Origin of the sequence: Flavobacterium sp. I3-2, assembly GCF_013389595.1 — a bacterium.
Classification (GTDB): Bacteria; Bacteroidota; Bacteroidia; order Flavobacteriales; family Flavobacteriaceae; genus Flavobacterium.
This window is the reverse complement of the sequence record NZ_CP058306.1, coordinates 115,343-346,028: the sequence shown is the minus strand read 5'-3', so window position 1 is coordinate 346,028 and position 230,686 is coordinate 115,343. Positions and strand designations below refer to the sequence as shown.

Annotated in this window: 209 protein-coding genes, 11 tRNA genes, 6 rRNA genes and 5 pseudogenes (2 of these 231 cut by a window edge); 161 read left to right on the top strand and 70 right to left on the bottom strand. The window is 32.3% G+C overall.

Features of this window, described 5'->3' with window-relative positions; all coding sequences use genetic code 11:
• The 4 genes from rimO to HW119_RS01670 form a co-directional block, all read right to left on the bottom strand.
• Nucleotides 1–254, bottom strand: partial view of a 30S ribosomal protein S12 methylthiotransferase RimO gene (gene rimO / locus HW119_RS01685; RefSeq protein WP_177760968.1) — the beginning only. It extends 1,063 nt beyond the left edge of the window; 254 of the gene's 1,317 nt are visible here — the first part of the coding sequence; it begins with the start codon at nt 252–254; its stop codon lies off the left edge, out of view.
• 66 nt (nt 255–320) lie between these two features.
• The gene (locus HW119_RS01680) at nt 321–1,157 is read right to left on the bottom strand and encodes a hypothetical protein (RefSeq protein ID WP_177760967.1); all 837 of its coding nucleotides are present in this window, start codon (nt 1,155–1,157) and stop codon (nt 321–323) included.
• Nucleotides 1,158–1,229: 72 nt separating this feature from the next.
• The gene (locus tag HW119_RS01675; protein ID WP_177760966.1) at nt 1,230–2,759 is read right to left on the bottom strand and encodes an OmpP1/FadL family transporter; all 1,530 of its coding nucleotides are present in this window, start codon (nt 2,757–2,759) and stop codon (nt 1,230–1,232) included.
• Between the two features lie 11 nt (nt 2,760–2,770).
• Complete coding sequence (locus tag HW119_RS01670; RefSeq protein ID WP_177760965.1) at nt 2,771–3,640, bottom strand: hypothetical protein; 870 nt, start codon at nt 3,638–3,640, stop codon at nt 2,771–2,773.
• Nucleotides 3,641–3,740: 100 nt separating this feature from the next.
• On the opposite strand from HW119_RS01670, the gene proS reads away from it, so the two are divergent.
• From proS to HW119_RS01605, 13 genes are all read left to right on the top strand, one after another.
• On the top strand, nt 3,741–5,219 hold the full coding sequence (gene proS / locus HW119_RS01665; protein ID WP_177760964.1) for a proline--tRNA ligase: 1,479 nt from the start codon (nt 3,741–3,743) through the stop codon (nt 5,217–5,219).
• 248 nt (nt 5,220–5,467) lie between these two features.
• Nucleotides 5,468–5,539, top strand: a tRNA-Glu gene (locus HW119_RS01660).
• A gap of 34 nt (nt 5,540–5,573) precedes the next feature.
• Nucleotides 5,574–5,645 (top strand) — tRNA-Glu (locus HW119_RS01655).
• A gap of 34 nt (nt 5,646–5,679) precedes the next feature.
• Nucleotides 5,680–5,751 (top strand) — tRNA-Glu (locus HW119_RS01650).
• 34 nt (nt 5,752–5,785) lie between these two features.
• Nucleotides 5,786–5,857 (top strand) — tRNA-Glu (locus HW119_RS01645).
• A 34-nt stretch (nt 5,858–5,891) separates the two neighbouring features.
• Nucleotides 5,892–5,963 (top strand) — tRNA-Glu (locus HW119_RS01640).
• Nucleotides 5,964–5,997: 34 nt separating this feature from the next.
• A tRNA-Glu gene (locus HW119_RS01635) sits at nt 5,998–6,069 on the top strand.
• Nucleotides 6,070–6,250: 181 nt separating this feature from the next.
• Nucleotides 6,251–6,502, top strand: a complete 252-nt coding sequence (gene rpsT, locus HW119_RS01630; protein WP_177760963.1) for a 30S ribosomal protein S20 — start codon at nt 6,251–6,253, stop codon at nt 6,500–6,502.
• 110 nt (nt 6,503–6,612) lie between these two features.
• Nucleotides 6,613–8,412 carry a translational GTPase TypA gene (gene typA / locus HW119_RS01625; RefSeq protein WP_177760962.1) on the top strand — a complete coding sequence of 600 codons (1,800 nt, stop codon included), beginning with the start codon at nt 6,613–6,615 and terminating at the stop codon, nt 8,410–8,412.
• Between the two features lie 86 nt (nt 8,413–8,498).
• Nucleotides 8,499–9,647 (top strand): glycosyltransferase family 2 protein, encoded by a 1,149-nt coding sequence (locus HW119_RS01620; protein WP_177760961.1) that lies wholly within the window; start codon nt 8,499–8,501, stop codon nt 9,645–9,647.
• Nucleotides 9,648–9,734: 87 nt separating this feature from the next.
• Nucleotides 9,735–11,036, top strand: a complete 1,302-nt coding sequence (locus tag HW119_RS01615; protein ID WP_177760960.1) for a dihydrolipoamide acetyltransferase family protein — start codon at nt 9,735–9,737, stop codon at nt 11,034–11,036.
• A 90-nt stretch (nt 11,037–11,126) separates the two neighbouring features.
• Nucleotides 11,127–11,903 (top strand): DUF2971 domain-containing protein, encoded by a 777-nt coding sequence (locus tag HW119_RS01610; RefSeq protein WP_177760959.1) that lies wholly within the window; start codon nt 11,127–11,129, stop codon nt 11,901–11,903.
• A gap of 76 nt (nt 11,904–11,979) precedes the next feature.
• Entirely contained in the window at nt 11,980–13,614 is a 1,635-nt protein-coding gene (locus HW119_RS01605) for an ABC-F family ATP-binding cassette domain-containing protein (protein ID WP_177760958.1), read from the top strand.
• Between the two features lie 29 nt (nt 13,615–13,643).
• Here HW119_RS01605 and HW119_RS01600 read toward each other — a convergent pair whose 3' ends face one another.
• The 4 genes from HW119_RS01600 to HW119_RS01585 form a co-directional block, all read right to left on the bottom strand.
• Nucleotides 13,644–14,936 (bottom strand): hypothetical protein, encoded by a 1,293-nt coding sequence (locus tag HW119_RS01600; protein ID WP_177760957.1) that lies wholly within the window; start codon nt 14,934–14,936, stop codon nt 13,644–13,646.
• 142 nt (nt 14,937–15,078) lie between these two features.
• Nucleotides 15,079–16,584: a succinate CoA transferase gene (locus HW119_RS01595; RefSeq protein ID WP_177760956.1), complete on the bottom strand. Its 1,506-nt coding sequence runs from the start codon at nt 16,582–16,584 to the stop codon at nt 15,079–15,081.
• Nucleotides 16,585–16,736: 152 nt separating this feature from the next.
• Nucleotides 16,737–17,609: a nucleoside phosphorylase gene (locus HW119_RS01590; protein WP_177760955.1), complete on the bottom strand. Its 873-nt coding sequence runs from the start codon at nt 17,607–17,609 to the stop codon at nt 16,737–16,739.
• Nucleotides 17,610–17,611: 2 nt separating this feature from the next.
• Entirely contained in the window at nt 17,612–17,962 is a 351-nt protein-coding gene (locus tag HW119_RS01585) for a translation initiation factor (protein WP_177760954.1), read from the bottom strand.
• 74 nt (nt 17,963–18,036) lie between these two features.
• Between HW119_RS01585 and HW119_RS01580 the strand changes: the two genes are divergently transcribed.
• Nucleotides 18,037–18,246, top strand: a complete 210-nt coding sequence (locus HW119_RS01580) for a hypothetical protein (RefSeq protein ID WP_177760953.1) — start codon at nt 18,037–18,039, stop codon at nt 18,244–18,246.
• A 50-nt stretch (nt 18,247–18,296) separates the two neighbouring features.
• On the opposite strand, the gene HW119_RS01575 is transcribed toward HW119_RS01580, so the two are convergent.
• The 6 genes from HW119_RS01575 to HW119_RS01550 all read right to left on the bottom strand — a co-directional run bounded on the left by HW119_RS01575 (nt 18,297) and on the right by HW119_RS01550 (nt 24,309).
• Complete coding sequence (locus HW119_RS01575) at nt 18,297–19,247, bottom strand: isopenicillin N synthase family dioxygenase (protein ID WP_177760952.1); 951 nt, start codon at nt 19,245–19,247, stop codon at nt 18,297–18,299.
• Nucleotides 19,248–19,343: 96 nt separating this feature from the next.
• Nucleotides 19,344–19,910 carry a hypothetical protein gene (locus HW119_RS01570; protein WP_177760951.1) on the bottom strand — a complete coding sequence of 189 codons (567 nt, stop codon included), beginning with the start codon at nt 19,908–19,910 and terminating at the stop codon, nt 19,344–19,346.
• Nucleotides 19,911–20,272: 362 nt separating this feature from the next.
• Entirely contained in the window at nt 20,273–20,809 is a 537-nt protein-coding gene (locus HW119_RS01565) for a hypothetical protein (RefSeq protein ID WP_177760950.1), read from the bottom strand.
• 357 nt (nt 20,810–21,166) lie between these two features.
• On the bottom strand, nt 21,167–22,138 hold the full coding sequence (locus tag HW119_RS01560) for an ankyrin repeat domain-containing protein (protein ID WP_177760949.1): 972 nt from the start codon (nt 22,136–22,138) through the stop codon (nt 21,167–21,169).
• Nucleotides 22,139–22,172: 34 nt separating this feature from the next.
• Nucleotides 22,173–23,765: an ankyrin repeat domain-containing protein gene (locus HW119_RS01555; RefSeq protein ID WP_177760948.1), complete on the bottom strand. Its 1,593-nt coding sequence runs from the start codon at nt 23,763–23,765 to the stop codon at nt 22,173–22,175.
• Between the two features lie 7 nt (nt 23,766–23,772).
• On the bottom strand, nt 23,773–24,309 hold the full coding sequence (locus HW119_RS01550; protein ID WP_177760947.1) for a hypothetical protein: 537 nt from the start codon (nt 24,307–24,309) through the stop codon (nt 23,773–23,775).
• Nucleotides 24,310–25,179: 870 nt separating this feature from the next.
• Here HW119_RS01550 and HW119_RS01545 point away from each other — a divergent pair.
• The 11 genes from HW119_RS01545 (at nt 25,180) to rrf (HW119_RS01495) (ending at nt 35,923) form a co-directional block, all read left to right on the top strand.
• Nucleotides 25,180–26,695 (top strand): 16S ribosomal RNA (locus HW119_RS01545).
• Between the two features lie 59 nt (nt 26,696–26,754).
• Nucleotides 26,755–26,828, top strand: a tRNA-Ile gene (locus tag HW119_RS01540).
• A gap of 121 nt (nt 26,829–26,949) precedes the next feature.
• Nucleotides 26,950–27,026 (top strand) — tRNA-Ala (locus HW119_RS01535).
• 227 nt (nt 27,027–27,253) lie between these two features.
• Nucleotides 27,254–30,137 (top strand): 23S ribosomal RNA (locus tag HW119_RS01530).
• Between the two features lie 141 nt (nt 30,138–30,278).
• Nucleotides 30,279–30,390, top strand: a 5S ribosomal RNA gene (rrf, locus tag HW119_RS01525).
• A 37-nt stretch (nt 30,391–30,427) separates the two neighbouring features.
• A tRNA-Val gene (locus HW119_RS01520) sits at nt 30,428–30,502 on the top strand.
• Nucleotides 30,503–30,712: 210 nt separating this feature from the next.
• Nucleotides 30,713–32,228, top strand: a 16S ribosomal RNA gene (locus HW119_RS01515).
• Nucleotides 32,229–32,287: 59 nt separating this feature from the next.
• Nucleotides 32,288–32,361 (top strand) — tRNA-Ile (locus HW119_RS01510).
• Between the two features lie 121 nt (nt 32,362–32,482).
• Nucleotides 32,483–32,559: transfer RNA gene (locus HW119_RS01505), tRNA-Ala, on the top strand.
• A gap of 227 nt (nt 32,560–32,786) precedes the next feature.
• A 23S ribosomal RNA gene (locus tag HW119_RS01500) occupies nt 32,787–35,670 on the top strand.
• A gap of 141 nt (nt 35,671–35,811) precedes the next feature.
• A 5S ribosomal RNA gene (rrf, locus tag HW119_RS01495) occupies nt 35,812–35,923 on the top strand.
• Together the 16S, 23S and 5S rRNA genes with 5 tRNA genes alongside form the textbook arrangement of a ribosomal RNA operon.
• Nucleotides 35,924–36,227: 304 nt before the next feature.
• Here the strand turns inward: rrf (HW119_RS01495) and HW119_RS01490 are convergent.
• The 3 genes from HW119_RS01490 to HW119_RS01480 form a co-directional block, all read right to left on the bottom strand.
• A complete protein-coding gene (locus HW119_RS01490) occupies nt 36,228–37,115 on the bottom strand; it encodes a hypothetical protein (RefSeq protein WP_177760946.1) in 888 nt (295 codons plus the stop codon).
• Nucleotides 37,081–37,809: a hypothetical protein gene (locus HW119_RS16700; RefSeq protein WP_255497949.1), complete on the bottom strand. Its 729-nt coding sequence runs from the start codon at nt 37,807–37,809 to the stop codon at nt 37,081–37,083. The genes HW119_RS01490 and HW119_RS16700 overlap by 35 nt, the downstream gene beginning before the upstream one ends.
• 367 nt (nt 37,810–38,176) lie before the next feature.
• The gene (locus HW119_RS01480) at nt 38,177–38,845 is read right to left on the bottom strand and encodes a YceI family protein (RefSeq protein WP_177760945.1); all 669 of its coding nucleotides are present in this window, start codon (nt 38,843–38,845) and stop codon (nt 38,177–38,179) included.
• Between the two features lie 196 nt (nt 38,846–39,041).
• Between HW119_RS01480 and HW119_RS01475 the strand changes: the two genes are divergently transcribed.
• From HW119_RS01475 to HW119_RS01440, 8 genes are all read left to right on the top strand, one after another.
• Complete coding sequence (locus HW119_RS01475) at nt 39,042–39,569, top strand: nucleotide exchange factor GrpE (RefSeq protein WP_177760944.1); 528 nt, start codon at nt 39,042–39,044, stop codon at nt 39,567–39,569.
• Between the two features lie 23 nt (nt 39,570–39,592).
• Nucleotides 39,593–40,714 (top strand): molecular chaperone DnaJ, encoded by a 1,122-nt coding sequence (gene dnaJ, locus HW119_RS01470; protein WP_177760943.1) that lies wholly within the window; start codon nt 39,593–39,595, stop codon nt 40,712–40,714.
• Nucleotides 40,715–40,893: 179 nt separating this feature from the next.
• Nucleotides 40,894–41,817: an ABC transporter ATP-binding protein gene (locus HW119_RS01465; RefSeq protein WP_177760942.1), complete on the top strand. Its 924-nt coding sequence runs from the start codon at nt 40,894–40,896 to the stop codon at nt 41,815–41,817.
• On the top strand, nt 41,817–43,112 hold the full coding sequence (locus tag HW119_RS01460) for an ABC transporter permease (protein ID WP_177760941.1): 1,296 nt from the start codon (nt 41,817–41,819) through the stop codon (nt 43,110–43,112). The genes HW119_RS01465 and HW119_RS01460 overlap by 1 nt, the downstream gene beginning before the upstream one ends.
• Nucleotides 43,113–43,116: 4 nt before the next feature.
• Complete coding sequence (locus HW119_RS01455; protein WP_177760940.1) at nt 43,117–44,280, top strand: sigma-54-dependent transcriptional regulator; 1,164 nt, start codon at nt 43,117–43,119, stop codon at nt 44,278–44,280.
• A 1-nt stretch (nt 44,281) separates the two neighbouring features.
• The gene (locus tag HW119_RS01450; protein ID WP_177760939.1) at nt 44,282–44,917 is read left to right on the top strand and encodes a DEAD/DEAH box helicase; all 636 of its coding nucleotides are present in this window, start codon (nt 44,282–44,284) and stop codon (nt 44,915–44,917) included.
• Between the two features lie 129 nt (nt 44,918–45,046).
• Nucleotides 45,047–45,433, top strand: coding sequence for an START-like domain-containing protein (locus tag HW119_RS01445; RefSeq protein ID WP_177760938.1), 387 nt, complete (start codon nt 45,047–45,049; stop codon nt 45,431–45,433).
• A 47-nt stretch (nt 45,434–45,480) separates the two neighbouring features.
• On the top strand, nt 45,481–46,326 hold the full coding sequence (locus HW119_RS01440; RefSeq protein WP_177760937.1) for an aminotransferase class IV: 846 nt from the start codon (nt 45,481–45,483) through the stop codon (nt 46,324–46,326).
• On the opposite strand, the gene HW119_RS01435 is transcribed toward HW119_RS01440, so the two are convergent.
• From HW119_RS01435 to HW119_RS01415, 5 genes are all read right to left on the bottom strand, one after another.
• Nucleotides 46,323–46,883: a YqgE/AlgH family protein gene (locus tag HW119_RS01435; RefSeq protein WP_177760936.1), complete on the bottom strand. Its 561-nt coding sequence runs from the start codon at nt 46,881–46,883 to the stop codon at nt 46,323–46,325. The genes HW119_RS01440 and HW119_RS01435 overlap by 4 nt on opposite strands.
• 102 nt (nt 46,884–46,985) lie before the next feature.
• The gene (locus HW119_RS01430) at nt 46,986–47,312 is read right to left on the bottom strand and encodes an HU family DNA-binding protein (protein ID WP_255498087.1); all 327 of its coding nucleotides are present in this window, start codon (nt 47,310–47,312) and stop codon (nt 46,986–46,988) included.
• A 118-nt stretch (nt 47,313–47,430) separates the two neighbouring features.
• Nucleotides 47,431–48,375 carry a methionyl-tRNA formyltransferase gene (fmt, locus tag HW119_RS01425; protein ID WP_177760934.1) on the bottom strand — a complete coding sequence of 315 codons (945 nt, stop codon included), beginning with the start codon at nt 48,373–48,375 and terminating at the stop codon, nt 47,431–47,433.
• Nucleotides 48,376–50,274 (bottom strand): ATP-dependent DNA helicase RecQ, encoded by a 1,899-nt coding sequence (locus tag HW119_RS01420; RefSeq protein ID WP_177760933.1) that lies wholly within the window; start codon nt 50,272–50,274, stop codon nt 48,376–48,378.
• A 46-nt stretch (nt 50,275–50,320) separates the two neighbouring features.
• Entirely contained in the window at nt 50,321–50,854 is a 534-nt protein-coding gene (locus HW119_RS01415) for an AAA family ATPase (protein ID WP_177760932.1), read from the bottom strand.
• 120 nt (nt 50,855–50,974) lie between these two features.
• On the opposite strand from HW119_RS01415, the gene HW119_RS01410 reads away from it, so the two are divergent.
• The 3 genes from HW119_RS01410 to murA are packed head-to-tail and all read left to right on the top strand — an operon-like array spanning nt 50,975 to nt 53,331.
• Nucleotides 50,975–51,262 (top strand): DUF493 family protein, encoded by a 288-nt coding sequence (locus HW119_RS01410; RefSeq protein ID WP_177760931.1) that lies wholly within the window; start codon nt 50,975–50,977, stop codon nt 51,260–51,262.
• Between the two features lie 13 nt (nt 51,263–51,275).
• Nucleotides 51,276–52,010: a DUF4290 domain-containing protein gene (locus tag HW119_RS01405; RefSeq protein WP_177760930.1), complete on the top strand. Its 735-nt coding sequence runs from the start codon at nt 51,276–51,278 to the stop codon at nt 52,008–52,010.
• A 7-nt stretch (nt 52,011–52,017) separates the two neighbouring features.
• On the top strand, nt 52,018–53,331 hold the full coding sequence (gene murA, locus HW119_RS01400) for a UDP-N-acetylglucosamine 1-carboxyvinyltransferase (RefSeq protein WP_177760929.1): 1,314 nt from the start codon (nt 52,018–52,020) through the stop codon (nt 53,329–53,331).
• Nucleotides 53,332–53,364: 33 nt separating this feature from the next.
• Here the strand turns inward: murA and HW119_RS01395 are convergent, their stop codons facing one another.
• The gene (locus HW119_RS01395) at nt 53,365–53,997 is read right to left on the bottom strand and encodes a hypothetical protein (RefSeq protein WP_177760928.1); all 633 of its coding nucleotides are present in this window, start codon (nt 53,995–53,997) and stop codon (nt 53,365–53,367) included.
• Nucleotides 53,998–54,004: 7 nt separating this feature from the next.
• Nucleotides 54,005–54,499 carry an RNA polymerase sigma factor gene (locus tag HW119_RS01390; protein WP_177760927.1) on the bottom strand — a complete coding sequence of 165 codons (495 nt, stop codon included), beginning with the start codon at nt 54,497–54,499 and terminating at the stop codon, nt 54,005–54,007.
• Nucleotides 54,500–54,646: 147 nt separating this feature from the next.
• Here HW119_RS01390 and HW119_RS01385 point away from each other — a divergent pair, with 147 nt between their 5' ends.
• Entirely contained in the window at nt 54,647–55,939 is a 1,293-nt protein-coding gene (locus HW119_RS01385; RefSeq protein WP_177760926.1) for an NAD(P)/FAD-dependent oxidoreductase, read from the top strand.
• On the opposite strand, the gene HW119_RS01380 is transcribed toward HW119_RS01385, so the two are convergent.
• Nucleotides 55,936–57,003, bottom strand: a complete 1,068-nt coding sequence (locus HW119_RS01380; RefSeq protein WP_177760925.1) for a DUF3810 domain-containing protein — start codon at nt 57,001–57,003, stop codon at nt 55,936–55,938. The genes HW119_RS01385 and HW119_RS01380 overlap by 4 nt on opposite strands.
• 79 nt (nt 57,004–57,082) lie before the next feature.
• Between HW119_RS01380 and HW119_RS01375 the strand changes: the two genes are divergently transcribed.
• The 7 genes from HW119_RS01375 (at nt 57,083) to HW119_RS01350 (ending at nt 60,051) form a co-directional block, all read left to right on the top strand.
• A complete protein-coding gene (locus tag HW119_RS01375; RefSeq protein ID WP_177760924.1) occupies nt 57,083–57,346 on the top strand; it encodes a (2Fe-2S) ferredoxin domain-containing protein in 264 nt (87 codons plus the stop codon).
• A 102-nt stretch (nt 57,347–57,448) separates the two neighbouring features.
• Nucleotides 57,449–58,021 (top strand): Crp/Fnr family transcriptional regulator, encoded by a 573-nt coding sequence (locus tag HW119_RS01370; RefSeq protein ID WP_177760923.1) that lies wholly within the window; start codon nt 57,449–57,451, stop codon nt 58,019–58,021.
• A gap of 70 nt (nt 58,022–58,091) precedes the next feature.
• Entirely contained in the window at nt 58,092–58,247 is a 156-nt protein-coding gene (locus HW119_RS16695; RefSeq protein WP_255497948.1) for an SRPBCC family protein, read from the top strand.
• A gap of 29 nt (nt 58,248–58,276) precedes the next feature.
• Nucleotides 58,277–58,528: an SRPBCC domain-containing protein gene (locus tag HW119_RS16690; protein ID WP_255497947.1), complete on the top strand. Its 252-nt coding sequence runs from the start codon at nt 58,277–58,279 to the stop codon at nt 58,526–58,528.
• A 23-nt stretch (nt 58,529–58,551) separates the two neighbouring features.
• The gene (locus tag HW119_RS01360; protein WP_177760922.1) at nt 58,552–59,115 is read left to right on the top strand and encodes a Crp/Fnr family transcriptional regulator; all 564 of its coding nucleotides are present in this window, start codon (nt 58,552–58,554) and stop codon (nt 59,113–59,115) included.
• A 66-nt stretch (nt 59,116–59,181) separates the two neighbouring features.
• A complete protein-coding gene (locus tag HW119_RS01355) occupies nt 59,182–59,508 on the top strand; it encodes a DMT family transporter (RefSeq protein ID WP_177760921.1) in 327 nt (108 codons plus the stop codon).
• 81 nt (nt 59,509–59,589) lie between these two features.
• The gene (locus tag HW119_RS01350) at nt 59,590–60,051 is read left to right on the top strand and encodes a hypothetical protein (protein ID WP_177760920.1); all 462 of its coding nucleotides are present in this window, start codon (nt 59,590–59,592) and stop codon (nt 60,049–60,051) included.
• Nucleotides 60,052–60,099: 48 nt separating this feature from the next.
• Here HW119_RS01350 and HW119_RS01345 read toward each other — a convergent pair whose 3' ends face one another.
• Nucleotides 60,100–60,795 carry an RluA family pseudouridine synthase gene (locus HW119_RS01345; protein ID WP_177760919.1) on the bottom strand — a complete coding sequence of 232 codons (696 nt, stop codon included), beginning with the start codon at nt 60,793–60,795 and terminating at the stop codon, nt 60,100–60,102.
• A gap of 61 nt (nt 60,796–60,856) precedes the next feature.
• Nucleotides 60,857–61,675 (bottom strand): 3-methyl-2-oxobutanoate hydroxymethyltransferase, encoded by an 819-nt coding sequence (panB, locus tag HW119_RS01340; protein WP_177760918.1) that lies wholly within the window; start codon nt 61,673–61,675, stop codon nt 60,857–60,859.
• 182 nt (nt 61,676–61,857) lie between these two features.
• Here panB and HW119_RS01335 point away from each other — a divergent pair, with 182 nt between their 5' ends.
• Nucleotides 61,858–62,820, top strand: a complete 963-nt coding sequence (locus HW119_RS01335) for a T9SS type A sorting domain-containing protein (RefSeq protein WP_177760917.1) — start codon at nt 61,858–61,860, stop codon at nt 62,818–62,820.
• Between the two features lie 264 nt (nt 62,821–63,084).
• Here the strand turns inward: HW119_RS01335 and HW119_RS01330 are convergent, their stop codons facing one another.
• Nucleotides 63,085–64,824 carry a helix-turn-helix domain-containing protein gene (locus tag HW119_RS01330; RefSeq protein ID WP_177760916.1) on the bottom strand — a complete coding sequence of 580 codons (1,740 nt, stop codon included), beginning with the start codon at nt 64,822–64,824 and terminating at the stop codon, nt 63,085–63,087.
• Between the two features lie 247 nt (nt 64,825–65,071).
• Between HW119_RS01330 and HW119_RS01325 the strand changes: the two genes are divergently transcribed.
• From HW119_RS01325 to HW119_RS01315, 3 genes are all read left to right on the top strand, one after another.
• Nucleotides 65,072–65,650 carry a hypothetical protein gene (locus HW119_RS01325; RefSeq protein WP_177760915.1) on the top strand — a complete coding sequence of 193 codons (579 nt, stop codon included), beginning with the start codon at nt 65,072–65,074 and terminating at the stop codon, nt 65,648–65,650.
• A 157-nt stretch (nt 65,651–65,807) separates the two neighbouring features.
• Nucleotides 65,808–66,395 carry a hypothetical protein gene (locus HW119_RS01320; protein WP_177760914.1) on the top strand — a complete coding sequence of 196 codons (588 nt, stop codon included), beginning with the start codon at nt 65,808–65,810 and terminating at the stop codon, nt 66,393–66,395.
• Nucleotides 66,396–66,725: 330 nt separating this feature from the next.
• Nucleotides 66,726–67,448 (top strand): hypothetical protein, encoded by a 723-nt coding sequence (locus HW119_RS01315; protein ID WP_177760913.1) that lies wholly within the window; start codon nt 66,726–66,728, stop codon nt 67,446–67,448.
• A 46-nt stretch (nt 67,449–67,494) separates the two neighbouring features.
• Here HW119_RS01315 and HW119_RS01310 read toward each other — a convergent pair whose 3' ends face one another.
• Nucleotides 67,495–68,172, bottom strand: coding sequence for a YceI family protein (locus tag HW119_RS01310; RefSeq protein WP_177760912.1), 678 nt, complete (start codon nt 68,170–68,172; stop codon nt 67,495–67,497).
• A gap of 170 nt (nt 68,173–68,342) precedes the next feature.
• Between HW119_RS01310 and HW119_RS01305 the strand changes: the two genes are divergently transcribed.
• The 6 genes and pseudogenes from HW119_RS01305 to HW119_RS01285 all read left to right on the top strand — a co-directional run bounded on the left by HW119_RS01305 (nt 68,343) and on the right by HW119_RS01285 (nt 73,132).
• Nucleotides 68,343–68,702, top strand: coding sequence for a winged helix-turn-helix transcriptional regulator (locus tag HW119_RS01305; protein ID WP_177760911.1), 360 nt, complete (start codon nt 68,343–68,345; stop codon nt 68,700–68,702).
• A 265-nt stretch (nt 68,703–68,967) separates the two neighbouring features.
• A pseudogene (locus tag HW119_RS16890) lies at nt 68,968–69,072 on the top strand (hypothetical protein); the annotation flags it as partial.
• A gap of 159 nt (nt 69,073–69,231) precedes the next feature.
• Nucleotides 69,232–70,779, top strand: a complete 1,548-nt coding sequence (gene istA / locus HW119_RS01300) for an IS21 family transposase (protein WP_177760867.1) — start codon at nt 69,232–69,234, stop codon at nt 70,777–70,779.
• A gap of 18 nt (nt 70,780–70,797) precedes the next feature.
• Complete coding sequence (gene istB / locus HW119_RS01295) at nt 70,798–71,535, top strand: IS21-like element helper ATPase IstB (RefSeq protein ID WP_177760868.1); 738 nt, start codon at nt 70,798–70,800, stop codon at nt 71,533–71,535.
• 162 nt (nt 71,536–71,697) lie between these two features.
• A pseudogene (locus HW119_RS01290) lies at nt 71,698–72,048 on the top strand (conjugal transfer protein TraG); the annotation flags it as partial.
• 367 nt (nt 72,049–72,415) lie between these two features.
• On the top strand, nt 72,416–73,132 hold the full coding sequence (locus HW119_RS01285) for a DJ-1/PfpI family protein (protein WP_159156454.1): 717 nt from the start codon (nt 72,416–72,418) through the stop codon (nt 73,130–73,132).
• A 50-nt stretch (nt 73,133–73,182) separates the two neighbouring features.
• Here HW119_RS01285 and HW119_RS01280 read toward each other — a convergent pair whose 3' ends face one another.
• Together HW119_RS01280 and HW119_RS01275 are read right to left on the bottom strand one after the other, a co-directional pair.
• On the bottom strand, nt 73,183–74,028 hold the full coding sequence (locus tag HW119_RS01280) for a helix-turn-helix domain-containing protein (RefSeq protein ID WP_159156455.1): 846 nt from the start codon (nt 74,026–74,028) through the stop codon (nt 73,183–73,185).
• Between the two features lie 263 nt (nt 74,029–74,291).
• Entirely contained in the window at nt 74,292–74,624 is a 333-nt protein-coding gene (locus tag HW119_RS01275; protein WP_159156456.1) for a winged helix-turn-helix transcriptional regulator, read from the bottom strand.
• A 106-nt stretch (nt 74,625–74,730) separates the two neighbouring features.
• Between HW119_RS01275 and HW119_RS01270 the strand changes: the two genes are divergently transcribed.
• The 26 genes from HW119_RS01270 (at nt 74,731) to HW119_RS01150 (ending at nt 93,922) form a co-directional block, all read left to right on the top strand.
• Entirely contained in the window at nt 74,731–75,495 is a 765-nt protein-coding gene (locus tag HW119_RS01270) for an MBL fold metallo-hydrolase (RefSeq protein WP_159156457.1), read from the top strand.
• 23 nt (nt 75,496–75,518) lie between these two features.
• Complete coding sequence (locus HW119_RS01265; RefSeq protein WP_159156458.1) at nt 75,519–76,415, top strand: SDR family oxidoreductase; 897 nt, start codon at nt 75,519–75,521, stop codon at nt 76,413–76,415.
• Between the two features lie 11 nt (nt 76,416–76,426).
• Complete coding sequence (locus HW119_RS01260; protein ID WP_159156459.1) at nt 76,427–76,816, top strand: nuclear transport factor 2 family protein; 390 nt, start codon at nt 76,427–76,429, stop codon at nt 76,814–76,816.
• A 39-nt stretch (nt 76,817–76,855) separates the two neighbouring features.
• Nucleotides 76,856–77,245 carry a nuclear transport factor 2 family protein gene (locus HW119_RS01255; RefSeq protein ID WP_159156460.1) on the top strand — a complete coding sequence of 130 codons (390 nt, stop codon included), beginning with the start codon at nt 76,856–76,858 and terminating at the stop codon, nt 77,243–77,245.
• A 136-nt stretch (nt 77,246–77,381) separates the two neighbouring features.
• Entirely contained in the window at nt 77,382–78,230 is an 849-nt protein-coding gene (locus tag HW119_RS01250; RefSeq protein ID WP_177760910.1) for an AraC family transcriptional regulator, read from the top strand.
• Between the two features lie 155 nt (nt 78,231–78,385).
• Complete coding sequence (locus HW119_RS01245) at nt 78,386–78,976, top strand: TetR/AcrR family transcriptional regulator (protein ID WP_123868562.1); 591 nt, start codon at nt 78,386–78,388, stop codon at nt 78,974–78,976.
• Between the two features lie 530 nt (nt 78,977–79,506).
• Nucleotides 79,507–79,809, top strand: a complete 303-nt coding sequence (locus HW119_RS01240; protein WP_177760909.1) for a DUF3817 domain-containing protein — start codon at nt 79,507–79,509, stop codon at nt 79,807–79,809.
• Complete coding sequence (locus tag HW119_RS01235; RefSeq protein ID WP_177760908.1) at nt 79,806–80,177, top strand: rhodanese-like domain-containing protein; 372 nt, start codon at nt 79,806–79,808, stop codon at nt 80,175–80,177. The genes HW119_RS01240 and HW119_RS01235 overlap by 4 nt, the downstream gene beginning before the upstream one ends.
• Entirely contained in the window at nt 80,174–80,380 is a 207-nt protein-coding gene (locus HW119_RS01230; protein ID WP_177760907.1) for a hypothetical protein, read from the top strand. The genes HW119_RS01235 and HW119_RS01230 overlap by 4 nt, the downstream gene beginning before the upstream one ends.
• Nucleotides 80,381–80,525: 145 nt before the next feature.
• Nucleotides 80,526–80,942 (top strand): OsmC family peroxiredoxin, encoded by a 417-nt coding sequence (locus tag HW119_RS01225; RefSeq protein WP_177760906.1) that lies wholly within the window; start codon nt 80,526–80,528, stop codon nt 80,940–80,942.
• Nucleotides 80,943–81,012: 70 nt separating this feature from the next.
• Entirely contained in the window at nt 81,013–81,720 is a 708-nt protein-coding gene (locus HW119_RS01220; protein ID WP_177760905.1) for a DsbA family protein, read from the top strand.
• 45 nt (nt 81,721–81,765) lie between these two features.
• Entirely contained in the window at nt 81,766–82,341 is a 576-nt protein-coding gene (locus tag HW119_RS01215) for a class I SAM-dependent methyltransferase (RefSeq protein ID WP_177760904.1), read from the top strand.
• Between the two features lie 113 nt (nt 82,342–82,454).
• Nucleotides 82,455–82,688: a hypothetical protein gene (locus HW119_RS01210; protein WP_159156842.1), complete on the top strand. Its 234-nt coding sequence runs from the start codon at nt 82,455–82,457 to the stop codon at nt 82,686–82,688.
• Complete coding sequence (locus HW119_RS16685; RefSeq protein ID WP_317171499.1) at nt 82,660–82,893, top strand: DUF6132 family protein; 234 nt, start codon at nt 82,660–82,662, stop codon at nt 82,891–82,893. The genes HW119_RS01210 and HW119_RS16685 overlap by 29 nt, the downstream gene beginning before the upstream one ends.
• Nucleotides 82,871–83,164: a thioredoxin gene (gene trxA / locus HW119_RS01205; protein ID WP_177760903.1), complete on the top strand. Its 294-nt coding sequence runs from the start codon at nt 82,871–82,873 to the stop codon at nt 83,162–83,164. The genes HW119_RS16685 and trxA overlap by 23 nt, the downstream gene beginning before the upstream one ends.
• Nucleotides 83,165–83,348: 184 nt before the next feature.
• On the top strand, nt 83,349–83,705 hold the full coding sequence (locus tag HW119_RS01200; protein WP_177760902.1) for a hypothetical protein: 357 nt from the start codon (nt 83,349–83,351) through the stop codon (nt 83,703–83,705).
• Nucleotides 83,706–83,788: 83 nt separating this feature from the next.
• Entirely contained in the window at nt 83,789–84,808 is a 1,020-nt protein-coding gene (locus HW119_RS01195) for a TQO small subunit DoxD (protein ID WP_177760901.1), read from the top strand.
• A 124-nt stretch (nt 84,809–84,932) separates the two neighbouring features.
• Nucleotides 84,933–85,433, top strand: a complete 501-nt coding sequence (locus HW119_RS01190) for a TlpA family protein disulfide reductase (protein WP_236901574.1) — start codon at nt 84,933–84,935, stop codon at nt 85,431–85,433.
• A 108-nt stretch (nt 85,434–85,541) separates the two neighbouring features.
• Nucleotides 85,542–85,985 carry a hypothetical protein gene (locus HW119_RS01185; protein ID WP_159156475.1) on the top strand — a complete coding sequence of 148 codons (444 nt, stop codon included), beginning with the start codon at nt 85,542–85,544 and terminating at the stop codon, nt 85,983–85,985.
• 78 nt (nt 85,986–86,063) lie between these two features.
• The gene (locus HW119_RS01180) at nt 86,064–86,936 is read left to right on the top strand and encodes an AraC family transcriptional regulator (protein WP_159156476.1); all 873 of its coding nucleotides are present in this window, start codon (nt 86,064–86,066) and stop codon (nt 86,934–86,936) included.
• Nucleotides 86,937–87,002: 66 nt separating this feature from the next.
• Nucleotides 87,003–87,554 carry a cysteine hydrolase family protein gene (locus HW119_RS01175; protein WP_159156477.1) on the top strand — a complete coding sequence of 184 codons (552 nt, stop codon included), beginning with the start codon at nt 87,003–87,005 and terminating at the stop codon, nt 87,552–87,554.
• 316 nt (nt 87,555–87,870) lie between these two features.
• Nucleotides 87,871–88,482, top strand: coding sequence for an SCO family protein (locus tag HW119_RS01170; protein ID WP_159156478.1), 612 nt, complete (start codon nt 87,871–87,873; stop codon nt 88,480–88,482).
• A 494-nt stretch (nt 88,483–88,976) separates the two neighbouring features.
• Nucleotides 88,977–89,837 (top strand): AraC family transcriptional regulator, encoded by an 861-nt coding sequence (locus HW119_RS01165; protein WP_159156479.1) that lies wholly within the window; start codon nt 88,977–88,979, stop codon nt 89,835–89,837.
• A gap of 265 nt (nt 89,838–90,102) precedes the next feature.
• Complete coding sequence (locus tag HW119_RS01160; RefSeq protein ID WP_255497945.1) at nt 90,103–91,482, top strand: c-type cytochrome; 1,380 nt, start codon at nt 90,103–90,105, stop codon at nt 91,480–91,482.
• The gene (locus HW119_RS01155) at nt 91,466–92,830 is read left to right on the top strand and encodes a c-type cytochrome (RefSeq protein ID WP_236901575.1); all 1,365 of its coding nucleotides are present in this window, start codon (nt 91,466–91,468) and stop codon (nt 92,828–92,830) included. The genes HW119_RS01160 and HW119_RS01155 overlap by 17 nt, the downstream gene beginning before the upstream one ends.
• A gap of 375 nt (nt 92,831–93,205) precedes the next feature.
• Complete coding sequence (locus HW119_RS01150; RefSeq protein ID WP_159156481.1) at nt 93,206–93,922, top strand: SDR family NAD(P)-dependent oxidoreductase; 717 nt, start codon at nt 93,206–93,208, stop codon at nt 93,920–93,922.
• A gap of 155 nt (nt 93,923–94,077) precedes the next feature.
• On the opposite strand, the gene HW119_RS01145 is transcribed toward HW119_RS01150, so the two are convergent.
• Nucleotides 94,078–94,551 carry a GNAT family N-acetyltransferase gene (locus HW119_RS01145; RefSeq protein ID WP_159156482.1) on the bottom strand — a complete coding sequence of 158 codons (474 nt, stop codon included), beginning with the start codon at nt 94,549–94,551 and terminating at the stop codon, nt 94,078–94,080.
• Nucleotides 94,552–94,801: 250 nt separating this feature from the next.
• Between HW119_RS01145 and HW119_RS01140 the strand changes: the two genes are divergently transcribed.
• From HW119_RS01140 to HW119_RS01095, 10 genes are all read left to right on the top strand, one after another.
• The gene (locus tag HW119_RS01140; RefSeq protein ID WP_159156844.1) at nt 94,802–95,137 is read left to right on the top strand and encodes a hypothetical protein; all 336 of its coding nucleotides are present in this window, start codon (nt 94,802–94,804) and stop codon (nt 95,135–95,137) included.
• Nucleotides 95,138–95,317: 180 nt separating this feature from the next.
• Complete coding sequence (locus HW119_RS01135) at nt 95,318–96,244, top strand: hypothetical protein (protein ID WP_177760900.1); 927 nt, start codon at nt 95,318–95,320, stop codon at nt 96,242–96,244.
• 4 nt (nt 96,245–96,248) lie between these two features.
• Nucleotides 96,249–98,228 (top strand): TonB-dependent receptor plug domain-containing protein, encoded by a 1,980-nt coding sequence (locus tag HW119_RS01130; RefSeq protein ID WP_177760899.1) that lies wholly within the window; start codon nt 96,249–96,251, stop codon nt 98,226–98,228.
• Between the two features lie 10 nt (nt 98,229–98,238).
• Nucleotides 98,239–98,601: a heavy-metal-associated domain-containing protein gene (locus HW119_RS01125; protein ID WP_159156485.1), complete on the top strand. Its 363-nt coding sequence runs from the start codon at nt 98,239–98,241 to the stop codon at nt 98,599–98,601.
• Between the two features lie 12 nt (nt 98,602–98,613).
• A complete protein-coding gene (locus tag HW119_RS01120) occupies nt 98,614–100,059 on the top strand; it encodes a T9SS type A sorting domain-containing protein (RefSeq protein WP_159156486.1) in 1,446 nt (481 codons plus the stop codon).
• A 27-nt stretch (nt 100,060–100,086) separates the two neighbouring features.
• Entirely contained in the window at nt 100,087–100,944 is an 858-nt protein-coding gene (locus HW119_RS01115; RefSeq protein ID WP_159156487.1) for an MbnP family protein, read from the top strand.
• Nucleotides 100,945–101,007: 63 nt separating this feature from the next.
• Entirely contained in the window at nt 101,008–102,024 is a 1,017-nt protein-coding gene (locus tag HW119_RS01110) for a cytochrome-c peroxidase (RefSeq protein WP_159156488.1), read from the top strand.
• A gap of 98 nt (nt 102,025–102,122) precedes the next feature.
• On the top strand, nt 102,123–102,797 hold the full coding sequence (locus HW119_RS01105) for a hypothetical protein (RefSeq protein ID WP_159156489.1): 675 nt from the start codon (nt 102,123–102,125) through the stop codon (nt 102,795–102,797).
• Between the two features lie 28 nt (nt 102,798–102,825).
• The gene (locus HW119_RS01100) at nt 102,826–104,007 is read left to right on the top strand and encodes a rhodanese-like domain-containing protein (RefSeq protein ID WP_159156490.1); all 1,182 of its coding nucleotides are present in this window, start codon (nt 102,826–102,828) and stop codon (nt 104,005–104,007) included.
• 208 nt (nt 104,008–104,215) lie between these two features.
• Nucleotides 104,216–105,034: an RteC domain-containing protein gene (locus HW119_RS01095; protein WP_159156491.1), complete on the top strand. Its 819-nt coding sequence runs from the start codon at nt 104,216–104,218 to the stop codon at nt 105,032–105,034.
• 8 nt (nt 105,035–105,042) lie between these two features.
• On the opposite strand, the gene HW119_RS01090 is transcribed toward HW119_RS01095, so the two are convergent.
• Together HW119_RS01090 and HW119_RS01085 are read right to left on the bottom strand one after the other, a co-directional pair.
• Complete coding sequence (locus HW119_RS01090) at nt 105,043–110,466, bottom strand: N-6 DNA methylase (protein WP_177760898.1); 5,424 nt, start codon at nt 110,464–110,466, stop codon at nt 105,043–105,045.
• The gene (locus tag HW119_RS01085) at nt 110,453–110,890 is read right to left on the bottom strand and encodes a DUF1896 domain-containing protein (RefSeq protein ID WP_159156493.1); all 438 of its coding nucleotides are present in this window, start codon (nt 110,888–110,890) and stop codon (nt 110,453–110,455) included. The genes HW119_RS01090 and HW119_RS01085 overlap by 14 nt, the downstream gene beginning before the upstream one ends.
• A gap of 166 nt (nt 110,891–111,056) precedes the next feature.
• Here HW119_RS01085 and HW119_RS01080 point away from each other — a divergent pair, with 166 nt between their 5' ends.
• Together HW119_RS01080 and HW119_RS01075 are read left to right on the top strand one after the other, a co-directional pair.
• A complete protein-coding gene (locus HW119_RS01080; RefSeq protein WP_159156494.1) occupies nt 111,057–111,539 on the top strand; it encodes a GyrI-like domain-containing protein in 483 nt (160 codons plus the stop codon).
• Entirely contained in the window at nt 111,532–112,017 is a 486-nt protein-coding gene (locus tag HW119_RS01075; RefSeq protein WP_159156495.1) for a DinB family protein, read from the top strand. The genes HW119_RS01080 and HW119_RS01075 overlap by 8 nt, the downstream gene beginning before the upstream one ends.
• Nucleotides 112,018–112,034: 17 nt before the next feature.
• Here HW119_RS01075 and HW119_RS16885 read toward each other — a convergent pair.
• A pseudogene (locus tag HW119_RS16885) lies at nt 112,035–112,180 on the bottom strand (ORF6N domain-containing protein); the annotation flags it as partial.
• 461 nt (nt 112,181–112,641) lie between these two features.
• Between HW119_RS16885 and tyrS the strand changes: the two are divergent.
• Both tyrS and HW119_RS01065 read left to right on the top strand, forming a co-directional pair.
• On the top strand, nt 112,642–113,847 hold the full coding sequence (gene tyrS / locus HW119_RS01070; RefSeq protein WP_159156496.1) for a tyrosine--tRNA ligase: 1,206 nt from the start codon (nt 112,642–112,644) through the stop codon (nt 113,845–113,847).
• A 365-nt stretch (nt 113,848–114,212) separates the two neighbouring features.
• Entirely contained in the window at nt 114,213–114,983 is a 771-nt protein-coding gene (locus tag HW119_RS01065; protein ID WP_236901577.1) for an aminoglycoside 6-adenylyltransferase, read from the top strand.
• A 269-nt stretch (nt 114,984–115,252) separates the two neighbouring features.
• On the opposite strand, the pseudogene HW119_RS16675 reads toward HW119_RS01065, so the two are convergent.
• Nucleotides 115,253–115,390: pseudogene (locus HW119_RS16675) on the bottom strand (ORF6N domain-containing protein); the annotation flags it as partial.
• A gap of 272 nt (nt 115,391–115,662) precedes the next feature.
• On the opposite strand from HW119_RS16675, the gene HW119_RS01060 reads away from it, so the two are divergent.
• From HW119_RS01060 to HW119_RS01050, 3 genes are read left to right on the top strand one after another with little or no spacing between them, the layout of a single operon-like run.
• A complete protein-coding gene (locus tag HW119_RS01060) occupies nt 115,663–116,019 on the top strand; it encodes a YciI family protein (RefSeq protein ID WP_177760897.1) in 357 nt (118 codons plus the stop codon).
• Complete coding sequence (locus tag HW119_RS01055) at nt 116,009–117,208, top strand: DUF6596 domain-containing protein (RefSeq protein ID WP_177760896.1); 1,200 nt, start codon at nt 116,009–116,011, stop codon at nt 117,206–117,208. The genes HW119_RS01060 and HW119_RS01055 overlap by 11 nt, the downstream gene beginning before the upstream one ends.
• A 16-nt stretch (nt 117,209–117,224) precedes the next feature.
• Nucleotides 117,225–117,710, top strand: coding sequence for a DUF6265 family protein (locus HW119_RS01050; RefSeq protein ID WP_236901578.1), 486 nt, complete (start codon nt 117,225–117,227; stop codon nt 117,708–117,710).
• A gap of 27 nt (nt 117,711–117,737) precedes the next feature.
• Here HW119_RS01050 and HW119_RS01045 read toward each other — a convergent pair whose 3' ends face one another.
• The 7 genes and pseudogenes from HW119_RS01045 to HW119_RS01015 all read right to left on the bottom strand — a co-directional run bounded on the left by HW119_RS01045 (nt 117,738) and on the right by HW119_RS01015 (nt 125,853).
• Complete coding sequence (locus tag HW119_RS01045) at nt 117,738–118,616, bottom strand: ORF6N domain-containing protein (protein WP_177760895.1); 879 nt, start codon at nt 118,614–118,616, stop codon at nt 117,738–117,740.
• A pseudogene (locus HW119_RS01040) lies at nt 118,616–120,701 on the bottom strand (DNA topoisomerase 3). The gene HW119_RS01045 and the pseudogene HW119_RS01040 overlap by 1 nt, the downstream one beginning before the upstream one ends.
• A gap of 6 nt (nt 120,702–120,707) precedes the next feature.
• Nucleotides 120,708–122,195 carry a DUF3945 domain-containing protein gene (locus tag HW119_RS01035; protein WP_159156500.1) on the bottom strand — a complete coding sequence of 496 codons (1,488 nt, stop codon included), beginning with the start codon at nt 122,193–122,195 and terminating at the stop codon, nt 120,708–120,710.
• A gap of 98 nt (nt 122,196–122,293) precedes the next feature.
• The gene (locus HW119_RS01030; protein ID WP_159156501.1) at nt 122,294–122,584 is read right to left on the bottom strand and encodes a helix-turn-helix domain-containing protein; all 291 of its coding nucleotides are present in this window, start codon (nt 122,582–122,584) and stop codon (nt 122,294–122,296) included.
• A 25-nt stretch (nt 122,585–122,609) separates the two neighbouring features.
• Nucleotides 122,610–122,963 (bottom strand): helix-turn-helix domain-containing protein, encoded by a 354-nt coding sequence (locus tag HW119_RS01025; protein WP_159156502.1) that lies wholly within the window; start codon nt 122,961–122,963, stop codon nt 122,610–122,612.
• Nucleotides 122,964–123,213: 250 nt separating this feature from the next.
• The gene (locus HW119_RS01020; protein ID WP_159156503.1) at nt 123,214–124,059 is read right to left on the bottom strand and encodes an RteC domain-containing protein; all 846 of its coding nucleotides are present in this window, start codon (nt 124,057–124,059) and stop codon (nt 123,214–123,216) included.
• 372 nt (nt 124,060–124,431) lie between these two features.
• On the bottom strand, nt 124,432–125,853 hold the full coding sequence (locus tag HW119_RS01015) for an L-serine ammonia-lyase (RefSeq protein WP_177760894.1): 1,422 nt from the start codon (nt 125,851–125,853) through the stop codon (nt 124,432–124,434).
• Between the two features lie 290 nt (nt 125,854–126,143).
• Between HW119_RS01015 and dnaK the strand changes: the two genes are divergently transcribed.
• The 11 genes from dnaK to HW119_RS00960 all read left to right on the top strand — a co-directional run bounded on the left by dnaK (nt 126,144) and on the right by HW119_RS00960 (nt 137,732).
• The gene (gene dnaK, locus HW119_RS01010; RefSeq protein WP_177760893.1) at nt 126,144–128,033 is read left to right on the top strand and encodes a molecular chaperone DnaK; all 1,890 of its coding nucleotides are present in this window, start codon (nt 126,144–126,146) and stop codon (nt 128,031–128,033) included.
• Nucleotides 128,034–128,238: 205 nt separating this feature from the next.
• The gene (locus HW119_RS01005) at nt 128,239–128,793 is read left to right on the top strand and encodes a helix-turn-helix domain-containing protein (RefSeq protein ID WP_177760892.1); all 555 of its coding nucleotides are present in this window, start codon (nt 128,239–128,241) and stop codon (nt 128,791–128,793) included.
• Complete coding sequence (locus tag HW119_RS01000) at nt 128,790–130,049, top strand: site-specific integrase (RefSeq protein ID WP_177760891.1); 1,260 nt, start codon at nt 128,790–128,792, stop codon at nt 130,047–130,049. Before HW119_RS01005 ends, HW119_RS01000 begins: the two co-directional genes overlap by 4 nt.
• Nucleotides 130,046–130,795, top strand: a complete 750-nt coding sequence (locus HW119_RS00995; RefSeq protein ID WP_125020229.1) for a DUF2214 family protein — start codon at nt 130,046–130,048, stop codon at nt 130,793–130,795. Before HW119_RS01000 ends, HW119_RS00995 begins: the two co-directional genes overlap by 4 nt.
• Before the next feature lie 107 nt (nt 130,796–130,902).
• On the top strand, nt 130,903–131,244 hold the full coding sequence (locus HW119_RS00990; RefSeq protein WP_125020228.1) for a helix-turn-helix domain-containing protein: 342 nt from the start codon (nt 130,903–130,905) through the stop codon (nt 131,242–131,244).
• 7 nt (nt 131,245–131,251) lie between these two features.
• Nucleotides 131,252–132,415, top strand: a complete 1,164-nt coding sequence (locus HW119_RS00985) for a VapE domain-containing protein (protein ID WP_177760890.1) — start codon at nt 131,252–131,254, stop codon at nt 132,413–132,415.
• A 252-nt stretch (nt 132,416–132,667) separates the two neighbouring features.
• Nucleotides 132,668–133,558 carry a toprim domain-containing protein gene (locus HW119_RS00980; protein WP_177760889.1) on the top strand — a complete coding sequence of 297 codons (891 nt, stop codon included), beginning with the start codon at nt 132,668–132,670 and terminating at the stop codon, nt 133,556–133,558.
• A gap of 251 nt (nt 133,559–133,809) precedes the next feature.
• On the top strand, nt 133,810–134,118 hold the full coding sequence (locus HW119_RS00975; protein ID WP_177760888.1) for a plasmid mobilization protein: 309 nt from the start codon (nt 133,810–133,812) through the stop codon (nt 134,116–134,118).
• Nucleotides 134,115–135,485, top strand: coding sequence for a relaxase/mobilization nuclease domain-containing protein (locus HW119_RS00970; RefSeq protein WP_177760887.1), 1,371 nt, complete (start codon nt 134,115–134,117; stop codon nt 135,483–135,485). Before HW119_RS00975 ends, HW119_RS00970 begins: the two co-directional genes overlap by 4 nt.
• A gap of 233 nt (nt 135,486–135,718) precedes the next feature.
• Nucleotides 135,719–137,044, top strand: coding sequence for an AAA family ATPase (locus HW119_RS00965; RefSeq protein ID WP_177760886.1), 1,326 nt, complete (start codon nt 135,719–135,721; stop codon nt 137,042–137,044).
• Complete coding sequence (locus HW119_RS00960) at nt 137,034–137,732, top strand: RloB family protein (RefSeq protein WP_218620386.1); 699 nt, start codon at nt 137,034–137,036, stop codon at nt 137,730–137,732. The genes HW119_RS00965 and HW119_RS00960 overlap by 11 nt, the downstream gene beginning before the upstream one ends.
• 324 nt (nt 137,733–138,056) lie before the next feature.
• Here HW119_RS00960 and HW119_RS00955 read toward each other — a convergent pair whose 3' ends face one another.
• Nucleotides 138,057–138,470 carry a helix-turn-helix domain-containing protein gene (locus HW119_RS00955; RefSeq protein WP_177760884.1) on the bottom strand — a complete coding sequence of 138 codons (414 nt, stop codon included), beginning with the start codon at nt 138,468–138,470 and terminating at the stop codon, nt 138,057–138,059.
• Between the two features lie 193 nt (nt 138,471–138,663).
• Between HW119_RS00955 and HW119_RS00950 the strand changes: the two genes are divergently transcribed.
• The 18 genes from HW119_RS00950 to HW119_RS00865 all read left to right on the top strand — a co-directional run bounded on the left by HW119_RS00950 (nt 138,664) and on the right by HW119_RS00865 (nt 162,043).
• Complete coding sequence (locus HW119_RS00950) at nt 138,664–140,256, top strand: hypothetical protein (RefSeq protein WP_177760883.1); 1,593 nt, start codon at nt 138,664–138,666, stop codon at nt 140,254–140,256.
• A 12-nt stretch (nt 140,257–140,268) separates the two neighbouring features.
• Nucleotides 140,269–141,813 (top strand): hypothetical protein, encoded by a 1,545-nt coding sequence (locus HW119_RS00945; RefSeq protein ID WP_177760882.1) that lies wholly within the window; start codon nt 140,269–140,271, stop codon nt 141,811–141,813.
• Between the two features lie 29 nt (nt 141,814–141,842).
• Nucleotides 141,843–142,388, top strand: a complete 546-nt coding sequence (locus HW119_RS00940) for a hypothetical protein (protein ID WP_177760881.1) — start codon at nt 141,843–141,845, stop codon at nt 142,386–142,388.
• Entirely contained in the window at nt 142,372–142,917 is a 546-nt protein-coding gene (locus HW119_RS00935) for a hypothetical protein (RefSeq protein WP_255497944.1), read from the top strand. Before HW119_RS00940 ends, HW119_RS00935 begins: the two co-directional genes overlap by 17 nt.
• A gap of 165 nt (nt 142,918–143,082) precedes the next feature.
• Nucleotides 143,083–143,370, top strand: coding sequence for a DUF6922 domain-containing protein (locus HW119_RS00930; protein WP_125020384.1), 288 nt, complete (start codon nt 143,083–143,085; stop codon nt 143,368–143,370).
• Nucleotides 143,371–143,374: 4 nt separating this feature from the next.
• Nucleotides 143,375–144,100 (top strand): nucleotidyl transferase AbiEii/AbiGii toxin family protein, encoded by a 726-nt coding sequence (locus tag HW119_RS00925; RefSeq protein ID WP_177760880.1) that lies wholly within the window; start codon nt 143,375–143,377, stop codon nt 144,098–144,100.
• A 150-nt stretch (nt 144,101–144,250) separates the two neighbouring features.
• Nucleotides 144,251–144,583 carry a hypothetical protein gene (locus HW119_RS00920; protein ID WP_177760879.1) on the top strand — a complete coding sequence of 111 codons (333 nt, stop codon included), beginning with the start codon at nt 144,251–144,253 and terminating at the stop codon, nt 144,581–144,583.
• Entirely contained in the window at nt 144,567–145,040 is a 474-nt protein-coding gene (locus tag HW119_RS00915) for a hypothetical protein (RefSeq protein WP_255497943.1), read from the top strand. Before HW119_RS00920 ends, HW119_RS00915 begins: the two co-directional genes overlap by 17 nt.
• A gap of 487 nt (nt 145,041–145,527) precedes the next feature.
• Entirely contained in the window at nt 145,528–145,821 is a 294-nt protein-coding gene (locus HW119_RS00910; RefSeq protein ID WP_177760878.1) for a type II toxin-antitoxin system HigB family toxin, read from the top strand.
• A gap of 3 nt (nt 145,822–145,824) precedes the next feature.
• Nucleotides 145,825–146,181 (top strand): type II toxin-antitoxin system HigA family antitoxin, encoded by a 357-nt coding sequence (locus tag HW119_RS00905; RefSeq protein ID WP_177760877.1) that lies wholly within the window; start codon nt 145,825–145,827, stop codon nt 146,179–146,181.
• Nucleotides 146,182–146,445: 264 nt separating this feature from the next.
• The gene (locus HW119_RS00900; protein ID WP_177760876.1) at nt 146,446–147,240 is read left to right on the top strand and encodes a BrxA family protein; all 795 of its coding nucleotides are present in this window, start codon (nt 146,446–146,448) and stop codon (nt 147,238–147,240) included.
• Nucleotides 147,218–147,766: a hypothetical protein gene (locus HW119_RS00895; RefSeq protein ID WP_177760875.1), complete on the top strand. Its 549-nt coding sequence runs from the start codon at nt 147,218–147,220 to the stop codon at nt 147,764–147,766. Before HW119_RS00900 ends, HW119_RS00895 begins: the two co-directional genes overlap by 23 nt.
• A 10-nt stretch (nt 147,767–147,776) precedes the next feature.
• A complete protein-coding gene (gene brxC, locus HW119_RS00890; RefSeq protein ID WP_177760874.1) occupies nt 147,777–151,430 on the top strand; it encodes a BREX system P-loop protein BrxC in 3,654 nt (1,217 codons plus the stop codon).
• A gap of 27 nt (nt 151,431–151,457) precedes the next feature.
• Nucleotides 151,458–155,081: an Eco57I restriction-modification methylase domain-containing protein gene (locus HW119_RS00885; RefSeq protein ID WP_177760873.1), complete on the top strand. Its 3,624-nt coding sequence runs from the start codon at nt 151,458–151,460 to the stop codon at nt 155,079–155,081.
• A 2-nt stretch (nt 155,082–155,083) separates the two neighbouring features.
• Nucleotides 155,084–157,315: a PglZ domain-containing protein gene (locus HW119_RS00880; protein WP_177760872.1), complete on the top strand. Its 2,232-nt coding sequence runs from the start codon at nt 155,084–155,086 to the stop codon at nt 157,313–157,315.
• 17 nt (nt 157,316–157,332) lie between these two features.
• On the top strand, nt 157,333–159,381 hold the full coding sequence (gene brxL, locus HW119_RS00875; RefSeq protein WP_177760871.1) for a protease Lon-related BREX system protein BrxL: 2,049 nt from the start codon (nt 157,333–157,335) through the stop codon (nt 159,379–159,381).
• Between the two features lie 57 nt (nt 159,382–159,438).
• A complete protein-coding gene (locus HW119_RS00870) occupies nt 159,439–159,741 on the top strand; it encodes a hypothetical protein (protein ID WP_177760870.1) in 303 nt (100 codons plus the stop codon).
• Entirely contained in the window at nt 159,674–162,043 is a 2,370-nt protein-coding gene (locus HW119_RS00865; protein WP_218620384.1) for a tetratricopeptide repeat protein, read from the top strand. The genes HW119_RS00870 and HW119_RS00865 overlap by 68 nt, the downstream gene beginning before the upstream one ends.
• A 320-nt stretch (nt 162,044–162,363) precedes the next feature.
• Here HW119_RS00865 and istB (HW119_RS00860) read toward each other — a convergent pair whose 3' ends face one another.
• Together istB (HW119_RS00860) and istA (HW119_RS00855) are read right to left on the bottom strand one after the other, a co-directional pair.
• Nucleotides 162,364–163,101, bottom strand: a complete 738-nt coding sequence (gene istB, locus HW119_RS00860) for an IS21-like element helper ATPase IstB (protein ID WP_177760868.1) — start codon at nt 163,099–163,101, stop codon at nt 162,364–162,366.
• Nucleotides 163,102–163,119: 18 nt separating this feature from the next.
• Nucleotides 163,120–164,667, bottom strand: coding sequence for an IS21 family transposase (istA, locus tag HW119_RS00855; protein WP_177760867.1), 1,548 nt, complete (start codon nt 164,665–164,667; stop codon nt 163,120–163,122).
• 281 nt (nt 164,668–164,948) lie between these two features.
• On the opposite strand from istA (HW119_RS00855), the gene HW119_RS00850 reads away from it, so the two are divergent.
• The gene (locus tag HW119_RS00850) at nt 164,949–165,335 is read left to right on the top strand and encodes a 5-methylcytosine restriction system specificity protein McrC (RefSeq protein WP_177760866.1); all 387 of its coding nucleotides are present in this window, start codon (nt 164,949–164,951) and stop codon (nt 165,333–165,335) included.
• A gap of 197 nt (nt 165,336–165,532) precedes the next feature.
• Here the strand turns inward: HW119_RS00850 and HW119_RS00845 are convergent, their stop codons facing one another.
• Nucleotides 165,533–165,946 carry a helix-turn-helix domain-containing protein gene (locus HW119_RS00845; protein ID WP_177760865.1) on the bottom strand — a complete coding sequence of 138 codons (414 nt, stop codon included), beginning with the start codon at nt 165,944–165,946 and terminating at the stop codon, nt 165,533–165,535.
• A gap of 986 nt (nt 165,947–166,932) precedes the next feature.
• Between HW119_RS00845 and HW119_RS00840 the strand changes: the two genes are divergently transcribed.
• From HW119_RS00840 to HW119_RS00810, 7 genes are all read left to right on the top strand, one after another.
• The gene (locus tag HW119_RS00840; protein WP_177760864.1) at nt 166,933–167,238 is read left to right on the top strand and encodes a helix-turn-helix domain-containing protein; all 306 of its coding nucleotides are present in this window, start codon (nt 166,933–166,935) and stop codon (nt 167,236–167,238) included.
• Nucleotides 167,235–168,464, top strand: coding sequence for a type II toxin-antitoxin system HipA family toxin (locus tag HW119_RS00835; RefSeq protein ID WP_177760863.1), 1,230 nt, complete (start codon nt 167,235–167,237; stop codon nt 168,462–168,464). The genes HW119_RS00840 and HW119_RS00835 overlap by 4 nt, the downstream gene beginning before the upstream one ends.
• A gap of 38 nt (nt 168,465–168,502) precedes the next feature.
• Nucleotides 168,503–169,021: a hypothetical protein gene (locus tag HW119_RS00830; protein ID WP_177760862.1), complete on the top strand. Its 519-nt coding sequence runs from the start codon at nt 168,503–168,505 to the stop codon at nt 169,019–169,021.
• Nucleotides 169,022–169,211: 190 nt separating this feature from the next.
• Nucleotides 169,212–169,415 (top strand): type II toxin-antitoxin system Y4mF family antitoxin, encoded by a 204-nt coding sequence (locus HW119_RS00825; RefSeq protein ID WP_124900131.1) that lies wholly within the window; start codon nt 169,212–169,214, stop codon nt 169,413–169,415.
• Nucleotides 169,415–169,750: a HipA N-terminal domain-containing protein gene (locus HW119_RS00820; RefSeq protein WP_124900130.1), complete on the top strand. Its 336-nt coding sequence runs from the start codon at nt 169,415–169,417 to the stop codon at nt 169,748–169,750. The genes HW119_RS00825 and HW119_RS00820 overlap by 1 nt, the downstream gene beginning before the upstream one ends.
• On the top strand, nt 169,743–170,669 hold the full coding sequence (locus HW119_RS00815; protein ID WP_177760861.1) for a HipA domain-containing protein: 927 nt from the start codon (nt 169,743–169,745) through the stop codon (nt 170,667–170,669). The genes HW119_RS00820 and HW119_RS00815 overlap by 8 nt, the downstream gene beginning before the upstream one ends.
• Before the next feature lie 303 nt (nt 170,670–170,972).
• Entirely contained in the window at nt 170,973–171,896 is a 924-nt protein-coding gene (locus tag HW119_RS00810; protein ID WP_177760860.1) for a hypothetical protein, read from the top strand.
• Nucleotides 171,897–171,934: 38 nt separating this feature from the next.
• On the opposite strand, the gene HW119_RS00805 is transcribed toward HW119_RS00810, so the two are convergent.
• The gene (locus tag HW119_RS00805; protein ID WP_177760859.1) at nt 171,935–172,747 is read right to left on the bottom strand and encodes an HAEPLYID family protein; all 813 of its coding nucleotides are present in this window, start codon (nt 172,745–172,747) and stop codon (nt 171,935–171,937) included.
• 55 nt (nt 172,748–172,802) lie between these two features.
• Between HW119_RS00805 and HW119_RS00800 the strand changes: the two genes are divergently transcribed.
• The gene (locus HW119_RS00800) at nt 172,803–173,279 is read left to right on the top strand and encodes a DNA-deoxyinosine glycosylase (protein ID WP_255497942.1); all 477 of its coding nucleotides are present in this window, start codon (nt 172,803–172,805) and stop codon (nt 173,277–173,279) included.
• Nucleotides 173,280–173,339: 60 nt separating this feature from the next.
• Here HW119_RS00800 and HW119_RS00795 read toward each other — a convergent pair whose 3' ends face one another.
• Nucleotides 173,340–173,750, bottom strand: a complete 411-nt coding sequence (locus HW119_RS00795; RefSeq protein WP_177760858.1) for a DUF4293 domain-containing protein — start codon at nt 173,748–173,750, stop codon at nt 173,340–173,342.
• A 180-nt stretch (nt 173,751–173,930) separates the two neighbouring features.
• On the opposite strand from HW119_RS00795, the gene rho reads away from it, so the two are divergent.
• Complete coding sequence (gene rho, locus HW119_RS00790) at nt 173,931–175,772, top strand: transcription termination factor Rho (RefSeq protein ID WP_177760857.1); 1,842 nt, start codon at nt 173,931–173,933, stop codon at nt 175,770–175,772.
• Between the two features lie 51 nt (nt 175,773–175,823).
• Here the strand turns inward: rho and HW119_RS00785 are convergent, their stop codons facing one another.
• Together HW119_RS00785 and HW119_RS00780 are read right to left on the bottom strand one after the other, a co-directional pair.
• Complete coding sequence (locus HW119_RS00785) at nt 175,824–177,014, bottom strand: LETM1-related biofilm-associated protein (RefSeq protein WP_177760856.1); 1,191 nt, start codon at nt 177,012–177,014, stop codon at nt 175,824–175,826.
• A gap of 203 nt (nt 177,015–177,217) precedes the next feature.
• On the bottom strand, nt 177,218–178,018 hold the full coding sequence (locus HW119_RS00780; RefSeq protein WP_177760855.1) for a helix-turn-helix domain-containing protein: 801 nt from the start codon (nt 178,016–178,018) through the stop codon (nt 177,218–177,220).
• A gap of 106 nt (nt 178,019–178,124) precedes the next feature.
• On the opposite strand from HW119_RS00780, the gene HW119_RS00775 reads away from it, so the two are divergent.
• From HW119_RS00775 to HW119_RS00765, 3 genes are read left to right on the top strand one after another with little or no spacing between them, the layout of a single operon-like run.
• On the top strand, nt 178,125–179,447 hold the full coding sequence (locus HW119_RS00775) for a TolC family protein (protein ID WP_177760854.1): 1,323 nt from the start codon (nt 178,125–178,127) through the stop codon (nt 179,445–179,447).
• A 14-nt stretch (nt 179,448–179,461) separates the two neighbouring features.
• Nucleotides 179,462–180,496 (top strand): HlyD family secretion protein, encoded by a 1,035-nt coding sequence (locus tag HW119_RS00770; protein WP_177760853.1) that lies wholly within the window; start codon nt 179,462–179,464, stop codon nt 180,494–180,496.
• Between the two features lie 5 nt (nt 180,497–180,501).
• Nucleotides 180,502–182,100, top strand: a complete 1,599-nt coding sequence (locus HW119_RS00765) for a hypothetical protein (protein ID WP_177760852.1) — start codon at nt 180,502–180,504, stop codon at nt 182,098–182,100.
• A 36-nt stretch (nt 182,101–182,136) separates the two neighbouring features.
• Here HW119_RS00765 and HW119_RS00760 read toward each other — a convergent pair whose 3' ends face one another.
• Nucleotides 182,137–182,583, bottom strand: coding sequence for a KTSC domain-containing protein (locus HW119_RS00760; protein ID WP_177760851.1), 447 nt, complete (start codon nt 182,581–182,583; stop codon nt 182,137–182,139).
• 215 nt (nt 182,584–182,798) lie between these two features.
• On the opposite strand from HW119_RS00760, the gene HW119_RS00755 reads away from it, so the two are divergent.
• Nucleotides 182,799–183,425 (top strand): hypothetical protein, encoded by a 627-nt coding sequence (locus HW119_RS00755; RefSeq protein ID WP_177760850.1) that lies wholly within the window; start codon nt 182,799–182,801, stop codon nt 183,423–183,425.
• 52 nt (nt 183,426–183,477) lie between these two features.
• Here HW119_RS00755 and purL read toward each other — a convergent pair whose 3' ends face one another.
• The 4 genes from purL to HW119_RS00735 all read right to left on the bottom strand — a co-directional run bounded on the left by purL (nt 183,478) and on the right by HW119_RS00735 (nt 190,887).
• Complete coding sequence (gene purL, locus HW119_RS00750) at nt 183,478–187,146, bottom strand: phosphoribosylformylglycinamidine synthase (RefSeq protein ID WP_177760849.1); 3,669 nt, start codon at nt 187,144–187,146, stop codon at nt 183,478–183,480.
• 67 nt (nt 187,147–187,213) lie between these two features.
• The gene (locus HW119_RS00745) at nt 187,214–188,728 is read right to left on the bottom strand and encodes a hypothetical protein (RefSeq protein ID WP_177760848.1); all 1,515 of its coding nucleotides are present in this window, start codon (nt 188,726–188,728) and stop codon (nt 187,214–187,216) included.
• A 50-nt stretch (nt 188,729–188,778) separates the two neighbouring features.
• Complete coding sequence (locus tag HW119_RS00740; protein WP_177760847.1) at nt 188,779–189,933, bottom strand: glycosyltransferase; 1,155 nt, start codon at nt 189,931–189,933, stop codon at nt 188,779–188,781.
• Between the two features lie 3 nt (nt 189,934–189,936).
• Nucleotides 189,937–190,887: a hypothetical protein gene (locus HW119_RS00735; RefSeq protein ID WP_177760846.1), complete on the bottom strand. Its 951-nt coding sequence runs from the start codon at nt 190,885–190,887 to the stop codon at nt 189,937–189,939.
• Nucleotides 190,888–190,974: 87 nt separating this feature from the next.
• On the opposite strand from HW119_RS00735, the gene HW119_RS00730 reads away from it, so the two are divergent.
• Together HW119_RS00730 and HW119_RS00725 are read left to right on the top strand one after the other, a co-directional pair.
• Entirely contained in the window at nt 190,975–191,838 is an 864-nt protein-coding gene (locus HW119_RS00730; RefSeq protein ID WP_177760845.1) for a hypothetical protein, read from the top strand.
• A 2-nt stretch (nt 191,839–191,840) separates the two neighbouring features.
• Nucleotides 191,841–192,626, top strand: a complete 786-nt coding sequence (locus HW119_RS00725; protein WP_177760844.1) for a glycosyltransferase family 2 protein — start codon at nt 191,841–191,843, stop codon at nt 192,624–192,626.
• A 24-nt stretch (nt 192,627–192,650) separates the two neighbouring features.
• On the opposite strand, the gene HW119_RS00720 is transcribed toward HW119_RS00725, so the two are convergent.
• The gene (locus HW119_RS00720; protein ID WP_177760843.1) at nt 192,651–193,403 is read right to left on the bottom strand and encodes a glycosyltransferase family 2 protein; all 753 of its coding nucleotides are present in this window, start codon (nt 193,401–193,403) and stop codon (nt 192,651–192,653) included.
• Nucleotides 193,404–193,474: 71 nt separating this feature from the next.
• Between HW119_RS00720 and HW119_RS00715 the strand changes: the two genes are divergently transcribed.
• On the top strand, nt 193,475–194,188 hold the full coding sequence (locus tag HW119_RS00715) for a polysaccharide deacetylase family protein (protein ID WP_177760842.1): 714 nt from the start codon (nt 193,475–193,477) through the stop codon (nt 194,186–194,188).
• On the opposite strand, the gene HW119_RS00710 is transcribed toward HW119_RS00715, so the two are convergent.
• Nucleotides 194,180–194,917, bottom strand: a complete 738-nt coding sequence (locus HW119_RS00710) for a glycosyltransferase family 2 protein (protein ID WP_177760841.1) — start codon at nt 194,915–194,917, stop codon at nt 194,180–194,182. The two genes, HW119_RS00715 and HW119_RS00710, sit on opposite strands and share 9 nt — an antisense overlap.
• 57 nt (nt 194,918–194,974) lie before the next feature.
• Between HW119_RS00710 and HW119_RS00705 the strand changes: the two genes are divergently transcribed.
• Nucleotides 194,975–195,793, top strand: a complete 819-nt coding sequence (locus HW119_RS00705; protein WP_177760840.1) for a glycosyltransferase family 2 protein — start codon at nt 194,975–194,977, stop codon at nt 195,791–195,793.
• A 2-nt stretch (nt 195,794–195,795) separates the two neighbouring features.
• Here HW119_RS00705 and HW119_RS00700 read toward each other — a convergent pair whose 3' ends face one another.
• The gene (locus tag HW119_RS00700) at nt 195,796–196,857 is read right to left on the bottom strand and encodes a glycosyltransferase family 9 protein (RefSeq protein ID WP_177760839.1); all 1,062 of its coding nucleotides are present in this window, start codon (nt 196,855–196,857) and stop codon (nt 195,796–195,798) included.
• Nucleotides 196,858–196,950: 93 nt separating this feature from the next.
• Between HW119_RS00700 and HW119_RS00695 the strand changes: the two genes are divergently transcribed.
• Complete coding sequence (locus HW119_RS00695) at nt 196,951–197,703, top strand: lipopolysaccharide kinase (protein ID WP_177760838.1); 753 nt, start codon at nt 196,951–196,953, stop codon at nt 197,701–197,703.
• A gap of 51 nt (nt 197,704–197,754) precedes the next feature.
• Here HW119_RS00695 and HW119_RS00690 read toward each other — a convergent pair whose 3' ends face one another.
• From HW119_RS00690 to thrS, 6 genes are all read right to left on the bottom strand, one after another.
• Nucleotides 197,755–199,461 carry an LTA synthase family protein gene (locus HW119_RS00690; RefSeq protein ID WP_255498086.1) on the bottom strand — a complete coding sequence of 569 codons (1,707 nt, stop codon included), beginning with the start codon at nt 199,459–199,461 and terminating at the stop codon, nt 197,755–197,757.
• A gap of 244 nt (nt 199,462–199,705) precedes the next feature.
• Nucleotides 199,706–200,521, bottom strand: coding sequence for a 2,3,4,5-tetrahydropyridine-2,6-dicarboxylate N-succinyltransferase (locus HW119_RS00685; RefSeq protein ID WP_177760836.1), 816 nt, complete (start codon nt 200,519–200,521; stop codon nt 199,706–199,708).
• 162 nt (nt 200,522–200,683) lie between these two features.
• The gene (rplT, locus tag HW119_RS00680; RefSeq protein WP_125016242.1) at nt 200,684–201,028 is read right to left on the bottom strand and encodes a 50S ribosomal protein L20; all 345 of its coding nucleotides are present in this window, start codon (nt 201,026–201,028) and stop codon (nt 200,684–200,686) included.
• A 111-nt stretch (nt 201,029–201,139) separates the two neighbouring features.
• Nucleotides 201,140–201,337 (bottom strand): 50S ribosomal protein L35, encoded by a 198-nt coding sequence (gene rpmI / locus HW119_RS00675; protein WP_177760835.1) that lies wholly within the window; start codon nt 201,335–201,337, stop codon nt 201,140–201,142.
• A gap of 65 nt (nt 201,338–201,402) precedes the next feature.
• Nucleotides 201,403–201,957 (bottom strand): translation initiation factor IF-3, encoded by a 555-nt coding sequence (gene infC, locus HW119_RS00670; protein WP_177766486.1) that lies wholly within the window; start codon nt 201,955–201,957, stop codon nt 201,403–201,405.
• A 32-nt stretch (nt 201,958–201,989) separates the two neighbouring features.
• Nucleotides 201,990–203,936 (bottom strand): threonine--tRNA ligase, encoded by a 1,947-nt coding sequence (gene thrS / locus HW119_RS00665; RefSeq protein WP_177760833.1) that lies wholly within the window; start codon nt 203,934–203,936, stop codon nt 201,990–201,992.
• Between the two features lie 141 nt (nt 203,937–204,077).
• Here thrS and HW119_RS00660 point away from each other — a divergent pair, with 141 nt between their 5' ends.
• The 5 genes from HW119_RS00660 to HW119_RS00640 are packed head-to-tail and all read left to right on the top strand — an operon-like array spanning nt 204,078 to nt 209,016.
• Nucleotides 204,078–205,055: a GNAT family N-acetyltransferase gene (locus HW119_RS00660; protein WP_255497941.1), complete on the top strand. Its 978-nt coding sequence runs from the start codon at nt 204,078–204,080 to the stop codon at nt 205,053–205,055.
• Entirely contained in the window at nt 205,052–206,149 is a 1,098-nt protein-coding gene (locus tag HW119_RS00655) for a DegT/DnrJ/EryC1/StrS family aminotransferase (protein ID WP_177760831.1), read from the top strand. Before HW119_RS00660 ends, HW119_RS00655 begins: the two co-directional genes overlap by 4 nt.
• A complete protein-coding gene (locus HW119_RS00650) occupies nt 206,150–207,160 on the top strand; it encodes a glycosyltransferase family 2 protein (RefSeq protein ID WP_177760829.1) in 1,011 nt (336 codons plus the stop codon).
• The gene (locus tag HW119_RS00645; protein WP_177760827.1) at nt 207,150–208,610 is read left to right on the top strand and encodes an oligosaccharide flippase family protein; all 1,461 of its coding nucleotides are present in this window, start codon (nt 207,150–207,152) and stop codon (nt 208,608–208,610) included. The genes HW119_RS00650 and HW119_RS00645 overlap by 11 nt, the downstream gene beginning before the upstream one ends.
• A gap of 4 nt (nt 208,611–208,614) precedes the next feature.
• The gene (locus HW119_RS00640) at nt 208,615–209,016 is read left to right on the top strand and encodes a sugar 3,4-ketoisomerase (protein WP_177760825.1); all 402 of its coding nucleotides are present in this window, start codon (nt 208,615–208,617) and stop codon (nt 209,014–209,016) included.
• Here HW119_RS00640 and HW119_RS00635 read toward each other — a convergent pair.
• Nucleotides 208,995–209,897: a glycosyltransferase gene (locus HW119_RS00635; RefSeq protein ID WP_177760823.1), complete on the bottom strand. Its 903-nt coding sequence runs from the start codon at nt 209,895–209,897 to the stop codon at nt 208,995–208,997. The genes HW119_RS00640 and HW119_RS00635 overlap by 22 nt on opposite strands.
• A gap of 35 nt (nt 209,898–209,932) precedes the next feature.
• Between HW119_RS00635 and HW119_RS00630 the strand changes: the two genes are divergently transcribed.
• A complete protein-coding gene (locus tag HW119_RS00630; RefSeq protein WP_177760821.1) occupies nt 209,933–211,003 on the top strand; it encodes a glycosyltransferase in 1,071 nt (356 codons plus the stop codon).
• Here the strand turns inward: HW119_RS00630 and HW119_RS00625 are convergent.
• The 3 genes from HW119_RS00625 to HW119_RS00615 are packed head-to-tail and all read right to left on the bottom strand — an operon-like array spanning nt 210,987 to nt 213,531.
• Nucleotides 210,987–211,922 (bottom strand): glycosyltransferase family 2 protein, encoded by a 936-nt coding sequence (locus tag HW119_RS00625; protein ID WP_177760819.1) that lies wholly within the window; start codon nt 211,920–211,922, stop codon nt 210,987–210,989. The two genes, HW119_RS00630 and HW119_RS00625, sit on opposite strands and share 17 nt — an antisense overlap.
• 35 nt (nt 211,923–211,957) lie before the next feature.
• Complete coding sequence (locus HW119_RS00620; RefSeq protein WP_177760817.1) at nt 211,958–212,848, bottom strand: glycosyltransferase family 2 protein; 891 nt, start codon at nt 212,846–212,848, stop codon at nt 211,958–211,960.
• A complete protein-coding gene (locus tag HW119_RS00615; RefSeq protein ID WP_177760815.1) occupies nt 212,848–213,531 on the bottom strand; it encodes a cell division ATP-binding protein FtsE in 684 nt (227 codons plus the stop codon). The genes HW119_RS00620 and HW119_RS00615 overlap by 1 nt, the downstream gene beginning before the upstream one ends.
• Nucleotides 213,532–213,708: 177 nt before the next feature.
• On the opposite strand from HW119_RS00615, the gene HW119_RS00610 reads away from it, so the two are divergent.
• The 10 genes from HW119_RS00610 (at nt 213,709) to HW119_RS00565 (ending at nt 230,445) form a co-directional block, all read left to right on the top strand.
• Nucleotides 213,709–216,720 (top strand): tetratricopeptide repeat protein, encoded by a 3,012-nt coding sequence (locus HW119_RS00610; protein WP_177760813.1) that lies wholly within the window; start codon nt 213,709–213,711, stop codon nt 216,718–216,720.
• Between the two features lie 12 nt (nt 216,721–216,732).
• A complete protein-coding gene (locus HW119_RS00605) occupies nt 216,733–218,487 on the top strand; it encodes a TonB-dependent receptor domain-containing protein (RefSeq protein ID WP_177760811.1) in 1,755 nt (584 codons plus the stop codon).
• 59 nt (nt 218,488–218,546) lie between these two features.
• Nucleotides 218,547–218,990 (top strand): hypothetical protein, encoded by a 444-nt coding sequence (locus HW119_RS00600; RefSeq protein WP_177760809.1) that lies wholly within the window; start codon nt 218,547–218,549, stop codon nt 218,988–218,990.
• A 123-nt stretch (nt 218,991–219,113) separates the two neighbouring features.
• The gene (gene gyrB, locus HW119_RS00595; RefSeq protein ID WP_177760807.1) at nt 219,114–221,054 is read left to right on the top strand and encodes a DNA topoisomerase (ATP-hydrolyzing) subunit B; all 1,941 of its coding nucleotides are present in this window, start codon (nt 219,114–219,116) and stop codon (nt 221,052–221,054) included.
• A 218-nt stretch (nt 221,055–221,272) separates the two neighbouring features.
• Nucleotides 221,273–224,266, top strand: coding sequence for a protein translocase subunit SecDF (gene secDF / locus HW119_RS00590; protein ID WP_177760805.1), 2,994 nt, complete (start codon nt 221,273–221,275; stop codon nt 224,264–224,266).
• A gap of 295 nt (nt 224,267–224,561) precedes the next feature.
• The gene (locus HW119_RS00585) at nt 224,562–226,967 is read left to right on the top strand and encodes a thiamine pyrophosphate-dependent enzyme (protein ID WP_177760803.1); all 2,406 of its coding nucleotides are present in this window, start codon (nt 224,562–224,564) and stop codon (nt 226,965–226,967) included.
• 59 nt (nt 226,968–227,026) lie between these two features.
• Complete coding sequence (locus HW119_RS00580) at nt 227,027–227,794, top strand: hypothetical protein (protein ID WP_177760801.1); 768 nt, start codon at nt 227,027–227,029, stop codon at nt 227,792–227,794.
• Nucleotides 227,795–227,895: 101 nt separating this feature from the next.
• A complete protein-coding gene (locus HW119_RS00575; RefSeq protein WP_177760799.1) occupies nt 227,896–229,161 on the top strand; it encodes an aminotransferase class I/II-fold pyridoxal phosphate-dependent enzyme in 1,266 nt (421 codons plus the stop codon).
• A 98-nt stretch (nt 229,162–229,259) separates the two neighbouring features.
• Entirely contained in the window at nt 229,260–229,787 is a 528-nt protein-coding gene (locus HW119_RS00570) for a DUF4833 domain-containing protein (RefSeq protein WP_177760796.1), read from the top strand.
• Nucleotides 229,788–229,851: 64 nt separating this feature from the next.
• Nucleotides 229,852–230,445, top strand: a complete 594-nt coding sequence (locus tag HW119_RS00565) for a hypothetical protein (protein ID WP_177760794.1) — start codon at nt 229,852–229,854, stop codon at nt 230,443–230,445.
• A gap of 43 nt (nt 230,446–230,488) precedes the next feature.
• On the opposite strand, the gene HW119_RS00560 is transcribed toward HW119_RS00565, so the two are convergent.
• Nucleotides 230,489–230,686: the 3' end of an alanine/glycine:cation symporter family protein gene (locus HW119_RS00560; protein ID WP_177760792.1), read on the bottom strand. The gene runs 1,263 nt beyond the window's last position; the window shows 198 of its 1,461 coding nt (coding positions 1,264–1,461); the start codon falls outside the window, past its right edge; it ends in the stop codon at nt 230,489–230,491.

Sequence of the window (230,686 nt, the reverse complement as noted above, 5' to 3'; positions counted from 1 at the left end):
ACTTTGTCAACTAGGCCTTGTTCTTTTTTCTCAACGTACTCTAAAATAGTGTTTACAGATTCGGCTTTAGCATTATTGATAAAACCACAAGTATTGATTACAATAATGTTACCTTCATCTTTAACAGCTTCGTGTGTTACTTCTTTTCCGCTAGCTTTAAGTTGTCCCATTAAAACTTCACTATCGTAAATGTTTTTAGAGCATCCCAGCGTAATTACATTGATTTTATTTTTCTTTACAGATTTAGTTCTCATTTCTAAAAAAAATTGGACTGCGAAATTACTGATTATTTATGGATTAAGCTATTTTTTCTGATTAGTTTATAATCTGAAGATTCCTCCAACTGCAATTATACTTTCAAAAAATGTAAAATGATGCGAAGCTTTATCTGATGTGTTATGAGAAATTCTTGCGTTTGTAATATCTATGTAACCTACTTTTGCTTCGTATTGAATAAAATAATGTTTGAAGAAAGTTAAGTTTAAACCTGCTTTTGCAGAAAATCCAAAACCTGAAACTTTAAAGTCATCATAACGTTGTCTTCCAAACATTTGAGCGTTAGTTTTTGGGTAAATAACTCCAGTGCCTAAACCTACAGTTGTGTTTAGTTGAATTTTATCAGTATCTCTTATTTGAACAAATTTTGAAATGTCATCCACACGATTGATTTCAGCATTGATGTAATTTAATCCGTCAGTGTGTTCAAAAGTAGCAAATTCTTCTGTTAGTAAAATATTTCCGTTCGGAAGAGTTTCCCCATAAGAACCTGGATTTGGATAATATCCATCGTAACTTACTTCTTGATTTTGCGTCATTACATATTTCATATGGTCAAGTCCAAGAGAAACATTATAATGGTCAGAAATGAAATATCCAATTCTTGCGTTTGTTTGTGGTATGGTTATTTTTGTTGGATTGATATAATCGATGTGCCAGCCTTTAGGTTTGTCATGTGCTGTTGCATTATGTAAGGTGAAGTCGTAATCAGCTCCTTGAAAACGGATGTCTGAACCTGAATAAAAACCTCTGTTTCCTCCCCAATAAATATAAAATTTTCCTTTGTTTGAAGCGGTATATTTTGGAGTTATTTCTTGTGCTGAATTTTGGTAAGTGGTTAATAATGTTAGCGTAGCAAGCGCAATTTTAATTAATTTCATAAAAACAAATTTTCTGCAAAATTACAATAAAAAAATCCTTTCTTAAATAATTGAAAGGATTTTATTTATCTACTAAAAACTGAATGAATAAGTTAAAGAGAAATTGTTATGTTTTGTTTTAACTGAGGCATAATCGTTTAGTCCAGAACTTATAACATTCATACTTATTGGTTGATGTGTGAAAGAATATCCAAAATCTAAGCGAGCTGAACCGAAGCTGTAGCCTATACCTCCAGAAACAGAATTGACGTCGCCAATTATATTTGTTTGTTTATAAGGACTTTGAACGTATCGATAACCTGCTCTTAAACTAACTTGGCTAATTCTATATTCTCCACCGATTCTAACTTCAGAGCTTGATTTTAAATTGTTACTGTAATAATTATTTAAATCATTGAAATTTGATGTATCGCTTGAATATTTGGTTGTACTGAAATCTTTGATTTTATAATCAACACTGATTATACCTGATTTTCCAAAAATGTATGCAAAACTTGCTCCGAAAACAGATGGTGTTTTAATACGATATCTATCAAATAAAGTTACTAAATTTGGATTAACATCATACATACTGCGAACGCCATTTTCGTAATTATATGTTTGTAAACGTTGTTGACTTTCGTCATTTAAACCGTACCAAGTTGGAGATTCATAGCTTAAACCAACTCGAGCATTTTCTGTTATTTTTGCGATACCTCCAATATTGAACGAAAATCCGCTACCATAAGTATAAATATTATTGTCAAATAGAATGGTTCCAACTCCATTGGTTACAGATGCTGTATTTTCTTCAAAGGTTGAAATGGATTTATTAAAGTCAATAAAACTTACATTTAAATTAGCTCCTAAATAATATTTATTGTCTATGTTTAAACCAAAGTTTCCGGTCAACTTACTATTAAATCCTGAAGTACTCATTAAGGTTTCTTGATAATATTTTCCAGGAGCAACATTTAGCGAATAGCTGCCGTTTGGTTCGTTGTTTAATATATAACCTTGATAGCCTAACATAGCTTGTTGCGCAGGAAATCCATTGGGAACAGAATTTAAATAATTGTATAAATCGCCAATGGTTTCGCCTTGTCTTGTTTGTACTAAATCTAATGGAATTGGTGACCCATTATCTCCAAAATTAGCATGTCGTAAAAAATAATTTCCGATAGACTGATTATTTATTCCTTGAATACGATAGTTGTTATCGTAGGTTGCTTGATTGTTTATGATTAAGCCAAAATTGTAATTTTTTATTTTACTGTCTTCTTTTCCATCAATTACAAAAACGGCTCCGAAGTGTGAAAAATCTAAAGCTGTGTTTTTTTCTGTTGCATTGTAGTTTAGAAAAGAAGCATTGTTTTTTCTTCCGCTAATGTTTGCTCCGAATGAAATGTTATTGTAATTAAAAACAGCAGAACCTGCGGCGTTATCTTGTATTGCGGAAACATCTCCACCAATTGCACCGAAGGCGCCACCCATTGCATTGTATCTTGCTGATCCATTTAATTGATTACTTCCAAATTGAATAGCATCCGTTGGTTCTAATTCTTGTGACCAAATTTGTGGAGCTATAAATAATGCTCCTGCAAAAATTATATATTTTTTCATAATCTATAAATTTATCTTCTTCCTCCTGAACTTGAACGACTTCCTCCCATACTTGAACCGCCTGATCTTGTTGCTGGCATACTAGTTCTAGATGGAGAGCTATTAATTGTTGTGTTTCTTGAAGGTGTATTGTAATTTGTTTCTCTAGTATTTGGTCTAACTGTGTTAGTTCTTGTAGATGTATTTCTGACATCTGTAGGTCTTACGTTTGAAGTTTCTCTTCTTGTATTAGAAATGTTACTGATACGAGTTGCGTTTGTACGTGAATTTTCAATTGCAACACGACTACTTCTTGTTGGACTTATGTTGTTGTTTCTATAGTTCGAAGAAATTGTTCTTGTGTTACTTGTGCGAGAAATATTTCTTGTGTTATAACCATAATATGGGTAGCCCCATCCATTACCGTAATAAGGATAACCCCATCCACCACCGTAATATGGGTTGCCCCAACCGTAATATCCGCCGTATCCGAATCCGTAATTCCATCCCCAATAATTGTTGAAACCAAAGCCAAGACTCCAGCCGTAAGTTGGGTAATAGTTATTCCATCCCCAATACGGATATCCAAACGCGTTATCAATATAAATATTTGTTGTGGTATTGTTTTCGCCCCAACCAGGGTACGAGCCATTAGAATATGAAGAATAGCTATCTATATCTGTAAAAGTTTCGTACGAAACGTCCTTTTGTTCATTGAAATATTCTTCATAATATGCTGTTTCATTGTGTGTCACAGGTGCTTTTATTTTTCTTGTATTATAAATTCCATCGACGTCGTAATAATTTGAATTTAAAGAAGTACAAGAAACTGTTGTTAATCCAATGGTTGCTATTAGACCTAAATAGGTCATTAAATTAATATTTTTAAAATATGTTCTCATTAGATGCAGTTTTTATTGTTGAACAATACAAAAATAGTTAGTTTTGTATAAAATATAAAGTTAATATTTTTAAAACAAATTTTATACCAAAATATTAAAAATGAGCAAGAACATCACAAAAAGATCAGAGGATTATTCTAAATGGTATAATGAATTAGTCGTTAAAGCCGATTTAGCTGAAAACTCAGGAGTTAGGGGATGTATGGTGATTAAACCGTACGGCTATGCAATTTGGGAAAAAATGCAAGCGCAATTAGATAAAATGTTTAAAGAGACAGGACATCAGAACGCCTATTTCCCGCTTTTTGTACCCAAAAGTATGTTTGAAGCTGAAGAAAAAAACGCAGAAGGTTTTGCGAAAGAATGTGCAATTGTAACGCATTATCGTTTAAAAAATGACGAAAATAATAAAGGAAAATTAATTGTAGACCCAAATGCTAAATTAGAAGAAGAGTTGATTGTACGTCCGACTTCCGAAGCGATTATTTGGTCAACATATAAAAAATGGGTGAATTCGTATAGAGATTTACCATTGTTAATTAATCAATGGGCTAATGTGGTTCGTTGGGAAATGCGTACGCGTTTGTTTTTACGTACAGCTGAATTTTTATGGCAAGAAGGGCATACGGCGCATGCGACTCGTGAAGAAGCATTAGCTGAAGCACAGCAAATGCATCAGGTTTATACTGATTTTGTTCAGGATTTTATGGCTATTCCTGTGGTTAAAGGTGCGAAAACTGAAACGGAACGTTTTGCAGGAGCTGATGAAACTTATACTATCGAGGCGTTAATGCAGGATGGTAAAGCTTTACAAGCAGGAACTTCTCATTTCTTAGGTCAAAATTTCGCAAAAGCTTTTGATGTAAAGTTTGCTAACCAAGAAGGGAAATTAGAGCATGTTTGGGGTACATCTTGGGGAGTTTCAACTCGCTTGATGGGAGCTTTGATTATGACGCATTCAGATGATAATGGATTGGTTTTGCCTCCAAATTTGGCGCCAATTCAAGTGGTTATTGTTCCTATTCATAAAACAGATGAACAATTAGCTGAGATTTCTGAACAAGTAAATGAATTAGTTAAGAAATTACGTAAATTAAATGTGAGTGTAAAATTTGACGATAGAACGAATTTAAAGCCTGGGTTTAAATTTAATGAACACGAATTAAAAGGAGTGCCGATTCGTTTAGCTGTTGGTCCAAAAGATTTGGAAAATGGAACTTATGAAGTGGCACGTCGTGATACGTTAACAAAAGAAGTTGTTTCTAAAGATGGAATAGAAATGTATCTTGTTGATTTGTTAGAAACAATTCAGAAAGAAATGTTTCAAAAATCACTTGCTTTTAGAGATAGTTATATAACGGAAGTGAACTCATTTGAGGAGTTTAAAGATGTTTTAGAAACTAAAGGAGGTTTTGTGTTGGCGCATTGGGATGGAACTGCTGAAACAGAAGATAAAATTAAAGATTTAACAAAGGCGACTATTCGTTGTATTCCTTTAGATAGAAAAGAAGAAAAGGGAAGTTGTGTTTTAACAGGACAACCTTCTGAAGGGCGCGTTTTATTTGCAAAAGCATACTAAATGAAAGTTTTAAAATCGGTTTGTGAATCTCATGAACCGATTTTTTTTATTTCTAAGTTTTTGGTAATGAAACCAGTTAGTGGATTTATTGTGTTAAAGAAAAAAAAAGGTTTGCGAATTCAAATAATATTATGATATTTGCACTCGCATAACAGCAGAAAGTTCTTTTAAAGACTGAAAAAAATAAAAAATAAATTTGCAGGTTTTAAAAAGTTTTGTACTTTTGCAACCGCAAATAAAAAGCAAATGGTCCGTTCGTCTAGGGGTTAGGACGCCAGGTTTTCATCCTGGTAACAGGGGTTCGATTCCCCTACGGACTACAAAAGGTTTCTATCAATCCTTTATAAAATTGATGGTCCGTTCGTCTAGGGGTTAGGACGCCAGGTTTTCATCCTGGTAACAGGGGTTCGATTCCCCTACGGACTACAAAAGGTTTCTATCAATCCTTTATAAAATTGATGGTCCGTTCGTCTAGGGGTTAGGACGCCAGGTTTTCATCCTGGTAACAGGGGTTCGATTCCCCTACGGACTACAAAAGGTTTCTATCAATCCTTTATAAAATTGATGGTCCGTTCGTCTAGGGGTTAGGACGCCAGGTTTTCATCCTGGTAACAGGGGTTCGATTCCCCTACGGACTACAAAAGGTTTCTATCAATCCTTTATAAAATTGATGGTCCGTTCGTCTAGGGGTTAGGACGCCAGGTTTTCATCCTGGTAACAGGGGTTCGATTCCCCTACGGACTACAAAAGGTTTCTATCAATCCTTTATAAAATTGATGGTCCGTTCGTCTAGGGGTTAGGACGCCAGGTTTTCATCCTGGTAACAGGGGTTCGATTCCCCTACGGACTACAAATTAGTTGTAAATAAGTTTTATAAAACAAATCTTTGTGTCTCGAAAATTTGTTTTATTAGTTAAAACCAAAGTGACTCTTTTTTATTGTATCTAATTTTATAAAAAAGATGATTGTGGGAGGTTTTTATTTTTTACCTAATAGTTTATATGATAACTTTACAATTAAATTAAGAAAAAATGGCAAATCACAAGTCAGCATTAAAGAGAATTAGAAGTAACGAGAAAAAAAGAGTGTTAAATAAATACCAACACAAAACAACTCGTAACGCAATCAAAGCTTTACGTTTAATCGAAGATAAAGCTGAAGCTACTGCAAAATTAGTTGTTGTAACTTCAATGATTGATAAATTAGCTAAGAAGAATATCATTCATGATAACAAAGCTTCTAACTTAAAATCTAAGTTAACTAAACATGTTTCTGCACTTTAATCTGCAGAAAGTTTATAAAATACAATAATTTTAAGCTCTCAATTTAACGAGAGCTTTTCTTGTTCCTTATCAAAAGGAATATAGATTACAATATTTGATAATTAATTTTTATGACCCAAATTAGAAACATCGCAATTATTGCACACGTTGACCACGGTAAAACAACTATGGTTGACAAAATTATGTATCACTGTCAATTATTTAGAGAGAACGAAAATACTGGAGATTTAATTCTTGATAATAACGATATTGAAAGAGAAAGAGGGATTACTATCGTATCTAAAAACGTTTCTGTTCAATATAAAGGAACTAAAATTAACATTATTGATACTCCTGGTCACGCCGATTTTGGTGGAGAAGTTGAACGTGTGTTAAATATGGCTGATGGGGTTTTACTTATCGTTGATGCTTTTGAAGGACCAATGCCACAAACGCGTTTCGTGTTACAAAAAGCTATCGAATTAGGATTAAAACCTTGTGTGGTTATTAATAAAGTTGATAAAGAAAACTGTACTCCTGAAGAAGTTCACGAAAAAGTTTTCGATTTAATGTTCGAATTAGGTGCTGAAGAATGGCAATTAGATTTCCCTGCGGTTTATGGTTCTGCTAAAAACAACTGGATGTCTGATGATTGGAAAGTTCAAACTGATTCTATGGAGCCGTTATTAGAAATGGTTATCAATCATATTCCAGCTGCAGAAGAATTAGAAGGAACTCCTCAAATGTTAATCACATCTTTAGATTTCTCTTCATTCACAGGTCGTATCGCAATTGGTCGTTTACACCGTGGAACTTTAAAAGAAGGAATGCAAGTTTCATTGGTTAAACGCGACGGTTCAATCGTTAAATCTAGAATCAAAGAATTATTTACATTCGAAGGTTTAGGTAGAAAGAAAGTAGAATCTGTTCGTGCGGGTGATATTTGTGCAGTTGTTGGTATTGAAGGTTTCGAAATTGGAGATTGTATTGCTGATTTTGAAAATCCAGAAGGATTAAAAACCATCTCAATTGATGAGCCAACAATGAGTATGTTGTTTACAATTAACGATTCGCCTTTCTTTGGTAAAGAAGGTAAATTTGTAACTTCTCGTCACATTAAAGACCGTTTAACGAAAGAATTAGAAAAAAACTTAGCATTACGTGTTAACGAAACTGATTCTGCAGATAAATTCATGGTATTCGGTCGTGGTGTACTTCACTTATCAGTATTAATTGAAACAATGCGTCGTGAAGGTTACGAATTACAAATTGGTCAACCACAAGTTATCATCAAAGAAATTGATGGTAAAAAATGTGAACCAATTGAGGAATTAACAATCGATATTCCTGAAAATTTATCAGGTCGTGCGGTTGAATTCGTAACATTACGTAAAGGAGAAATGTTATCAATGGAACCAAAAGGTGAGCGTATGATTATTAAATTTATCATCCCATCTCGTGGAATCATCGGTTTGCGTAACCAATTATTAACTGCAACAGCAGGTGAGGCAATTATGGCACACCGTTTCTTAGAATATCAACCATACAAAGGTGAAATCGCTGGACGTAACAACGGTTCGTTAATTTCTATGGAAAACGGAAAAGCTATTCCTTATTCTATCGATAAATTACAAGACCGTGGTAAATTCTTTGTTGACCCTAACGAAGATATTTACGAAGGACAAGTTATTGGAGAAAATTCTCGTCAAGATGATATGACAGTTAACGTAACTAAAACTAAAAAGTTATCTAACGTTCGTTCGTCAGGAGCAGATGATAAAGCAAGAATTATTCCTGCAATCAAATTCTCATTAGAAGAAGCTTTAGAGTACATCCAAAAAGATGAGTACGTTGAAGTAACTCCAAAATCTTTACGTTTACGTAAAATTTATTTAAACGAAACAGATAGAAAACGTTTTAAAAACGACTAATTCTAAATCATTATAAAATCAAAGTCCGAAGCGAAAGTTTCGGACTTTTTTTATGCTTTCTATATTTTTAAAATTATATTTGTTTTATGCAATTATCGGTTATCATTTTAAATTACAACGTCAAGTATTTTTTAGAAGCTTGTATCAAAAGTGTCCAAAAAGCCATTGAAAATATCGAGGCAGAGATTATCGTTGTCGATAATAATTCAACTGACGGTTCAAAGGAAATGATGCAAGATATTTTTCCAAATATTCCTTATATATTTAATGATTACAATGCCGGTTTTCCAAAAGGAAATAACCAAGGCGTTGGAATTGCTAAAGGAAAATATCTTTGTATTTTAAATCCAGATACGATTGTGTCTGAAAATACATTTACCTCGATTTTAAATCATATCAAAAAACTACCTGATTTCGGAATTTTAGGATGTAAACTAATTGATGGTTCAGGTCAATTTCTTCCCGAAAGTAAACGTGGAATTCCGACGCCTTGGGTTGCTTTTACAAAAGTTTTAGGACTTTATAAATTCTTTCCAAAATCAAAACTTTTTAATCAATATTATGCCCAACATCTTTCCGAAGATGAAAACGGAAATGTAGATATTTTAGTTGGTGCATTTATGTTTTTAGAACGCGAATTGTATCTAAAAGTTGGTGGATTTGATGAAGGCTGTTTTATGTATTCGGACGATATCGATTTATCGTATTTAAGTTTGAAAGAAGGTAAAAAGAATTACTATTTTTCTGAAGTTTCGTGTATTCATTTCAAAGGTGAAAGTACTTTAAAAGACGGAACTTATATGAAACGTTTTAAAGAAGCGATGCAGTTTTTTTATCGTAAGCATTTTACGTCTTCGTTTGTTTTTGATGTGATGATGAATGTTGGAATTACCATTTTCGCTTTCAAGAAAAAATCTGAAGTAGTTAAAGAAAAAAACAATCCAACTGAATATGTGCATTTTTCTAAAAAGTCAAATTTATCTAAACAGCATAATGATATTTCGATTATTGAATTGTCTGAAATTGAAGAATTAAATTCTTATTTAGAAAAAAATAAAGAGAATAAAATAGAGATATTGTACGATTCTACTTATTTTTCTCATCAAGATTACATAAAATTATTACAACGATTCAAGAATTACGGCTTTACATTCAAGATAAAACCTATAAATTCTGAATATTTTTTAGGAAGTAATGATAAAAATGATAGAGGAGAAGTTTTATCATTGAAATAATGTGAAATTTTCAATTTTGTTAGAAAAAACCGAAAATAATATTAAATTTGTAAAACTATTCATTAAACACAACTTTTGATTAAATATATGGCAAGGTTTGAATTGAAATTACCTAAAATGGGTGAAAGTGTTGCAGAAGCAACGATTACAAATTGGGTTAAAAACGTTGGAGATACTGTTGAGCAAGACGAAACAGTTGTTGAAATTGCTACCGATAAGGTAGATAGCGAAGTTCCTTCTGAAGTTTCAGGAACAATCGTTGAAGTACTTTTCAGTGTTGACGATGTGGTTCAAGTAGGTCAAACAATTGCTATTATTGAAACAGAAGGTGGAGATGTAGCTGCTGCACCTGCTGCCAAAGTTGAAGCTGCTGCTGCTCAAGTTGAAAAAACTGTTGAAGTTGCTAAAGAAGTTACAACTCAAGATTTTTCTTCGTCTGATAAATTCTTTTCTCCATTAGTGAAAAATATCGCTAAAGAAGAAGGTGTTTCTATGGCTGAATTAGAAGCTATGAACGGAACAGGAAAAGACGGAAGAATCACTAAAACAGATATTTTAGATTACGTTAAAAATAGAGGAAATCAGCCTGCTGCCGCTGCTCCAGTAAAACAAGCTGCTGCACCTGCGCCAGCTGTTGCTGCACAAACGGCTACAAAAGCAGCTCCAGTTTCAGTAAACGGTCAAGACGAGATTATCGAGATGGACCGTATGCGTAAAATCATTTCACATCACATGGTTCAGTCGGTTCAGACGGCTGCTCACGTTCAATCTTTCATCGAAGTTGACGTTACAAACATCGTGAAATGGAGAAACAAAATGAAAGGTATCTATGAAAAACGTGACGGAGAGAAATTAACTTTCACGCCAATTTTCATGGAAGCGGTTGCAAAAGCACTGAAAGATTTCCCAATGATGAATATTTCTGTTGATGGCGATTACATCATCAAACGTAAAAACATCAATTTAGGAATGGCTGCTGCTTTACCAAACGGTAACTTAATTGTTCCTGTGATTAAAAATGCTGACCAATTAAACTTAGTTGGTATGGCTAAAGCGGTTAACGATTTAGCAAACCGTGCAAGAATGGGTAAATTAAAACCAGACGATACACAAGGTGGAACTTACACTGTTACTAATGTTGGTACTTTTGGTTCTGTTTTTGGAACACCAATTATCAATCAACCACAAGTTGGAATCTTAGCTTTAGGTGCGATTCGTAAAGTACCTGCAGTTATTGAAACTCCAGAAGGTGACTTTATCGGAATCCGTCAAAAAATGTTCTTATCTCACTCATACGATCACCGTGTAGTTGATGGTTCATTAGGAGGACAATTTGTACAAAGAGTTGCACATTACTTAGAAACATTCGATGTAAACAGAGATGCATAATATATCAAATCCCGAAGTGAAAGCTTTGGGATTTTTTTATTTAATATTTTTTTAATATTATATTTAATTCTTAATTCTAAATAAAATAGTATGCCTATAGATAAGCCTAATGATAATTCTGCACCTGTTTTTTATCCACAGATGAATTATTCAATTTCTAAGTATGTTGATTTATCTAAATTTTTATCATTAATTCAGACGGAATCTATATTTTTTTGTCGTTTGGATAAGTTAGAAGATAAATTAGAAGGAACTTTTCCAAAAAACAGTAAAGAACAATTTAAAGATTGGTATTTATCGATTTTAAACCATTTACCTCCTGATGAAAATGTTGATGAAATAAAATTAAATGATTATTTAAACGAACGGATAAATTTATCTGAAAAATTCAAACAAATTAATTGTATTTCTTGTTGGAATAAATCAATATCAGAATCATATGCTTTATGGAAAATTTATTCAAATTTAGAACAGGGAATTATGATAAAATCTAATGTAGAAAGATTAATAAAAGCATTTGAAAATTCAGATGAAATTATTAGTTTGAGCGAAATTAAATATATAAATCACGAAATAGATATTATTCCAACTGGTAATTTAAATTATCCTATTATTCATAAAAATATTGCGTATTCTTACGAACAAGAAATAAGATTAATACATCAAGTTACTATGGATGATGGTTATTTTCATAATTGGAATTGTGAATTGAATGTAAATGGTAAATATCTAAAAGTTGATATTAACGAATTAATAGAGGAAATAATTATAAGTCCATTTGCTCCAAAATGGTTTTTCGATATAATTGAGGATATTTTAATTAAATATAACTTAAAAAAAACAATTAAATATTCAGTGTTGAAATAATATTTCCAAATTAATTTCCCAAATCTCGTTCCTTGATAAACTGTGAAAATGTATATTTGCAAAAATTTTACTTAAGATGATAACCGTAAACGACATTTCCGTTCAATTTGGCGGAACAACTTTATTTAGTGGAATTAACTTTGCCATTAACGAAAATGATAAGATTGCATTAATGGGTAAAAATGGTGCCGGAAAATCTACTTTACTAAAAATTGTTGCCGGAGTTAGCAAACCTTCTACAGGTTCTATTTCTGCTCCAAAAGATGCTGTTATCGCTTATCTTCCGCAACATTTGTTAACTTCTGATGATGCAACGGTTCGTGAAGAAGCTTCGAAAGCTTTCGCTGAAATCTTCTCAATGAAAAATGAAATCGAAGATATAAATGAGCAATTAACGGTTCGTACCGATTACGAATCGGATGATTATATGAAACTTATCGAACGCGTTTCTGAATTAAGCGAAAAATTTTATTCAATCGAAGAAGTTAACTACGAAGCAGAAGTTGAAAAAGTTTTAAAAGGAATGGGTTTTGCTCAAGAAGATTTAGACCGTTCAACATCTGAGTTTTCAGGTGGATGGCGAATGCGTATCGAATTGGCTAAAATTCTTTTACGTAAACCTGATTTAATTTTATTAGATGAGCCAACGAATCACTTGGATATTGAATCGATTCAATGGTTAGAAGATTTTTTGGTGAATTCTGCAAAAGCAGTAATGGTAATTTCGCACGACCGCGCTTTTGTTGATAACATTACAAATCGTACAATCGAAGTTACAATGGGACGTATTTATGATTACAAAGCTAAATATTCTGATTATTTAGAATTGCGTAAAGACCGTCGTATTCATCAGCAAAAAGCATACGAAGAACAACAAAAATTTATTGCTGAAAATAAAGCTTTTATTGAACGTTTCCGTGGAACTTTCTCAAAAACAGAACAAGTGCAATCTCGTGTTCGTATGTTAGAGAAATTGGTTTTAGTCGAAGTCGATGAAGTAGATACTTCTGCATTACGTTTAAAATTTCCACCAGCAGCTCGTTCAGGTCAATATCCAGTAATTGTTGAAGGTTTGTCTAAAAATTACGACGATTATGTAGTTTTTAAAGATGCCAATATGGTTATCGAACGTGGACAAAAAGTAGCTTTAGTTGGTAAAAACGGTGAAGGAAAATCTACGATGATTAAAGCGATTATGAACGAATTAGAATTTCAAGGAAAATTAGAAATCGGACATAATGCAAAAATTGGATATTTCGCTCAAAATCAAGCATCGTTGTTAGATGAAAATGTAACTATTTTCGAAACGATTGACCGCATTGCAGAAGGAGATATTCGTACGCAAATTAAAAATATTTTGGGAGCATTTATGTTTTCTGGCGATGATATTGATAAGAAAGTAAAAGTACTTTCGGGTGGTGAGAAAACACGTTTGGCAATGATTAAATTATTATTAGAACCTTTCAATGTTTTGATTCTGGATGAGCCAACGAACCATTTAGATATGAAAACCAAAGATATTATTAAAGACGCGTTAAAAGAATTTGAAGGAACTGTGATTTTAGTTTCGCACGACCGTGATTTCTTAGATGGTTTAGCAGAAAAAGTTTTTGAGTTTACCAACAAACGCGTGATTGAACATTTTGAAGATATCAAAGGTTTCTTAGCAAATAAAAAGATGGAATCTTTAAAGGAAATTGAAAAGAAATAAAAATATGAAACTCGGCTTATGCCGAGTTTTTATTTTTTAATTAATTCGAAAAATTCTACCGAGGTAATATTGCCTTCGCCATCTTCATTGTACGATTTTCCTACGCCATTTTTATCTAAATCATAAATAATTTTTGCGTTTAATTTTCCGTCTACATAATTTTTGGAAGTTAAGATGTTTTTATTTTTTTCTTGAAGTATCTCAAAATTCTTGATGTATTCATTATCATAATAAATCATGGATTTAAAAGAATTGCTTTTTGGTGAAATATAAGTATACTTAATGGTTTTGTATAATTTTTGTTCGTCAAATTCATATTCCGTTTCTTCTAAAACCCTTCCAAGGTCATCATAAATATAATAATTTATTGACCTTAACTCGTTATTATCAATATAAGATTTCTGTTCAATAACTTGATTCTTTTCGTTAAAAATAAACTCATTTCTAAAATTATATGATTTTGAATAACAAATAAATCGATCCGGAAGATATTTAAAATAAAATTTATCAGGTTCATTTGTGTTGGATGTACCTACAATCGAATCTAGCAAACCCAATTTGTTTAAATGATATTTCGTTTCTGAATCGTATTCTTTATTGTTCCATCTGTAATTTATGATTCTGTTGTTATTATCATAAGTAATAAATGAAGTGTAATTTTCATTTTCTTTTTTAGAATTTGCATATGATGTAATTTTATAAAGTCCTTGGGGTTTTGCATCCTCTTCAAATGGTGGTAACGGATAATAAATATTATTCGAATTTTTAATTACCAATTCCGCATATTTTTTATCAGGATTGAATTTGATATTTAAAATCGAATCAATTGCAGAACCAGAAGTTTCTTTAGGTTTTGATTTTTGTGCTACTTTTTTGGGAAGCGGAGTTGCATCATTAATCTCTTTTTCAAATTTAGAAGTAACAATTTGCATGTATTTTTCTGGATTGTATTCGATAAAAGGTTTATGATTATCAAAGACGACCATCGCAAACGGATGTTCTAATTTATTTACATCGATAAACCAACTTTTTCCATCAGTAGTTGTGAATTTTAAGCTTTCTGCATTTGTACTTGATACAAACATTCTGTCTGTTGCACCTCCAAATGTATTGTAAATTTCGTTCGAAATATATTTGTGAATTTGTCTTTGTTCCGTATCGTTATTAGATTTTTTTTCAACAAATAAAACAGCTTTAGATGGAGCTGTAATTGCAATATCGGCTTTAGCTGAATTTTCAACAGGAATTATAATTTTCGAAGCACAAGAACTTAAAATCAGTAATCCGAAAAAAAACAACGTTCTAAAAAAAGTAATTCTCATATCATTCAATTTTAAAAGTGTTTGGTATTTATTTAAGATTTAAATGATAGCCATAAAAAAACTACAGAATCTATTATCTTAAATGCTTGATTATTAAAGATAATAAATTCTGTAGTAAGAATTTTATATTTTTATGCAAAGATTATTTTTGCATTGAACCAGTTTCTTTTAAACGTGTGTGGAATTTGAAAGCTTCTGATAAAATATGTGGTGTATGACCGCCAACTGTTTCTTTAGCTCTTTCAAAATACTCACGAATTTCTTCGCGGAATTCTGGATGTACACAATTTTCAATGATTACTTCTGCACGTTCACGTGGACATAATCCTCTTAAATCTGCTAAACCTTGATCAGTAACTAAAATATCAACATCGTGTTCTGTATGATCTACGTGAGAAACCATTGGTAAAACATGCGAAATTTTGTTTTCTTTTGATGCAGCCTGACAAACGAAAATACTTAAATAAGCATTTCTTGCAAAATCTCCAGAACCACCAATTCCGTTCATCATTTTAGTACCGCTAATGTGAGTAGAGTTTACGTTTCCGTAAATATCAAATTCAATAGCCGTGTTAATTCCGATGATTCCTAATCTTCTCAAAACTTCTGGAGCGTTAGAAATATTTTGTGGACGAAGAATTAATTTGTTTTTATATTTATCAAAGTTTTTTAACACGTTTTCGTAGCAACCTTCAGAAACAGTGATTGAAGAACCTGAAGCGAAATCCATATTTCCTGAATCGAATAATTCAAAAGTAGAATCTTGTAGTACTTCAGAATACATCGTCAAGTTTTTGAATTTAGATCCTACAAATCCAGTTAAAACAGCATTAGCAACTTTTCCAATACCTGCTTGTAATGGTAATAAAGCATAAGTTAATTTTCCTTTCTCAACTTCTTTTTCAAAGAAATTTAATAAGTGTTTAGAAATTGCTGAAGTTTTATCATCTGGTTCAGAAATTACAGCTGGTTGATCTGTAATATCCGTGAATACAATTCCAACTACTTTTGCTGGATCAATAGTAATGAATTCTGTTCCGATACGATCAGAAACAGTTTGAATGTTGATGACGTCTCTATCTGGATAAGATTTAGGTACAATACTATCGTGAATTCCTCTAAAAGTTACAGGAATTTTAGTGTTGATTTCGATGATGATTTTTTTTGCTTGAGATGCAAAGAAAGCCGAATTTCCGATTGAAGTCGTAGGAATGATATTTCCATTTTCATCAATAGATGAAGCTTCGATAATTGCAGTATCAATTGGTGCAATGTGACCACAAATTAATTGCTCAATAGTTTCACTTAAATGTTGGTCAATGTATTTTACTTTGTATTCATTGATGCTTTTACGTAAAGCTGGGTCAGCCATAAAAGGCATTCTTCTAATTAAAGCATTGTTGTTTGCTAAATCAGAATCAGTAGTATAACCTAAAGATGCTCCTGTGATCAATGTAATGGCAACATCTTCTGTTTCTGCTCTTTTTGCAAATGCAGGTAAAACCGATTTACTATCTCCAGCTTTTGTGAATCCACTAGATCCAACTACGCTATTATTATCAATTAAAAGTGCAGCTTCTGCAGCTGACATAATTTTACTTTCGTAATCTTTAAAAAGAATTCTGTTTAATTCTAATTCGTTCGTCATGGTTATCAATTTTCGAATCGTAAAAATAATAAATATGTAATAAAGATGTTGGATGTTTGTATTCTTTTTTGAAATGTTTAACTTTATTGAAAAATTGTTTAATATTTTAAGATATTATTTATTTTCTGAAAATTAAACACTATATAAAAAGACTATTGAGTAATTTTTTCTAGAGTGTATTGAATTAATTTTTCAACTGCCGCATATGGATCTTCACTAAAAGTTCCGTTTGCACGATTTGCGATGATTGCATTAAGCGAAAGTGAGTGATGACTTAATAACTTTGATAAGCCATAAATCGCTGCAGTTTCCATTTCTAAATTCGTAGCTCTTAATGAGTTGAACTTGAACGAATCAATTTTTGAATTCAGTTCAGTATCCTGAATTGGAATACGAATCACGCGACCTTGAGCACCATAAAAACCTCCGGCAGTGACCGTAATTCCTTGATGCATTTCTGAAGATGCAAATTTTTCTATCAATTTAGAACTCGCTTCGATGATATACGGACGACCTTTAGTCATATCCCAATTTGTATGCTCAATAAATGCATTTTCGATTTCCGTTTCAGTAATTCCATCGATTGCATAACTGCGTAACATGTTGTCAGTTCCGATTCCGTGTGTTGACATCAAAATAGAATCAACTGGAATATCAGCTTGTAACGAACCTGAAGTTCCAACTCGAACAATGTTTAAATGTGTAAGTTCCGATTTGTTGGTTCTGGTTTCAAAATCAATATTTACTAATGCATCCAATTCGTTCATCACGATATCGATATTATCTGGACCGATTCCGGTAGAAATAACAGAAATCTTTTTGCCTTTGTAAGTACCAGTTTGAGTTTTAAATTCTCTTTTTTGAGTCGAGAATTCAATAGAGTCAAAATACTTTGTAATTGCTTCAACTCTAAATTGGTCGCCAACAAAAATAATATCGTTAGCAATATCTTGTGGTCTAACGTTTAAGTGATAAACACTTCCGTCCGGATTAATGATTAATTCCGATTCTTTTATCTTTTCCATAATTAACTTCCTACGCGTTTTACTTTATATCCTTTTTTGATAAGATATTCCATGATCTTATCTCTAAAATTTCCTTGTATAATTATTTCTCCATCCTTTACAGAACCTCCAACTCCACAAAGGGTTTTAAGCTCTTTACCTAAAGCTTTTAAATCTTCATCTAAACCAATAAAACCAACAATAACGGTTGCTACTTTTCCAGCTCTATTTTTTTTATCTAAATGCGCTTCAAGTTGTTGCTTGTTTGGAGCTAATGTTTCTGTGATTTCTTCATTGGAATCAAATTCAAAATCTTTATTTGTAGAAAAAACAAATCCGCCTAAATCTGATAAGCTATTTCCTTTTTTTGCCATAATTAAAAATAAATATATTATCAAAGATACGTATTCTATTAATAAGTTTAAATTTGCGCTTTTAAATAATGTTTATGGAAGTTCAGAAAATGTTGCTTCATCAATTAACTCAAGAAGTTATTGATTGTGTTGGAGAAAAAAAGTTTGAAAATGTGACAAATAAAATATTTGCAGCTCGCGAATTAATCAACGTAATTTTAGATAATTCAGAATCTGATGATTTGATTATGGAATTGGATAAGTATTCGAAACTTTTAGATATGATGGAATCAAAAGTGCAATAATATATAAGGTATAAAAAAAGACAAGATTGAAAAATCTTGTCTTTTTTGTTTTATTTTTTAATTAAACCAAGTTCAATTAAACGTTCAGTTAAGAACTCACCGGCAGTGATGTCTTCAAATTGTTTTGGATTGTTCTCGTCGATACAATTTTCTAAACAATTCAAAGGCATTTCGCTAACTGGGTGCATAAAGAACGGAACTGAGTAACGAGAAGTTGCCCATAATTCTCTAGGCGGATTAACTACTTGGTGAATCGTAGATTTTAAGCGGTTGTTTGTGTGGCGCGATAACATATCGCCAACATTAATTACCAATTCATCATCATTTGCAATTGCATCAATCCAAACACCTTCGTGATTCTGAACTTGTAATCCTTTTCCTTGAGCTCCCATCAATAAAGTAATCAAATTAATGTCTCCGTGAGCTGCAGCGCGAACTGCGTCCTTAGGTTCATCTAAAATAGGAGGGTAATGAATAGGTCTTAAAATAGAGTTTCCGTTTTTAACGAATTTGTCAAAATAAAACTCATCTAAACCTAAAAATAAAGCCAAAGCTCTTAAAACGTAAACGCCAGTTTTTTCTAACATTTGGTAAGTTTCTTTACCTGTGCTATTAAAATTAGCAAGTTCATTTACTGTTACGTTTGCTGGATATTCAGCTTCTAGTTTTGGGTCATTTTCAACATATTGTCCAAAATGCCAAAATTCTTTCAAGTCACCTGTTTTGCGACCTTTTGCAGATTCTTTTCCAAAAGATACATAACCTCTTTGTCCTCCAATTCCAGGGATTTCGTATTTGGCTTTAGTTTCTAAAGGAAGGTTAAAGAAATCACGTACTTCTGTATATAAATTCTCAACCAATTTGTCACTTAAAAAATGACCTTTTAATGCTACGAAACCAATTTCTTCGTAGGCTTTTCCGATTTCATTTACAAATTTTTGTTTACGTACCGGGTCGTCCGATAGGAAATCACGCAAGTCAACACTAGGAATGTTTTGCATTTCTTTATTTGTTTAATAAACGTCCTACAAAGTTATGTAATAAATTCGAATAAGCTTTTAGGTTATGTTAATCTTTAAACTATTTTTTTTTAAAAATTAGTTTAAATCATCAATTTGATAGTAGTTGATGTTTGAAGTTATTGGAAAGATTTTCAATTCGTTATCCTGAAACATAAACAAAACATCACTGGTTTTTCCAACATATTTTCCTTTAAAATCTCCATCTCGAGTGTAAATGGTAATGTTATCTGCTTTAGAAATGTTTTTGTAAAAACGTTCGTTATACTTTTCAGAAACTAGAAAAATAAAACATATAAAAAGCAAACAGCTTAATAAAAGACTAAATACTTTGTATTGACTTTTGCTGATGTGTTTGTTCTCAAATAAGTTCGGAAAAATATCGCGTAGTTTTAAATCGATATAAAACATCACAAAATAAATGCAAGTGATTAATAGTGTTAATAAAAGAACATTTACATCGCTAAACGGAAATAAAATAAAATCGGTTAAGTCGCAATAATCAAAAATATTGATGCCGAAAATAATATATTTTGCATAATTAAAAATCATTCCTATTGCAATTGCAATCAAATAAAGAATGGTAATTAGAATTTGAGGTTCGTTTAAACGGTCTAAAATTTGTTTGCTTTCTGTTTCTTCCATAAAAAGTGATGTTCTAAAGATAAAGCAAAGCTATGAAAATAAACGATATTAAAAGTTTTTGTTTTGGGCGTTCCCGCGCTCATTATATTAGGAGTAAATTCACACAAAGAATAAATCGCTTGGTCGGGCTTTACGCTAAATCTTTTTTATAATTTTTAATTGTCATTCCGATGACAGGAGGAATCTTCTGCTTTTATATTCATTAACAATTATTATTCTAAAAAAAGGATACCGCTTCAATCCCTAACGCAAGATGAATTCGAATATATAGATTACCTTGAAGTTTTAAAACAAAAAAACACTTAAAAAGATAAACTTGATAAGTGTTATAAAACTTGGTTATCGTTTTTCATAAGTGTATTTTAATTTTCGTCGTAATATTTTACAAAATCACCTTCACGAAATAATTTTATTTTTACAACAGTTCCGTTTGAATACGTTTCAACTTCATCTGGATAAGGTTCGTTAACCGAAAAGTTAATATCAGATAATTTAATTACTGGGTCTTTAGAAACGTTTATAATTGGAGCTGTATATTTTTCATTATTTATAATAATGGTTGTGTCTTTTAAGGTCGATTGAAATCCCATTCCGTATTCTTGCTTAAGTCTAATGTAACTAGAAAGCGTCGGATTTAGCATAACTTTATCATCTTCTAGATTAAAATCTATTTTTTCACCACCTTCAACTTGCATGCTATGTTTGCCTTTTTCTAATTTTCCTTCGATAGTTTTCAGAGTTTTCGGTTCTATTGTAATTGCTTCGTTTTCATCAATTGTAATTTTGATGGCTTGGTCTGTTGGATTATCAATCGAATATTCAACACCAGAACTACATGATGTTAGTGCCATTCCAAGTATAAAGCAAAATGCCGAAATGAATTTGATTTTTGTTTTCATAGTTTTTAATTATTTTTAGTTAGTTTTTGAATAAAAAAACTGATTGTCCGTTTCGATGCTTTATTTATCTCTTAATAAGTAAAGATGTTTTTAAAGAAATCAAAAAACATATACTGAGTTTAAATATTTCAATTCAATGAAAATAAGATTAAAATAAAACAGTTTTGGTTATAAATGAACAATCAGTTTGGTATTAAAGTGGATTGGTTAGGTTCTCTTTCGCAATTTTTTTATTTTTAAACTCATGTAAATTTACCCTAATTAGCATTACTAAATTTAATTAATGAATATTTGCTTTGCTTTGATAAATATTCGATAAGGTTATTTAAATATTTGAATTTGAAATTTTAGTTTTTGTTACGAATCTGCGCCAGCCATCAGCAATTGCTCTACAATTTCGTTGAAGCCTTTTTCAGTTGCATAATGTAAAGCTGAATGTTCATCATTGTCTTTTTCGTTTACATTGGCACCATTTTCAACCAGAAATCCAGAAATTTCGTTAAATCCGCAAATGGCAGCTACAATTAAAGGCGTTTCTCCATCGTTGTTTTTCGTATTTACATCCATTCCTTTTTCCACAAAAAGTTTTACCATTTCTTTGTTTCCTCTGCCGCAGCTATAATGTAGAATAGAATTTCCGTCTAAGCGTTTTAAATGCAAGTCAGCATTTGCGTTTACCAATTGTTGCGCAACTCTTAGGTTGTTTTGCATACAAGCCAAAACTAAAGCGCTATCGCCTTGATCGTTTAATGTATTTACATTAATGGTTGCAACTTTTAATAATTCTGTAACTACTTCAGCTTCGTTATTCCAAACAGCTTGATGCAAAGGCGTATTTCCTGAACTACTTTTTTCTTCTGTATCGCCTACTAATACTGCAATTGTATCGCGCAAACCACGGCTCGTTGCGTAATCTAGTGCGCTATAACCATCATTGTCTTTAATTGATTTATCGGCTCCTTTAGAAAGTAAATACTTTGTAAATTCCGTTCTGCCTTCTGCTAAAGAATAAATTAGAGCCGTTTTGCCTTCTTTATCAGTCGCATTAATATCAGCTCCGCTATCTATTAATAAAGCAACAATTTCTTTGTTACCACTTTGTGAAAGCATGTGCAAAGGCGTTGTACTGTGATTATTAGCTAAATTAATATCAGCGCCTGATTCAACCAGTATTTTCACAATATCTCTAGCGCCTTTCTGACAAGCATAAAATAAAGCAGTATTGCCCATTGCATCGCGTTTATCGAGGTTTATTCCGCCTTTTTTTAGCAAAGTTTGTACAATTGCTTTTTGATTATTTTTACAAGCATTTAAAAATATAGTATCCATTTTAGTTCTTTTTTATTATGATTTATTAATATTATTACATTTTACCCACCAACCAAGCAACAAGCGCTTCGTTGTTTTTTTCTGCAGCATAATCTAAAGCAGTTTTTTGTACATTATCGGCAGCATCAATTAATAAATTGCCAAATTCAGCTAGTAATTCGCAGTAGGTCTGCGCTACAGCGTGATTGTGGTTATTAACTGCGTACATTAATACTGTTTTTCCGTTTTTATCTCGTAATTCTGTTGATGCGCCTTGCTCAAGCAGCGTAAGTAGGTTTTTCTCACCTCTTCTGGCATCTGTCTGACAGATGTACATCAATGCAGAAACGCCTTCGCGATTAGTTTTGTTTACTTCGGCTCCTGAATAAATTAATTCATCAATTAACACAGTTGCAATTGATTCTCCATTATAAAGTTGGAGTAATTCGGAGCTTTTAGCCGAAAGAATTAATAAAGTATTTTCGTCATCGTCAAGTAAAGAATCTATTTCAAATCCTGCATCTAGGTAAGCTTTCAAAATTTTGTGAAAAATCTTATTTTTAAATTCATCGGAATTTGTGTTCATACCAGAATATGTAGCATATAAATATCTGAATGGATGCCATGATTTGCTATCTAGTAATTTTGCGTCAGCACCGTGCTTTAGTAATGCTTCAGTAATTTCTACACTATGCATTATCATAGCAATAGTTAAAGGCGTCATTCCATTATATCGGTCGTCTTCTTTATCGTAAGCTTCGTTTAAATTTGTTCCAAGTTCGATTAAAGCATTTACAGCTTCTACATCTTTATGAATACAAGCTTGATGTAGATTCATTCCGCCAGCCGCCATATACATCGGAAATGAATTTGAGTCTGTTGCATCTGCTCCATTCAAAATTGCACCCACGGCTTTAGATTTAAATCTTATTGCAACATCAATGGCAGATTCTCTTTCATTATTTTTTACCGTTGGATCTAATCCTACAGCCAATCCCAAAATTGCAAAATGAATATACTCGCCAAACCTAGCTTTCTTTTGATGCTGTTTCGCCTCTAACTCCGCAATGCGCTGAGCATACATCGGACTTTCTGGATTGTTGGAGCGGCTATTTTTGAAATTGACTAAATTTTCGACAGCAGAAGTTAATTGAAATATGGCTTGTGAAGAATATTGCGCTATGATATGTAAAAGCGTATTTCCATTTCTATCTAGAAAATCAATTTTAGCATTTGCTTCTGTATAAGCTTGAAGCATTTTGGCGTAACCCAATTCGGCTGCTAACATAATAGCTGTTTCTCCATTTTTATTTTTACGCAATGGACTTACTTTTGCTGCTAATAATTTTTGAGCACATGTATAAATATTGTCGTCCAAAACAGCATAAGTCGCATTACGAACAGGCGTAGCCAATAAATGTAATAAAGAATTACCGTCTTGATCTTCTGTTCCCGCCGCTCGCCAACCTAGAGACAATAAATAATCTAGCATAGAAGGGTTAGCAAAACCACATACAGATTTCCATACATTTATTTGTTCATTTTCAGGTACGTCGGCAACAAATGATAAATATTTTTCATTAATCTGTTCTAAAGTTGCTCCTTCGTTGTATAACTTAGTTATTGAATGCAAATTATTATCTGTCATACTTATATTATTTATTTTGATTTTGGATTGATTTTTCAAGCGCTATTTTTACATTTTGGCATTTATCCATATCTGGCAATGCCGCTAAGCGAATTACTTCCTCCCATTTTTCGAGGGCAAAATGTACATCTACCAACAATCTTCTAACACGAAGCTTTATTAGGTTTTGATGCAAATGAGTTATCGTTTCTGCAAAAGCTAAACGATGCGCATTGGTTTCGTATTCTATTGTTAATAAATTAGCTGGAGCTGCAACTTCGTTTGTAAAACTGCCTGATGAAGGCGAACTTAATTGCGTAAGAGTTTCGGATAATAACTGAAAAGCTTTGGAATATTCTTGAGCTGTAAAATGACAAAGCGCCATATTATAACTTAAAGAAATAGTTTTGTTTTTAGATATTTTGTAAATTTTAGAAAAAACAAGATAAGCAAAAGCCCATTGTTCGGTATTGATATAGGTAATTCCGTCTGAGAATGTGGAGTCGGAAGTATCAATAATTTTTTTTTGTGTTGAATAAGGTTGATTGGAATTTATATTTTGCATTGATTACAGATTGTAAAACTACATTGGTTGTTTTTTTTGTATTCTTTCTAATAATTTCTATGTCCAAGTAGTTTGATTATTTTTATTTAGTATTGTAAACATACTTAGTAATTTATCTTATTTATTTATTTTTTAATATTTGAATACAATCAGTAAATATTTGAACGACTTAAATTAATATTTGAAATAGTTTTTGAATTCTGATTTTAAATACTATTTTTAATTAACTCGAAATGTGATAGTTTCATAATTCAAGAGTATTCAATATTTTGACTTAATCGATTTTTAATATTTTCAAAACTCATCCGTATATCTGTGGTGATTCAAAAGTTTATTTGTTATTCCGATGTTAGGAGAAATCTTTCTCAATACTCAAATCACTAGACTCATTACTAATTTTAATTTCCAAATCTCCAAATTATTGAATTTTTAATTTTAAATGTTTCAATTCCAGTTAACTAAAAAATAATCAAAAAATAACTTTCAAAAAGCTTGTTTGGCATAGAAAGAAGGCGGTATATTTGCACCGTTGAAAAACAGAAGTTCATTCAAATCACGAAAAACAAATTTAAAAATTAACAAAAATAAATTTGGAAGATAAGGGTTAAAGGTTGTACTTTTGCAATCCGATTCTGAAACAAGAAGCGGCGCAAAAGTTCTTTAAATGTTGAAAATCTTTCAAAAATATTATCAAAATAAATTTGCGAGATTCAAAAAGAGTTTCTACTTTTGCAACCGCTTAGAAGATGAGCGAACAAAGAGAAAATAAGTTCATAGACATATTGGATTAACAGAGAATTAAAGAGTAAGATTAATCTTTTAGAGATAAAAGATGATCTTGAACGAACATCAAAAAATATTAAAAATTATACGATGAAGAGTTTGATCCTGGCTCAGGATGAACGCTAGCGGCAGGCCTAACACATGCAAGTCGAGGGGTAGGCATCTTCGGATGTTGAGACCGGCGCACGGGTGCGTAACGCGTATGCAATCTACCTTTTACTAAGGGATAGCCCAGAGAAATTTGGATTAATACCTTATGGTATTACGAATTGGCATCGATTTGTAATTAAAGATTTATTGGTAAAAGATGAGCATGCGTCCCATTAGTTAGTTGGTAAGGTAACGGCTTACCAAGACGATGATGGGTAGGGGTCCTGAGAGGGAGATCCCCCACACTGGTACTGAGACACGGACCAGACTCCTACGGGAGGCAGCAGTGAGGAATATTGGTCAATGGAGGCAACTCTGAACCAGCCATGCCGCGTGCAGGATGACGGTCCTATGGATTGTAAACTGCTTTTGTACAGGAAGAAAAAGTACCACGTGTGGTATATTGACGGTACTGTAAGAATAAGGATCGGCTAACTCCGTGCCAGCAGCCGCGGTAATACGGAGGATCCAAGCGTTATCCGGAATCATTGGGTTTAAAGGGTCCGTAGGCGGCTTTATAAGTCAGTGGTGAAAGTTTGCAGCTTAACTGTAAAATTGCCATTGATACTGTAGAGCTTGAATTTTTGTGAAGTAACTAGAATATGTAGTGTAGCGGTGAAATGCTTAGATATTACATGGAATACCAATTGCGAAGGCAGGTTACTAACAAACAATTGACGCTGATGGACGAAAGCGTGGGTAGCGAACAGGATTAGATACCCTGGTAGTCCACGCCGTAAACGATGGATACTAGTTGTTTGGCTGCAAGGCTGAGTGACTAAGCGAAAGTGATAAGTATCCCACCTGGGGAGTACGAACGCAAGTTTGAAACTCAAAGGAATTGACGGGGGCCCGCACAAGCGGTGGAGCATGTGGTTTAATTCGATGATACGCGAGGAACCTTACCAGGGCTTAAATGTAGATTGACGTATTTGGAAACAGATATTTCTTCGGACAATTTACAAGGTGCTGCATGGTTGTCGTCAGCTCGTGCCGTGAGGTGTCAGGTTAAGTCCTATAACGAGCGCAACCCCTGTTGTTAGTTGCCAGCGAGTCATGTCGGGAACTCTAGCAAGACTGCCAGTGTAAACTGTGAGGAAGGTGGGGATGACGTCAAATCATCACGGCCCTTACGTCCTGGGCCACACACGTGCTACAATGGCCGGTACAGAGAGCAGCCACTGGGTGACCAGGAGCGAATCTATAAAGCCGGTCACAGTTCGGATTGGAGTCTGCAACTCGACTCCATGAAGCTGGAATCGCTAGTAATCGGATATCAGCCATGATCCGGTGAATACGTTCCCGGGCCTTGTACACACCGCCCGTCAAGCCATGGAAGCTGGGGGTGCCTGAAGTCGGTGACCGCAAGGAGCTGCCTAGGGTAAAACTGGTAACTAGGGCTAAGTCGTAACAAGGTAGCCGTACCGGAAGGTGCGGCTGGAACACCTCCTTTCTAGAGATGGTTCAAGTCTCTTACTCTTTACTGTTGATTCAAAAAAAAATAAAATACAGAGTCTCGTAGCTCAGCTGGTTAGAGTACTACACTGATAATGTAGGGGTCGGCAGTTCGAGTCTGCCCGGGACTACAATTTTAATTACGAATTAGAAATTACGAATTAAAAGTATTTTATTACAAAGGAAATTTTAGAAGTTGAGAGGTTATGAATTATAACATTCGTAATTCGTAATTCACAATTAATAAAAATTGGGGGATTAGCTCAGCTGGCTAGAGCGCCTGCCTTGCACGCAGGAGGTCATCGGTTCGACTCCGATATTCTCCACCAGATGGTATCAAGATGATAGTATCAAGAATTAAGATCAAGTCTTAATGCTTTATACAAAAATCTTAATACTAATAAAAGTTCATTGACATATTGAGATACAAATTAAAAAGTAGAAAAATATTAGAAATAATATAAGCACAAAATTAGTCGAAAGACGAAAGTCAAAAAGTTAAAAGTCTTCTGACTTTAGACCTTAAGACTTTCAACTTGAAGACTGAAATAGAGCACAATAAGCAAAATAAGGGCGTATGGGGAATGCCTAGGCTCTCAGAGGCGAAGAAGGACGTGATAAGCTGCGAAAAGCTACGGGGATTGGCACACACGAATAGATCCGTAGATATCCGAATGGGGCAACCCACTATGTTGAAGACATAGTACATCGATAGATGAGCAAACCCGCTGAACTGAAACATCTAAGTAGGCGGAGGAGAAGAAAACAAAAGTGATTCCGTAAGTAGTGGCGAGCGAACGCGGATTAGCCCAAACCAATGTTGTTTCGGCAATATTGGGGTTGTAGGACCACGATATTTTAAGCAAAGCGAATTAGAATAACCTGGAAAGGTTAACCGTAGAGGGTGATAGTCCCGTATAGGTAAGCGATGTATTAGATAGTGGTATCCTGAGTAGGTCGGGGCACGTGAAACCTTGATTGAAACTGGCGGGACCATCCGCTAAGGCTAAATACTCCTGAGAGACCGATAGTGAACCAGTACCGTGAGGGAAAGGTGAAAAGAACCGTGAATAACGGAGTGAAATAGAACCTGAAACCATACGCTTACAAGCGGTCGGAGCCCATTCGTTGGGTGACGGCGTGCCTTTTGCATAATGAGCCTACGAGTTACCGTTGCTGGCGAGGATAAGTGATTCAGTCACGGATCCGAAGCGAAAGCGAGTCTGAATAGGGCGCATGAGTCAGTAATGGTAGACGCGAAACCGTGTGATCTACCCATGGACAGGTTGAAGCTGTGGTAACACACCGTGGAGGACCGAACCCGTTGACGTTGAAAAGTCTTGGGATGATCTGTGGGTAGGGGTGAAAGGCCAATCAAACTCGGAAATAGCTCGTACTCCCCGAAATGCATTTAGGTGCAGCGCTTATAGAGTTTATTAGAGGTAGAGCTACTGATTGGATGCGGGGGTTTCACCACCTACCAATTCCTGACAAACTCCGAATGCTAATAAATGCTTATAAGCAGTGAGGGCATGGGTGCTAAGGTCCATGTCCGAGAGGGAAAGAACCCAGACCATCAGCTAAGGTCCCCAAATGTATGCTAAGTTGAAAAAACGCGGTTTGTTTGCATAGACAGCTAGGATGTTGGCTTGGAAGCAGCCATTCATTTAAAGAGTGCGTAACAGCTCACTAGTCGAGCGAACGAGCATGGATAATAATCGGGCATAAGTATACTACCGAAGCTATGGATTTGACATTTAGTTGTCAAGTGGTAGGGGAGCATTCTAAACTGGGTAGAAGGTGATAGGCGACTATTGCTGGACTGTTTAGAAAAGAAAATGTAGGCATAAGTAACGATAATGCGGGCGAGAAACCCGCACACCGAAAGACTAAGGTTTCCTGAGCTATGCTAATCAGCTTAGGGTTAGTCGGGACCTAAGGCACACCCGAAGGGGGACGTCGATGGCCAACGGGTTAATATTCCCGTACTTGTTATAGTTGTGATGGAATGACGGAGTGATGAAAGCACCGCGAACTGACGGAATAGTTCGTTGAAGTACCTACCTATATCTTTAATAGTAAAATGCGTTAAGGATGGGGAAATACGATAGTACTGAGCGCCTTCGGGCAATTAGATAGTGTGCCTAAGGGCTTCCAAGAAAAGTTTCTAAACCTAGATTATAACAACCCGTACCGTAAACCGACACAGGTAGTCGAGGAGAGAATCCTAAGGTGCTCGAGAGATTCATGGCTAAGGAATTAGGCAAAATAGACCTGTAACTTCGGGAGAAAGGTCGCCAGCAGCAATGCTGGCCGCAGTGAAAAGGTCCAGGCGACTGTTTATCAAAAACACAGGGCTCTGCCAAATCGTAAGATGAAGTATAGGGCCTGACACCTGCCCGGTGCTGGAAGGTTAAGAGGAGATGTTATCTTCGGAGAAGCATTGAATTGAAGCCCCAGTAAACGGCGGCCGTAACTATAACGGTCCTAAGGTAGCGAAATTCCTTGTCGGGTAAGTTCCGACCTGCACGAATGGTGTAACGATCTGGACACTGTCTCAGCCATGAGCTCGGTGAAATTGTAGTATCGGTGAAGATGCCGATTACCCGCAGTGGGACGAAAAGACCCTGTGCACCTTTACTATAGCTTAGTATTGTTCTTGGATAAGTGATGTGTAGGATAGGTGGGAGACTTCGATCCTGCGTCGCCAGGCGTAGGTTAGTCATTGTTGAAATACCACCCTTTGCTTATTTGAGATCTAACTCGTGATACATGAGGACATTGCTTGGTGGGTAGTTTGACTGGGGTGGTCGCCTCCAAAAGAGTAACGGAGGCTTCTAAAGGTTCCCTCAGCACGCTTGGTAACCGTGCGTAGAGTGCAATGGTATAAGGGAGCTTGACTGAGAGACATACAGGTCGATCAGGTACGAAAGTAGAGCATAGTGATCCGGTGGTTCCGTATGGAAGGGCCATCGCTCAAAGGATAAAAGGTACGCCGGGGATAACAGGCTGATCTCCCCCAAGAGCTCATATCGACGGGGGGGTTTGGCACCTCGATGTCGGCTCGTCACATCCTGGGGCTGGAGAAGGTCCCAAGGGTTGGGCTGTTCGCCCATTAAAGTGGCACGCGAGCTGGGTTCAGAACGTCGTGAGACAGTTCGGTCTCTATCTACTGTGGGCGTTAGAAATTTGAGTGGATCTGATTCTAGTACGAGAGGACCGAATTGGACTAACCTCTGGTGTATCAGTTGTGCCGCCAGGTGCATCGCTGAGTAGCTACGTTGGGAAGGGATAAGCGCTGAAAGCATATAAGCGCGAAACCCACCACAAGATGAGATTTCTTTAAAGGGTCGTAGAAGATGACTACGTTGATAGGCTACAGATGTAAAGGCAGTAATGTCATAGTCGAGTAGTACTAATAGCCCGTAAGCTTATGTGCTCTAAGGAGTTGCTTATAAAGTATAGTATTAAGATTTGAGTATTAAGTATGAAGACTAAAGAAAGAATCCTCTACGAAAAAAAATGAAAAGTATCGGAAATATGTTAACAAAATATTGTTAGAGAAACCTAGCAAACCGATTTAAGGTGGTTATTGCGTCGGGGCTCACCTCTTCCCATTTCGAACAGAGAAGTTAAGCCCGATTGCGCAGATGGTACTGCATTTTAATGTGGGAGAGTATGTCGCTGCCTTTTTTTTGAAAGTCTCAATGAAAGTTGAGACTTTTTTATCGGGCGATTAGCTCAGTTGGTTCAGAGCACCTCGTTTACACCGAGGGGGTCGGGGGTTCGAATCCCTCATCGCCCACAAATACTCAGAAATCTTTCAAAAATATTTATAAAATAAATTTGCGAGATTCAAAAAGAGTTTCTACTTTTGCAACCGCTTAGAAGATGAGCGAACAAAGAGAAAATAAGTTCATAGACATATTGGATTAACAGAGAATTAAAGAGTAAGATTAATCTTTTAGAGATAAAAGATGATCTTGAACGAACATCAAAAAATATTAAAAATTATACGATGAAGAGTTTGATCCTGGCTCAGGATGAACGCTAGCGGCAGGCCTAACACATGCAAGTCGAGGGGTAGGCATCTTCGGATGTTGAGACCGGCGCACGGGTGCGTAACGCGTATGCAATCTACCTTTTACTAAGGGATAGCCCAGAGAAATTTGGATTAATACCTTATGGTATTACGAATTGGCATCGATTTGTAATTAAAGATTTATTGGTAAAAGATGAGCATGCGTCCCATTAGTTAGTTGGTAAGGTAACGGCTTACCAAGACGATGATGGGTAGGGGTCCTGAGAGGGAGATCCCCCACACTGGTACTGAGACACGGACCAGACTCCTACGGGAGGCAGCAGTGAGGAATATTGGTCAATGGAGGCAACTCTGAACCAGCCATGCCGCGTGCAGGATGACGGTCCTATGGATTGTAAACTGCTTTTGTACAGGAAGAAAAAGTACCACGTGTGGTATATTGACGGTACTGTAAGAATAAGGATCGGCTAACTCCGTGCCAGCAGCCGCGGTAATACGGAGGATCCAAGCGTTATCCGGAATCATTGGGTTTAAAGGGTCCGTAGGCGGCTTTATAAGTCAGTGGTGAAAGTTTGCAGCTTAACTGTAAAATTGCCATTGATACTGTAGAGCTTGAATTTTTGTGAAGTAACTAGAATATGTAGTGTAGCGGTGAAATGCTTAGATATTACATGGAATACCAATTGCGAAGGCAGGTTACTAACAAACAATTGACGCTGATGGACGAAAGCGTGGGTAGCGAACAGGATTAGATACCCTGGTAGTCCACGCCGTAAACGATGGATACTAGTTGTTTGGCTGCAAGGCTGAGTGACTAAGCGAAAGTGATAAGTATCCCACCTGGGGAGTACGAACGCAAGTTTGAAACTCAAAGGAATTGACGGGGGCCCGCACAAGCGGTGGAGCATGTGGTTTAATTCGATGATACGCGAGGAACCTTACCAGGGCTTAAATGTAGATTGACGTATTTGGAAACAGATATTTCTTCGGACAATTTACAAGGTGCTGCATGGTTGTCGTCAGCTCGTGCCGTGAGGTGTCAGGTTAAGTCCTATAACGAGCGCAACCCCTGTTGTTAGTTGCCAGCGAGTCATGTCGGGAACTCTAGCAAGACTGCCAGTGTAAACTGTGAGGAAGGTGGGGATGACGTCAAATCATCACGGCCCTTACGTCCTGGGCCACACACGTGCTACAATGGCCGGTACAGAGAGCAGCCACTGGGTGACCAGGAGCGAATCTATAAAGCCGGTCACAGTTCGGATTGGAGTCTGCAACTCGACTCCATGAAGCTGGAATCGCTAGTAATCGGATATCAGCCATGATCCGGTGAATACGTTCCCGGGCCTTGTACACACCGCCCGTCAAGCCATGGAAGCTGGGGGTGCCTGAAGTCGGTGACCGCAAGGAGCTGCCTAGGGTAAAACTGGTAACTAGGGCTAAGTCGTAACAAGGTAGCCGTACCGGAAGGTGCGGCTGGAACACCTCCTTTCTAGAGATGGTTCAAGTCTCTTACTCTTTACTGTTGATTCAAAAAAAAATAAAATACAGAGTCTCGTAGCTCAGCTGGTTAGAGTACTACACTGATAATGTAGGGGTCGGCAGTTCGAGTCTGCCCGGGACTACAATTTTAATTACGAATTAGAAATTACGAATTAAAAGTATTTTATTACAAAGGAAATTTTAGAAGTTGAGAGGTTATGAATTATAACATTCGTAATTCGTAATTCACAATTAATAAAAATTGGGGGATTAGCTCAGCTGGCTAGAGCGCCTGCCTTGCACGCAGGAGGTCATCGGTTCGACTCCGATATTCTCCACCAGATGGTATCAAGATGATAGTATCAAGAATTAAGATCAAGTCTTAATGCTTTATACAAAAATCTTAATACTAATAAAAGTTCATTGACATATTGAGATACAAATTAAAAAGTAGAAAAATATTAGAAATAATATAAGCACAAAATTAGTCGAAAGACGAAAGTCAAAAAGTTAAAAGTCTTCTGACTTTAGACCTTAAGACTTTCAACTTGAAGACTGAAATAGAGCACAATAAGCAAAATAAGGGCGTATGGGGAATGCCTAGGCTCTCAGAGGCGAAGAAGGACGTGATAAGCTGCGAAAAGCTACGGGGATTGGCACACACGAATAGATCCGTAGATATCCGAATGGGGCAACCCACTATGTTGAAGACATAGTACATCGATAGATGAGCAAACCCGCTGAACTGAAACATCTAAGTAGGCGGAGGAGAAGAAAACAAAAGTGATTCCGTAAGTAGTGGCGAGCGAACGCGGATTAGCCCAAACCAATGTTGTTTCGGCAATATTGGGGTTGTAGGACCACGATATTTTAAGCAAAGCGAATTAGAATAACCTGGAAAGGTTAACCGTAGAGGGTGATAGTCCCGTATAGGTAAGCGATGTATTAGATAGTGGTATCCTGAGTAGGTCGGGGCACGTGAAACCTTGATTGAAACTGGCGGGACCATCCGCTAAGGCTAAATACTCCTGAGAGACCGATAGTGAACCAGTACCGTGAGGGAAAGGTGAAAAGAACCGTGAATAACGGAGTGAAATAGAACCTGAAACCATACGCTTACAAGCGGTCGGAGCCCATTCGTTGGGTGACGGCGTGCCTTTTGCATAATGAGCCTACGAGTTACCGTTGCTGGCGAGGATAAGTGATTCAGTCACGGATCCGAAGCGAAAGCGAGTCTGAATAGGGCGCATGAGTCAGTAATGGTAGACGCGAAACCGTGTGATCTACCCATGGACAGGTTGAAGCTGTGGTAACACACCGTGGAGGACCGAACCCGTTGACGTTGAAAAGTCTTGGGATGATCTGTGGGTAGGGGTGAAAGGCCAATCAAACTCGGAAATAGCTCGTACTCCCCGAAATGCATTTAGGTGCAGCGCTTATAGAGTTTATTAGAGGTAGAGCTACTGATTGGATGCGGGGGTTTCACCACCTACCAATTCCTGACAAACTCCGAATGCTAATAAATGCTTATAAGCAGTGAGGGCATGGGTGCTAAGGTCCATGTCCGAGAGGGAAAGAACCCAGACCATCAGCTAAGGTCCCCAAATGTATGCTAAGTTGAAAAAACGCGGTTTGTTTGCATAGACAGCTAGGATGTTGGCTTGGAAGCAGCCATTCATTTAAAGAGTGCGTAACAGCTCACTAGTCGAGCGAACGAGCATGGATAATAATCGGGCATAAGTATACTACCGAAGCTATGGATTTGACATTTAGTTGTCAAGTGGTAGGGGAGCATTCTAAACTGGGTAGAAGGTGATAGGCGACTATTGCTGGACTGTTTAGAAAAGAAAATGTAGGCATAAGTAACGATAATGCGGGCGAGAAACCCGCACACCGAAAGACTAAGGTTTCCTGAGCTATGCTAATCAGCTTAGGGTTAGTCGGGACCTAAGGCACACCCGAAGGGGGACGTCGATGGCCAACGGGTTAATATTCCCGTACTTGTTATAGTTGTGATGGAATGACGGAGTGATGAAAGCACCGCGAACTGACGGAATAGTTCGTTGAAGTACCTACCTATATCTTTAATAGTAAAATGCGTTAAGGATGGGGAAATACGATAGTACTGAGCGCCTTCGGGCAATTAGATAGTGTGCCTAAGGGCTTCCAAGAAAAGTTTCTAAACCTAGATTATAACAACCCGTACCGTAAACCGACACAGGTAGTCGAGGAGAGAATCCTAAGGTGCTCGAGAGATTCATGGCTAAGGAATTAGGCAAAATAGACCTGTAACTTCGGGAGAAAGGTCGCCAGCAGCAATGCTGGCCGCAGTGAAAAGGTCCAGGCGACTGTTTATCAAAAACACAGGGCTCTGCCAAATCGTAAGATGAAGTATAGGGCCTGACACCTGCCCGGTGCTGGAAGGTTAAGAGGAGATGTTATCTTCGGAGAAGCATTGAATTGAAGCCCCAGTAAACGGCGGCCGTAACTATAACGGTCCTAAGGTAGCGAAATTCCTTGTCGGGTAAGTTCCGACCTGCACGAATGGTGTAACGATCTGGACACTGTCTCAGCCATGAGCTCGGTGAAATTGTAGTATCGGTGAAGATGCCGATTACCCGCAGTGGGACGAAAAGACCCTGTGCACCTTTACTATAGCTTAGTATTGTTCTTGGATAAGTGATGTGTAGGATAGGTGGGAGACTTCGATCCTGCGTCGCCAGGCGTAGGTTAGTCATTGTTGAAATACCACCCTTTGCTTATTTGAGATCTAACTCGTGATACATGAGGACATTGCTTGGTGGGTAGTTTGACTGGGGTGGTCGCCTCCAAAAGAGTAACGGAGGCTTCTAAAGGTTCCCTCAGCACGCTTGGTAACCGTGCGTAGAGTGCAATGGTATAAGGGAGCTTGACTGAGAGACATACAGGTCGATCAGGTACGAAAGTAGAGCATAGTGATCCGGTGGTTCCGTATGGAAGGGCCATCGCTCAAAGGATAAAAGGTACGCCGGGGATAACAGGCTGATCTCCCCCAAGAGCTCATATCGACGGGGGGGTTTGGCACCTCGATGTCGGCTCGTCACATCCTGGGGCTGGAGAAGGTCCCAAGGGTTGGGCTGTTCGCCCATTAAAGTGGCACGCGAGCTGGGTTCAGAACGTCGTGAGACAGTTCGGTCTCTATCTACTGTGGGCGTTAGAAATTTGAGTGGATCTGATTCTAGTACGAGAGGACCGAATTGGACTAACCTCTGGTGTATCAGTTGTGCCGCCAGGTGCATCGCTGAGTAGCTACGTTGGGAAGGGATAAGCGCTGAAAGCATATAAGCGCGAAACCCACCACAAGATGAGATTTCTTTAAAGGGTCGTAGAAGATGACTACGTTGATAGGCTACAGATGTAAAGGCAGTAATGTCATAGTCGAGTAGTACTAATAGCCCGTAAGCTTATGTGCTCTAAGGAGTTGCTTATAAAGTATAGTATTAAGATTTGAGTATTAAGTATGAAGACTAAAGAAAGAATCCTCTACGAAAAAAAATGAAAAGTATCGGAAATATGTTAACAAAATATTGTTAGAGAAACCTAGCAAACCGATTTAAGGTGGTTATTGCGTCGGGGCTCACCTCTTCCCATTTCGAACAGAGAAGTTAAGCCCGATTGCGCAGATGGTACTGCATTTTAATGTGGGAGAGTATGTCGCTGCCTTTTTTTTGAAAGTCCTTTACTGAAAAGTAAGGGACTTTTTTTGTTATATGAGCAGCGTGTCCCTTCGGTCGATCCGCTTTTTTTTAGAAGTTCTTTACTGAATAGTGAAGGACTTTTTGTTTACTAAATTTTGAGTTATTAAACTATTTAAGCACAACAGCAGTACCTGTTTTATAAAAAAAGAGCTGACTTTTTACGGTCAGCTTACTTTTTGGTTTGGTCTTATAAACCTTAAAAAATGTTGTATTACTAAGTGTTTGCAGTGATAACACTACTTTTGATGTGTTACCTGTATGACCCTTTCGAACTAGCGCTGTAAATTGTCATAGCGAATTATTTTATCTTTAGGAATAGAATCAGGTCGTGGAATAATATAAAAGTCTTTTTCAAAATAAATATTTGTTATACGAATATTAGCATTAGTTTCGTTCAATACATCTAACTTACGTTCATAGATAAATCCTCTTATTTTTTGTTTTCCCAAATTATTAAATTCAACTCCAAAAAAACCATCGTTCTTAGGGTTATAAAATGTATCAACACGTACATTTTTAAGGTTATTATAGTCTGACTCAACATTATATCCAATACCAATTCTTTGTTCACTATTTTCTATTTTATTTTTATATGATATAGTACCTGTACTTCTACCTTTATAAAGAGTATCTGGAATCAAAATATCAATAAAGTCACTTTTATTTTTATTTAACTGTCCATTACTATCAAAAAATTGTAATTGCGGCATTAATAAATTATTATCGACCTGAGCAAAATAAATTCGTTTAATAAGCTTATTATTATCATAATAATTCCACCAACCGATATTTTTTTTGTTAAACAAAAAACCTTCACTTCTTTTTTTACCATTTATAAAAAAATTAGTTATATGGCTTATATTACCCATTTCTACTAATTCAAACATTTTATTACCATTTTTATAGTACTCCCTTAATGTATCTTGAGAAGATGTATCTTTTTCATTGTTTCTATATAGAAATCTTCCATCATCAAAACTTTCAAAAAATTTAATTGTATCATCTTTCTGCATATACAATAGATATTTAGGATTACCATTTTCATCATACCTCTCCTCTTTATCCATTTTGTCACAGGATATAAACATAATAGCTACAGTAAAAAAAAACATATATTTATATATTTTATTGTAACCACGCATCTCTTCTTTGTATTTCAACTTTGTTATCATAATCTGCCGAATCAATTTTCATTTTTAATTCTTCTTGAGTTTTAGCTTCTAATTCAATATTCTTATATTCAGTCTTTATAGAATCTATAGTTCCATCACTTGCAAATATCTCATAAGTTTTAATTACCCTCATTGTATGCTTATAGACATCTTGAGCAGATTCAACAGTCGATTCACCTCCGGTTTCCCCAAGTCCCCAACCAGAGCTCACATTTTTTAAAGCTCCTATAATTCCTTTAAAAGTACTATAATTATTACTAGTATAAGGCCCTCCAAAGGTACTGCCTGTACCAAGTGCATAATCTGCATTAAATGAACCTAATTCAGTTTTTCTCAATTTATCTTTGTATTTTCCAGTGGTTCTTGGATTTTCATTACCTCCGTTTTTGGACCTTGCAGATATACCAATTTCCTGGGTGCTTCTAATTTTATTTTGTGGTTTATCCTGTTTATTAAAAGGGTTATGTTTTGACATCCAATCTGCAAAATGTTTATAGCAAGTATTTTGATTTATTCTTTTTATATCAGATTTTATTTTTGATAAAGAAAAATTACGTTTAATAGACTTCCACCATCCATCACCACCACCAGCTCTACTCATCCCCGTAGGATCAGTAAACATAATTGGGTTGTTTCCAACATAAGAATACGGCTTTATAGTTAGCTCCGCCAGCTGATCCACACTGATAAATGTACTAAAAATAACATAATACTAGCTCATCATACAATCTTAAGTTGGATTTAGACGACTTATACGCTTTTTTTTTACTGGAAGCCTGTAGTTTATACTTTATTCTAGAATAAATTAAAATATTATATAGTAAATAAGTAAAATTATATATTTAAATTTATAACAGATGCTATTATGTTTTCAACAAGTCCGTTTTGCAAAAGGGATGGAAGTTTTGTTTGAGCTCTTTTGCAAATTTTTGATTTGTAAAAAGCGAGTGCGGACAGCCCGACCTGTAACGGAGTGGAAGGATTTGCCCTAAAAAGAAAAGCGCTTTCGAATGAACGAAAACGCTTTGTAAAATCGGTTGTTTTTAAAATTATTTAGTTGCGGCAACGTTTAATTTTAAAATGATATTATCATTGATTACTTTGTCTCCAGCTAAATCTTTTACAATTGAACCAGAATTGAAGTTTACACCCCATTTAGTTCTGTCAATTTCAAAGTTATCGGTAACAATTGTTACATCAGTATCAGTTACAGTAATTGTAGCCGGGAATTTTACAGAATTTGTAACTTCTTTTAATGTTAAATTACCCTCAACCATTTGAGTACCGTTTTCTTCAGTAACGCTTGTTAAAACAAATGTTCCAACTGGATATTTTCCTGTATTAAAGAAATGATCAGAATTATCTGCGCTGGTTCCTTTTAAGTGACCTTCTAGCATTGCTTTTTTATCAGCATCTGCGATATCAGTAACAGAGATAGAATTCATATCAATTACGAAATTTCCTCCAGTAACTTTACCGTCTTTAACAGCAACATTTCCTTCTTTTAGAGCTAATGTTCCAGTGTGTTTGTCTCCTGATACTTTTCCACCAGTCCAATCGATTTTTGATTTGTCTGTGGCTACGTTATATTTAGTTCCTTCAGTTGATTCTGGAGTTACTTCTGTTGGAGTTGTTGTTTCAACTGTTGTGTTTTCTTTTTTACATGCTGTAAAAGATAAGGCAGCCAAAGCAATTACTGCTAATACATTTTTTTTCATATTTAATTTTGATTTATTTTTATGAGAACAAATTTAACATAAAAAATGTTTATTTTTCTTAAATAAAACTGAAAGTTTGGTTATTTATCTTATTTCTTAATCTAGGTTAAGGAAATGAAAAAGGAAATGACATTTTGACTGAAATGTATCAATGGCAAACAATTTGCAAAGTATAGTCTAATTAAATTTGAAAATAATGAATACGGAAAATACAGATAATTTAGAAAATATCGAAAACGAAATCAATGCTACAGAAGAAACTCAAACTACAGAACTTACTGTAGAAGAGCAGTTAAATGAAGATTTAGCTAAAGAAAAAGATAAGTTTTTAAGATTATTCGCAGAGTTTGAAAACTATAAAAGAAGAACATCTCGCGAAAAATTAGAAATGCTTACTACTGCAAGTGAAGGCGTTTTAGTAGCTTTATTACCAGTATTAGATGATTTTGATCGCGCATTAGCTCAAGTTGAACAATCTGAAGTTAAAGAATATCTGACAGGTTTCAATTTAATTTCAAATAAATTTAATGACATTTTGTCTTCAAAAGGAATGGAGCTTGTTAAAATCGAAAAAGGAGATTTATTTAATGCTGATATCGCAGAAGCTATTACACAAATTCCTGCAGGTGATGATTTTAAAGGTAAAGTGGTTGATGTAATTGAAAAGGGATATAAATTAGGAGATAAAATTATTCGTTTCCCTAAAGTTGTTATCGGTCAATAATCGATAAATTATTAGCAAGTAAAATGAAAAGAGATTATTACGAAATATTAGGTATTGATAAAAGTGCTGATGCTTCAGCAATTAAAAAAGCCTATCGAAAAAAAGCAATTGAGTTTCACCCTGATAAAAATCCAGGTGATAAAGAAGCTGAAGAGAAATTTAAAGAAGCTGCAGAAGCTTACGAAGTTCTAAGTGACGCTGATAAAAAAGCAAAATACGATCAATATGGTCATGCTGCTTTTGATGGACCTGGCGGAGGCGGAGGCTTTGGCGGCGGTTTCAATAACATGGAAGATATCTTTAGTCAATTTGGAGATATTTTTGGTGGTGGTTTCGGTGGTTTCGGCGGTTTTGGCGGCGGTGGCGGTCCAAGACGTGCAAAAGGAACAAGCCTTCGAATTAAAGTTAAATTAACTTTAGAAGATATCGCAAATGGTGTCGAGAAAAAAGTCAAAGTTAAACGTAAGGTAAAAGCTGAAGGTGTTACTTATAAAACTTGTTCAACTTGTAACGGTACTGGGCAAGTAACTAAAATTCAAAATACGATTTTAGGCCGTATGCAAACAGCTGCGCCTTGTGGAAGTTGTGGAGGTTCAGGTCAAATTTTAGACCATAAACCTGCAGGTGCTGATAACGATGGTTTAATTTTAAATGAAGAAACGGTTTCTATTAAAATTCCAGCTGGAGTTACAGATGGTATTCAATTAAAAGTTTCTAATAAAGGTAACGAAGCTCCAGGTGCAAATTCTTTACCAGGAGATTTAATTGTGGTTATAGAAGAACTAGAACATGAAACTTTGAAACGTGAGGGCGAAAACATTCATTACGATTTATATATTAGTTTTTCTGAAGCTGCTTTAGGTGGTTCTAAAGAAATTGAAACTGTAAATGGTAAAGTTCGTATAAAAATAGAAGAAGGAATTCAGTCTGGAAAAATTTTACGTTTAAAAGGAAAAGGTTTACCAAGTATTCAAGGTTATGGTACTGGCGATTTTTTAATTCACGTAAATGTTTGGACGCCAAAGAAATTATCTAAAGAACAACGCCAATTTTTTGAGAATATGCAACAGGATGAGAACTTTGTTCCGAATCCTCAAAAATCAGATAAATCTTTTTTTGAAAAAGTTAAAGAAATGTTTTCATAATTAAATTTAATTATATACATTTGGGCACACTTATAAAACGGTGGATTTTCTTTTTCATAGCAATTTTTCCCAACCTCATTTGCAAAAATGAGGTTGGGTTTTTTTTACCCCTATCTAAATTAGGGAGTAACCTCAAAATAATCTATTTTTGTATTCGATATTTATTAATATAAATGATAATGAAAAACATTCTTGAAGTTCAAAATGTTATAAAAAAATACGGAGAAAAGGTCGCTTTAAATAACGTTTCTCTAAATATACCTCAAGGTAGTATTTTTGGATTATTAGGTCCAAACGGTGCTGGTAAAACATCACTTATCCGAATTATCAATCAGATTACTTTTCCTGATTCAGGAACTATATATTTAGATGGTGAAAAGTTAAGTCAACATCATGTTAAACATATTGGTTATATGCCCGAAGAACGCGGTTTATATAAAAGTATGAAAGTAGGTGAACAAGCACTTTATCTGGCTCAATTAAAAGGCTTATCAAAATCTGAAGCAGAAAAACAATTAAAATATTGGTTCGATAAATTAGAAATTTCTGATTGGTGGGGAAAAAAAATTCAAGAGTTATCAAAAGGAATGGCGCAAAAAATTCAATTTGTAGTAACGGTTTTGCATCAGCCTAAATTATTGATTTTTGATGAACCTTTTTCTGGATTTGACCCTGTAAATGCAAATATTATCAAAGATGAAATTCTAGAACTAAAGAAAAAAGGAAGTACCATTATTTTTTCGACACATCGTATGGAAAGTGTTGAAGAAATGTGCGATGAAATTGCTTTAATTCATAAATCTAATAAATTGATTGACGGCAAAGTTGTTGATGTTAAAAAGGATTTTAGAACAAATACCTATCAAGTTGGAATTCAAGCTAATGAATCAGAAAGGTTTAAATCTATTTTAGCTTCTCAATTTGATTTTGAAGAAACGAACTTTAAAAGTTTAAATAACGAGTTGCAATTAAACGTAAATTTGGGTTCTAAAACAGCAAATGATTTGATGGAAATCTTAATTCAAAATGGACAAATCACTCATTTTACAGAAAATATTCCGAGCATAAATGATATTTTTATTCAAACAGTAAGTTCAAAATAATGGGAGTTTTATCATTAATTATAAAAAGAGAATTTATTTCGAAAGTTCGTAATAAATCATTCATAATAATGACATTTGTTAGTCCATTATTATTTGTTGCTTTTGCTGTTTTAGTTGGATATTTAAGCACTTTACGTTCAGAAACTAAACATATCGGAATTCATGATGAATCTGGTATTTTCTTTCAAGAATTTAAATCAAACGATTTATTTAAATACACCGATGTTTCTTTAATTGACGAAAAAGTTTTAAAAGACAGCGTTTCATTAAAAGCTTATGAAGGAATTTTATTTATTCCTAAAGTTGATGATTTAAAAGATTACGAAAAAGCAATTCAATACGTTTCTGACGAAAGTCCAAGTATGCAATTTGTTTCTGATTTAGAGAAAACTATGGCAAAAAAAATCACTCGATTAAATTTGACCAATAGCGGAATTGATACATTAAAAATTGACGAAGCGCAAGCAGATATTTCGGTTCATTTGGTAAAAGCTTCGGGCGAAGAAACGGTTAAAGGTTTAAATGAAATTAAAATTGCCATTGGTGCTATTTTCGGATATTTGATTATGATGTTCATCATCATTTACGGAAACATGGTCATGCGTAGCGTTATCGAAGAAAAAACAAACCGAATCATCGAAATTATTATTTCTTCGGTTAAACCGATTTACTTGATGATGGGTAAAATTATCGGAACCACTTTAGCTGGAATTTTACAATTCTCAATTTGGGCTATCGTTGGCGGAATTCTTATGTTAATTGCAAACACAGTTTTTGGATTAAATACCTCGTCACCTTCAATGGATATGGTTGCACAACTAAGTCCAGATGTAGTTTCAACGATTCAATTGTATCTAAAAGAAATTGCTATGTTGCCAATTGGTAGTTTAATATTTTTCTTTTTGATTTATTTTATCGGAGGATATTTTCTATACAGTTCACTTTACGCAGCCATTGGCGCAGCGGTGGATAACGAAACAGATACGCAACAATTTTTATTTCCGATAATTGCACCATTGATGTTAGCTGTTTATATCGGTTTTTTTACAGTTATGAATGAGCCACACGGAACCGTTGCAACTGTTTTTTCTATGATTCCATTAACATCGCCAATTGTAATGTTAATGCGTATTCCTTTTGGAGTTCCGATAGAACAAATAATTATTTCAATTGTTTTATTATTTGCTACCTTTATAGGAATTGTTTGGTTTGCTGCAAAGATTTATCGTGTTGGAATTTTAATGCACGGTAAAAAACCAACTTGGAAAGAATTACTTAAATGGATAAAATATTAGATTTATGTCTAAAATATTAATAATTGAAGATGAAGCTGCAATTCGCAGAGTATTATCAAAAATTTTATCAGAAGAAAACGAACAATATCAAGTGTTTGAAGCTGAAGATGGATTTCAAGGTTTAGAAAAAATTAAATCAGAAGATTTTGATTTGGTTATTTGCGACATCAAAATGCCTAAAATGGATGGCGAAGAAGTTTTGCAAGAAGCAAAGAAAATCAAACCCGAAATTCCGTTTGTAATGATTTCTGGGCATGGAGATTTAGAAACTGCCGTAAATACAATGCGTTTGGGAGCTTTTGATTATATTTCAAAACCACCGGATTTAAATCGTTTATTAAATACGGTTCGAAATGCCTTAGATAAAAAAACATTGGTAGTTGAAAACACACGATTAAAAAAGAAAGTGAGCAAAAATTATCAAATGATAGGCGAGAGCGAAGCTATAATTCAAATCAAAGAAATGATTGATAAAGTTGCGCAAACCGATGCTCGTGTTTTAATTACTGGTCCAAACGGAACAGGTAAAGAATTAGTCGCTCATAATTTGCATGAAAAAAGTCCACGTGCCGATTTTTCTTTGATTGAGGTTAACTGCGCAGCAATTCCTTCAGAACTTATCGAAAGTGAATTATTTGGACATGTAAAAGGTGCTTTTACTTCTGCAGTTAAAGACCGCGCAGGAAAATTTGAGGCAGCAAACAAGGGAACTATTTTCTTAGATGAAATTGGAGATATGAGTTTACCTGCTCAAGCTAAGGTTTTGCGTGCTTTACAAGAAAATGTAATTACGCGTGTTGGAGCAGATAAAGATATTAAAGTCGATGTTCGTGTGATTGCTGCAACGAATAAAGATTTGCGTAAAGAAATTGAAGAAGGTCGTTTCCGTGAAGATTTATACCATCGATTGGCAGTAATTTTAATCAAAGTTCCTGGGTTAAACGATCGCAGATCGGATATTCCCATGTTGATTGAGCATTTTACCAATAAAATTGCTGAAGAAAACGGAACTGCTCCTAAATTGTTTTCTAAAGAAGCTATTGAATTACTTCAAGAATACGATTGGACAGGAAATATCCGTGAATTAAGAAACGTAGTTGAAAGATTAATAATATTAGGCGGAAAAGAAATTTCTAAAGCCGATGTTCAAATGTTTGCATCTAAATAAAATGAAATTAAAAAAAATAAACGAAGATTTAAAAGAAGGTTTAATTAATGCTGGATTAACCGAACCAACCAAAATACTGAAAGAATCTTTTGGAACGATTAAAAGCGGAAACGATGTAGTTATTCTTTGCGACGACGCAAGTGAACGTGAAGATATTATTGTGATAAATACTATACAGCGTTTAGAAAAGGAATTTATGCAATCTCCAAGAGCATTGATTGTTGTTAAAGATAAACCTGAAGTTTTACGAATGTTAGAAAAATTTGAAACTTATGGTAAATACACAACTTTACGTTTTTTTGGTGTTCACGAGAAAACAAATTTAGATGAAGATAAAAACAATATTTCTGTTGGTATAGATGTTTTGATTGGTACGCCAGAACGATTGAATTTGATGTTCGGTTCTGCTGGATTCGATGTAAATCAATTAAAAATGTTTGTGATTGATACGCTTGACGATTTATTACGCGTACGTCTTGAGCCAAAATTATATCGTTTATCTGAAAGTATTGGAAAAACACAACGTGTGTATTTAGCAAATGATGATTATGAAAAATTAGATCCATTTGTAGATAAAACGATGATGGACTCGTACTGGTTTTCAAACGAAGAAGATGAAGACGAATACCTTGACTAATTAGATTTATTTTCTAAAGAATAGTTTGTTTTAGCGTGTTTTTTTACAAAGAAATACATATTGATTTAAAATAAATAGCTAATAATTTTTTTGTTTATTTATTTTTTATATATTTCCGAAAAATATGTGATGAAAGTAAAATTAGAATTAGAATTTTCAATCAATTCTTCTCCTCAATTGTTGTATCAATACATTTCAAGTCCTTCTGGATTATCAGAATGGTTTGCAGATAATGTGAATTCAAGAGGTGAGTTTTTTGATTTTGAATGGGACGAAACAATCGAAAAAGCCAAGTTATCTAACAAGAAAACAGATGAAAAAATTAAGTTCAGATGGTTAGACGATAATGGTAGTGAAACCGAATACTATTTTGAATTAAAAATTGTAAAAGATGAACTAACTAAAGATGTTATTTTAGTTATAACAGATTTTGCAGAAGAAGACGATATTGATGGTCATTCATTGCTTTGGGAAAAGCAAATTTCAGATTTAAAAAAGGTTTTAGGGTCTGCATAAATAAATATAATACTATATTTGCTCTGTATTTTTTACAGAGTTTTTTTATGATAAATTTTAACGGAGATTTGGTTCAAAATTCGAATCAAAGTATTGAAAATAATAGAGGTTTTTTATTTGGTGACGCTGTTTTCGAAACTTTAAAAGTTTTAGATAATAAAATATTATTTTTAGAAGATCATTATTTTAGATTAATGGCTTCAATGCGTGTTCTTAGAATGGAAATTCCAATGAATTTTACAATGGAATACATGGAAGAACAAATAATGAAAACTATTTCTAATTTCGATAAAAATGCAATTTCTTATCGTGTTCGAATTACATTTTTTAGAGATTCTGAAGGATTGTATTTACCACTTAATAATAATTTGACAAAATTTTTAATTCAAGTTTCTCCATTAGAAAACGGAACTTATATTAATGATATAAAAGATTATGAAATTGAAATTTACAAAGATTTTTATGTAACCAAGCAATTGTTGTCTTCATTAAAAACGACTAATAAATTAATAAACGTTACGGCTTCAATTTTCGCAAATGAAAATCAATACCAAAATTGTTTATTAATCAACAACGAAAAAAATATTGTCGAAGCTATAAATTCTAATATTTTTATAATAAACGGGAAAACAATCAAAACGCCACCGATTTCAGATGGTTGTGTAAATGGAATTATCAGAAAACAAATCATAGAATTGATTTCAAAATCTGAAGAATTTGAATTAGAAGAAGTTTCTGTTTCACCTTTTGAACTGCAAAAAGCAGATGAAATATTTTTAACTAATATAATTTCAGGAATACAATCTGTTTCTAAATATAAAAAGAAAGAATACACTAACGAAATAGCAAATAAATTATTAGTAAAATTAAATGCGAAAATTAGATTAGCTTAATTTAAAACTGGATCTTCAGGCGCATTACACCAAATAATTTGGTTATTTCCAAAAGTCATCATAAGTTCTTTCCATAAATTGGAAGGAACTTTTTTTAATATATTACTTGCAAAAATATTATTTTTGATTAGCCATGAATTAGTTGCGATTTCGTTGTCCAATTGTTCAAAGTCCCAACCCGTATAACCTAAAAAGAAACGAATATCTGATTTTTTTAAAAGTTTATTATTTATAGATTCAATAATTTTATTGAAATCTCCTCCCCAAAAAATTCCATCAGCGATTTCAATACTGTTTGGTATAAGTTCGGGCTTATTATGTATAAAGTATAAGTTTTCAGGTTCAACAGGTCCACCATAGTAAATACTGAAATTGCAATCTGTGTTAAGAATGACATCTTTTAGTTTAATGTTTAATTTTTTGTTTAAAATAAAGCCTAAACTTCCATTCGAGTTATATTCTGACAATAAAATGACAGCTCGATTAAAATTCAAATCATTCAAAATATTTGCATCAGCAATTACAAGGTTACCGATTTTTATTTTGCTAATATTCATAACTATTTTTTTATACTAAAAATAATAAAAAAATGCTTTGTTTTTTCTATTAAAAAAAAACCACCCGAAATCGGATGGTTATTTTTTAATGTCTAAAAAGATTTATTTTTTCTTCTTAGCAGGTGCAGTATTAACTGAAGCTTCTAAATCTGCGCCAGCTTTGAATTTTACTACATTTTTTGCAGCAATTGCAATTGCTTTTCCTGTTTGAGGGTTTCTTCCTTCTCTTGCTTCTCTTTTAGATACTGACCAAGATCCAAATCCTACTAATGCAACTTTATCTCCTTTTTTCAAAGTTTCAGATACGTTTTTTAAGAATGTCTCTAATGCGCTTTTAGCTGCTACTTTTGTGATACCTGCATCTGCTGCAATTGCATCAATTAAATCAGTTTTGTTCATATAATCTTTTTTTTTATTGGTTAAATAAATAATTAACTATTACAAATTTAAAAGTTATATGTTATTATGCAAGTTTTTATCTAAAAAAAATGAAAATATTTTACTTTTTTATGTTTTATTTAAAAGGAGGAAGTGCTTTTCTACTTTTTTAATTGCAAAATGCTGCAGTTGTGAAACTAATACCGTTTAATAAATCTTTAATGTTCATTTTCTTTTTTCCAGGAAATTGTAAACTGATAACGTCAATGAAACCGTCGGTTGTAGCGATTTTTAAGTTCTTTTTGTCACTAATAATTGTACCAGGTTTTAAATGATGTTTTTCTAAAATTACTTCAGTATCATAGATTTTTACATTCCATTCTTTGCCTTCGTCATTGAAAAATGTCCAAGCTGTTGGATATGGATGTAAACCTCTAATATGGTTAAAAATAAGCTCAGATTCTTGATTCCAATTGATTTTGCAATTGTCTTTATTCAGTTTATAAGCTGTTTTTTCTTCTTTTTCAGGTTGAATTTCTGTTACAACGTTTTTTTCTTCAATCAATTTTAAAGTTTCGATAACTGCTTCGCAACCTAAATGCATCAATTTGTCATGTAATTCACCAGCAGTTTCTTTTGATAAAATGTCTGTTTCTTTTTTCAAAATGATTGCTCCAGTGTCAATTTTTTCATCGATAAAAAATGTAGAAACTCCAGTTTTTGTTTCTCCATTGATAATTGCCCAATTAATAGGTGCCGCTCCTCGATAATCTGGTAGAAGCGAAGCATGTAAATTAAATGTTCCTAGAGTTGGCATTTTCCAAACAACTTCTGGTAACATTCTAAAAGCAACAACTACTTGCAGGTTGGCTTTTAGTGCTTTTAGTTCTTCTAAAAAAACTTCAGATTTTAAATTTGTTGGTTGTAATAAATGTAAATTGTTTGCCAAAGCATATTCTTTAACCGCAGAAACAGAAAGTTTTTGTCCTCGTCCGGCTGGTTTATCTGGTGCAGTAATTACTCCAACTATTTCGTAATTATTTTTATAAATGGCATCTAAGATTCCAACTGCAAAATCAGGAGTGCCCATAAAAACGATTCGTAATTTTTCCATTTATTTTAATTTATATTTGATGTTGTTATATGTTATTTTTTCCTCGTCAATTAATTCATTTAAAATTTCTATTAATAAATCAGATGTTAATTTCGTGTGATTTTGAATTTCTAATGAATCTATTTCGTTGTCTTTTAAAAGGTCTAAAATTTTTATTTTGAAATTTTCTTTTGAAAAAAAGACTTGCTTTTCTTTTCTTTTTGATGTGCAAACCGAACAAATTTTGCAATCTTCAGCTAATGATTCATCAAAATATTCTAAGATTAATCTGCTTTTACAAATATCTTGATTTTCGATATAGTCAACCATAGCATCGAATTGCTGAAGTTTGATTTTGTTTTGTTGTTTCAGATGTTTTATCGCACGATTTATCGTTATTTCATCTTCGCGAATTTCATTTAAAACAATTGTCGTGTCATTGTCTAAATTTGAAAAAGTACAAAGTCCCTTGTTTTGCCAAGAATTTATGATTTCAATAATTTTTAATTCTGGGATATTAATTTTTTTAGAAATCGCTCTTAAATCAATATTGGTTTCAATTTCGTTTGTTCCTCTGTAATTATGAATAATATGAATAAAAAGTTTTTCTTCAAAAGGATTCAAATGCATGTAATTCAAGATTTCATCATTTGAAACAACAAAATGAATGTAAGTTTTGTATGAAAAATTCTGAGATAAGGTAATGATTCCTTGTCTATCCAAAAATAAAAAAGCCTGATAGGTTTTGTTTACAGGAAGTTTAAATTTTTCGCAAAAGGTTTTCAAATTGAAATCAATGATTTGTTCAAAACCTTCGCCATATGCAATTTGATTATAATTAACGAATTTTTTATAAACAAGAACTAAAAAATCTTTGTCAATAATTCCATCATAAAATTGCAATTTATATTTTTCAATATTTGATTGACTTATTAGAACAGTTGCGAATGCTTTCTCACCATTTCTACCAGCTCTACCGGCTTCTTGATAATAACTTTCAATATTTTCAGGAATTTGTAAATGAATGACGTTTTTTACATTTCCTTTGTCAATTCCCATTCCAAAAGCATTCGTAGAAACCATTACTTGAACTTCTTCATCAAGCCATTTTTCTAATTTTTGTTTTTTTTCTTTTGAATTTAATCCACCATGAAAATAATCTGCTTTAATTCCAAAGTTTTTTAAAATGTTAGAAATTTCAACGGTCATGCGTCTATTTCGAACATAAACGATTGCTGTGTCAGGCTGTTTGATTAGAATACGATGCAACAAAGATTCTGAATTATCTGAGATATAAACTCCGTAAGCTATTTCTTTGCGCTTGAAACTTTTTTTGAAAATTTGAGGATTATTTAAACGTAAATTTTCAATAATATCTGTTTTGACTCTTTCATTTGCAGAAGCTGTTAAAGCAATAAAAGGTGTTTTAGGAAAATAATCTTTTAAATTACCTATTTCTAGGTAAGAGGGACGAAAGTCATGTCCCCATTGTGAAACACAATGCGCTTCGTCTATCGCAATTAAATCTACAGGAAGGTTGGTAATCCGTTCAAAAATCCAATCCTGTTTTAAGCGTTCTGGTGAAAGGTAAAGAAATTTAAAATTTCCGAATTGGCAATTATCTAAAATGTTTGAAATTTCTTCGGTTGATAAACTTCCAGCAAGAGATGTTGCTTTAATTCCACGTTGTTTTAGATTGTTTACTTGATCATCCATTAAAGCGATTAATGGTGAAACCACTAAGCAAATTCCTTCAAAAAGTAAAGCTGGAATTTGGAAACAAATACTTTTTCCACCGCCTGTTGGTAAAAGTGCAAAAGTATCTTTCTTATCTAAAACGGATTTGATAATTGCTTCTTGTGGAGATCTGAAAGAATCATAATCCCAATATTTTTTTAATAAATGTTGTGCTTCAAACAAGATGTAGCTATTAAAGTTTACTAAAATTAGTAAAAATTAGATCGAATTACAACTGACCTAGAATATATTCTATTCTTGTATCTAAATCTGCTTTCGGAACTTCATTTAAAGTGTATCCATAGCTTTCATAGGTTTCGATTAAATGATCGTGGATAAGTTGCGCTTGACCAAAATTTTCATAACGTTCATTATCACTTATGAAAATATCTTCCCAAGGTGGTAAAATAAAAATTTTTGTATAAATATGAGTTTTGCAAGCTTCGTGAAATTCAGAAGGATATGAATCTCCAATGTAATGCATGTAAGCTAGAACATCCGGAATTCCTCTGTCAATGAATACAATATCGGAAGTTTCATTTAATGCATTATTAAATTGTTTTATTCTACCTTCAAGAAGTAATTCACTAAATAAAAGAGGTTCTTTTAAAAATAATTGATCAATTCCTTTTTTCTTAGCTTCTAGAGTTACTTCTCTTGAAATTTCAGGATAACAAATATAACCGCGTTCTGATAACCCATCGATGATGGTAGTTTTACCCGAACCTGGTCCGCCGATAAGTAATATAATTTGTTTGCTCACTTTTTAAAATAAAAATGCAAAGTTAAAACAATTATATTGTTTGCGAAAAATGTTTTAACTTTAGATTTCAATTAAATTATAAATTCCTGCGTATATTTGTAATTATAATATATAAGTCATATGGATCAGAAGACAGAAGAGTTTTATGTAAGACTAAAACAAGAACTAGAAAACACTACAGAAAATTGGCCTTTAGAATATTTATATAAATTTATTGTTCCAGCTACTGAAGAGAATGTCAAATTTATTGATAATACTTTTAATGCTTTAGGGGCAGTGATTACAACAAATCAATCTAAAACCGGAAAATACACAAGTGTTTCTGTTAATGTTGTAATGCCAAATGCTGATTTAATTATTGAAAAATATAAAGAAGTTTCTTCTATTGAAGGAATTATATCTTTATAAACCTCATTTTTTTATGAAATTTAATCCAAAAGAAGCCATTCAAGAATTGGAATATAATGCAAGTCGACCTGATTTAATATTACCAGAATACGGTCGTCATTTGCATAAATTAATTGATCAAATTACTAAAATTGAAGATAAAGAAACTCGTAATAAAGCAGCAAATTATGTCATTGATATTATGGGAAGTATGAACCCGCACTTACGTGATGTTCCTGATTTTCAACATAAGCTTTGGGATCAATTGTTTAAAATGTCTAAATTCAAATTAGATGTTGATTCTCCATATCCAACTCCAAATGAAGATTCAATTTCAATAAAACCTGCTGAATTATCATATCCGCAAAATTTTCCTAAATATCGTTTTTATGGAAATAACATAACTTATATGATCAATAAAGCATTGAGCTGGGAACCTGGTGAAATGCGAGATGCATTGATTATTGTTATTGCAAATCACATGAAGAAAAGCTATTTGAGTTGGAATAAAGAAACGGTTGCTGATGAGGTTATTTTTGATCATTTATACGATCTTTCTAACGGAGCAATTGATTTAGCAAAATCTACTGAAAATTTATCAAATTCTTCAGATTTAATTCGTGTAAATAAAAAACAAACGAACAAAAGTAATTTTAGTTCAAATAATAAAAACCACTCGCATAACAATAATAATAACGGAAAACAAAAACGTTTTGTTAAGCCAAACAACGGTCAGAATAACAATAATCAAAATACAAGAAAAGGATAATCGTTAAATGGGTACATTTAAAATAGAAGGAGGAATTCCTTTACAAGGAGAGGTTCAACCACAAGGAGCCAAAAATGAAGCATTACAAGTTTTATGTGCTGTTTTATTGACATCAGAAAAAGTTACAATATCAAATATTCCAGACATTATCGATGTTAATAAATTGATTACTTTATTAGGTAATTTAGGCGTTAAAATTGAAAAGTTAGATAGAAATACTTATACTTTTCAAGCAGATAACGTCGATTTAGATTATTTAAAATCTGATGCTTTTAGAGAAGAAGGTAAATCTTTGAGAGGCTCAATCATGATTGTAGGACCTTTATTGGCACGTTTTGGACAAGGATATATTCCGAAGCCTGGAGGTGATAAAATTGGACGTAGAAGATTAGATACACATTTTGATGGTTTTATAAACTTAGGTGCTACTTTTAGATATAACCGAGAAGAATATTTCTATGGCGTTGAAGCTCCAAATGGTTTAAAAGGTGCTTACATGTTACTTGATGAAGCTTCAGTTACCGGAACGGCAAATATTTTAATGGCTGCCGTTTTAGCAGAAGGAACTACAACAATTTATAATGCAGCTTGTGAACCTTACATTCAACAATTGTGTGATATGCTAGTTGCTATGGGAGCTAATATTTCAGGAATTGGTTCCAATTTATTAGTGATTAATGGAGTTAAAGAATTACATGGCTGTGCTCATCGAATTCTTCCAGATATGATTGAAATTGGTTCTTGGATTGGATTGGCAGCAATGACTAGAAGTGAAATTACCATTAAAAATGTTTCTTGGAATTCTTTAGGAATTATTCCAACAGCTTTTGGAAAATTAGGAATTACTATCGAAAAGAAAAATGATGATATTTACATTCCTGCTCATACAAACGGATATGAGATTCAAAATTATATCGATGGTTCTATTTTGACCATGGCAGATGCTCCTTGGCCTGGATTAACTCCAGATCTTTTAAGTATTATTTTAGTTGTAGCAACTCAAGCAAGGGGAGAAGTTTTAATTCATCAAAAAATGTTTGAAAGTCGTTTGTTCTTCGTTGATAAATTAATTGACATGGGAGCAAAAATCATATTATGTGATCCTCACAGAGCTGTCATTATTGGACATGATTTTAAATCACAATTAAAAGCTACCAAGATGACTTCACCAGATATTCGTGCCGGAATTTCTTTATTAATAGCAGCACTTTCTGCAAAAGGAACGAGTATTATTCAAAATATAGATCAAATTGATCGTGGTTATGAAGATATTGATATTCGTTTAAAAGCTTTAGGAGCTAAAATTGAACGAGTTAATTAAAAAAGAGAAGCATTTTTTTATGCTTCTCTTTTTTTATGCTTCATTTTTCTTTAATTCGTCATAATTTCGTTTAAGTTTTCGTAAAAAGAATCCATAGATTAATTTATATACAAACCAAAAGATTACAGTCATAATCGCAATTATAAAAAACATGATGCCGTAAATAATTACAAATTGTATTGTAGAAACATGATGTTGACTAAAACCTTGATTGTAAACTTGATTTTGAATAACCACCCAACTTACTGAAACGCACATCACAAAAAAAGTAATTACATTAAAAAGCATGTAATGGCGAACAACTTTTCTGGTTTGCATGATATTTTCTGTTAGTTTAGTTGTATTGTCTTCAACAGAAATCTTTTTATACATTGTGTAAAATTTATAAATAAAATAAATTATCACAATATATAGTGCATAAGAAAACTTATCAATAAAACTTAAAAATGCGTTTTTATCAATTAAATCTGCAGTGCTTTTATCATCAGAATTGATAAAAAAGGATAAAATAATTCCTAGTAATAATTCAATAATACTTATTATAAAAATCCATTTTACAACAGATGAAGATTTTTTATGTATGATTTTACCAATTTCATCTTTTGAAATTTTAGGTAAATCCGTTTCTTTTTTCCAGTGTTTTTTAAGTAAATCTAACTCGTCCATATGCATTCTAAGGATTTACAATTTTTTTTAATTTTGTTTTGATTCTATTCATTTTAACTCGGGCGTTCACTTCGCTTATACCTAAAGTTTCGGCGATTTCGGTATAATCTTTATCTTCCAAATACATGTAAACCAAAGCTTTCTCGATGTCGTTTAATTGCTTTACTGCTTCATATAACAGTTTAACTTGTTCTTCTTCTTCATCATTATATTCTTCGTATTTTATCCGATGAATGCTTAATTCTATATCATTTGTATCAATAGTTCTTGTGCTTTTTCGATAAAGAGAAATTGCTGTATTTAATGCAACCCGATATGCCCATGTAGAAAATTTTGATTCACCACGAAAATTAGGAAAAGCTTTCCATAATTGTATGGAAATTTCTTGAAATAAATCTTTATGAGAATCAGCATCAGAAGTATATAACCTACATATTTTGTGGATTATATTCTGATTTTTTTCTAAAAGACCGACAAATTCGCTTTCTAATTTTGGATTCATGAAGTATAAGTAGACTAAAATTTATTTATGTTACATTTTTTTTTTAAAATTTTAAGAAAATTGTAAAAGCTTGTTAAGATTGGAAAAATACATTTTTTATACTAATATATTCGTAATTTTGCAAAGTACAAAAAAGATCAAAATATTATGATGAATATTCCAGATTCTAGTAATCCTAGAGTCGTAATAATCGGAGGTGGTTTCGGAGGACTTTCTATCGCTAAACAGCTTAAAAATAGAAATTTCCAAGTCGTATTGTTAGATAAACACAATTATCACAACTTTCAACCTTTAATGTATCAGGTTGCAACTGGTGGATTAGAAGCTGGAACAATTGCTTACCCAATTCGTAAAGTGGTTCAAGAACACAAAGAGACTTTTTTCCGTATGGCAAATGTGGAAAGAGTTGATACGGTTGGTAAAAAAGTAATTTCAGATATCGGAACTATTTATTATGATTATTTAGTAATCGCAACTGGTTCAACAAATAATTATTTTGGTAATAAAGAAATCGAAAAGAACAGTATGGTTATGAAAACCATTCCTGAAGCTTTGGATATTCGTAGTTTAATATTAGAAAATTTTGAATTAGCTTTACAAACCAACGACGAAAAAGAACGCAGATCTTTAATGAATTTCGTTATCGTTGGAGCAGGACCTACAGGTGTTGAACTTGCTGGTGCTTTAGCAGAGATGAAAAAAGCGGTTCTTCCTAAAGATTATCCAGATTTAGATTTATCTATGATGGAAATCAACTTAGTTCAAGGTGCTAATCGTGTGTTAGATGCCATGAGCGAAAAATCATCTAAAGCAGCTGCTAAATTCCTTAAAAACTTAGGAGTTTCTATTCATTTAGATGTTCGTGTAACCAATTATGATGGAAACGTTGTTACAACTGCAGGTGATTTAGAATTTCATTCACAAGCTGTAATTTGGTCTGCTGGAGTTAAAGGTGCCGCAGTAGATGGTGTTAGTGAAGCTGTTGATAGAGCTTCACGTATTCGTGTAAATGATTTCAATCAAGTTGAAGGATTTGAAGACGTATTCGCAATCGGTGACGTTGCTGCGATGTACGGTGAAAAATACAAATTTGGTCACCCGATGATGGCACAACCAGCTATTCAACAAGGTGAATTATTAGCCGAAAATTTAGAACGTTTAGCTAAAAAACAGTCATTAAAGAAATTTGTATACAACGATAAAGGTTCGATGGCAACAATTGGTAGAAACAAAGCTGTTGTTGATTTACCTAAATTCCATTTTAACGGTGTTTTTGCTTGGTTCGTTTGGATGTTTATTCACCTAATATCATTAATCGGTTTCAAAAACAGAATGTTAGTTTTCTGGAGCTGGGTTTATAATTATTTCGTATTCGATAGAGAATCTCGTATTATTGTACGTCCGTATCGTAAGAAAAAAGGAATCGAAAACGGAAATTAATTCGATAATGGATATTTTTTATTGTAGTTAATCAGTAAATCTACGAATCTGTTGTACGAACGTATTCCGTCTTTCTGATTATTCATTTTTAAAAAATTACCATATACATTTTTTAAAATATTTGAAGAGAAGTTTTTGTTTTCTTGCCAAAATTTTTCGCTATCCAAGATATTTTCTTGAATTCCGAAATTTAATTGGTTGTAGAAATGCAAAAATTTCTCTTCATCGTTTATACGGACTTCCTTCAAACAATATTTCAAAGCATATAAATTTGCGGCATATCTATAATTTATTTCATCTTGACTATTCATGGTTAAGAAACCAAAAAAATTAGCTTCGCTTTCTGTTGCAATTCCTTTTTGATGCGCAATTTCATGTGCAACAGTAACAGGCATTCCAATAACCGGAATTTCATAATTTACCTGAGCTTCGTGCGTGAATGGATTTAAATAACCGCTAAAACCTCCGCCTGTTAAAAATGGAGCAAATAATGATTTTTTTACATCGCTGTGTATAACATAAGCCATTTCAAACTGACTTTGCAATTCTTTATAACCATTCCTAGCAGCTAAATTAAATGCCTTTAAATCTTTTTTAAACGCAACTTTTGCTGAATCGTTCTGTGTTATTTCGATTTGTAAATTATTTGTAGTTTCGATTAATTGTTGCGTAAAATCGTACAATTCTTCTAATTCGTAATTGTTCGCAATTCCTAATTTTGTATGAACAGGAACTCGAAAATTATTCAATCCCCAAAAAATCTGAAAAAAAAGTAAAAATTGGAAAGTAGTTTTTAACACATAAACGGTTAGCTTTTTTAAAACAAGTTCTTTTTTTCTAATAATCTGAACGATTTTTATAATAATCGCAACAACTACAATTATATAAAGCACGTCTCCAATAGAAACCTTTGTCCATTTGGTAAAATAGGTTAATATAGTTTGTAGTGCTAAGTAGAAATTTGAGCTGTAATATTTTTCAATCGTATAAGGGAAAAACTTTAAAAAGTACAAAAACAATTGAAGTAATACAATCGCAAAAACATAACCAACTATTTTTTTCATTTTAAGATATATTAACGTTTTTTATTTAGAACAAATAAAAATAATTATTTATATTTGTTCCAAATAAATTTAATAAAAAATGGGTAAGTGTAAATCTGCTTGCAATGTAGTTTATTTCTGCGACGGAAAAAAATGTTGTCGATATAATGATGATGCAAAATCTTGTTTTAAATCGTTGATTTCAGAATCAGGATTAGAAGAAAAAGTGGTTTTTCAGAAAATGAAATGTCAAGGTTTATGCAAAAAAGCACCTATTTTTTATATCGAATCTGAAAAAGAATTTAAAAAAGAAGTAACCGAAAAGAAAGCTAGAAAGATATTCGAAAAATATATCGTAGCATAGTTTTATAATTAATTATTGTTTTATTTTGTACACAAACGTTCGTATTATTTATGAACGTTTTTTTATTTTATATACAGTTTAATATTTAAAAAATGAATACAAATGTTTGAATTTGAGCAAGCAATTAGAAATCAATTGGGAATTATAGAATCAGATGATTTAAAAAACATTAGTTCATTGTTTCATTTAAAGAAATTTAATAAAGAAGAATTTTTATTAAAAACTGGAATAAGATGTGATGAATTGTTTTTCATTAAATCAGGTTTGTTGCGTGTGTTTGTTTATTCTGAAAAGAGAGAAATTACGCAATGGATTGCAACTCCAGGATATTTTGTTACAGATTTAACTAGCTTTATTAATGAAACTCCTGCTCGATGGAATTTTCAAACATTAACGAATCTTGAAATTTTATCAATAAATAAAGAAAATTACAATCAAGTTTCGCAAGTAATTCCTAAGTGGAATGAACTTGAAAAAAGATTTTTAGTAAATTGTTTTACAACACTCGAAGATAGAATTTTTAGTCATCTTTCAATGTCTGCAGAAGAAAGGTACCATTTCTTTTTTGCTCAAAATAAAGAATTGTTTAATTTAGTTCCATTACAATATCTTGCTTCGATGCTTGGAATGACTCCTGAAACTTTTAGTAGAATAAGAAAAAAACTCGGTTCTTAATTTCTTGATAAATGTCAAGAGCCAACATTTTTACTTTTTAGATATTTGTTATAAATAAATTATAAGTCTTATGAAACAAATTAAAACTGAAGTAATAATTAATTGTAATATCGAAAAAGTATGGCATATTTTAATGAATTTTAATGAATATCCGAAATGGAATTCGTTTATAAAACACATACAAAGAAGTGAGAACAATAAATTAGAAGTTAGAACAATAAATTAGAAGTTAGAATTCAGCCTCCAAATAAAAAAATGATGCTTTTTAGTCCATCAATTATAGATGAAATTCCAAATAAAAAATTTTCATGGAAAGGTAAGTTTTTATTTTCAGGACTTTTCGATGGTGAACATTTTTTTGAATTAATATCTAATAATGACGGAAGTACTACTTTTGTACATTCTGAAAAATTTACTGGAATTTTATTGCCTTTTATAGATTTATCAGCAACCGAAAAAGGTTTTGTTTTAATGAATAATGAATTAAAAACATTAGCCGAAAATTAATTTTTTATTTATAGAAAAAAACTATGCAAATCAATTCCATTTTAGATGCGATATATAAGTTACCGCAATCGTCTAAAAATAAGCTTTTAAATGAAATAGAAGAGATTCATTTTCCAAAAGGACATTTGCTTTTAAAAGCGAATCGAATCGAAAATGATATTTATTTCATAAAAAAAGGAATGGTTCGAGCGTTTACTCAAAATCCTGAAAACGATGTTACTTTTTGGTTTGGCTCCGAAGGTTTTGTTGTGATTTCGATGCGAAGCTATGTATCTGACTTACCGGGATATGAAGATATTGAACTTTTAGAAGATGGAGAATTTTATAAATTAAATTCAAATAAATTGCGAAATTTTTTTGACGAAGATATTCATATCGCAAATTGGGGAAGAAAGTTTGCCGAACAAGAATTAATCTTTACCGAAGAACGTTTAATTTTTCATCAATTTAAATCGGCTAAAGAACGTTATCACGAACTTTTAAAAAAGAATCCAAATTTGATTCAACGCGTTCAGTTGGGCTATATTGCTTCGTATTTAGGAATTACTCAGGTTAGTTTAAGTAGAATCAGAGCCGAAAAAGAATAATATTTTTTATCATTTGTTAAATTATTAGATGCTTTTTAGTCAGAAATTTGCTAAAAATATTTAACAATGAATTGGATTATTTTAATCATCGCAGGATTATTTGAAGTAGCTTTTGCCTTTTGCTTAGGAAAAGCTAAAGAATCAACAGGAAACGAAATGTATTTTTGGTACTCAGGTTTCTTAGTTGCATTATTTGTAAGTATGACACTTTTAATCAAAGCAACACAAACTTTACCTCTCGGAACAGCTTACGCAATTTGGACCGGAATCGGCGCTGTGGGAACCGTTTTAGTTGGAATTCTCGTTTTTAAAGAACCTGCTAGTTTTTTACGTATATTTTTTATTACCACTTTGATTGCTTCAATTGTTGGATTAAAATACGTATCGAGTTAATTTTCTGAATTGTCCCAATTTTACAATTTTTTGATAGGTTAACGTTTAATATTTGTAAAAATAATTTTAAACCTATAACCAATGAAAAAGTTTCTTACAACCTTAATTTTTTTAGCACTAATTGCCACAACATCAATTTTTGTTTCTTGTTCTTCTGACGATAATAACAATTCAGTACAAATTCAACAAGACCCACTTTTGGGAAGGTGGATTGCTGAAAAAGTAGCTGTAAAGGTTACTGTAGACGGAAATGTTATGCAAGATGAAACGGGTGATATTACAAATGAATTAGATTTATATTTTGAATTTAAAGAAGGTAATGTTGTCACCCTGTACCAGAAACAATTTTCAACAGGTCAAGTAAATGAAGGAACAGGAACTTATACTATTTCTGGTTCAACAATGACCATAAATATTTCTGGCGAACCACAAAATTTTACTTATGCTCTTGAAAATGGAGAATTGACATTAAAGCTTAATGAAAAAGGTGAAATTGAAGGACAAAATTATATTGTTGAAATTACTTATTTTTTATACAAATAACAGATTATAAAAAACAAAAACTCCGATTATTAAATCGGAGTTTTTGTATTATTTCGAAATATCATTCCAAATTACTTCGTTTGGAGTAGGTGCAACGAATGACATTTTTTCTTTAGTTACCGGATGCTCTAAAGTTAGTTTTCTGGCATGAAGATGAATGCCACCATCTGGATTACTTCGATCAAAACCATATTTCAGATCGCCTTTAATCGGACATCCAATAGCAGCAAGTTGACTTCTGATTTGGTGATGACGACCGGTATGTAAATCGATTTCTAAAGCGGCATAGTTTTTAAGTTTACAAAAAAGAGTGTAAGTTAAACTTGATTTTTTACTGTCTTTAATCTCTTTTGTATGCGCTTTTGATGTGTTGTTTTTTGGATTTCTAACCAAATAATGTACTAAAGTTTCGGTTATTTTTGGCGGGTTTCCTTTAATAACTGCCCAATACGTTTTTTGAGTTTCTCTGTTCTTGAAAGCTTCGTTTAAACGCGTTAATGCTTTAGATGTTTTAGCAAACAATACCAATCCAGAAGTTGGTCTGTCTAAGCGATGAACAACGCCTAAATAAACAGCTCCTGGTTTGTTGTATTTTACTTTTATATATTCTTTTACAATATCACTTAAAGGTTTATCACCAGTTTGATCACCTTGAACGATATCGCCCACGCGTTTGTTTACCACAATAATGTGATTGTCTTCGTAAATAACTTGTAAATTATCTTTACTTGAAAGTATTTTCATTAGTTAATTTCTATAAAAAAACCATCACGAATGATGGTTTTTAATTTATGCAAAAATACAATTAATATTGTTCTTTTTCGTTAGGGAAGTCTTTAGATTTTACATCTTCTACATATTGACCTATCGCTTTTGACATGTCTTCATATAAATTCATATATCTTCTTAAGAATTTTGGACTAAATTCATGAGTCATTCCAATCATATCATGAACAACAAGAACTTGACCGTCAACACCAGAACCAGCTCCAATTCCAATAATCGGTATCGAAACAGCTTCGGCAACTTGCGTAGCTAATTTTGCAGGGATTTTTTCTAAAACAATTGCAAAACATCCAATTTTTTCTAACATTTTGGCATCTTCAATTAATTTAGCAGCTTCTGCATCTTCTTTAGCACGAACGGTATAAGTTCCGAATTTATAAATAGATTGTGGCGTTAATCCTAAATGTCCCATAACCGGAACACCAGCTCCTAATATCTTTTTTATTCCGTCTTTAATTTCTTTTCCACCTTCTAATTTTAAAGCATGTGCGCCGCTTTCTTTCATCACACGAATAGCAGACTCTAATGCTTTTTTAGAATCTGACTGATAGGTTCCGAAAGGTAAATCAACGACAACTAAGGCGCGTTCAACACCGCGAACAACACAAGATGCATGATAAATCATTTGGTCTAAAGTGATTGGTAAAGTGGTTTCGTGACCAGCCATTACGTTACTTGCTGAATCTCCAACTAAAATTACGTCAACTCCGGCAGAATCAACAATTTTAGCCATAGTATAATCGTAAGCAGTTAGCATAGAGATTTTCTCTCCGTTTGCTTTCATATCAATAAGTGACTTGGTTGTCACTATTTTGTAATCCTTTTTTGCAACAGACATTTTATCTTTAAATTTAAAAACGAATGGCTAAGTTAATTATTTTCTATGAACTTTGTTTTTTTTAACAGAAATATTAATGTTAGTTTCTAGCTTATATTATTGACTTTTTTTGAAATTAATGAAAACTATTGCTTTATTTAGTTGTTTAATTGTTAATATTGTGATTGTTAAATGAATTACTTATGAAAAAAATTATTATATTTTTTGTTTTTGCGTTTTTCTATCAAGGAAGAGCACAAAACACTGCCGTAGCTAACCAAGCTTTTGAGCAAATATTAGTTAATCAAGGTATTGATAGTGATGGTTTGGTAAACGGACAAATACTAACTTCTGATGCCTTGGCTGTAACAGAACTTTCATTAAATTTAACTTCAGGGCCTGTATTCTATATAAATGATTTAACTGGTTTAGAAGCTTTTGTTAATTTACAAACACTATCTATAGAAAATGCTAATTTAACTACTTCAGGAATTAATCTTGGAACTTTAGTTAATTTACAGCATTTATCATTAATTAATTGCTATTTAGAGAGTGTTGATTTGTCTTCAAATGTTTTACTTAAAACAGTTAATTTTAGTAATTATGGTTTAGATACTCTTGGTAATTCTTTTGATTCTCTAGATTTAAGTAATAATCCGTTGATTTATTCAGTAAATTTATATAATAATCACATTTCTTACATTAATCTTAGAAATAATACACAAAACAACCTTGTTTTAGAAAAGGGAATGGATTGGCTTTTTCCACTTACAAGTAATGTTACCGTATGTATAGAAGTAGATAATGCGCAACAAGCAACTAATAGTGATGGGATTTATGAAAATTGGCAAATTCAAGGACCAAGTTCAAATACTTCGGAGTTGTTTAATTATTCGTTTTCTGAAAATTGCACTTTGTCTAATTTAAATCAAAATAAAATTAATTTTAAAGTTTATCCAAATCCAACAACCGGTATTTTGAATTTAGATTTAGACGAAACTGAAATTCAAATTATTGAAATTTCACTTTTTTCAATCGCTGGAAAAAAAATACTAACATTTGACACTAATTCTATTTTGAATATTGAGGGAATAGCGTCAGGAGTTTATTTATTAAATATTGATTCATCTCAAGGAAATTTTTCCAAGAAGATTATTAAAAAATAATGATGTAATAAAACAAAAAACACATAAACGATATTGCTTATGTGTTTTTTGATTATATAAAAAGAGTCAATTAACAATCAGCCATATTTACAGCGATTGCCAAACCACCTTCAGACGTTTCTTTGTATTTATTGTTCCTGTCAATAAGCGACTTGGTTGTCACTATTTTGCAACAGACATTTTATCTTTAAATTTAAAACGAATGGCTAAGTTAATTATTTTATATGAACTTTGTTTTTTTAACAGAAATATTAAACTCAATTTCTAATTTAAATCTTGTAATTCTAATTGTTCAATGAAGTAACTTGGTGTTAAACTGGTTTGTGCTTTAAATTGTTGTGTAAACGATTTTGGATTTGCAAAACCATAATTTTCTGCTATTTCTTGAATGCTTAATTTTCGTAAGTCGCTATTTTCGGTTAAGTCTTTTAGTACTTCATTAATACGTAGTTCATTGATGTAAGTATTAAAACTGCCTTTTTCTTTGTTAAGTAGTGTAGATAAGGTACTTCTGTTTGTACCAAGATCTTGAGCTAATTCATCTAGTTTTATAGGCTTTAAAAATTGTTTTTCGTTTTCAAAACGTTCCAATTGTTTTAAAAGCTTTTTTTCTGTTAAAGAAAATGATTTTTCAACATTTAAATTAGCAACCTTATTTTCATTGATTACTGAATTAATCTGTTCCTTTTCTAATTTTTGTTCTTCTTCAATTCGTGCTTTTTCTAAAACAATTTTATCTGTTTTTACCTTTTCTATTAAAGCTGTAAATTTTATTTTCAACTTCTTTTTTTCGTTATCCTGCCAAATAACATAAATCAAAAGAAGTAATATAAGTATTCCTAAAACTACCAATCCAAAACCATATTGTTTGTTACTTATATTCAAAACCGATCGTTCGTTTTCTAACTTTTTAGTTTCTAGTTCGGTATGTAACGTGTTCGAAAGCTTAAGTTGTTCTTCTTCAAATTGTTTATTTAAGGCAATTACATTTTCTGTAGCTTGTAATTGCAATTGCGTTTGGTTGGTTTCTTTATAAAAAGAAATTAAATAATCATAAGCTTCTCGCAGTTCATAATTTAAAAACTGTTTTTCTTTAAATAAATCATCAACCTTAGAAAAGTAAGTTACAGCAGTTACTTTATCGTCGTTTAGCCAAGCTATTTTACCTAAATACAAATATATAACATGCTCGTTTGTAAAATCTTCATTTGCTGTAACAATAGGTAAAGCATTTTTAAAAAAAGTTGCAGCATCAGCCGTGTTGTTTTCTAAAAAAGCCAAACAACCTTTTAAATAATTTAAGTATCCGTTTTCTGTTTCTTTATGTTTTGCGTTTAAAAGGTGTACGTTTTGCTCAATTTCTACAATTGTATTTTGTAACGAATCTGTACTTTGTAATTGCGTATATGTTTTACCCAAGCTGTATAAAGTACTTAAATAAGCACGGCTATGGTTATAATCGTTAATGCCTTTGTAATAATTTTTAGCTTGACTAAAATAGCTTACCGCTTTTTGGTAATGGCGTGTGTGGTAATAGATATTACCAATGTTTCTTTTTACAAGATTTAAATTATAAAAATTTTTATGTTCTTCATTATAATTTTCTGATGCTATTGCATATTGTAAAGCTTGGTTAAAATGACGATTTTTATAATGTAAAACAACATTTCTGTTTATGAAATCACCTGTTAAACTATCGTTATTAATTTTATAAAGCAGCGGTTGCATTTCTTCTATTAACTCCAATGCTTCTGTATAAGAAACGACAAACGATTTTTTTTCAAGCCCTTTATAGTGCTTTAAAGTATTATTTTCTTTTTGTGCTTTTGCTATATAACTATCTAAATAAATCAGTTTGATAGGTTTGGTTGTGGTGTCGTTTTCAATTACTTTCCAAAGGCTTTCGTATGTGTCAGAGGTTTTTTGGCTAAAACTAGTTAAAGGCAACAGAAAAATTGTCAATAATAGTATTGAAATATGATTTTTTAAATAGGTGGATGGCATGGTTTGGATTGATTTTTTACAAAATTACTAAAAATAATTCATTTTGTTTTTATGTGGTTAAGTGTTTTGTTTTTAGTAGTTTATCTTTTTGAAATTGACGATTATTCCGTTCCATTGATAATTTTTCCGTTCCTAAAAAATCAATTTTTTAAAAATTGACGATTCTTCCCTTTGTTTTTTCAAAACCCTTTCATATTTGCAAGGAAACAAAAGCTACCCGGGCAGCACCATTAAAAAATCCGAAACAATGAAAAGAAATTTTTTAATAGCTGTAGCAATTTTAGGTTTATGCAGCTCGTGCGATACAGACAATGAGTTTTTTACTGACGCACAACAAAAAACTAATAATGCATTACAACGTTCTTATATTACAACCAATTATAATTACGAAACTTACCAATGGATAATTGAAGGTTTTGAATACCATAAATCATTACCATATCATGATAATGTAATGTTGTATGAAAAATATGTGAATACAACTTTGCATGAAATGGGTTTAAATGAATCTTATAAAATGATTGATTATGAAGTATTGCAGAAGCTATTACAAACAGATGAAATGATTATTTCTGAATTCGATTATTCTTCTGACGCTAAAATGCTAATGAAACAATTGTTAAAAGAAGGTTCTTACGATGCTTCTGTTTTTCAAAAGCTAAACCCAACAGAGCAAAGTATTTTGAATACCATGTTCGCATTAAGTACAGACAATAAGGGAGATGATAAATTAGGACACGATAGAACTATTGCATTTGCATACGGAGCGCAATTTAGTTTTACAGAAGCTGTTTTGTATGCTGGTGCTGTAGCCTTACATTTTTAAATATGTGAATAAACCGTATTAAATTTTGTTTCGGAAACCAGTAGTCGCGAATGCTGGTTTTATGAAACAAAATACAATCCCGAATACAGCGGGTAACCTGTATAATTATTATAAACCGCAGTTTAAAAAATAAAAAAACTGCATAAATTTTAAAATTATGAAAAGATTAAAAAAATTAGCATTAAGTATTTTAGGAGTAACTGTATTATCTTTGGGATTATACGCTTGTAGTAATGATGGAGATGTACAAAACGATAATACTTCAAATGTTCAAAAACGTGAAACTCTTGTTGATGAAACTCAATTTGCAGAAGTTTCTGAAAAAATAAAAGTTGACACGGATTGGGTTAAATTAAATGATAATGTTGTTCAAATGGCTAATATTTTAGTGAATAATAATTTTCAATACGATACAGTAAATTATCAAGGAGATGATTTTTTTTATAAAAGTTTAGGTAAAGATGGAAATCAATATAAAGCTTTATATACAGAGTCAAAAGAGTTAGCTAGTAAATTGAGAGTGAAATATTTTAGTAAGTTAGAATGTATTGATTGTGTAATGATTCATAAAAATTTAAGTGATGTAGAATTAAATAGTATTTTATATTCATCAGCAATTGAGGTACCTAAAATTGACTGTAACAATTGGAAATTTTATGCTTGTGGGGTTGTTGCAGCTACTACTATAGAATTTCCTCCGGCTTTTGCAGCAGCCTTAGCATTGTGTATATCTGAATATTGTTAATTTTTTTAATTATGATAAACATTTTTTTGCCAATTATTATTATAGTAGTATTATTTTCTGTATTAAGTTACTTTAAACCTAATTTAGTTTGGAAGAAAGTTTCTGTTTTTGTATCATCTATTGCAGCAATTTTTTTTATTGTTGTGTCGTTTACAACGGATAATTTTAATATAAATACTTTACTTTTAGCCTTTGTGTTTATTTTAAATAGTTTTTTGTTGTATAAAAAATATTTACAGAAACCCAAAACAGATTAATAACTATTATAAAATAAAAAACACATAAACGAAATTGTTTATGTGTTTTTTTACTACTATTTAATATATTATAATGGAAAAAATAATCTTCTTTTTACTGCTATTCTTAACAGGATTTACAAGTAATGCACAGTTTGTATCGAAAATGTTTGTAAAAAATCACAATAAAATTTTTAGACCATCGATATTAGTTTCTACCGAAAAAAACAGAGAAATTGTTATGTTAGGCATGACACACGTTGGCGAGCAATCTTTTTATGATAAAATTAAACATAAGGTAGATTCGCTAAGAAATGAAGGATTTGTTGTTTTTTATGAGGGAGTAAAAATTAAAAGTGAAAACGATACCTTGAATGACGATTTGTTTTTGAGAAAATTCAGGAAACTATCCAATGATGCATTGTATCAATCAAATCCAGATAAAGAAAAAAAGAATTTTAAAGGTTTTGTTTATCAAGAAAAGTCCGATATTGGCATCAAGAAAGGAGATTTTCGAAACGATGCAACAATTAAAGAACTGGTTCAAAAATATGAAGAACAATTTGGAGAGGTTGAATTAAACCCTTGTGATTTTGAAACCAATTTCAATCAAAAATATAAATGTGGCAAAGTAGATAAACGAATTAGAAATTTTCTTGTAAATACTTTACGTGAAAAAATAATGATTGAAAACCTATTAAATTACCCAGAATCTAAAATAGTTTTTGTAGTTGGAGAAGGGCACGTTCCAACTTTTGCGCATATTTTAAAAGAAAATGGCTATGAATATAAACATTTGTTGAATGCAAAGAAATAAAACAAAAAACACATAAACGAAATTGCTTATGTGTTTTTTTTGTGTGTTATTTTTTAGCATTGATATCAAGAGTGATATCAACTTCTTGTGAAATCATCCAATCTTTAGGGTCACCTTCAGTTCCATAAGTTAATCCCCAATCTTGTCTGTTGATAGTAAACTGCGATTGTAAATTAACGGTTTCGCCTGCAATTGTAACTTTTGCTGGAAATGTAACATTAACCGTTTTATCTTTGATTGTCAAGTTACCACTAACAATATTAGTTGCTCCTTCAATAACACTTTTGTCTTTTGTTGAATCAAAAGCTGAAACAGCAGTGATTTCGAATTTAGCTGTTGGATATTTTTCTGATTCAAAGAAATCAGCATTTTTCAAATGCCCATCTAAATCAGCCGCAGTTTTTCCACCTGATTTTGCTGGATCTACAGATTTTTCATCTGTTGCTAATGAATTAATATCAATAACAAAAGAACCTCCAGTGATTTCGTCGTTAGCTACAGATAATGTTCCTTCTGTTTGTAAAGTACCAAATCTTGGGTCAAATCCACCTTTGTGATAACCTTTCCAAGTTAAAGTACTTGATGCTTTTTCAACTGTATATGTTGCTCCTGTTTGTACTGCAACTTCTTGTTCTGAAGTTGTTGTTGTTTTATCACCTGCTGATTTTTGGCAAGAAACCAATAATGCACCTACTGCAAATGCTAGAATTGAAACTTTTTTCATTTTTAAATTTATTTAGTAAGAATTAATAATCTTAAATTGTTAGTTCCCAAAATTAATAAAAACTTAGTTTAAAAATTCTATTGGTTTCCTTTTGGAAACTATACTTTTTTTGATAAGACTATTTTCTTGCGTAATTTTGATTCAGATTTAAAAATGAATTTTTTATTATTATGGAAGAAACGAATCAGACTGAAAATAAAAGCGAACGTTGTAAAGTTAAAATTACTGCAATAAAAGATACCATGGAAATATTATCAGGGAAATGGAAATTTCATATCATTGGGACGTTGCTTTTAAATGAAAAGCTTGGGTTTATGGCGTTGTTAAGAGAAGTTGACGGAATTGGTTCGAAAATGCTGTCAAAAGAATTACAAGATTTAGAGATGAATCATTTAATAACTCGAACAGTTTTAAATACCAAACCAATTACTGTAGAATATCAAATAACAACTTACGGAAAAACTTTAGAACCTATTATTGATGAAATTGCAAATTGGGGAATAAACTATCGTAAAACTATTTTTAAATAAAAAAGATTAGTAGAAAGCAAAAATAAGCAAAACGGTTAAAACCGTTTATATACAATGCTTTATAAAACAGTAGTCTTGGTTTGGAACCCGGTGTCTGATAGGTTTTGGTCTTAAAAATACAAAGATAGGTTACTAATTCGTTACCGATTAGCAAAGGTAATTAAAGGTGTAACAGGTTATATTTCAGTGTTTTGCGTTGTTTTTCATATTCCCTTGTAACTCAATGTAATTTAATTTTAAACATTAAACATTAAACATTTGAGTTATGCAGCAGACAAAAAAATCCACGTTCAAGCTACTTTTCTACTTGAAAAAGAACGAGCCGAAAAAGAACGGTAATGCCCCGATTATGGCACGTATTACTATTGATGTGGAAAAAACGGTCAAATTGACCACCTAATTCCAGTGTAAATTGACCACTAGTTTCGGATGAAACTGACCACCCAATTCCAGTTCAAATTGACCACCTAAAAAAAGACTCTTTTTTTCATGTTGTTAGCACCTAAATTCGTTTAAAAAAAACGGATTTATGGCAAACAAAATAACAGACATGAGTAAAATTAGAAAAGCAATTAAATTCCATTTAAGTGGTAAGAGCAAGCTCTTTATAAGCAATTATCTGTCGCTTTCCAGAAATACGGTAAAAAAATATATTAGTTTGTTCGATAGTTTAGCAATGAATGCAGAAGACATTGAACGCAAAACAGATTCAGAATTAGAAATCCTATTTTCTCAAAATATACTAATTACACCCAATCCTAGGTTAGAAAAACTGTATAGTTATTTTCCAAAAATGGAACGAGATCTTAAAAAGGTTGGCGTAACTGTTCAGCATTTATGGGAGAATTATTATTCAGAAAATCCTGATGGATTAAAAAGTTCTCAATTTAGACATCATTTTAATAAATGGAGTAATCGGGTGAACCCTGTTATGCATATGAATCACAAATCAGGTGATAAAATGTATGTTGATTATGCAGGAAAAACACTTTCAATCATTGATAAAGATACTGGTGAGCTAAAAGAAATCCAATTTTTTGTAGCGATATTAGGCGCTAGTCAATATACCTATGCTGAAGCCACTTTTAGCCAACAAAAAGAAGATTTTGTAACTTCTTTAGAAAATGCTATTCATTTTTTTGGTGGCACACCCGCAGCAATTGTTCCCGATAACTTAAAGGCAGCTGTTATAAAAAGTAATCGTTTTGAGCCTACAATAAATGAAACGTTGGTTGATTTTGCTGAGCATTATCAAACTACTGTTTTGCCAGCTAGAGCATATAAACCAAAGGATAAATCATTAGTTGAGGGAGCCGTAAAAATACTTTATCAAAGAATTTATGTACACTTAAAGAATCAAGATTTCTTTAGTTTAGAAGAGCTTAATGATGAAATTTGGAGATTACTCGATATTCATAACAAAAAGAAGCTTACCTCACGTCCTTACTCTAGATTAGAGTTGTTTATCGAAGATGAACAAAAAGAATTAGCTCCTTTGCCACAAAATCGTTTTGAAATTAAACATCAGTCTTTTGCTACAGTGATGCAAAACGGACATGTACTTTTAAGTGCAGATAAAAACTATTACAGTGTTCCTTATCAATATTTACGAAAAAAAGTCAAATTACTTTATAGCAAAACAACCGTTGAAATTTATTATAAATATAATCGTATTGCAACGCACCCAAGACATTACAAACCTTATGTTTATACAACTCATGCAGAACATATGGCTAGTTCTCATCAATTTGTGGCAGATTGGAGTGCTTCCAAATTTATAGATTGGGCAAGCAGTATAGATTCTATTATTGCTGAATTGATTATTAAGATTATTGACAGTAAAAATCATCCCGAACAAGCTTATAAATCGTGTATGGGCATTTTATCTTTCGAAAAAAAGGTAGGTAAATACAGATTAATTAATGCTTGTAAACGTGCTTTAGACTATAAAATTTACAATTATAAAGCCATACATAACATTTTAGAAAATAATTTAGACAGCATTGACTCTGAATCAGAATTTGATCTAGAACTACCCAAACACAATAATATCCGAGGGAAAAACTATTATAAATAACATAAAATCAATATAAATATGAATGAAGCAACAGTTATCAAACTGAACCAAATGAATTTAAAAGGTATGTGTAATGCCTTTAAATCAACTATTGAAAACGGTAATGTAGATCGTTATACTATTGATCAGATGGTATCCATACTTGTTGATGCCGAATGGGATGACCGCCACAATAGACGTATCGAAAGAAGTATTAAAAACGCAAAATTTCATTACAAAGCTAATATTGAAAGTTTAAATTTTGATTCTTCTAGAAGTCTTGACAGAACTCAAATTTTACGTTTAGCTGATTGTGAATTTGTAAACAAAAATCAAAATGTATTAATAACAGGAAGTACAGGTGTGGGTAAAAGTTATTTAGGAACAGCCTTAGGTTATCAAGCTTGTATTGAAGGCTATAAAGTAAGTTACTTTAATACTTCAAAGTTATTTGCTAAACTAAAAATGGCAAAAGCAGATGGATCTTATTTAAAAGAATTAGCTAAATTAGAACGACAAGATGTAATTATATTAGATGATTTTGGACTTCAAGCATTAGATAGTCAAAACAGAATTACGCTATTAGAAATAATCGAAGACAGACATAATAACGGTTCTATAATCGTTACATCACAAATCCCTGTGCAAGGATGGTACGATATCATTGGTGAAAAAACAATAGCAGATGCCATTTTAGATCGACTTATTCATAACGCACATAGAATTGAATTACAAGGTGAATCAATGCGTAAAAAAAGAAGCAAAAACAACGAATAATTTTTGACTATATTTGAATAAATCTTAACAACAGAAAAAAGTAGTTTTTTAGTAAAATTTTAGGTGATCAATTTACATTGGAATTACATGGTCATTTTGAATTGGAATTAACTGCTCACTTTAAATTGGAATTGGGTGGTCAATATCACTGGAATTTGCACATCAACTTCCATTTCAACACAATTGGACAGCCTTATCCCTGCATCCAAAATTTCTACATTGACCCAGGGTATGTTTGTAGGTTCCGTATCGGATAACTTCGATGAACGAATTGAGCAAAAAATCTTTCACGCAGAAATCGTAGTAGATAATGAAAAGGTAGCGTCCGAAACCAAAGCCTATCAGAAGATACCAGAGATTTTATCCTTTGTTGATGAACACGGAGAAGATAAGATGAAACAGCAAATTGAAAGCAATTACCGTCAGATAAAGTTAGACATTGTGAAAATTGTTGAAAGCGAAATGGAACGTATCAAGAATGACCCTAATCTACAACATTTAGTACAGGGGTAACTAATTTAAAGACATATTCTAAATACAGCTCACCTGGAATTTACACTTACAGAGCGTTCCTCTGCTTTAATCCAATATTGAACAGGATGAACACGAAAGAGTGTTAAGCAACCGGTTATCCTGTAGCGCGTATATCCTTATTCTGAAAATAAAATTGAGATAAAACCATGTCTTGGTATGTTATTGATTATTTGAATTGTCAAAATAAAATGTTTGAATAAACGGAACCTTAAAGTGTAATTAAAGCGCTCAAAAGTGTAATTTTTATTAATATACCCATAACTACATTTGTATCGGTGTTAAGATAGCTTAGCCGGCATAAGATATAGCACCTATAACACATAATTTTAACATAATTTATTTTCAGATGAAATTCATAAAATTTTCTTTACTGACTCTTCCTCTTTTAGTTTGCTCTTTAAATAGTAATGCACAGGAAAGCGCAAAAAGCACGTTCAATTTCCCTACTGATCGCAAGATCAATATCGGAGTTTTAGTTTATGATGGCGTAGAGATTGTCGATACGGGTGGTCCTATTGATGTTTTTGTAAAGGCAAATAACTGGAATGGCAACTATAATATTTACACCGTATCGGCAACAGCCAATAAAAATATAATCATGGACGGTGGAACGGTAAATCTAGTTTCTAAATACAGCATATACGATGCGCCACAATCAGATATATTGGTCATCCCCGGAACATCTCCTGAAATTGTCAAAACGATTTCCGCAGATAAAAAAATGATGAATTGGATTGTCTCACAGAATGAAAAAACTCAAATGACAATGTCTGTCTGTACTGGTGGGCTTATATTGGCAAATACGGGTCTGCTTGATGGGCGCTCTGCAACTACGCATCACTGGTCAATTGATGAGCTGAGATCGCATCCTAAAATAAAAGTCCAGGAAAAAACTCGATTTGTAGTGGATGGCAAGTTTTTAACTGGCGCAGGTGTCACTTCTGGTATGGATGTAGCACTTCAAGCTATTGAATTGATAAACGGTAAAGAAATTGCTGACGATATCGCACTCGGAATGGTTTATGATCGTTATAATACTATGGAGTTTTTACCTAAAAAATAATACCGAAATAACAACTGAAGTAACTGTTGACAAATATAACTTGTCAGCAGTTATTCTATTTTACCGTGAAACTGTTTTCTGTGAAATTCCTTCGGAGTTTCACCGGTATATTTCTTAAAAAAGCGGTTAAAATAACTATCCGTTTCAAATCCCAACTTCCATGCTACTTCCTTTGCCGGAGCTTTTGACCAGTACAGGAGTCTTTTTGCTTCAAGTAATAAATGCGCATCAATAAGTTGCTTAGGTGTTTTAAAGGTTGATTTTCTGACACGTTGATTTAATGTACGCGTAGTAACATTAAGCTGATCTGCATAGAATTTTACCTGATGTTGTTTATGGTAATTTTGTTTTAGCAGGGCTTTGAAACTATCATAGATTCCTAGAACATTCTGATCTTTAACTGGATACTTTACCGAAAGTCCGTAACATTGGACGATCAAAACATTCAACAGGGCTTTAATCAATTCCTCATTAGCATCCACTTTATCAACTTCTATAGAAATAATTTTGATGATATTATCCAATTCTTGAAGTTTTTCATAAGAAATTTGAATGAACGGCCGTGAAAACAACAGACTTACTTTTTGAAGAAATTGATTAGTCTGATCGGCAATAAAATGACTAGAGAATGCGATTGATACTATTTTGCAATTGCTCATGTCAGGATGCGTGTGTACCTGATCAACATCTAACATTAATACAGCTGGGCCTGAGAGATCTTTATTTTCAAAGTCAGAAAGATGACTCACATAACCCTCATACAAAAAGCTCAAGATATAAAAATTATGGGTATGAGCATCTGAATCTAACTTCATAAATTGCTCCAATTCTTCACCTGTAATCAATGAAAATTCATCCCTGAAATTTATACTATAGTTGGGTAATGTACAATCCATTTTGTTACATGATAAAATTCGTCTAAACATTTGACAGGAAGAAAATCCTGTAGTTAACAGTGATTAATATTCTAAAATTAGGAAACAGTATTCAATGTAATATCATAATTTTCCAAAATATTAATACCCGTTGTGCGGGTAGAAAAATACAATTCGACACGTTATTATTGAACTTCTAAAAGAAAATAATGATTATTAGAAGATTCCTTTCGTGCTAATTCGGAATAATTTACTTGAACGACAACGTTAGTTTTAACGCATTGTTAAACTAAATTTTCCAGCCCGAACTCAGCCAGCTTATCTACGATTGGTAAAGTTTTCAATCCCAATTCTGTCAACTGATATTCCACTTTAGGAGGAATTTGGGGATAGACTTTTTTGGTGACGAGCTTATGTTCTACAAGCATATTCAATTCTTGTATCAGCATTTTTTCACTGATGCCTACAACCGCTCTTTTCAACTCGCCATATCGCACCGTATTTTCGTTAATTTGGAACAATATCATTAATGTCCATTTACCGCTTAACAAAGTTAAAGATGCTCTTACCGGACATCTCTCATCGCAAGCCGGATTTATTTTTAAGTTTTTTTCCATTGATATTCAATAATTCTAACCGTTTGGTAAGTACCTAACCACATTGTAAGTACTTGTACAAAGGTAAGTAATAGTTTAACTTTGTACAAGTTTAAAAATAGAATAAATGAAAATTCAACAAATACGAAATGCCACGCTAATTGTCGAATATGCAGGAAAGAAAATCTTAATTGACCCAATGTTATCTAGTAAAGGAACATTGCCTGCGTTTATTCCGGCTAAAAATTGGACTTTCAAAAAGAACCCTTTAAACGATTTACCTTTTGCTAAAGAAGAAATCATCAAAGATGTAGACTTTGTGTTTGTGAGCCACCTGCATCCAGACCATTGGGATAAAGAAGCTGTTCGTATTTTGCCTAAAGGAATTAAAATATTTGTTCAGGATCACAGCGATAAATTGAAAATAGAAAAATCAGGTTTTTCTAATGTTGAAGTTCTTGGTGAAAATTCTTCATTTGGAGATATAAGGCTGAGCAGAACAAAAGCCCAACACGGGAAGGGCTATATTTTGAAAATTGCAGGATGTGTTTGCGGCTTAGTACTAAAACACCCAACAGAAAAAACCTTGTACATAGCCGCCGATACCGTTTGGTACGAAGGCGTCCAAGAAGCCCTTGATAAACACCAACCAGAAATAATTGTATTAAACGGTGGCGACAACCAATTTGCTTTCGGTGGACAGGTCATTATGAATAAAAATGACATTAACGAAGTCCATAAGGCGATTCCGAATGCCACAATTGTTGTAAGTCACATGGAAGGTGTAAACCACAATACGCTTACACGAAAAGAATTAAAAGATTTTCTTTCCGGAAAAGGAATAACCGATAAAGTGAACGTTCCTGAAGATGGACAATCATACACATTTTAATAATTAAACATAAAAATAGAAAAATGAGAATATTAGTATTTGGAGCTACGGGCTCGCAACAATTCAACGTGATAGGCGAAGCAAAGAAAAAGGGTGCAGAAGTAATTGCTGCGACAAGCTCAGAAAATAGTTTTGAAAAGTTGACTCAGGCAGGAGCAACGCCGGTTTTGGCAAATTTAGCTGATGCCGATAAAATTAATGAAATCACTAAAGGTGTTGATGCTATAGCGTTTATGATACCTGTATCGCTTCCCAATCCTTCTGATGGTTTTCAATATTCCAAAAATGTAATTGACGCAGCAAAAGCAAATGGCGTAAAAAAAATTGTTTGGAATACAAGTGGCTGGTTAGAAACTCAAAAAATAGGTTCTCCGGTAGATGATGTGAAATTGGACGTTCTGGATTATTTAAAAAATAGCGGTGTGGATTATGTAATCATCGAACCAACTATCTATATGGAAAATATGATGGGACCATTTTGTGCCCCTTTCATAACAAATGAGAAAAAATTAGCTTATCCTACGCCAGAGGCCATGCCCATTGGTTGGATAGCTTCCAGAGATGTGAGTGCTTTTGTGGTTGAAGCTATTTATAATGAAAATTTAAAAGCAGATAGTTTTAAGATCAGCGGGTTAGAAAATTTAAAAGGCAATGATTTGGCTACAGCGTTTTCTAAAGGTACAGGCGAAGAAATCGTTTATTATCCGCAGAAGCCGAAAGAATTTGGCGATATATTAAAACCAATGGTGGGTGAAGCAGGAGCAAACAGCGTTGCAGCTTATTACGAAATGCTTCAAAACGCATCGGAATATCCTTCAAAATTCAATCCTCAAATGAACGAAATACTGGAAACGCTTCCTGTAAAAATGACTTCTTTAGCGGAATGGGCAAAAGAGAATAAAAATTATTTTATCAAATAAACAAACTATATATGAAAGCGAAAGAAGTTGTTGCCTCATACTTTGAGGCATTAGGCAAAGGTGAATTAGAAAAAGCACTTTCATCATTTACTCCAGACACCAAGTGGTGTCAGCCGGGAGACAATCAGTTTGCAGGATTGAAGAATAATCTCAATGAAATTATCGAAATGTTTCAAGGTATAATGAGACATACATCTGGAAATATGCAGGTTAGACCAAATGGAGCAATGTTGGAAAGTGGAAATCTGATAGCAGTTCCCGTTTGGTTTACCGCTAAAACAGAAACTAAAATTATGGATCTGGGCGGTCTTGATCTTTTCGAAGTAAAAGATGGGAAAATCATTCACGTTTGGACATTCTCAGATGACCAGTCAGTAGATGATGAATTTTTCGGAAAATAAAAAAAGTATTAATAATTAGAAATTTTAAAACCAAATATTATGACAGCAATAGAAGTAGTAACAGCTTATTCAGTAGCCCTTTCGCAAGGAGACATTCCTACCGCCTTTTCACATTTTAGTCCAGACGCAAAATGGCACCAACCAGGAAATCATCAGTTTGCCGGAACTAAAGAAGGACTTGAAGCCATTGGCAAAATGCTTGGCGATATGATGGGAGCCACACAAGGTTCATTGGTTATCAATCCTACTGGTGCTTTGATGACTAACGGGAATTTAGTTTCATTTCCAACACGTTTTAGCGGTAAAATTGGAGAAAGAACAGTGGATATGAATGGTGTTGATCTGTTTGAAGTGGTGGATGAAAAAATTGTACAGGTTTGGTTGTTTTCTGAAGACCAATCTGCTGAAGACGAGTTTTGGGGAAAGTAAATCCTTTTAAAATTTGAAAAAGGACGGTGGGTTTTAAAGCTTTACCGTCCTTTTTTTATCTATGAACCGAACGAGCCATTAGTGGCAAATAAAGTATTTTTGTATATCTCAATCGAAATAATATTAGTATCTATTTATGGAAATTTTAAAATCATTTGGAAGCAAGAAAATCGGTTATTTAGATTTTGACACCACTAGTCCTGCGGATGGTTTTTCGCTGCCATGCCGAAAATCGAACGACTGCTACATCGTTCTTTACGCACAAGCGGGAAGTTCCGTAATTACTGATTTTGTTGAGTATAAAACAGAACAGGATACTTTATTTTTTTTTAGTGTGGGACAACATTTCCAAGTTGAGGATAATAGTAAAGGGGCACTGATTTATTTCAATCCCGAGTTTTACTGTATTGCCTTCCACGACAAAGAGCTGACTTGTGACGGAATTCTGTTCAACAATGTTTTTGAAACACCGTACATTACATTAACTGATAACGAAAATAGATCGTTCAGCAGGATTGCTGACGAGATAAAGGAGGAATTGAATAAAGATGATTACTGGACAGAAGAAATGACAAGAACAAAATTGAAAGAGTTGATCATCACAGCAAGTAGAGCGTGGCTTGCTAGGTCGCCTGAACAAAAAGGATTGGGAACAATAGAGGATGCGGTAACGCGAAAATTCAGCCATTTGGTTGAAGAAAATTATTATCGATATCATGGTGTTGCACAATATGCGGAACTACTTTATATCAGTCCCAAAACTTTGTACAGAAAAATTGTAGATGAAAAAGGAACATCGCCTAATACCATTATCAAAAACAGGATTATACTTCAGGCAAAGAAATTGCTTGTCAATACCGACCTCACTATAAAGGAAATTGCTGCCCAACTTGGTTATGAAGACCAATCTTATTTTGTGCGTTTTTTTAGAATACAAACTGGAAAATCTCCAATTGAATTTAGAAAAACAGCAAACGAAAATTAGAGAGAGGAAAATAGAACTCTGAGATAAACATAGACTACCAAGAGACGGGTAGTGAGCTCTTAAAAAACTCCAAAAAAATTCGATAGTTGTTTTCAAAGCTTGCCAAACTAATAAAATTGTGCGTACTTCGTATTTCATACTAATTAGTACCTTTTATGACAAAAGCATCCACAACACGGAATACAATTCTTCAAAAAGCATTTGAATTGATTTATACCAAAGGCTATCAAACGACAAGTATTGATGAAATTATTGCTACAACCAAAGTTACAAAAGGTGCATTTTACTATCATTTCAAGACCAAAGATGAAATGGGTTTGGCAATAATTAATGAAATTTTGAAACCGACAATGAAAAATGATTTCATTAAACCATTGCAAAATGCTAAAAATCCAATCAAGGAAATTTACGATATGACGAAAGCATTACTTCTTGAAAATCCGTTTCTAAAGCTAGAGTATGGTTGTCCGGCAGGAAATTTAACACAGGAAATGACTCCCTGGAATATTGAATTTGGAAAAGCTCTGGCTGAACTTACTTTAGAATGGCAACAAACAATAGAAAATAGTATAAAAATCGCCAAAGAAAATGGAACGGTAAGAGATAGTGTAAATCCGCAGCAGGTAGCCTATTTTATTATGTCGGGATATTGGGGAATCAGAAATTTTGGTAAGGTTTATAATAATACTGACTGTTACCATTCGTACCTAAAAGAGCTAAAAATTTATCTAAATAGCTTAGGATAAAATATTTTACATAAAAACATACTACTTAGTATGTTTTTAATATCTTTGCATCGTTAAATAAAATTTACGATGTTTCAAACACTTACCTTTTACCATTCCATCATGCGTTGGCTTGTTTTAGCAAGTATAGTTTACGCAATTTATCGGGCATACAGAGGTTATTCTTCGAACGCCCAATTTTCCAAAACAGATAATGCCGTCCGGCATTGGACAGCTACAATAGCACACATTCAGCTTCTAATTGGGATTATATTGTACACCCAAAGTCCGATAATCAAATACTTTTGGCAAAACTTCAATGAAGCCATCCAAAATTTAGACCTTGTTTTTTTTTGGCTTACTTCACCTAATTTTAATGCTAGCTGCAATCATTTTAATAACCATCGGTTCTGCATTATCAAAAAGAAAAACAACTGACAAAGAAAAATTCAAAACAATGTTGGTTTGGTTTTCGGTTTCCCTCATTATCATTTTCATCGCCATTCCGTGGCCATTTTCACCCTTAGCAAACAGACCTTATTTTAGATAGTATGATACATTTATTCAAAACAAAAATCGGAAGATTACGCATTATTGGTTTTTTTGAAGGAGTTTCCTTACTGGTGCTCATTTTTATTGCGTCACCGATGAAACATTATTTTGACAATCCAGCTTTTTCAAAGATTCTTGGACCAATTCACGGAGCTATATTTTTACTATTCCTCTTCAATACTTTAAGTGTAGCTGTAGAGCAGAATTGGAAATTTAAAACCACGACCTGGAAAATTATTTTGGCTTGTTTTATTCCATTCGGAACGTTTTACATTGACCATAAAATTTTAAACAAACTATGAAAACGATATACATTATTTTGGGTGCAATTCTTTTAATCTATATTTCTTACCGCACCTATCGCTTTGTGAAACTTGACAACGGACTTTCCGAAAAGATAGAAAATGGAGCAATAATTTTAGATGTTCGAACCGAATACGAGTATAAAACAGGTCATATTGATGGTTCGATAAATATCCCACTAGGAACAATTCGGGAAAGATACCTTGAACTTGACACCAATAAAACCTACATCACTACTTGTTCTCATGGTTTGAGAAGTGTAAAAGTGGAGACGCTTTTAAAGGAAAAAGGATATAAAAATGTTTTTAATGGTGGAGCTTGGTCTGATCTTGAAAAAATTGTAATCGAACAAAAAGGTGGCAAATGATTTCGGTATTTAAAACGAATGTGACAAATGAGAAAGAAATAGAAACACTTAAACCACTTCTTGACACACATCTCGAAATTACAAAATGGAATTTTGACCTTGAAGACTGCGACAATATTTTGCGCATAGATAGCTTAAGCGAAATTGCTCAACCGACAATTAAAATATTGAAAGACAATGGCTTTGACTGCCAAGAGCTTTAAGGTTCACTTATAAGAACCAAAACCGATAATAACAAACCAAAATAAGCATTGGGCAAAATGTCCTATACAATGAGTTCTATATCCATTGTGTGAAATTTTAAGAGCCGGTAACTTTGTACTATAAAATTTTAGTAAAATTAAGTTTATGGAAACAAAGATTAAAGCCGTCTGGCAAGGAAGTTTTAAAGAAGGAAAAGGACAGTTTAATGTAAATGATTCTGCAATAAATAATACAACTTTCAAACCTTCATTTGCTAAATACAATGAAAGTTTTACAAATCCGGAACAATTACTGGCTTCCGCTCACGCTGCCTGTTATACAATGACGTTGAGTTACATTCTATCAGAAAACGGGTTTTCTGCTGATAATCAAATTGAAACAACCGTCTCATTAGCGCTGAACAACAATGTAATTACAAAATCAATTTTGACCGTACAAGCTAAGATCGCTGATATAACAAAGGAACAGTTCCAAAATTTTGCCTTGAAAGCCAAAGAAATGTGTCCTGTGGGTAATGCCCTTAATGTTGAAATTAGTTTAGAAGCTACTTTGGTATCATAAAAACAGTTATAACCAAAAGTTTAACTTGTTATAGAGCTAACCTATTTGAAATAATTAAAAAATCCCTTAAATGAAAATAGAAATCTGGAGTGATGTAATTTGTCCGTTTTGTTACATCGGAAAAAGAAATTTTGAAACGGCTTTAGAACAATTTGCAGATAAGAAGAACATTGAAGTAATCTGGAAAAGTTTTCAATTGGATCCTGCAATTCCCGAAGTTGCTACGGAAAGCTATACCGATTATTTGGTGAAACGAAAAGGAATGGCTGTAGAGCAAGTCCAGGGAATGTTGTCCAATGTAACACAAATGGCAACGCAGGTAGGACTAGATTATCATTTAGATCAATCAATAATTGTCAATTCGCTAAAAGCCCATCAATTGATACAGTTTGCAAAGTTAAAAAATCTGGGCAGCGAAGCTGAAGAACGATTATTCAAAGCATTTTTTATTGAAGGAAAAAATATTGCTGATACAGAGACCTTAGTTCAATTGGGTAAAGATTTTGGTTTGGACGAAAGCGAAATCAAAGCCAATTTAGAGGATGAAAAATACAAGTATGAAATAGCTCAGGATATCCAGGAAGCCCAAAATATAGGAGTTACGGGCGTTCCATTTTTTGTTTTCGATAGAAAATACGCAGTTTCTGGAGCTCAACCAGCAGAAGCTTTTTTAGAAACTTTGAGCAAGTCTTTTGTCGAATGGAGAAAGTCTAATCCTGAAGCTATATTAGAAATTACAGAAGGAAATAGTTGTACGGTTGATGGTAAGTGTGATTAACTTTATAAGTCACAAATACTCTTCTTTCTAAAAATCAACAAAACAATGTTAGATATGTACCGAATGTTTGTTGTTCCAGAAGGTAAATCGGGCGAAAAGGGAGCCAAGATGATGGTAGATTTAGGTGATGCGATGGCTCGTGAAGCGATCCCATTTCTTGGTCTTGGGCAAAAAGATCGTGTTATTGAAATAGGATTTGGACCCGGAATAGGTTTAGAAACTTTGGCAAAAACGGTATCGCAAGGTACTATTGTAGGAATTGATCCTTCCGAACTAATGCATCGGCTTGCCAGTGAACGTAACAAAGATTCTATAGTTTCAGGAAAAATCACTCTTATAAAGGGAACCGTAGAAAATCTACCTTTTGATGATGATTATTTTAATGGTGCAATCGCGATGGATAATATGCATTTTTGGAATGAACCGTTGAATGGATTAATCGAGCTCAAACGTGTACTGCTGCCGGGATCAAAGTTGGTCTGTTCCTTCACACCACATTCTGGAGGAAGCAAACATGGCTGGGAAAAACTGTTCGAAAGAGCCGGATATGTGGACTTTACACTTTTGGAATCCGCATTAGGAATTCGCATAGTAGCGAAAATACCGGAGATATCTGTTTAAAAACCAGAACAGCAGTACAAAAGCATTTTAGCGCATAACGCTTTTCATTTGACCATCAAAGCTGTTACGTGTCACAACGTAAATTAAAGCAGTTAATCAAAACACATAAGAAAATGAATAGATATTTGAGAAATTGGAATTACATGCGGTTGCTACGATTGGCATTGGGCATTTTTATTATTGTGCAGGGAATCATGGAGCAGCAGTGGTTACTGGTGGCTATGGGAAGTCTGTTCTCATTGATGCCTTTGATGAATATCGGTTGCTGTGGTGTATCAGGCTGCAATACCCCTATTTCAAGAAGTACTAAAAAACTAGATGAAACAACTTATGAAGAAATACGGTAAGAAACATTTGTATACAATATTGGGTATAGCTATTGGTGCAGTCGCAGGCTATTTCTATTGGAAATTTATCGGATGCAGTACGGGCAGTTGTGCCATTACTTCTAACCCTATAAACAGTACTATCTACGGTTCGGTTATGGGTGGGCTTCTCTTATCAATATTTAAAAAAGACAAAAAGCAATATGACGTTTCAAGAAATAATTAACAGCGACAAACCTGTATTGGTAGATTTCTTTGCCGAATGGTGTGGTCCTTGCAAAATGATGTCGCCCATTCTGGAAGAATTAAAACAGCGTATAGGCAATAAGGCAAGCATCATTAAAATTGATGTGGACAAGAACCCGCAGGCGGCGGCAGCGTATCAGGTTCGAGGCATACCTACACTGATCATATTTAAAAACGGAGAAATCCGCTGGCGACAATCTGGCGTATTTTCTGTAAATGAACTAGAAAGATTGATTAACGAAAACAAATGAGAATATACGTGTTAGAAGTTTTAATAGAACATCAGCAATAACGTTATTAACTGCCATTGCAGGTACTTGGGCTTATGGTTTGCTTACGGGGAAGTTGCCACATTAAATATTAATCAACCTCATCAAAACCTCCTTCAAAACAAATTAATTACTTTTGTAAAGTTTAAAAAACAAAACATCTAAAATGAAAATCAGCATCAGACCATTTTTTACAAAAGTTATCGTCATTTTGATGACTTTTATGGTGAGTCTTCCTTGTGCTGTGAAAAAAGATTTTAAAGAAGTTTTAAATATCCCTGTTTCAGATTTGGGACAGGCAGAAAAGCCCAATAAATCTGTCGTTTGTTCGAGTTTTTCAAAGACAGAAAGCAACAATAATTCGGTTTCTTGTAAGAAAAAAGAGGTACAGAAATTTAATTATAAATCTGGAAGTATTCAATATTCATCTGAAGTTTCATACTTCATTTTTTCGCCTTTTGCAGATGTTGAATTTACTGCATCGATTCCCATTTATATTCTTCACGAGCAATATTTGATTTGATTTTTTGATTAAAATTTAGCCACTTCAATATCTTTTTATTGAAGCTTTATGCATTTTATTTTATCAAATTTTAATTCAAAACAATGAACAATCAAACATATTCGTATGCCGGAATGTTTACCACGGCATTGCGCTGGGTGGCCGGCTGGACCTACTTTTCCGCGTTTTGGAGAAGATTAATTTTAGAGAACAAACTCAATCCTGATGAGGCAGGATATATCGGTGAAAAGTTCAATCACTTTTTACCCAATGCTTTGGGCATAAAACCCATTATCGAACACCTTGTTTCCAACCCTGAAAGTCTTTGGTGGGCAATGATTTCCTTCACAATTATAGAGGGAATTGTAGGACTTTTATTTATACTCGGCGTTTTTACCAGATTGATGAGCATTGGCGTTTTCAGTTTGGCACTAGGAATTTTATTGGGTTCCGGCTGGCTCGGAACGACCTGTTTAGACGAGTGGCAAATTGGCGTTTTGGGTGTTGCTTCTGGGTTTACCATTTTCCTTTCAGGTGGCGGAAAATATTCTTTTGACGAATATTTTATTCGAAAAAACAAATCATTTGCGAGCACAAAATGGTTTCAATTTCTAGGTTCTGAAATGTTGCCATTAACAGAAAAAGTACTGAACAAAACGGTCTTGGTGGGTGCGATTTTTATTTTTGGTTTGACATTATTTACCAATCAATATTTTCACGGTGGCGTTTATGGAACTTTGCACAACCTCTCCGTTCGTCCGCACGTAAGTATTAGCAATGCAAAAATTCAGAATGATACGTTGTCTTTTATCGTTTTCAGAGATGAGGGTTCCGATGTATATGGCTCGTTTTTGATAGGCATAAAATTGATGGATGAAAATGGAAATACGGTTTTTGAACAAACGCAAACGCAACTTTCACAATTGACTTCTGCGCACATTAAAAATGATTATGTAGCTAAGGTAAAACCCGGAAAATACAGTTTGATATTGCCTTTGGGTGCAAAAGCATCATTAAATTTTAAGGAAACTATTTTTACAACTTTAGAAGGAAAATACACCTTAGAATTGCTGGATATTAGCGGTGTAAAATGGCAAGAAAAGATAAGTGTTATCAAAAATTAATAAGATAATTTAAAAGAAAAAAATGGAAAAATTCAAAATATGGCTCAAAAAAAACTGGAGCCTAACACTTTTATTCGCAATATTCGTTTTGTTATTGGTAAGCCCAGACGCAAAAGCGTGGTTGATGAGACAGATTATTTCAACAGGTTTACTTAATTCAAAAATTGAAGAGAAAAATGTTGAAAAACCTGCCGATGAAAATATAGCAACCATCACTGAAAGTTTCAGCGTAAAAGATGAAAGCGGACAATTAATCAATGTTTCTGAACTGAAAGGCAAAGTGGTTTTTATTAATTTCTGGGCATCTTGGTGTCCGCCTTGCAGGGCAGAATTTCCGTCGATTCAGAAATTTTACGAAAAATATGAGGGAAATGATGAGCTCGTTTTTCTCACGATAAATTTAGATGATGAACCACAAGCCGGAAAACTATACCTTGAGAAAGAAAAATTTACTATTCCATTTTTAGTTCCAAATGGAAATATTCCCAATGAATATTTCAGCGGTTCACTTCCAACAACCGTAGTTTTGGACAAAACAGGAAAAATAAGAATGCATCACGCAGGAATGGCAGATTATAGCAAAGATTCTTTCTATGAGGAAATCAATCAACTTCTAAAAGATTAGAATAAGAATAGGCTCTAGGTATCCGTTATTTTTCAAGAACGCTCAAAATCAATCTTATGAGTTCTCGTTTTGAGCGTTTATTTTTTAATTAAACTAAAATATTATATAATGAAAACAAATTTTTTATCAACGTTAATTTTAGTAACAGCTCTAATTTTCACTTCAAATTACAGCAATGCGCAAAGCCAAACTTTTGGAAATAAAGTAGAATACAAAGGTTCTAACAAGAAATTGGCAGTAATGATTGCAGATGTTAAGCGTTTTAATACCACCGTAGAAACTGTAGAATCACTAAAGCTAAAAGAAAATGGATTGACCTTTGAAATTGTGATAGTTGGTATATTGGCTAAAGAAATCGTAGAAAATAAAGAACTTATAGAATTGATTGACAGAGCAGAAAAGTCAGGCGCACAATTGGTAATTTGCGAGTATGCCTTAGATATTCTGAAAGTTGACAAATCAAAACTCGACAAACGAATTATCATCACTCCAAATGCGTTGATATATATGTTTGAACTGAATGATAAAGGGTATAATACGCTGGTTTATTAAAAGAAAAATACAGAATGAGACTGACAAATAAAAAAGCGTAATTTAGGGTTTCGTTTTAATAATCAAAGAAAGAAATAGTTGAAAACAATAAAATTTAACAAGACAGAATGCGGGGTAGATTTTCTGCTTAACGTACTTCCTTCTGATGAAATTGGTGAGGCATACCTTAATCATAAATTGTTTAATACAGATTATTTTGAAATCATTTTTTTCAAGAAAGGTAGTGGTCAACTTACGCTCAACTATCAAAAAATAAATGTTGAGGATAACAGTATTATTTTTATTTCCCCTTTTCAAAAACGCCAATGGAATCTTGATGCGGAAGATTTTGATTTTACGGTTTTGGCTTTGAAAGAAGATTTTCTAAATGAATTTTTCTCTGATAAACTTTTTACCTACCGTTTATCTTATTTTTATCAGTTAGAATTTCCTTTAAATATGCGGGTTGAGAAAGAAAACATTGATATGTATTGTGTTTTGTTATCCGAGATCAAAGCAGAATTACGGAAAACCAGAATAGATAGTGTGCATATCATCCGTTCCCTAATCTATTATCTTTTACAAAAATTGAACAGAGTGTACGCGGAAAAGCATCAATTATCATTAAGAAATCAAGGTACCAATTATGCCTTCCAGTTTAAAAAACTGATTGAAACAAATATAGAAAACAAACAACGAATCAGCGATTATACAGACTTAATGGGCATTAGTCGTATAACCCTAAACAAATCTGTAAAAGACCAATTCAATGTAACGGCAACTCATTTGCTGAAGCAAAGATTGCTGGTGCAAATCAAAGATTACCTCATTCATTCTGAAATGACTGTTTCTGAAATTGCTCATAAACTCAACTTTTCCGAACCCAATCATTTGATGCGTTTTTTTAAAAGTCAAACAGGAATGACGACTACCGAATTTCTAGCAGATTATCAAAATGGTAGCATTTCCTAATAATTTGGTAGACTAGCTCATCGTGATGTGTGCTAATTTTGCTAAAAAATAAATAATATTAAAGTTATGAGCAAACAAGCATTGATTATCATCGACATTCAAAATGATTATTTTGAAAATGGCGCACTTGAATTAGTAAACCCAATAGAAGCAAGTTTAAATGCGGGTAAGGTATTGGAATATTTTAGAAAAAATAATTTACCCATTGCACACATTCAGCACATATCGGCTAATCCAGCGGCATTACCAGTTTTTGTAGAAGGAACACCTGGTGTAGAAATTCACGAAAATGTGAAACCACTTGAAGGAGAAAAAGTTTTTCAAAAGTATTATCCAAACAGTTTTAGAGATACAGGTCTTTTTGAATATTTAAAAGAAAATGACGTAACCGAAGTCGTTATTACAGGGATGATGACACACATGTGCATAGACGCCACCACAAGAGCGGCATTTGATTTTGGATATAAATGTACTGTAATTGGCGATGCTTGTGCATCAAGAGATTTAGAAATTAACGGTAAAACTGTAAAAGCTGATGACGTGCACCATGCATTTTTAGCGGCATTAGAATTTTTCTATGCGGAGATAAAAAGTACCGAAGATTATCTTTCCGCATAAAGGATAATTCCACTTCACTATTATTCTCTAAGAGCTATCTCCCGCAAATAAATATTTTACATTACGGTGAGAGGATGATTTACGAAACATCGTACTTTCAAATTAAAAACGAGGCGGAAGATTTTCCGTCTTGCGTTTTTGTATATAATTATGCATAATAGGGCTTGTATTTATCATTTTATAGCTGTATGATATAGTAAGTCCGTCTGTTTTGTTGAGATCTCAGCACCTTTTGACCTAGACACCTTAAAGAATCGATCAGCTTAAATGAAAAAATTGGTCACGTTTATTCATTTTTTAGGTATCTTTGTGGATTATGAAGCAACTTATTTTTCTAATCCTCTTTTGTATTGTTACCAGCTGTTCTGAAAAATCAGAAAAGTTACCTTATTTAGGTAATCCGAGTGTGGTAAATAAAGTTGAAATGCAACATACCATACAGGACTTTTCCTTTTTAAATCAGGATAGTTTGGTTGTGACCAACGAAACATTTAAGAATAAAATATATATAGCCGATTTCATTTTTTTAAGATGCCCTACAATCTGTCCGGTTATGAATATGGAACTCAAAAGAGTTTATGATGCTTTTAAAGACAACGAAAATGTATTATTTGTTTCACATACTGTTGATCCTGAAAATGACACCATTCCTGTACTGAAAGCTTATTCTGAAAATTTAGAAGTGAACCCTGAAAAATGGCATTTTTTATGGGGAGAACAGAAAGACATTTTTAGTATTGCCGAAAATAGCTATTTTACTCAAGCTTATGAGGATTTGGATGCTCCGGGAGGATATGCTCATAGTGGAGGATTTATTTTAGTTGATAAAAATCGCCATATACGAGGTGTTTATGACGGAACCAATAGTGTTGATGTTGACAGATTAATAAAAGAAATTGTAATTTTGCTGAATGAAGAATCAAAATAGATGAGAAAAAGTATATTGTTCATATTACTTTTATCCTTTCTGTACCAAAATACATCAAGTATTTGGATTATTACTTCATTTTATATTAATCAAGACTATATAGCAAAGAATATATGTGTAAACAGATTTGATTTAATTCCTGTTTGTAATGGTAAGTGTTATCTTCAGAAAGAACTTTCAGCTGACTCGGAAAAAGAAAAGCAAATTCCTAATATAAAAGTGCAAGAAGTACAACCATTGTTTTGCCAAATTATCTACCAATATACCTTGGAAACTTTGACTGTAGTTCACTTAATTTATCCTGAATATAGTTCTGAATTTCTCGTATCCAATATGATTTCTTCAGTTTTTCAGCCGCCTGAGTTAATTTAAAAAACTATATCTAACTTTTTACTCAATTATATCATCCTTTAAGAATATAGAGGATGATGGTCTGTGTACAAAAGAATTAGCAAAAAATGATTTTAAGTTTTTTAATCTAACAACAAATAATTATGCAAACTACCAAAGTACCGGTTTGCAATATGGGTTTATTTAATAGTAATGATTTTTGGATGAGTTCTATTGATGGATTATTAATAAATTTTCCACATTTGGAGTTTCCACATGAAAATACGTTCTACACTTTATTTATTATTGAAAACGGGAATGGAGAAATTATTATTGATCAAAATAGAAGCCGTATTGACAACAGTCAAATAATTATTATCAAGCCAAATTGTATTACCGAAATTTATTTAAAAAAAGAAGCGAAAGGAAAAATGATTTGTTTTACAGAAGATTTCTTTTCGTTAAGATATAACAACAATATTTTAAATCAATTTACCTTTTTCAATGAGACTTCAGAAATTCTAATAAGGATAACGACAAATAAACTTTCTTATATAAACTTTTTAACATCTTGTATGTATGAGGAGTTCAATAGCAAAAAGAAAGCTTCGAAGAAAGTTCTTCGTTCATTTCTTAACATTCTTTTGATAGAAGCCCAGCGTATTCATACTCCATTAAGAATTATGAATGAAAACACTCCAACAAAGGAAAAGGTACAGAAATTCCAAAAGTTAATAGAAAAGAATTTTAAAATGTCGAAAATGCCTTCTGATTACGCGAAGATGCTTAATATTAGTACTAATTACCTGAACAAAATCTGTAAAACAACTCTTGGACTAACTTCGGGAGATTTAATACGAAAACAAATAATATTAGAGGCACAAAGGTTATTACATTACACTAATTATACCATTAACGAAATTGCTAACGAATTAGGGTTTGAGCATCCTTCTTATTTCGTTACTTTATTCAAAAAAATAACCAATTTAACTCCTGAGCAATATAGAAAAAAGCGGAATGAATAAGTAATTTATGAATAACTGAATTGAAAACAGAAATTAAGGATGTATAAAAAATAAAAATAAATCCTTTTTTCTTAAAGAAGCAGTATTGTTTAGTTAAACAATCTGCTTTTTTATTTCTATGCTTATATTCCACAATACCGGAAATTTGCCAATACAATAATAAACAATAATAATTATGGATTTTCCTATGTTTCATCTTGATTGGCTCAACAATCGGATGCTTATTGCAGGAATTGCAACTCTTCATGTGATTATAAATCACGGTTTGGCAGTCGGTTTCATTCCATTAGTAACCTGGTTGGAACAAAAAGGTCTTAAACGAAGTGGAACAGATCAAATTACAGATTTAGAATGGGATGAAAAAGTGTATAAAATGATGAAAGTCGCTTTTATCATTACCACTACCATAGGAGCACTAACCGGAGTTGGAATATGGTTTTCGGCATCATTGATAAGTCCTACATCAATCGGAGCTTTAATACGCGTTTTTTATTGGGCTTGGTTTACAGAATGGACTGTATTTGTGACCGAAGTTATTCTGATAATGATTTATTTTCTTACTTGGAAAAACAGCAATAAGTCGCTTAGAGCAAAAATCCGTCATATTCGGTTTGGCTGGTTTTTAAGCTTGGCTTCCTGGATTACGATGGTTATTATTGTTGCTATTCTTGGTTTTATGATGGATCCTGGAAACTGGCATAGCAATCCGAACCTTATTAACGGTTTTACGAATCCACTTTATTTGCCACAATTGGCTTTCCGAACACCTATGGCAATGCTGATGGCAGGTATGTTTGGAATGCTTCTAATTACTGTATTTACTATGTATGGAACAGAAATACGTAAATATGCGGTAAAAGCAATTTCGAAATGGATCATTCTATGGGCTCCGTTTACACTTTTTGGAGCAATAGTTTATTACAAAGCTATACCAGAGGGTATGACCGCCAATATGAGTACAGCTGTAGGAACTATGGATTTTGCACAATATTATGATTTACTTAAATATTTCATCATTGGAGGAGTTAGTTTATCAGTTGTGATAGCTGTTGTTGGTTTATTCAAGGCAAGAGTAATACGTCCGTATATGCTTGTTGCTCCTGTACTTTTTGTCTTTGCCTTTTTAGGATTTTTTGAAAGAGTTCGGGAATTTGTCCGAAAGCCCTATGTAATTGGTCAGTACATGTATTCAAACCTTTTGCTTGAAGAAGATTATCCGGTGTACCAACAAGATGGTATTTTGAAATATGCTACCTATACCTCAGTTACTGAAATTACAGAAGACAACAAGCTCGAAGCTGGAAAAAATGTATTTATGATGGCATGTAGCCGCTGTCATACTGGACAAGGTGTAAATAGTGTTGTTGATGTATTTGAACGAATGTTGGGGACAAAAGATACGTTGAGTATCAATATGATGACAGCATATATGCCCAATATGCATACAGGACGAAATTACATGCCCCCATTCCCCGGGAATGAAGCAGAAGCAGAAGCTTTGGCAATTTACATCAGGCATCTACAGGATTCAGGCGAAGCCATAGAAGGTGCTCAAACCGAAGGTGTAATGATCAATTCAGACTATACGGTTAAGGCAGTAATTAACAAACAAAATAAAACAAACAATAATGAAGATGATAAATAGTTTATTGATTAGCTTACAGACAAACATACCAACACCTGTTCCTAAAGATATTCCTTTACCATTACCTCTACCCGAATGGCTTTTGATTATTATTTTGGTGATTTCTTTTTTGGCACATTTGGTTTTTGTCAACCTGATGCTTGGAGGAACATTACTCACACTTTGGTCACAAATAAAAGGATTGAAAGACAAGAAATACGACTTGTTGGCAAAAGAAATTGCAAGCACCATTACAGTAAACAAAAGTATTGCTGTTGTGCTTGGAGTAGCTCCTCTTTTAAGTATCAATGTGCTATATACCGTTTATTTTTATTCTGCAAATGCTTTGACAGGATTGGTCTGGATAGCTGTGATTCCGTTGGTTACCATTGCCTTTTTACTTACCTACCTACACAAATATACGTGGAAAGTTTTTGAGAATAATAAGGCGGTACATATCTCTATTTTAGGCATAGCAACGGTCATATTACTTTTTATTCCGTTTATTTTCCTAACAAACATCAACTTAATGATGTTTCCCGAAAAATGGGGTGCAGTTAAAGGTTTTTTAAGTGCTATGACCTTACCAAATGTTTTCCCAAGGTATTTTCATTTTCTTTTTGCTTCATTGGCAGTTACAGGGTTGTTTTTATTCTGGTATATGAGCCGTAAGAATTATGACTTCGAAAAATTACTTCCCGGATTCACAAGATATGATATTCAGAGAAAAGGATATTCTTTGGCTCTTATCGCTTCAATCTGCCAAATGCTTATCGGACCAGTAGTATTGCTTACACTTCCTACCAAGGGAATAGGCTGGAATTTAATCCTTGTAATATTTACAGGAGTTGCAATGGCACTTCCTGCGATGTGGATGATGTGGAAAGGATTACAGACTTCCAAAGAAAATATCGGAAAGAACTTTTATAAAGTAGTTATCCTGATGACAATTACGGTTGTTTTTATGGGTTCAGGAAGACAGATTTACAGAGCCAATGCACTGGAGCCACATCAAAAACTGGTTAAATTAAGAACGGAAGAATTTGAAAAAATAAAAAAAGAAGCTATTGTTAAAAGTAAGCAACAACAAGCCGCAGAAAATTCAGCAGATCTTTCCTTGGCTGATAAAGGAAAAAAAGTATTTAACCAGAATTGTGCCGCATGTCATAAAGACAAAGACCAGTTTATAGGACCTCCGGTAACGGAAATGGCTTCTATTTATAAAGATAATAAGCAGGATTTAATTAAATGGATTAAAGTACCGGGTAAAAAGCGTCCAAATGCTCCTCAAATGCCGGGATTTCCACAAATATCCGATGAAGACATGAATACTTTAACAGAATATATATTAACAATTAACGAATCGTAAACTATGGTAACATTTCTTGTAATAATAATGATTATATTATTTTTCACAGCAATAAAATACCTTATTGACATTAATATGTTGGCTTTAAGGATAAGCAAAAATAAAGAACTGAACCAACAGAAAAATGAATTAGAAGAAAATTATCAATTTATTAAAGGACTTTATTAGTTAAAAAGTACTACTGCTCCATAAGTTCTTAATCATTGGTATAAAAAAAGGAGTGTAATCGTCATTAAGCACTCCTTTTATAATTAAAAAACTGGCTATAAGTTAAGTTACTTTATGTCGTAAAAAGTAACTGTTGTATTACCATAAATTACATGTTAGCCGTCATTGCAGAGCGACACGAAAAAACAAAACGATAGACAGTTTAAAATGAAAAAAGTAATAATTATCGGCGCGACATCAGGAATTGGAAAAGGACTTGCCCAAAGATTGGCAGACGAAAACTATATTGTTGGAATTACAGGTAGACGAAAAGAATTGCTTAACGAATTGAAATCTCAAAAACCAAACCTATTTTACCCTAAAACTTTTGACATAACAGACACTAATAAAATAGTTGAAAATTTAGAAGATTTGACAAAGAAACTTGGTGGACTTGACTTACTAATAATAAGTTCGGGAACAGGCGACTTAAACGAAAAACTTGACTATGAAATTGAAAAGCGGACAATTGAAACGAATGTAACAGGTTTTACTTGCATTGCGAATTGGGCGTTCAATTATTTTGAAAATCAAAAGGCTGGACATTTAGTCGCAATCAGTTCAGTTGGCGGACTTCGTGGAAGTAGAATTGCACCTGCATACAATGCAACCAAAGCATATCAAATAAATTATTTAGAAGGACTTCGACAAAAAGCAACCAAATTAAAAACCCAAATCGTTGTAACAGATATTCGACCAGGATTTGTGGATACTGCAATGGCAAAAGGTGAAGGAAAATTTTGGGTTGCATCAGTAGATAAAGCAACGAGTCAAATTTTTGACGCAATAAAAAGGAAAAAGAAAATTGTTTACATAACCAAACGCTGGAAATTTATTGGAACAATTTTAAAACGAATACCGAGACAAATTTTTGACAGAATGTAAACCAAAAGAAAAGCAACGAACCGCCAACAGGCGGTTGGCAAAAAAGCGGGTTCAGTGCTTGAATAAAGTAATATGCTTTTTTACCAAGCACCAAGACGTTTGTTTTTTATTAGAAATGCTCTATACCAATAATGCTTGGAGTATTTCTTTTTATATTACTTAATCTCCTTATATAAAACATGTTGTTTCCCTAAAATACCTTCTATATATTTTTGAGTATCCACAAAACCTGCATTCAAATAAGTATTATACGCATTGATATTCATAACGTTTACAGATAATACTATTTCATTTATGTCAGGGTATTTTTTTCTCAATAAATCTGTAATTAACAATACGGCTTTCTTACCTAATCCTTTCCCCTGATAAATAGGATTTATAGAAAAAGACCGAAGTAAAATTGCATATTTGTTGTCCGTGAGTTTAGTTTTTGCAACTCCTCTATCAAGAATAAAAAACCCGATGGGTTCTTCATTATAGATTATAGTTATAACCGATTTTTGAGAATCCGAAAAGACCTTATCTTTTTTACATTGATCAATAGTTGAAGTGAATTTAGCATGTGCGAGAGGTAACTTATAATTTAAAGTTTTGTAGTGCTTTGCATTGTATGAAACTAATTTTAACATAAACAATTTATTATTCAAAGTTACCATTTATTCCGCAATCAGCTTATTTTTGCCTCAAAATCATAACTTATTTTAGCTTTTATTTATTTAATCAATCCATTTAATTATGTAATCAATCCAAAATTTGGCTATTAAAATTTAAAGAATGAATTTTGCACTATGAAAAAAAGTAGTTGTAAGTGTATTAACTACCTTTATCCTAAATTAAACTACTTCAGTGAAAAAATTTATAGTTATATTAGCACTGTTTATGTTCTTTAAACCAATACTTCCGATTGTGGAATATGTGGTCTTTTATGACTATATTAAAAATGAGCTTTGTGTAAATAGAGATAAACCCGAATTGGAATGTAACGGAAAATGTCATTTGAAAAAAGAATTGGCAAAAGCATCTGACACTTCTGAAAATAGTCAAGATAAAAAACACTTTTCGGTAGAAACAAGTATTGCATTCTATCAAGAAATACAAGAGAATCTTGGTTTCAAACCGCTCTTCTACCTACACAAATCAAAAATAACTTCAAATTATAACTTGTCTTATTATCATTTAGAGACAAATTCCATATTCAGACCTCCAATCGTTTAATTTTAAAATAGTGTTTTTATTAGGTATTGATTTCTTCAATATCTAAAACTGATTATGGTAAATATTCAGGAATGGACACTGATCATTATTTTATCAACATAGCATTACAATGATATAGTTTAGTAATTTCATATAATTCCTGTTGATACACAATAGTTTTTAATTAAACACTCATTACAAATGAAATTTTTTAATCTTTTGGTGATTGCAACATTGCTTGTAGTTACAACCGCTTGTACCCTTGATAAAACGGATTTTGAAGCTGAAATCAATCGGGATGTTACGGAATACTTTGAGTTTGAAGAAGCCGTATCGTTCAATACAAATGGCTATAAAATAAGTATTGAAGCTTTAAACGGAACTTTTTATAAAGGATATAATGAAATTCGTTTAACCATTACCAATATCCAAACCAATCAGGCTTTGAATAATTCGGATGTTACTTTTTTGCCGATACTTTCCAATACTGATAACAATAAAACTTCGTGTCCGCACAGGTATCATTTGGTTTATAATTCTGAAGAACAGTTTTATTCGGGATATGTAGTCTTTACAAGTATAAGCAACCCGATGGAAAACTGGGACTTGTATATCAGTTTTACAGACAATAATCAAATACATACGGTTAACCAGTTTGTTAATGTTGAGAATCAAACCAATATGAATCTGAATATGACTTCGTTTACAGGAAATGATTCAGAACAATATTTTATTGCATTGGTTGCTCCTCAAAAACCAAAGGTTGCCGAAAACGAACTGGTGGCAGGGATTTACAAATACAACCAACCTACTGAACCGGCAGGAGCTTTTCCCGACCCATCACAGTTTTCGTATTCCGAAGTACAAAATTACACCTTGCTTTTAGACCCGAGAATGCCTGAACCATCTATGGGAAACCATTCTTCACCTAACAATGTTGATTTGATTCAACAGGCAGACGGATTGTATTACGGAGTGGTTAATTATACAATGACGGGAAATTGGACTTTGAATTTTATGATGTTGAATCAAAACGGAGAGCTCATTAAAGGAACCGAAGTACCAACCGATTTTACACCGGGAATCGAAGGAGCAAAAAGCGAACTTCATATTAATATCTTATTCTGATGCTATGAGATATATTACAATTATAATGTGTTTTGTGGGAATATTTGCCAACGCTCAAAATATTGAGAATGATACACTGGCAACACAATTAGAAGAAATTAAAATAGATGTGGTTGTTAAAAAGAAAATCGAAACCGAAATGAAAATGGCAGTTACGATTGATGAGTATCTGGCTTCTTCTGACCAGATAAGTTTCATTAAGCGTGGAGCTTATGCGTGGGAACCATTGTTGAATAATATGAGTACGGAACGCTCAACCGTTACTATTGACGGAATGCACGTTTTCGGAGCTTGTACCGACAAAATGGATCCAATTACTTCGTATGTGGAAAGTAATAATCTCTCTACAATCGACATTAAATCAGGTCAGGAAGGTGGTATGCACGGTTCAACAGTTGCAGGAAGTATCGATTTGAAAAGAAAAAACACTTCATTCAGTGAAAAACAAGAATGGAAAGGTGCTTACCAGTCAGGTTTTGAGTTTAACAACAAGCAGTTTTTCAACCTCGGAAATATCTCTTTTGCCAGTAACAAGTTCGTGGCAGACGGAAGTATTTCGTATCGAAAAGCCGAAAATTATTCTGACGGAAATAACAACGAAGTCAATAACTCACAATTCAAGAAATTCAATAGTTCATTAGGATTGGCTTATAAAACAAGTGATTTATCTTCGTTACGAGTGGATGCTATTTTTGATATGGCAAAAGATGTGGGATATCCTGCACTTCCGATGGATTTATGGCTTTCAAGGGCTTTGATTACTTCGGTTGCTTATAAGCAACTATTTGAAGAAGGATTGGTACGGGTTTGGGATTCAAAAATCTATTTCAATGCGATTGAACATTATATGGATGATACCACCCGACCTGAAAATCTGGTTCATATGGATATGCCCGGTTGGAGTACCACCTACGGATTGGTTTCTAAAATCAACTTAAAGAAAGGCAATTATTCTTCTGAAGTACAACTGAATGCGTATGATAATTTATCAATTGCAGAAATGCGAATGTATCCGCAGGACAGAAGCGAAAGAACAATGTTTGCCTATAGTTGGCCTTGGGTTACTACCCAATATGCAGGACTTTCGGTAAATAATTCTTTAGAGGTTACAGAAAATAGTCAGGTAAATTTCGGAGGCTCTTTTGGTCTGAATTACAACCATTCCAAATATGTGGATTTCAACTGGATTTTTCATCCGGGAGCATCACAGGAAAAAACAAGATTTTTGCCAAGTTTGTATGCAGGTTACAATGTAAATGTCAAACAATTTAATTTTTCTGTCGGAGGCGGATATGGTCATCGTGCACCATCTGTTTCGGAAGGTTACGGATATTATATCTACAACAGTTTTGACCGTTACGATTACATCGGAAATCCTGATTTGAAAAATGAAATTTCGTATGAAATCAATGCAAGTGCAGGTTTCAAGAATGAGAAGTTTAGTCTTCAGGCAAAAGCCAATTATTTTCATATTGAGAACTACATTATCGGAAGAATTTTAAGTATGGGAAGCCCGATGAATTATCAGTCGGTTGGAGTCAAAGGTTATACTTCGTTAGACTATGCAACTTTGTTTAATTTTTCTCTTAATGCTAAATACGATATTATAGAACATCTGCATTGGAAAGGAACATTGACCTACGCTCGTGGTAAAGACAATAATGAAGGAAACCTTCCTTTTATCCGTCCATTAAGTTATCAGACTTCACTTCAGTATCACTACAAGGATTTCGGGTTTCAGACATCTGTAAACGGAGATTTAAAACAGATAAATTACAGTCCTGAATACGGAGAAGACAAAACACTTTCTTATACAGTTTGGAATCTGTCTGCTGATTATACTTTTTATATCAATAATTTCAGAACAACTATTCAGGTAGGGGCTGAAAACATATTGAATGAATACTACAGCACCTATGCTGATTGGGGAAATATTCTAAGAATGGGACGCAATATTTTTACGTCTTTAAAAATTAATTTTTAAACAAAAGAAAATGAAACAGTATATCAAATTATTAGGCTTATTAGCGATGTTTCTTATTGTTTCCTGTAAAGGAGAAACACAAAAAGAAGAAACGCAACCAACAGAAACAAAAGAAGTAGCCATTTTACCCGAAAATTTAACAGAAGTAAATTTTGAAATAGACGGAATGACCTGTGCATTAGGTTGTGCCAAAATGATAGAAAAGAAATTGTCTAATACAAAAGGAGTTGATTCTGCCAAAGTAGATTTTGAAACAAAGGTGGCTTACATTTCTTTCGACAAAACCCAAAAATCAAAAGAAGAACTAAAACAAACAATTGAAGTTTTATTGGACGGAAACACTTATAAAGCTTCTGAAATTAATAGCAATTAAAAAATGTTCAACATGAAAAACACATTAAAAATATCTGTTTTAATACTACTTTTTAGCAATACTTTATTTGCTCAACAATGGCAAATCCCTGGGACTATAGTAGCGGGAGGAAACGATTATGGAAGTGATGCAAATCAGCTTGCTCAATTGATGAGTGTTACCGTTGACAATCAGGGTAACGTTTTCGTTCCTGATTTAGGAAATAACAGGATTCAAAAATGGACACCCGGAGCAACTGAAGGGATTACAATAGCAGGCGGTATAGGAAACAGTGCTGCTGCTGATGGCTTATTTTTACCAACTTCAGTTTTAATTGACGAAAACAACACCTTATTTATTTCAGATGCAGGAAACAACAGAGTTCAAATGTGGCCAGAAGGAGCTACAGAAGGAATTACAGTTGCCGGAGGTAACGGAGTCGGATCTGGATTACACCAATTAAACTGGCAGGGAGGAATTTTCAAAAAAGGGAATGATTTATTTATTGTGGATTCTGGAAATTCGAGAATTCTGAAATGGACAATAGGAAATACAGAAGGTGTTATTGTTGCAGGAGGTAATGATTCTGGATCTAATTTAAACCAATTGGGAACCCCTACTCTTAATGGTGCAATATATGTAGATGATGAAGATAATATATATGTAACCGAATATAACAATGCGAGAGTAACTAAATGGGTACCCGGTGCAAGCGAAGGAATTGTAGTAGCAGGAGGATCAGCAGGCAATATGACTAATCCTAGTGGAATATGGGTATTAGATGATGGAAAAATTTTGGTTTCTGATTTCGCAAATTCAATGTGGGGAATTACTTTATGGGAAAACGGAGAGTTTTTAGGATACGTAATACCAATTGACTCTGAAGAACTTATACAACCAACAGGAATATTTTTGGATGCGAATCAGAATTTATATGTTGCCAATTATGGCCAGAACAGTGTGAAAAAAATTAATTTTTTAGACCCTACAGAACCTTGTGAAACTCCTGCTCCTACAGGGGAAATCCATCCTAATCTTCCTGAAGGTTCTACTCTTGCCGACATCGAAATTACAGGGGAAAACATAACGTGGTATGCAGATGAAGAATTAACACAACCTCTTGATATGGATACGGAATTAGAAAATATGGTAACATATTATGCTACACAAACCATTGATGACTGTGAAAGTGAAGAATATTTGGCTGTAATGGTTCACTTACAACCTTTGTCTGTAAATGATTTTGATTTATCTAACCTGAAAATTTATCCAAATCCTGTAAAAGATATTTTAAACATTTCTTCTGAACAAGAAATTTCAGGAATTGAAATCTTCAATTTATTAGGGCAGCAAGTATTGAATAAAAAAATCAATATGAAAAACACCTCTATTGATGCGTCTGAATTTCCACGAGGCAATTATATTCTAAATATAAAATCAGCAAGCAATCAGATAATAATGAAAATAGTAAAACAATAATTTTTTAATAACTAAATTTTTTAAACAATGAGAAATCTAAAAAGAAACCTTTTATTGGTAGCTGCTTCGGTAGCATTTGTATCATGTAGCAGTGATGATGACACGCCTGTTGCAAACAATGTAAAATTAGAATTTAAAAACACTTTTGGTGATACCGAAATTGTTTTGTCTGAAACCGAAAATACATCAGATGCAGGACAAGTTCATCGTTTTTCGGAATTGAAGTATGTAATCAGTAATATTCGTTTGGTAAAAGCCGATGGCACCGAAGTACCTTATAACGTAAATGATTTGGATAAAGGAGCTATGGTTATTGATCAATCAAAAACAGCTTCGTTAAATTACGTTATGAGTAATATTCCAACAGGAGAATATAAACAAATAAAATTCGGATTGGGGGTAAGAAGTGATTTGAATACTTTAGATCAGGTAAGGTTTCCGAACTTCTATGCTACAGCAGGAGCAAATGATACAGAAATGATGTGGGAATGGGGAACGGGATATCGCTTCACCAAAATCGAAGGTTTTTATGATACCGATAATAAAGAAATGTCTATCCATACGGGTAGTACGGTTGAAGGAACAAATGGCGATGAATCAACATATACACAAGGAGTTGATGCGTACAGAAACATTGTGTTAGACTTGCCTGTAAATGCTGTTGTAGGAAACAAAGCACCTAAAATCAATATCAAAGCAGATTTTGATAAATTATTAAGTGGTGCTTCTAATACCATTACACTTTCAACCGGAACAGGTATGGGAGACAATGCAACCCCTAATATTCATACAGCCCTTCAAATGGTAAAATTTGTTGATAATATAGGAGGAAACGGCACAACAGATAACAAAGGAATGTTCTCTGTTCTTAACGTAGAAAACTAATTCATACGTACAAGAGCCATCTGATTATGGACGGCTCTACCACATAAAAATAATTCATAGAAAATGAAAGTTTTTCTGAAAGTTTTACTTCTTTTATTTTTGTTTGCATCTTGTAGCAATGATGACTATGAACCAGTATTTTATGATAATCCCGAGTTGTCACTAAATATTCCTGGTGGTTTTCCGGAATTAAACAATTCGTTTTATACAAACAAACCAACAAAATATGGAGTAGAATTAGGAGAAAAACTATTTCACGAAAAACGCTTCAGTGCGGATAATACTATTTCGTGTGCCAGCTGCCACATTCAGTCAAGTGCTTTTGCAGATAATAATGCACAGGCAATCGGAATTGAAGGAAGAATTGGACTTCGTAATACACCTCCTATTCAAAATCTTGCATTTATGAGGTTTTATAACTGGGACGGAAGTAAATTGAGTTTAGAAAATCAACCGATTGTTCCGATTATCACTCACGAAGAAATGGATTCTTCCATTTTGGAAGTTATCGGAAAAATCCAAAACGATGCATCTTATAGGGAGCTTTTTCAGAAAACATTCGGTGATGAAAACATCACACCCGAACGAATTTACAGAAGCATTGCCCAATATGAATACACATTGATTTCAGTCAATAGTAAATACGATAAATTAAAACGAAATGAAGCAACATTTACCGAAAACGAAATACAAGGCTATCAGGTTTTTCAGCAAAAATGTGCCAGTTGTCACAGCACAGAACTCTTTTCCGATCAAACTTTTCGAAATATCGGCTTTCCTGTAAATCCAGATTCTAACGAAGCAGGACGGGCAAGAGTTACCGGAGATATGAACGATTATATGAGCTTTCGTGTACCGTCATTACGCAATGTCGAATACACCGCACCCTATGGAAGTTTCGGTCAGTTTGCAACTCTAAAAGATGTACTGGATTATTTCGATAACGGAGTTTTAAACGCAGATAACTTAGACCCAATTTTCAAAAATAATGGCAACAGAATACCACTTACCGAACAGGAAAAAGAACATCTTATTTCATTTATGAAAACATTGAGTGATCCAGATTTTACAGGTCATTAATATTAAAAGTCAGCTTCTGAAATTACAAAAGAATAAAAATCATTAACATTGGTATTATTTATACTATGAGAGTATTTATACAATAATATAGAGTAAAAATGAAAAAGATAACATTAATAAAGGGTGTATTTATCATACTCTTCTCCATAATAGGCAGAAACGCTATAGCACAGGAAAACCCCAAAATTCCAGTTGTAAATCCTCCGATAAATACAGAGCTATTGTTCAGTAACAGAGGTGTGGCTTTTCAAATGATTATTGATAAAAAAATTAACAGCATTCCTAAACTCGGTTTTTTTAGCGTAACCTCTTTGGTGGGAGAATGGGATAATGATCAAATCAACGATTACATGACACAAGCCAGCCTTACTTATGAAATCGTGAAAGGCTTAAAAGTTGCCGGTGGTTTCCACGTTACGCCTGTGAAAGGAATGAGACCAATAGCCGGGTTAATTTATTCAAAAGCCAATCCCACCTGGTTATTTGTGGCAAATTCCAGAATAGATTTTTCTAAAGACACCAATATAGAAGGAATGTTTTTAGTGGAATATAAACCGAAAATTAATGATAATTGGCGTTTTTATTCAAGAATTCAAGCTTTGTATGAATACAGCACCGTAATCGATATGCAAACCAGAAGCTATGTAATGGGGCGTGCTGGTTTAAGTTATAAAGAAATAACTTTTGGTGTGGGTACCAATATCGATTATTACGGTCCGGAAAAACATAATGAAAACAGCATCGGTGGCTTCCTGAGCTTCTTGTTATTCTAAAAGAAATAAATTTTACAAAGAATCAAAAATGAATAAGTATATAATTACAATCGCATTATCTCTTTTAAGCCTTTCCGTTGATGCACAAGATTTCAAGTCGGATAATGTTCGCTATCAAACAATTTCGTGGACAGACTTTTTTAGAAAGTTAGAGAACAATCCAAAATTGGTGTATTATGACATCAGGTCTGACGGCGAAAGAAACGATAATGGCAAGTCGCCACAATATAATCAAGGAAAAATAAAAGGAGCAATAGAAACCGATTTTGCCGATTTTGAAAAATACTATCCTGAATATTTAAAGCATAAAAATGATACCATCTACCTTTATTGCAGCCATAGCAAGAGATCAAGAGTGTTAGCCAAACAGCTTGCAGATAAGGGCTTCGAGAATGTAGTAAATATCAATGGCGGTTTATCGTATTTCAACACGCTTTCCGAAAAGGAAATGCCTTATAAGACTAAATATTACACCAATAATTTAAAATACAAACTTGTCACCCCCACGGATTTCATTAAAGCACTCCACAATGAAAAATACCAAATAATCGATATTAGACCGGATAGCTTATACTTAGGAATAGCCAAAGAGGAACGTAAAAATTCATTTGGAAACATCAAATCTGCTCTTCACATACCTTACGATAAATTAAAAGATAACTTAAAATTATTGGATAAAAACAAGAGTATTTATCTTTTCGATAATGAAGGAGAGCAAAGTCCGGTTGCAGCGAATTATTTAATTGAACAAGGCTACGATGTTAGTGTTTTACTTTTTGGGCTCAGCAATATAATTGGTTCCACGGCAAACAATGAAAGGGATTTTTTAAAAACGAAATATCAATTTATTCTGCCTAAAGAATTACTGAAAATGACCGACCAAACTAGCAATTCAGTTATTATAGACATTAGAAGTGAAGCTGAATTTAACGGCACAGACAAAGCTCTCTGGAAAAATATTGGGAAACTAAAAAATGCTATAAACATTCCATTTGCCACATTGAACGAGGAGAAAATAGCCCATTACCGAGGAAAAAAGATTATTATTTATGATATGATGATGAACGACGGCGAATTGTTCGTATACGCTAAACGATTGAAAGAATATGGTGTGAAAGATTTATACTTACTCTATGGTGGTATTTCCAACATTAAAGCGGGCATTTACGACTATCAAAATGTAAAATTGAAAGCTTTGCTTGATGAATGATAGTTTATGGAGAAACTAAACCACTCTGCACTATCAGTTTAGAGGTTTGTTTGACACGGAACTGAAACTTCCTCTATTTTGGCAACTGATTAAAAAATATACAATATTAAAAAAATCTGAAAATGGACATGCAAAGCACCTATCTATAAGTTTATCCTTTTGTGGTCTTCATTATGGTATTTGCATCTACAAATTTGATATTAATTGAATGGAAAAACTGTATAATGAAACATTAAATAGACTTGAAAAAGTAATAAATGAATTGGAAATTGAATGTGATGGCTCATTACATAGAATAGAAGAGATAATTCAGTTTATTATCCAATGTTTGTCTGATGTAAAAGAGCATGTTCTGGAAAGAGGTTTTAAAAATATTGAAGAAGAAATTCACTTTTTCAAGTATCAGAAACCTGTCATTGTAGCAAGGCTTATTTACTACAATGCAATCTATAAAATAGAGATGAAAAAGCCTAATGGAACAAAGGCAATTAGGAAGTATCTCAACGAAGAATTGAGAAAGCTCAAAAGATATTTTGATAACAATCTCGAATTTTATAAATATTACCGAACAAACAATTCATTTATTGATGAAAAGCTGTTTGTTCGCGGGAAACACAATATAAAATTAAGTTTAGATACGGTTTATTTTGAAACCGATCATAGATTTTCTACTTCTCACGACTTTAAAGCAGCAAAGATTATCGCCAACGATCTGATACAAGTCTATATTGAGGACCAACTGAATAACAACAATAATAAGAAATCATCCGGTAAATCCTCATTAAATTGGACAGAAAGCAAAACTGCCTTAACCGAATTGATTTACGCCCTGCATTCGCAAGGTGCATTTGGCAATGCAGATATAATAGTCATCGCCAAAACCTTTGAAAGTACATTTAATATTAGTTTAGGCGATTTCTATCATACATTTATGGAACTGAAAGCCCGAAAAATAAACCGTACCAAATTCCTTGACAGCCTTAAAGAAAGTCTGCTAAAAAAAATGGACGAAGAGGACGAAATATAATAGCATTCTTATAACACCCCTCGTGATATTTGAATACGATTAGTGAGTACAATACTTTCAGAAGCCTTTGGGGTTTCTTTCTGCTTTTCGGTTTGCTCCGCAGGTTCTTCTTTCGTTTCCGGAGTGATGGATAACTGTATCTTTCGTTCTACGGATGCAAGTTCCGTTTTGAGTTCACTCAATCGGTTTTCCTTAGACCACGTGCCGTTTACCACTTCCTGAAGAACAGGTAAATCTTTTTGGATTTCAGTAATTTTCTTTTGCTCCTGATCAATATAGCCAGGTAGTTTCTCCAGTGCATTAAGGAAGTTCATAACCGCCAGCTTCTCATCCTTAGCGATGACACCGTTGTTGTAGGTATATTTGATATTGCCCTCGCCCTGCACTAAAAAGCGGTTTACCCGTATATCCACGCTCTCTTTTTCGGATATTTCGGTTTTGACCAACAACATAAATCTGTACAATGTACCGATTTCTTCATACTGACCTCCGGTGCGGGCTTTGTCTGCAAGCTGGTTGAGCTTTGTACCAATTTGTTTTATATCTGCATTGGGCGGTAAGCCATCCAACAGCACAGGGTTCTCGATACTACCGTCAGAACGTTTTTGTATGCGTTGCTGCAAATTATCCCAGTCGAGGCTCATGCGATCAAAGCGCGATTTGGCTTTGTCGAGTTCTGTCGAATAGTCTTCCAGCTTATACTTGGCACTGAATTTAGAACGATTGAAAGCCTGCTTTTCGCTTTCCAATCCGGCAATCTGCTTTTCCAGTTTGGCTTTATCCAACAGGTCTGTATTTCCTGACAGGATAGCCACATATTCCGAAAAGTTCATACCTGATTTTTCGTCCATACTGCCCTCGTCAATAGTGCGTTTGCCGAGATTGTTATTTTTTAATTGGTCTATGAAAAGCTGTTTGTTGTATAGTAGGTTGAACTTGTAGCTATCCAGTGATTTTTCCACAGCATAGATAATCACATCTACTTTGTTCTCTGCAAAGAACTTGGCAATTTCATTGCCTTTACGAACAGCTCTGCCATCCCTTTGAGCAAGGTCGCTCGGTCGCCACGGTGTGTCCAGATGATGAACGGCAACGGCTCTTTTCTGTGCATTCACACCTGTACCCAACATACTGGTTGAACCGAACAGTACACGGATTTTGCCTTCGTTCATCCCTTTGATAAGCTCCTTACGTTGCTTATCATTTTTGGCTTCTTGTATAAAGCGGACTTCATGAGCCGGAATAACGTGGTCTTCCACAAGCTTGCGTTTGATTTCTGAGTACACATTCCATTCGCCTGGCTTGTAGGTTCCCAAATCGGAAAAAACGAACTGCGTTCCTTTCTGTGCATTATATTGGTTGTAATATTTAGCAATGTTGGCTGCACAATGCGAAGCTTTATTGTCGGGGTGGTCATCATACGTACCGCTTACCATACGCATATCCAAAGACATCTTGCGGGCATAGTCGGTAGCGATGAGCATCTTTGCCTTTTCTTCTGACGGAGATAATGGTGATCTTCCCAATAAAGAGGCATTTCCGGATTTGGCAAATTCCATCAGTTTTTGGATAAAATCTTCCTGGTCGGGAGTAGGCGGTATGTTATACAGTACCTCGTTCTTTTCGGGACGGTCAATGCCTATATCTTTTGCTGTCCGGTAATCCGTGATTTCAGAATAGAATTGTGCCAACTCTGGTACTTTGATAAAATAGCGGAAACGTTCTTTTGCAACAATATTGTTGGCAACCGAAAATTCATAATCGGTCGTTTTCCTTGCGTAAATAGCAGCCCAGGCATCAAAGGAATGAATGCCCTGTTTTTCCATTGCTCTTGGTCTGAGGTATTTGAATAGTAAGTACAGTTCGGTTAACGAATTACTGATGGTAGTTCCCGAAAGAAACGTTGCTCCCATATCTGCATTGGTGCGTTCCTGAATGGTACGAATGGCAAATAGTAGGTTGATTGCCTTTTGGCTACCATCCACATTACCCAATCCTGCAACTCTTGAATGCCTTGTGTTGAACATCAGGTTTTTGAATTGGTGGCTTTCATCAACGAACAAATGGTCAATGCCCATCATCTTAAAATCCACCACATCATCTTTACGATTTTCAATATCGTGTTGCAGGGTTTTGAGTTTTACTTCGAGATTTTCTTTCCGTTTGATTACTCCGGCAAGCATCCCTCTGGTAACTTCCTTGCCTTGCGATTGCAGGGCATCAAGGTTACGCTCTACGCTGTCTAATTCTATTTGGAGTATTTCTTTTTGAATTTCGGGCGATTGCGGTATCATTCCGAATTGGTCGTGTGTCAGTATCACACAATCCCAATCGTTGTTTTTAATGTCGCCAAAAATCCTCAGGCGTTTTTGGGGCGTAAAATCTTCTTTGCCCGGAAATAGGATTTTAGCGTGTGGGTAAGCAGTGCGGTACGCTTCGGCAATTTCGTGAACATTGCTTTTCAGACCAATAATCATCGGTTTATGGGCTAAGCACAAACGCTTCATTTCCTGTGCAGCAGTACACATAACCAACGTTTTTCCTGCACCTACTTCGTGGTCGCAGATAGCACCGTTGTTCAGCTTTATCATCCAAACGGTGTCCTTTTGGCTGGAATACAAATCTTCAATTCCGAGTGCTTTGCGGTCTAAACCGGGAAAGCTCTGGTGAGTTCCGTCGTAATTCGGACGGACAAAGCAGTTAAACGTGTCGTTGTATTTGTCGGTAAGTCTTGTCTTAAATTCATCATTTTGGGCATGAAGCCAGTCTGTAAAGGCGGTTCGGATTGCATCAATCTTGGTATTCGCCATTTGTATGGCTTCCATATCCCGCACTTTGACCTCTTGGTCGCCAACCGTAATTTTTTTGGTAATGTCCGGCGTAGTATTGACGAGGGCGTGTTTGAGCAGAGCAATCCCGTCAAACGTTCGGCTTTCGGCTTTAACAGCGTATTTTTCCCATATATGCAAATTCTTACGGTCGCACTTTACTGAAAAGTCATCGGAGCTTTCAGAGTAATGAACGAGAACGTCTGTATCAAAAAGATGTGAAGCAAAGCGGGCATAAATGCCAGTGGGTATCCAGCGTTCACCTAAATTAAAATCGAGTTCCTCAAACTCAATTCGTCTTGGTCGGGCTTCTTCCAAAACGGTAAGGCTTGTTTTGGCTTCGGTATCATTGGGATTGTTTTCAATGTAGTTCTGTACCTCTTGGACTTTCTCTACTACGTTTCCTGCAATCCAGCGTTCGGATATTTCATATTCTTTTTGCAGAGGATTGTAATAGATACGACCGTGTAAGGCTTCTTTCAAAGCATCATCGGTCATACCGCTGATTTCGGACATATAGTCCAAATCCACGCTTCCATATTTGTTCAGCGAAGCCGCTAACGCTTCTTCGGGATTGTCCGTTGCTATTATTGAGGTGGAGAAACTTACCGGACGGATGAATATATCCGCTTTGTGTATCACGCCACCAACGACACGCTCCAGATAAGGTATTTCCTTACCGGAACTATCCGTTTTGATGAGCTTGATATTATCAGCACTATTGAGGTTGCTGTAACGTTTGGTAAAGGCATCGTAGAGACGGTTCAGAGTATCCCGTTCTTCCTTGTATTCTGTCTGAAACTTTGCCTCTTTATTGTAAAGGTCTTGGTAAACATCACGTACAGCAATGTACGCTTCGGCTCTTGCTTTTTGTAAGGTCGGTAACTGCAAAGGATGGAAAACTGCCGTACCGTGTGATGTATCTACATCTTGCAGATGACCGACCCAACCATTATCCACAACAAGGCAATCATTACGGTGGTACGATTGCAGTTCGCCACTATAAGGAGCAGGTTCAGGAATGGTGTCGGGAATGGCTGGTTGAGCAGCTTGGCCATTCCCGTTTATTTGTGAAAACAGGTCGCCGATAACTTCCTGTTTTTTGCCATTAGTAGATATATTTCCATTGGTGGCTCTATTAGTAACAGGGGCCGTATAAGGTTGCTGCATCGCACTACTGAACAGGTCAGGTTGGCGACCTATTGCACGGCTGCTTTTGTTGGTGCTTTGCCTTTTAACTTGCATCATTCTTTTGGGCGGAGAAACAACCATTACAGGTTCGTTCGCATTTTCAAACAAGTCGAAAATGCTTAGTTGCTTTGATTCCTGCGGACTTTCCCGATTGATTATAGGAAAAGATAAAGATTGTATTTCCGGTTGAATGGTTACAGGTTCGATAACCCGAGGTGTAACCGTTGGTTTAATCGGAATTTGTATAACAGGCTCATCGTTCCGTTCGCCTTTGTATAAATTCAAATTCAGATGCTCGCCAAAATCTTCTGAAAGCATTTGTTTGAGGTCTTTAGCAATTCCCTCAATACCGTCTTTGTGTGTATAAATAAGTGCAGGTTGCCCGTAAGGGTCGGTGTCTAATTTACGGTCGGTATGCAAAATCCTTGTGCTGTCCTGAAAGAGCGCATTGCCCGGAGTATTGTATTCAGTTTGCTTGCTTTGACAAAACAGTTCTTCCGTTTCGGTCAAGTTTTGTTTAGCCGTATTCTTTTGCAGGATAATCAAATCACTTCCGACTTCTGTACCTGCATATTCTGTAAACAGGTTGTTGGGCAAGCGGACAACCGAAACCAAATTATTATCGTGCATCAATGCCCTGCGTATCGGTTCGTTCTTTGGGCTGTTGAGAATGCCCTGCGAGGTAATGTAAGCCAATAAACCGCCCTCACGTAGCATATCAGTACCTTTCAGGAAAAAGTAATTGTGTATGCTTCGGGCTGCTTGTACTTTTGCACCGTCTTTGCTTCGGGAGTAGGAAAGGTCGAATACCGAAGTATCTCCGAAAGGGATATTGCTTGCGATTACATCATAATTGTTTTGTTCTTTTTCGGGAATTTCCTCAAAGCCACTCACACGGATATTGCTTTCGGGATAAAGCTGTTTTAAAATTTTGCCTGTCAGCAGATCCTTTTCATAAGCGGTAACACTTTTTTGGTTTTCTGAAAAAGATTGTACGAATGAGCCGATACCTGCGGAGGGTTCGAGGAATTTATCAATATTCACACCGCTTTCACGCAAGGTTGCGGAAATCGCATCTATGACCTGTGGTGGTGTATAAAAAGCCGTCAGTACGGAGCTTTTCATACTGTCCACGTACCTGCGGTATTGCTTTTCGTCTTCTGAATTTCCTTTGAGTAGTTGGTGGAGTTCCTGCGTAATCGGGAAAAGGTCGTGTTCTGTTTTTCTCCAATGATTGATGTCTATTTCGTTCGCTATGGGGTTCAACACGAATTTAAGGCCCCCAAATCCGCTGTATTGCATCATTAGCAGTCTTTCGCCTACGGTGGCTTGTCGTTTCTCCTTTTCCAGTTTAAAAGCAATTCGTAGGGCATCAATATTCAGTTGGAGATGTTGCTTCTTACTGAAGCCCATTTTCCTGTATCCATATTGCGATGGTTCCTGCTATTTCGGTATAGAGTAAATCAAACTCATATCCGTATGCGAAATCATCGGTTAGTTCATAGCCGGAGAAAACAGGCTCGCAAACAGGAAACATTTTAAGAGCAAACGGTCTCAATTCCTCATCTGCCATTATGGTATCAAACTCATTGCATACCACCTGAAAAACGGTATCGAATTTGGAGAAATGCAAACCCTCAAAAAGTATGTAATTGGCTATTTCGTTGCATTGCTCAATAGTATTTCCCGAACGAAAAGCACCCTCGTAGGCATTGGTAGCCCATGAGGAACGTTGCTCTATAAATTTTTGGTCGTTTGCTTTTTCGGGAAAGCTGGCATTTAATAATTCTTGCAGTCGTAACCTGAAATACGATAGGTCTTTTTGCTGTGTATCCATACATTATTGTTTTAGAATTTTACTTGAAACCTAAAATTACAGCAGTAGATGAGCGCCTTTGAAGATGTGGCAGGGTTTGGCTTTGAGAGGTAGAATTTGGCTTATTAAATCAAAATACAAGAGGAATAAATTTGTAATTTTACGACAATAAGAAAACAGCTATAAGATGAAATCATTTAAACTTATCGGACTTAAGCTACCAGGAAAAACGAAAAACGAAAACGGACAATCAGGGAAGGATTGCGGCAGATTATGGGAAAAATTTGAAGTTGAGAAAATTACAGAGCAGATTCCGAATAAAATTTCAGATGAGGTGTATGCCGTGTATTTTGATTACGAAAGCGATGCAGATGGCTTGTTTTCTTATTTCATCGGTTGTAAGGTGGAAGACGAGACCAACGTACCTCAAAATTTAGATGAATTGATCATTCCAGAACAAACCTATCATAAGGAAACCGCCAAAGGTCAAATGACTGGCTGCGTTACGGAAGTTTGGGAGAAGATATGGAGTTCAGACCTTAAGCGAAAATATGGTTTTGACTTTGAGGTTTATGGTGAAAAGAGCCATAACTGGGAAAATGCAGAGGTTGATATTTACCTCTCCGTAGTTAAACAATCTAATGAAATTTTAGCATCCGGCAATGAATAATCCAGAACTCAAGGAAATAATCGATAGACAAATCGCAATAATCAATCAGGAAAACTGGTTAGACGTTAACTTTGACAATAGGATCTGCAACCTGTCAGATGACGCTGCTTTTCAAAAACCGCTGCCTGAGATCCACAGCGTAGCGGAGCTTGTTTCTCATTTGACTGTTTGGAAAGAAGAAAACATAAAGAAATTAAACGGCAATCCGGCAACACTGACCTATGAAAGCCCCGAAAACTGGAAGCCAAATTCTCTGTTGAAAGAAGTTGGCTGGAAAGCGGTCAGAGAAGATTTTTATAGAATTTCTGCCGAACTGATAGAATTTCTGGAAGATCAGAACGATGCGTTTCTAAACCAATACTGCCAAAACAGCAAGTTCACCAACAGAACGATTCTTGAAGGATTGATTCAACACGACGTTTATCATTTAGGGCAGATCGGAATAACTTTAAAGCTGATCAAACCGACTTGTCAATAATATCTTTATGGTTAATCTCACGTTTGATTATTTAAAATTTGAATCATTCTACTAACCTCATATCCATTCTCGAAAAGGCAAACCATTTTTTACCCACATCTTTGAGTGATGCTCCAATATAGTTAAGTTCCATCTCGTCAATGATTAAAAAACGGCAATAGGCACCGGATAGCATATGATCGTTCGCTTTTCGGGAAAGCTTACGTTTAATAATAATTGTGCATCCATACTATAATTTTGTTTAGATTTAAAATTACAGCAGTTGATAAGAGCCTTTAAAAATGTGGCAGGGTATGGCTTTGAAAGGCAGTATTTGACGTAATTATAAACACACGTACCCTCTAACGACTAGAGAGAAATTTTTACTAAATAAAAGTAACAATGAAACATATCGTAATTCGGACAATAGGTTTTATTTGCATATTTAAACAATAAAAGCTAAATTTGCCTCAGAATGAAACATTTAGACAATATATTACGCCTTCCTTTTTTCAGCAATTATTATGAAATAATATCTGCTCGGAAAGGCTGTGTCTATTTCAAAATGAATCAATAAAGTAAACGATTTTAATAACATAACCTAAAAGCCCGAGCATAAGCTCGGGCTTTTTTATTTTCAAAAAAATGGAAACGATTAAAAAACTAAAAGAAAACGTAGAAATCATTCTTCCCGAAAATGGATTAGAAGAAAAATTAGAACAAGCAAGAAAAGAAAACCGAAAACTGATTATCAAGCTGGGGTTTGACCCGACTGCCCCCGATTTGCATTTGGGACACGCAGTTGTATTGAAAAAGCTGAAACAATTTCAGGATTTGGGGCACCAAATTGTGATCTTAGTCGGTAGTTTCACTGCACGAATTGGAGATCCTACAGGCAAAAATAAAAGCAGAAAACCATTATCTGTAGAAGAAGTACAACACAATGCCCAAACTTACCTCAATCAGTTATCACAGATCATTGATGTGGATAAAGCAAATATTGTTTTCAATTCTGATTGGTTAGATCAACTTTCATTTTCTGATGTCATCCAGATTTTGTCAAAAGTTACGGTCGCCCAACTGATGCACCGAAACGACTTCAACAAGCGTTTTGCAGAAAACACACCAATAGCAATGCATGAATTACTTTACCCTATTTTACAAGGTTTTGATTCGGTAAAAATCAAGGCAGATATTGAAATGGGTGGAACTGACCAACTTTTCAACTGTACAATGGGAAGACAATTACAGGAAACTTTTGAAATGAACCCTCAAATTGTAATGTGTATGCCCTTACTCAAAGGACTGGACGGAAAGGAAAAAATGAGTAAATCGCTTAATAATATTATCGGATTAACAGACGAACCCAACGAAATGTTTGGAAAAACAATGTCTGTTCCAGACAGTTTGATTAATGAGTTTTTGGATTTGGCAACTGATTTTTCAATCAAAGAAAAACACGCTCTCCAAGAAAGATTAACAAACGGAGAAAACCCGATGAATATCAAAAAAATCATTGCTAAAAACATCATTACCCAATACCATAGTGCTAATGAATCACAACACGCAGAAGATTTTTTTACCAATCAATTTCAAAACAAAAACTTTGAAGAAAAAGTATTTGTTCCTGTTTCCATTCAATCATTACAATCGGAAAACGGAAGTACTACTTTGGTAGATTTGTGTGTACAATTGAAAAGCGAACAGACAAAATCGGCTATAAGAAGATTGATTGAAAGTGGAGCCGTACAAATCAACAACGAAAAAATGACAGAACCATACACAAATATTGAACTAAAAGCAACAACTAAAATTAAAATTGGTAAAAGGAATTTCTACGAATTGCACTAAGTCAATTTTTTCCCTTATAATTTGGTTTAAACTTGTATGCACAATTTTTCAGCACTGCCGTCAATAACTTATTGGAACACTAGATAAGCACCTGCGAAGAAGTGGCAGAGTTCGGCTTTGAGAGGCGATATTTCGTTTTCCGTCGTCAAATATTCGGTCTAGTTTTGTGTGCGGAATAAGAGATGACACTAAAACAATGTTTTGCACCTAAAAGATACTTTTTATAAATTTGTTTCTTACCAAAGATTAAGATATATATTACAATGAAGCTATAAGTAACTGTCTAAATGGATGAAACAGAATTTTATCTTCACTTACAGTCAAGTGAGGCAAATTCTTATTATTAACTTTTAAACTTATTTCAAATGATACAGTTACAAATGATTAACAAAGCTAAATCAATAGCTCAACAAGACGGAAATGTTTCCGCAGTTTTAATGTATGGTTCGTTTACTAAAAATGAAGGCGACCAATATTCTGACATCGAATTTTATATCTTTCTAAAAAGCAAAGAAAATTTTTCTGCCGAAAAATGGGTAAATCAGATTTATCCGACAGCGTTATATTTTACAAATGAACATGGCAGTGAAGTTGCAATTTTTGAGAACCTGATTAGAGGCGAATTTCATTTTTTAACAGTAAACGAGATTGACGTAATAAAATCTTGGGAGGGTTTTGTAGCGTTCAGTGATTTTGACCAAATGAACTTAATTGACAAGGACGGTTTTTTGACTGAAACACTTAATCAAATTGAAATAAAATTGCCTAACAGAATTACAAATGAGAATATCTTATTTTTAAGTCAATCACTAATAAACGTATTATTGACAACAAACAATTTGATTAAAAGACAGGAATACGCTCACGCTTCATACAGTCTGTCAACTGTACAAAAGTATTTACTTTGGTTAATCCGAATAGCAACAAATCAACCCCATCATTGGGAAAGTCCGACAAAAAGTTTAGAGAAGGATATTGATAAAGATTGGTATTCAGAGTTTAGATTGACAACATCTGATTTGGACACTGACAATTTAAATACAGCTTTTCAAAATTCATTAAGCTTATCAAAAAAGCTGTTTGATGAATTAAGTATTACAACAGACTTAAAACGATTGCTAGATAGAATTGGTTAGAATCGAATTTTCAGCATAAAAAGCCTTTCAGCAATTTTTGAAAGACTTTATTTTTGATTTTGTCAGATATAAAAAACTTACCCAAAAAGAATAAAGAATAGAACAACTGAAAAAGTGAATATTTGTTTAGAACACTGAAGCTTTCAGTTAAAAAAAGACACACCACGGAAGTATCGGTTCCTCAGAATGCCACGTCAAAAAAAATAACGACACCAAGAGAAAACTCCTAAGTTTTAGAACTATTACACAATATAAATAAATTTTTAGTTTTATCTATTCAACAATTGTAGCATCCTGCCAACCTCAATATCCATTCTCGAAAAGGCAAACCATTTTTTACCTAAATCTTTGAGTGATGCACCTATATGGTAGAGTTCTGTATTATCAATAATCAGGAACCGGTCGTGTTCTTTTTCGGGAAAGCTGGTGCTCAATAGCTCTTACAGTCGTAACCAGAAATACGACATGGCAGGGTTTGGCGTAAGGGAATCAATAGTGAGAGGTTTAATTTGTAATTTTGTAATTATGAATTTTATTCAGGTAAAGACAAAAGTAGTATGGATGAATTTGAAGATTGTGTGTAAGCTTATCAAAAACGACCTCTGAAAAAAAAAATGCTAAAAAATGTCCAAAACGAAAACACTAAAATGTCTTTACTGAAATTTTAAAACAATTTACGATGAAACAATTCTTATTATTACTTCACGAAGACATTGAAAAACTAAACGAGTTATCCCCAAAAGATATGGAAGAATTGGCTAATGCTCATATGAATTGGGCTAACAAATTAGCCGAAGCAGGACATTTGATTTCTGGAGACGGACTGCACGAAAAAGGTATTCTCATTACAGGGAAAGATTGTGTCGTTAAAGACGGTCCTTATTTGGAATCCAAAGAAATTATTGGTGATTATTACTTATTGCAAGCAGACGATTTAGAAACGATTGTAGAATTAGCTAAAGAATGTCCTACGCACCTTTATGGTGGAACTACCGAAATCCGTCCAATAATGGAAATGGAAGATTATGAGCAGTAATTTACCTCCCACAGAAGAGACAAATTACAGAGCAATATATGGAAAGCTATTTTCGGGATTATTAAACCAATTTGGCACGGATTACGTTTCTGAAATTGAGGATGCTATTCAAAATTCATTTTTGAAATCCTTAAAAATTTGGAAGGAAAAGGACGTTCCAAATAATAAAGAAAACTGGCTTTTCATTGTGGCTCGTAATGACGTATTTAACCAAATTAAAAGACAAAAAGAAAACAATAATTTTTCGGTAGAACAGATTGAAGATACTTCGTCAATCAGCAATGAAACGGATTTACGGCTTCAAACGATTATCTTCATTTCTACTTTGCAAAGTGTTTCACATCAAGCCAAAATACTTTTTGCTCTAAAGAATGTTTTTGGTTTAAGCATCACTGAAATAAGCGACAGTACTTTAATCAATCAGGAAGCAATTTACAAAAGCATAAACCGGACAAAGAAAAATATTCAGCTTGAGTTTAAAGGTAATGAAATTGACCTAAACTCAATTACAGCTAATCAACAAGCCATCTCCATTGCAGAAGAAATCTTTTATGCTGTTTTCAATATAGGTTTCGATTCTTTTAGTGAAAAGACGGAAAATATTATGAATGAAGATTTATGCTTGGAAGCATTTGCTTTGACAAAACTTTTGTTCAACCAATATCAATCCGACTCAACGAGCGACTTAATGGCTCTTTTTTGCTTTCATATTGCAAGAATTCCTGCTAAAATTGACAACGGTAAGCTCATTTCTTTTTTCAATCAAAATCGTGCAAAATGGAATAAAGAATTGCTCAATTTAGGGTTTCATTATCTCAAGAAACCGAAAAAAGTAAGCAAGTTTTATCTGGAAGCGGTCATCATTAGCAAGTATATGTCCATAAGTAAATTAACTCAAAACGATTGGATTGACATTGTAAAATTATACGAAATGATGCAAAAAGTTTCGCAATCGCCTATTGTAAAACTGAACTATTGTTTTTGTTTGAGCAAGATTGGTAAAACGGAAAACGCTTTGGCAATTCTTTCAGAAATCGAAAAAGAATTGCCAAACGAACACATTTATTTTTCTTTGGTAAAAGCTAGAATTCTTAAAGAAATCAATCCTAAAGAATCCGATGATTTATTCATTTCGGTTATGAATACGATGAACCAAAAAATCAGAAAAGAATACTTATTAGAAAACTAACTAATCCGATTATAAAATGAAAACAATATTGAAATTTTCAGTTATTACGTTTATTGCCTTTGCTTTTACAATGTGCAATACCAAACAAAGTGAAAACACGGAAACAAAGAATAAAAAAGTAGAAAATTTTGATTGGTTGTTAGGCAAATGGCAACGGACAAATGAAGAAAAAGACAAAACTACTTTTGAAAATTGGAAGAAAATCAATGATTCGGAATACAGTGGAATTGGATTTACCATTCAAAACAATGACACGATAAGCCAAGAGATAATGAAAATTGTTGAAACCGATGGAAAGTGGGATTTATTTGTTAAAACCCCCGAAGAAAAAGATTTTATAAAATTTGAAATGTCGGAAATAAAAGAAGACAAATTTGAATTCAAAAACGACACGTCGGATTTCCCAAAATTGATAAAATATTGGAAAAACGGAGACAAAATAAATGCTTTAGTTTCTGGAGACAGTTTAGAAATACCGTTTGAATTTAGACATATAGAATAAGTATTAAACTGAACGTTATAGCGGTTGTTATTTATTTAAGATTTGTAACATCCTGCCGACCTCAATATCCATTCTCGAAAAGGCAAACCATTTCTTGCCCAGATCTTTGAGAGATGCTCCAATATGGTAAAGCTCCGTACCGTCAATAATCAAAAATCGATCGTGAGTATCGGAGAAAATCTCGATTTCAATTGAAGAATATTGGCTGTTGTATCGTTGCAGATCCAATCTTAACTGATTGCTGATATTTTTGGTGTAGATGGTTGCAGTAACATCATTATTCCGTTTACCCAACAAAGTAAGCACTGTATCGTCCACATAATTATCCAGAAGAATAATGGAGGCTTTTGCATTTTGGATAATATCGGAAACAAAGGCATAAGCATCAAATACCTGCCCGTTGTAGAAAATCCCTTTTTCGCTATGGAGCTTATCACTTTCCAGAGCCTTAAAAATTTCTTCAAATTTTCGGTCGGCTTCTAATTGCTTTAACTCAATTTTATCCAAACGATGAAACATAGAAGCGTTACTGATAAGCATTCTCCGCATTTCTACAAAGGCTTCCATAATTTCAACACTGACTTTAACCGCAATATCTGAACGGAGTATGGCAGAAGCCATTGCGACCCCTTGTTCAGTAAAAACATAGGGTAAATATCGTCTTCCGCCGTAGCTTAAACTTGAGGTTCCAATTTGGAACCTCAAGTTTTCAATTTCCTCTTCGGTCAGTTGAAAGCAGAAAGAAGCAGGAAACCTGTCTATATTTCTTTTTACGGCTTTGTTGAGGTTTTTTGTTTCCACCTGGTATAAGGAAGCGAGGTCGCTATCCAGCATCACTTGCTTGCCACGTATGGAATAAATCAGATTTCTGATTTCCATTGTGCTAATCGTAGGCTTATTTTCCATTACTTTTTGTAGCTTTTATTTTTATCAAACTCAAAAGAGGTTGTACAATCCTCTTTTAATACGATATACGCATCGAATTTCTTTCCTGCCTTACTTTTCATCCCTTTAATAAGTGAAGTTTTCTTTTTATTGACAAGATTTTCAATATCAGCTATGCCGATTTGTACGCCACACACATTGCGGAACTGCACCCAATTACAAACCTCATCAGGACACTTCACGATTTTATCACGGATAATGAGTTGCTGGCTTTTGCATTTCGGGCAAGCCAATTTAGGCAGGTTGTTTTGGGCAATGGAAGTTTGCAACAATTCATTGGTAATAGATGTAGCATAAGTTTCCATTTCCTTTTGAAATGCTCCTGCATCCACTTCGTTATTTTCGATTTTCTGCAAAACAAGTTCCCATTCGGCGGTCATTGCCACGTCTGCAATTTTTCGGTCTTTAACTAACCCATATACCTGCAATCCCTTTTCGGTGGGGATTAAGGATTTCTTTTCCCTTTGGATGTAATTGCGGGTAAACAGGGTTTCGATGATTGAAGCTCTTGTAGCTGGAGTGCCAATGCCGATGTTTTGTAAAGCCTTGCGTTCATCTTCATTTTCGATTTCTTTTCCGGCACTTTCCATAGCCGACAAAAGTCCTGCTTCGGTATAAAGCCCTGGTGGTTTGGTTTTCTTTTCCAAAATGGAGGCTTCTTTTATTTTTAGTTCATCGCCTTTTTTTAGTTCGGGCAAATCCTGTACAGGTTCGGTATTATCATCTGAAAAACTACCTTTGATGGAACGCCAGCCTGCTTCTATAACCTTACAACCCTTTGCCATAAAATCATAATGCAACGCTTGTAAACCTACATCAGTTATCTCCTTGATACAGGCTTGTGAAAGGGCTTCGAGCAATCGAAAGGCAATCATATCATAGACAGAGTTTTCCTTTGCGTTCAAGGCTGACGGGATTTTATCAGTAATCAATAATCCGTGATGATCGGTTACACGCAGGTCGTTTACGATGCGTTTATTGAACCGTCCCCATTTCAGTTTAGCTACGGCTTGCTTGCAGGGTTCTCTGTCCTGCAAAGCCCTTACGAGGTGGGGAATTTCTGCCCACATATCTTCGGGAATATATTTGCTCCCGGTACGTGGGTAAGTGATAAACTTCTTTTCGTAGAGGCTTTGGGCAATATTGAGTGTTTCTTCGGCAGAAAGGTTGAGTTTTTTATTAGCTTCTTTTTGTAGTCCTGTAAGGTCAAACAGCAAAGGTGGTTGCTCCGTTACGCTTTTAGTTTCTACTGATGTAACTGTTGCCGTTTCAGTTCGCTGAATGGATTTCAGTGTATCATCGGCAAGTTTTTGGTCTTCCCATTTGGTTTTGGAAAGACTTTTAAAATCTATCAACTCTTTATTGTGCGATAGCTGTATCTGCCAATATTTCTTTATTGAGAAATTCTTGTTTTCCAGATAGCGTTTGCATATCAAAGCCAATGTAGGCGTTTGCACTCTTCCGAGTGAATAGATGCCATTGCCTGCCGCTATGCTCAATGCCTGTGTAGCATTGATGCCCACGAGCCAATCGGCACGGCTTCTGCCTTGTGCCGATTGGTATAATCCGTCAAATTCTTTTCCGTCTTTTAGATTGTCAAAGCCTTGTTTAATGGCTTTTTCGGTAAGCGAGCTTATCCAAAGGCGTTCAAAGGGCTTATTACATTTGAGATATTCGTAGATATAGCGAAATATCAATTCGCCCTCACGACCTGCATCGGTGGCTACAACAATGCTGTTGCTACGGTTAAAAAGTTGTTCGATGACTTTCAGTTGCTTTAATGCACCTGTATCGGCGGTATAACCTTTGTCTTTTTTAACCTTTCGGACGGTCAATAAAAATGGCTTGGGCAAGTATCGGCAAAGCTGTTTTGTCAAATCCCGAAATCCCGTAATCTTCGGGCATTCCCAATCCTATTAAATGACCGAATGCCCACGTAACAAAATAGCCGTTACCTGTCAGGTAGCCGTCCTTTTTATCGGATGCTCCCACAAGTCCGGCTATTTCTCTTGCTACGCTTGGTTTTTCTGCAATGATTGTTTTCATACTTGATTACCTTTTTACGCCTTTGGATTTTGCAGGAGCTTTCGGCTTTTCCTGTTGTTCCTGCTGTTGTTTGTTTTTCGGTCTTTGTTGCCCCGACTTCAAAGGCTCATTGATGTTTTTAGTTGCTTCGTTGGTCTTGCCCTCCGAATTGACGGCAGTTTGCGTTTTATGGGCTTCGGTGGGTTTTACCCTTTCTTTATATTGATTAGGAAACTCAAAGCCTGTTTTTCCTGTATCTTTGTTGAAAGTGATATAGCCATTGTACGTTTGTCCTTTCTTATCAACCAGCCCTGCCATATAAACCGTTTGTCCGGCTTTGAAATCCTTATGTTGCTCATCGGTCAGTTCTTTGCCTCTGAATGTTTTTGGAGCTTCCTGTGGCTGGTTTTGCTGATTGTTTTGTTGGTTGTTTTGTTGGTTGTTTTGGTTTTGACCGTTGTTTTGGCTTTGTCTGTTGGAATTATTGCGATCAAAAAGGAATTCCACATAACGCTTATCAGCATTGAACTGTACTGTTGCCGAGAACTCCGTTCCTTTCGTGGAAATCATACCGTCTAACTTTAGCGGTTTACCCTCCATTAAAGTTTGCTTTTGCTCATCATTCAGTTTTACGCCTTTAATTTCATCGGGAATTTTTATGAAATCCGTCCGTAAGGCTATCACATCATTGGTTAGTCGGTCTATGCTGATAATGGACGGCATCAGTTCGCCCGTTTTGGAATTGGTCAGGTTTACCACACGCCCCATATTACCTGTTTCGAGCAGGTTCTTTTTGTCCTCATCGGTAAACTTGTGTCCGAAAAACTCAAAATGCAGGTTTGGTTCTTTTTTGATACCGTGTATTGCTACGATAACATTTCCATCTTCGGCTTGCTGTAAAGACAATCGGGCATCTGTGCGAAGAACAGAACCTCCGAAATTAACGCCTATCGGCAAAAGTTCATTGGTTTTATAACCTCGTAACAAAGGGTCAAGCAGGTTTCTTTTTTCAAGGTATTCCTTGCTTAATCCGAGGTTTTTCATTGTGTCCCAATCAATCTGATCCGGCTTGTAGCGGTACTCGCTGGCTTCCGGTGTTGTTTGTGTTGTTGCCATATTATTTTGATTTTCTTGTTTCTTATCCTGTTGTGGTTCTTTTTTTACTTCGTGTTCTTTCATCACTTTTTCGCCTTCGGGAGTTGGTTTATCTACTTGCTTTTGCATTTCCTGTGCTTTTTCAATTGCAACAGGTGCAGGCACTTTGAAGAATGAAAAATTGGTAGGGTTCTTTAACTGGCTGAAAAAATTAGAGAAGAAGTTGGAAAAGAAATCGCCGCTTTTATCCACACGCATAAACTGGTTTTGGTTTTTCTTTGTTGGTTCAACGGTCTCCATTTTCCCGTTCTCGTCAATACTCTTTACGGCTTGGATTTTCATTTTTTCTTTATCCAGCACCAACAATATGTCTGATAACTGTTCGGGCATTTCCTGTTTGTTTGTGGTTTCTTCGCTCATATTCTGAAAATTTTAAAGTTCATAGCCGAATGTAAAATAAGCATTGGCAGTATTGCCCGAAGTGGCACTTAAAGGCAGTCTTTGTCTTTCATTGGCGTTCATTTTGAGGGTGGGTTAAAGCTCTCTCTAATGAACTGATGTACATCAGATAGCTTGTAATACAATTTTCCGCTTATGGTATAATAGGGTAGCTTCCCGATGGAGCGATACCGTTGCAGTGAACGATTACTGATTTTTAGCATTTGTAGCAAATCCTGGTTATCGAGCAATTCCTCACCATCTATACTATTGCGCTTCTTTTGCAGTTCACTTATATTGTCGCCCAGCATATCAAGGCGACCCATCAAGCGTTCCATCCACGCCAAAAATTCCATTCTATCAATATTCATAGGAATATACTTTAAGGGTTCATACCTATTTTTTGTCTGTCTTTAGCTTTCTGCCTTTTTCGATATAGCTTTTGCCTTTTGCCATAAGCTCCTGCACAAATTCATCACTGCTCTGTATGGCATTGGCATTGAGCATATCCTTAATTGTACCTATGGTGTAGAAATATTGACCGTAGATTTTTGAATAAGCAATCTCGCCTTTGGTGCGCATACGCCACAAAGTCTTTTCGCTGATGTGCAGGTATTGGCATACCTCGTGGTTATTGAGCCACAGGTCATCATAGTTGGTGTCGTCCAATCTTTTCAGATAATCGGCAATGGCATTAATACGGCTGTTTAGCTGTTGCCACACTTCTTCTTCAATGGTTATTATTTTCATTGCACAGCTTTTTAAAGTTCACTATGCAAAGTTGTTAAAGGTGGCAGCGTTTGTCTGCCAAGCCTTGCCAATTGGTTTGGCGGTTTTTTGAAAATTTTTACAATTAGGGAAAACCCTTGTTTATTAAGGGTTTGGAGGCATTAGGGATATTTTGTAATGCAGTTTTGCCGACATTTGCCAATTGGCAGATATGGGCAAAGAAAAAGCAGTACATTTTGTGTACTGCTCTGAACATACCGTTTTAATGTAGCTAAAGGTCTTTATCCATATATTCTTCGAGGGATATTTTGAGCTGGTCTAAAAATGCCGTCCGAGAACCTGCCCTTGTCTTCATTCGGTGGAAAGAGTGATGTATGTCGTTTAAGGGAGTTCGGAATAGCACTTGAAAAATCAATGCTAATTTTCGGATGCCGATTTTTCCGTGTGCAATGGAATTTGAAGCATAAAGAGCGTATATCAGTTCGATAAGTGCATTTTGAGAATTTGTCCACGAAATATCCTTGTTTGCATCTCCATTCAATAAAATTGTATTAGGATTGTCTTCGGGGTTAATTTTAGTAAGCATATAAGTATAAAGTAATTCATTCGCTATAATATGGGCTATTTTGTTATCATAATATGTAGAAAAACTAAGGTCAATTTCAAATACGCCACTCTTTAATCCATCGTGGTAATTGACTTGTCCGAGCCTGAAATAACTATGGTCACGGTCTATCCTGCCAGTCCGATAGTACCTGTAAAAATCCTCATTGCAAATGCTTTCTTTGTATTCTGATTTGAGGGTTTTTAATAGGTTCTCATAATAGCTTTGATGTATTTTGCCATTGCTCACAGGGCAGGTAGTTTCGATGCGGAAGACTTTGTTATAGTAAATGAGCTTTCCTAAGATTTGTGGCTTAATGTTCTTGAAAAAGTCAATTTCTTGCTGCTCATTTGTAAACCCATCCTGCAAAACTTTTGCTTTTATGGTACACAGCATTTCCTTCAAGAACAAGGTCATTTGGTAAGCCTCTTCCGTAGTTTGCATCATTTGAGAAGAAAGTTTATCTTCCTGATGCCGAATTTGCGTCAATAATTTACTCAACACGATTTCCATAGCATAGTCTTTTAGAGTTTCTCACTATTTGTTTCGGAGTTGCAACTGTTGTTGATATGCCAAAATTTGGGAATAAACTTGAAAAAAATCTCACAGGTTCCCCACAGTGTGGGAATTTTTTTCAAAGATTTTTATATTAGCACTAATGAAAAAGAGTAAAGCACCAATGTACTTTACCCTTTATTTTTTTATATTTGCAGTATTGATTTACGAGGTAAACGAATGAAAACAAGTGCAATAAGCACCATTACTAAATCGTTACCGATAGAGTGTCCCTCTCTTGTAAACTACTATTTATTAGTCACTTTGGACAATACTAATTTTTTTTATGAAAAAAAGAACCTCAAATTATATTGGGTTCTTTATTTTATTTTAACAATCAGCCATATTTACAGCAATTGCCAAACCACCTTCAGATGTTTCTTTGTATTTATTATTCATATCTTTAGCAGTTTGCCACATGGTATTTACCACTTTATCTAACGGAACTTTAGCATTTTTAGGGTCGGTATCTAAAGCCAACTCCGCAGCGTTTATGGCTTTAATAGCTCCCATCGTATTACGTTCGATACACGGAATTTGTACCAAACCACCAATTGGGTCACAAGTTAATCCTAAATGATGTTCCATAGCAATTTCGGCAGCCATTAAAACTTGTTCTGGCGTTCCGCCCATCACTTCGCAAAGTGCCGCAGCAGCCATTGCAGATGATACACCAATTTCTGCCTGGCAACCACCCATGGCTGCAGAAATAGTTGCTCCTTTTTTAAAGATACTTCCAATTTCGCCTGCAACCATTAAAAATTGTTTGATTTCTTTCTCGGAAGCTTTGTGGTTTTCAATAACCATATAATACATTAAAACAGCCGGAATTACTCCAGAACTTCCGTTGGTCGGAGCCGTAACTACACGACCTAAAGCGGCATTTACTTCGTTAACAGCTAAGGCGAAACAGCTAACCCATTTTAAAATCTGACGGAAATATACTTTGGTTTTACGAATGGTTTGCAACCATTCCTGCGGATTTGAATACGGTAAATCACCTTTTAACTTTTGGTGCATATCAAATGCGCGACGTCTTACGTTTAAACCTCCAGGTAAAGTTCCTTCGGTGTGGCAACCAATGTACATACATTCTAACATCGTATTCCAAACGCGAAGTAATTCGTGGTGTATTTCTTCTTCTGTACGTAACGATTTTTCGTTTTCGTAAACAATTTCCGAAATCGATTTATTTTCTTGAATACAAAATTCTAGCAATTCAGTTGCTTTGTCAATCGGAAATGGGAAGGTAGCTTTGATTTCGTCATTTTCTTTGTTCTCTGAAGTTTCTTCTTTAACAACAAATCCTCCACCAATCGAATAAAAAGTCGATTCAAAAATTTCTTTTTCTAAATATGCAGTGAATTTTAATCCGTTAGCGTGAAACGGAAGAAAATCTTTATTAAAAATAATATCGTTACTTGGGTTGAACGGAATACCTTTCAATCCAGCTAAAATCAAAGTATTTGTAGTTTTAATGGTATCGATAATTCCGCTAATGTCATCTACAGGTACATATTCTGGGTCGGCACCACTTAAACCTAACATAACTGCCAAATCTGTGGCATGACCGATTCCTGTTAAAGATAATGAACCATATAAGTCAATAGTAACTTTGGTTACATCATTAAATAATTCGGCATCTTTCAATTCTTTCAGAAATTGTTCGGCTGCGCGCCAAGGTCCTAATGTGTGTGAACTTGAAGGTCCAACACCAATTTTCAACATGTCGAAAACAGAAATACATTCCATATTTAATAATCTAGGTATAAAAAAACGAAGATAATTAAATATTCATCACTTACAATACATCAAAATTTAATTTTCACTTTTTTTGACTGACATTTTGTGTAAGGGTTAAAATGCCATTTTACTATATTTTTATTAATTAATCTGTCAGTTTGACATTTTAAATTTTAGATATTTTATTCTTTTCTGACATTTGATGTAGTTTTTTCAAATGGCACAATCATTGACTATTACCAAGCGTGATTGATTCACAGAAATAAATTAATTAGTAACAAAATATAACATATATAAAGATGAGTAAAATAATTGGAATTGACTTAGGTACAACGAATTCATGTGTTTCTGTAATGGAAGGAAATGAGCCAGTAGTTATCCCTAATGCAGAAGGAAAAAGAACAACTCCATCTGTGATTGCATTCGTAGAAGGTGGAGAAATCAAAGTTGGAGATCCAGCAAAACGTCAGGCGGTTACAAATCCAACTAAAACTATCGCTTCTATAAAACGTTTTATGGGAGAAAAATATACTGAGGTTGTAAACGAAATTAAAAACGTACCTTATACAGTAGTTAAAGGTGATAATGACACACCACGTGTTGATATCGATGGACGTTTATATACAGCTCAGGAATTATCTGCAATGACGCTTCAAAAAATGAAAAAAACAGCTGAAGATTATTTAGGTCAATCAGTTACAGAAGCAGTTATTACAGTACCAGCATACTTTAATGATGCACAACGTCAAGCTACAAAAGAAGCTGGAGAAATTGCAGGTTTAAAAGTTCGTCGTATCATTAACGAGCCTACAGCTGCTGCTTTAGCTTACGGTTTAGATAAAATGGGTAAAGACCAAAAAATTGCTGTTTACGATTTAGGTGGAGGTACTTTTGATATCTCAATCTTAGAATTAGGAGACGGAGTTTTTGAAGTATTATCTACAAACGGAGATACACACTTAGGTGGAGACGATTTTGACCAAGTGATTATCGATTGGTTAGCAAATGAATTTAATGCTGCTGAAGGTGTTGATTTACGTAAAGACCCAATGGCTTTACAACGTTTGAAAGAAGCTGCTGAAAAAGCTAAGATTGAATTATCTTCTTCTACTCAAACAGAAATCAATTTACCATACGTTACAGCTACAGCTTCAGGACCTAAACACTTAGTACAAACTTTAACTCGTGCTAAATTTGAGCAATTAGCAGACGATTTAGTAAGACGTTCAATGTTACCATGTGAGAAAGCTTTAAAAGATGCAGGTTTATCTAAATCTGATATCGATGAGGTAATCTTAGTTGGAGGTTCAACTCGTATTCCTGTAATTCAAGATAAAGTTGAACAATTCTTTGGTAAAAAACCATCTAAAGGAGTTAACCCAGATGAGGTTGTTGCTATTGGAGCTGCAATTCAAGGTGGAGTTTTAACAGGTGATGTAAAAGACGTATTGTTATTAGATGTTACACCACTTTCTTTAGGTATCGAAACAATGGGAGGTGTATTCACTAAATTAATCGAGTCGAATACTACAATTCCTACAAAAAAATCGCAAGTATTCTCTACAGCAGTAGATAATCAACCATCAGTTGAAATTCACGTGTTACAAGGTGAGCGTCCGATGGCTAACGATAACAAAACAATTGGTCGTTTCCACTTAGACGGTTTACCACCAGCACAAAGAGGAATTCCTCAAATCGAAGTAACTTTTGATATTGATGCTAATGGTATCATCAAAGTTTCTGCTACAGATAAAGGAACAGGTAAAACACACGATATTCGTATCGAAGCTTCTTCTGGATTAACTCAAGAAGAAATCGAAAGAATGAGACAAGAAGCTGCTGCAAATGCTGAAGCAGATCAAAAAGCTAAAGAAACTGCTGAGAAAATTAACGAAGCAGACGGAATGATTTTCCAAACAGAAAAGCAATTGGCTGAGTACGGAGATAAATTATCTGCAGCTAATAAATCAAATATCGAAGCAGCCTTAGAAGAATTGAAAAAAGCATTTGAATCTAAAGATATCGCTACAATTCAACCAGCTTTAGATAAAATCAACGAAGCTTGGAAAGCAGCTTCTGAAGAAATGTATAAAGCACAAGATCAAGCAGGAGCACAACAAGCTCAACCAAATCAAGGTGGAGAAGCAGGTGATGCAACGCAAGATGTAGAATACGAAGAAGTAAAATAATTGGTGATTAATATCACTTAATAACAGGTGTTAAACCGCTGTAAATTAAATATTTACAGCGGTTTTTCTTTTTTATCTCATTTTGAATTTGTGTTATTTTAATCGTTTTTTATCATATATTTGTACCATATTTGTACCGGAACATAAAAGGAGATGAAAAGGCTCTTATGTATACTTATGATACCTTAATTGATAAAAAAGGGGGATGAAACTAATAAATAAACAATGTATCGTTTGTAACGAACAATTTGCACCTAAAAGAATAGCTTCTGTTTATTGCTCTGAAAAATGCAGTAAAAAAGGGTATAAATTGAAGATGGCTAAACTTAAAAAAGAGGAAAAGTTCAAAAAAACATTAAATGATATACCAGATAATCGGTTATTTATTTCTGTTTCAGAAGCAACAGTGCTTTTTGGTATTGCTAAAACAACTATTTATCGTCTCATTCGTCAAGGAAAAATTCCAGCTATTAATTTGGGAACTCGACTTGTAAGAATTGATCGTAAGATTATGGAAGATATGTTTCCTACTAGCCAGTTTCGAAACGAGGTTGAACAAAAACCAAAGAAAAAATTGTATAGTCTTGAAAAAGAAGATTGTTATTCTATTGGTGAAATAGCAAAAAAATTTCAACTCTCTGAAAGTACTGTTTACAAGCATATCAGGCAGTATTCAATCCCAACAAGACAAATTGGTAAATTTGTATATGCTCCAAAAATAGAAATTGAGAATTTGTATAACGGAAATAATTTTAGATGAGACAATTATCAAATACGAAAGTAACTGTACGGCTTCGAAAAGCAGAAGACCGTAAAGAATGGTATGTTTACATAGAGAGTTATCCAGTCCACGATCCTGGTAAAAAAACTCCTCAAAGAATCCGTGAATATTTGAATCGGGTAGTGACTACCGTTGAATGGGATAAAAATAAAATTACTCGTATTGACTCAAATGGTACAAAAAACTATAAACCTAAACGCAATGATAACGGAATTATAGTTTGTAAAAGTGAGAGTGACCGCGAAATCATGTTGTATGCTGATGGAATTCGAAAACTTCGTCAAAAAGAATATGATAATATTGATTTGTATAGTAAAAACGAAAATTTATTGGTCGAGCAAAAAGAAAGAGGACAAGAAAATTTTATCACTTACATAAGTAAAGCAGCTTCGAAAAGACACTCGGGTAGTTCAAAATCTATTCAAATCAATTGGGAGAGAACGAAAGAATTTTTAAAAAGCTACGTTGGAGATACGCTAATGTTTTCTCAAATAGATAATAGAACGGCTGAAGATTTTAAACGCTTTTTATTATCGGCTCCCTACGCTGGAAACAGAAAGGGTACCATTTCTCAAAATACAGCCTCGACTTATTTCTCTATTTTTAAAGCTGCATTGAAACAAGCTTATATTGATGGATATTTAACTGTTGATATTGCTTCAAAAGTCAAAGGTATTCCTGAGCAAGATTCAAGACGAGAATATTTGACCATGGAAGAGTTGAATATATTAGCAGAAACCCCTTGCGAAAAAGAAGTGTTAAAAAGAGCGGCACTTTTCTCAGCACTTACAGGTCTAAGACATTCTGATATTCAGAAACTCCGTTGGAAAGAAATCAGTATAGAAGATGGTTCTGTTAAATTACATTTTACACAGAAAAAAACAGGGAGTGTAGAGTATATGCCTATTTCTCAGCAGGCTTTTCAACTTTGTGGAGAGCCACGACTTCCTGAACAACTCATTTTTGAAGATTTAACAGATCCTTCTTGGATATCACGACCTCTTAAAAAATGGATTGAAGCTGCAAATATTAAGAAAAATATAACGTTTCATTGCTTCCGACATACTTTTGCAACACTGCAATTGTCAAACGGAACAGATATTTATACCGTTAGTAAAATGTTGGGACATACCAACGTTAAGACGACTCAAATATACGCAAAAGTGGTAGATGAGAAGAAAAACAAAGCATCAGAAGCAATCCAATTAGAATCACTAAAAATCAAACCGCAATGAAAATAAAATACTTTGAATATATTGTGATGTACCTGTCGGTTTTTTTGGTTTGTGTTTTGATTGGTATAGCTGGAAGATTGATTTTAATAGAAAAAGGTGCTGATGCGTACACTGCTAACGTGTTCTTTTGGATTTCTATCGGTTTTGGAATTTTGTTATTTGCAATTTTAAGTTTATTTCTGAATGAATTAGTTGTTCGTTTATTAAAATTCTTGTTTAAAAATAAAGCAACTGAATCAGCTACAGATCAAATTTCAGAAGAGGGTAATCTAAAATTAACAGATGAAAAGCGCGATGTAGTTGTTGAACCCGAATTTGTAAAAGAGAATATTCCAGATATTAATATTAAAAATATTAGAAAACAACAGCAAAATCTTATCATAAATCAAAAGCAGAATAAAATTGAAACCGTTACTCGCTACGTACATGAGCAATTTGCTTTATATACTTCAGATGAAGATTTGATGCAACTGTGTAACAACGTAACAATATATGTTGAACAGCTAGATTTTGAAAACTTAAAGCCCATTATAGTTAAAGATTTATCAACGCTTGATTTGTACCATTTTGGTTGGAATATCTGGAATTATTTTAAAGTAAGTAAACAAGATAAAGTTGCAGAATTTTTAAAAATAACTTTTTCAGAATCATTGAAAGATGTTGAAGTTAATAGTATCAAAACGCATCTCAAAGACGATGATCAAAAAGGTATTATTAAGATCAATGATGATCTTTCGTGTTTCTAATTAATAAGGATTAGAAAAAACAGTGTTTTTTAAGTGTTTTTGTTGTGGCGTCGTACACAGCGAAAACACTTTTTTTATTTGCACCATAACAATTAAAAATGATAGTTATGGATGAAAATGAAATCTCTTTTGAAAATCTACCTAAAGCAGTAGCACACCTAGCTAATGAAATTGCTGAAATTAAATCTATTGTTCAGAATACGCAACGACCTCAATCTAAAGAAAAACGAGTTCCAATCGGTATAGAAGAAGCAAGCCAGATAATTGGAAAAGCAAAGCCAACGATTTACACGCTTGTTAGACAAAGAAAAATTCCTTGTTACAAGAATGGGAAAAAACTGTATTTTTTTGAAGATGAACTTCTAGATTGGATTTCTAAAGGAAGAAAGAAAACCGTACAAGAAATCGAACTAGAGTCATTTAAATATAATCATAACCGAAAAAAATAATAGGGTTATGAAAGAAGATGACAACTTATATAAGCCAGATACACCATCAAAAACCATTTACGACAAAGCGATAAATTATCTTAATAAGAAGTATAACATTAGATTAAATACGATCGCTTTAGAATTAGAAATTCAGTTGAAAGAAAACAACAAGAATTGGACAGTTTTAAACATCAATTCATTGCTTATAGAATTGGCTCAATCTGGAATTGAAATCAATATGAATAAGTTGGAAATTTTGGTAAGAAGCCATTTAATCAATCAGTATAATCCTATTTGTGAATATTTTGAAAATTTAGATAAATGGGACGGTAAAGATTATATCCTTCAGCTTAGCTCATACCTTCGAACAAATGACGATGAAGCATTTCATTATCATTTTGAAAAATGGTTAACAAGAGCGGTTTTGTGTTCCTTAACCAAAGGGTACGTCAATAAACAATCTTTGGTATTGGCTTCTCATCAAAACTCTGGTAAATCTTCATTTCTTCGGTTTTTAATTCCACCAAAATTAGAGAATTATTACACCGAAAATATTTCGATAGATAAAGATGGTATCATTTCTATTTGTAAGAATTTGATTTGTAATCTCGATGAGTTGGCGGTTTTATCAAAATCTGATGTAAATACATTAAAATCGTTCATTTCAAAAAGCAGTGCAAATATTAGATTGCCTTATGCACGTAAAGCTGAGTTTTTGGAAAGAATTTGCTCATTTGTTGGTTCTACCAACCGTACCGACTTTCTTACAGATGAAACAGGAAGTATTCGTTGGTTGATTTTTGAAGTATATTCTTTTGATTTTAAATATTCTAAAGAAATAGATATTGATAAAATTTGGGCACAAGCTTATTATAATGCGTTTGTTAGAAAAAATTATAATCCCGAATTAACTGCTAAAGATATCTCCGAGAATGAAAAACGAAATGAGAAATATGCTCAAGTTTCTATGGAACAAGAACTTATTTCGGCTCATTTCGAAAAATCTGAAAATATCGAAGAATTTCTAACTCCAACCGATATTATGCTTACCATAAACAATGAATTAGGATTACGACTGAATAATATAAAAATTGGTAAGGCACTCACCAGTTTAAAATATCAAAGGATAAAACATTCCAAACTTCAGGTGTATGGATATCTCATCAAAAGAAAAATTACAGAAAAGTAATTTACCTAGTTACCTATAATCCTTTAATGTTTATTAATCAATGGATTAGTAAGGTAATTAAATAGTTCAATAGTTACCTATTTACCTAAAATAGTAAAATTAGGGTAAGTAGGTAAGTATAGGTAATTCCTACTATTTGCTTTTTAAATATTGAAAATAAGTAAATAGGTAATTAGGTAAGGAAAAATAAAAAAAGGATACCAACAATTAAACATTAACCAAATGAACTGTAAACAATTTAATACAATTCCGTTGGAAGAAGTCCTTCAAAAACTCGGACACCTTCCAACTAAACAAAATGAGAAAGAAGCTTGGTTTCTTAATCCTTTCGGAACAGAAACACAAGCCTCTTTCAAACTTGATAAAAAATTAAATCTCTGGTATCTTTTTTCTGAGGGTATTGGCGGAAATAATACCGATTTTATGTTGAAATATTCAAACACTTCATTAAAGGAAGTTTTGGAATGGGCACAGAAACAAAATTTTTCTTCTTTTCAACCGCAGATTAATATGCAGTTAAGAAATGCAATACCAAATTATCAGATCAAAAAAGTGATTGAACTTCAAAACGAAAATCTCAAAAATTATTTATTTGAAAGAGGGTTGTCTTCTACAGTATATCCTTTTATAAAAGAAATACATTTTGCGATTAATGATAAAAATCTGTATGCTATCGGTTTTGAAAATATTTCTAAAGGTTGGGAATTAAGAAATACTTTTTACAAAGGTTCCCTTCAGAAAAAAGATATTTCTATAATTAATTTTAATCCAATAGATGATAACAAAAAAGTTGTGGTATTTGAAGGTTTTATAGACGCACTATCATTTATAGAAATGCAGAAGATCTATAAAGGAGATTTGCTAGTTATGAATTCAATTGCGCTTTTAGATAAAACTAAAACTCATTTAAAAAACTATTCAGAAATCAACTTGTTTTTAGATAACGATCGAGCTGGACTAAATTGTAAAAACACAATTTTAAAATCTTTTCCTAATGCCAAAGATTATTCTAATCTATATAAAAATCATAAGGATTTAAATGAATATTTAATGGAGAAAATAAAGAAAAGGAATGAACTCCATTTTCGAAAAGAACCAGAAAAACCACCCCAAAAAATACGTGATTTTAAACGTAGAAGATAAACTATTGCTATTTGTGAATATTACGAAATATTAAAATTTTCAGTGTTTTACCACCTGCTAAGAGAAGACCAAATTGAATTTCTATTCAAGAAATTATCAATTAAAGAATATAAGCTTATAAACACGTTTCGTAAGAGCAAGGGGCTGAAATGTATATACAAATCGTTTCACTAATTGCATATCCTATTTCCGACCCTTGTCCTGCGGAGCGAAAAATCTTCACGCTTCGCTAATTTTTTAAAACTTTAGAAATGAATAAAAAAGAGATTACAAGAGATCAAATGATTGTGATTAGAGTCACTGCTTTAGAAAAGAAACAGATTCAAAAAAATGCAGAAAAGTATGGTTTAAGTATTTCCGACTTAGCCCGTCAATTTTTATTAAAAGGGCACGCATGGGCAAAGTCAACTAACGAAATTTCGGAATTTGTTTTAAACCGAAAAACTTTGATTGGGTTGGCAAACAATCTAAATCAATTAACTAGATATGCACATCAAAAAAAAGAGCTTCCAATTATCATGGAGCTATTACAAAAAATCAATAAAACATTCGATCCATGATTGCATTCTCAAATACAGGAACAGGATTTAAAGGTGCAATTTCTTATGTTCTAAAAGAACATGAAAAAGATTTGCCGTTGCAGCAAAAGCCAATTTTAATCGAACAAAATAACGTTTGGGGAACATCGACTGAAATGGCAAAGCAAATGCGTTTTATCGCTGATTCCAATGCTAAAAGCTCAAGACCAGTTCTCCATATTGCTTTTAGTTTTCATAAAGATGAAAATTTAGGAATAGATAAAAGCTTAAAAGCAATGCATCTTGCGTTACAAGAAATTAAGTTTGATCGAGAAAAGAATCAATACCTTTTGGTAAAACATAACGATACGGATGTTGAACATTATCACTGGATCATTAATAAAGTGGATATTGAATCTAAAAATTTAGATACCAGTTATATCAAAAATCGATTGCAAGTTGCTTGCGATAAAGTTGAAAAACAACTGAATCTTCGTTACACACCTGGAAGAACGATTATTTACGATTCGGAATCTGAAAAAGGATATCGTTTTACTAAAAAAGAAATGCCTAAAAATAAAGTTTTTTTAGACAAAGCATCTAATATTTCAGATACAAAGCAGTTTGTTTATGATGAATTGATACATGTTTTATCATATTTAAAAACGGTTGAAAAGTTAGAACCCGAACTTTCAAAAAAAGGAATTGAATGTAAAACGACTTTCAATATAAACGGATTAAGTGGGGTTTCATTTCGATACAATCAACAAGCATACAAAGGAAGTCAGATTGGCATCAAGGCAAAAGATATTATAAAAGCCATAAAAGATAACCAGATTTTAGAGCTAAAAAAACATATTACTTCATTAAATGCCTTTTACAAGAATATTCAAAATGCTTTAAAAGCAATTGTAAACGATTATGAAAACGGTAAACCTACTCCTGATTTTAAGCTGTATTTCCAAAAAAATGAGATTAAATTAGAAGATGAAAATTTGTTTTACAAAGGCTACCGTATTTCAAATAAGCCATTAATACAGTTTAGAAAAAGTGCAGAAACCTATGTTTTTGGGGCAATCAAAGATTTTGAATTCAAAACACATCAATACAATGATTTAATACAGCAAGAACCTGAAAAAGTTCCGCTACTTTTTGGAAGAGAAAAAATTCTAGCTGACAACAAGAAGCTATTAAAAGAACAACAAGCCGCTATTAAACCTAAGTTGAAAATAAAAATAAACCGTTCAAGTATTCCAGATTATGGAAAGGTATTCATTAAAACTATTCAAGAACATAAAGATAAACTTAGTGTTTTAAGTGCAACTGAAAATAAGATTATAAAGACTTTTACAGTTGATAATTCAAATACGCTAATAGAAAATAAACAAAAAGTAACAAGAAGGCTTTAATATTTATTATTTTGAAAGAATATTAAATTCAAATTGTATTTTTATATAAGTTTTAGGCGTGATTTTACAGGTAGATGTCACATAAAAAATAATTTGACGTAATGTTTCTATAAATTTATAAAATCAACAAGGTGTTCACATGAATTCTATTAAATTAAATTTAACTATCAATTTATAATTTCTTGTAAAATAAAGTGTATATTCGCTTAATAATTTCAAAAAAGACGTTTATTATGCTTCTATATTTTACAGTAAAAAATTTTAAAACATTCAAAGAAAAAGCATCTTTAAGTCTTGTTGCATCAAACTATGATAAGGTTACTCGTGAGTCGGATAACATTTATAACGATAAGAATGTTAACTTAAGACTACTTAAAAGTGCTGTTGTTTATGGTGCAAATGCAAGTGGAAAAAGTAAGTTTTTTGAAGCTTTGGGTTTTATGAAATATTTTGTTATATCGAGTTCAAAAGATAGTCAGAAAGGTGATGAAATTGATGTGGAACCTTTCAAATTAAGTAGTGAAACTGAAAACTCACCATCTGAATTTGAAGTTGTTTTCACACATAACAATGTAATGTTTCGATATGGATTTGAAGTTGATAAAACTAACGTTATTTCTGAATGGCTTTATTACAAACCCAAAACTAAAGAGATTGAACTTTTTTATAGAGATGGTGACAACTTTGAAACACATACTAGAAATTTCACAAAAGGTAAAGCAGTAATTAAAGAAGGGTTGGTTAGAGATAATGCTTTATTATTATCTGTTGCAGCACAATTTAATGATCTAATTTCAAATGAAGTGATTGATTGGTTTAAAAAACTAAAGACTATCTCAGGTCTTAATGAATCCGGTTATAGAGGGTTTACGTTAAGTAGAGCTGATGATCCAAATCAAAAAGCAAATATTTTGAATTTATTAAAAGCTGCAGATTTAGGAATTCAAGATATTAAACTTGAAAAAATTGATATAGAAGACCTTCCTAAAGACATGCCAAAAGAATTAAAGGAAAGAATAATTAAAGAGGTAAAAGATGAAAAAAGAGAATTCCTTTCAGATATTCTAACATTGCACAAAAAATTTGACGCGAATAAAAAGGAAATTGATATTATTAACTTTTCATTAGATGATGATGAATCATCAGGTACAAGAAAGTTTTTTGCACTAACAGGACCTATTTTGGATGTTATTGAAAATGGGTATACTCTAATTGTTGACGAATTAGACTCAAAGCTTCACCCTAATTTAGTCTGCAAAATTGTTTCAATATTTAATTCTAAAGAATTAAATAAAAAAAATGCACAATTAATTTTCAACACTCACGATACTAATTTATTAAGTTCTGGTCTTTTTAGACGTGATCAAATTTGGTTCACTGATAAAAATAAGTTTGGAGAGGCTAAGCTATATTCTTTAGCTGATTTTAAATCAGATGAAGTAAGAAAGTCAGAATCATTTGAAGAAAATTATATTAAAGGGAAGTACGGTGCAGTTCCTTTTTTAGGTCTTTTTGATAATCTTAATAATATCTTGCCAGAGTATGAGAATGAAAGATAAAAGAGCCGAACAAAATGCAGACAAGATAAGGCATAAAGAGCTGTTAAAAGCTAATAGAAGAAAAGGGATAAGCTTTGAAAGACCAGAACCTGTTCTATCTGAAAAACCAACCATATTAATCGTTTGTGAAGGTAAAAATACAGAACCATCTTATTTTACACAATTTAGGTTGTCTTCAGCTACAATTAAACCAGTGGGAGAAGGTTATAATACTATTTCTCTTGTAAATAGAGCAAAGCAAATTGCAGATGATGGCAAATATGAACAAGTTTGGTGCGTTTTTGATAAAGATGATTTTAGTAATACGGATTTTGATAATGCTATTATTCTTGCAGAAAGTTATGGTTTTGGTGTTGCTTATTCGAACCAAGCTTTTGAATACTGGTTAATACTACATTTTAATGATCATCAAGGTGGAGGTATGAACAGAAACCTTTATAATGATAAACTTAATCAGTTAATAAAACCATACAAACTAAAATATGACGGATTAAAAAGTAAAATAATAACAGAGGATTTTTTTGAAATATTAGATGGTATAGATGAGAAAACAGGAAAAGAAAGAAAATTACTTGCTATAGAACGAGCTAAACGGAATTATAATTCTTTTAATCATCTTAATCCCTCAATTGAGGAATCAACTACTACAGTTTTTAAATTAGTTTCTGAATTATTAAAGTACTTATGACGAAAATCATTCTATCAGAATACTAAACAAGAGAGTTTAATTATCAAAACTCTCTTGTTTAGTAAGTTTAGGATTAAGACTAATAATGTATAACTATAACAGGATTTAATTAAAAATAGGTATAGTTATTTTAAGACGGGTCACCGAAAATTTTTCTAAATACCAACCATATAGATGCTCCGTAGATACTCCATAGCAAAGGCATAGATAGTGCATGAACTGTATTTTCTATAAAAATGTATAAAAATAGAAAAATCGACTATTAATTTAATAAATAGCCGATTTTTTTACTTTTATAATTTAGTGTGATTTTGAAACAAAAATCTATTTTTTTAATAGTTGCTCTACATAAGCTAATTTTTCCTTTTCAGCAGCTAACAAACGCTCGTATAATTTCTTATTTTCATCATATGCCTCAACCAACTTGTCTAAAGGATTGAAGGTAGGCATCACGTTTATTGCATTCAGAGTTGATGAATCATTACTGTTAAAAGTATTGTTAGTTATTATATTCAACATCTTTTCATCCGAATATTCTTTTATAGCTTGGGTAGGCACTTCAAGGGCTTTAGCAATAATATCTAGTTTCGCATCTTCCAAATCAGCTGTATTTTCAAGTATCGACATTTTTTGTTGGCTAATACCTAATAGTTCAGCTAAAGTTTCTTGTTTCATTCCCTTCATTTCTCGTATGCGACTGATGTTGCGTCCTAAATGCTTCTTTTGTGTCGTTTCCATAAGCCTAAATTTTTATAAATTCAAATATAAGTTTTTTTCTTAAATCATTCAATTTTTTTATTCCTTTTCCCAACTCCCCATTTCCCTACAAAATGTTTTTTACCACCTAATCATGGTATGTTACCTCATTTTATGGTTCGATACCCAGTTATAATCAATCAATTTTGATGTATTCATTTTTAAATCGTTGATTATGAAAAATTTAAATGCATTAAATCTACCAGAAGACTTGACTTTAGATGTTCAAAATTTTATATACAATGCTGTTTGTAGTAATGAACTAATGTTAGTGTTTTATACACCTGTGGTTAACAGTAAGCTAAAAGTACTCAGCTTAGTAGTAGATAAGCAAAACTATGAGGCTGTGGTTTGTAAGTTACAACATCAAATAGATACTTTAAATGCTTTGGAAAAGTATGATACTTTGATATCTATTAATTATCATAAAGTTTCAGCAAACGATTCGCATTTCCATTTTAGTTATCTGCAATTGAATTTACAGCCTTGTTTTGTTATTTACAGCAATCATTTAAAGAGATGGAACAGTTTATTTCAAAATTTTTACTGTACAGATAAACAAAAGGCAATAAGTCATTATCGAAATTACAGTAAGGAGGTTGAGAATAAAGTACATGAGGCAATTTCCATATTCGTAACGCCATTAGTCAAACAGCAACTTTACGAAGCAGCTCATTTAGCATTGCTTGAAGTCTTTGCTTACTATTTCGACTTGTTAAAAAATATGTTGCTTCCAAATTCCATACACCACAAATATAACGAGCAAGAATTTACTGTATTTATAGATGCATATTATCCTGAGTTTTCAAAAATAGTGTATAAAATCTCTAAAATGAAGGAGGGTTTATTTATCGATCAATCGCAATCTATAATGGGAGAAACTCCCAAAAGTATTTTCGATAAAACCAAGAATAGCGCATTAGAAATCCTAACCCATGCATTTAAACAATCGAATATTTTTTACACCAAACGAATCGATGCACAACTTTCAGATCGTTCAAATGAAAAAACACTATTAAAACAGCTAGTTGCTTTTCTGCTCGGTGCCTATAAAATAGATGCGATTTATTTATTAAGTACCAAAAGTTTAATTAACCCAAACAGTAACGATACGTATAAATTCAATCTGCTTTTAATTTCGCCAACACTTCGCATCCAACAACACGATGTGCTTGTTCAAAAGGTCTCTAATCATTTCAAAGGGAAGGTAGAAGTGTTTTGTTTAATTCATACGTTGGAGTGGCTTCAAAAAAACGAAAATAAATACCAACTCTTTTTTAATAAATTCATAGTACTTCAAAATGTTTTGTATTTGAAAAACAACTTAGTTATAAATAAAAAGCTTGTTGAAACTACTAATTCAAAACAATTACAAGAAAAGTATTGGACAGAACGCTTAGCCTATATTTCACCTTGGTTTACTGCTTTTCAAAAGCAAGATTTAGTATACCAAAGTGGACATATTTTACTTCTTAAAAATATATTACAACAGTTAATACTTGGACTTTTATATCAAAAACTACAATACATTCCTGCTATGTACAGTTGCAGATATTTGATGCAATTATTCCAAGCGCTGTTACCTGAAATTTACAATAAATGTATCGATTCTATTGAAGTTCAAACCATACTTCATTTGTTGAGTATGCCGATAGATTTCCTTCCTAATATCGATCCAAAAGAACAAAATATTGATCAATTAGCTTGTGCAAAAACTTTAGGTCTTTGTCAAAAGCTGTTTAATGAATTACAGATTACGAACAATTAAAAATATAGTATTATGAACATTCAAGAAAAAGAATTCAGTAAAACAGTTCGTTTACCAGATGAATTGAACTGTAAATTAGAAAAAAGTATTCGTACTAAAGAAATTCAAGCCATTTGGTATGATAAAACTGCTCGTACGGAGTATCACATTTTATGGTTAAAAGTGAAAGATAAAAAAGAAATTGAAAATTCATTTTCTGTCGATTTCCAAAATACTGTTTTAAATGAAAGTCATATTTTAATGGTCTTTCTTGATAAGAAAGACTTTGAATATTCTGAGATTTTTAACGATTTCATACTCGCTCATTTGCTAAGTTTTGACAATTGCTTGTACAGTACTGAAGAAATAAGTTTAAGTACATATTTAGGTCAAAGTGATTTAAAAAAGTTACTTAGTAGTTATGAAGAAAAATACCTGATGTTGAAAAAAATAAGTGATCAATTTATAAAAGAAAGGCTACAAGGTGCTTGGCAATTCATGATAAAAGCATTTGCGAATGATATTACTTATTTAGAACTCATGTTTTTCGGAACTTCATTTGAAAGTAAAACAATTACCCAACGTTTGTTGATTTTAGAGCTTTTTATTCCAGAAGTAAAAAAACTACTGGTTAAAAAAAACGAAGAAGCCTACTTTTTAATCGATTACATAACTAATGATGATGATTCGGGCTATTACGACGATTTTGGAAAAAGCTTACAAAAGATTCAAAAACAGTTCTTTATACTGATCAATAAAACTTATGCGATTTACATTAATGATTCAGATAGAAACAAATCATTGCAAAAAGTTCAAAATTTTGGTCTTTACGATCACGAATTAATGAATCATAAAGCTTTAGATCATTTAAAAAAGTTTGATGAGGTGGAAGAATTATTTCTATTCCACCAAATCACAACTTTTGATAGTAATCAAAAGCATGAACATTTTTATGTATTTGTGGTATTAAAACATAAAGCAACAAAACATTTAAAAACCTATTTGCAACACATAGAACAAAATCCAATTGAAAATGTTCGTATAACCTCCATTTGCTATACACGTTATCAAATTCAAAATGAACTTTATGAATACCAATGTTTCTTTAAAAAGACAATGAAATCCAAGAATAAAATTTACAGTTCGGACTATTACCCTAAAATGCATTGGTTTAACCGTAAGATTTCATATTTTGACGATCTATTTTTTTTACTAAACCAAAATATAGATACTTATAATAACGAAATCAAACCAATATTCGAAAATAAAACCACTGTAAAATATATTTCTAGTAAGGTTCTAGCAGACATTTTGGCAAAACAATTACAGTTATTTGTCTTCTCACAGGTGATTATTAAACCTCAAACAACTAATTTACAAACGCTTTTTGACTTAGTAATTTTCGCAAACCCAAACGTTTTTATTGAATTTACAACTCAAGAAAATAATCAATTAATTCAATTAATACAAACCATACAATCTGCAATAAATGATCATAATCAGTTAATCTTTGATAATGATACGTTTTCAATAATTGATAAGTTAATTTCTTCAACTACAAAATTTATAAATGTTTAATCAGAAGTTTAATTTAAAAATTAGAAATCATGAAAAAAGAAAAATTATCCTTAAAAGCAGAGTCTTGGTGTAATAGGAAAATTAAAAATCCCTATGAATTAATTCAAGCTATTTTTGAATTTCAATCGCTAACAAATTTTAAAACGAATTTCAATCAATTGTTAAAATATGCATTCGATAAAAAATTTGAAATCTATACAAGTCCAATGGAATCGTTAGAAATTTTTAATATGTTGAAATCGTTGATTCGAGCAAGTTTTAAAATTTTAAAGAATATTGATAAATATGAACGTATACGTGAAACTAATGATGTGTTACATTCGAAGTATTTAGTTTATGCATCAGGATTAACCTATGAACAATATCTAAATCCATACTTGATATTTAAGGAGGTTTTTAAAGAACAAACGCTTTCACAAATAGAGTTTGATATACAAGATATCATGGAGCATGCCTTAGGAAATGCTTCAAGTTGTCCATCAGAAGATATTTGTATTTCATTTATCAACATCAATAGATTGTTAGACGCTTGTTGGTTAATTTTTAATCGTGAAATTTATGATGAAGACGTGTGAGTTAACTTTAGAATCATATTACTGGACCGAAGATAAGGTAGAATGCCCGTATGAACTTTTAGTTTTACTAAAGGAACAAGCTAATATGGGTTATTTTCATAAACAATTAAATAATTATTGCTTGTATTCCTTAAGTCATGTAATGTATGATAAAAAAAGAGTTTCAGAGGTTATCTATGATGCAATTGTTTTTCAATCTATTATAAAAATTGGATACAAAATTTTTCAAAATCCAGAGGAATTTAAAAAAAGAAATCTTTGCAAACATCAGGTCTCCGAAAAACGGTTGCGAGAAGAGAAATTTTTAGATAAAAAAGAGATTGAAAATCCATATCTGGTTTTTGAAAGCATTTTTATCAACTATAGTTTTGAAAAGTTCAGTAAATCATTTCTTAATCTAGTATTAGCCACGATGGCTGATGATACGTACGGAAAAGACTTTGATTGCAGTGTATCAGTACTTGACTATCATAAACTACTTGAAGCTTGTGAACTTATACAGCAACGATGTTTAACGAATGAACAGTAAATTTTTATATCAAATAAAATTAGCTTTTCTTTGTTTTTTTTGGGGCTAGGGTTTTGTATTAATTTAGATAGTAGAACATTATAGGGTTTTTCTTTTTTTTTTGTCTTCTTTAATTTATATATTTGTAAGATATATTTGTTGTAAGAAATTAATAATAAAAAAATTATGAAAATAGTATCATTGGATTTACAAAGTATTCCAACGGTTATTTTTTGGGATATGGATATTAAAAAAATATCACTAAATAGAGATTATAAAATTATTATTTCTCGAATACTTATGTTTACAAATAAAGCGTATTTTGATAATAATATTAAAGTATTAGAAAAAAAATTCAGCGTTAAAAAAATTATATCTGCAGTAGTAGAATCAACTGATAGAATAAGTGATGAAATTTGTTCTCTTTTATCTCAAAAATATGATATAACTTTCAATAGTAAGTACTCTTCATAATTAAATGGTTGATGAAAGAATTATAACAATAATAAAAAGATTGCAATCTTTAGATAGATTGCAATCTTTTTATTTAGCAGGTGGTACTAGTTTATCGATTAGACTAAGTCATAGAGATTCCAACGATATTGATTTATTTTGTGAAGATCTTATTGGAATTGAATGTTTCAAAAAAATTGAAGAAGAAATTAGAAGCTCATTTCCGAATTCACTTTTTTATTTACAATATCCTACTGAAAAATCTGATGAACTCGTTTTTTTGAGGTTTACTTTAAAATTTGATGATTTTGAAATAAAGGTTGAGTGTATACAGGCATTTAAACTTATTGATCCAATAGAAACAGTAGACGGTATTAGAATGGCTTCTGTCAAAGATGTAGGGGTTTTTAAAGTTGAATCTTTAGCTAATAGATATGCTTTAAAAGATTTATTTGATTTAGATATTATAACCGAAAAAATTAGTTTATCAAAATTAATAGATTTTTACTATGAAAAAAAACTAAAATATAATCAAGAAGGTATTAAAACTATCTTTCATTATGAAAATAAAATATGCCCGTATATTGATCCTTTATCTCTTATAGAAAACAGAACCAATTCAAAATCTTTACCTTTTCATAGTCAACCACATTTGATTAAAGGTGTTGAAAATAGAACAATTATTTACCACATATATAATTTCAAAATTAAAGTTAAATCGGAAAATAAAAGAAGATATCCGGTAAAATAAATTTTCGTAGTTCAGGTTATTAATAAAAAATCAACATTTCAATACACCATTGATCAAGCTCCTAAATAGGAGCTTTTTTTTGTTAAAGTTTTTTAGTTGAATTTGGAAATATTAAATCTAACTAATTATGAAAAAAAGCATTATTTTTTTTTGATTCGAGCAAGTTTTAAAATTTTAAAAAATATTGATAAAAATGAACGTAAAAGTGAATCTAATGATGTGTTACATTCAAAGTATTTAGTCTATGCATCTGGTTTAACCTATGAGCAATACTTAAATCCATACCTGATTATTAAACATGTTTTTAATGAACAAAGCTTTTCACAAATTGAATTAGATTTAGAAGATATTATGGAGCATACTTTAGGTAGTTATGGCAGTTGTCCATCAGAAGATATTTGTATTTCATTTATCAACATCAATAGGTTGTTAGATGCATGTTGGTTAATTTTTAATCGTGAAATTTATGATGAAGATGTGTGAGTTAACTTTAGAATCATATTACTGGACGGAAGATAAGGTAGAATGCCCGTATGAACTTTTAGTTTTATTAAAGGAACAAGCAAATATGGGTTATTTTCATCAACAATTAAATAATTATTGCTTGTATTCCTTAAGTCATGTAATGTATGATAAAAAAAGAGTTTCAGAGGTGATCTATGATGCAATTGTTTTTCAATCTATTATAAAAATTACATACAAAATTTTTCAAAATCCAGAGGAATTTAAAATAAGGAATCTTTGCAAACATCAGGTCTCCGAGAAACAGTTGCAAGAAGTGAAATATTTAGATAAAAAGGAGATTGAAAATCCATATCTAGTTTTTGAAAACATTTTTAAAAAACATACTTTTGAGAACGTCAGTAAATCATTTCTTAATCTAATATTAGCCACAATGGCCGATGATACGTATCGAAAAGACTTTGATTGCAGTGTATAAGTACTTGAATATCATAAACTACTTGAAGCTTGTGAACTAATACAGCGTAGAAGTTTAACGAGTGATAGATAAATTTTTATCCAAATGTAATTTAATAACTAAGATTAAAATGTTCGTTATTTCATACAAAATAGATGTTTTTGATTGAAATAACGGTCATTTGTAAATTTTTTCGAGGCAGATATCAAGAAGGCTAACAGGATCACCGACAAGATGATGTGCAGGTAGGCTAGCAAGACAGCATGCAATTCATTATGCCCCCTCGAATGAAAGCTGAATATTATTTAGTAGAAAAATGAAAACTATCCTAAAAAAAATCAAAAGTTTTAATCCTCATTTCGGTATTCAGATTCTGCAAGACGGGTAGCTATTACTAATATAAATAAGTATACTTTCTTTTTCATCAGAAGTAGTTCGACAAAAGAGTTTTGAAAAAAAAAGTTCCCGAATCGGGAAATAATTTGTAAATTTGTATAAAATATTTTAATTGAGAGTTATAGCAATAAAAACATTACGTGTTTTTTGGACAAAACATGCAGATAGTGAACAGCAATTAAAAGCTTGGTATCAAGAGGCAGAAAAAGCAACTTGGAAAAATAGTAATGAGATAAAGACCGAGTATCCAAGCGCATGTATTTTAGAAGATAATAGAATATGTTTTAATATTAAGGGAAATCATTACCGATTAATTGTCAAAATAAACTTCATGCATCAAATGATGTGGATTCGTTTTATAGGAACCCACGCAGAATATGATAAAATTAATGCCAATACCATTTAAATTATGAAATTGAAACCTATAAAATCAGAACAAGATTACGAAACAGCTTTAGAAAGACTAGAGGTGATTTTTGACGCACTTCCTGGAACGGAAGAAAGTGATGAATTGGAGATTTTGGGAATATTGATTGAAAAATATGAAAAAGAACATTACCCAATGGATTTACCAGATCCAATTGAAGCAATTAAATTTAGAATGGAACAAATGGGCTACACACAAAATGATTTAGCAGAAATGATTGGATTAAAAAGTAGAGCAAGTGAAATTTTAAATAGAAAGCGAAAATTATCCCTAGAAATGATCCGCACTTTAACTCAAAAATTACATATTCCTTCCGAAGTTCTAATTCAAACATATTAAATAAAGCCTCCAACTTCGGAGGCTTTACTAATTTTAAGTCGACTGTATAATCTCAACTAGTTTATTAAAAAGGTCTCGATTCAACTGAATATCATAAAGGTAAATATGCCTTTATTTTTTCTTCCAAAATTTGAATCAATTCCTTTTTGATAGTATTTGTACAAATCAGGAATATTCAAAATGACTATTTCTTATTAAATTAACAAAGTACTTTTCTTTGGTAAGAAATCTTACTCAAAATTTACTACAATTCACCATTTTTATATGTTTTTATATAATTTGATATTGTATATTTACGAGTATCTTTTATTTAAAATGCAAATTAATTCAAATATAAATATCATTGGTGGTTTACCTGAATTCAATCTGATCAAAACTTTTTTGATAAAGACTGAATTACAGGATAAAAGCCATGTAGAATATTCTGATATAAGAACACTTAAGTCGGTTAATCGATTTAAAAAAGCCATCACAGAATCGTTCACGTCTTCGAATGAAAACTTGAATCAATTAATACTTCCATTCATAGAAAAACAGTCTATAGAAGATAATAGTTATTTATTATTTCTTCTATTTTCCTTCAATAATGAATTATTTAGACATCTAAATAACCAAGTGTTTTTTCCTGTTTATTATTCTGGGAGACGAATCATCAAAAAAGAAGAAGTTGAAATTTGTCTAAAAGATCTGCAAAAAACGAATGAAAAATTAGGCAATTGGTCAGATTCTACTATAACGACAACGGCTTCAAAGTATCTAACGCTTCTCAAGAAGTTTGGACTTCTAAAGGGGGTTCAAAAGAAAGAAATTATCTACAAGAATCTATCATCTGAAGAATTTCTAGTATTCATTTATTTTTTGTCTATAGCAGAAGAAAATTCGAATAAGATTCATTCCGAATGGATTAAATATTCATTTTATGAAAACGAGTTTTTCCTTCAAAAAGTGTTGGAAAAACAACTGATCCGTTATGTCGAAGTACAATACAACGGAGATAATTTAAAAATAAAACCAATGATTAACTACGATAAACTTTATGAAACACTTAAATCCTCATAATGCAATTTTAGAATTAGAACGCTTAGTATCGTCCAATGATTCTGAAATTAAATTACAAGCTAATGGGGGGAACTCTATTTTATTGGTTTGTAAGCCTTCAGAAGAAATTAATTTCATTTCAGAGTTACATCAATTAGAAGCATCAAAATATCAAATCATTGATTTGAACCAAGTTTTAGTGGAATTTGTGGAGAAAAACAAAGAAGATGTTGAGTTCTATTTAAAACATCTACAAGCTTCGTTGGATCGTATATTCAAGAACGACTTAGATGCGCAACCAGACTTGTTTCACTTGATTATAGATAAATTAGATCAAGTATTCCAAGTTAATAAAATTCCAGTCATCATCAATACTGGTGTTATCTATGCGACACATTTTGATATGCTGTCTTTAATGGAAAGTAAAACCATTATGGATGCTGCTTTACCTGCTGTATTCTTATATCCAGCAGAATACAATCAAAACAACCAATTAGAATATTTAAATACAAGAATTGCATCCGAATACAGATGCAAAATTATATAGGCCATTTCATATGAAGATAAAAGATTTACTATCTATCGACTTAAATGTAGATATTAAGAATGTAATCAATATTGAAGATATTTCAGAAAACGAAATCCAAAAAGAGATTGAAGATTATATCGTAACCGATGGTTTAGCGAAAGATTTTGAGCAATTCTTGGATAAATTTACTTCCAATGCCGTTGAAACTGGAGTTTGGATCTCAGGTTTCTATGGATCAGGTAAATCGTATTTCGCTAAAATGATTGGGTATTTATTAGCTAATCAAAACATTAATGGAACTCCTTCGCGTGAACGATTATTGAATCGTTTTACGGGGATTGAAGACGAAATGTTCTTCAAAAATAAGATTGCAAAATTAGATCGATACCACAATCTCGTGGTTTTTTTGGATATTGCTAAACAAGACACTTCTAAGGGGCTTAGTTATACATTATTCAAGAACTTCTTAAAGACAATAAACTTACCACTAGATGAGTATGGCTATATGCTATTCAATTCGATGATTGCGGCAGGAAAGACCGATATTTATGCATATGTAAAAGAAATAATTGGTAAAGATTGGGCAGAGTTGAAAGGGAATATGCGTACCTATTTTACAGCGTGTAAAGACATTCATATAAATTCTGGTCTTTCTGAAAAAGAATACGATCAACTATTGGTTTCTATACGTTCTGCTATTGATGTATTTTCACCAGCTGATTTAGCTCGTGAATTAAAGTCGTATATTCAAATTAAAACGGATACATCCATTGTATTTATGTTTGATGAAACTTCGGAAGCTATTAATCAACGTAAAATTACTTTACTGGATTTAGAAGGAGTATCTGAAGCATTAAATACGCTGGGTGGAAAGGTTTGGACTATCGCTATTGCGCAAGAAAAATTAGATGATGTCATCTCAAATGCCAGCATTTCTAAAGCTTCATTGGTAAAAGTTACCGACCGTTTTGTGGAAAAAATTCACTTAGAAGCAACAGAGGTAGATACCATTATCAAAAGCCGAATTCTTAAGAAAACAACGGAAGGCGTCAAATTATTAAATGATTATTACCAATCAAACTCAGGTAAAATTGGAGACCATTCTAATTTAAATGGCTACGGTATTTCGAATACAGCAACAGTAGAATCATACACATCATATTATCCATTTTACGAAAATCAATTCAGTCTATTACAAAACTTCTTATTTGGTACCAAAGGTTATGCGTCTACTAAAGTGGCGGCTCGTGGGATGATCATTACCACTTTTGATATCGTAAGAAAATTAGTAAAAGAAGATGAATTGTATAACACGGTAACAGGATGGCAAATTGCTCGTGAAGCGAATAACCAACCCGATATTCGTTTATCTAGTCGTTACAGCGCAGCCGAAAAAGTATTAGAAAATAATACGATCAATGGTCGTAAATTATTAGAAACGATCAACTTTTTAAGTGAATCAGAAGTCGTAAAGACCTCTATTTTAAATATTGCTAAAGCTTACTTCAATAATGCAGATGATGTCATCAAAAAACAAAATGAAATTAAGGAAGCTTTACAAATATTAGTGGATGCTAAAATTGTTATCGAAAGTGATAATGCATTCAAAATTACCTCTGACGTAGAGCAGAAAATTTTGGATGAAATGAACAGCTATGCGGTACAAGGTTATTTAAAGAAAGGGCGTTTAATTGATTACTATAAAAAATCATCTTTAATTCAGCAATTGGGAAGTGTCACGGATGGTATAAAATTCAACTTTAATGTACAATCAGACGATAAGGATGATTTGTTGAATTCCAATGTAAAAGAATTGGCTATTCAGGTAAAAAGCTTATATACGATGTCAGAAAATCGTGTAGCTGAAATTAATCAATTGAAAAGCCAATACGACGAGCACAAAGGATTAGCGGTTTTATATCCAGAAAATGATCATTTTATTGAGATTGATAAACTGATTGATGGCATTATTCGTATTGAGCAAGTGGAGCAAAAGTACCCGAACAAAGGTTCTGATGAAGGGAAAGTGGTTCAAAATTTATTACGCAATAAAGAAGACAAGGAGCACACTTTAAAAAATGCGATTGATAAAGCCTTAGCTTCTTCAACGTTGATTTATTGTTTCAATACGTCGATTTTAAACGACAGCAATTACGTTTCGGAAGTGCAAAACTTACAGAAGAAAATGGTCTCGAACGTGTACAACAAGCGTTTACAAAGTCAGATGCCAGAAGCGGTTGCGGTACAGGTTATTAAAGAACAAAGCCCAAGTCGATTACAAACTTTATTCAACAGCAAAGAGTTTGCATTTTTCGATGCGAACGGCAACTTTGTGGGTGAGAATTTAAGTGTGGTAGAAGAAGTAACTCACATTATTCGCAATTCGTTTGTAGCAGGGACAGACATCGAAGCTAAATTAGCTGGCGCTCCAACAGGATACGCTTACGGTACCATTCTAGTAACTTTAGCTGCTTTGTTACGCGCTGGTCGTTTGGCCGTAAAAACGCCTACGCAAACCAATCCAATTTATGCGGTTACAGATAAAGGTGCATTAGATGTTTTCTCAAAAGCCAATGAATTTAAGAAAGCGTCTTTCAAAGCCAATACGCAATCGTTAACAGCACATCAGAAAAAGCAAATTGTAGAATTCTTCTTGAATAATGAGTTAGAATACGTTATTCAAAAGCAAGAAGGATATAAAATAGATTATAATACCAACGATTTTCAATTGGCTACGGCCATTAAAGATTTAGCGAAAATTTACATCAATAAAATGCAAAACTTGACAGATAACGTTAAGGATTTTGCGGTGTATTTTCCAAAAGCGAAAGAATACAAAGATTACATCAATGCGTTTACAAGTAATGTAACTTCTGATAATTACATCAGTCGTGCCAACGATTTTATCGCCCAAAAAGAAGAGTTAGAAAGCGCTATTCTTAAGGTGGATAAGATGGAAAAGTTTGTCAAAAACAATTTGAGTAAACTACAAAATTGGGCAACATATATTCACGAGGTAAAAACAGATTTAAATAAAGCCAATGCTTTGGATGAATCTATTACTGATAAAATGGAAGAATATGATGCTTTACTTAAAACCGATATTACGAAGGCATTTCCACAGTTACAACAATTGGCGCAGGAAATTAAGGATAAATACCATGCGAAATTTAAAGCCTTAATAGACCAGTATTCGGTTGAGTTCAGGAAACTACAAACCAAAGCAGAAGCCATTAAATTAGATATTGAAGCCTTGCCAAACAATCAAAATGCGGGGATTTTACAAAAAGTAAAACAGCATTTACAGTTTGCAGCGCAACGTGCGGTTACGGAGTTGGATTTAGAGTTTTCGATCGTCAATAAGAAATCGGGATTCTCGTATTCTGAATATGCGACAGCGACGGCTTTAATCAATCAAATAGATGTGGATTTAGACATTCAAAAAGCATCTATTGTTACTGTAGTTCCAGAATCTACACCTTCATCAACAACAGAGGGTGAAATACAGTCTGAAATACCTTCGGGAGTAGCACAAGAACCTGCTAGACCTGTCATTCGTAAGATCAAAGCACAACTTCCAGCCAAAAACTTAACGGTAATCGCTTACAAAGAATGGTTGACCAAAGAATTACAGAAAGTAGCCAATGCGAAACCAGATGATGAGATTGAGTTCGAAAACTAATATAATACCACCAAAACACTTGAATTAATGAAACTATCGGATCATACCAATCATATACGCCAAACAGTTCAATCTGCTGTAGAAAACAGATTGGGCCGCTTAGGCATTGCTATAAATACTGTTGAAGTAAATCTATCGGCAGAACAACAAAAAGAAAAGGAACGTTTACTTGAAGTGTTCCAATCGTTGAAAGAAGAAACGGGAACCAATGAAAAAGCATACGAAAAGTTGGTAGACGAATTAACGTTCACCTTATTCAATCGTATTGCAGCTATAAAAGTGTCAGAAGCACATACTTTAATTCCTGAAACCATCACCCAACGTCCAGAAAATGGAAATCGTTCGTTTGCACATTCTGCTTTTTTGGAGCAATTCCCAGAGAAACGAAACGAGGACCAAGAAGGATTGGTAGATTTTATCCAATACGAATTCCAAAATTTGTCAGAGAATTTACCTTTGTACAGTCTTTCGCATTACTACCATTTGTTGCCGACAGCCATCGAACTAAAAGAAATCATCGATGCCTTTAATGCGGTAGAAGCAGACGAAAAAGACATCGATCCTGATATTTGGAAATCAGATGATGTCTTAGGTTGGTTGTACGAAAGCTACAACAACTACAAGAAAGTAGCTCACAAAGATTCAAAAGCGAAAACAGAATACGACAAGGTTTCCATTCAGTCACAGGTATATACCCCAAAATGGGTGGTGAAATTCTTAGTCGATAACAGTTTAGGGAAACAGTATTTGGAGATGTATCCGCATTCGGACATCAAAAACAAATATGCGATTGCCAATGCGCCTACTGAACGTGTGCGTGAACCAAAGTCCTTACACGAAATCAAATTAATTGATCCTGCAATGGGATCGGGAAATTTCTTATTGTATGCCTTCGATGTGTTTTACGATTTGTACCAAGATCAGATTGATAATTATGGAGCTGATTACGAAGAACGCGACATCCCGAAATTAATCTTAGAACACAACTTACACGGGGTCGATTTAGACAACCGTGCAGCGCAAATTGCACAATTAGGCTTGTACATTAAAGCAAGACGTAAAAAACGTAACATCAAAATTGACCATTTCAATTTAGTGAGTTCAGATTTTGTATTGCCCGTATACGAAGAGGTCAAACATATTTTCTTCCCTTCAGACGAGAAGAAAACGAGCGCTGAACAAGCCGTAGAAAGAGTAATCATCAGCATTTGGGACGATTTGCAACAAGCACACAAGTTTGGGGCCTTAATCCGTATTGAAGAAATCGTAGAGCAACATTTATCTACTTTCGAGCGATCAGAAGTCACTTTATTTACTTCTGCCGAAAATGAAACCTACCTTTCTTTCCGTCAATCTTTTATCAACGATTTATACAAAGCGGTAACCAATTATGCATCTACAGGGGCGCACAATTTTATGCAGGTGCAAGCATCCAGTGCGGTAACCTATTTAGATGTTTTAACCAACAAATATGATGTAGCGGTAGCAAACCCACCGTACACAGATTCGGCAGATTTTGGACCTGAATTAAAAGAATTTGTAGAAAAGTACTACAAGAAACCCTATAAGTTTCATACCAATTTATACGCAACGTTTATTAAACGTTGTTATGAGCTAACCACAGAAGATGGTAATGTGGCAATGGTACACCCTCCAACATTTATGTACATCAAAACATTTGAAGATGTACGTCAATATATTTTAGATAAAACTTCTATTGATTTCTTTGTTGAGTTAGGCTTGGGAGGTATATTTCATAATGCAGATGTCCAGGTAGACGCTTGTATGTACATTTTATCAAAATTGAAATCTAATTATCATTCAATATTTATTGATTTAAAAGAATATAAAAATCACTCTAATAAAAATGATATTTTTTACGATTTATATGAAAAACTATTGATAGGAAAAATAGATAAAAAGCATGTTTTTCTAGTAGATCAAAAGGATTTTAATAGAATAGAATCATCTCCTTTTATATATTGGATATCTAATGATCTTAGGAATATTTTTGTAGAAAATAATTTACAAAAAAATGTAAATTCTATTGCTGTTGGAGTACAGTTGCCAACAACTCAAAAAATATATTTTCATTGGGAATTAGCTGATTTATCTAGTTATAAAAATTATTTAAAAGGTGGAGATTATAATAAGTGGTATGGCAATAAATGGTTAGTAGTTCCAAATAATATTAATTTAAATAAAAGTGAATTTTCTAGGCAATCTCTATATGGAGTTTCTTCTGGGAGACAATCTTCAAAAGGTGCTTCATTTAGAATCAAATATAAAGAAGAATTTGTTGATAATGGTTCAATGAATGGCTTTGTTAATAATGAAGATGACATGTTATTACTGTTGGGCTTTTTAAATTGTAATATTAATTTATATATACTTGATTGTTTAAATCCTACGGTAAATAAACAGGCAGGAGATTTAAAAAGAATGCCATTTATAAACTTAAATAATTATGATAAAGAAAATATCATCAATTTATCTAGAAAAAATATTGAATTAAAACAGAAATTATGTCAATTCTCTTTAATTGAAAGAATTTACACTACTAATCCTATAAATAATGATAATATATTTATAAAAGAAAGTATTAAAATATTTTTAATTAATCAATTTTATGACTCTATTTTGATTCTAATAAATGAAAGTATAATAAATGAAATTTGTTTAAATTATTATAATTTGAATGAAGTCGATAGTTATAAATATTTATTATCGAAAGGAGAAATAATTAATTCTTTACAAATTTCAACAAATGCTATGAAGGAATTTGTAAATTATTTTCCAAAGTTAGATGTTCATGTTATTGATAAGCTTAAACAACTTGATACCACAGACAGTATATCGATAACTGAACATTTAATTCAAAGAATTAGTAATGTGGTAGATTTTGATAAAGAGCTGGAAGATATTTGTATTAAATTCAATATTCATCCAATTAACTTATGGTATTGGTTTAAAGAAGCCAATGTGTTACCTATGAATAAAGTTAAAGAAATTGCTTTAGAGTTTGTAACCGATCATATCCGCACTTTATTGGCACAAGACGATGATGGGATCATTCCATTGTACCAACAAGCGTTAGAAACACGTTTGTTAGATCGTTTAGTAGCACACTTACACGAGCAAGGCTTTACAGCTGCACAAATTGCTGAGTTGGATAATTTTTTCGGAGATAATTTAGAAAATTACATACATAGTGGTAATTATTATAATGATTTATGTAATAGATTGAAATTATTCAAAAGAATGCCATCTTGTCCATTCATTTGGCATCTGTCTTCAGGCAAGTACAAAGCGTTTGAGGTGTATACTTCTATTTACCAATGGAACCGCGACAGTATTTTCAAACTAAAATCGGTTTATGTAGCCAAACGCAGAGAGCAACTCGGATTGCGCAAATCGGATTTACGAGATGCTGAATCAGCAGCTGCACAAGCAGAAAAAGAATTAATCTTTGATCAAGAAAGCGAACTTGATGCTTTCGAAGCCAAATTAGACGAATTGATTGCAGAAAATTACAATCCTATTTTAGAAAATGGTGTAGCTATAAATATTGCACCTCTTCAGAAAAAAGGAATGTTAAAAATTGACGTTCTAAATGAAACTCAATTGACAAAATTTCTTAAAGCTAACTAATAATGGTAGATCAATGGATACAACAAGAGCTTCAACATCAGTTGAGCCGCAGACAGTTGGTCGTGGTACTAGATCCAGAAGGCCAATTAACACAATTAGTTCCTGCTTGGCAACAAGCAGGCTATCAGTTGCACCAATTAAATCATAGCTTGCCAGAAGAATGGCAACGGGTAAAAGAAGAATTGTTTTTGCGTGTTGACATCGAGAAAGCCCAAAAAGTAGAGACCATCATCTACTCCCAAAGACCGAAGAAGCAATTGAGCTTTTTGTATGATTATACCGAAACACACGGTGTTTTAGATTTTTCTAACACCGAGGAATGGTTACGTCAAAAACTCTTTAAAGAAACCGGTTTACAAATTCAATTAACCAAAGAAGAACTGCTAACTGCTGCTAAAGCCAGCGTAGGCAAAGACATCAAATGGTGGAAAGCCGTCATTCAAGGCTTAGCTGATGTCGTTAATTTGGAACAAGAAATATTGCCGTTTATAGCCAACCCAGACGCTTGGGAACAGCAACAAGCAGATGAAGTTATTCAGTACGTTCGTCAGAAATTATTTGCTTTTGTTGCTCAACCCGTTTCAGATAAACCATTGAAGGTACTCGTACAAGAAGTGGTCGAGCAAATGTTGCACAACATCGTGCAGAACAAAGCTACTGAAGATAAAGTTTGGTACACCAACTGGTTAGACAGTAACCAATACATAGCTGTATTGAAACAATACGTAAAGCATTTTACGATACCACAGGGCTTCAACCATTGGGAAGTAGAAAGCAACCATTGTTTTGAGGAAATAGACCGCAAACAATTAGTGGATGTGGTGTCGAATTTGCATAATGTGGCATTTAAAACAAAATACCACAGTACCATTAAGAAAAGAATCGGAAACCATCGTAATCCGTTGGTACCAATGTGGTGGAAAGATATTAGTGTCGTTTTAAGTTTTGATCCTTCAAAAATATCTAAGCTATTCAGTTTAAAAGAGGTTGTAGCATATTACACCACCGAATATCAAGCATTGGATCGTGCGATTCGTAACTTGTATCAGGAGTTTTTAAACGAAGAAAGTATTTTAAAACCGATACAAGAATACTATCAAAGCATCAACCAAGAATTGATTGATAAATGGTTCACCTACAAAGACGATTACCAAAGCAATCAACAAGGATATTTGGTTGATTTGATTAAAAATTCAACCAAGAAATTGGCGGTTATTGTAGGCGATGGTGTTCGTTGGGAAATTGCAGAAGCGGTGGCCAATGCCATTGATAAAACCTATGAAGTACATAAGCAAGTGATGTTAGCCGATTTACCATCAGAAACCGAGCATAATATGTCAGCTTTATATGTGGGAGATCAGCAGGTCTTAGCCAAACAAAGCGATCGTGAAAAGGAGTTGCTTAAACGTACAGGGAAAGATATCGCATTCAAGAAATTAGTCGATACCAATGCAACAACACAAGATCCTATTCTAGTTTTAACCTACAAGGATATTGACAGCGCAGGTGAAAAATTACAGTTGGATGCTATTAAATTATTCGCTGAGTTCGAAAAGGTATTAATCAAAAAAATTGAGGAACTTTTACGTGCGGGATACGAGGAAGTACATTTAGTAACCGATCATGGATTTGTATTAACAGGTTTATTATCAGACGCCGATAAGTTAGAAGTATCTATCGACGGAAATCACAGTAAAAGTGAACGTTACATTCGCTCGGTAGAAAAACAACATACGGATATTTTATGGAGCATTCCTAAAAAGTATGAGCAATACCAGTACATCAATGTAGCACAATCCGATCGTCCGTTCCGTACACCAGGAGTGTATGGGTTTGCGCATGGAGGATTTGCACCACAAGAGGTCATCATTCCAAATTTTATGTTCAAACGTAAAGGGAATGCACAACCTGCATTACAGGTATTTATTTCAAATAAAAACCAATTAACAGAGGTATCAGGTGAATATTTTAAAATTAAATTAGAAACTCAAGTAAGTGAAGATTCGCTTTTTGATAGCCAACGTACCCTAAATATTACCTTATACCATAATAACATTCCATTACAAACAGTAGAAGTCATCACTATTCAGAAAAATCAACAATGGGATAAAGAATTTGGATTCGAAGGTCATCAACAGATTGTGGTATTGGTAGAGGATGCCACTACAAAAGAAAAAATAGACCAAGTTGTTGTGAACAAATCGACTGCCCGAGATATGGGAGGATTATTTTAATTTCTAAAGCTAAAATAATGATTCAATTAGATAATTTAGATACACAGGCCATCGATAACTTTAGAGGTTTCGTGGTAAAAAAAGATTTAGTAGGTATTGTAAAAGGAGGTGCAAATGTACCTGCCTTTGTTTTAGAATACTTATTAGCCAATAGTTGCAGTACAGATGATGAAGAGAAAATAAAAGAAGGTTTAGAAAATGTTCGTACTATCTTGCGCGATCACTATGTAAATCCTGAAGAGAGTTCTTTAATTCAATCAAAGATTAGAGAGAAAGGACGATACAAAATTATCGATAAAATTTCCGTAGAATTAGATGCAACGAGAGATACCTATTGGGCTACATTAGTCAATTCAAACATTAAAAATGCTAACATTAGTAGTGATTTGGTAAAACAGCACGAAAAGATTTTATTAGGGGGTATTTGGGCGATTATAGACGTAGAATATGATCCTTTAATTACAATTGGTTCAAAAGTTTTTCCTTTCGTAGTAAGTAAAATTACCCCCATACAATTATCGTCTTTTGACAATTCATCGATCGTAGATAAACGTAAGAATTTCGAAACTGCAGACTGGAAAAAATTATTATTACGCAGTGCGGGATACGAGCCAGAAAGCGAAGGAATGGACGAGCGTATGCAAGATTTATTATTGTGTCGTTTAATTCCATTGGTTGAAAAGAATTTCAATATTGTAGAATTAGGACCTCGTTCATCAGGTAAATCATACATCTACAAAGAAATCACACCATATGCGATTTTAGTTTCAGGCGGTCAAGGTACTGTTGCTCAATTATTCGTTAACAATGCTTCAGGACGTGTAGGTGCTGTAGGACTTTGGGATGCGATTTGTTTTGACGAAAGTACCGATAAGCTTTTTAAAGATAGAGATGCTATTCCATTAATGAAAGATTACATGGAATCAGGATCATTCTCTCGTGCAAAGAATGGTGAAATTTCAGGTTCTGCTTCGATTATCTTAAACGGAAACATCAATCAACCTGTAGAAACGGTTTTGCAAACTTCTCATTTATTCAGTCCCTTATCAGATGAGGTCAATGAAGATACAGCCTTCTTAGATCGTATTAACTTATTTTTACCAGGGTGGGAAATTGTCAAATTTAGTCCATCAAATTTTACGAAGCATTATGGCTTTAGTACAGACTTCTTTTCAGAATTACTAAAATCACAGCGTAAAATAACATTCACAGATGCCTTAGATCAATATTTTGCATTAGGGAATCATTTAAAACAGCGTGACGCCAAATCGGTTCGTCGTATTGTTTCAGGGTTTGTAAAACTTTTACACCCACACGGAGAATACACCAAAGAAGATATCCGTAAATACTTAACCATTGCGATGGAAATGCGTCGTCGTGTAAAAGAACAATTAAAACGTATTGGGGGGATGGAATTCTGGGATACCAATTTCTCATACATTGACAAAGAAACACAAGAAGAAGTTTTTGTCGGTTTACCAGAGGAAAAAGGATCGTCTTTAATTGAAGCAAATCCATTAGCTCCAGGTACATGTTATACTGCTACCAACGATGGCGAAACCAATGCTGTAGTTAAAATAGAAGTAGTTGCAATTGCTGGGAATGGTAAATTAAATATAACAGGTACATCGAACCAAGCCGTAAAAGAGAATATTAAGAATACGTACAATTACCTAAAAGCGAACGAAAAATCAATTTTGAATGAGCGTCATTCTTTAAGTAATTTTGACATTAACTTACAAGTTTCTACAATTTTGGGTTCTAATGTAACGGATGGTATTGGTGCTGCCGTTTATGTGGCCATTATTTCAGCATTATATAAGAAAAACTTAAAAGGGGGATTAGCTGTTTTAGGTAATATTTCAATTGGTGGAGCAATTGAAAGAGCCAATAATTTTGCTGATCGTGTGTCAAGTTTATCAGAGAACGGTGCTAAAATCGTTTTGGTGCCTATGACAAATATGTCCGAATTTGGAACATTACCACCAACTGTTTTTACGAAAACAGATGTACCATTCTATACCGATTCACAAACATTGTTACAGAAAGTGATATTGGATGTGTAATTAATAGTTTTAGTAATAAGCTCTACACTAATTGATATTTATAACCATACCAACCAAATGCTACAAATTCTAAATAATAAAACCGAAAATACGCACGAGAATGAACAGTTCAGAAGAATTGTTAAAATCATTCAAAGTGTATTTGATAAATATAATTTCGAGGGAATTTTAATCGGAAATCCTTCCAACGATCTATTTTATAAGTTTCAGGCAGATGCATTACTATATTATACGAATGGCTTGATTATTTTTGATTTTAAAGATTATTCAGGAGAAATATATTTTCCAGAGGATGAAGATGATTTCCAATCTGCAGAATGGTATATCGAAAGATTTTCTGATTATATATTCACAAATTAATCTGTTACGTCCTAAAATTGATAGTAATTATAGTGTAATTCAAAAGGCAGAAGATTTAAGTAAAAAGGAAAATCATTCTGAAGCAATTCAAATTTTTCAAAACTTAATAATACAGAATAAATTAGAAGAAGTACATCACGAAGCTTATGGCTGGATTATTTATAGGTATTTAAAGTCAGATATAAATCAATTAAATTCAGTACAAGTCAGAACTTTTTTAAGAGATTATATGAATCTTAAGAATGAAAGACCTTCGATGTTACATTCTATGATTTTAAATTTTGCTCTTAATTTTTCTAAATCGAATACTGATTTTAAATTCTTTAATTTTTTCAAATTATGGGATCCTTCAAATTTAAGACCTGAAGATTTAAAAGATGGCGATAAAGATGGTAACAAAATTCCGTCACTTATTTCTCGTATATGTAGAGAGTTTATAAATTCCAAAGCTGAAATTGATTTGAATTTTTTATTTGATTCAATTAAGTTGGACAATAACAAAATTCTTGATTTTTTCAGAGAACCATATTTTTGGAAGTTGATGAATTTGAATAAAGAAAATAGGTTTAACCAATTATGGTCTTTATTTAATGAATATATCACAAAATATGCGTCTTATGATTCTTCTAAATGGCACTCTGAAATTTTAAATCTAGCAGAAAGATTTATGAAAGAAAATGAGGAGTGGCGCTTTTTTGAGTTTTTTAAACAATGGAATCCAGAAAAATTACGTGATGAGGATTGGAAAGAAACGAAAAAAGAAGAGTTTACTTATAAACCATTAGCGATTAAAGCACTAAAAAAATCTTTTGAATGCATTAAAAAACAAAATAATGAGCAAAATCTTAATTGGATAATTCCTGCATATCATAAAGCAATTAAGCTTTTTCCAGATGATGAATGGATTTTAAGAGAAAAAGCATTAATTCATATAAAAAGTAAGCAGTTTGAAGAAGCAATTTCTATTTATAAAAAACTGGTTCTTGAATTGGCTAATAGCTATTATATCTGGAGCGAATTAGCAAAATGTGTTGAAAACGATAATAAATTAAAAATTGGATTATTAGCAAAAGCTGCATCATTAGAGAAAAATGAAGATTTTTTAGGAGAAATTCGCTTACAGTTAGCTAAACTTTTCGTCTATGAAAATCTTCCAGAAAATGCAATTGTAGAATTAAATACTTATAAAACTTCTAGAGAGAAAAATGGTAAAAGTGTTAAGGAAGAGTATTTCAGTTTAATAAATAGCATTGCTGTTATTGAAACTAATCTGACAAACAATTTTAAAATTTATGCAAGCTATATCCCAATAGCAGAAGATTTTACGTATGCTGATTTTGAATGGTATGAAGTTGTTTTAGTTGATCAATGGAAAAATGACAAAGGCAAAGATAAAATGCTTTTCATTAATGGAGATAAAATTGAATTTGTTTTAAGTAAAAGTCGTTTCAACATTTTAAAAAATGCAAATCTAGGTCAGGTTTTTAATTTCAAATTGCATCAACAAATAATAAAAAAAGAGGTAGAGAATACATATTCTTGGCAACCTAAAAAAATAATAGAAGAAGTTAAATATATTCCTTTGGTTATTAAATCATCAAGTAAACATTCCTACGAGATATTAGAAGATACTTTTGCCTATGTTGAATATATTAACAAGGAAAAACAAATTGTACACGCTATTACTTACGATAATGTAGAAATATTTTTTCCTCAATCAAATGACAATTTTCAAATCGGTGATTTTATCACAGCTAAGAGATTCAATAAAATTATAAAAGGAGAAAAACGATCAGAGTTAAGGGAAATTAAAAAAATAGAGAAGAGTTTAGCGATTAATCATTTTAATAAATCTATCGCTCTTGTTGATGGAGTAAACAATGAAAAGCAGTTGTTTCATTTTATTGTTGATAGAAATACAGAAGGTATTATAAAATTTGATGCGACACCCCTACGACCTAATGAAGGTGATTTTATTGAAATAATTTATTCGAAAAAGAAAGATAAGAGTAATAAATTTAGACTAAACGTATTAGATATAAAGAATTCTTCGGAAAAAAATCCGAATTTAAAAAGAGAGGTCTCAGGCCTATTATCCGTAAAATATAAAAATGAATATGATTATTATGATTCTGATGATGAGAATGATATGATTGAATTTCCTGATTTTGGATTTATTGGAGATTATTATGTGCCAAAATATTTATTGGAAAAACACAAAATTTATAATGATTGTAATATCAGTGCTACTGCTATTTTTAAAGGAGATAAATGGAAAGTAATTTCAATAGAAAAATTATAAATTTATTTCAATAGAAAAATTATAAATTTATTTCAATAGAAAAATTATAAATTTATTTAGTAATTACATAAGGTTATCAAACCCAAAATACTTCATCAAGCATTAATTGATAGTCAGTAAAACATACACGCCTATTTGCAATGTTTAAAAGTGTATAGGGTGCAAATTCCAGTGATATTGACCACCCAATTCCAATTTAAAGTGAGCAGTTAATTCCAATTCAAAATGACCATGTAATTCCAATGTAAATTGATCACCTAAAATTTTACTAAAAAACTACTTTTTTCTGTTGTTAAGATTTATTCAAATATAGTCAAAAATTATTCGTTGTTTTTGCTTCTTTTTTTACGCATTGATTCACCTTGTAATTCAATTCTATGTGCGTTATGAATAAGTCGATCTAAAATGGCATCTGCTATTGTTTTTTCACCAATGATATCGTACCATCCTTGCACAGGGATTTGTGATGTAACGATTATAGAACCGTTATTATGTCTGTCTTCGATTATTTCTAATAGCGTAATTCTGTTTTGACTATCTAATGCTTGAAGTCCAAAATCATCTAATATAATTACATCTTGTCGTTCTAATTTAGCTAATTCTTTTAAATAAGATCCATCTGCTTTTGCCATTTTTAGTTTAGCAAATAACTTTGAAGTATTAAAGTAACTTACTTTATAGCCTTCAATACAAGCTTGATAACCTAAGGCTGTTCCTAAATAACTTTTACCCACACCTGTACTTCCTGTTATTAATACATTTTGATTTTTGTTTACAAATTCACAATCAGCTAAACGTAAAATTTGAGTTCTGTCAAGACTTCTAGAAGAATCAAAATTTAAACTTTCAATATTAGCTTTGTAATGAAATTTTGCGTTTTTAATACTTCTTTCGATACGTCTATTGTGGCGGTCATCCCATTCGGCATCAACAAGTATGGATACCATCTGATCAATAGTATAACGATCTACATTACCGTTTTCAATAGTTGATTTAAAGGCATTACACATACCTTTTAAATTCATTTGGTTCAGTTTGATAACTGTTGCTTCATTCATATTTATATTGATTTTATGTTATTTATAATAGTTTTTCCCTCGGATATTATTGTGTTTGGGTAGTTCTAGATCAAATTCTGATTCAGAGTCAATGCTGTCTAAATTATTTTCTAAAATGTTATGTATGGCTTTATAATTGTAAATTTTATAGTCTAAAGCACGTTTACAAGCATTAATTAATCTGTATTTACCTACCTTTTTTTCGAAAGATAAAATGCCCATACACGATTTATAAGCTTGTTCGGGATGATTTTTACTGTCAATAATCTTAATAATCAATTCAGCAATAATAGAATCTATACTGCTTGCCCAATCTATAAATTTGGAAGCACTCCAATCTGCCACAAATTGATGAGAACTAGCCATATGTTCTGCATGAGTTGTATAAACATAAGGTTTGTAATGTCTTGGGTGCGTTGCAATACGATTATATTTATAATAAATTTCAACGGTTGTTTTGCTATAAAGTAATTTGACTTTTTTTCGTAAATATTGATAAGGAACACTGTAATAGTTTTTATCTGCACTTAAAAGTACATGTCCGTTTTGCATCACTGTAGCAAAAGACTGATGTTTAATTTCAAAACGATTTTGTGGCAAAGGAGCTAATTCTTTTTGTTCATCTTCGATAAACAACTCTAATCTAGAGTAAGGACGTGAGGTAAGCTTCTTTTTGTTATGAATATCGAGTAATCTCCAAATTTCATCATTAAGCTCTTCTAAACTAAAGAAATCTTGATTCTTTAAGTGTACATAAATTCTTTGATAAAGTATTTTTACGGCTCCCTCAACTAATGATTTATCCTTTGGTTTATATGCTCTAGCTGGCAAAACAGTAGTTTGATAATGCTCAGCAAAATCAACCAACGTTTCATTTATTGTAGGCTCAAAACGATTACTTTTTATAACAGCTGCCTTTAAGTTATCGGGAACAATTGCTGCGGGTGTGCCACCAAAAAAATGAATAGCATTTTCTAAAGAAGTTACAAAATCTTCTTTTTGTTGGCTAAAAGTGGCTTCAGCATAGGTATATTGACTAGCGCCTAATATCGCTACAAAAAATTGGATTTCTTTTAGCTCACCAGTATCTTTATCAATGATTGAAAGTGTTTTTCCTGCATAATCAACATACATTTTATCACCTGATTTGTGATTCATATGCATAACAGGGTTCACCCGATTACTCCATTTATTAAAATGATGTCTAAATTGAGAACTTTTTAATCCATCAGGATTTTCTGAATAATAATTCTCCCATAAATGCTGAACAGTTACGCCAACCTTTTTAAGATCTCGTTCCATTTTTGGAAAATAACTATACAGTTTTTCTAACCTAGGATTGGGTGTAATTAGTATATTTTGAGAAAATAGGATTTCTAATTCTGAATCTGTTTTGCGTTCAATGTCTTCTGCATTCATTGCTAAACTATCGAACAAACTAATATATTTTTTTACCGTATTTCTGGAAAGCGACAGATAATTGCTTATAAAGAGCTTGCTCTTACCACTTAAATGGAATTTAATTGCTTTTCTAATTTTACTCATGTCTGTTATTTTGTTTGCCATAAATCCGTTTTTTTTAAACGAATTTAGGTGCTAACAACATGAAAAAAAGAGTCTTTTTTTAGGTGGTCAATTTGAACTGGAATTGGGTGGTCAGTTTCATCCGAAACTAGTGGTCAATTTACACTGGAATTAGGTGGTCAATTTGACCGTTTTTTCCAATACGATGCATTAAGTGAATATTCAAAAGAAGTTATTTGTTGGTTAAGTATTAAAATTCTTGGAAAATTTAATGTAAAAACTAATAAAAACGGATATAACTGCAATAAAACAGATTGTAAAATTTGTTTACATCACAAGTAACAAAAAGTTTTTGGAAGCCAACTTCGGGATATTCATCAAAAATGCGACCAGATATCATTCTAAAATGTAAAGAATCTCAAGAAAGTTTCGTTTTGGATACAAAATGGAAAAATCTAAATGGTTATAATCCATCACCTGAAGATTTACGCCAAATGTATGTATATCATAGATTTTACCAAGCAAAAAAAGTTGCTCTTGTTTATCCTTCGGATCAACATTCAATTAAAAAAGGAAATTACTTTAGTTCAAAAAATTATTTAGAAATGTCAGAAAAAGAATGTAGTATAATGCAAATTGCTACAGCAACGGATATTAAAACTTGGCAAGAAGATATTGTAAACCAAATTAATTTTTTAATTGAGTATTAGAGCTTTTTATCGGCAACAAACCTTATTTTTAAATCAGAAGATTTTTTTTAATTAAGTTCAAAAATTTTAGTGTATAGCCATTTAAAGGTTAGGTACTCCATAGCTAAAGCATAAAAGTGAAATAAAAAAATCGACTATTCATTTAATAAACAGTCGATTTTTATTTTTTTATAAATGAGCTCCGTATAATAACAAAGCTATTTTTTTATTAATTGCTCTAGGTAAGCTAATTTTTCCTTTTCAGCAGCTAACAAACGTTCGTATAATTTCTTGTTCTCATCATACGCCTCAACCAACTTGTCTAACGGGTTGAAGGTTGCGTACATTCCTTGGTTAAAACTATTTCCTTGTGATGAGCTATTATCGTAGAAATTATTTACGTAATTAATCATTCGTTCGTCTGAATATTCTTTTATCGCTTGGCTAGGTACTTCTAAGGCTTTAGCAACTTCATTTAGTTTTACATCATCCAAATCAGCTGTGTTTTCTATTACAGACATTTTTTGTTGGCTAATACCTAACAGTTCAGCTAAAGTTTCTTGTTTCATTCCCTTCATTTCACGTATGCGACTGATGTTGCGTCCTAAATGCTTCTTTTGTATCGTTTCCATAAGCCTAAATTTTGTAAATTCAAATATAAGTTATTTTATTAAATCATTCAACTTTTTATTCCCATTCCCAAATTCCCTAAATCGTTGTAAAAAAAAATAAGAAAAGTTCATTGCAAGTGTTAATAGTATATTCAGTATAATCTAAAACCCGACATACAGTATAAATACGAGTGTCTAAAAGTCGAAAAAAGCGTAAAATTAAAAGCTGTTTGACCTTAGGGAGTTCTTTTAATTTAGCTTTTGAAACGATTTAGACCGTATTTAGACTGCGTCGAAAACCTTTTTTGTTTCTTTTTGGGGTTTTCAAAAAGATAAAGATGAATTGTTGTATTTGTTTGTGCAAGCTTTTAAAGAAGTGGGTCAAAATAAAGCAACCGAAGATTTTTTACAAAAAATAAAACCTTCAATTGAATGACCAAGTGATCCAGAAACAATTAAAATATACGCCGGTTTGCATTCAGAAGGCAATAATATATTTAATGAAAACCAATTAATTTGGCACGTTACAAAAACACCAAAATTGTAACACGTTATTTTCTCATGTTACAAAATGTCAAAAAATGTAACACGTTATTTTTTCATGTTACAAAAAGTCGAAAATTGTAACACGTTCTACTATTTCAATTACCAAAACCAAAAAACACAACTTGAAAAAGTTATTATGAAATACATCGAATCACAATTATAACAAGTTGAGAATTTCAAGAAAAAAAGATAAAGCTTTCGATTGAAGACTTTATCTATTCTTAATATACTTGTATTAATACTTCTGAAGGAAAGTTATTTTTTTGAGTTAGTGCATGGATCATTTCTAAAGAAAGCTTTATCAAAAAAATTAAACAAACTTATGTTGTTTATAAAAAAACTTTAGATAGTTAACTTCTTATAAATGCTCAATATAAAGTTATGTCTTAAACCAAATTTTTTGTATATTTGTACTACTATAATGATAGTTGTATTGTTATATCAACTTAAATACCATCATAATGTTATTTATTTCTTTATCCAAAGTACAGAGGAAAATCGTAGAAAACATCCGTGACCGACGATTACAAATGGAACTGACTCAAGAAGGCTTGTCGGAAAGATCTGGTGTTCCGTTGTCAACTTTAAGAAAATTTGAACAAAAGGGGGTAATTTCTTTGGATTCATTTTTAAAAATACTTTCAGTTGTTGGTGGTTTAGATGAAATGATTGAGGCTTTAAAGCCAAAGCAGCAACATTTTAAATCTATTGACGAAGTTCTAAAATCAGAAGAGAAAAATAGTAGAAAAAGAGGAAGTAGAAAATGAAAACAACGACTAAAGAAATTAAAGTAAGTTTAGATTTTGGTTCTGAAATCCAAAAAGTTGGACGTTTGGCTATTCATAATAGTTTGATCTATTTTGAATACGAGGAAGCATTTTTACAAACTAATTTAGAAATTTCCCCTATAAAACTTCCTTTACAACGTGGCGTAATTGAGCTTCCAAAAAATCCTTTTGAAGGTTTAGCTGGAGTTTTCAATGATAGTTTACCGGATGGTTGGGGAAGATTACTTTTTGACCGTTTACTTCGTTCTGAAGGTGTCTATCCTTCAGATATTTCTCCGCTGAATCGTTTAGCATATGTTGGATTAAATGGTTTAGGCGCCTTAGTTTATGAACCCGATCAAAGCCTAAATGACAATAATGAAAGGATTAATTTGGATGTTTTGGCTGCACAAACCGAAGAAGTTTTGCAAGGAGAATCAGAAGAAGTGATTGCTGAACTATTAGCTTTAAATGGATCTTCTGCTGGAGCACGACCAAAAGCATTGATTGGTGTTGATTCTGAAAGAAAAAACATAGTTCATGGAAAAGATCAATTATCAAATGGTTTGGAACATTGGATGGTGAAGTTTGCTAATTCGCAAGATGGATTGGATGCTGGTGCAATAGAATATGTGTACGGCTTAATGGCGTTAGATGCTGGAATTGAAATGCCAAACATTCATTTGTTCCCTTCACAAAAAGGGAATGGCTATTTTGCGGTAAAACGCTTTGATAGAGATGGCAACAAACGTTTCCATATGCATACAGTTAGCGGTTTGATTCATAATAATTTTAGATTTCCATCTCTTGACTATGAAGATTTACTATCATTGACAGCTGTGATAACAAAAGATATTCGAGAGGTAGAAAAAATGTTTCGTTTAGCCGTTTTTAATGTAATGGCTCACAATCGAGACGATCACTCAAAAAATTTCACGTTTTTGATGAATGAATTTGGTGAATGGAAATTGTCACCTGCTTATGATCTTACTTTTTCTAGTGGTCCAGGAGGAGAACAAAGTACCATGGTCATGGGAGAAGGGCGAAATATAAGTATCAAACACCTTATTAAATTAGGTTTGGAAGCAAAACTGTCAAAAGAATTCGTAGAAAATGTTATTGAACAAACTCGTTCTTCACTTGCTAAATGGATGAACTTATCTAAAGATTTTGGTATCAGTAAGTCTAACAGAGAACTAATTCAGAAGGTAATTTCAAAAGTATAAACCATAGTACTAATTTATAAACCAATACTACTTTACTTATGAATAACAGCACATCAAACATAAATCTTCGCGAACTTTCCGAAGAAGAAAAGCAGGGATATTTAACTTTAGTGTCAAATTGTGTTCATCCAACATTACAACCACAACTTTTAGAATTTTTTCATAGCCTAAAAGATTACTCTGATGACGACCGTTATTTTTCAACCTTTATTTATGTGTTGGATTATTTAGAAAAAGAGCAGTTGTTTTTTATCAAATTTTTTGATTGGAAACAGGACATAAACGATTTGGAATATTTTATTGATAATGCGGTTCAAAAACATTTTGAACTTTCCTTAAGCTTGCCCAATTCAGAAACTTATGGAGCAGGTGCTTCCATATCTTCAGCAGATGTTTTAAATGATTACGATGATTGTTTAAGAGCTTACGGCTTACAAATAGGATGTATTGATACAGAATCAGATGAATATGTACTATTTGTTCATAAAATTGAAGCAATTGATTGTATAGATGAAGCTGTCCAAATCATTGGTTTTGATTATTATGAAATAGATTAGTTTACTTCTTTAGTATCACGCTAATACGATTTAGTTTATCATAAAGTTAAAGTATATTTTTAATTCTTTAATTCAATATGATATTTTTTTATACCTCAAAAGGTATATTTTTTTATCTTTTTAAAATTTTATACCCTAAGAGGTATGTTTTAAATTTTTTTAGTATATTTATACCATAAAAGGTATAGTTATGCATTCATTACGATTATTTGTAAAACAAAAACGAAAAGAATTAAAGCTAACTCAAGAAGATTTAGCGCTAAATGCTGGTGTAGGTTTGCGTTTTGTTCGTGATTTAGAACAAGGAAAGAAAACACTTCGTTTAGACAAAGTGAATGACGTGTTGGCTTTGTTTGGGAAAGAAGTAGGGGTAATCGATAAAACTCGTGAATAATGGTACGTCAAGCAAAAATATATTTTCAAGATAAATTGGCGGGTGTTTTAGTTGAAGGCGATAACGGATATTCTTTTCAGTACGAACAGGAATATTTGGAAAAATCGAATTCAAAATCAATTAGTTTAACCTTACCACTAACGGAACAACCTTATCATAGCAAGGTTCTTTTTCCATTTTTTGATGGCTTAATTCCTGAAGGCTGGTTACTTGAAATAGGCGAAAAACATTGGAAGTTAAATCCTCGAGATCGTTTTGAATTACTAATCAATTTGTGCAGAGATACCATTGGTGCCGTATCTGTATATCCTATGGAGGAGGAAAAATATGACTAATTGTTTATTTTGTTATCAATCGGTAGAAACAGGTGAATATCATTCGAAATGTTCTAAAAAATTCTTTAAAACAACGCAAGTTCCTACTCTAGAATTAGATCAAGAGAAATTAAATCAATTAGCGGAAATTACGGTTAACGAACGATTGGCCTTAACTGGTGTTCAACCTAAAATATCATTGAGCTTAAACGAGGATCAAGGTAACAAACGATTAACTTTAGTTGGTTTATGGGGAGACTATATTCTAAAGCCACAATCTGCTGAATTTTCTTTTATGCCCGAGGTGGAAGATCTAACGATGCACTTAGCCAAGTTGTTTAAAATTGATACCGCTCAACATGCTTTAATTCGAACTTCAACAGGCGAACTAGCTTATATCACCAAGCGTTTCGATCGATCGAATGGTAAGAAAATTCACGTAGAAGATTTATGTCAGTTATCGGAATTACTAACCGAACAAAAATATAAAAGTTCTTACGAACGAGTGGGGAAAATCATCAAACAGTATACTACCAATTCAGGGTTAGATGCTATCAAATATTTTAGATTGGTTTTGTTTTCTTTCTTGACAGGTAATAACGATATGCACTTAAAAAACTTTTCGTTAATGCATACAGATAAAGGTATCTTGTTTTCACCTGCTTATGATTTGTTGAATGTGAACTTGATTTTTCCTGACGATAAAGAAGATTTGGCTTTAACTTTGGGTGGTCGTAAACGAAAAATAAAACGTTCAGATTTTGATCAATTGGCAATGAGTTTAGAACTATCTGAAACGGTTAGAGATAATATTTACAAAGACTTCTCTAAGCAAATAAATCAAGTACAAAATGTGATCGACAGAAGTTTTTTGTCCAAAGATTACAAAAAAGAGTATTTTCGTATTTACGAAAGTAAAATAAAACAAATTGACTTATAAAGACCTTTATTTTATATAAACAAAAATGTTCATATTTGTATGATGACTTTATTGCAATTAGTAATAGTTAAACGTATCCATAATTAGTTAAAAGGTAAATTATAAATTATTATTGATACTGCTTTGGATAGCGATAATAGTTGTTTTATTTTGAGTGTAAAATTCTGACTCTTAAATAAATATGTTCTTTTTTTTGTATCTTATTTGTACCATAATAATGTAACTTATTGATATTCAGTGTTGGTTATTTTTGAAGAAGTTAAATAATATTTTTTTGTATATTTATGTTCAAAAAAAATTATTATGAAAAAATATATTTTACCATTAGCAATTTTGTCATTGATTTTCATTGGATGTTCAGATGATAATGGTGTAGAAACAGCACCTGATATTCCTTTTTTAGAATTTGACAATACGAATCAAAGTGGAATAACTACTAATTTGACCAATCCAACAGTGATCAAACGTTTAGACTCTTTAGTATATTATAACTATACTAATTGGAATCCACAGTTTGAGATGAACAATTTAACACAAGGCGATACGTTTTCAGGCTGCGAAAAAACAGTTAGAAAATTTTATTATAATGAATTCGATTTAGTTGATCGAATTGAAGAAGTTCACTATCGTTCGGGTGATCCAAATACGCATTTTGGCAATCCTGATGGTTTTTATAAACAGACAACTTATTATCAATACGAAAATCAGCAAATCGTAAAGCAGAATGACAATTCGTTAATTAACGAAGTAACTTATGAATATGCAAATGGAAAAATGATTAATAAAAAAGGTCAGCAAATTCGTGAAGAAGTTTATAATTATTTTGATGGGTACTTTAAAATTCATATACTTCCATATCAAGAAACCGCAACAAATTCAAAACAAATTTATACTTTACCAGTAGATCCGAACGTTGATATTTTTATAGATGTGTATTTAGACTCATTTCGAAATCAATACAGATATGTTTATAGTGCTGTTGATTATAACCATACAGAAATTAAGAATATTTATAATCCAATAGCGAATATGTTTCCTATTACATTTACAAATGAATATTCTGATTTTACGAAAATTAACTCAGTGCATTTTAGTTCTGGAAATTATCGTGCACAATCTATTTTTCAAAGCCATCAGTTTATTGTAGATCAAGATCATTATCCTCGAATTATTCAGGTTGGAAATTATACTCGCGGAGAACAATATTATTACTACTATAAAAATTAAATAAAACCTCCAATCTGAAAAGATTGGAGGTTTTATTTTTAAAAATTAGGTTCCCAAATAATACGCGTCATAAAATCTAATTCAAATTCTTTTGATTTAATTGGTATTCCAGAAACTATTCCAATAGCTAAATTGTGTAATATGCCAACTTTTATTTGCGGTCGCATAATATATTCAACATAGCCTTTTTCCATTCGTAAATTATTTTCAATTCCAATAAAATGGCTCGAATTCGGAACCATATAATGTACACTCGCATTTAACTGCCAATTGGTTTGCGTGTTTCGATTTTTAAAGTTGTATTCAAATTCGGGACCTGTATAAATTAAGGTACTAATTTGATCGAAATTTTTTGCTGCTATAAAAAACGGAGTAGCTAAAAATCCTTTAAATAAAGCCGATTCTTTTTTAAATGCTCTTTGATTTACAAATTCCATTTCATGCATATATCCGATTGCTAGTGAAGTTTGATGTTTTTCATTAACTAAAAAAGTATATTGCGTAGCTAATTTAATTCCGTCAATTTTGTTGATTGTTTGTCCTAAATCGGTTTTTGTAAAGCTCACTGGAACCTCAACTTCAAGTCCTAATCTATCTGCTGCAGCCCATTCATACTCGATAAAAGCACTTTGTTCTTTTTTGTTTTTGTAATTTGTAATTCCGTATCCGATATTAAATTCAGCTTCGCCTTTTCTTGCGCCTAAATCACGCATTAAATCAATAAATATAGGTTCGGCATGTTTTACTTTTACAGGTGTTTTTAAAGAATCGTTTGGTTTTAATTGTATTTCTTGTGCGTTAGTAAAAGTTGCTAAGGTGAATGCTAAAAGTGTTGTAAATAAAAGTTTCATTTGTTTTAATTTTGTACAAATGTATTTTTGGAAATAGGAAAGAATTTGGAATGTTATGATGAAAGCTGCTTTTTTACCTTTTATTGATTCAGAATCTGAAATACTTATTTTAGGAACTTTTCCGAGTGAGAAATCTTTGGCTTCGAATGAATATTATGGAAATAAACAAAATCAGTTTTGGAAATTGATTTATGATGTTTTTGAAACAGAATATGAAGCTGTTTATTCAGAAAGACTTTTGTTTTTGAAGGAAAATAAAATTGCCCTTTGGGATGTTTTTCAAACCTGCGAACGCAAAGGAAGCTTGGATGCAAATATTGTGAATCCAGAAGTGAACAATTTCGAAAAGTTATTTGCTAAATATCCCAATTTAAATAAGATTGTTTTTTCAAGTAAGAATGCTTATACTTTTTATCGTAAAAATGTAGGTAATTATTTTGGCAAAGAAATTTTAATCATGCCATCAACAAGTGGATTATATGCTTCAATGAAATATCAGGATAAATTAGAAGTTTGGAAAACAATTAGATAAAAAAAATCCAATCTGAAAAGATTGGATTTTTTAACGCACTAATAAACTAAGATGACAGGTTTATCGTATACGATCTGCAGATTTTACAAGATCTTCGTCCTTTTTGATGGCTTTATTAGCTAGTGCTAATAAAATGATAGAAACAACAGGAAGAAACATCCCAATACCTTTCTCAGAAACCGAAGCTTCTCCAGATAAATTTAGAGATTGATACACAAATAATCCTAGTAATATAAAGTTCAATATCATATTCAATCTGTTATAAACAAATTGCGTTTGTCTTTTTTTATATCCTAATAATGAAATAACACTTAATGCAGCACTTAATCCAAAACCAATTACATACATTGTGTTTTGTCCCGCATAAAAATCAGCACCTTGAGCATTTTTCCAAATAGGAAAAACTAAAGATAAAATTCCTGAAACAACAAATGCTAAAAATAGATAAATGGATTGTATTCTTTGAATCATTATTAATAGGTTTGAATACAAAAATACATTTTCTTTTTTTAAAAAACCTATTGTTTATTAAAAAAAAATCGTAATATTGCATAGTATTGTTGTAACTACTTCATTGTGCGACGATTCAGATTTCAAAAAAAACCTTTCTATTAAAATAAGCATTACACTTAATTAAACATTTAAACATATATGTTTGAGATCTCTTTATTAAAAGATATGAAGCTTACAGAGCTGCAAGAAATCGCAAAGCAAGTAGATATTAAAAAATATCGAGCTATGAAAAAAGATGTTCTTATTACGAACATTATGCAATTTCAAGAAGCTCAAATCGAAAAAGAAAGTAAGCCCGAAGAAATATCTAAACCTCAACAAGATGTTAAAAGTTCGGAAAATAAGCCTAAGCGAAAACGAATTTCTACACCTGAAATAACTGAAAATTCAGAATCTACTGAAAAAATAGAAGAAACACAAAAGTTAGAAAAAACTGAAAATCTAGAAAAAAATGTTCCTGTTAAACCTTTAAAAGCTAAGGAAAATAAACAAATTTCTGAAGTTGTAACGGAAGAAACGAAACAAGAAAATACACAGGAAAACAATGTTTCAGAAAAAGTTAAGAAAGAAGTAAATGCTAAGTCTAAGCCTACTAATCTTAACCAAAACGAAAGAAATAACAAAAAAGATAGAAATTCGAATAATCAACGAACGCATTCGAATCCTACAAAAGATACAAACAACGATTCGGTTTCAAATCCTACAGAAACTAAAGAAGTTGAAGAAAATGTTGTAACAGAAACTGAAAAACCAGTTCATCCTAATCATCAAAACAACATTAAAGCAAATCAAAATAATCCAAATCAAAAAAACAAAAACAACAATAATAATCGCAAACCTAATTTTAGGGAAGCCGATTATGAATTTGATGGAATTATCGAGAGTGAAGGTGTTTTAGAAATGATGCCTGATGGTTATGGTTTCTTACGTTCATCTGATTACGGATATTTTTCTTCTCCAGATGATATTTATTTATCACAATCTCAAGTACGTTTGTTTGGTTTAAAAACCGGTGATACCGTTCGTGGTGTTGTTCGTCCACCAAAAGAAGGCGAAAAGTTTTTTCCGCTAGTTCGAGTAACAAAAATAAACGGACACAATCCAGAAGAAGTACGTGACCGTACGTCATTTGAACATTTAACACCATTGTTTCCGAACGAAAAATTTAATTTAGCAGATTCTAATAGCACATTATCAACTCGAATTATCGACTTATTTGCACCGATTGGTAAAGGGCAACGCGGTATGATTGTAGCGCAACCTAAAACAGGTAAAACCATGTTGCTAAAAGATATTGCAAATACAATTGCTGCAAATCACCCAGAAGTTTATTTAATTGTTTTGTTAATTGATGAACGTCCAGAAGAAGTTACCGATATGCAACGCAGTGTTCGCGGAGAAGTTGTAGCTTCTACATTTGATGAACCTGCTGAAAAACACGTAAAACTTGCGAATATTGTTCTTGAAAAAGCAAAACGTTTGGTTGAATGCGGGCATGATGTTGTGATTCTTTTAGATTCGATTACACGTTTAGCTCGTGCGTATAATACTGTTCAGCCGGCTTCTGGTAAAGTATTATCGGGTGGGGTTGATGCAAATGCGTTACAAAAACCAAAACGTTTCTTTGGTGCGGCACGTAACATTGAAAACGGCGGTTCGTTGAGTATTATTGCAACAGCATTAACTGAAACGGGGTCTAAAATGGACGAGGTTATTTTTGAAGAATTTAAAGGAACCGGTAATATGGAACTTCAGTTAGATAGAAAAATTGCAAATCGTAGAATTTTCCCAGCAGTTGATTTAACTTCTTCAAGTACACGTAGAGATGACTTGCTACAAGACCCAGAAACTTTAAATAGAATGTGGATTGTTCGTAGACATTTAGCAGATATGAATGCTGTCGAAGCAACAAATTTAATTTATGATAAATTAAAGAAATCTTCAAGTAACGAAGAATTTTTGAAAATGATGAATGATTAATTTTCAATTCAATATATAAAGTAAAACCTTCCAAAAATCTGGAAGGTTTTTTTATTCGTCTAAATTTTCATTAAAAGCTGAAGGTAAAATTTGCGGAATTAATTTTATTAATATGGGTAACAATAAACTTCCGCCAGGTAAAACAAAAATGGTTAATGACGGAATGGTTTTACACAATTCAATCAATTGTTTTTTGATGCGTTTTCGTTCTTTTTCATCTAAATTTTTGTGCGTCGATTTAGCTAATAAATAAACCAAATCTTTATTGTTTTTCAATTCTTTACTTAAGATGTTTTTATTTCGTTCTAATAATAAAGATATAGAAGCAGACGTATGTTTATAGAATTTTTTTACTGGATGAGCAAACTGAAAATACGGAATTTCGTGTTTGTTTATTTCAATAAAATGTTTGATTGCACAACTACTTTCCTTGATGTTTTCATCTGTAAGATTTAATTTTTTACCGACTTGTTTTAGAAATTCAAGCTCGTTTTCTTCTAAAATTTTATCGCGCCACATCACCATATTAGTTATGTCTAAAATATAATTTCTGCCAAAATAAGTAATGAATACATTAAAATCAATCTCATTAAAAGTTTTATTAGCTAAATTCTTGGCTGAAAAACGTAGCGAATTTTCAAATATTCGTTGAATGATTTCATCATACTTGGTTTTGACAGATTTTTCGTTATAAGCCAAGTAAACCAAATTCAATAATGTTTCTTCTAAATGTTTGAAAAAAGCTAGAACCTCGGTTTCATTATGTAAATAACGCTTAAAACTTACAATATCAATAAAAAGTAACGCATTGGTTAAACTATGTGAAAAAGACTTTTCTACAATGTTTGATGCATTTTGAACACGTTGGTCAATAATCTTTTCTAACGATTGTTTGATTCCGTTTGAAGTAGGTAGAATGTAAGAAAAAAATAAATTGGCTTTATATGTTGAAATGACATCGTAAAAAGCTTTAATTTTTTTAAAGAATAAATCAACATCTGATGATTGAGTTGTTGAAACAAAGGTTTTGTATAAACTATGTATCAAAACTATTTTGGTCATTTCTTCGTTGGTCCATTTTTCTTGTGGAATTTCTTCAAACGGAACCGAAGTTGTATAACCATAAATGAAACCTGATTTTCTGATTTTTTTGTACAATTCAATTTCATCTACTTCGTTTTGAAAAGATGATGCAGTTTCAGAAAAATATTTGGTTATCCAATTGCTCTTGGAAGGATTCATTATTTATTTTTCTTTAAAATTATTACTTTTTTAGCTACTAAAAGCTAATTTAATTTTAAATTTTGTTTGTGATTGGATGTTGCGTTAGGGATTGAAGTGGAAATCCTTTTTGAAACGAAGTGTAAAAAAGATTGAAACATAAAGCCCGACGTTTAGAAAACGACGTTAGGAGTTTTTGTAAACGTAACGCCATCTTTATAAATTTAATTCTTCTTTAATTTATTGATATATTCTTGCGGACGAATTCCCATGATTCGATAAAAAATATTACTAAAAGCAGAAAGACTAATAAATCCGACTTTTACGGCAACTTCGTAAACATTCAACTTATTTTCTGACATCAATTCTAAAGCTTGCGATATGCGTATTGCGCGATAAAATTTAACAAAACTCATCCCGATGTCTTCTTTAAATAATCGGGAAAGTGTACGTGAACTCAATCCAAATTCTTTCGCAACTTCTTCTAAAGTGTATCGTTTTTCTAAATTATTACGTAAAAATTGCCCCACTTTTATCAATCGTTCATCTTTTGGATAAGGATGTTGAATCGGAAAAGATGAAACATTTTTACACATTGTTGGTAAATTTGTTTTAATCGCTTTCAAAAAATAATATTCGGCAGCTTTTTCAGGTCCGTAGCAACCCATCCATTTTTCGGTGTACCAAATCATTTCTCGTAATAAATCATCAACCATATAAACATTTTCTGTTTTATAAAGCAAATCATCTGTTTCAAAAATCGTCATGTACAAACCAAAAATTTTGATGTGTGAAGAATGAGAAAGTATGTAATGTGGTACGTTTGGCGGAATCCAAATAAAACATCGTCCTGGAATATACCAATGTTTTTGATTTATGAAAACATGAAGTACTCCGCCTTCTGCATATAAAAGCTGACCTTTATCGTGTTGATGTTCAACTGTTTTAGGTTGTGAACTTGTAAAGTTGTAAATATAAAACTCTGATTCACAGTTTTCTATAGAAAAGAAGAAATTGTCATTCATAACCAAATTTAATCAAAATGGCGTAAATGAGCAAATTTTTGTCGATTTATACAATATAAAAACTTTACTTCGAGGAGTAATTTTGTACTTTAATTAAAGATGTTATATGTTCAGAATTTTTTTACTCGGTTTTATGCTTTGTGCTGAAGTGGTTTTTTCTCAAAATACCGATTTCCCTTCCGGTGCTTTAAAACTTAAAGATGCAATAACAATCGGTGTTAATCAAAATAAAAAAATACAATATAATAAAGTTAATAATAAGATTTCTAAAAGTAGAGAAAAAATTGCTTTTAATGAGCAACTTCCAGAATTTGAAGCACATTATATGTACAATCGAATGTCGCGTTTACGCCAATATCAAAATGGTGGATTTGAAGGTGGACCTACAAAATATTTCTTAAAACGATCTTTATATGAATTAGATGGTGGTGGAGTTTTACCTTTATATAAAGGAGGGAAATTACAAACCGAAAAAAAAATCGCTGCTGTTGAAACTGATATTTCTGAACTTGCTATTGAAAAAAGTGAGAAACAGGTTAAAATGGAATTAATATCAGATTATTTTCAAATTTATAATTTATTAGAGCATCTAAAAGTCATTCAAGACCATATTAATGAAGATAATGTTTTACTTAAACACATTACTAATTTAGAAAAAAATGGTGTGGTAACTTATAATGAAATATTACGGTCAGAATTACAATTAAAGCAAGATAGTTTAGAATTTATTACTATCCATAACGATATAAAAATTGCTAAAGAACAAGTGAAATATCATTTGTCTGCACCTGAAGATTATCAAATTCAGATTGATACTACTGGCTTAACTTTTGGAATGAACGAAGTTTTTGACCTAAAAACAATTATCAAGTTAGCGCATCATGAAAATGAGGATTTGAAAATTGGAGCAAAAGAAATTGATGTAAAGCAATTAGAAATTAAAGGTCAAAAAGCAAATTTCTTTCCTACCATTAATTTAGTTGGAAATGCAAAACTGAGTTATCCCAATTATATGTTTTTTCCACCAGAAAATTTTGCTTATACCATTGGTTTTATCGGAATAGATATCAAATGGAATTTAAGTAACATTTATACCAACAGAGAAAAAGTTAAATTACAACGTTTAAAATTAGAAGCTCAGTATTTAGAGCATCAAGAGCTTGAAGAAAAAGTGAATTTTGAAGTGAAGCGAGCTTACTCAAAATACAACGAAGCACAAGATAAAATTGAAGTTTACAAAAAAGCAGTGCTTCAGGCCGAAGAGAATTTTAGAATTGTAAAAAGTAAATATTTAAATCAACTTTGTTTGATTACCGAATTGATTGATGCTGATAATACCTTACTTGAAACACAATCACAATTAATTACTTCTAAAATTGATAAACAACTTAAATATTATCAATTGAAATACATAATAGGAACATTATAAAAATTTTCAAATACATGTCTAATAAAAATCAATCTACTCGTTTCAATAAAATTATGCTTATTATAGCTTGGATTTTAATAGCAGGTGGTGTAATCGGTGCGATTTCGTATTTAGTTTTCAACAGTCGATACGAAACTACAAATGATGCCCAAGTAGACCAATATATTACACCTTTATCAAGTAGAATCTCAGGATTTATTAAAGAGGTAAACTTTGAAGAATATCAAAAAGTTAAAAAAGGAGATACTTTAATTGTTATTGATGCCGAAGAATATGCTTATGCTGCGGAACAAGCGCAATCTGAAGTTGAAGCTTCTCAATCTACAGAAGCTGTTACAGAAAATGCAGTGCAGTCTAAAGCTTCAGAAATTGCTATAATTCAAGCGCAAATCGAAAAAGCAAATTTAGAAGTTTGGCAAACACAACAAGATTATAATCGTTTTAAAAACTTAGTCGTAGAAAAATCTGCAACTCAACAACAATTTGAAAAAGCAGAAGTTGCTTACAAATCAGCTTTAAGCCAAAAACATACTTTAGAAAGTCGGCTTAAAGTCATAAATGCAAATATTAACGAAGCAAAGGCAAAAGTTTTACCAGCAAAAAGTACAACAAAATCTAAAAAGGCTTCAGCAAAATTTGCCGATTTAATGGTTCGCTATTCTTATATCGTTGCACCGTTTGATGGAGTAGTGGGGAAAAAGAATATTCAACCAGGACAATATATTAAAGTAGGACAATCGCTTGTAAATGTGGTTAGCGATGAAAAATGGGTAACTGCTAATTTTAGAGAAACTCAGATTTCAAATATCGAAATAGGTGCTGATGTATATTTTACAGCTGATGCTTATCCAGGAAAAGAATTTACTGGGAAAATAATAGCTTTTTCTCCAGCAAGTGGAAGTAAATTTTCATTGTTACCTCAAAATAATGCAACAGGAAATTTTATCAAAATAGAACAACGTATTCCGACAAAAATTATACTTAATCCAAATCAAGAAACTGAGAAATTGGCTGCAGGAATGAATGTTATGATACACGTTAAAAAATAAATCAAATGAATGCTAATTTATCTATATATAATAAGTGGGTTCCGGAATGGATTAAATTACCATTATTAATAATAGGGTTAATTCCACATTTACTTTTAATAGGTTTATTTAGCGGAAATACACAATTTGTTGCGTCAGTTTTAGATTCAGATGCCAATGATTTACAATTTTTACTTTCAATAAGTTACGCAACAATTGTAGTAACATTATTAATTTATGCGCGTTTTTTAGCTTATTTTTCTTTAAAAAGTTACATACTTTTAATGACAAGCTGCTCAATTTTTATATTGCTTTTATTGGTGATATTTAAAAGTTATGTCGTTATTGTTCCGTTACGTGTATTAGAAGGTTTTTTTGCACTTTTAGAAGGCGTTGTTTTTTTACCTGTAATAATGGCTACTTTAAAATCAAAACATTCTAAATTTATTGCTTTCTTTATACTTTACGCATTAATGCTAAGTTCAGGACCTTTGACTGCTTGGGTTTTTAAATTTGCTACAAGTAATTTTGGATGGCAAGAAGTTTTTTTAACGGTTGCAGGATTTCATACTTTGGTTCTAATCATCACTTTGTATCTTTTTAATAACAATCGATTTTTTCCTCGAAAACCACTTTATCAATTGGGTTTAATAAGTTATTTATTTTTACTGATTAGTTTGGTTTCTGGTGTTTTTGTAATCATATACGGATTTAGATTAAACTGGTTTCACTCATCAGCAATTTGGTATGCTACTTTTATATTCTTAATTTCTGGAGGACTTTTTATTTTAAAAGAATTTTATGCAAAACGAAAATTATTTTTATTCGACATCATAAAATTTAAAAGTATCAAAATAGGTGTCGCTTTGTTTTGTATTTTTTACATCATGCGATTTGGATATGTGAGTATTTATTCGACTATGGTAATGGTTTGGAAATGGCCTTGGGAATACGTTGTAAATTTTCAGTTTATTAATGTTGGTGGTGTGTTATTAGGAGTTTTTTCATCAGGAGTTTTACTTATAAAAGGAACGTCAAGCAAACTAATTTTTATGATTGGTTTTTTAATGTTATCCGTAAATGCCTATTTAATTTCTTGTTTGTTCGATGTCGATGTAAGTACCTTTGCTGCCGGTAAAACTGTATTTATTCAAGGAATTGCGCAAGGTTGGCTTTTTACTCCATTAGTCATGTATATCATCGGAAATGTTCCTGTGCAATACGGCGCTAATGCTTCGATGGTTGGAACGGCTGCTCGTTTTTGGTTTACAAATTTGGGATTTGCTATTTCTCAAAATATGACGTATTTCTTACAAGAAAAAAACTTTGATGCTCTAAAATCGAACATCGATGTTACAAGAGCATTAGTTCAAGATGAAGTACAAACTAAATTGGATACTTATAGTCAAATCTATACTTCAGATACAAGTGAATTACTCATGCAAAACGATTTGATGAATTTGGTTTATCAACAAGCAAGTTTATTAGCTGGTAAGCAATTATTTACTTTTTATTTTTGGATTGGATTAATTACTGCGATTCTGATTTTTGTAACCATTCCTCAAAGAGATAAAATCAAATACTATAAATACAAAATCATACGATTAAAACGTAGATTCATATAAAATAAAAATCCTCTAAATTTTAGAGGATTTTATGTTTTATTCTTCTGTTGCTTTTCCAGCTTTACGGAAAATAAAATTCCCATAAATATGTCTTTTAGCAAAACGATTGTACGAATCTGCGTTAACTAATTTAATATACGTGTTTCTTGGAACTCCAATATATTCGTATTTTTCACCGTTTAAATGTTCGATGATTAAGACTTGTTTTTCAAACTGAAAATCTAAAATATTAGAAGTAGCAATGGTTTCAGCGTAAGCATCCTTATTTTTTTCGTGTGTTTCGCTATTGATACTTACCAAAAAATGATAAGCTTCGATTACAGCTTTACTTTTTTCTTCGGCTTCAATTCTTCCAGCTTCGTTGTCAACAAATTTATCAGGATGTGCATCCTTCATGGTGTTTCTGTAAATGTTTTTCAACTCTTTTAAAGTAACGTCTTTGTCAACTCCAATAAGTTTTCTGTATTCAATAACTCTTTTCATGTTTTGATTTCTTATAAAGTTTGCAAAACTAAGGTTTTAATTTTGATTTTCTTTGAAAGGATTTGAAATTAACTAATAAATAACGGATTATTTATAATTTATCAAATTCTTGAATATTTTATAAATCAGTACAGTTGTAATTATGATAGAGCATAAATGTTAAAAAAATAGTTTTTTATAATAATGTAGTAACTTAGAAAAAAAATAAGTTAGTTATGTTTAATGAATTGCTAGATCAACGTAATATTGGACTTTGGAATAAGTTAATTTCACAATTTGATATTCAAATTATTGAGACTATTAATTATAAATTAGAATTTAAATCAGATTCAAATAGTGCATTAATTTATGTTGATACACGAAAAAGTAAAGAATTATTTACTCACGAATTGCTACACTTGGAGCTAAGGTATTTTGGGTTAGATACTGTAACTTTTTTTGATTTTACAAAATTTAATCAATATGAAGAACAAATTGCATATAATTTATTAAATAATATTGAACATATATTGTTTTTTGATGAATTTATTAAATTAAAATTTAATCCAAAATTATTTGTAGAAGGAATTTCCTATAAAAAGGTTTTAGATAAGCAAATCAATCAATATAAAATGCTTGAAAAAATCGATTTAAAATTATATTATACATCTTTATATTTCACATTAAAAGCAGAGGAGTATTATGGTGAAAAAAGATTTGATTTTTTAATGAAATTAAAAAAGTTAAATAAAAAGTATTTTGAACAATGTGAAAAAGCCTATTCTTCTATTTTAGATTTAGATCTTGAAATACATCCAAATGTACAATTTGAAAAAATCATGAAGATTTTGTTTACAGAATAAACAAAAACTCCACCTGTATTTAGATGGAGTTTTTTGTTTATTATAAAATGAATTATTTTTTATTTGCTTCACACCATTTACGTGCGTTAACAAAAGCTTCTAACCAAGGCGTAACTTCGTCTTTACGACCGTTTGGATAATTTGCCCAATTCCATTGGAAAGTAGAACGCTCAATGTGTGGCATTGTTACTAAATGGCGACCAGTTACATCACACATCATGGCAGTGTTATAATCCGATCCGTTTGGATTAGCAGGATATTGCTCGTAAGCATATTTAGCAACAATGTTATAAGCAGCTTCGTCTTTTGGTAAGTTGAATTTTCCTTCTCCGTGAGAAATCCAAACTCCTAAAGTAGATCCTGCTAATGTAGATAACATGATCGAGTTGTTTTCTTGAACTTTCACAGATACAAAGTTCGATTCGTGTTTACCAGAAGTATTGTGAATCATTTTTCCGTGAACATCATGCTCTGGGTTGATTAATTCTAACTCCATTAATAACTGACATCCGTTACAAATTCCAACAGACATGGTATCCGGACGTTTGTAGAAGTTTTCTAAAGCAGCTTTTGCTTTTTCGTTATATAAGAAAGCTCCAGCCCAACCTTTAGCAGATCCTAAAACGTCTGAGTTAGAGAATCCTCCAACTGCTCCAATAAACTGAATATCTTCTAACGTTTCTCTTCCAGAAATTAAATCGGTCATGTGCACATCTTTAACATCAAATCCAGCTAAATACATTGCATTTGCCATTTCACGCTCTGAGTTCGAACCTTTTTCACGAATAATCGCTGCTTTTGGTCTTGCTCCGTTGTGAACTGGTTTAACACCTGTAAAGTGAGTAGGGAATGTAAAGTTTAACGGCTGATTTTTATAGTTGTTGTAACGTTCTTGCGCCATTCCGTTTTTAGATTGTTTTTGATCTAATAAGAAAGACGTTTTAAACCACGTATCACGTGTTTCAGTTACATTAAATGTAAATACATCGTTGTTGTTTTTAAATGTAACTTCGTTACCAGCAACAGCAGTACCAATTTTTACAGCTTCAATTCCGGCTTCAGCAAAAGCTTTTTCAAAAGCGGCATCTTCTTTAGCTTGTAAAACAACTGCAATATTTTCGTTAAATAAAGCTTTAACCGTATCCGCCTCGTTTAATGCAGATAAATCATAGTTTGCACCTAAATTAACATCTGCAAAAGTCATTTCTAATAAAGTAGTAACTAAACCACCTGATCCGATATCGTGACCTGCCTCAACTAAATTAGTATTGATAGCTTCTTGAATGGTATTGAAAGTCTTTTTAAAGTAAGCTCCGTCTTTAATGGTAGGAACTTCGTTTCCAATTTTATTTAAAATTTGAGCGAAAGATGATCCGCCTAATTTAAATGTATCTTGAGATAAATTGATGTAGTAAATAGAGCCAGCATTTTTATTTAAAACCGGTTCAACTACTTTATTAATATCTGTACAGTTTCCTGCTGCCGAAATAATAACCGTTCCAGGAGCGATTACGTTTTCACCGTTTGGATACTTTTGTTTCATTGAAAGCGAATCTTTTCCTGTTGGAATATTGATTCCTAATTCAATTGCAAAGTCAGAACATCCTTTAACCGCTTCGTATAAACGCGCATCTTCACCTTCGTTGTTACAAGCCCACATCCAGTTTGCTGATAAAGAAACACCAGCTAAACCGTTGTTGATTGGAGCAAAAACAAGGTTTGATAAAGCTTCAGCAATTGCGTTACGAGATCCCGCAATCGGATCAACTAAAGCTGCAATAGGAGCGTGTCCAACTGTAGTTGCAATACCTTCGGTAGATTTAAAATCTAAAGCCATTACACCCACATTGTTTAAAGGTAATTGTAAAGGACCAACACATTGTTGTTTTGCAACGCGTCCGCCCACACAACGGTCTACTTTATTTGTTAACCAATCTTTAGATGCAACTGCCTCTAATTGTAACATTTGGTTTAAATATGTAGGAATATTTTCTGTGCTGTACGTTAATCCAGCGTAATTTCTATCAATTTTTTTATCTGTCATTACCGTTTTAGGAGACGATCCGAAGAAGTCTTCTAAAGCGTAATCCATTGGTTTTTCACCTGTAGTTTTAGATTCGAAAGTAAAACGGTGATCACCTGTTACGTCTCCAACAGTGTACATTGGTGCACGTTCACGATCAGCAATTTTTTGTAACGTTTCAATATCTTTTTCTCCAATAACTAATCCCATACGTTCTTGAGATTCGTTACCAATAATTTCTTTTGCAGATAACGTTGGATCTCCAACAGGTAAAGCGTCTAAATCAATTAAACCACCTGTTTCTTCAACCAATTCAGATAAACAGTTTAAGTGTCCACCCGCACCGTGATCGTGAATAGACACGATTGGGTTGTTGTCAGATTCCACTAAACCACGAACCGCATTAGCCGCACGTTTTTGCATTTCAGGGTTAGAACGTTGAATTGCGTTTAACTCAATTCCAGATCCAAAAGCTCCAGTATCGGCAGACGAAACCGCAGCTCCACCCATACCAATACGGTAGTTTTCACCACCTAAAATCACAATTTTATCACCAACTTCTGGTTTGTGTTTTATCGCTTGATCTAATTTTCCGTATCCGATTCCACCTGCTTGCATAATTACTTTATCGTAACCAATTTTGCGAGCATCTTCTTCATGTTCAAAAGTTAATACCGATCCAACAATTAACGGTTGACCAAATTTGTTTCCAAAATCTGAAGCTCCGTTAGATGCTTTGATTAAAATATCCATTGGCGTTTGGTATAACCAATCTCTTTCATTCATGGCTTTTTCCCATGGGCGTTCTTCGTTTAAACGCGAATAAGACGTCATGTAAATCGCAGTTCCTGCTAAAGGTAAAGAACCTTGACCTCCAGCTAAACGGTCACGAATTTCTCCTCCAGCACCTGTTGCAGCACCAGAAAATGGTTCAACAGTAGTAGGGAAGTTGTGCGTTTCTGCTTTTAATGAAATAACCGATTCAAATTCTTTTTCAGCATAAAAATCTGGTTTGTCAGCAGAAATCGGTGCAAATTGTGTTGCTTTTGGTCCTTTTACAAAAGCAACGTTATCTTTATATGCAGATACAATTCCGTTTGGATTTGTTTCTGATGTTTTCTTGATTAATTTAAATAAGGATGTAGGTTGTTCAACGCCATCGATAACGAAAGTTCCGTTAAAGATTTTATGACGGCAGTGTTCTGAGTTTGCTTGTGAGAAAGCAAAAACTTCTGAATCTGTTAATTTACGACCTAATTTTGTTGCTAAGTTATTTAAGTACTCAACTTCTTCTGAACTTAAAGCTAATCCTTCTTGTTGGTTGTAAGCTTCAATATCTTCAATCTCTAAAATTGGTTCTACATTGATTGCAATGGTAAACATTTCTTGAGTTAATGCAGCAAACTTTTGAGAAATCATAGGATCAAAATCAATGAAATCAGAAGAAACTTTTTCGAATTCTTCAATACGAATAATTCCTTCAATTCCCATGTTTTGCGTAATTTCAACCGCATTGGTACTCCAAGGTGTGATCATTGCCGCGCGTGGGCCAACGTAAAAATCTTCTAAAGTAGTTTGTTCAATTTTTGAAGCATTACCAAAAAGCCAATTTAATTTAGTAATATCTTCTGTAGTTAAATCTTTTTCGATTTGAACACTGTAAACAGTGCCCTTTTGGTTCACGAAGAAATGAATCATTGTGTATGTATTAGTTGTGTTGTTTGAAGCTACAAAAATAACTTAATTTTCATCAATTTAAAAATTATTATTGACTTTCTGGAATATTCTGATAGGCTCCTAAATCTGGACTTGATAAGCGGCTATTTCCTAATAAATCAAAAGGAACTTGTTGCGCAAAAATTAGATTTCCAATTCCTATAATATCAACCGCCTTATCTGTAATCATCATTTCGTTTTTGTTTGTGTTTTTGAAATATGGACGATATTGTTGTGGAGTTCTTGCAATTAAACAATTACTAAAATACGTTGAATTGTTAAAATCATAAGGGAAATTTCCAAAAACTTGATTGGAATAATCGGTAAACTTAATTAGAGAATTATCAAATTTAATATTGAAATTGTTATTTGAACCTTGTTTGTTCATAATCAACGACTCGCTACTTGAGCCATAAATAATGCAATTTTGAAATAATGCTTGTTCGATAGCAAATTCAGGTGTTCCATCGTAATTATCAATAACTACCGAAGTTTGATTTGGTTTATTCCAATAATTCGCAAAAGTAGATTGAATGAAATGATAATTTCCTCCAAACGTACAACCTAATCCGGCTTGACCGCAATTGTTTGTAACTACATTTGTTCCTCGAATTTTTCCGACTCTACCAAGAATTCCAAAATCAGAAGCATTATAAACTTGTAAATTATGTAAGTTAACTGTTCCTTGATTTTTATTAATTAGTAATCCGATTGTTGCGTTTTTAATGATTGCGTTTTCAAAATTTCCTGAACTTCCAACAGTAAGCCAAATTGCACCCCATTGACCAGGTGTGTTTTCAAAGCTAGGTTCTAAACGATCGCCTTGAAAAATAATCGGATTCTGGATCGTTCCGACTGCATTAATATTTCCGTTATTAGCAACCAAAAGTCCCGAATTATCGTGAAAATGAATTTGAGCTCCTGCTTCAATTTCTAAAGTTTTATTCGGAGGAACCGCAGCGTAACCGTAAATAACGTAAGGTTTGTCGTCTGTCCAAATTAGTTCATTTTCGTTTACAGGATCATTTTCGTCTAAAAAGAAACCTTCAATTTCTTCGCCATCTAACGGAAGTGTTTCTTTTGTTCCATCAGCAAATTTTTGCGGATATAAGAAAATCGCATCTTTCACTAATGTTACTAATTCGACTTTCTGAGAATTAGTACCTGAAGTAAATTGAATTTGATCGGTGTATAAATATTCCTTTTGATTCGAAAGTGAATGTATATCAACGGTTGTTTCTACAAAAATAAACATACTATCTTTTGCAAGAAGTTCTACATTATTGAAAACTTTTCCTGCGACCCCATCTACCATCAAACGGAAATTAGAATTTTCGCCTTTTGCAAGTTTCAAAGTTGGAATTTTGATGTCTTTATTTGTTGAGTTATAAACTTTTAACGTATATGTACTTGAACCAATATTTGTGAAAATAGTGTCTAAATAAACGGTATCTCTAGAAAAACGTAAATCCGTACCTGAACTTGTTTCGAAATCGAAATCTTTTCGGCAAGAAACGAAGCCAATTAAAACAAATATTGTAATAATATTATATAAATATTTCATTTTAAATTTTTTAGTATATAATTAAGTATAACTCAAATTTATCTAATTTATTATTCAATTTGATTGACAAAGTCTTTCAGTTTTAAATAATGTTTTTTATTGCAAATGCTTGGTGCTAATTTTTCAGCGTAAATTTGTTTACTTAATGAAGTTTTTTGATGTAAAGTTTCTGGAAAATTATATAGTTCTAAAATTTTATCTGCAAAATCGTAAGTGTCTAAATAGTTTGCTGTAAAAGTTGCTTGTTCTGTTACTATTTCAGATAATCCAATTGCATTTTTAAATAAAACTAAAGGTTTGTTAAGCATTACAGCTTGAACACCAACTAATGAAAATGATTCTTCACGAGATGTTATCAAACAGGCATTACTGAAATTTAAATAAGCAAGCGGAGTCTTGGTATGTGAAATTAACTCAATATAAGAATTTAATTCTAATTTATCAATATCTAATTTCAATGCTTTTACAAAATCATTATCGCTAGTAATTCCAATAATTAAAATTTTAAATTTTAGATTCGGATTTTTAGCTCGTAGATAATTTGCAATTTGCGGAATTAAATCTGTACCTTTTGTTAAACTTGGTTGTCCTAAATTTACTAATATTAAATCATTATTTGAATATTCTTTTAATAAATTAGAATCTATTTCTGAATATTCATTTTGCTCAATTGCTGGACTAATTATAGCTATCTTAGATGCTATAACCCCGTAGTTTTGTTCAAGATTATTTGAAGCTGTTTGGGTAACAGTAATTACATGGTCAATATTTTGAAATTCTTTAGTAGCTCTGTTTTTATTTAAAAATAGACTAGTTAAATAATTTCCTTCATGTACATGTAAGATTGTTTTTACAGTTTTACATTGTTGTTTTAGTTTACTTAAATACTTTAAAGTTAAGATTGTGTTTCCGTAAACAATGTCATAATTATGGGCTTTTTGTAAAGCAAAAAGTTGTAAAGAAATAGGTTTGAAAATATTAATAATTTTCGTTTTTATTTTTTTGTCTTTTCTTTTAGTATAAAAGTTTCTAGCAATTTTTTTTAAATCTGGCTCAATTTCACTAGCAATTGATCTAAGAACAAAAATATCAATAATGAATTCTTTCTGATGATTTTCATTAATGTAATTTAAAAAAGAAAGTAAAGCGTTTGGTGCTCCGGTTCGTGTGTCTTCGTGAAATATGAAAAGTATTTTTGTTATCATTTTTTAACTTAAATTAAAAACCGTTTTTGTCCAATGGTTTAAAGTATATTTATTTAATATGTTTTCAGGTATTTTTTCGTAAGTTCCATTCAAAAAGTTATCTGAAATAACAGGATTTTCTTTGTCAACTACAAGAATGTTATTTTCATTATAAAAATCATAATGTTTGATATTTTTATTTGTAGTAATTAATTTTCTTTGCATTGCTAGAGCTTCAAAAACTCGAAAGCTTAATCCAGTTTGGTTGTCTCTTATCAAATCTATAAAAATTTCAGATTTTTCTAGATCTTTCATAACTTCATCTATACTTATTCTTTGATTGGTAAAATGAATAGTAGTGTTTTTAACTTTTTTTAATTTATTTGTATATATAAGAAACTTTGAAGGTGTATCAAATTTTTTAAAAATGTCATCTAATTTATAAAGTGTTCTTAATCTATTGTCTTCGGAATATATAGCAAAGGCTTTAAAATCAAACGTTTGTTTTATTTCTTCAATGTCTTGATAAATATAATTTGTTATGAATTTAAAATTGAATTCTTTGCAATCTTTGTCATCAAACGAAAATACAGTGTCAAATAAATCTAAGATGTTATTTAATACTGGAGTTCGATCTAAGCTATCATACAAAAAAGTGATATATCTTTTAGTTGAATTTTTAATTTTTTGATGTGTTTCTAAACTAATTTGTTCAGGGTTAATTATTAAAATTTGATCAAATTTGCCTAAATTTTCTAAAGTATCTAATATAAATTTTTCTCTATTTATTTTTTTTACGTTTTTATTAAAAAATAATTTATTATTGAAATTAGAAATTTTTTCAAATAGATTTTTGTATTTGTATTTATATTTTGATAGACTAATGTGATAGGCTTCAATGTTTTGTGTTTCTAGGTTTTTTTTTATGAAATTATCAAAACCCCAAATATCAAAGCTAATTATACAAATTTTCATTATTAATTTTTTTGTAAAAATAATTATAAAAACAATGTTATAAAAAAATGATTTCAGTTTTTATATATTTGCTTAATCTTATAAATTATGAATAAAATTCAAACTGGATTCTTAGTTTCTTACGACTACGAATTTTTAAAGAAATCTTTACCACCCGTTTATGAAGATTCTGATACAATTTTTCTAGCAATAGACCATCTGCGTCGTACATGGAAAGGAAATACATATGAAATTGAACCAGCTTTTTTTGACTGGATTAAAGAAATTGATGTTGATAACAAAATTGTTATTTACGAAGATGATTTTTATGTGTCCGATTTAAATGCAATTCAGAATGATACGCGAGAGCGTCATATGTTAGGTATGAAAATGGGAATCGGTAACTGGATGATACAAGTTGATTCTGATGAAATTTTTATTGATTTTAAAAGTTTTGTACAGCAACTTAGAAGATACGATAACTTTTTAAAAACACCAGAAAAGAATCCAATTCAATTTGCAGCTTTTCATATTAATGTATATAAATACTTAGAAAAAGGTATTTTATATATAGATAATCCAACTAAATTTTACATTGCGACTAATTATCCTAATTATAAATATGCAAAAAATACACGTGAACGAATTGTTTATTTAGATAGTTATGTTTTGCACGAAGGTCTTGCTCGTACTGAAGAAGAATTACGTTTTAAACTCAAAAATTGGGGACATCAACATGAAATCAATGATTCTTTTTTAGAAAAATGGTTAAAAGTTGACGAAACTAATTATACAGAAATGGAAGACTTTTTTTATCTAGATCCTAAAACTTGGAAAAAATTAGGTTATTTTGCTTCATTAAATCTTGTCGATTTGCGTAAGTTGATTTTAGATAATGAAAAATTGAAAAAAACTAATTTCTGGTTAGTTAAGAAAAATTTTGGACAATGGTTTAAACATCTTTTTAAATAATTATGAAAGTCGCCTTATTAATTTCAACATATAATTGGAACGAAGCTTTAACTTTGGTTTTGAATAGTTTGAAAATACAAACCGTTTTACCAACAGAAGTTTTAATTGCAGATGATGGTTCTCGTTCTGATACAAAAGATTTAATAGAAAAATTTGCTCTGGAAATTTCAATTCCGATTAAACATATTTGGCACGAAGATTTAGGTTTTCGTAAGTCTAAAATATTAAATAAAGCTGTTGCTAAAACGACATGTGATTATTTAATTCAGATTGATGGAGATTGTATTATGCATCCTAATTTTGTCGAAGATCATTTGAAGTTTTCGTCAGAAAATAAATATTTATACGGAACCAGAGTTTCTATAAAAAAGGAAGCTTTGTCCTATATTTTTAAAGAAAATGTTTTTAAGTTTAATTTTTTCTCTAAAAATTTATCCAAAAGAACACGCGCAATTCATTTTTTAATTCTAGCTAACAATTACAAACCACATATTAATTATTCTACTCAATTTCGAGGTTGTAATGTTTCTTTTTGGCGAAAAGATTTTATTGAAGTAAATGGTTATAACGAAGAATTCGAAGGTTGGGGTAGAGAAGATTCTGATTTAGTTATTCGAATGAATAATAATGGGATTTTAGCGCAAAGGTTAAGATACGCTGGTATTGTTTATCATATTTATCATAAAGATAACTCACGGGATAATTTCTTAAGAAACGATGCTATCCAAAACGAAACTATCAAGAATAAAATAATTCGTTGTCAAAAAGGTATAGATCAATATTTATAAAAAAAACTCGAATAATTATATTAATTATTCGAGTTTTCTATATTTCATCCAAAGTTGTAAATATCTTTTAAATACTGAGAAAGCGTGTAAATACGACAGTATGAATCCTTCTTTACCATCTAAAAATCCTAGTCTATAAATATATTGCCAAGAAAAACGATAAAATGGTCTAAATAAAAAATGATAGGCGTTTGGTTTTAATTTTTTTGCGTATAATTTTTCAGCTTGTAACTTACTATATAAATTTAATTTTGCATTATATGAGTCAAATGTAAAATAACTTTCATGATTTAGTTTGTGTTTAAGTTTTCCTGCCGAACCGTTTATTTTTAAATTTTCGTGAACTAAACCTTCAAATTGACAGAACTTTTTATTGAAAATTCGAGCAGCTTTATCATTTTGCCAACCTCCATAATTTATTTTTTTTCCTAAAAAGTTGAATTGACGTTTGACAAAAAAAGCAACCTTTTCATTCGGATTGGTAACATTTTCAATGATTTCTTTTTTTAAATCATCGGTAACATATTCATCTAAATCAAAAAATAAAATCCAATCGTTTGACGCTTGATTAATTGCAAAATTGCGTTGCGAAGAAAAATCAACAAATGTATTCTGAATCACTTTTACATGTAAACTTTTAGCAATTTCAACGGTTTTATCCGTACTGAACGAATCGACAATGATAATTTCATCAACAAAATCCAAACTTTTAATATATCTTTCAATATTTTGTTCTTCGTTTAATGTAATAGCTAAAGCGGTTATTTTTGGCGTCAATTTTTTTCTTTTTTGTCAAATATTATAAAACAAATGTACTATTTTAGTCTCAAATTTAAAATCAAAATTTAATGAGTTCGTTACCTATTTTAATGTATCATAATGTTGTTTCAGAAAAATCTAAATCTAAAGGATTAAACATTTTTGTAGATAGGCTAGAAGAGCAGTTTAAATATTTGATTGAAAACAAATATAACACTTATCATTTGTCTGAATTACAAAATTTAAAAACAATTTCTCAAAAAAGTGTGATTTTGACTTTTGATGATGTTACCAAAAATCAAATGGAATTTGCTATTCCGTTATTAAAAAAATATGGACTAAAAGCTACTTTTTTTATTCCTTTTAAATATGTAGGAGGATTTGATGATTGGAATTCGGGTTCTGAAGCTATTATGTCAGTTGATGAATTAAAAGCAATTCCAAGTAATATCGAGTTAGGATATCATTCGTTTGCACATCGTAATTTTGAAAAGATTTCTTTAGAAGAAGCACAATCTGATTTTGATATGTCTGAAGCGTTTGTTCTTGAAAATAAACTGAATGTTTTTAGAGCAATTGCTTATCCTTACGGAAAATATCCAAAGAAAATTATCCAAGAAAAAGAAGCCTTTTTTAAAGTTTTAGAAAAAAATCAAATGCATTTTGCTTTACGTATTGGAAATCGAGTAAGTAAATTCCCTTTTAAAGATAAATTTGAAATTCAACGAATCGACATCAAAGGAGAAGATTCTCTTTTTAAATTTAAGCTTAAACTAAAATTCGGAAAACTAAAACTATTTTAAATTACGTTGAAGTAACATCAATTTTACGTAACGAGAAAAAACGCCGTAGGCATTTATACTTGCAACAGCAAGACCAGGAACACCATCTAAAAAACCACGTTTTAAAACATAACCCGAAAAAAATCGGTAAAAAGGTTTAAAAATCAAATGAAAATAAGTGACTTTCTTTTTCTTTTTAAAAGATTCTCCAGCCTGGAACCATGCGTACGAATCTTTCTTACTTAAAAAATGAAATAATCCTTTATATGTATAGTGAATCATAAAGTTTTTTAAGATTCCAATACTTCCATTTACGTGAAGTTTCTCGTGAACATCGCCCGTAAAATGTACGTTGTCGTTTTTTACTAATCGAACCACGCGGTCCACTTTATGATACAAAAAACGATTCATATAAAAATGTGGAAACTGAAGTTTGTAACCAGAATGTTTCGGATTATTTATCGTTTTAATAATTTCGTACTGCAATTTTTTCGAAACACGTTCGTCACCATCAATAAATAAAATCCAATCGCCAGTTGCGTATTCTATCGCAAAATTTTTCTGAGCCGAAAAGTTATCGAATTTTCGTTGAACCACTTTACAGCCAAAGCTTTCTGCAATCTCTTTTGTTCGGTCCGAACTAAATGAATCTACAACAATGATTTCATCTGCAAATGCAACTGAATTTAAAGCATCTTCAATGTAAGTTTCTTCGTTATAAGTTGGTATGATTACAGAAATTCTGTTCATTATTTATGAATTTGTTAAGTGTTCGGATTTATCAAAAATACGTATCTTTGCACTATTATGCAAAAGAATATTTCAGTTATTATATCGACATATAATTCTCCCGAATGGCTAAAGAAAGTAATTTGGGGTTATAACACGCAAACCTATCGCAATTTTGAAATGGTGATTGCTGATGATGGTTCTCGCCAAGAAACGATTGATATGATTGATGAATTACGAAAAGAAGTTTTTTATCCGATTATTCACGTTTGGCACGAAGATAATGGTTTTCAGAAATCGCAAATTTTAAATAAAGCAATTCTTGCTTGTACAACAGATTATATTATGATGTCTGATGGCGATTGTATTCCTCGTCCAGATTTTGTAGAACAACATATAAAATTCAGAGAAGAAGGTTATTTTTTATCTGGTGGATACCACAAACTTCCGATGGATTTATCAATTAAAATAAATAAAGAAGATATTTATTCTGATAAATGTTTTGATGTTTCTTGGTTGAAGAAAAACGGAATGAAAACGTCTTTCAAGAATCATAAAATTGATGCTTACGGTGTAAAAAGTTCGGTTTTAAATGCGTTAACTCCTACAAATCCAAGTTGGAATGGACATAATGCTTCCGGTTGGAAATCGGATATTTTAAAAATTAATGGTTTTGATGAACGCATGCAATACGGTGGACAAGACCGCGAATTAGGTGAGCGTTTAGTTAATTTAGGTATTAAACCAAAACAAATCAGATATTCGACAACTTGTTTACATTTAGACCATAAACGTGGTTACGCTACAAAAGAATCGATTGAAAAAAATCAGAATATCAGAAAAGAAACAAGGTCTTCGAAAAGACCTTGGACTGATTTTGGTATCGTAAAAAAATAAACTTATAAATTATTTTTTAAAAATTCATTTAACTCCGGAATAATCATTTCTGGAGTTAATTTTTTATATAACTCATGCGGATTTTTCTCGATTTCTTTGCGTTCTTCATGAGAAAATTCTTTATATAAATTCGGAAGTTTTTCTAATAAATGAATTGATTTATGAAATTTTCCATCTTCAAAACTTGCCCAAAAATCTTTATTTACATAGGGTGAAAAAATCGTGTAAGTTGGTTTATTTAAAGCTTTTGCAATATGTACGCTTCCGCCTTCATTAGAAACTAAAACGTCAGCTTCGTTCATGATTTTGATAAAATCGCGAATCGTTGGTGCGTTAAATTCAAAAATAACGTGTTCTTTATTTTTACAAAGTTCATATATTTTTAAAGCTTCAGATTTTTGATTTGGCGCGTAGTTAAAAAGAATATTGACATCAAAATTTTCTGCAATAAAATCACTTAATGCAGCAACATATTCATACGGCATTGATTTTTGAGGCGTACTTCCTAAAACACCTATAACTATTGTTTTATTAGAATTGTTTGTAGGAATTAATTTTTCGCTTTTTTCTGCTTCTGATAAATAAATTTTCGGTTCGTAATCAAACGAAGTAAACCCATCGATTTGTTTTAATAACTGAATACGATCTTCAATTGCTTTTCCTGCAATATGTGTTTTTTCTTTTAATAACGTAACCGGATTTGTATAATAACCTAAATTTCCTAGTTTTTTTCGGCTGTTATTACCGACTGTGATTTTAGCATTAGAAAATTTACAGATGATTCGTGATTGAAATTTTGAATACGGATCTAAGATTACATCGTATTTTTCGTTTCTGACTTCTTTAATCTTTTTGAATAAATTCGGAAGTTTTTTTAGTTCTTTTTCTTTAATCGGAATAATTTTATCTATATTCGGATTGTTCATCAGAACACCAGTTGTAAAATCATAAGCCATAAAATGAATTTCGCTATCAGGAAATTGCTTCTTGAAGTTGTTTGCTAAAATTGAACTTATCAAAACATCACCGATGCGTTTGTTTTGAATAATTAAAACTTTTTTCATAAATAAGAATTCATTTTTTACCGACTTACATCTTAAATCGTAACTTTGTGCAAAGTACTATTTTTTATAGTTTCAATCCAAATATATTTACAAGTGAAAATAATTATAAATTCAAAATATCTTCCATTAAAAAATGAAATCGAGCAATTGATTTTAAATTATCACACGCAAGGAAAACTTTTGGTAAAAGGTGCTCGTAATAGTATCAAAACAAATTTTTTGAATGAGAAGGAAGTTAACTTGAAATATTTTGCAAAGCTTGGATTTATTAAAGGTTTGATTTATACTTTTTTTCGTCCTTCAAAAGCGAAACGTTCTTTTGAATATGCAAATTATCTTTTGGAACATCAGATTTTAACTCCAAATCCGATTGCTTTTTCTGAAGATTATAAAAATGGATTACTTGCCGAAAGTTTTTATATTTCGGACCATATTAACTATGATTTTACTTTTCGTGAATTAATTCATGACCCGCTTTTTTCAGAGCGCGATTTAATTATTGAACAATTTACAGAGTTTACCTTTAAATTACACGAAGCTAAAGTTAATTTTTTAGACCATTCGCCTGGAAATACATTGATTGTAAAACGAGAAAATTCCAAATACGATTTTTATTTAATTGATTTAAATCGAATGAAATTTGAAAATATGTCCATTGAAAAACGAATGGATAATTTTAAAAAGATGTGGATTTCTAAACACATGGTAAAAGTAATTGCTAAGAAATACGCCGAATTATCAAACGTAAATGAAAAGAAATTGTTTGATTTATTGATGCAATCGAGTCAGCAATTTAAACGAAAAATTGCCAAGAAAAAATATTTAAAACGTAAACTAAAACGTTAGAAAATTTCAAAATCCTATAAAGAATGTTTTATAGGATTTTTGTTTTTTTTTCTATTGAATAGTAAGTTTGTTTTTAGAAACGCGATGATTAAACGATTGAATGTAAGCTTTTATAAAGCGTTCCATTTTCTGTTTTATTTCAGGATTTTTATCCGATAAATCATCTTTTAACAACGGGTCAATTTTCCAATTATAGAGACCTAAAGTTTTTGTTCCATCAAAAGCCAAGTAATAATCGCCCATTTCTAAATTATAGACATTATCTAAATAATTCACAACAAAATCATCTTTTGATTTGTAAGATTTTCCGTAAGATATGATTTTAGCATTCAATTGTAAATAGTCCATTAAGCTTGGTAGAATGTCAATTTGTTGAAAATTTTTCTCGTCGACTGCAATCATCGTTTCATCGTTTGGAACGAAAAATAAAATCGGAATTCTAAATTTACCTACATTGTTTTTGTATTCAAGTTCTTTTCCAGTTGATGACGTATGGTCTGAAGTTATCACAAAAATAGTATTTTCATACCAAGGCATTTTTTTAGCTGTTTTAAAAAATTCGTTTAATGCAAAATCTGTGTACGCAATAGATTCGTGAATTTCAGTTGTTCCTTTCGGGAATTTATTTTTGTATTTTTCTGGAATTGTAAACGGTGCATGAGATGAAACCGTAAATAAGGTTGTGAAAAAAGGTTGTTTGAAGTTGTTTAATTCTTTTGCGAAAAACTGCATGAAATCTTCATCAAAAACACCCCATTTTCCGTCAAATGACTCGGGTCCAATATATTCATTTTTTCCAAAATAAGTATCAAAGCCAGCTACATTTGCATATTTATCAAAGTTTTGACTTCCGTTAAATGCGCCATGAAAAAACGAAGTTTCATACCCATTTTCTTTTAAAATTTTAGGTAATCCGTTCACTTCATTTAATGCATAACCTGATGAAATAATACTTTTATTCATCAATCCAGGAATACTCGAAATAGTTGACGGAACCGCATCAATCGATAACTTACCGTTTGCAAAAGCATTTTTAAAATAATAACTTTTTTGAATTAGAGAATCTAAAAATGGAGTTTGTCCACGTTGTATGTTTTCGTTTCCGAAACTTTCTAGAATTATTAAAACAACATTTTTTTTATTGTATTCTGGATACGTAAATGTTTGTATTGGATTAAATATGGACGCAGCTTCAGCTTCACTGAAATATTTTATTTCTTTCAGATTTTCTTTTTTGCTGAGTGTTTTCATAATCGAAAATGGCGTGTTTAAAACTAAGGCAGAACTTCCGATTGGTCCGTAATTTGTTGCATCTACTAAACTTATTGGTTTTCTGCCAATTCCTCTTCCTGATATAAAAAGTAATCCAACAACAAATAATAAAGTTACATAATTACCTGATTTTGAAAATGTTTTTACGTTTTGAAATTTGATTTTTTTTAAGCAGAACCAAAATGCAAATAATGAAATTAGCATCAGTATTGGAATTTGCCAATAATCTTTAATGTACGAAATTAGTAAACCTCCGATTTCGTTTGTCATACCATCGGCTGTAATTATAGAAAAAGAACTTCGTCTTCCTATAAATCGAAAATATTCATAATCAATAAAATTGGTAGTTAATAAAATTCCATTAATGATGAAAAAACTGTAAAAAAGAAAATTTTGATATCTTTTATTTTGTTGAAATTTCCCTGGAATTAAATGTAAAATGGCAAATAAGATATTGATATAACCTAATATTGCTAAATCGAACATCAATCCGCCAAGGAAAATTTTTAAATTTATTTCTTGAAAAAAAAATTGATTATAAAAGTAAAATCCGATTCTAATTAATTGGTAAAAGATAACGAGTAAAAGAAATCTTTGAAAAAATAGGTTTAGTGTATTTTTGGTTTTGTTCATGGCTTTTATTGAATCACAAAAGTGTATTTAAAAAAGTGTTTAACCAAAAGTAAATAAAAAAAATCCATTTTAAATTTAAAATGGATTTTGATTTATATTAAACTGCTACGTTATATTCTCTTAACGCGTCGTTTAAAGAAGTTTTTAAATCTGTTGATGGTTTTCGTTGTCCGATGATTAACGCACAAGGAACTTGATATTCACCGGCAGCGAATTTTTTAGTGTATGAACCAGGAATTACCACTGAACGTTCAGGAACGTAACCTTTCATTTCAATTGGAGTATCACCTGTAACATCGATAATTTTAGTTGATGCTGTTAAAACTACATTTGCTCCTAGAACCGCTTCTTTACCAACGCGAACACCTTCAACTACGATACAACGTGAACCAATGAAAGCATTGTCTTCAATGATAACTGGTGCAGCTTGTAATGGTTCTAAAACTCCACCAATTCCAACACCTCCAGACAAGTGAACATTTTTTCCAATTTGTGCACAAGAACCTACAGTTGCCCAAGTGTCAACCATGGTTCCTTCATCTACATAAGCACCAATATTTACATAAGAAGGCATTAAAATTACACCTGAAGAAATATATGCTCCGTGACGCGCAACGGCATTCGGAACTACACGAATTCCTTTTTCTGCATAATTTCTTTTTAAAGGCATTTTATCGTGATATTCAAAAATACCAGCTTCTAAAGTTTCCATTTTCTGAATAGGGAAGTACATCACAACTGCTTTTTTAACCCATTCATTAATTTGCCATCCACCTTCAATCGGTTCAGCAGTTCTTAATTTTCCGTTGTCGATTAAATCAATAACTTCTCTGATTGTGTTTTGAGTTGTTTCTTCTTGTAAAAGCGCGCGGTTTTCCCAAGCTTGTTCTATGATTTGTTTTAAGTTTTCCATCTATTCAATTATTTATACAAATATAAAGATAAGTTCTTTTTAAAAGAAGTTGTATTTTATATTATATTTATAGCTTTATAAGTTTTATTTATAATAAAAAAACCTATTCAAAAAGAATAGGTTTCTATATATTAAGTAAGATAAACAGGTTTTACAAAACGTTTATTTAATTTTATTAACGATAGCTGTGAAAGCTTCAGGGTGGTTCATTGCTAAATCAGCTAAAACTTTACGGTTTAACTCGATGTTGTTAGCTTTTACTTTCCCCATGAATTGAGAATAAGACATTCCATGTAAACGAGCTCCAGCGTTGATACGCATAATCCATAAAGCACGGAAATTTCTTTTCTTTTGTTTTCTATCGCGGTAAGCATAAGACATTGCTTTTTCTACCGCGTTTTTAGCTACTGTCCAAACGTTTTTACGTCTTCCGAAGAAACCTTTGGCTTGCTTCAAAATTCTTTTTCTTCTTGCTCTTTTAGCAACTGAATTTACTGATCTTGGCATAATTTTAATGTTTTTGTAGTAAGGCGAACTTATAATTTAAGTTGCTTATTGATTATTTCTAATCTGCCCACTCCAGGGTTATTTTTTAATTGTTTTTAACCGAAAGAACGATTACATTATTCTTAATTGTTCTTTGATACTTCTCTCGTCAGCTTTGTTTACTAAAGCAGAGTGAGTTAAAGCTAATTTACGCTTTTTAGATTTTTTTGTCAAGATGTGACTTTTAAAAGCGTGCTTTCTTTTTAATTTTCCAGAGCCAGTAACTTTAAAACGTTTCTTAGCACTAGATTTAGTTTTCATTTTAGGCATGTCTTCCTAGGTATTTATGTTATCTTACTTAACATTATTGTTTGCATTACTATTAAAGTAATGAATTATTTTTTCTTTTTAGGAGCAATGTACATTGTCATTCTTTTTCCTTCAAGAACAGGCATAGCTTCAACTTTTCCAAGTTCTTCTAAATCTTGTGCTAAACGTAACAACAAAATCTGACCTTGTTCTTTATAGATGATAGAACGTCCTTTAAAGAATACAAATGCTTTTAATTTAGCTCCGTCTTTTAAGAATTTTTCGGCGTTTTTCTTTTTGAATTCATAATCATGCTCATCTGTTTGAGGTCCAAAACGAATCTCTTTTACAGTAATTTGAGTTGATTTTGCTTTCAACATTTTATCACGCTTCTTTTGTTCATAAAGGAACTTCTTGTAATCGATAATCTTACAAACAGGCGGTTCGGCATTAGGTGAAATTTCAACTAAATCCAATTCCAACTCTTCAGCCATTTGTAAGGCTTGAGATGTTTTGAAAACTCCTGGTTCAACATTATCTCCAACAAGACGAACTTCTGGAACTCTAATCGCGCTGTTTGTTCTGTGCGCGTCTTTCTTTTCAACACGAGGAGTATATCCTCTTTTACTATTTAAAGCTATGGTGTTATGTATTTATGCTTGTTACCAAGCGGTTAAACTTCTAATGAACGAACTGTTTTGCTTACTTCTTCATGTATAAAAGAAATAAAATCTTCAATTTTCATTGTGATGTTAGATTTTCCATCATCACCGTGTTTTCTTACAGAAACTGTACCATTTTTCTCTTCTTCTTCTCCGATGATAAGCATAAATGGGTATTTTTGAACTTCAGCTTCTCTAATTTTCTTACCGATTGTCTCATTTCGGTTATCAACTAGAGCGCGAATTTCGTCATTTTCTAACAAATTTAAAACTTTTTTTGCATAATTTTCATATTTCTCACTTAAAGATAATATGATAACTTGCTCAGGCATTAGCCATAAAGGGAAATTACCTGCTGTATGTTCTAATAAAATGGCGATAAAACGTTCCATTGAACCAAAAGGAGCTCGGTGAATCATTACAGGTCTGTGTAATTTATCGTCAGAACCTTTATAAGTTAAATCAAAACGTTCAGGTAAATTGTAATCAACTTGAATTGTTCCTAACTGCCAACTTCTTCCTAATGCATCTTTAACCATAAAGTCTAATTTAGGTCCGTAGAAGGCAGCTTCACCACTTTCTATAACATAATTTAAACCTTTGTCTCTTGCCGCATTGATAATAGCTTGTTCAGCTTTTTCCCAGTTTTCTACATTTCCAATATATTTGTCAGGATTGTTTAAATCACGAACAGAAACTTGAGCTGTAAAGTTTTCAAAACCTAAAGAACCAAATACGTAAAGTACTAAGTCAATTACTTTTTTGAACTCTGTGTCCAATTGGTCTGGTGTACAGAAAATATGTGCATCATCTTGAGTAAATCCGCGAACACGAGTTAAACCGTGTAATTCTCCAGATTGTTCGTAACGATAAACTGTTCCGAATTCAGCATAACGTTTAGGTAAATCTTTATATGACCAAGGTTTTGCATTAAAAATCTCGCAGTGATGCGGGCAATTCATTGGTTTTAATAAAAATTCTTCGCCTTCTGCTGGTGTATGAATCGGTTGAAAACTGTCTGCTCCGTATTTTGCATAGTGACCAGAAGTTTCATATAATTCTTTTTGTCCAATATGTGGTGTTACAACTTGTTCGTAACCCATTTTTTTCTGAGCTTTCTTTAAGAATTGCTCTAAACGGTCACGTAAAGCAGCTCCTTTTGGTAACCATAAAGGTAAACCTTGTCCTACACGTTGAGAAAAATGGAAAAGTTCTAATTCTTTACCTAGTTTTCTGTGGTCACGACGTTTTGCTTCTTCTAATAATAATAAATATTCAGTTAAGTCTTTTTGTTTAGGGAACGAAATTCCGTAAACGCGTGTTAACTGTTTGTTTTTTTCGTCACCTCTCCAGTAAGCACCAGCAACAGAAAGAATTTTCATTGCTTTGATGATTCCTGTATTTGGAATGTGACCACCACGACATAAATCAGTAAAAGTAGCATGGTCACAGAATGTGATGGTGCCGTCTTCTAAATTTGTAATTAATTCTGTTTTATATTCGTTGTCTTTATATAATTCTAATGCCTCTGCTTTTGTTGCAGAACGCATTTTAAATTCGTGCTTTTCTTTAGCGATTTCTAAGATACGATTTTCGATTTCTTTAAAATCAGCTTCTCCAAATTTATGTTCTCCGAAATCTACATCGTAATAAAATCCATTTTCAATCGCAGGACCAATTGTTAACTTGATTCCAGGAAATTTTTCTTCTAAAGCTTGCGCCATTACGTGCGAAGTTGAATGCCAAAAAGCTTTCTTACCTTCAACATCATTCCATGTGTATAAAACTAAACTACCGTCGGTGGTTAAAGGAGTAGCCGTCTCAATGGTGGTCCCATTAAAACTTGCAGATATTACATTTCTCGCTAAACCTTCGCTTATACTCAAAGCGACTTCGTGTGGAGTTGTGCCTGAAGCAAACTCTTTTACTGAACCGTCTGGTAATGTTATTTTTATCATAAGTACGTTGTATATAATGAGTGCAAATATACGATTTTTAGTACTTCAACAACAAAAAATATTTATGCTTTTGTATGAAATGTGATTGTTTTTGCGTTATTTAGTTTTGATATTTGTAAAACCATTTAATAATCGCACTTTTTGAAACTTAAAATCCAAAAATATCAACCTGATTTTTTCCCTATTTGGAACGGTTTTATCGCCAAAGCTAAAAACGGAACTTTTTTGTTTCATCGAAATTTTATGGAATATCATCAAGATAGATTTGATGATTTTTCTCTTTTGATTTTTGATGAAAATAAATTGCTTGCCGTTCTTCCTGCAAATGTTGATGATGTAAATATTTATTCGCATCAAGGTTTAACTTATGGCGGATTGGTTGTTTCTGAAAAATTACGTTCAACCGATTTTTTTGAAATTTTCAAATCGATTTTAGAGTATTTGCATATTCAAGGTTTTTCTCATTTGTATATTAAAGATTTACCTCATTTTTATACTTCTCAGTTTGCTGATGAAATTAAATATTTACAATTTGTTTTAGATGCAGAAATTTATCGAAAAGATATTTGTTCAGTTATCGATTTATCAGCGAATTTTCATGTTTCTAAGTCAGTAAAACGTGATTATAACATATCGTTAAACAAAAAACATTACGTCATTTTTGATGATGATTTAACGATTTTTTGGAAAGATGTTTTAGAACCAAATTTATTGAAAACGTATCAAGCAAAACCGGTTCATTCTCTTGAAGAAATTCGTTATTTAAAAAATCAATTTTCTCAAGAAATCATTCAAGTTAACGTATATTCAGACGACGGTAAAATTCTTGGCGGAACTACCTTATTTATATCCAAAAATGTTGTACATTCTCAGTATATTAGTTTAAATAAAGAAGTTTCGAATGAAGGTGTTTTAGATTTTTTACATTTGACTTTAATTGAGAAATTTAAATCAGAAAAAAAATATTTTGATTTTGGAATTTCTAACGAAAATCAAGGTCGAAATATTAATAAAGGATTACTTTTCTGGAAGGAAAAGTTTGGCGCACGACCTGCAATTCAAGAATTTTATAAATTCGAAACACAAAGTTTTTCAAAAATAGATAATTTGTATTTATGATTCCATATTTAGATTTACATAAAATAAACAAACCTTACGATACCGCTTTTTTAGAAGCTACACAAAGTTTTTTAAATAGCGGAAGATATATTTTAGGTGAAAAATTAGCTGATTTTGAACGTGATTTTAGTCAATTTTGCGAAACCAAACATTGCATTGGAGTAGGAAATGGTTTAGATGCGTTGATATTAATTTTCAAGGCTTTTATCATCAAAGGTAAATTACAAGTTGGCGATGAAATCTTGGTTTCTGCAAATACTTACATTGCTTGCATTTTGGCTATTGAAAATGCTGGTTTAAAACCTGTTTTGGTAGATACTAATTTTGAATCCTACAATCTTTCTATCGAAAATATTAAGAACGCTACAACCCAACATACCAAAGGAATTTTAATGGTTCATTTATACGGACAAATTACCGATGCCGAAGAAATTGCTGCATTTGCTAAAGAAATGAATTTGATATTAGTTGAAGATGCGGCTCAAGCTCATGGCGCTATTTCGCATAGAAAACGTGCCGGAAATATTGGTGACGCAGCTGGATTTAGTTTTTATCCGGGTAAAAATTTGGGAGCTTTGGGTGATGCCGGAGCTATAACTACAAACAATAGCGAACTTGCCGAAATTATCAGAGCTTTGAGAAATTACGGCTCTGAAATGAAATATTATAATTTATATAAAGGAGTAAATTCTCGTTTGGATGATATTCAGGCTGCATTTTTATCGATAAAATTAAAAGATTTAGATTTTGATAACGACAAACGTCGCGGAATTGCCAAACGTTATTTGAAAGAAATTATAAATCCGAAAGTGCATTTGCCATTTTATGACGGCACTGAAAATCACGTATTTCATGTTTTTACTCTACGAGTTGAAAATCGAGAAGCTTTTCAATTGTATATGTTAGAAAACGAAATTCAAACGTTGATTCACTATCCGGTTGCGCCACATAAACAAGAAGCAATGAAAGAATTTTCGCATTTGAATTTTCCAATTTCAGAACAAATTCATACACAAATTGTGAGTATTCCGTTGCATCCGATGCTTGCGAATGATGAAGTTGCTAAAATTATTGACGTGATTAATTCCTACTAAATGGATATTTATATAAAATCGTTTAATCGTCCGTTTTTGTTGGATAAATGCTTGGAGAGTATTAAAAAATTCGCTTCTGATTTTTCTGGAAAAATTATTGTAATGGATGATGGAACACCTCAGAAATATCTTAATAAAATTCAAGAAAAATATCCCGATATTCTAATCTTAAAATCACAATTTTATCAAGAAAAAGCTTGTGCTATCGAAAATGATTTAGAACCACCTAAAAATATTCCAAGTCAATTCTGGAAAGAAACAATTGCAAAAGGTTCGGATTATTTTATTTTAATTGAGGATGATTGTTGGTTTTGCGAACCAATTGATTTTACTGATGTTGAAAATCAAATGAAGATTTTTAATTTACAATTGGTAAAATTACTTTGGATGGGAAATGAAGCTTTGATTTCGGATAAAATCGAAAAAGAAACAACTTCGCTGGTTATAACAAATCCTGAATTGTTTACAAGAAATTCGTTTTTGTTTGACTTAATTTACCGAAAAAAGACTTGTAAAATTGATTCGATTTTAAATCGATTAGGAATTCCGATTGAAAAAAATCTTTTAAAATATTATCAGGTTTATGCCGTTGCAAATGCCATTTTTTCAAAGCAATATTATTTAAAAGCTTGGGAAACTTCGCAAAATAAAGTCGATGAATTGGCGCAAATTATGCAAGTAATTCAGATTCCGAATGCCGATTTAAATGTAGGTCATTCTAAAAAAGAATGGATTCGAACTTCATTAAAAACAACAGCATCCAAACAAAATAAAGAATATTTAGATGCAGATTTTGATGTTTACTCTTTAAATAAAATATTGAATGAAACTTGGTTTCAAAATCAATTTGAAGTTTTTAATTTTGATAACGATATTTCAAGCGCATTCATTCAAAAGATAATTTCACAAAATAATTTCCCTGAAAACACGTTTAATTCGTGGCAAGATTGGTACAATAAATTAAAGCAATCGTATGAAAAAATAGGTTGTAAAATCACGAATGACAGATAAAAAAACACATAATAAAATTTTTAAATCCATTTCGATTTTTGGAAGCGTGCAAGCCATACAAATGGTTTGTAAGGTGATTTCTGTAAAAATAACTTCGGTGATTTTAGGACCTTCAGGAGTTGGTTTAATTGGATTAATTGATAATGTGATTAACTTAATTACGCAAGGTTCTTCTTTTGGAATTCAAACCATCGGAACTCAATTAATCGCTAAAGAACGCGAGAATAAAACGAACCAGAAAGTTTTGGCGTTTTGGATGTTGCTTTGCGGAATTTTGGCTGCTCTTTTTTGTTTTATTTTTTCAGGTTTTTTGAGTCGAATGGTTTTTGATTCACCCGCTTATTCATTACATTTTAAAGCGCTCTCTGTTTATTTTGTTTTGTATGCGATTATTAACTTTTCAATCATCGTTTTAAAAGGATTAAACGAAATAAAAAAACTGGTTCAATATCAAATTTATTCGGTGATTTTTGTTTCAATTGCAACCATTTTTTGTTATTGGTTTTGGGGAATAAACGGTATTTTTCCTGCATTTATAGCTAATAGTTTCGTAACTTTTTTAGTGTATTTTTTTTATTTGCAGAAGTTAAATTTAAATCAGGTTTCGGTTTCTAAAACTGAGATTTTAAGCCAAGGAAAATATCTTTTTTCAAAAGGAAGTTTGTTAGCAATAAATGGTGTTTTTGGTTTGGTTTGTTTCTTTTTGATTCGACTTTTTTTAAAAGAAAATAGTCCAAGTGATTTAGGATTTTACGAAGCTGCTAATTTATATTTGATTTCATATTTCGGAATTATTTTTTCGTCTTTGGCAAATGATTATTTTCCTACTTTAACAAATAAAATTGCTCGAAAAGAAGACATAAATATTTTTGTGAATATTCAAGTTCAAACTTCCATTTTAATTACAACGCCACTTATTTTAATTATGTATTTTGGATGCGATTTAATCATTCCGTTATTAACTTCAAATGCCTTTTTACCTGTTCGTGAGATTTTACTTTTTGGTTTGATTTCAATTCTTTGTAAAACCATCAATTATCCAGTTGGATATATTATTTTGGCTATTGACGATACTAAAAATTATTTCTATCAAAATATTATTGGCGATATTTTAAATGTCATTTTAATTGTTGTTTTATTTCATTATTTTGGATTAATCGGAATTGGTTTGGCGATGTTTATTCAATATTTTGGATTTAATTTTTACTTGCTTTATTTTGTTTCTAAACGAAAATTATTTTGCCTTAATTCCATAAGCTTAAAATATATTATTCTTTCTTTTTTGTTTGTTTTTTTGATGATAGGTTCTGATTTTTTGTTTTGGTATTATGAAATAAATCGCTATATTTCTAAAGGAATTCTGATGTTTATTGGTTCGTTTTATTGTGCTTTTGAATTGAATAAAAACAACCAATTTTTAACATCCATCAAAAATAAGTTTAAGAAATAAATGCATGAAAAATCAAATTTTAAAATTACCAAAAATCGAAGACCCAAGAGGAAATCTTTCTGTTATCGAAAAAGATAATATTCCATTTGCAGTTAAACGTGTTTATTTTTTGTACGATGTACCGAGTGGCGCTGAACGTGGTGGACATGCACATATCAATCAGCAAGAATTTATTATTGCAGTTTCGGGTAGTTTTGATGTGATTTTAAACGATGGAAATTCAGAAAAAATATATACTTTAAACAATCCGAGTTTTGGACTTTATGTCGGAAATGATACTTGGCGCGAACTTAGAAATTTTTCTTCAGGTTCTGTTTGTTTAGTTGTTTCTTCAGGAGAATTTGACGAGTCGGATTATATTCGTGAATTTGACGATTTCAAAACTTATTTAGCAAACAAAAGGTAATAATGAACTTTTAGTTTTTGAAATCCGAATAAGAAAACAAATTTATATTTTCTGTTTTTAAATGAATTATCTATGCTGTAATGAATCCTTTTTAAAACTGCTTTTAAAACTGACTTATTTTTTTTGTTTGAATCGATAACTTTAGAAAATATTTTATTCATTGATAAATCAATTCGATTTGCAGTTTCATTTTTCTGAAAAAATTGATTTCCTAAAGATGATTTCAAATCTCTTTTTTGTGTGATTATTTCATCAATGAAAATAATCTGATGGTTTTCAAGAACACGAATCCAAAAATCCAAATCTTCAAATGCAAGCGATTCGTCATAACCATTCAGTTTATCAAAAATAGATTTATTTATCATTGCAGAAACCGAGTTCATAACCAAACCGCCTTGTAAAAGCTGATTTAAATTTGTTTGAAATAATGATTTGTCAATTACCTTTTTATTCGAATTTGTTTCGAAATAATCAGAAATATATTTGCCGTTTTCATCGATATGTTCCGAATTTCCAAAAACAATTCCTGTTGTTTCTAAATCAGAATTCAGAAATTTTTCTATTTGAATTTCGATACAATTCGGAAGTAAAATATCATCGCAAGCCAAATCAACCAAAAAAGTACCATTTGCTAATTTTGCAGCTTTGTTAAAAGTTTTGGTATTACCTAAATTTTCTTGATTTTGGATAAATTTAATTTCAGGTCGATTTTTTAAAAAAGTAGTAATTACTGAAATTGAATCATCCGAACTACAATCATCTATAATAATTATTTCTATATTTGAATAGCGCTGATTCAATACAGAATTCAAAGTTTCAATCACAAAATTCTGATGATTAAAACAAGTGCAGATTACAGTTACAAGTGGATTTTGGTTCATAAGTAAATTTCTCTAACAAATATAAACCTTCTTCATTGGATAAAAAAAAGAAAATCGCAATTGTTGTTTATACTTTAAAATCGGGTGGTTTGGAACGTGTTGTTTCTAATCAAACTTTTTTGTTTGATGCTTTAGGTTTTGAAATTGATTTATTTGTTTTGGAAAACGAAATTGATTTTCCGTTTAAAGGAAATTTACGTTGTTATGATTTTAATTTTTCGGATGGTTTTCTTGTAAAAATTAAGAAATATTTCAAATTAAATAATGATATTCAAGCTGGCAATTTTGATTTTATATTAGATCATCGTTACCGATTAAATGATTTGATTGAATCGTTTTGGATCAATAAAATTTATAAAAATCAACACGTTTTTTATTTCATTCACAGTTCTGATGTTTCGAGTTATTTAAATTCAAGATTGGCTAATAATTCTAAAATTAAATTTATTTCGGTGTCAAAAGGAATTGAAAATGAAGTTAAACGAATTTATCCAAAAATTGAAATTCAAACGATTTATAATAACGTTGAAGTTCCAAAAATCGAAAAAGAATTCAAAGAAATTAAGGAAAATTATATTATGTCAGCTGGACGAATGGACGAATCGAACGTGAAGCAATTTGATCTTTTGATTGATTGTTATTCAAAATCGATTTTGCCAAGCCAAAATATTAAGTTATTGATTTTAGGTTCTGGAATTCGCTTGAAAAGTTTAAAAGAGCAAGTTTCAAAATTGAACTTACAAGATTTAGTTATTTTCAAAGGATTTGAAATCAATTTATATTCTTATTATAAACATGCAAAATATTTTGTTTTGTCTAGTAAATTCGAAGGTTTAGGAATGGTTTTAATCGAAAGTTTACTTTGCAAAACTCCTGTGATTTCTTTTGATTGCGATTTCGGACCGAATGAAATTATTCAAGACAAAATGAACGGTTTGTTAGTTGAAAATCAAAATACAGAAAAATTGATTGAAGCGATGAATTTATTCATTGAAAATGAAGAATTATACACAGCTTGTAAATCGAATACTTTGATTTCAATTGAACAATTTTCTAAAGAAAATATTTCAAAAAAGTGGCTTTCAACTTTTAATGATACACACTAAAATCGATTCCAAATTGTTTTAAATAACGTTTGGTAAATAACATTTTTTCTAAAAGAACAGATGGTGTTTTAAACAAAAGTTTTGTTTTTGGGTGGATGTTTTCTTTTGAAACATTTTTTAAATAATATTTCATTTTGAAAGAATTGCCACAAATATGAAAATGTAAAGCATATTCAATTCTATATAAATCTAAAAAGCGTTTTAAATACGGATTTTGTTTTTCTTCGACTTGATATTTTTCAAGATCAGGTAATTTGTGTTTCTCGATATTTATTTTGGATAAACCTTTATTGTCATTTTTAAAATTATACAACATCGTAATCTGATTGCTAATTACAACTTTGTAATTTAATGCAATTCGGATCCAATAATCTAAATCTTCGCCATTGGAAATTTCAGGTTTAAATCCACCAATTTCAGAATATACTTTTTTTGAAATACATGTGGCTGAAGTTAAAGCTATTCTGTTGATTAGACTGCTTTTAAAGAAATTATTAAGGTAACCTTCGAACGAATTTTCAAAATCAAAAACGGTTGGGATGATTTTGTTTTTGTTGATTTGAATTTCGTAACGATTGCAATATAAACCAGCTTCCGGAAATTTTTGAATCAAATTGTATAAACTCTCTAAATGATTCGATTTCCAAATGTCATCGGCATCTAAAAAACAACAATAAGCTGCTGTTGATTTTTCGATTCCTAAATTTCGAGCAACAGAAACACCTTGATTTTTTTGATTGAAAATTTTTATTTTATCATTCTGATACGATTTCGCAATTTCTAAACTTTTGTCAGTTGAACCATCATTTACAATAACAATTTCATAATCAGTAAAGGTTTGTTCAAAAACACTTTTTAAGGTTGTTTTTAAAAAAAATTCTTTGTTATACAATGGAATGATAATACTGAAAAAAGCCATAAAATCGGAATTATACAAAACTAAGTTAATTAAAACTATTTGTTTATGCTAAAAAAATATCCTAATCTGTACAAATTGAATAAAGTTAAGTTGGTGTATTTTCCTTTTAAAACTTTTTCCATCCATTTTTGATTTAGCTTAAAAACAAAAGCGATTATTTTTCGTAATCCAAATATGTTGCATTGATAATACAATTTTGAAATTCCTGTTGCGTCTTTTGGTAGTAATTTCAAATCGATTGATTTACATAAGTTTTCCAATGCTTTTTTTGACTTAGAAAGAAAAATTTCTGAAGTATCTAATTTTTCATGAAAAACGGGATTATCTAATTGAAAAATCGGAATTTTATTTTCAATTATTTTGAGATTAAAAATCAAATCTTCATAACCATAAGTATTGATTTCTTTTGGATAAGCAAACCTTTCAAGAACTGATTTACTTACTAAAAGATTACTACTCAAAAAATGTTTTGGTCTGTTTTGGACTCGCTTTTCAAAAGATAAAGCTTCATGTTTATTTCCGTAAAGCCATCTTAAAAGTTCATTTGCATTCGGTTTTATTTTAGTATATTCTAATCCACCAAAAGCAACACAAGCTTGATTTTCTTGTTTGATTTTCTTGATATAATTTAAGATAAAATCCTTAGAAGTAGGCCAAACATCTGCGTCCAATAAAAGACACCAAGAATGTACCGCTTTGGAAATTAAATAATTTCGTGAAGCGCTTAAACCTTGATTTGTTTTTTGAATATTAAAAAAACAATTTGGCAAATCATTGATTGATTCATTTTCAAAAAAATCTTTTGAAGCATCATCATTTACAAGGATCTCAAAATCTAAATTTTCAATTTGTCTGCATTGATTATAAAGTTCACTTACCAGCGGATAAGTGTTATAATTAAATGTAGGAATTAAAATACTGAGCATTAAACTGTTTTTTGTACAACTTCAAAAATTTGTCCGCCTTCACATTTTAATGTTTTTGCTGGATATTTCATTAATAAAGCATAATCATGAGTTGCCATAATGATTGTTCTTCCGTTTGCGTTGATTTTTTGAAGAACTTCCATAACTTCAACACTCGTTTGCGGATCTAAATTTCCTGTTGGTTCATCGGCTAAAATTAATTCAGGATCATTCAATAACGCTCTCGCAATAGCAACACGTTGTTGTTCTCCACCTGAAATCTGATGCGGCATTTTGTTTGCGTGTGCTAACATTCCAACTCGATCTAACACTTCTTCAATTCGAGAATCCATCTCATTTTGATTGGTCCAACCTGTTGCTTTTAACACGAAAAGTAAGTTTTTATAAATAGAACGATCATGAAGTAATTTAAAATCCTGAAAAACAATTCCTATTTTTCTTCTTAAAAAAGGAATTTGACTTTCTTTTAAAGTTCTTAAATCAAAATCGACAATTGTTCCTTCACCCTCAGTTAGTTCTAAATCCGCGTAAAGCGTCTTCATTAAACTACTTTTACCAGAACCTGTTTTTCCGATTAAATAAATAAATTCACCGTGATTTACATTCAGAGTAATATTTGCTAAAATCGATGTTTTTTCCTGAAAAATAGAAACGTTTTGTAATGATAAAATGGTGTTGGACATATTTAATAATTTTAATGTAAAAATAGCAAGTTAATTGTATTTAATCAAATTTACAGTTTTAAAAGTTGTATTTTTTTTAAATGGATTTATTTAGATACAATATCTTTATAAAGTTGCGTTATAAGAGTTATAAACAAAATATATTTTGATATATTTGAATCTTAAAAAAATCGGATAATGCGAAAATTAAATAATATATTTTTTTTGTCACTTGCCTTAGGTTCGACCCAATTAAACGCTCAACAATCTGTAATTTATACTAACGAGAATTATAAGTTTGATAAAGCAGTTTCTCTATATAACGAAAATCTTTATGCTTTAGCTCAAGTTTTGTTTGAAGAAATCAAAACCAAGAATTTCAATTCCGAAATTCAAGCAGATTGTTCTTATTATATTGCCAATTGTGCTTTGAATTTAGATCAAGATGGAGCTGAAAGTAAACTACAAGAATTTATTTTAAATTACCCAACGAGTTCAAAACAAGTTGATGCTCTTTCTGAAGCTGCTAATTATTACTTTAAAAAAGGTGATTATAAAAAGGTTTTGAAATATGCCAAAGGTATAAATGAATCAGTACTTTCTGACGAAATGAAAAATCGTTTAAACTTTCAGAAAGGATATTGCTATTTTATAGAAAATAAATTTTCAGAAGCTAAAGAATTCTTTTCAAAAGTTGATAAGTCTGATAAATACGGCGATCAAGCAAAATATTATTTAGGTTATATTTCGTATCAGAATAACGATTACAAAACTGCTTCAGAATATTTTGGCGAAGTTTCTTACAACGAAAAATATCACGAAAAAATGGGATATTTTAAGGCTGATATGAATTTTAAATCTGGAAATTTTGACGAAGCTATTCGTTTAGGTAAAGAGCAATTTTCAAAATCAACTGATGAAGAAAAATCTGAATTAGCTAAAATCATAGGCGAAAGTTATTTCAATCTTCAGAAATATGATGAAGCTCTTCCGTATTTATTGCAATACAACGGAAAAAATAACCGTTTGAACAATGTTGATTTTTATCAATTAGGTTATGTTTATTACAAAAAAGGCGATTATACAAAAGCGATTTCTGAATTCAATAAAATCATTAACGGATCAGATTCTGTTGCTCAAAATGCTTATTATCATTTAGGCGAAAGTTATTTGAAGTCAGATCAAAAAACACAAGCTTTGAACGCCTTTAAAAATGCTTCTGAAATGAATTTTAATTCAAAAATTCAAGAAGATGCTAACGTGAATTATGCCAAATTAAGTTATGAAATCGGTAATCCGTATCAAAGCACGCCAACTGTGATTATTTCTTTTTTAGAAAAATATCCAAATTCTACTTATAAAGAAGAACTGAATGGTTTGTTAATCGATTCCTATATTTCGTCAAAAAATTACAAAGAAGCTTTAGATTTATTAGAAAAAAATAGAACACCACAGCATAAATTAGCTTATCAAAAAGTGAATTTTTATCGTGGTTTAGAATTGTATAATCAAGGGAATTACGCAGAAGCCTTAACTTTATTCAATAAATCTATTAACGAACAACAAGATAAAAAAATGGTTGCTCGTGCCACATATTGGAAAGGTGAATCTGAATATGCTTTAAATCGTTTTAACGATGCGAAAACAACTTTTTCTGGTTTTAAAAAATTGCCTTATGCTGAAATTACACCTGAATTTAAAGATGTGAATTACAGTTTAGGTTATGCAAATTTCAAATTAAAAAATTACGATGAATCAATCATGATGTTTGATTCGTACGCAAAATCTTCAAACAATCCAAATAAGAAAAATGATGCGTATTTACGTTTAGCAGACAGTCAATTCGTAAATGGTAAGTATTGGCCAGCAATGGAATCTTACAATAAAGTTATCGAAAGTAAAGGTTCTGAAGTGGATTACGCAGTTTTCCAAAAAGCAATTTCGTATGGTTTTGTTGATAGAAATGATAGTAAAGTAAAAGAGTTGAATAACTTTATTTCTAATTATCCAAATTCGTCTTATGTGGTTGATGCGATGTATGAATTAGGAAGTACGTATTCTAATTTGAATAAATCTAACGAATCAATTACAACGTTTAATAAATTAATCAGTCAATATCCCAAAAGTGCATTTGTACCCAAAGCAATGTTGAAACAAGGTTTGGTTTATTACAACGAAAAAGAAAATGCAAAAGCATTAGAACGTTTCAAAAAAGTAGTTTCTGATTATCCAAAAACACCAGAGGCAGTTGAAGCAGTCGAAACAGCTCGTTTGATTTATCTTGATTCTGGAAATACATCTGAATATGCAACTTGGATTAAAGGACTAGATTTTATTGATGTTTCTAATTATGATTTAGAAAACGATAGTTATGTTGCTGCAGAAAAACAATTGTTTCAGAATAATTCAAAACAAGCCATTTCTGGTTTTGAAGATTATTTAAAGAATTATCCAAACGGTAAAAATGGGTTGAAAGCAGAATATAATTTAGCAGAGTTATATGTTAATGACAATCAAATAAGTAAAGCTATTCCGCATTATAAGAATATTGTTAATAAATCTAAAAATGAATATACAGAAGTTTCTTTAGTTCGTTTGTCTGATTATTATTTAGAAAACAATCAAAAATCAGAAGCTGTTTCGTTGTTAAAACGTTTAGAAAACGAAGCAGAAAAAGAACAAAATAAATTATTTGCACAAGCTAATTTAATGAAGATTTATTCAGAATCGGCAGATGATGTCAAATCAGCAGAAGCTTATGCACAAAAAGTACTGACTAATCCAAAGATTGATAAAAGAATTAAAGCAGATGCGCAATTAATTTCAGCACGCACAGCTATTGCAAATAAAGATTGGGCAACAGCCAAAAAAACATATGCAGAATTGTTGTCAACTGCAAATGGAGAAATTGCTGCTGAAGCATTATATTATGATGCGTATTTTAAAAATGTTGATAAAAAATATGAAGCTTCTAACAGCGCCATTCAAAAATTAACAAAGGATTATTCGAGTTATAAATATTTCGGAGCAAAAGGATTGGTTTTGATGGCTAAAAACTTTTATGGCTTAAAAGATAGTTATCAAGCAACTTACATTTTAGAAAATGTGATTAAGAACTTCTCAGATTATCATGATATCGTTACAGAAGCAAAAACTGAATTAACAAATATCAAATCAGAAGAATCAAAACGTAATTCATCCGTAAAATAATCGAATTTAGAAATGAAAAAACAGTTATATATAAGTTCTGCATTCGCAATGTTATTCGGATTGTCAGTGCAAGCACAAGAAAAGCCAAAAGATAGCAATATGAATACCGAAGAAGTAAGAGTTGTAAAATCTTACGAAGCAACGGTTGTTGATGCTTTTAAAATTAAAGATACGCCACAAATTGGAGATGAAGATAATGAAAAACAAATAATCAAATATTCGATTTTTTCGTTCCCGGTGGCTTCAACTTTTGCACCCGAAAAAGGCAAGGCAGCTGAGGTTGATCAAGATACGTTGACATCGATTTTCAATAACTATGCACTTTTAGGTTACGGAAATTTTAATACTTTACAAGGACAACTTGGAATTGCCGAAAAAGTAGGTGATGCTGTTTACGTTGCAGGTTTTCTAGACCATATTTCTTCGCAAGGTGGTATAAATGGAGTGTTGGTTGATGATAATTATTCAAAATCTAATTTGGATTTCAATGTTGGTTCAAGAAAAACCAATAACGATTGGAATTTGAATTTTGGTGTTTCGCAACAAAACTTTAATTGGTACGGTTTACCTTCAGATGTTGTTGTTTTTGCTCCAGCCCAGTATGATGATAGAGATTTTGGACAAAAATATAATGATGTTCATGTCGGATTTAATTATAACAGCAATATAGGTGTTTTTGACGGCGGTTCGATGAAGTTTAAACATTTTTGGGATGCATTTGATTCAAGAGAGAATCATTTTTTGATAAACCCAAAGTTTAATTTTCTACTGCAAGAATCTATAGTTGATCTTGATGTTAAGGCAGATTATGTAAATACACAATTTGCAGATCAATTAAATTCGGGAGTTAAAACAGAAAGCAATTCTTTTATTTTAGCGTTAGAACCTAATATTCGTTTTTATTCAGATGATTATTCGGTTCAGTTAGGATTTGGTATCGCTAATGTTAGCGGAAAATCTAATGGAGAAAAACAAGACGATTTTGTGGTTTATCCAAAAGTAAAAGCAAACTATGATTTGGTTAAAAATATTGTTATTGCTTATGCTGGTGCAGAAGGTGGTGTTTATAACAATACTTATGCAAACTTTGTTTCTCAAAATCCATTTGTTTCTCCAGATTTAGGAATAAAACCAACGCAACAACAGTTTAATATTCATGCTGGATTAAAAGGTAAGTTGTATCATAATATTTCTTATAACATTCGTGCATCATATATTTCTGAGGTTGATAAAGCTATGTTTGTGAATAATGCTATGGCTCCAATTTTTAATTTATCAACTAGCCAAGTTTATCAATACGGAAATTCATTTGGTGTGGCATATGACGATGTAAAAACTTTTAATGCTTATGGAGAATTAAATTTAAATTTCAGTGACGATGCAACTATTGATTTGTCTGGAGAATTCAATTCTTATTCTGCTAAAGATGGACCTGTTTTCAATCTTCCTGAAACTAAATTGGTAGCAAAAGTAAAAGTTAATTTTACAGACCAATGGTTTGGTGGTTTAGATGTTTATTTTGTTGGACAAAGAAAAGATATGGGTTATGTAATTGATGGTTCAGGAGCTTTAGAAAGAGCAGTTGTAAAGTTAGATTCTTTTGCTGATTTAAATCTAAATGTAGGTTACAAAGCAACTGACAATTGGACAGTTTTTGCCAAAGGAAACAACCTATTTAATCAATCATATCAATCTTGGAATAATTATAAAGTACAAGGAACTCAAGTTTTGGTTGGAGCTATGTATAAGTTTAATTTTAAGAATTAAAAAGATTTTTTATATTTGAAAAGAAACTCACTGAAAGGTGAGTTTTTTATTTTTTATATATGAAAGAAGAATTATTACAATTGCATTTGCAAATGTTGCAAGATAAGATTGATGCATTTCAAGACCGAATTGAAGCTTTGTCTTTAGATGCACAAAACGATGCGAAAAGTTCTGCTGGTGATAAGCACGAAACAGCGTTGTCTATGATGCATATCGAACAAGAAAAATTAAGTGCTAAAATTCAAGAATATCTGAATCAAAAAATAGAAATTTCTAGAATTGATCTTTCTAAAAAATCAGATAAAATTATTTTAGGAAGTTTGGTTCAGGCCAATGATTTTTGGTTTTTTATCAGCACAGCTTTACCAAAAGTAAAAATAAATGGGAAAGATGTTTTTTCATTATCAAAAGTATCACCATTAGGAAGTTTATTAATTGGGAAATCAATCGGAGAAGAAGTTGTTGTTAATAACATAACTTATACCATTAAGCAGGTTTTGTAATGTTATTAAATATGGATAAATATGTTAATAAATGAATTCCTAAAGCCGATTAAAATTTTATAATTGCTTTAAATTTCGTATATTTGTGTATTAAATGCGACAAAAAATATTTTGATATAAATTATGAGTGAAGAAGTAAAAAAGAATTCGTATTCTGCCGATAGTATTCAGGCATTAGAAGGAATGGAGCACGTAAGAATGCGTCCTTCAATGTACATCGGTGATGTGGGGGTTAGAGGTTTACATCACTTGGTGTATGAAGTTGTAGATAACTCTATTGATGAAGCTTTAGCAGGACATTGTGATTCGATTCAAGTAATCATAAACGAAGATAATTCGATTTCTGTTCAAGATAATGGTCGTGGTATCCCAGTTGATATGCATAAAAAAGAAGGCGTTTCTGCACTTGAGGTTGTAATGACTAAAATTGGTGCTGGAGGTAAATTCGATAAAGATTCATATAAAGTTTCTGGAGGACTTCACGGAGTTGGTGTTTCGTGTGTAAATGCATTATCTGACCATTTACGTGCTGAAGTTCATCGTGACGGAAAAGTTTGGGAACAAGAATATGAAAGAGGTAAAGCTATGTATCCGGCACGTCAAATTGGCGAAACAAATATAACCGGTACAAAGGTTACTTTTAAGCCAGATGCGACTATTTTTACACAAACGTTAGAATATTCTTACGATACTTTAGCAGCTCGTTTACGCGAACTTTCTTTCTTAAATAAAGGAATTACCATTACATTAACCGACCTGCGTGAAGTTGATGATAAAGGTGAAGTTCGTAAAGAAACTTTTCATTCAGAAGAAGGTTTAAAAGAATATATCAAATTCCTTGACGGAAACAGAACGCCAATTATTTCTCATGTTATTAGCATGGAAAACGAAAAAGGTGAAATTCCGGTTGAGGTTGCTTTGATTTATAACGATAGTTATTCTGAGAATATTTATTCTTACGTAAATAATATCAATACACACGAAGGAGGAACACATTTACAAGGTTTCCGTATGGGATTAACTCGTACATTAAAGAAATATGCCGATGCTTCTGGACTTCTAGAAAAATTAAAATTTGAAATTTCAGGTGATGATTTCCGTGAAGGTTTAACAGCTATTATTTCTGTTAAAGTTATGGAACCTCAGTTTGAAGGTCAAACAAAAACCAAGTTAGGAAATAGAGAAGTAGTTTCTCCAGTATCACAAGCTGTTGCTGAGATGTTGGAAAATTATTTAGAAGAAAATCCTGCAGATGCTAAAACCATTGTTCAAAAGGTAATACTTGCCGCTCAAGCACGTCACGCTGCTAAAAAAGCTCGTGAAATGGTACAGCGTAAAACGGTTATGAGTGGTGGAGGTTTGCCAGGGAAACTTTCAGATTGTTCGGAGCAAAATCCTGAGAAATGTGAGATTTTCTTTGTCGAGGGAGATTCGGCAGGTGGAACTGCAAAACAAGGACGTGATCGTAATTTTCAAGCAATTATGCCACTTCGTGGTAAAATCTTGAATGTTGAAAAAGCAATGCACCACAAAGTATTTGAAAGTGAAGAGATTCGTAATATTTTTACAGCTTTAGGAGTAACAATCGGTACAGAAGAAGATTCAAAAGCTTTAAATTTATCAAAATTACGTTACCATAAAGTAGTTATTATGTGTGATGCCGATGTGGATGGTAGCCACATCGCAACTTTAATTTTGACATTCTTTTTCCGTTATATGCGAGATTTAATTGAAAAAGGATACGTTTATATTGCAACTCCACCTTTATATTTAGTTAAGAAAGGTGCGAAGAAACAATATGCTTGGTCAGACGAAGAACGTATTGCTTTATTAGATGAAATGGGACAAGGTGCTTCAGTACAACGTTATAAAGGTCTTGGAGAAATGAATGCTGAGCAATTGTGGGATACAACAATGAATCCTGAGCATAGAACATTACGTCAAATTACAATAGATAATATGGCAGAAGCGGATCGTGTTTTCTCAATGTTAATGGGAGATGAGGTTCCGCCTCGTCGAGAATTTATCGAGAAAAATGCAGTGTATGCAAATATTGATGCGTAATTTATTTTTAGATAAAATTTTAAACAACAACCGTTTTAGGTTGTTGTTTTTTTTTGTGCTTAAAATAATTTGTTAAAATTAGAACTTATATATCAACTTTTTTATTGGTTAATCTTTTTCGATGTTATATATTTGTTCGTTAATTTTAAAAAGTACACTTCAAACACTATTTTTTAGATTAATCAATCAATAAAATTTAATTAATTTTTTTAGTAATAATGCAGAATAGAGGACTCGTTAAGTTTATTGCAATTCTTTTTGCACTGGTAAGTATTTACCAGCTTTCATTTACATTTGTTACGAATCATTATGAAAACAAGGCGAAAGAATTCGCTAAAGGAGATTTAACAAAAGAATCTCGCTATCTTGATTCCATTGCAAATGAAAAAGTATATTTAGGTCAAACTTTTGAAGAAGTAAGATCAAAACAAGTTAAAAAAGGTCTTGATCTTGAAGGTGGTGTTAACGTAATGCTGCAAATTTCAATTAAAGACGTACTTAAAAGTTTAGCAAATAACTCAAATAATGCTGTTTTCAACAAAGCATTAGCTGATGCAGAAAAAGTGCGTAGTGGAAATGAAACGTATTTAAATGCGTTTTTCACCGCTTTTGAAAATGAGTCTAAAGGAACTGTAAAATTATCTTCTGCAGAAATTTTCTCAAATAGAAATTTACCAGAAGTGAATGTTTCAATGACTGATGCCCAAGTTAAAACCGTACTTGAGAAAAAAGTTAAAGAAGCTGTTGAAAGTGCATATATTGTTATTCGTGAGCGTATAGATGAATTTGGAACAACTTCACCTACAATTCAATTGGTTGGTGATTCTGGAAGAATCTTAGTTGAATTACCTGGTGCAAAAGATATCGATCGTATTAAAAATTTATTACAATCTACAGCGCAATTAGAGTTTTGGGAAACATATAAAGTTGAGGAATTAGCTGAATTTATGTTATCTGCGAATGAAGTTTTAAAAACAAAAGTTACAACTTCAACTCAAGTAAAAGATACGACTGCGATTGTTAAAGAAACTTCTGATGTTGATAAATTGTTAACAGGTGTTTCTAAAGATTCGACTTCAACTCAGACTGAAGATAGAGGTCCTTTATTAAATCTTATGTTAGGATTTGGACAAGAAGGTTCTCCTGTTATTGGTTATTTTAATACTAAAGATGTTGAAAAAGTTAACGAATATTTAGCTGATCCGCAAGTTCGATCTTTATTAACAGGACAAAATCGTTATGCTCGTTTTGCATGGCAAAAAGTTAAAAAAGGTGAGTCAGTAGCTCAATTAATGGCATTAAAAGGAAATGCTGCTAATGTCGCTCCAATCTCAGGTGATGTCGTTACTCAAGCTCGTGATGATTATGACCAAATGACTGGTAAGCCTGTGGTTTCAATGCAAATGAATGCTTCTGGTGCTAAAGCATGGGAAGAATTAACAGGTAAAGCACATGCACAACGATCTAATATTGCAATCGTTTTAGATAATGTTGTATATTCTGCTCCAGGTGTAACTACTGGTGCTATTTCTGGTGGTAGCTCATCTATTTCTGGAGATTTTACTGTTGCTGAAACTAAAGATTTAGCTAACATATTAAAAGCTGGTAAATTGCCTGCTTCTGCAGATATTATTTCTTCAGAAGTTGTTGGACCATCATTAGGACAAGCTGCAATCGATGCTGGTTTAATGTCGTCAATCGCTGGTTTATTGATTATCGCTGCATGGATGTTATTCTTCTACGGAAAAGCAGGTTGGTATTCAATTATCGCTTTAGGAGTAAATATTTTATTCATGTTTGCAATATTTACAGGTTTCGATGTTGTATTAACATTACCTGGAATTGCTGGTATCGTGCTAACAATTGGAACAGCGGTAGATACAAACATTCTTATTTATGAACGAGCAAAAGAATCTTTACGAGAAGGACATACAGGTGAAGAAGCGGTAAAACATGCTTTTAGTTGGGATGGAGCGATGTCTGCAATTGTAGATGCTAACGTAACAACTGCTTTGACTGGTGTGGTATTAGTGATTTTTGGAACAGGACCTATTAAAGGATTTGCTGTAACTTTATTAATAGGTATTGCAACTTCTCTATTTACGGCTATTTTTATTACTCGTGTGTTAGTGGATCGTGCTGTAAGAAAAAACAGAGATTTAGCTTTTACAACAAAGACTACAAAAAATTGGTTCACAAATATGAACTTTGATTTCGTTGGAAAGAAAAAAGCTTCATATATCATTTCATCTATAACAATGATTTTATGTATTGGTTCTATTATTTTTAATGGAATGAATATGGGGACTGATTTTGTTGGAGGAAGAACTTTCTTGGTGAAATTTGATAAGCCAATTGAACCATCATTAATTTCAGGAGATTTGTCTGATGCATTTGATAGCAATGTAGAAGCGAAAGTATTTGGAAATGATACACAAATCAAAATTACAACTAAATACAGAGTTGAAGAAGAAGGAGCGAATATTGATAAAGAAGTGAATGAGGTTCTTTATGCAAACTTGAAAAAATATTTACCTGTAGATTTAACTTATGAGCAGTTTGTTAATACAAATGAAGGGAAAACAATCGGAATTTTACAAGCTTCTAAAGTTGGACCTACTGTTGCAAAAGATGTAAAAACAAATGCTTATTGGGCTGTTGTAGGTTCGTTAGCAATCGTGTTTATTTACTTAGCTTTATCATTTAGAAAATGGCAGTATTCTTTAGGTGCTGTTGCAGCAGTTGCGCACGATGTTGTTTTTGTATTAGGAGTTTATTCATTCTTCTACAGATGGGCGCCTTTTAACATGGAAGTAGATCAATCTTTCGTTGCTGCCTTGTTAACCGTAATTGGATATTCATTGAATGATACCGTTATTGTATTTGACCGTGTGCGTGAATATGTTAAAGGTAAAACAGAAGGGACTTTCCTTGATGTAGTTAATCAATCTATTAATACAACTTTATCTAGAACTTTCAATACTTCTGCAACTGTAATTGTTGTATTGTTAGTCATGTTTATTTTTGGAGGTGATTCATTACGTGGATTTGTATTTGCTATGTTGTTAGGTATTGGAGTCGGAACTTATTCATCTTTGTTCATTTCAACACCAATTTTAGTTGATACAATTCAAAAATCTGCTGAAAAAGAAAGAGCAGAAGCTCTTGCAAAAGCTCAAGAAGAGAATCAAAATCAAGAAGAAATAGTATAATTTCTTAATAATATCAAAAACCGTTTCAGAAATGAAGCGGTTTTTTTTATTTCTAAAAGAATTATAATTATTGATTTATATTAAATAATATTTTATATGTGTTTAGGAATTCTTATTTAATGATTTGTTTTATTAAATTATATTTAGTAAAATCATTTGATTTTAAGTTTAATTTATTTACATCGTAAAAAAAGTCGTTTTTAGAATAAAAAACTAAATAAAGAAATTAGTAAATTTGCGATTATAGTTTTATATTCGTTTTTTTAATAATTACAGTAATTTTTGTCAATATATTATGAGTCAACCTACAACTAAAAAAACTTTAACTTTTGAAGATTTTAAAGAAGAAATTTTTAACGATTATAAAATTGCCCGTATCAGTAGGGAATGTAGCTTATTAGGTCGTAAAGAAGTTTTAACTGGTAAAGCAAAATTTGGAATTTTTGGAGATGGTAAGGAAATTCCTCAATTAGCTATGGCTAAAGCATTCAAAAATGGAGATTTTAGATCAGGTTATTATCGTGATCAAACTTTCATGATGTCAATTGGTGCTCTAAATATTCAACAATTTTTTGCTGGCTTGTATGGACATGCTGATATCAATGAAGATCCAATGTCTGGCGGAAGACAAATGGGAGGGCATTTTGCAACGCATAGTTTAGATGAAAATGGAAATTGGAAAAACTTAACACAACAAAAAAATTCTTCAGCTGATATTTCTCCAACAGCAGGACAAATGCCTCGTTTGTTAGGATTAGCTCAGGCTTCAAAAGTATTTAGAGAGTTTCCTCAAAGCGATAAAAATAATTTGTTTACTGTAAACGGAAACGAAGTTGCTTGGGGAACAATCGGAAATGCTTCTACTTCTGAAGGTTTGTTTTTTGAAACTATAAATGCTGCCGGAGTTTTACAAGTTCCGATGGTTATGAGTGTTTGGGATGATATGTACGGAATTTCTGTTCATGCTCGTTTTCAAACTACAAAAGAAAGTATTTCAGAAATATTAAAAGGATTTCAAAAAACAGAAAATTCTAACGGATTTGAAATCTTTACAGTAAAAGGATGGGATTACCCAACTTTAGTTGAAACATATACTAAAGCTGCTGAGATTGCAAGAAATCAACATGTTCCTGTGTTGATTCATGTTCAAGAATTAACTCAGCCTCAAGGACATTCAACTTCTGGATCACACGAACGTTATAAATCTGCCGAAAGATTAGCTTGGGAAACAGAATTTGACTGTTTAACACAATTCCGTAATTGGATCATAGAAAATAACATTCTGACAACAGAAGAATTAGATGTTCTAGATGCTGATTTGAAAAAACAAGTTCTTGATGGTAAAAAAGCAGCTTGGTCTGCTTACTTAGATCCAATCAAAGCTGAACGCGAAGAATTAATTCAAGTTTTAAATTCAATTGCTTCTCAATCTTCGAATAAAGTATTTATCGAAAAGTTTATTTCAGAGTTAAATGCAATCAAAGAGCCAATTCGTAAAGATATTTTATCTGCTGCTCGTAAAGTTTTGCGTTTAATCGTAAACGAATCGACAAAACAAACTTTAGCAGATTGGATTACAAATTATACCAATAAAATTCAACCAAAATATAGTTCAAATTTATATTCTTCTTCAAACTTAGTTGTTGAGAATGTTGAGCAAGTACAACCTTTGTATGACGATTCATCTGAAGATGTTGATGCACGTTTAATCATCAGAGATAATTTTGATAAGATTTTTGAAACCTATCCAGAGACTTTAATTTTTGGTGAAGATTCAGGAAACATCGGAGATGTGAATCAAGGTTTAGAAGGATTACAAGCTAAATTTGGAGAAACTCGTATTTCTGATGCTGGAATTCGCGAAGCTTCAATTTTGGGACAAGGAATTGGAATGGCAATGCGTGGTTTACGTCCAATTGCTGAAATTCAATATTTAGATTATTTATTGTATGCTATTCAAATCATGAGTGATGATTTGGCTACACTTCAATACAGAACTGCCGGACGTCAAAAAGCACCATTAATTGTTCGTACACGTGGTCACCGTTTAGAAGGAATTTGGCATTCAGGTTCTCCAATGGGAATGATCATCAATGCAATTCGTGGTATGCATGTTTTAGTTCCTCGTAATATGACTAAAGCTGCGGGTTTTTATAATGCTTTATTAAAATCAGACGAACCAGCATTGGTAATTGAATGTTTAAATGGTTATCGATTAAAAGAAAAGATGCCATTAAATTTAGGTGAGTTTACAACGCCAATTGGTGAAGTAGAAACCATTAAGCAAGGAGCTGATATTACAGTAATTTCTTACGGTTCTACTATCAGAATTGTTGAACAAGCTGCAAAAGAATTATTAGAAGTTGGTATTGATGTAGAAATTATCGATGCGCAATCTTTATTACCTTTTGATATAAAACACGATTCAGTAAAATCATTACAAAAAACAAATCGTTTATTAGTTGTTGATGAAGATGTTCCTGGAGGTGCTTCAGCTTACTTATTACAGCAAATTATCGAAGTTCAAGGTGGATTTAAATATTTAGATAGCGAACCACAAACTTTAGCAGCCAAAGCACATCGTCCTTCATACGGAACGGATGGAGATTATTTCTCAAAACCTTCTGTTGAAGATGTTTTTGAAAAAATCTATTCAATTATGAATGAGGTAAATCCAATAAAATATCCAAGTTTGTACTAAAATATAAAAGCAATTGAGTTTCAGTTGCTTTTTTTTTGTAACTTTCCTTAAAAAAAATAATGTTGAAAAAGAATAATGTTTTTATAGCAATAATTATTACTTTATTTTTTTTAATAATTGCTTATTTTACCACATTCAGAATAGCTATTTATTCTTTTTTGGTTTGTTATATTGGAGTTATTATTGCTAAATCCAAAAATAAAAGATTAAAAGTTCCTGTGGTCGATTTTTTTGTTTTGACTTTTTTTGTTGGAATAATTTTAGCTCTTTTTTATTCATATTCTCCTCGAGTTCAATACTATGAGTTTGTTTTGCTACATTCGAGATGGGAAATTTCAAAGGTTGATAAGATTGAACAAAAGGTAATTGTTCCAATTCAAATTAATTCAAATTTTCAAATAGGAACTGAAGTTACAACGGATTTATATTTCAAAAAAGATAGCTTACCTTTCAAATACACTCAAAAATTTGATTTCTTTGAAGGAAATCTGTTTGATATCTTAAAGCAAGATAGAACTTCAAACGAAATTGCAACTTTAGAAATTACCAATTTAAATAACGATTTATATATTTTCAAAAAGCCCAATAAAGATGTTTATAAAATATTTAGTAAACATAAACTTTTTGAAAACTCGCATTCAGCTGCAAATTTGGTATTTTCAATTTTGTTTTTTGTTGCTTTTGTTTTAGCTCTTTTGAGGTTGTTCTTTCGTCCCAAAAAAAATATTTCTGTAGTTTTGAATCAATATCCAAAACGAGATTTTCTGATTTCAGTAATAACAATCATCTATCTTTTGGTGTATTCCATTGTTACTTTTATATTCTAAATTTTAAAAAAGACTTTTTTTATTGAAAAAATTAGAATCTTAATTATTATGATTACATCCTAAATATTCATACATTTGTTAAGTTTTAAACACTTATTAAGATGGTAAAAGATTTATTTGAAAGAATTCATGATAATAAAGGTCCATTAGGAAAATGGGCTTCTCAAGCAGAAGGATATTTTGTGTTTCCAAAATTAGAAGGAAAACTTGGTCCTAGAATGAATTTTCAAGGTAAAGAAGTATTAAACTGGTCAATTAACGATTATTTAGGATTAGCTACACATCCAGAAGTTCTTAAAACGGATGCTGAAGCTGCTGCAGAATTTGGGGCTGCATACCCAATGGGAGCTCGTATGATGTCTGGTCATACAGATTGGCATGAAAAATTAGAGCAAGAATTAGCTGCTTTTGTTCATAAAGAAGCTGCTTATTTATTGAATTTTGGTTACCAAGGAATGGTTTCTACAATTGATGCCTTAGTTACAAAAAACGACGTTATTGTTTATGATGTAGATTCACATGCATGTATTATTGACGGTGTTCGTTTACACATGGGAAAACGTTTTACTTATAAACATAACGATGTTGAATCTTTAGAGAAGAATTTACAACGTGCTACCAAAATGGCTGAAGAGCAAAATGGTGGTATTCTAGTTATTACAGAGGGTGTTTTTGGAATGCGTGGTCAGCAAGGTAAATTAAAAGAAATTGTTTCTTTAAAAGAAAAATATAATTTCCGTTTATTAGTTGATGATGCTCATGGTTTTGGAACTTTAGGAAAAACAGGAGCAGGAGCAGGAGAAGAGCAAGGTGTACAAGATGGAATTGATGTTTACTTTTCAACTTTTGCAAAATCTATGGCTTCAATCGGAGCTTTTATTGCTGCTGATCAAGACATCATTGATTATTTAAAATACAACTTACGTTCGCAAATGTTTGCCAAAGCTTTACCAATGATTTTGGTTAAAGGAGCTTTAAAACGTTTGGATTTATTACGTTCAAATCCAGGTTTGAAAGATAAATTATGGGAAAATGTTAATCGTTTACAAGGTGGTTTAAAAGAACGTGGATTTAATATTGGTGATACAAATACTTGTGTAACTCCAGTTTATTTAGAAGGTTCTATCCCTGAAGCAATGATTATGGTAAATGATTTAAGAGAAAATTACGGAATTTTCTTATCTATCGTTGTTTATCCAGTTATCCCAAAAGGAATTATTCTTTTACGTGTAATTCCGACAGCTTCTCATACTTTTGAAGATATCGATCAGACTTTAGCATCTTTCGAAGCAATTCGTGCTAAGTTAGTAGATGGAACTTACAAAAAAATTGCAGAAGCAAATTTAGTTGACATGGAAGCTAAATAATAAATTTCATTTAAGATATAAAAAGGGATTCGATTTTTTGAATCCCTTTTTTTTATACAAGTAAAGTTTTATATTAGGTAAATATTTAATCTCTTTATATGAAAATGTTTTTTTTATTTCTGTTTCATATTGCTTTGACTTTTTCATCTTTTGGACAAGATAATTATCCCATTCCGAAAAAAAATGAAAACAGTTTGTTTTATATTCAACATAATAACAATCATAATACATACATATATGAAGCTAAATTAATCGGTTCAAATTTTGATGTTAAAAATCCAGTTGATTCTTATCGAATTCTTTATTCCGAAGGTGGTAAAAGAAAATCATTAACTGAAATTCAAAAGAAAATGGCTTACGGATTGGATATTAAGAAAACAGGAACGAATCTGTTTGAAATGTATTTGGCGGTTTCTAAAGATGTCAAACTAAATTTATTTTTGAATGGAAGTGGAAAACCAAAAGTTTGGGTAAAAATTGATAATAAAAAAATAATTCTAAATCGCATTTTTGTTCAAATTAAAAAAGGAAGTAACAGTCTGAAACCAGATGTTGAAAATGTAATTTTTGAAGGTGATGATTTTGTTTCGGGAAATAAAGTTAAGGTGATTAAGAAAATTAAATAAAAAAGATATTTTTTGAAATAATTTGTAATATTTTGTTATTTTAGTTGTGATAACATTTTAAAACATGAAGATTTATTACATCTTGACTTTCTTTGTTTCATTTACAATGATTAGTTGTAATTCAAGTACGTCTAATAGTCTGGAAACAAAAGTGATTTCTGAAAATCAATCAAGTCTGTCTTCGGATTTTGATGATAAAATAGAAAAGATTCGAGCGAATTTTAAAAGAATTAATTCTATTAAAAATTGGACGGTAATCGATTCGGTTGAACTTTATAATTCGACTGAAGGAGGACAAGCTAAATTTTATTTTGCAAACAAACAATTGCAAAAAATTGAAGCTGTTTATTATGGTGAATCAGGTAAGGCTGTTGTTGAGTATTATTTGTTAGAAAGTAAATTGTCTTTTGTTTTTAGAAAAGAATTTAGATACAACCGACCAATTTATTGGAATGAAAGTGGTGATGAAAAATTTGATTTAGAAAAATCTAAAATCTTCGAAACAAGAAGTTATTTTTATAAAGATTCTTTATTTGAACAAATAAAATCTTCAGAAGAAAAAAAAGAAATTTTGAATAATAATTTAGAAAAAGAACAGCAATCTATAAAAGCAGATTTCAATGAATTAAAACAACTTAGTTTAGTTCGTCAGATTTAAATTATATTATAACAAAATGCACTTCTCATAGAAGTGCATTTTGTTATTTATTATTCCATTCGGTTGTATTTTTGATTCCTAAATCATCAGGATTAAATTTAGGGTCTTTACCTTCTTTTTTCTGTTTACGATAGTCTGCCAAAGCTAATAATGCTGGTTTTCTAAGTAAGAAGATTGCAATTAAATTTAACCAAGCCATAAGTCCGACACCAATATCGCCAATTGCCCAACTACTTCCGCC

Excerpts from the sequence above, each read along its gene's own strand:
- HW119_RS01680 (WP_177760967.1), bottom strand. The coding sequence starts at position 1,157 with ATGAAATTAATTAAAATTGCGCTTGCTACGCTAACATTATTAACCACT.
- HW119_RS01675 (WP_177760966.1), bottom strand. The coding sequence starts at position 2,759 with ATGAAAAAATATATAATTTTTGCAGGAGCATTATTTATAGCTCCACAA.
- HW119_RS01670 (WP_177760965.1), bottom strand. The coding sequence starts at position 3,640 with ATGAGAACATATTTTAAAAATATTAATTTAATGACCTATTTAGGTCTA.
- proS (WP_177760964.1), top strand. The coding sequence starts at position 3,741 with ATGAGCAAGAACATCACAAAAAGATCAGAGGATTATTCTAAATGGTAT.
- rpsT (WP_177760963.1), top strand. The coding sequence starts at position 6,251 with ATGGCAAATCACAAGTCAGCATTAAAGAGAATTAGAAGTAACGAGAAA.
- typA (WP_177760962.1), top strand. The coding sequence starts at position 6,613 with ATGACCCAAATTAGAAACATCGCAATTATTGCACACGTTGACCACGGT.
- HW119_RS01620 (WP_177760961.1), top strand. The coding sequence starts at position 8,499 with ATGCAATTATCGGTTATCATTTTAAATTACAACGTCAAGTATTTTTTA.
- HW119_RS01615 (WP_177760960.1), top strand. The coding sequence starts at position 9,735 with ATGGCAAGGTTTGAATTGAAATTACCTAAAATGGGTGAAAGTGTTGCA.
- HW119_RS01610 (WP_177760959.1), top strand. The coding sequence starts at position 11,127 with ATGCCTATAGATAAGCCTAATGATAATTCTGCACCTGTTTTTTATCCA.
- HW119_RS01605 (WP_177760958.1), top strand. The coding sequence starts at position 11,980 with ATGATAACCGTAAACGACATTTCCGTTCAATTTGGCGGAACAACTTTA.
- HW119_RS01600 (WP_177760957.1), bottom strand. The coding sequence starts at position 14,936 with ATGAGAATTACTTTTTTTAGAACGTTGTTTTTTTTCGGATTACTGATT.
- HW119_RS01595 (WP_177760956.1), bottom strand. The coding sequence starts at position 16,584 with ATGACGAACGAATTAGAATTAAACAGAATTCTTTTTAAAGATTACGAA.
- HW119_RS01590 (WP_177760955.1), bottom strand. The coding sequence starts at position 17,609 with ATGGAAAAGATAAAAGAATCGGAATTAATCATTAATCCGGACGGAAGT.
- HW119_RS01585 (WP_177760954.1), bottom strand. The coding sequence starts at position 17,962 with ATGGCAAAAAAAGGAAATAGCTTATCAGATTTAGGCGGATTTGTTTTT.
- HW119_RS01580 (WP_177760953.1), top strand. The coding sequence starts at position 18,037 with ATGGAAGTTCAGAAAATGTTGCTTCATCAATTAACTCAAGAAGTTATT.
- HW119_RS01575 (WP_177760952.1), bottom strand. The coding sequence starts at position 19,247 with ATGCAAAACATTCCTAGTGTTGACTTGCGTGATTTCCTATCGGACGAC.
- HW119_RS01570 (WP_177760951.1), bottom strand. The coding sequence starts at position 19,910 with ATGGAAGAAACAGAAAGCAAACAAATTTTAGACCGTTTAAACGAACCT.
- HW119_RS01565 (WP_177760950.1), bottom strand. The coding sequence starts at position 20,809 with ATGAAAACAAAAATCAAATTCATTTCGGCATTTTGCTTTATACTTGGA.
- HW119_RS01560 (WP_177760949.1), bottom strand. The coding sequence starts at position 22,138 with ATGGATACTATATTTTTAAATGCTTGTAAAAATAATCAAAAAGCAATT.
- HW119_RS01555 (WP_177760948.1), bottom strand. The coding sequence starts at position 23,765 with ATGACAGATAATAATTTGCATTCAATAACTAAGTTATACAACGAAGGA.
- HW119_RS01550 (WP_177760947.1), bottom strand. The coding sequence starts at position 24,309 with ATGCAAAATATAAATTCCAATCAACCTTATTCAACACAAAAAAAAATT.
- HW119_RS01480 (WP_177760945.1), bottom strand. The coding sequence starts at position 38,845 with ATGAAAAAAAATGTATTAGCAGTAATTGCTTTGGCTGCCTTATCTTTT.
- HW119_RS01475 (WP_177760944.1), top strand. The coding sequence starts at position 39,042 with ATGAATACGGAAAATACAGATAATTTAGAAAATATCGAAAACGAAATC.
- dnaJ (WP_177760943.1), top strand. The coding sequence starts at position 39,593 with ATGAAAAGAGATTATTACGAAATATTAGGTATTGATAAAAGTGCTGAT.
- HW119_RS01465 (WP_177760942.1), top strand. The coding sequence starts at position 40,894 with ATGAAAAACATTCTTGAAGTTCAAAATGTTATAAAAAAATACGGAGAA.
- HW119_RS01460 (WP_177760941.1), top strand. The coding sequence starts at position 41,817 with ATGGGAGTTTTATCATTAATTATAAAAAGAGAATTTATTTCGAAAGTT.
- HW119_RS01455 (WP_177760940.1), top strand. The coding sequence starts at position 43,117 with ATGTCTAAAATATTAATAATTGAAGATGAAGCTGCAATTCGCAGAGTA.
- HW119_RS01450 (WP_177760939.1), top strand. The coding sequence starts at position 44,282 with ATGAAATTAAAAAAAATAAACGAAGATTTAAAAGAAGGTTTAATTAAT.
- HW119_RS01445 (WP_177760938.1), top strand. The coding sequence starts at position 45,047 with ATGAAAGTAAAATTAGAATTAGAATTTTCAATCAATTCTTCTCCTCAA.
- HW119_RS01440 (WP_177760937.1), top strand. The coding sequence starts at position 45,481 with ATGATAAATTTTAACGGAGATTTGGTTCAAAATTCGAATCAAAGTATT.
- HW119_RS01435 (WP_177760936.1), bottom strand. The coding sequence starts at position 46,883 with ATGAATATTAGCAAAATAAAAATCGGTAACCTTGTAATTGCTGATGCA.
- fmt (WP_177760934.1), bottom strand. The coding sequence starts at position 48,375 with ATGGAAAAATTACGAATCGTTTTTATGGGCACTCCTGATTTTGCAGTT.
- HW119_RS01410 (WP_177760931.1), top strand. The coding sequence starts at position 50,975 with ATGGATCAGAAGACAGAAGAGTTTTATGTAAGACTAAAACAAGAACTA.
- HW119_RS01405 (WP_177760930.1), top strand. The coding sequence starts at position 51,276 with ATGAAATTTAATCCAAAAGAAGCCATTCAAGAATTGGAATATAATGCA.
- murA (WP_177760929.1), top strand. The coding sequence starts at position 52,018 with ATGGGTACATTTAAAATAGAAGGAGGAATTCCTTTACAAGGAGAGGTT.
- HW119_RS01395 (WP_177760928.1), bottom strand. The coding sequence starts at position 53,997 with ATGGACGAGTTAGATTTACTTAAAAAACACTGGAAAAAAGAAACGGAT.
- HW119_RS01390 (WP_177760927.1), bottom strand. The coding sequence starts at position 54,499 with ATGAATCCAAAATTAGAAAGCGAATTTGTCGGTCTTTTAGAAAAAAAT.
- HW119_RS01385 (WP_177760926.1), top strand. The coding sequence starts at position 54,647 with ATGATGAATATTCCAGATTCTAGTAATCCTAGAGTCGTAATAATCGGA.
- HW119_RS01380 (WP_177760925.1), bottom strand. The coding sequence starts at position 57,003 with ATGAAAAAAATAGTTGGTTATGTTTTTGCGATTGTATTACTTCAATTG.
- HW119_RS01375 (WP_177760924.1), top strand. The coding sequence starts at position 57,083 with ATGGGTAAGTGTAAATCTGCTTGCAATGTAGTTTATTTCTGCGACGGA.
- HW119_RS01370 (WP_177760923.1), top strand. The coding sequence starts at position 57,449 with ATGTTTGAATTTGAGCAAGCAATTAGAAATCAATTGGGAATTATAGAA.
- HW119_RS16695 (WP_255497948.1), top strand. The coding sequence starts at position 58,092 with ATGAAACAAATTAAAACTGAAGTAATAATTAATTGTAATATCGAAAAA.
- HW119_RS16690 (WP_255497947.1), top strand. The coding sequence starts at position 58,277 with ATGATGCTTTTTAGTCCATCAATTATAGATGAAATTCCAAATAAAAAA.
- HW119_RS01360 (WP_177760922.1), top strand. The coding sequence starts at position 58,552 with ATGCAAATCAATTCCATTTTAGATGCGATATATAAGTTACCGCAATCG.
- HW119_RS01355 (WP_177760921.1), top strand. The coding sequence starts at position 59,182 with ATGAATTGGATTATTTTAATCATCGCAGGATTATTTGAAGTAGCTTTT.
- HW119_RS01350 (WP_177760920.1), top strand. The coding sequence starts at position 59,590 with ATGAAAAAGTTTCTTACAACCTTAATTTTTTTAGCACTAATTGCCACA.
- HW119_RS01345 (WP_177760919.1), bottom strand. The coding sequence starts at position 60,795 with ATGAAAATACTTTCAAGTAAAGATAATTTACAAGTTATTTACGAAGAC.
- panB (WP_177760918.1), bottom strand. The coding sequence starts at position 61,675 with ATGTCTGTTGCAAAAAAGGATTACAAAATAGTGACAACCAAGTCACTT.
- HW119_RS01335 (WP_177760917.1), top strand. The coding sequence starts at position 61,858 with ATGAAAAAAATTATTATATTTTTTGTTTTTGCGTTTTTCTATCAAGGA.
- HW119_RS01330 (WP_177760916.1), bottom strand. The coding sequence starts at position 64,824 with ATGCCATCCACCTATTTAAAAAATCATATTTCAATACTATTATTGACA.
- HW119_RS01325 (WP_177760915.1), top strand. The coding sequence starts at position 65,072 with ATGAAAAGAAATTTTTTAATAGCTGTAGCAATTTTAGGTTTATGCAGC.
- HW119_RS01320 (WP_177760914.1), top strand. The coding sequence starts at position 65,808 with ATGAAAAGATTAAAAAAATTAGCATTAAGTATTTTAGGAGTAACTGTA.
- HW119_RS01315 (WP_177760913.1), top strand. The coding sequence starts at position 66,726 with ATGGAAAAAATAATCTTCTTTTTACTGCTATTCTTAACAGGATTTACA.
- HW119_RS01310 (WP_177760912.1), bottom strand. The coding sequence starts at position 68,172 with ATGAAAAAAGTTTCAATTCTAGCATTTGCAGTAGGTGCATTATTGGTT.
- HW119_RS01305 (WP_177760911.1), top strand. The coding sequence starts at position 68,343 with ATGGAAGAAACGAATCAGACTGAAAATAAAAGCGAACGTTGTAAAGTT.
- istA (WP_177760867.1), top strand. The coding sequence starts at position 69,232 with ATGGCAAACAAAATAACAGACATGAGTAAAATTAGAAAAGCAATTAAA.
- istB (WP_177760868.1), top strand. The coding sequence starts at position 70,798 with ATGAATGAAGCAACAGTTATCAAACTGAACCAAATGAATTTAAAAGGT.
- HW119_RS01285 (WP_159156454.1), top strand. The coding sequence starts at position 72,416 with ATGAAATTCATAAAATTTTCTTTACTGACTCTTCCTCTTTTAGTTTGC.
- HW119_RS01280 (WP_159156455.1), bottom strand. The coding sequence starts at position 74,028 with ATGGATTGTACATTACCCAACTATAGTATAAATTTCAGGGATGAATTT.
- HW119_RS01275 (WP_159156456.1), bottom strand. The coding sequence starts at position 74,624 with ATGGAAAAAAACTTAAAAATAAATCCGGCTTGCGATGAGAGATGTCCG.
- HW119_RS01270 (WP_159156457.1), top strand. The coding sequence starts at position 74,731 with ATGAAAATTCAACAAATACGAAATGCCACGCTAATTGTCGAATATGCA.
- HW119_RS01265 (WP_159156458.1), top strand. The coding sequence starts at position 75,519 with ATGAGAATATTAGTATTTGGAGCTACGGGCTCGCAACAATTCAACGTG.
- HW119_RS01260 (WP_159156459.1), top strand. The coding sequence starts at position 76,427 with ATGAAAGCGAAAGAAGTTGTTGCCTCATACTTTGAGGCATTAGGCAAA.
- HW119_RS01255 (WP_159156460.1), top strand. The coding sequence starts at position 76,856 with ATGACAGCAATAGAAGTAGTAACAGCTTATTCAGTAGCCCTTTCGCAA.
- HW119_RS01250 (WP_177760910.1), top strand. The coding sequence starts at position 77,382 with ATGGAAATTTTAAAATCATTTGGAAGCAAGAAAATCGGTTATTTAGAT.
- HW119_RS01245 (WP_123868562.1), top strand. The coding sequence starts at position 78,386 with ATGACAAAAGCATCCACAACACGGAATACAATTCTTCAAAAAGCATTT.
- HW119_RS01240 (WP_177760909.1), top strand. The coding sequence starts at position 79,507 with ATGATACATTTATTCAAAACAAAAATCGGAAGATTACGCATTATTGGT.
- HW119_RS01235 (WP_177760908.1), top strand. The coding sequence starts at position 79,806 with ATGAAAACGATATACATTATTTTGGGTGCAATTCTTTTAATCTATATT.
- HW119_RS01230 (WP_177760907.1), top strand. The coding sequence starts at position 80,174 with ATGATTTCGGTATTTAAAACGAATGTGACAAATGAGAAAGAAATAGAA.
- HW119_RS01225 (WP_177760906.1), top strand. The coding sequence starts at position 80,526 with ATGGAAACAAAGATTAAAGCCGTCTGGCAAGGAAGTTTTAAAGAAGGA.
- HW119_RS01220 (WP_177760905.1), top strand. The coding sequence starts at position 81,013 with ATGAAAATAGAAATCTGGAGTGATGTAATTTGTCCGTTTTGTTACATC.
- HW119_RS01215 (WP_177760904.1), top strand. The coding sequence starts at position 81,766 with ATGTTAGATATGTACCGAATGTTTGTTGTTCCAGAAGGTAAATCGGGC.
- HW119_RS01210 (WP_159156842.1), top strand. The coding sequence starts at position 82,455 with ATGAATAGATATTTGAGAAATTGGAATTACATGCGGTTGCTACGATTG.
- HW119_RS16685 (WP_317171499.1), top strand. The coding sequence starts at position 82,660 with ATGAAACAACTTATGAAGAAATACGGTAAGAAACATTTGTATACAATA.
- trxA (WP_177760903.1), top strand. The coding sequence starts at position 82,871 with ATGACGTTTCAAGAAATAATTAACAGCGACAAACCTGTATTGGTAGAT.
- HW119_RS01200 (WP_177760902.1), top strand. The coding sequence starts at position 83,349 with ATGAAAATCAGCATCAGACCATTTTTTACAAAAGTTATCGTCATTTTG.
- HW119_RS01195 (WP_177760901.1), top strand. The coding sequence starts at position 83,789 with ATGAACAATCAAACATATTCGTATGCCGGAATGTTTACCACGGCATTG.
- HW119_RS01190 (WP_236901574.1), top strand. The coding sequence starts at position 84,933 with ATGAGACAGATTATTTCAACAGGTTTACTTAATTCAAAAATTGAAGAG.
- HW119_RS01185 (WP_159156475.1), top strand. The coding sequence starts at position 85,542 with ATGAAAACAAATTTTTTATCAACGTTAATTTTAGTAACAGCTCTAATT.
- HW119_RS01175 (WP_159156477.1), top strand. The coding sequence starts at position 87,003 with ATGAGCAAACAAGCATTGATTATCATCGACATTCAAAATGATTATTTT.
- HW119_RS01170 (WP_159156478.1), top strand. The coding sequence starts at position 87,871 with ATGAAGCAACTTATTTTTCTAATCCTCTTTTGTATTGTTACCAGCTGT.
- HW119_RS01165 (WP_159156479.1), top strand. The coding sequence starts at position 88,977 with ATGCAAACTACCAAAGTACCGGTTTGCAATATGGGTTTATTTAATAGT.
- HW119_RS01155 (WP_236901575.1), top strand. The coding sequence starts at position 91,466 with ATGAAGATGATAAATAGTTTATTGATTAGCTTACAGACAAACATACCA.
- HW119_RS01150 (WP_159156481.1), top strand. The coding sequence starts at position 93,206 with ATGAAAAAAGTAATAATTATCGGCGCGACATCAGGAATTGGAAAAGGA.
- HW119_RS01145 (WP_159156482.1), bottom strand. The coding sequence starts at position 94,551 with ATGTTAAAATTAGTTTCATACAATGCAAAGCACTACAAAACTTTAAAT.
- HW119_RS01140 (WP_159156844.1), top strand. The coding sequence starts at position 94,802 with ATGTTCTTTAAACCAATACTTCCGATTGTGGAATATGTGGTCTTTTAT.
- HW119_RS01135 (WP_177760900.1), top strand. The coding sequence starts at position 95,318 with ATGAAATTTTTTAATCTTTTGGTGATTGCAACATTGCTTGTAGTTACA.
- HW119_RS01130 (WP_177760899.1), top strand. The coding sequence starts at position 96,249 with ATGAGATATATTACAATTATAATGTGTTTTGTGGGAATATTTGCCAAC.
- HW119_RS01125 (WP_159156485.1), top strand. The coding sequence starts at position 98,239 with ATGAAACAGTATATCAAATTATTAGGCTTATTAGCGATGTTTCTTATT.
- HW119_RS01120 (WP_159156486.1), top strand. The coding sequence starts at position 98,614 with ATGAAAAACACATTAAAAATATCTGTTTTAATACTACTTTTTAGCAAT.
- HW119_RS01115 (WP_159156487.1), top strand. The coding sequence starts at position 100,087 with ATGAGAAATCTAAAAAGAAACCTTTTATTGGTAGCTGCTTCGGTAGCA.
- HW119_RS01110 (WP_159156488.1), top strand. The coding sequence starts at position 101,008 with ATGAAAGTTTTTCTGAAAGTTTTACTTCTTTTATTTTTGTTTGCATCT.
- HW119_RS01105 (WP_159156489.1), top strand. The coding sequence starts at position 102,123 with ATGAAAAAGATAACATTAATAAAGGGTGTATTTATCATACTCTTCTCC.
- HW119_RS01100 (WP_159156490.1), top strand. The coding sequence starts at position 102,826 with ATGAATAAGTATATAATTACAATCGCATTATCTCTTTTAAGCCTTTCC.
- HW119_RS01095 (WP_159156491.1), top strand. The coding sequence starts at position 104,216 with ATGGAAAAACTGTATAATGAAACATTAAATAGACTTGAAAAAGTAATA.
- HW119_RS01090 (WP_177760898.1), bottom strand. The coding sequence starts at position 110,466 with ATGGGCTTCAGTAAGAAGCAACATCTCCAACTGAATATTGATGCCCTA.
- HW119_RS01085 (WP_159156493.1), bottom strand. The coding sequence starts at position 110,890 with ATGGATACACAGCAAAAAGACCTATCGTATTTCAGGTTACGACTGCAA.
- HW119_RS01080 (WP_159156494.1), top strand. The coding sequence starts at position 111,057 with ATGAAATCATTTAAACTTATCGGACTTAAGCTACCAGGAAAAACGAAA.
- HW119_RS01075 (WP_159156495.1), top strand. The coding sequence starts at position 111,532 with ATGAATAATCCAGAACTCAAGGAAATAATCGATAGACAAATCGCAATA.
- tyrS (WP_159156496.1), top strand. The coding sequence starts at position 112,642 with ATGGAAACGATTAAAAAACTAAAAGAAAACGTAGAAATCATTCTTCCC.
- HW119_RS01065 (WP_236901577.1), top strand. The coding sequence starts at position 114,213 with ATGATACAGTTACAAATGATTAACAAAGCTAAATCAATAGCTCAACAA.
- HW119_RS01060 (WP_177760897.1), top strand. The coding sequence starts at position 115,663 with ATGAAACAATTCTTATTATTACTTCACGAAGACATTGAAAAACTAAAC.
- HW119_RS01055 (WP_177760896.1), top strand. The coding sequence starts at position 116,009 with ATGAGCAGTAATTTACCTCCCACAGAAGAGACAAATTACAGAGCAATA.
- HW119_RS01050 (WP_236901578.1), top strand. The coding sequence starts at position 117,225 with ATGAAAACAATATTGAAATTTTCAGTTATTACGTTTATTGCCTTTGCT.
- HW119_RS01045 (WP_177760895.1), bottom strand. The coding sequence starts at position 118,616 with ATGGAAAATAAGCCTACGATTAGCACAATGGAAATCAGAAATCTGATT.
- HW119_RS01035 (WP_159156500.1), bottom strand. The coding sequence starts at position 122,195 with ATGAGCGAAGAAACCACAAACAAACAGGAAATGCCCGAACAGTTATCA.
- HW119_RS01030 (WP_159156501.1), bottom strand. The coding sequence starts at position 122,584 with ATGAATATTGATAGAATGGAATTTTTGGCGTGGATGGAACGCTTGATG.
- HW119_RS01025 (WP_159156502.1), bottom strand. The coding sequence starts at position 122,963 with ATGAAAATAATAACCATTGAAGAAGAAGTGTGGCAACAGCTAAACAGC.
- HW119_RS01020 (WP_159156503.1), bottom strand. The coding sequence starts at position 124,059 with ATGGAAATCGTGTTGAGTAAATTATTGACGCAAATTCGGCATCAGGAA.
- HW119_RS01015 (WP_177760894.1), bottom strand. The coding sequence starts at position 125,853 with ATGGAATGTATTTCTGTTTTCGACATGTTGAAAATTGGTGTTGGACCT.
- dnaK (WP_177760893.1), top strand. The coding sequence starts at position 126,144 with ATGAGTAAAATAATTGGAATTGACTTAGGTACAACGAATTCATGTGTT.
- HW119_RS01005 (WP_177760892.1), top strand. The coding sequence starts at position 128,239 with ATGAAACTAATAAATAAACAATGTATCGTTTGTAACGAACAATTTGCA.
- HW119_RS01000 (WP_177760891.1), top strand. The coding sequence starts at position 128,790 with ATGAGACAATTATCAAATACGAAAGTAACTGTACGGCTTCGAAAAGCA.
- HW119_RS00995 (WP_125020229.1), top strand. The coding sequence starts at position 130,046 with ATGAAAATAAAATACTTTGAATATATTGTGATGTACCTGTCGGTTTTT.
- HW119_RS00990 (WP_125020228.1), top strand. The coding sequence starts at position 130,903 with ATGGATGAAAATGAAATCTCTTTTGAAAATCTACCTAAAGCAGTAGCA.
- HW119_RS00985 (WP_177760890.1), top strand. The coding sequence starts at position 131,252 with ATGAAAGAAGATGACAACTTATATAAGCCAGATACACCATCAAAAACC.
- HW119_RS00975 (WP_177760888.1), top strand. The coding sequence starts at position 133,810 with ATGAATAAAAAAGAGATTACAAGAGATCAAATGATTGTGATTAGAGTC.
- HW119_RS00970 (WP_177760887.1), top strand. The coding sequence starts at position 134,115 with ATGATTGCATTCTCAAATACAGGAACAGGATTTAAAGGTGCAATTTCT.
- HW119_RS00965 (WP_177760886.1), top strand. The coding sequence starts at position 135,719 with ATGCTTCTATATTTTACAGTAAAAAATTTTAAAACATTCAAAGAAAAA.
- HW119_RS00960 (WP_218620386.1), top strand. The coding sequence starts at position 137,034 with ATGAAAGATAAAAGAGCCGAACAAAATGCAGACAAGATAAGGCATAAA.
- HW119_RS00955 (WP_177760884.1), bottom strand. The coding sequence starts at position 138,470 with ATGGAAACGACACAAAAGAAGCATTTAGGACGCAACATCAGTCGCATA.
- HW119_RS00950 (WP_177760883.1), top strand. The coding sequence starts at position 138,664 with ATGAAAAATTTAAATGCATTAAATCTACCAGAAGACTTGACTTTAGAT.
- HW119_RS00945 (WP_177760882.1), top strand. The coding sequence starts at position 140,269 with ATGAACATTCAAGAAAAAGAATTCAGTAAAACAGTTCGTTTACCAGAT.
- HW119_RS00940 (WP_177760881.1), top strand. The coding sequence starts at position 141,843 with ATGAAAAAAGAAAAATTATCCTTAAAAGCAGAGTCTTGGTGTAATAGG.
- HW119_RS00935 (WP_255497944.1), top strand. The coding sequence starts at position 142,372 with ATGATGAAGACGTGTGAGTTAACTTTAGAATCATATTACTGGACCGAA.
- HW119_RS00930 (WP_125020384.1), top strand. The coding sequence starts at position 143,083 with ATGAAAATAGTATCATTGGATTTACAAAGTATTCCAACGGTTATTTTT.
- HW119_RS00925 (WP_177760880.1), top strand. The coding sequence starts at position 143,375 with ATGGTTGATGAAAGAATTATAACAATAATAAAAAGATTGCAATCTTTA.
- HW119_RS00915 (WP_255497943.1), top strand. The coding sequence starts at position 144,567 with ATGATGAAGATGTGTGAGTTAACTTTAGAATCATATTACTGGACGGAA.
- HW119_RS00905 (WP_177760877.1), top strand. The coding sequence starts at position 145,825 with ATGAAATTGAAACCTATAAAATCAGAACAAGATTACGAAACAGCTTTA.
- HW119_RS00900 (WP_177760876.1), top strand. The coding sequence starts at position 146,446 with ATGTTTTTATATAATTTGATATTGTATATTTACGAGTATCTTTTATTT.
- HW119_RS00895 (WP_177760875.1), top strand. The coding sequence starts at position 147,218 with ATGAAACACTTAAATCCTCATAATGCAATTTTAGAATTAGAACGCTTA.
- brxC (WP_177760874.1), top strand. The coding sequence starts at position 147,777 with ATGAAGATAAAAGATTTACTATCTATCGACTTAAATGTAGATATTAAG.
- HW119_RS00885 (WP_177760873.1), top strand. The coding sequence starts at position 151,458 with ATGAAACTATCGGATCATACCAATCATATACGCCAAACAGTTCAATCT.
- HW119_RS00880 (WP_177760872.1), top strand. The coding sequence starts at position 155,084 with ATGGTAGATCAATGGATACAACAAGAGCTTCAACATCAGTTGAGCCGC.
- brxL (WP_177760871.1), top strand. The coding sequence starts at position 157,333 with ATGATTCAATTAGATAATTTAGATACACAGGCCATCGATAACTTTAGA.
- HW119_RS00870 (WP_177760870.1), top strand. The coding sequence starts at position 159,439 with ATGCTACAAATTCTAAATAATAAAACCGAAAATACGCACGAGAATGAA.
- HW119_RS00865 (WP_218620384.1), top strand. The coding sequence starts at position 159,674 with ATGAAGATGATTTCCAATCTGCAGAATGGTATATCGAAAGATTTTCTG.
- istB (WP_177760868.1), bottom strand. The coding sequence starts at position 163,101 with ATGAATGAAGCAACAGTTATCAAACTGAACCAAATGAATTTAAAAGGT.
- istA (WP_177760867.1), bottom strand. The coding sequence starts at position 164,667 with ATGGCAAACAAAATAACAGACATGAGTAAAATTAGAAAAGCAATTAAA.
- HW119_RS00845 (WP_177760865.1), bottom strand. The coding sequence starts at position 165,946 with ATGGAAACGATACAAAAGAAGCATTTAGGACGCAACATCAGTCGCATA.
- HW119_RS00840 (WP_177760864.1), top strand. The coding sequence starts at position 166,933 with ATGTTATTTATTTCTTTATCCAAAGTACAGAGGAAAATCGTAGAAAAC.
- HW119_RS00835 (WP_177760863.1), top strand. The coding sequence starts at position 167,235 with ATGAAAACAACGACTAAAGAAATTAAAGTAAGTTTAGATTTTGGTTCT.
- HW119_RS00830 (WP_177760862.1), top strand. The coding sequence starts at position 168,503 with ATGAATAACAGCACATCAAACATAAATCTTCGCGAACTTTCCGAAGAA.
- HW119_RS00825 (WP_124900131.1), top strand. The coding sequence starts at position 169,212 with ATGCATTCATTACGATTATTTGTAAAACAAAAACGAAAAGAATTAAAG.
- HW119_RS00820 (WP_124900130.1), top strand. The coding sequence starts at position 169,415 with ATGGTACGTCAAGCAAAAATATATTTTCAAGATAAATTGGCGGGTGTT.
- HW119_RS00815 (WP_177760861.1), top strand. The coding sequence starts at position 169,743 with ATGACTAATTGTTTATTTTGTTATCAATCGGTAGAAACAGGTGAATAT.
- HW119_RS00810 (WP_177760860.1), top strand. The coding sequence starts at position 170,973 with ATGAAAAAATATATTTTACCATTAGCAATTTTGTCATTGATTTTCATT.
- HW119_RS00805 (WP_177760859.1), bottom strand. The coding sequence starts at position 172,747 with ATGAAACTTTTATTTACAACACTTTTAGCATTCACCTTAGCAACTTTT.
- HW119_RS00800 (WP_255497942.1), top strand. The coding sequence starts at position 172,803 with ATGATGAAAGCTGCTTTTTTACCTTTTATTGATTCAGAATCTGAAATA.
- HW119_RS00795 (WP_177760858.1), bottom strand. The coding sequence starts at position 173,750 with ATGATTCAAAGAATACAATCCATTTATCTATTTTTAGCATTTGTTGTT.
- rho (WP_177760857.1), top strand. The coding sequence starts at position 173,931 with ATGTTTGAGATCTCTTTATTAAAAGATATGAAGCTTACAGAGCTGCAA.
- HW119_RS00785 (WP_177760856.1), bottom strand. The coding sequence starts at position 177,014 with ATGAATCCTTCCAAGAGCAATTGGATAACCAAATATTTTTCTGAAACT.
- HW119_RS00780 (WP_177760855.1), bottom strand. The coding sequence starts at position 178,018 with ATGAATGACAATTTCTTCTTTTCTATAGAAAACTGTGAATCAGAGTTT.
- HW119_RS00775 (WP_177760854.1), top strand. The coding sequence starts at position 178,125 with ATGTTCAGAATTTTTTTACTCGGTTTTATGCTTTGTGCTGAAGTGGTT.
- HW119_RS00770 (WP_177760853.1), top strand. The coding sequence starts at position 179,462 with ATGTCTAATAAAAATCAATCTACTCGTTTCAATAAAATTATGCTTATT.
- HW119_RS00765 (WP_177760852.1), top strand. The coding sequence starts at position 180,502 with ATGAATGCTAATTTATCTATATATAATAAGTGGGTTCCGGAATGGATT.
- HW119_RS00760 (WP_177760851.1), bottom strand. The coding sequence starts at position 182,583 with ATGAAAAGAGTTATTGAATACAGAAAACTTATTGGAGTTGACAAAGAC.
- HW119_RS00755 (WP_177760850.1), top strand. The coding sequence starts at position 182,799 with ATGTTTAATGAATTGCTAGATCAACGTAATATTGGACTTTGGAATAAG.
- purL (WP_177760849.1), bottom strand. The coding sequence starts at position 187,146 with ATGATTCATTTCTTCGTGAACCAAAAGGGCACTGTTTACAGTGTTCAA.
- HW119_RS00745 (WP_177760848.1), bottom strand. The coding sequence starts at position 188,728 with ATGAAATATTTATATAATATTATTACAATATTTGTTTTAATTGGCTTC.
- HW119_RS00740 (WP_177760847.1), bottom strand. The coding sequence starts at position 189,933 with ATGATAACAAAAATACTTTTCATATTTCACGAAGACACACGAACCGGA.
- HW119_RS00735 (WP_177760846.1), bottom strand. The coding sequence starts at position 190,887 with ATGAAAATTTGTATAATTAGCTTTGATATTTGGGGTTTTGATAATTTC.
- HW119_RS00730 (WP_177760845.1), top strand. The coding sequence starts at position 190,975 with ATGAATAAAATTCAAACTGGATTCTTAGTTTCTTACGACTACGAATTT.
- HW119_RS00725 (WP_177760844.1), top strand. The coding sequence starts at position 191,841 with ATGAAAGTCGCCTTATTAATTTCAACATATAATTGGAACGAAGCTTTA.
- HW119_RS00715 (WP_177760842.1), top strand. The coding sequence starts at position 193,475 with ATGAGTTCGTTACCTATTTTAATGTATCATAATGTTGTTTCAGAAAAA.
- HW119_RS00710 (WP_177760841.1), bottom strand. The coding sequence starts at position 194,917 with ATGAACAGAATTTCTGTAATCATACCAACTTATAACGAAGAAACTTAC.
- HW119_RS00705 (WP_177760840.1), top strand. The coding sequence starts at position 194,975 with ATGCAAAAGAATATTTCAGTTATTATATCGACATATAATTCTCCCGAA.
- HW119_RS00700 (WP_177760839.1), bottom strand. The coding sequence starts at position 196,857 with ATGAAAAAAGTTTTAATTATTCAAAACAAACGCATCGGTGATGTTTTG.
- HW119_RS00690 (WP_255498086.1), bottom strand. The coding sequence starts at position 199,461 with ATGTTCGATTTAGCAATATTAGGTTATATCAATATCTTATTTGCCATT.
- HW119_RS00685 (WP_177760836.1), bottom strand. The coding sequence starts at position 200,521 with ATGGAAAACTTAAAACAAATCATAGAACAAGCTTGGGAAAACCGCGCG.
- rplT (WP_125016242.1), bottom strand. The coding sequence starts at position 201,028 with ATGCCAAGATCAGTAAATTCAGTTGCTAAAAGAGCAAGAAGAAAAAGA.
- rpmI (WP_177760835.1), bottom strand. The coding sequence starts at position 201,337 with ATGCCTAAAATGAAAACTAAATCTAGTGCTAAGAAACGTTTTAAAGTT.
- thrS (WP_177760833.1), bottom strand. The coding sequence starts at position 203,936 with ATGATAAAAATAACATTACCAGACGGTTCAGTAAAAGAGTTTGCTTCA.
- HW119_RS00655 (WP_177760831.1), top strand. The coding sequence starts at position 205,052 with ATGATTCCATATTTAGATTTACATAAAATAAACAAACCTTACGATACC.
- HW119_RS00650 (WP_177760829.1), top strand. The coding sequence starts at position 206,150 with ATGGATATTTATATAAAATCGTTTAATCGTCCGTTTTTGTTGGATAAA.
- HW119_RS00645 (WP_177760827.1), top strand. The coding sequence starts at position 207,150 with ATGACAGATAAAAAAACACATAATAAAATTTTTAAATCCATTTCGATT.
- HW119_RS00640 (WP_177760825.1), top strand. The coding sequence starts at position 208,615 with ATGAAAAATCAAATTTTAAAATTACCAAAAATCGAAGACCCAAGAGGA.
- HW119_RS00635 (WP_177760823.1), bottom strand. The coding sequence starts at position 209,897 with ATGAACCAAAATCCACTTGTAACTGTAATCTGCACTTGTTTTAATCAT.
- HW119_RS00625 (WP_177760819.1), bottom strand. The coding sequence starts at position 211,922 with ATGGCTTTTTTCAGTATTATCATTCCATTGTATAACAAAGAATTTTTT.
- HW119_RS00620 (WP_177760817.1), bottom strand. The coding sequence starts at position 212,848 with ATGCTCAGTATTTTAATTCCTACATTTAATTATAACACTTATCCGCTG.
- HW119_RS00615 (WP_177760815.1), bottom strand. The coding sequence starts at position 213,531 with ATGTCCAACACCATTTTATCATTACAAAACGTTTCTATTTTTCAGGAA.
- HW119_RS00610 (WP_177760813.1), top strand. The coding sequence starts at position 213,709 with ATGCGAAAATTAAATAATATATTTTTTTTGTCACTTGCCTTAGGTTCG.
- HW119_RS00605 (WP_177760811.1), top strand. The coding sequence starts at position 216,733 with ATGAAAAAACAGTTATATATAAGTTCTGCATTCGCAATGTTATTCGGA.
- HW119_RS00600 (WP_177760809.1), top strand. The coding sequence starts at position 218,547 with ATGAAAGAAGAATTATTACAATTGCATTTGCAAATGTTGCAAGATAAG.
- gyrB (WP_177760807.1), top strand. The coding sequence starts at position 219,114 with ATGAGTGAAGAAGTAAAAAAGAATTCGTATTCTGCCGATAGTATTCAG.
- secDF (WP_177760805.1), top strand. The coding sequence starts at position 221,273 with ATGCAGAATAGAGGACTCGTTAAGTTTATTGCAATTCTTTTTGCACTG.
- HW119_RS00585 (WP_177760803.1), top strand. The coding sequence starts at position 224,562 with ATGAGTCAACCTACAACTAAAAAAACTTTAACTTTTGAAGATTTTAAA.
- HW119_RS00580 (WP_177760801.1), top strand. The coding sequence starts at position 227,027 with ATGTTGAAAAAGAATAATGTTTTTATAGCAATAATTATTACTTTATTT.
- HW119_RS00575 (WP_177760799.1), top strand. The coding sequence starts at position 227,896 with ATGGTAAAAGATTTATTTGAAAGAATTCATGATAATAAAGGTCCATTA.
- HW119_RS00570 (WP_177760796.1), top strand. The coding sequence starts at position 229,260 with ATGAAAATGTTTTTTTTATTTCTGTTTCATATTGCTTTGACTTTTTCA.
- HW119_RS00565 (WP_177760794.1), top strand. The coding sequence starts at position 229,852 with ATGAAGATTTATTACATCTTGACTTTCTTTGTTTCATTTACAATGATT.